General features: G+C 72.2%; 167 protein-coding genes, 1 tRNA gene and 2 pseudogenes (1 of these 170 only partly in view). 107 read left to right on the plus strand and 63 right to left on the minus strand.

From position 1 onward, the window contains the following. From murG to IE145_RS06005, 8 genes are all read left to right on the plus strand, one after another. Nucleotides 1-48, plus strand: the final stretch of a protein-coding gene (murG, locus tag IE145_RS05970) for an undecaprenyldiphospho-muramoylpentapeptide beta-N-acetylglucosaminyltransferase (protein WP_189519532.1). It extends 1,041 nt beyond the left edge of the window; only the last 48 of its 1,089 coding nucleotides appear in the window; its start codon lies off the left edge, out of view; its stop codon occupies nucleotides 46-48. A gap of 62 nt (nucleotides 49-110) precedes the next feature. Then, nucleotides 111-905 (plus strand): cell division protein FtsQ/DivIB, encoded by a 795-nt coding sequence (locus IE145_RS05975; RefSeq protein WP_189519534.1) that lies wholly within the window; start codon nucleotides 111-113, stop codon nucleotides 903-905. A 276-nt stretch (nucleotides 906-1,181) separates the two neighbouring features. Further along, the gene (gene ftsZ / locus IE145_RS05980) at nucleotides 1,182-2,411 is read left to right on the plus strand and encodes a cell division protein FtsZ (protein ID WP_189519536.1); all 1,230 of its coding nucleotides are present in this window, start codon (nucleotides 1,182-1,184) and stop codon (nucleotides 2,409-2,411) included. Then, entirely contained in the window at nucleotides 2,408-3,151 is a 744-nt protein-coding gene (gene pgeF / locus IE145_RS05985; RefSeq protein ID WP_189519538.1) for a peptidoglycan editing factor PgeF, read from the plus strand. Before ftsZ ends, pgeF begins: the two co-directional genes overlap by 4 nt. Before the next feature lie 3 nt (nucleotides 3,152-3,154). Beyond that, nucleotides 3,155-3,874 (plus strand): YggS family pyridoxal phosphate-dependent enzyme, encoded by a 720-nt coding sequence (locus IE145_RS05990; protein ID WP_189519540.1) that lies wholly within the window; start codon nucleotides 3,155-3,157, stop codon nucleotides 3,872-3,874. Nucleotides 3,875-3,999: 125 nt separating this feature from the next. After that, nucleotides 4,000-4,635, plus strand: coding sequence for a cell division protein SepF (locus tag IE145_RS05995; protein ID WP_189519542.1), 636 nt, complete (start codon nucleotides 4,000-4,002; stop codon nucleotides 4,633-4,635). 91 nt (nucleotides 4,636-4,726) lie between these two features. Then, a complete protein-coding gene (locus IE145_RS06000) occupies nucleotides 4,727-5,011 on the plus strand; it encodes a YggT family protein (protein WP_006123846.1) in 285 nt (94 codons plus the stop codon). Nucleotides 5,012-5,060: 49 nt separating this feature from the next. Further along, a complete protein-coding gene (locus IE145_RS06005) occupies nucleotides 5,061-6,212 on the plus strand; it encodes a DivIVA domain-containing protein (protein WP_189519544.1) in 1,152 nt (383 codons plus the stop codon). Between the two features lie 222 nt (nucleotides 6,213-6,434). Here IE145_RS06005 and ileS read toward each other — a convergent pair whose 3' ends face one another. Further along, nucleotides 6,435-9,578: an isoleucine--tRNA ligase gene (ileS, locus tag IE145_RS06010; protein ID WP_189519546.1), complete on the minus strand. Its 3,144-nt coding sequence runs from the start codon at nucleotides 9,576-9,578 to the stop codon at nucleotides 6,435-6,437. Nucleotides 9,579-10,141: 563 nt separating this feature from the next. On the opposite strand from ileS, the gene IE145_RS06015 reads away from it, so the two are divergent. From IE145_RS06015 to IE145_RS06035, 5 genes are all read left to right on the plus strand, one after another. Then, nucleotides 10,142-10,837, plus strand: a complete 696-nt coding sequence (locus IE145_RS06015; protein ID WP_189519548.1) for a TraR/DksA family transcriptional regulator — start codon at nucleotides 10,142-10,144, stop codon at nucleotides 10,835-10,837. Between the two features lie 59 nt (nucleotides 10,838-10,896). Next, nucleotides 10,897-11,487 (plus strand): signal peptidase II, encoded by a 591-nt coding sequence (gene lspA, locus IE145_RS06020; protein ID WP_189519550.1) that lies wholly within the window; start codon nucleotides 10,897-10,899, stop codon nucleotides 11,485-11,487. A 43-nt stretch (nucleotides 11,488-11,530) separates the two neighbouring features. Continuing rightward, nucleotides 11,531-12,472 carry an RluA family pseudouridine synthase gene (locus tag IE145_RS06025; RefSeq protein ID WP_089114868.1) on the plus strand — a complete coding sequence of 314 codons (942 nt, stop codon included), beginning with the start codon at nucleotides 11,531-11,533 and terminating at the stop codon, nucleotides 12,470-12,472. Then, nucleotides 12,469-12,954, plus strand: a complete 486-nt coding sequence (locus IE145_RS06030; RefSeq protein WP_189519552.1) for a GNAT family N-acetyltransferase — start codon at nucleotides 12,469-12,471, stop codon at nucleotides 12,952-12,954. The genes IE145_RS06025 and IE145_RS06030 overlap by 4 nt, the downstream gene beginning before the upstream one ends. A gap of 129 nt (nucleotides 12,955-13,083) precedes the next feature. Beyond that, entirely contained in the window at nucleotides 13,084-14,670 is a 1,587-nt protein-coding gene (locus IE145_RS06035; RefSeq protein WP_189519554.1) for a Na+/H+ antiporter, read from the plus strand. A 12-nt stretch (nucleotides 14,671-14,682) separates the two neighbouring features. On the opposite strand, the gene IE145_RS06040 is transcribed toward IE145_RS06035, so the two are convergent. After that, complete coding sequence (locus IE145_RS06040) at nucleotides 14,683-15,837, minus strand: mechanosensitive ion channel family protein (RefSeq protein ID WP_189519556.1); 1,155 nt, start codon at nucleotides 15,835-15,837, stop codon at nucleotides 14,683-14,685. A 52-nt stretch (nucleotides 15,838-15,889) separates the two neighbouring features. Here IE145_RS06040 and IE145_RS06045 point away from each other — a divergent pair, with 52 nt between their 5' ends. Beyond that, the gene (locus IE145_RS06045; RefSeq protein ID WP_189519558.1) at nucleotides 15,890-16,468 is read left to right on the plus strand and encodes a dienelactone hydrolase family protein; all 579 of its coding nucleotides are present in this window, start codon (nucleotides 15,890-15,892) and stop codon (nucleotides 16,466-16,468) included. A gap of 96 nt (nucleotides 16,469-16,564) precedes the next feature. Here the strand turns inward: IE145_RS06045 and IE145_RS06050 are convergent, their stop codons facing one another. The 3 genes from IE145_RS06050 to IE145_RS06060 form a co-directional block, all read right to left on the minus strand. Continuing rightward, on the minus strand, nucleotides 16,565-17,380 hold the full coding sequence (locus IE145_RS06050; protein ID WP_189519560.1) for a DsbA family protein: 816 nt from the start codon (nucleotides 17,378-17,380) through the stop codon (nucleotides 16,565-16,567). Between the two features lie 65 nt (nucleotides 17,381-17,445). Beyond that, nucleotides 17,446-18,174, minus strand: a complete 729-nt coding sequence (locus IE145_RS06055) for a hypothetical protein (protein WP_189519562.1) — start codon at nucleotides 18,172-18,174, stop codon at nucleotides 17,446-17,448. A 150-nt stretch (nucleotides 18,175-18,324) separates the two neighbouring features. After that, nucleotides 18,325-19,650 carry a DUF2252 domain-containing protein gene (locus IE145_RS06060; protein ID WP_189519564.1) on the minus strand — a complete coding sequence of 442 codons (1,326 nt, stop codon included), beginning with the start codon at nucleotides 19,648-19,650 and terminating at the stop codon, nucleotides 18,325-18,327. A gap of 204 nt (nucleotides 19,651-19,854) precedes the next feature. Here IE145_RS06060 and dnaE point away from each other — a divergent pair, with 204 nt between their 5' ends. Then, on the plus strand, nucleotides 19,855-23,394 hold the full coding sequence (dnaE, locus tag IE145_RS06065; protein ID WP_189519566.1) for a DNA polymerase III subunit alpha: 3,540 nt from the start codon (nucleotides 19,855-19,857) through the stop codon (nucleotides 23,392-23,394). A gap of 106 nt (nucleotides 23,395-23,500) precedes the next feature. Here dnaE and IE145_RS06070 read toward each other — a convergent pair whose 3' ends face one another. Further along, nucleotides 23,501-23,680 carry a hypothetical protein gene (locus IE145_RS06070; protein WP_189519569.1) on the minus strand — a complete coding sequence of 60 codons (180 nt, stop codon included), beginning with the start codon at nucleotides 23,678-23,680 and terminating at the stop codon, nucleotides 23,501-23,503. Between the two features lie 292 nt (nucleotides 23,681-23,972). Between IE145_RS06070 and IE145_RS06075 the strand changes: the two genes are divergently transcribed. From IE145_RS06075 to IE145_RS06090, 4 genes are all read left to right on the plus strand, one after another. Then, complete coding sequence (locus IE145_RS06075; RefSeq protein ID WP_189519571.1) at nucleotides 23,973-25,238, plus strand: NYN domain-containing protein; 1,266 nt, start codon at nucleotides 23,973-23,975, stop codon at nucleotides 25,236-25,238. Between the two features lie 140 nt (nucleotides 25,239-25,378). Continuing rightward, on the plus strand, nucleotides 25,379-26,362 hold the full coding sequence (locus tag IE145_RS06080; protein WP_189519825.1) for an ABC transporter ATP-binding protein: 984 nt from the start codon (nucleotides 25,379-25,381) through the stop codon (nucleotides 26,360-26,362). 133 nt (nucleotides 26,363-26,495) lie between these two features. After that, nucleotides 26,496-27,338 (plus strand): ABC transporter permease, encoded by an 843-nt coding sequence (locus tag IE145_RS06085; RefSeq protein ID WP_189519572.1) that lies wholly within the window; start codon nucleotides 26,496-26,498, stop codon nucleotides 27,336-27,338. A gap of 52 nt (nucleotides 27,339-27,390) precedes the next feature. Further along, a complete protein-coding gene (locus tag IE145_RS06090; protein WP_189519574.1) occupies nucleotides 27,391-28,077 on the plus strand; it encodes an ABC transporter permease in 687 nt (228 codons plus the stop codon). Nucleotides 28,078-28,290: 213 nt separating this feature from the next. On the opposite strand, the gene ybaK is transcribed toward IE145_RS06090, so the two are convergent. The 4 genes from ybaK to IE145_RS06110 form a co-directional block, all read right to left on the minus strand. Continuing rightward, nucleotides 28,291-28,794 (minus strand): Cys-tRNA(Pro) deacylase, encoded by a 504-nt coding sequence (gene ybaK / locus IE145_RS06095; RefSeq protein WP_189519582.1) that lies wholly within the window; start codon nucleotides 28,792-28,794, stop codon nucleotides 28,291-28,293. Between the two features lie 19 nt (nucleotides 28,795-28,813). Continuing rightward, the gene (locus IE145_RS06100; protein ID WP_189519584.1) at nucleotides 28,814-29,578 is read right to left on the minus strand and encodes an LON peptidase substrate-binding domain-containing protein; all 765 of its coding nucleotides are present in this window, start codon (nucleotides 29,576-29,578) and stop codon (nucleotides 28,814-28,816) included. 5 nt (nucleotides 29,579-29,583) lie between these two features. Beyond that, complete coding sequence (locus tag IE145_RS06105) at nucleotides 29,584-30,624, minus strand: hypothetical protein (protein WP_189519586.1); 1,041 nt, start codon at nucleotides 30,622-30,624, stop codon at nucleotides 29,584-29,586. A 267-nt stretch (nucleotides 30,625-30,891) separates the two neighbouring features. After that, nucleotides 30,892-32,493, minus strand: coding sequence for an oxidoreductase (locus tag IE145_RS06110; protein WP_189519588.1), 1,602 nt, complete (start codon nucleotides 32,491-32,493; stop codon nucleotides 30,892-30,894). 221 nt (nucleotides 32,494-32,714) lie between these two features. On the opposite strand from IE145_RS06110, the gene hisD reads away from it, so the two are divergent. From hisD to IE145_RS06175, 13 genes are all read left to right on the plus strand, one after another. Beyond that, complete coding sequence (hisD, locus tag IE145_RS06115) at nucleotides 32,715-34,037, plus strand: histidinol dehydrogenase (RefSeq protein ID WP_189519590.1); 1,323 nt, start codon at nucleotides 32,715-32,717, stop codon at nucleotides 34,035-34,037. Further along, nucleotides 34,034-35,164, plus strand: a complete 1,131-nt coding sequence (locus tag IE145_RS06120; RefSeq protein WP_189519592.1) for a histidinol-phosphate transaminase — start codon at nucleotides 34,034-34,036, stop codon at nucleotides 35,162-35,164. Before hisD ends, IE145_RS06120 begins: the two co-directional genes overlap by 4 nt. Beyond that, the gene (hisB, locus tag IE145_RS06125; RefSeq protein ID WP_189519594.1) at nucleotides 35,161-35,757 is read left to right on the plus strand and encodes an imidazoleglycerol-phosphate dehydratase HisB; all 597 of its coding nucleotides are present in this window, start codon (nucleotides 35,161-35,163) and stop codon (nucleotides 35,755-35,757) included. The genes IE145_RS06120 and hisB overlap by 4 nt, the downstream gene beginning before the upstream one ends. Continuing rightward, nucleotides 35,754-35,921, plus strand: a complete 168-nt coding sequence (locus IE145_RS06130; RefSeq protein WP_010070421.1) for a CG2302 family histidine operon protein — start codon at nucleotides 35,754-35,756, stop codon at nucleotides 35,919-35,921. The genes hisB and IE145_RS06130 overlap by 4 nt, the downstream gene beginning before the upstream one ends. Before the next feature lie 13 nt (nucleotides 35,922-35,934). After that, nucleotides 35,935-36,579: an imidazole glycerol phosphate synthase subunit HisH gene (gene hisH / locus IE145_RS06135; RefSeq protein WP_189519596.1), complete on the plus strand. Its 645-nt coding sequence runs from the start codon at nucleotides 35,935-35,937 to the stop codon at nucleotides 36,577-36,579. Then, nucleotides 36,579-37,304 carry a bifunctional 1-(5-phosphoribosyl)-5-((5-phosphoribosylamino)methylideneamino)imidazole-4-carboxamide isomerase/phosphoribosylanthranilate isomerase PriA gene (gene priA, locus IE145_RS06140; RefSeq protein ID WP_006123809.1) on the plus strand — a complete coding sequence of 242 codons (726 nt, stop codon included), beginning with the start codon at nucleotides 36,579-36,581 and terminating at the stop codon, nucleotides 37,302-37,304. The genes hisH and priA overlap by 1 nt, the downstream gene beginning before the upstream one ends. Beyond that, nucleotides 37,301-37,708: a RidA family protein gene (locus tag IE145_RS06145; protein ID WP_189519598.1), complete on the plus strand. Its 408-nt coding sequence runs from the start codon at nucleotides 37,301-37,303 to the stop codon at nucleotides 37,706-37,708. Before priA ends, IE145_RS06145 begins: the two co-directional genes overlap by 4 nt. Then, nucleotides 37,705-38,460, plus strand: a complete 756-nt coding sequence (gene hisF, locus IE145_RS06150) for an imidazole glycerol phosphate synthase subunit HisF (RefSeq protein WP_006123807.1) — start codon at nucleotides 37,705-37,707, stop codon at nucleotides 38,458-38,460. The genes IE145_RS06145 and hisF overlap by 4 nt, the downstream gene beginning before the upstream one ends. A 202-nt stretch (nucleotides 38,461-38,662) precedes the next feature. Next, on the plus strand, nucleotides 38,663-39,613 hold the full coding sequence (gene bdeA, locus IE145_RS06155; protein ID WP_189519600.1) for a bis(hydroxyethyl) terephthalate hydrolase: 951 nt from the start codon (nucleotides 38,663-38,665) through the stop codon (nucleotides 39,611-39,613). 134 nt (nucleotides 39,614-39,747) lie between these two features. Further along, nucleotides 39,748-42,693, plus strand: coding sequence for a helix-turn-helix transcriptional regulator (locus IE145_RS06160; RefSeq protein WP_189519602.1), 2,946 nt, complete (start codon nucleotides 39,748-39,750; stop codon nucleotides 42,691-42,693). Between the two features lie 195 nt (nucleotides 42,694-42,888). Next, the gene (locus tag IE145_RS06165; protein ID WP_189519604.1) at nucleotides 42,889-44,262 is read left to right on the plus strand and encodes a PucR family transcriptional regulator; all 1,374 of its coding nucleotides are present in this window, start codon (nucleotides 42,889-42,891) and stop codon (nucleotides 44,260-44,262) included. A gap of 135 nt (nucleotides 44,263-44,397) precedes the next feature. Next, the gene (locus tag IE145_RS06170) at nucleotides 44,398-44,985 is read left to right on the plus strand and encodes an ArsR/SmtB family transcription factor (protein ID WP_189519606.1); all 588 of its coding nucleotides are present in this window, start codon (nucleotides 44,398-44,400) and stop codon (nucleotides 44,983-44,985) included. Nucleotides 44,986-45,014: 29 nt separating this feature from the next. Next, nucleotides 45,015-46,289, plus strand: a complete 1,275-nt coding sequence (locus IE145_RS06175) for an MFS transporter (protein WP_189519608.1) — start codon at nucleotides 45,015-45,017, stop codon at nucleotides 46,287-46,289. A gap of 24 nt (nucleotides 46,290-46,313) precedes the next feature. Here the strand turns inward: IE145_RS06175 and IE145_RS06180 are convergent, their stop codons facing one another. Continuing rightward, nucleotides 46,314-46,946, minus strand: a complete 633-nt coding sequence (locus IE145_RS06180) for a TIGR03085 family metal-binding protein (protein WP_189519610.1) — start codon at nucleotides 46,944-46,946, stop codon at nucleotides 46,314-46,316. A gap of 84 nt (nucleotides 46,947-47,030) precedes the next feature. Here IE145_RS06180 and hisI point away from each other — a divergent pair, with 84 nt between their 5' ends. From hisI to lgt, 11 genes are all read left to right on the plus strand, one after another. Continuing rightward, the gene (gene hisI, locus IE145_RS06185; protein ID WP_189519613.1) at nucleotides 47,031-47,411 is read left to right on the plus strand and encodes a phosphoribosyl-AMP cyclohydrolase; all 381 of its coding nucleotides are present in this window, start codon (nucleotides 47,031-47,033) and stop codon (nucleotides 47,409-47,411) included. Nucleotides 47,412-47,422: 11 nt separating this feature from the next. Next, a complete protein-coding gene (locus tag IE145_RS06190; RefSeq protein WP_189519615.1) occupies nucleotides 47,423-48,916 on the plus strand; it encodes an anthranilate synthase component I in 1,494 nt (497 codons plus the stop codon). A gap of 59 nt (nucleotides 48,917-48,975) precedes the next feature. Further along, complete coding sequence (locus IE145_RS06195; protein WP_189519617.1) at nucleotides 48,976-49,650, plus strand: TIGR02234 family membrane protein; 675 nt, start codon at nucleotides 48,976-48,978, stop codon at nucleotides 49,648-49,650. Nucleotides 49,651-49,763: 113 nt separating this feature from the next. Then, nucleotides 49,764-50,015, plus strand: a complete 252-nt coding sequence (locus tag IE145_RS06200) for an HGxxPAAW family protein (protein WP_065481009.1) — start codon at nucleotides 49,764-49,766, stop codon at nucleotides 50,013-50,015. Between the two features lie 92 nt (nucleotides 50,016-50,107). Beyond that, a complete protein-coding gene (locus IE145_RS06205) occupies nucleotides 50,108-50,713 on the plus strand; it encodes a DUF2752 domain-containing protein (RefSeq protein ID WP_189519619.1) in 606 nt (201 codons plus the stop codon). A 116-nt stretch (nucleotides 50,714-50,829) separates the two neighbouring features. Then, nucleotides 50,830-51,639 carry an indole-3-glycerol phosphate synthase TrpC gene (trpC, locus tag IE145_RS06210; protein WP_093805885.1) on the plus strand — a complete coding sequence of 270 codons (810 nt, stop codon included), beginning with the start codon at nucleotides 50,830-50,832 and terminating at the stop codon, nucleotides 51,637-51,639. An 18-nt stretch (nucleotides 51,640-51,657) separates the two neighbouring features. Next, complete coding sequence (gene trpM / locus IE145_RS06215; RefSeq protein ID WP_189519621.1) at nucleotides 51,658-51,870, plus strand: tryptophan biosynthesis modulator TrpM; 213 nt, start codon at nucleotides 51,658-51,660, stop codon at nucleotides 51,868-51,870. A 139-nt stretch (nucleotides 51,871-52,009) separates the two neighbouring features. Further along, the gene (gene trpB, locus IE145_RS06220; protein ID WP_006123792.1) at nucleotides 52,010-53,296 is read left to right on the plus strand and encodes a tryptophan synthase subunit beta; all 1,287 of its coding nucleotides are present in this window, start codon (nucleotides 52,010-52,012) and stop codon (nucleotides 53,294-53,296) included. Beyond that, the gene (gene trpA / locus IE145_RS06225; RefSeq protein WP_189519624.1) at nucleotides 53,293-54,105 is read left to right on the plus strand and encodes a tryptophan synthase subunit alpha; all 813 of its coding nucleotides are present in this window, start codon (nucleotides 53,293-53,295) and stop codon (nucleotides 54,103-54,105) included. The genes trpB and trpA overlap by 4 nt, the downstream gene beginning before the upstream one ends. A 75-nt stretch (nucleotides 54,106-54,180) precedes the next feature. Further along, complete coding sequence (locus tag IE145_RS06230; protein WP_189519625.1) at nucleotides 54,181-55,131, plus strand: DsbA family protein; 951 nt, start codon at nucleotides 54,181-54,183, stop codon at nucleotides 55,129-55,131. A 122-nt stretch (nucleotides 55,132-55,253) separates the two neighbouring features. After that, entirely contained in the window at nucleotides 55,254-56,243 is a 990-nt protein-coding gene (lgt, locus tag IE145_RS06235; protein ID WP_189519627.1) for a prolipoprotein diacylglyceryl transferase, read from the plus strand. A 64-nt stretch (nucleotides 56,244-56,307) separates the two neighbouring features. Here lgt and IE145_RS06240 read toward each other — a convergent pair whose 3' ends face one another. From IE145_RS06240 to IE145_RS06270, 7 genes are all read right to left on the minus strand, one after another. Continuing rightward, nucleotides 56,308-57,174, minus strand: a complete 867-nt coding sequence (locus IE145_RS06240; RefSeq protein ID WP_189519629.1) for an HpcH/HpaI aldolase/citrate lyase family protein — start codon at nucleotides 57,172-57,174, stop codon at nucleotides 56,308-56,310. After that, the gene (locus IE145_RS06245; RefSeq protein ID WP_189519631.1) at nucleotides 57,171-58,367 is read right to left on the minus strand and encodes a CaiB/BaiF CoA transferase family protein; all 1,197 of its coding nucleotides are present in this window, start codon (nucleotides 58,365-58,367) and stop codon (nucleotides 57,171-57,173) included. Before IE145_RS06245 ends, IE145_RS06240 begins: the two co-directional genes overlap by 4 nt. Beyond that, nucleotides 58,364-59,254 (minus strand): ribokinase, encoded by an 891-nt coding sequence (gene rbsK, locus IE145_RS06250; protein WP_189519633.1) that lies wholly within the window; start codon nucleotides 59,252-59,254, stop codon nucleotides 58,364-58,366. The genes IE145_RS06245 and rbsK overlap by 4 nt, the downstream gene beginning before the upstream one ends. Continuing rightward, nucleotides 59,251-60,597, minus strand: coding sequence for an ADP-ribosylglycohydrolase family protein (locus IE145_RS06255; protein WP_189519827.1), 1,347 nt, complete (start codon nucleotides 60,595-60,597; stop codon nucleotides 59,251-59,253). Before IE145_RS06255 ends, rbsK begins: the two co-directional genes overlap by 4 nt. Nucleotides 60,598-60,674: 77 nt before the next feature. Then, nucleotides 60,675-61,868 carry an ADP-ribosylglycohydrolase family protein gene (locus IE145_RS06260; protein WP_189519635.1) on the minus strand — a complete coding sequence of 398 codons (1,194 nt, stop codon included), beginning with the start codon at nucleotides 61,866-61,868 and terminating at the stop codon, nucleotides 60,675-60,677. Beyond that, a complete protein-coding gene (locus tag IE145_RS06265) occupies nucleotides 61,795-63,198 on the minus strand; it encodes an ADP-ribosylglycohydrolase family protein (RefSeq protein WP_229825370.1) in 1,404 nt (467 codons plus the stop codon). Before IE145_RS06265 ends, IE145_RS06260 begins: the two co-directional genes overlap by 74 nt. After that, complete coding sequence (locus IE145_RS06270) at nucleotides 63,195-64,292, minus strand: ADP-ribosylglycohydrolase family protein (protein WP_189519637.1); 1,098 nt, start codon at nucleotides 64,290-64,292, stop codon at nucleotides 63,195-63,197. The genes IE145_RS06265 and IE145_RS06270 overlap by 4 nt, the downstream gene beginning before the upstream one ends. 270 nt (nucleotides 64,293-64,562) lie before the next feature. Here IE145_RS06270 and IE145_RS06275 point away from each other — a divergent pair, with 270 nt between their 5' ends. The 3 genes from IE145_RS06275 to IE145_RS06285 all read left to right on the plus strand — a co-directional run bounded on the left by IE145_RS06275 (nucleotide 64,563) and on the right by IE145_RS06285 (nucleotide 71,792). Continuing rightward, on the plus strand, nucleotides 64,563-65,294 hold the full coding sequence (locus IE145_RS06275) for a VIT1/CCC1 transporter family protein (RefSeq protein ID WP_189519639.1): 732 nt from the start codon (nucleotides 64,563-64,565) through the stop codon (nucleotides 65,292-65,294). 485 nt (nucleotides 65,295-65,779) lie between these two features. After that, nucleotides 65,780-70,339 carry a glutamate synthase large subunit gene (gene gltB, locus IE145_RS06280; protein WP_189519641.1) on the plus strand — a complete coding sequence of 1,520 codons (4,560 nt, stop codon included), beginning with the start codon at nucleotides 65,780-65,782 and terminating at the stop codon, nucleotides 70,337-70,339. After that, nucleotides 70,332-71,792, plus strand: a complete 1,461-nt coding sequence (locus IE145_RS06285; protein WP_065480982.1) for a glutamate synthase subunit beta — start codon at nucleotides 70,332-70,334, stop codon at nucleotides 71,790-71,792. Before gltB ends, IE145_RS06285 begins: the two co-directional genes overlap by 8 nt. Before the next feature lie 173 nt (nucleotides 71,793-71,965). Here IE145_RS06285 and IE145_RS06290 read toward each other — a convergent pair whose 3' ends face one another. Continuing rightward, nucleotides 71,966-72,874, minus strand: a complete 909-nt coding sequence (locus IE145_RS06290; RefSeq protein ID WP_189519643.1) for a rhomboid family intramembrane serine protease — start codon at nucleotides 72,872-72,874, stop codon at nucleotides 71,966-71,968. 153 nt (nucleotides 72,875-73,027) lie between these two features. On the opposite strand from IE145_RS06290, the gene IE145_RS06295 reads away from it, so the two are divergent. The 3 genes from IE145_RS06295 to IE145_RS06305 are packed head-to-tail and all read left to right on the plus strand — an operon-like array spanning nucleotide 73,028 to nucleotide 74,896. After that, a complete protein-coding gene (locus tag IE145_RS06295; protein WP_189519645.1) occupies nucleotides 73,028-73,780 on the plus strand; it encodes a vWA domain-containing protein in 753 nt (250 codons plus the stop codon). Then, nucleotides 73,777-74,349 carry a HutD/Ves family protein gene (locus IE145_RS06300; RefSeq protein ID WP_189519647.1) on the plus strand — a complete coding sequence of 191 codons (573 nt, stop codon included), beginning with the start codon at nucleotides 73,777-73,779 and terminating at the stop codon, nucleotides 74,347-74,349. Before IE145_RS06295 ends, IE145_RS06300 begins: the two co-directional genes overlap by 4 nt. A 55-nt stretch (nucleotides 74,350-74,404) precedes the next feature. Then, nucleotides 74,405-74,896 carry a pyridoxamine 5'-phosphate oxidase family protein gene (locus IE145_RS06305; RefSeq protein WP_189519649.1) on the plus strand — a complete coding sequence of 164 codons (492 nt, stop codon included), beginning with the start codon at nucleotides 74,405-74,407 and terminating at the stop codon, nucleotides 74,894-74,896. 43 nt (nucleotides 74,897-74,939) lie between these two features. Here the strand turns inward: IE145_RS06305 and IE145_RS06310 are convergent, their stop codons facing one another. Beyond that, complete coding sequence (locus tag IE145_RS06310; RefSeq protein ID WP_189519651.1) at nucleotides 74,940-75,926, minus strand: acyl-CoA dehydrogenase family protein; 987 nt, start codon at nucleotides 75,924-75,926, stop codon at nucleotides 74,940-74,942. Next, nucleotides 75,926-77,071 (minus strand): acyl-CoA dehydrogenase family protein, encoded by a 1,146-nt coding sequence (locus IE145_RS06315; protein WP_189519653.1) that lies wholly within the window; start codon nucleotides 77,069-77,071, stop codon nucleotides 75,926-75,928. The genes IE145_RS06310 and IE145_RS06315 overlap by 1 nt, the downstream gene beginning before the upstream one ends. A 102-nt stretch (nucleotides 77,072-77,173) precedes the next feature. Between IE145_RS06315 and IE145_RS06320 the strand changes: the two genes are divergently transcribed. From IE145_RS06320 to IE145_RS06340, 5 genes are all read left to right on the plus strand, one after another. Beyond that, complete coding sequence (locus IE145_RS06320; protein WP_189519831.1) at nucleotides 77,174-77,956, plus strand: SDR family oxidoreductase; 783 nt, start codon at nucleotides 77,174-77,176, stop codon at nucleotides 77,954-77,956. 30 nt (nucleotides 77,957-77,986) lie between these two features. Then, nucleotides 77,987-78,598, plus strand: a complete 612-nt coding sequence (locus IE145_RS06325; RefSeq protein ID WP_189519655.1) for a TetR/AcrR family transcriptional regulator — start codon at nucleotides 77,987-77,989, stop codon at nucleotides 78,596-78,598. Nucleotides 78,599-78,627: 29 nt separating this feature from the next. Beyond that, a complete protein-coding gene (locus IE145_RS06330; RefSeq protein WP_189519657.1) occupies nucleotides 78,628-79,785 on the plus strand; it encodes an acetyl-CoA C-acetyltransferase in 1,158 nt (385 codons plus the stop codon). Between the two features lie 230 nt (nucleotides 79,786-80,015). Beyond that, a complete protein-coding gene (locus tag IE145_RS06335; RefSeq protein WP_006123767.1) occupies nucleotides 80,016-80,219 on the plus strand; it encodes a cold-shock protein in 204 nt (67 codons plus the stop codon). Nucleotides 80,220-80,416: 197 nt separating this feature from the next. Then, nucleotides 80,417-82,033 (plus strand): DEAD/DEAH box helicase, encoded by a 1,617-nt coding sequence (locus IE145_RS06340; RefSeq protein ID WP_189519659.1) that lies wholly within the window; start codon nucleotides 80,417-80,419, stop codon nucleotides 82,031-82,033. A 204-nt stretch (nucleotides 82,034-82,237) separates the two neighbouring features. Here the strand turns inward: IE145_RS06340 and IE145_RS06345 are convergent, their stop codons facing one another. Genes IE145_RS06345 through IE145_RS06360 form a run of 4 tightly spaced genes read right to left on the minus strand, consistent with a single transcriptional unit; the run spans nucleotide 82,238 to nucleotide 85,766 of the window. Then, entirely contained in the window at nucleotides 82,238-83,377 is a 1,140-nt protein-coding gene (locus IE145_RS06345) for an NAD(P)H-dependent flavin oxidoreductase (protein WP_189519661.1), read from the minus strand. Then, nucleotides 83,377-84,126 (minus strand): CoA-transferase subunit beta, encoded by a 750-nt coding sequence (locus tag IE145_RS06350; RefSeq protein WP_189519663.1) that lies wholly within the window; start codon nucleotides 84,124-84,126, stop codon nucleotides 83,377-83,379. The genes IE145_RS06345 and IE145_RS06350 overlap by 1 nt, the downstream gene beginning before the upstream one ends. Then, on the minus strand, nucleotides 84,123-85,013 hold the full coding sequence (locus IE145_RS06355) for a CoA transferase subunit A (protein WP_189519665.1): 891 nt from the start codon (nucleotides 85,011-85,013) through the stop codon (nucleotides 84,123-84,125). Before IE145_RS06355 ends, IE145_RS06350 begins: the two co-directional genes overlap by 4 nt. A 3-nt stretch (nucleotides 85,014-85,016) precedes the next feature. Beyond that, nucleotides 85,017-85,766, minus strand: coding sequence for an enoyl-CoA hydratase family protein (locus IE145_RS06360; protein ID WP_189519666.1), 750 nt, complete (start codon nucleotides 85,764-85,766; stop codon nucleotides 85,017-85,019). A gap of 94 nt (nucleotides 85,767-85,860) precedes the next feature. Between IE145_RS06360 and IE145_RS06365 the strand changes: the two genes are divergently transcribed. The 3 genes and pseudogenes from IE145_RS06365 to IE145_RS33315 all read left to right on the plus strand — a co-directional run bounded on the left by IE145_RS06365 (nucleotide 85,861) and on the right by IE145_RS33315 (nucleotide 88,179). Then, on the plus strand, nucleotides 85,861-86,814 hold the full coding sequence (locus IE145_RS06365) for an SDR family oxidoreductase (RefSeq protein WP_189519668.1): 954 nt from the start codon (nucleotides 85,861-85,863) through the stop codon (nucleotides 86,812-86,814). Nucleotides 86,815-86,952: 138 nt separating this feature from the next. Continuing rightward, nucleotides 86,953-87,219, plus strand: a pseudogene (locus tag IE145_RS33310) (VOC family protein); the annotation flags it as partial. Nucleotides 87,220-87,624: 405 nt separating this feature from the next. Beyond that, nucleotides 87,625-88,179, plus strand: a complete 555-nt coding sequence (locus IE145_RS33315; protein WP_229825382.1) for a GNAT family N-acetyltransferase — start codon at nucleotides 87,625-87,627, stop codon at nucleotides 88,177-88,179. Nucleotides 88,180-88,373: 194 nt separating this feature from the next. Here the strand turns inward: IE145_RS33315 and IE145_RS06375 are convergent, their stop codons facing one another. Together IE145_RS06375 and IE145_RS06380 are read right to left on the minus strand one after the other, a co-directional pair. Continuing rightward, nucleotides 88,374-89,129, minus strand: coding sequence for an ankyrin repeat domain-containing protein (locus tag IE145_RS06375; protein ID WP_189519672.1), 756 nt, complete (start codon nucleotides 89,127-89,129; stop codon nucleotides 88,374-88,376). A gap of 38 nt (nucleotides 89,130-89,167) precedes the next feature. Next, a complete protein-coding gene (locus IE145_RS06380; RefSeq protein ID WP_373296572.1) occupies nucleotides 89,168-90,085 on the minus strand; it encodes a hypothetical protein in 918 nt (305 codons plus the stop codon). Between the two features lie 337 nt (nucleotides 90,086-90,422). Here IE145_RS06380 and IE145_RS06385 point away from each other — a divergent pair, with 337 nt between their 5' ends. Continuing rightward, on the plus strand, nucleotides 90,423-91,190 hold the full coding sequence (locus tag IE145_RS06385) for a S1 family peptidase (protein WP_189519677.1): 768 nt from the start codon (nucleotides 90,423-90,425) through the stop codon (nucleotides 91,188-91,190). Nucleotides 91,191-91,215: 25 nt separating this feature from the next. Here IE145_RS06385 and IE145_RS06390 read toward each other — a convergent pair whose 3' ends face one another. Next, nucleotides 91,216-93,036 (minus strand): glycoside hydrolase family 35 protein, encoded by a 1,821-nt coding sequence (locus IE145_RS06390; protein ID WP_189519678.1) that lies wholly within the window; start codon nucleotides 93,034-93,036, stop codon nucleotides 91,216-91,218. A 220-nt stretch (nucleotides 93,037-93,256) separates the two neighbouring features. Between IE145_RS06390 and IE145_RS06395 the strand changes: the two genes are divergently transcribed. From IE145_RS06395 to pepN, 3 genes are all read left to right on the plus strand, one after another. Next, nucleotides 93,257-94,135 (plus strand): AraC family transcriptional regulator, encoded by an 879-nt coding sequence (locus IE145_RS06395; RefSeq protein ID WP_189519680.1) that lies wholly within the window; start codon nucleotides 93,257-93,259, stop codon nucleotides 94,133-94,135. Nucleotides 94,136-94,160: 25 nt separating this feature from the next. Then, nucleotides 94,161-94,508: a chorismate mutase gene (locus IE145_RS06400; protein WP_189519682.1), complete on the plus strand. Its 348-nt coding sequence runs from the start codon at nucleotides 94,161-94,163 to the stop codon at nucleotides 94,506-94,508. A 244-nt stretch (nucleotides 94,509-94,752) separates the two neighbouring features. Then, nucleotides 94,753-97,338, plus strand: coding sequence for an aminopeptidase N (gene pepN, locus IE145_RS06405; RefSeq protein ID WP_189519684.1), 2,586 nt, complete (start codon nucleotides 94,753-94,755; stop codon nucleotides 97,336-97,338). Nucleotides 97,339-97,413: 75 nt separating this feature from the next. Here pepN and IE145_RS06410 read toward each other — a convergent pair whose 3' ends face one another. The 5 genes from IE145_RS06410 to IE145_RS06430 all read right to left on the minus strand — a co-directional run bounded on the left by IE145_RS06410 (nucleotide 97,414) and on the right by IE145_RS06430 (nucleotide 100,869). After that, entirely contained in the window at nucleotides 97,414-97,785 is a 372-nt protein-coding gene (locus IE145_RS06410; RefSeq protein WP_189519686.1) for an ArsR/SmtB family transcription factor, read from the minus strand. A 122-nt stretch (nucleotides 97,786-97,907) separates the two neighbouring features. Next, on the minus strand, nucleotides 97,908-98,129 hold the full coding sequence (locus tag IE145_RS06415; RefSeq protein WP_031121993.1) for an alkylphosphonate utilization protein: 222 nt from the start codon (nucleotides 98,127-98,129) through the stop codon (nucleotides 97,908-97,910). A gap of 93 nt (nucleotides 98,130-98,222) precedes the next feature. Next, a complete protein-coding gene (locus tag IE145_RS06420) occupies nucleotides 98,223-98,675 on the minus strand; it encodes an ATP-binding protein (protein ID WP_189519688.1) in 453 nt (150 codons plus the stop codon). Then, nucleotides 98,672-100,450 (minus strand): SulP family inorganic anion transporter, encoded by a 1,779-nt coding sequence (locus tag IE145_RS06425; protein ID WP_189519833.1) that lies wholly within the window; start codon nucleotides 100,448-100,450, stop codon nucleotides 98,672-98,674. The genes IE145_RS06420 and IE145_RS06425 overlap by 4 nt, the downstream gene beginning before the upstream one ends. Before the next feature lie 77 nt (nucleotides 100,451-100,527). Beyond that, on the minus strand, nucleotides 100,528-100,869 hold the full coding sequence (locus IE145_RS06430) for an ArsR/SmtB family transcription factor (protein ID WP_189519690.1): 342 nt from the start codon (nucleotides 100,867-100,869) through the stop codon (nucleotides 100,528-100,530). A gap of 348 nt (nucleotides 100,870-101,217) precedes the next feature. On the opposite strand from IE145_RS06430, the gene IE145_RS06435 reads away from it, so the two are divergent. Both IE145_RS06435 and IE145_RS06440 read left to right on the plus strand, forming a co-directional pair. Further along, the gene (locus IE145_RS06435; protein WP_189519692.1) at nucleotides 101,218-102,663 is read left to right on the plus strand and encodes a pyridoxal phosphate-dependent decarboxylase family protein; all 1,446 of its coding nucleotides are present in this window, start codon (nucleotides 101,218-101,220) and stop codon (nucleotides 102,661-102,663) included. Next, a complete protein-coding gene (locus tag IE145_RS06440) occupies nucleotides 102,660-104,087 on the plus strand; it encodes a lysine N(6)-hydroxylase/L-ornithine N(5)-oxygenase family protein (RefSeq protein WP_189519694.1) in 1,428 nt (475 codons plus the stop codon). The genes IE145_RS06435 and IE145_RS06440 overlap by 4 nt, the downstream gene beginning before the upstream one ends. 114 nt (nucleotides 104,088-104,201) lie before the next feature. Here the strand turns inward: IE145_RS06440 and IE145_RS06445 are convergent, their stop codons facing one another. Further along, nucleotides 104,202-106,022 carry a bifunctional metallophosphatase/5'-nucleotidase gene (locus IE145_RS06445; protein WP_189519696.1) on the minus strand — a complete coding sequence of 607 codons (1,821 nt, stop codon included), beginning with the start codon at nucleotides 106,020-106,022 and terminating at the stop codon, nucleotides 104,202-104,204. 138 nt (nucleotides 106,023-106,160) lie between these two features. On the opposite strand from IE145_RS06445, the gene IE145_RS06450 reads away from it, so the two are divergent. Further along, nucleotides 106,161-106,871 (plus strand): SIMPL domain-containing protein, encoded by a 711-nt coding sequence (locus tag IE145_RS06450; RefSeq protein WP_189519697.1) that lies wholly within the window; start codon nucleotides 106,161-106,163, stop codon nucleotides 106,869-106,871. Nucleotides 106,872-106,991: 120 nt separating this feature from the next. After that, on the plus strand, nucleotides 106,992-108,431 hold the full coding sequence (gene pyk / locus IE145_RS06455) for a pyruvate kinase (RefSeq protein WP_189519699.1): 1,440 nt from the start codon (nucleotides 106,992-106,994) through the stop codon (nucleotides 108,429-108,431). A 6-nt stretch (nucleotides 108,432-108,437) separates the two neighbouring features. On the opposite strand, the gene IE145_RS06460 is transcribed toward pyk, so the two are convergent. Both IE145_RS06460 and IE145_RS06465 read right to left on the minus strand, forming a co-directional pair. Then, complete coding sequence (locus IE145_RS06460; protein WP_189519701.1) at nucleotides 108,438-109,217, minus strand: helix-turn-helix domain-containing protein; 780 nt, start codon at nucleotides 109,215-109,217, stop codon at nucleotides 108,438-108,440. A 111-nt stretch (nucleotides 109,218-109,328) separates the two neighbouring features. Beyond that, nucleotides 109,329-109,401: transfer RNA gene (locus tag IE145_RS06465), tRNA-Leu, on the minus strand. A gap of 99 nt (nucleotides 109,402-109,500) precedes the next feature. Between IE145_RS06465 and IE145_RS06470 the strand changes: the two genes are divergently transcribed. Beyond that, nucleotides 109,501-110,157, plus strand: coding sequence for an ANTAR domain-containing response regulator (locus tag IE145_RS06470; RefSeq protein ID WP_189519703.1), 657 nt, complete (start codon nucleotides 109,501-109,503; stop codon nucleotides 110,155-110,157). Between the two features lie 90 nt (nucleotides 110,158-110,247). Here the strand turns inward: IE145_RS06470 and IE145_RS06475 are convergent, their stop codons facing one another. The 7 genes from IE145_RS06475 to IE145_RS06505 all read right to left on the minus strand — a co-directional run bounded on the left by IE145_RS06475 (nucleotide 110,248) and on the right by IE145_RS06505 (nucleotide 119,386). Continuing rightward, nucleotides 110,248-110,964 carry an ABC transporter ATP-binding protein gene (locus tag IE145_RS06475; RefSeq protein ID WP_030595261.1) on the minus strand — a complete coding sequence of 239 codons (717 nt, stop codon included), beginning with the start codon at nucleotides 110,962-110,964 and terminating at the stop codon, nucleotides 110,248-110,250. Then, nucleotides 110,961-111,830, minus strand: a complete 870-nt coding sequence (locus IE145_RS06480) for an ABC transporter ATP-binding protein (protein WP_189519835.1) — start codon at nucleotides 111,828-111,830, stop codon at nucleotides 110,961-110,963. The genes IE145_RS06475 and IE145_RS06480 overlap by 4 nt, the downstream gene beginning before the upstream one ends. A 5-nt stretch (nucleotides 111,831-111,835) precedes the next feature. Then, on the minus strand, nucleotides 111,836-113,614 hold the full coding sequence (locus tag IE145_RS06485) for a branched-chain amino acid ABC transporter permease (RefSeq protein WP_189519705.1): 1,779 nt from the start codon (nucleotides 113,612-113,614) through the stop codon (nucleotides 111,836-111,838). A gap of 5 nt (nucleotides 113,615-113,619) precedes the next feature. Next, nucleotides 113,620-114,552, minus strand: coding sequence for a branched-chain amino acid ABC transporter permease (locus IE145_RS06490; RefSeq protein WP_069739759.1), 933 nt, complete (start codon nucleotides 114,550-114,552; stop codon nucleotides 113,620-113,622). A 102-nt stretch (nucleotides 114,553-114,654) separates the two neighbouring features. Then, complete coding sequence (locus tag IE145_RS06495) at nucleotides 114,655-115,890, minus strand: branched-chain amino acid ABC transporter substrate-binding protein (protein WP_189519706.1); 1,236 nt, start codon at nucleotides 115,888-115,890, stop codon at nucleotides 114,655-114,657. A gap of 638 nt (nucleotides 115,891-116,528) precedes the next feature. Next, entirely contained in the window at nucleotides 116,529-116,999 is a 471-nt protein-coding gene (locus IE145_RS06500) for a PaaI family thioesterase (protein ID WP_189519709.1), read from the minus strand. Nucleotides 117,000-117,091: 92 nt separating this feature from the next. Next, a complete protein-coding gene (locus tag IE145_RS06505) occupies nucleotides 117,092-119,386 on the minus strand; it encodes an FdhF/YdeP family oxidoreductase (RefSeq protein ID WP_189519711.1) in 2,295 nt (764 codons plus the stop codon). Between the two features lie 133 nt (nucleotides 119,387-119,519). On the opposite strand from IE145_RS06505, the gene polA reads away from it, so the two are divergent. Then, entirely contained in the window at nucleotides 119,520-122,231 is a 2,712-nt protein-coding gene (polA, locus tag IE145_RS06510; RefSeq protein ID WP_189519713.1) for a DNA polymerase I, read from the plus strand. Nucleotides 122,232-122,301: 70 nt separating this feature from the next. Here polA and IE145_RS06515 read toward each other — a convergent pair whose 3' ends face one another. Next, nucleotides 122,302-123,171, minus strand: a complete 870-nt coding sequence (locus IE145_RS06515; protein ID WP_189519715.1) for a DUF4184 family protein — start codon at nucleotides 123,169-123,171, stop codon at nucleotides 122,302-122,304. A 200-nt stretch (nucleotides 123,172-123,371) separates the two neighbouring features. Between IE145_RS06515 and IE145_RS06520 the strand changes: the two genes are divergently transcribed. From IE145_RS06520 to pgfA, 3 genes are all read left to right on the plus strand, one after another. Beyond that, entirely contained in the window at nucleotides 123,372-125,213 is a 1,842-nt protein-coding gene (locus IE145_RS06520; protein ID WP_189519717.1) for a lytic transglycosylase domain-containing protein, read from the plus strand. A gap of 165 nt (nucleotides 125,214-125,378) precedes the next feature. After that, nucleotides 125,379-125,516 (plus strand): SPW_0924 family protein, encoded by a 138-nt coding sequence (locus IE145_RS06525; RefSeq protein ID WP_189519719.1) that lies wholly within the window; start codon nucleotides 125,379-125,381, stop codon nucleotides 125,514-125,516. A 27-nt stretch (nucleotides 125,517-125,543) separates the two neighbouring features. Beyond that, nucleotides 125,544-126,509 (plus strand): cell envelope lipid trafficking protein PgfA, encoded by a 966-nt coding sequence (gene pgfA / locus IE145_RS06530; RefSeq protein WP_189519721.1) that lies wholly within the window; start codon nucleotides 125,544-125,546, stop codon nucleotides 126,507-126,509. Here the strand turns inward: pgfA and IE145_RS06535 are convergent. Together IE145_RS06535 and IE145_RS06540 are read right to left on the minus strand one after the other, a co-directional pair. Continuing rightward, a complete protein-coding gene (locus IE145_RS06535) occupies nucleotides 126,496-129,195 on the minus strand; it encodes an ATP-dependent RNA helicase (RefSeq protein WP_189519723.1) in 2,700 nt (899 codons plus the stop codon). The two genes, pgfA and IE145_RS06535, sit on opposite strands and share 14 nt — an antisense overlap. Before the next feature lie 38 nt (nucleotides 129,196-129,233). Further along, the gene (locus IE145_RS06540) at nucleotides 129,234-130,082 is read right to left on the minus strand and encodes a class I SAM-dependent methyltransferase (protein WP_189519725.1); all 849 of its coding nucleotides are present in this window, start codon (nucleotides 130,080-130,082) and stop codon (nucleotides 129,234-129,236) included. A gap of 411 nt (nucleotides 130,083-130,493) precedes the next feature. Between IE145_RS06540 and rpsA the strand changes: the two genes are divergently transcribed. Next, nucleotides 130,494-132,008: a 30S ribosomal protein S1 gene (gene rpsA, locus IE145_RS06545; protein ID WP_006123726.1), complete on the plus strand. Its 1,515-nt coding sequence runs from the start codon at nucleotides 130,494-130,496 to the stop codon at nucleotides 132,006-132,008. 108 nt (nucleotides 132,009-132,116) lie between these two features. On the opposite strand, the gene IE145_RS06550 is transcribed toward rpsA, so the two are convergent. Next, nucleotides 132,117-133,121 (minus strand): right-handed parallel beta-helix repeat-containing protein, encoded by a 1,005-nt coding sequence (locus IE145_RS06550; RefSeq protein ID WP_229825373.1) that lies wholly within the window; start codon nucleotides 133,119-133,121, stop codon nucleotides 132,117-132,119. Nucleotides 133,122-133,354: 233 nt separating this feature from the next. On the opposite strand from IE145_RS06550, the gene IE145_RS06555 reads away from it, so the two are divergent. From IE145_RS06555 to IE145_RS06565, 3 genes are all read left to right on the plus strand, one after another. Continuing rightward, nucleotides 133,355-134,293, plus strand: coding sequence for a PAC2 family protein (locus IE145_RS06555; protein WP_079134204.1), 939 nt, complete (start codon nucleotides 133,355-133,357; stop codon nucleotides 134,291-134,293). Nucleotides 134,294-134,324: 31 nt separating this feature from the next. After that, entirely contained in the window at nucleotides 134,325-134,927 is a 603-nt protein-coding gene (gene coaE / locus IE145_RS06560; protein ID WP_189519727.1) for a dephospho-CoA kinase, read from the plus strand. 126 nt (nucleotides 134,928-135,053) lie between these two features. Further along, on the plus strand, nucleotides 135,054-135,446 hold the full coding sequence (locus tag IE145_RS06565) for a tetratricopeptide repeat protein (protein ID WP_189519729.1): 393 nt from the start codon (nucleotides 135,054-135,056) through the stop codon (nucleotides 135,444-135,446). A gap of 74 nt (nucleotides 135,447-135,520) precedes the next feature. Here IE145_RS06565 and IE145_RS06570 read toward each other — a convergent pair whose 3' ends face one another. Then, nucleotides 135,521-136,708, minus strand: coding sequence for a helix-turn-helix domain-containing protein (locus IE145_RS06570; protein ID WP_189519731.1), 1,188 nt, complete (start codon nucleotides 136,706-136,708; stop codon nucleotides 135,521-135,523). A 124-nt stretch (nucleotides 136,709-136,832) separates the two neighbouring features. On the opposite strand from IE145_RS06570, the gene IE145_RS06575 reads away from it, so the two are divergent. From IE145_RS06575 to IE145_RS06585, 3 genes are all read left to right on the plus strand, one after another. Continuing rightward, nucleotides 136,833-137,441 (plus strand): toll/interleukin-1 receptor domain-containing protein, encoded by a 609-nt coding sequence (locus IE145_RS06575; RefSeq protein ID WP_189519734.1) that lies wholly within the window; start codon nucleotides 136,833-136,835, stop codon nucleotides 137,439-137,441. A 10-nt stretch (nucleotides 137,442-137,451) separates the two neighbouring features. Further along, entirely contained in the window at nucleotides 137,452-139,668 is a 2,217-nt protein-coding gene (locus tag IE145_RS06580) for an outer membrane protein assembly factor BamB family protein (protein WP_189519736.1), read from the plus strand. Nucleotides 139,669-139,877: 209 nt separating this feature from the next. After that, nucleotides 139,878-143,768, plus strand: coding sequence for a WD40 repeat domain-containing protein (locus IE145_RS06585; protein WP_189519738.1), 3,891 nt, complete (start codon nucleotides 139,878-139,880; stop codon nucleotides 143,766-143,768). 12 nt (nucleotides 143,769-143,780) lie between these two features. Here IE145_RS06585 and IE145_RS06590 read toward each other — a convergent pair whose 3' ends face one another. Next, nucleotides 143,781-144,119 (minus strand): DUF6343 family protein, encoded by a 339-nt coding sequence (locus IE145_RS06590; protein WP_189519740.1) that lies wholly within the window; start codon nucleotides 144,117-144,119, stop codon nucleotides 143,781-143,783. 138 nt (nucleotides 144,120-144,257) lie between these two features. Between IE145_RS06590 and IE145_RS06595 the strand changes: the two genes are divergently transcribed. Continuing rightward, a complete protein-coding gene (locus tag IE145_RS06595; RefSeq protein WP_189519742.1) occupies nucleotides 144,258-144,956 on the plus strand; it encodes a class I SAM-dependent methyltransferase in 699 nt (232 codons plus the stop codon). A gap of 37 nt (nucleotides 144,957-144,993) precedes the next feature. Here IE145_RS06595 and IE145_RS06600 read toward each other — a convergent pair whose 3' ends face one another. Next, entirely contained in the window at nucleotides 144,994-145,350 is a 357-nt protein-coding gene (locus IE145_RS06600) for a hypothetical protein (RefSeq protein WP_189519744.1), read from the minus strand. A 372-nt stretch (nucleotides 145,351-145,722) separates the two neighbouring features. Between IE145_RS06600 and IE145_RS06605 the strand changes: the two genes are divergently transcribed. The 4 genes and pseudogenes from IE145_RS06605 to IE145_RS06620 all read left to right on the plus strand — a co-directional run bounded on the left by IE145_RS06605 (nucleotide 145,723) and on the right by IE145_RS06620 (nucleotide 151,005). After that, nucleotides 145,723-148,734 (plus strand): SCO1167/SCO6262 family helicase, encoded by a 3,012-nt coding sequence (locus IE145_RS06605; RefSeq protein WP_189519745.1) that lies wholly within the window; start codon nucleotides 145,723-145,725, stop codon nucleotides 148,732-148,734. Beyond that, nucleotides 148,731-150,110, plus strand: a complete 1,380-nt coding sequence (locus IE145_RS06610) for an SWIM zinc finger family protein (RefSeq protein WP_189519747.1) — start codon at nucleotides 148,731-148,733, stop codon at nucleotides 150,108-150,110. Before IE145_RS06605 ends, IE145_RS06610 begins: the two co-directional genes overlap by 4 nt. A 43-nt stretch (nucleotides 150,111-150,153) precedes the next feature. Then, nucleotides 150,154-150,885 carry a DUF7873 family protein gene (locus IE145_RS06615; protein ID WP_065480779.1) on the plus strand — a complete coding sequence of 244 codons (732 nt, stop codon included), beginning with the start codon at nucleotides 150,154-150,156 and terminating at the stop codon, nucleotides 150,883-150,885. A gap of 34 nt (nucleotides 150,886-150,919) precedes the next feature. Further along, nucleotides 150,920-151,005: pseudogene (locus IE145_RS06620) on the plus strand. Nucleotides 151,006-151,375: 370 nt separating this feature from the next. Here IE145_RS06620 and IE145_RS06625 read toward each other — a convergent pair. Then, a complete protein-coding gene (locus IE145_RS06625; RefSeq protein WP_189519749.1) occupies nucleotides 151,376-152,587 on the minus strand; it encodes a pyridoxal phosphate-dependent aminotransferase in 1,212 nt (403 codons plus the stop codon). Nucleotides 152,588-152,672: 85 nt separating this feature from the next. On the opposite strand from IE145_RS06625, the gene IE145_RS06630 reads away from it, so the two are divergent. After that, on the plus strand, nucleotides 152,673-153,377 hold the full coding sequence (locus tag IE145_RS06630) for a winged helix-turn-helix transcriptional regulator (RefSeq protein WP_189519751.1): 705 nt from the start codon (nucleotides 152,673-152,675) through the stop codon (nucleotides 153,375-153,377). A 59-nt stretch (nucleotides 153,378-153,436) separates the two neighbouring features. Continuing rightward, on the plus strand, nucleotides 153,437-154,084 hold the full coding sequence (locus IE145_RS06635) for a nucleoside/nucleotide kinase family protein (RefSeq protein ID WP_189519753.1): 648 nt from the start codon (nucleotides 153,437-153,439) through the stop codon (nucleotides 154,082-154,084). 95 nt (nucleotides 154,085-154,179) lie between these two features. Here the strand turns inward: IE145_RS06635 and IE145_RS06640 are convergent, their stop codons facing one another. Together IE145_RS06640 and IE145_RS06645 are read right to left on the minus strand one after the other, a co-directional pair. Further along, nucleotides 154,180-155,064, minus strand: coding sequence for a carbohydrate kinase family protein (locus IE145_RS06640; RefSeq protein WP_189519838.1), 885 nt, complete (start codon nucleotides 155,062-155,064; stop codon nucleotides 154,180-154,182). A gap of 77 nt (nucleotides 155,065-155,141) precedes the next feature. After that, nucleotides 155,142-156,077: a pseudouridine-5'-phosphate glycosidase gene (locus IE145_RS06645; protein WP_189519755.1), complete on the minus strand. Its 936-nt coding sequence runs from the start codon at nucleotides 156,075-156,077 to the stop codon at nucleotides 155,142-155,144. A 104-nt stretch (nucleotides 156,078-156,181) separates the two neighbouring features. Here IE145_RS06645 and IE145_RS06650 point away from each other — a divergent pair, with 104 nt between their 5' ends. After that, a complete protein-coding gene (locus IE145_RS06650; protein ID WP_189519757.1) occupies nucleotides 156,182-156,544 on the plus strand; it encodes a cupin domain-containing protein in 363 nt (120 codons plus the stop codon). A 73-nt stretch (nucleotides 156,545-156,617) separates the two neighbouring features. On the opposite strand, the gene IE145_RS06655 is transcribed toward IE145_RS06650, so the two are convergent. The 3 genes from IE145_RS06655 to IE145_RS06665 all read right to left on the minus strand — a co-directional run bounded on the left by IE145_RS06655 (nucleotide 156,618) and on the right by IE145_RS06665 (nucleotide 159,671). Next, entirely contained in the window at nucleotides 156,618-157,901 is a 1,284-nt protein-coding gene (locus IE145_RS06655) for an MFS transporter (protein WP_229825378.1), read from the minus strand. A 240-nt stretch (nucleotides 157,902-158,141) separates the two neighbouring features. Next, the gene (locus IE145_RS06660; RefSeq protein ID WP_189519759.1) at nucleotides 158,142-158,699 is read right to left on the minus strand and encodes a methylated-DNA--[protein]-cysteine S-methyltransferase; all 558 of its coding nucleotides are present in this window, start codon (nucleotides 158,697-158,699) and stop codon (nucleotides 158,142-158,144) included. 84 nt (nucleotides 158,700-158,783) lie between these two features. Then, entirely contained in the window at nucleotides 158,784-159,671 is an 888-nt protein-coding gene (locus IE145_RS06665; protein WP_189519761.1) for a glycerophosphodiester phosphodiesterase family protein, read from the minus strand. 231 nt (nucleotides 159,672-159,902) lie between these two features. Between IE145_RS06665 and IE145_RS06670 the strand changes: the two genes are divergently transcribed. The 5 genes from IE145_RS06670 to IE145_RS06690 all read left to right on the plus strand — a co-directional run bounded on the left by IE145_RS06670 (nucleotide 159,903) and on the right by IE145_RS06690 (nucleotide 167,222). Then, on the plus strand, nucleotides 159,903-160,733 hold the full coding sequence (locus IE145_RS06670; protein WP_189519763.1) for an MHYT domain-containing protein: 831 nt from the start codon (nucleotides 159,903-159,905) through the stop codon (nucleotides 160,731-160,733). A gap of 39 nt (nucleotides 160,734-160,772) precedes the next feature. Beyond that, on the plus strand, nucleotides 160,773-162,914 hold the full coding sequence (uvrB, locus tag IE145_RS06675) for an excinuclease ABC subunit UvrB (protein ID WP_189519765.1): 2,142 nt from the start codon (nucleotides 160,773-160,775) through the stop codon (nucleotides 162,912-162,914). 215 nt (nucleotides 162,915-163,129) lie between these two features. Beyond that, complete coding sequence (locus IE145_RS06680) at nucleotides 163,130-163,708, plus strand: TerD family protein (protein ID WP_032761469.1); 579 nt, start codon at nucleotides 163,130-163,132, stop codon at nucleotides 163,706-163,708. Between the two features lie 257 nt (nucleotides 163,709-163,965). Next, nucleotides 163,966-165,963: a TerD family protein gene (locus IE145_RS06685; RefSeq protein WP_189519766.1), complete on the plus strand. Its 1,998-nt coding sequence runs from the start codon at nucleotides 163,966-163,968 to the stop codon at nucleotides 165,961-165,963. Nucleotides 165,964-166,205: 242 nt separating this feature from the next. Next, a complete protein-coding gene (locus IE145_RS06690) occupies nucleotides 166,206-167,222 on the plus strand; it encodes a TerC family protein (protein WP_189519768.1) in 1,017 nt (338 codons plus the stop codon). Nucleotides 167,223-167,332: 110 nt separating this feature from the next. Here IE145_RS06690 and IE145_RS06695 read toward each other — a convergent pair whose 3' ends face one another. Next, entirely contained in the window at nucleotides 167,333-167,989 is a 657-nt protein-coding gene (locus tag IE145_RS06695) for an MBL fold metallo-hydrolase (protein WP_189519770.1), read from the minus strand. A gap of 10 nt (nucleotides 167,990-167,999) precedes the next feature. After that, the gene (locus IE145_RS06700) at nucleotides 168,000-168,689 is read right to left on the minus strand and encodes a maleylpyruvate isomerase family mycothiol-dependent enzyme (RefSeq protein ID WP_189519772.1); all 690 of its coding nucleotides are present in this window, start codon (nucleotides 168,687-168,689) and stop codon (nucleotides 168,000-168,002) included. A 175-nt stretch (nucleotides 168,690-168,864) separates the two neighbouring features. Here IE145_RS06700 and uvrA point away from each other — a divergent pair, with 175 nt between their 5' ends. Both uvrA and IE145_RS06710 read left to right on the plus strand, forming a co-directional pair. Next, entirely contained in the window at nucleotides 168,865-171,885 is a 3,021-nt protein-coding gene (gene uvrA / locus IE145_RS06705) for an excinuclease ABC subunit UvrA (RefSeq protein ID WP_189519774.1), read from the plus strand. A 280-nt stretch (nucleotides 171,886-172,165) separates the two neighbouring features. After that, a complete protein-coding gene (locus tag IE145_RS06710) occupies nucleotides 172,166-172,594 on the plus strand; it encodes a Rieske (2Fe-2S) protein (RefSeq protein ID WP_093805758.1) in 429 nt (142 codons plus the stop codon). 74 nt (nucleotides 172,595-172,668) lie between these two features. Here IE145_RS06710 and IE145_RS06715 read toward each other — a convergent pair whose 3' ends face one another. Next, nucleotides 172,669-173,601 (minus strand): hypothetical protein, encoded by a 933-nt coding sequence (locus IE145_RS06715; protein ID WP_189519776.1) that lies wholly within the window; start codon nucleotides 173,599-173,601, stop codon nucleotides 172,669-172,671. A gap of 228 nt (nucleotides 173,602-173,829) precedes the next feature. On the opposite strand from IE145_RS06715, the gene IE145_RS06720 reads away from it, so the two are divergent. The 15 genes from IE145_RS06720 (at nucleotide 173,830) to IE145_RS06790 (ending at nucleotide 189,553) form a co-directional block, all read left to right on the plus strand. After that, nucleotides 173,830-174,471: a papain-like cysteine protease family protein gene (locus IE145_RS06720; protein WP_189519778.1), complete on the plus strand. Its 642-nt coding sequence runs from the start codon at nucleotides 173,830-173,832 to the stop codon at nucleotides 174,469-174,471. Between the two features lie 4 nt (nucleotides 174,472-174,475). After that, on the plus strand, nucleotides 174,476-175,441 hold the full coding sequence (locus IE145_RS06725; RefSeq protein WP_189519780.1) for a hypothetical protein: 966 nt from the start codon (nucleotides 174,476-174,478) through the stop codon (nucleotides 175,439-175,441). Nucleotides 175,442-175,570: 129 nt separating this feature from the next. After that, entirely contained in the window at nucleotides 175,571-177,652 is a 2,082-nt protein-coding gene (gene uvrC, locus IE145_RS06730) for an excinuclease ABC subunit UvrC (protein WP_189519782.1), read from the plus strand. Beyond that, nucleotides 177,649-178,656 (plus strand): RNase adapter RapZ, encoded by a 1,008-nt coding sequence (rapZ, locus tag IE145_RS06735; protein ID WP_189519784.1) that lies wholly within the window; start codon nucleotides 177,649-177,651, stop codon nucleotides 178,654-178,656. The genes uvrC and rapZ overlap by 4 nt, the downstream gene beginning before the upstream one ends. Continuing rightward, nucleotides 178,653-179,687: a gluconeogenesis factor YvcK family protein gene (locus IE145_RS06740; RefSeq protein WP_006123687.1), complete on the plus strand. Its 1,035-nt coding sequence runs from the start codon at nucleotides 178,653-178,655 to the stop codon at nucleotides 179,685-179,687. Before rapZ ends, IE145_RS06740 begins: the two co-directional genes overlap by 4 nt. After that, nucleotides 179,678-180,667: a DNA-binding protein WhiA gene (whiA, locus tag IE145_RS06745; RefSeq protein WP_006123686.1), complete on the plus strand. Its 990-nt coding sequence runs from the start codon at nucleotides 179,678-179,680 to the stop codon at nucleotides 180,665-180,667. Before IE145_RS06740 ends, whiA begins: the two co-directional genes overlap by 10 nt. A 262-nt stretch (nucleotides 180,668-180,929) precedes the next feature. Continuing rightward, nucleotides 180,930-181,940 (plus strand): type I glyceraldehyde-3-phosphate dehydrogenase, encoded by a 1,011-nt coding sequence (gene gap, locus IE145_RS06750; RefSeq protein ID WP_006123685.1) that lies wholly within the window; start codon nucleotides 180,930-180,932, stop codon nucleotides 181,938-181,940. 328 nt (nucleotides 181,941-182,268) lie between these two features. Next, nucleotides 182,269-183,480 carry a phosphoglycerate kinase gene (locus tag IE145_RS06755; RefSeq protein ID WP_189519786.1) on the plus strand — a complete coding sequence of 404 codons (1,212 nt, stop codon included), beginning with the start codon at nucleotides 182,269-182,271 and terminating at the stop codon, nucleotides 183,478-183,480. Nucleotides 183,481-183,486: 6 nt separating this feature from the next. Beyond that, nucleotides 183,487-184,263 carry a triose-phosphate isomerase gene (tpiA, locus tag IE145_RS06760; protein WP_189519788.1) on the plus strand — a complete coding sequence of 259 codons (777 nt, stop codon included), beginning with the start codon at nucleotides 183,487-183,489 and terminating at the stop codon, nucleotides 184,261-184,263. Between the two features lie 114 nt (nucleotides 184,264-184,377). Next, nucleotides 184,378-184,611, plus strand: a complete 234-nt coding sequence (gene secG / locus IE145_RS06765) for a preprotein translocase subunit SecG (protein WP_010061274.1) — start codon at nucleotides 184,378-184,380, stop codon at nucleotides 184,609-184,611. Nucleotides 184,612-184,722: 111 nt separating this feature from the next. After that, nucleotides 184,723-185,058, plus strand: coding sequence for an RNA polymerase-binding protein RbpA (locus IE145_RS06770; RefSeq protein ID WP_073217477.1), 336 nt, complete (start codon nucleotides 184,723-184,725; stop codon nucleotides 185,056-185,058). A 184-nt stretch (nucleotides 185,059-185,242) separates the two neighbouring features. After that, nucleotides 185,243-186,901 (plus strand): glucose-6-phosphate isomerase, encoded by a 1,659-nt coding sequence (pgi, locus tag IE145_RS06775; RefSeq protein ID WP_189519790.1) that lies wholly within the window; start codon nucleotides 185,243-185,245, stop codon nucleotides 186,899-186,901. Between the two features lie 4 nt (nucleotides 186,902-186,905). Next, nucleotides 186,906-187,412 (plus strand): PH domain-containing protein, encoded by a 507-nt coding sequence (locus tag IE145_RS06780; RefSeq protein WP_189519791.1) that lies wholly within the window; start codon nucleotides 186,906-186,908, stop codon nucleotides 187,410-187,412. Further along, a complete protein-coding gene (locus IE145_RS06785; RefSeq protein WP_189519798.1) occupies nucleotides 187,409-188,935 on the plus strand; it encodes a PH domain-containing protein in 1,527 nt (508 codons plus the stop codon). The genes IE145_RS06780 and IE145_RS06785 overlap by 4 nt, the downstream gene beginning before the upstream one ends. Before the next feature lie 93 nt (nucleotides 188,936-189,028). Next, nucleotides 189,029-189,553 carry a hypothetical protein gene (locus IE145_RS06790; RefSeq protein WP_189519800.1) on the plus strand — a complete coding sequence of 175 codons (525 nt, stop codon included), beginning with the start codon at nucleotides 189,029-189,031 and terminating at the stop codon, nucleotides 189,551-189,553. A 26-nt stretch (nucleotides 189,554-189,579) separates the two neighbouring features. Here IE145_RS06790 and IE145_RS06795 read toward each other — a convergent pair whose 3' ends face one another. The 4 genes from IE145_RS06795 to zwf all read right to left on the minus strand — a co-directional run bounded on the left by IE145_RS06795 (nucleotide 189,580) and on the right by zwf (nucleotide 193,363). Then, on the minus strand, nucleotides 189,580-189,942 hold the full coding sequence (locus IE145_RS06795; RefSeq protein WP_030713309.1) for a VOC family protein: 363 nt from the start codon (nucleotides 189,940-189,942) through the stop codon (nucleotides 189,580-189,582). A gap of 72 nt (nucleotides 189,943-190,014) precedes the next feature. Further along, the gene (gene pgl / locus IE145_RS06800) at nucleotides 190,015-190,797 is read right to left on the minus strand and encodes a 6-phosphogluconolactonase (protein ID WP_075266988.1); all 783 of its coding nucleotides are present in this window, start codon (nucleotides 190,795-190,797) and stop codon (nucleotides 190,015-190,017) included. Then, a complete protein-coding gene (opcA, locus tag IE145_RS06805; protein ID WP_189519801.1) occupies nucleotides 190,794-191,834 on the minus strand; it encodes a glucose-6-phosphate dehydrogenase assembly protein OpcA in 1,041 nt (346 codons plus the stop codon). Before opcA ends, pgl begins: the two co-directional genes overlap by 4 nt. After that, nucleotides 191,831-193,363, minus strand: a complete 1,533-nt coding sequence (gene zwf, locus IE145_RS06810) for a glucose-6-phosphate dehydrogenase (RefSeq protein ID WP_010061287.1) — start codon at nucleotides 193,361-193,363, stop codon at nucleotides 191,831-191,833. Before zwf ends, opcA begins: the two co-directional genes overlap by 4 nt. Nucleotides 193,364-193,463: the final 100 nt, after the last annotated feature.

A 193,463-nucleotide genomic window follows, 5' to 3' on the forward strand; every position in this document is an offset into this window, starting at 1 on the left:
GACCTGCTCGTCGGCATGGTGTACGAAGCGATCGCCTCGCGTCACTAGGCGTGCGGCGCGATGCGGTGCGGACCCGGGGCGGGCGCCCCGGGTCCGGCGAAGGAGCGAGCGTGGCCGGACCGACGACCGCCCAGCGCGGCGCACCCGGGCGGGCGGACACCTCCGCCCGCCCGCCGCACATCGGCTCCGAGGGGCCCCGGATCAGCCGTCGTCTGCTGCTGATCCTGATCGGCGCCGCGGCCGCCGTCCTCGTCGCGGTCCTGATCTGGGCGCTCTACGGCTCCTCCTGGCTCCGCGTCGAGAAGGTCACCACGAGCGGCGTTGAGGTCCTGACCCGCGAAGAAGTGGAAGCGGTTGCCGCGACACCGATCGGAGCCCCGCTGGTCTCCGTGGACACCGACGCGATGGAACGCCGGTTGCGCCAGAAGCTGCCTCGTATCGACAGAGTTGATGTCGTTCGCTCCTGGCCGGACGGAATCGGCCTTAAGGTGACGGAGCGAAAGCCGGTGGTTCTGGTCGAAAAGGGCGGGAAGTTCGTGGAAGTGGACGCCAAGGGCGTGCGCTACGCCACCGTGGCCAGGGCGCCGAAGGGCGTGCCCCTGCTGGAACTGGAGCCCGAACCGTCCGCGAGCCTCCGCCGCTTCGGGGGTGACCGTCTGTTGCGGGAAGCGGTCCGGGTCACCGGCGACCTTCCGGCGGCCGTCGCCAAGGACACCGAGGCCGTCCGGGTCACCTCGTTCGACGCGATCTCCCTGCGGCTCACCCGGGGCCGCGAGGTGATCTGGGGCAGCAGTGAGAACGGCGCCGCGAAGGCGCTCATCCTTGCCGCGCTCATGAAGGCGGCACCCAAAGCGGGACAGTTCGACGTAAGCGCTCCCACCGCCCCGGCGGTATCGGGGAGTTGACGGGCATTTGTGCTGGCCAGCACCCTGGTTGGTCAGCGCTACGGGTGATCACATAGGGTGAAAAGAAAAACGGGAGGTTCGGCGTGTTCGTTGAACGTGCGCCACTTGTCGACTTAGTGTCCTGTTCGGAAGAGTCCAGGAAGCAGACACACTGGTAACCCTAAACTTCAGCGTTAGGGTTTGGGTCGGCGTTCGGACCGTCCCCATCGACATCAGTCGTCGCCGCGGGGCCACCGCAGAGCGACGACACGTAACTCGAGGCGAGAGGCCTTCGACGTGGCAGCACCGCAGAACTACCTCGCAGTCATCAAGGTCATCGGTGTCGGCGGCGGTGGTGTCAATGCCATCAACCGAATGATCGAGGTCGGTCTCAAGGGCGTCGAGTTCATCGCGATCAACACGGACGCACAGGCCCTGTTGATGAGCGACGCCGACGTCAAGCTCGACGTCGGCCGCGAACTCACCCGGGGCCTCGGCGCCGGGGCGAACCCGGCCGTCGGTCGTAAGGCGGCAGAGGACCACCGTGAGGAGATCGAGGAGGTCCTCAAGGGGGCCGACATGGTCTTCGTCACCGCCGGAGAAGGCGGCGGCACCGGCACCGGCGGCGCACCCGTCGTCGCCAACATCGCCCGCTCGCTCGGCGCCCTGACGATCGGCGTGGTCACCCGCCCGTTCACCTTCGAGGGCCGGCGGCGCGCGAACCAGGCGGAGGACGGCATCGCCGAACTCCGCGAAGAGGTCGACACCCTCATCGTCATCCCCAACGACCGCCTGCTGTCCATCTCGGACCGCCAGGTCAGCGTGCTCGACGCGTTCAAGTCGGCCGACCAGGTGCTGCTCTCGGGTGTCCAGGGCATCACCGACCTCATCACCACCCCGGGCCTGATCAACCTCGACTTCGCCGACGTCAAGTCGGTCATGTCCGAGGCCGGATCGGCGCTCATGGGCATCGGCTCGGCGCGCGGCGACGACCGCGCGGTGGCGGCGGCGGAGATGGCGATCTCCTCGCCCCTCCTGGAAGCCTCCATCGACGGCGCCCGCGGGGTCCTGCTCTCCATCTCCGGCGGCAGCGACCTCGGTCTCTTCGAGATCAACGAGGCCGCCCAGCTGGTGAGCGAGGCGGCCCACCCCGAGGCCAACATCATCTTCGGCGCCGTCATCGACGACGCCCTGGGCGACGAGGTCCGGGTCACCGTGATCGCCGCGGGCTTCGACGGCGGACAGCCGCCGGCCCGCCGGGAGAACGTCCTCGGTGCGAACAGCGCCAAGCGCGAGGAGCCGGCCGCCCCGGTCAGGTCCGCCCCCGAGCCCGCGCGCCCGGCCGGCGGACTCGGTTCCGTACCCCCGCGCGAGGAGAGCCCGGCCCCGGCCGAGCCCGCCCCGGCGCCGGCTTCGGCCTCGGGCGAGAGCACGCTCCCGCCCGTCTCCCCGCCGCACGTCCCGCCGGCCCGTCCCTACCAGGACACCCAGGCCGAAGAGCTGGACGTACCGGACTTCTTGAAGTGATAGATCAGCACCGGACGGAAACCGTCACGGGCAGCGCTCATTTCGCCTTCACCGACCGGTGGGGCGGAGTGAGCGCCGCTCCGTACGGCGAACTCAACCTCGGCGGCGCGGTCGGAGACGACCCCGCCGCCGTCGGCGCGAACCGGGAGCGTGCGGCGCGCGACCTCGGTATCGACCCGGCGCTCGTCGTCTGGATGAACCAGGTGCACGGCCGGGACGTCGCGGTGGTGGACGGGCCCTGGGGTGCGGACGCGGAGATTCCGGCCGTGGACGCGGTGGTGACCGCCCGGCGCGGGCTGCCGCTCGCGGTCCTCACCGCCGACTGCACCCCCGTTCTCCTCGCCGATCCGGTCGCCGGAGTCGTCGGGGCGGCGCACGCCGGGCGGCCGGGACTGGTCGCCGGAGTCGTACCGGCGGCGGTCGAGGCGATGATCGCGCTCGGCGCACACCCCTCCCGGATCACCGCGCACACCGGCCCGGCCGTTTGCGGCCGGTGCTACGAAGTACCGGAGGCGATGCGGGCCGAGGTCGCCGAGGCTGTCCCCGGCACCTGGTCCGAGACCAGCTGGGGAACGCCGGCGGTGGACGTCACCGGCGGAGTGCACGCCCAGCTCGCCGTTCTCGGAGTGACCGACCGGCACCGTTCGCCGGTCTGCACCCGGGAATCGGGCGACCACTTCTCGTACCGCCGCGACCGCACCACCGGGCGGCTCGCCGGATATGTCTGGCTGGACGGATAGGGCATGACGGACCGTAAGGCTCAACTCGCGGCGAATCTCGCACAGGTGGAGGAAAGGATCGCCTCCGCCTGTGCCGCCGCGGGGCGCGAGCGGGAGGAGGTGACCCTGATCGTGGTCACCAAGACCTACCCCGCGAGCGATGTGCGGATCCTGCATCAACTCGGTGTGCGTCATGTCGCGGAGAATCGTGACCAGGACGCCGCCCCCAAAGCCACTGCTTGTGCGGATCTTTCGCTGACGTGGCACTTTGTCGGACAATTGCAGACGAACAAGGTTCGCTCTGTGACCGGTTATGCCGATGTGGTGCAGTCGGTGGACCGTGCCAAGCTGGTCACCGCTCTCTCCGCCGCCGCGGTGCGCGGGGAGCGTGAACTCGGCTGCCTGATCCAGGTCGCCCTGGACGCGGAGAGCGGCGAGCGCGGTGAGCGCGGCGGTGTCGCGCCGGACGGGGTCGAAGAGTTGGCGGCCGCGATCGAATCGGCTCCCGCGCTCCGGCTCGACGGGCTGATGACCGTGGCGCCGCTGGCCGGGGAGTACGCCGGCCGGCAACGGGCCGCGTTCGACCGGCTGATGGAAATCTCATCCCGCCTGCGCGCCGGTCATCCGGCTGCGAACATGGTCTCCGCAGGTATGAGCGGGGATCTGGAGGACGCGGTGGCGGCCGGAGCGACACATGTACGCGTCGGTACGGCGGTACTCGGAGTCCGACCCCGCCTCGGGTAACGTCGCGAAGCAAGTCGGACCACAGCAGAAAATATGGTCATTCCCACTTCTAGCGGGCAGGCCACAGTGGATCGCTGGCACTTGGTGACGAATGCCGATCCACCACAGAGCGGAGGACTCGGAGCATGGCCGGCGCGATGCGCAAGATGGCGGTCTACCTCGGCCTCGTGGAGGACGATGGGTACGACGGTCCGGGGTTCGACCCCGACGACGAATTCGAACCTGAGCCGGAGCCCGAGCGCGACCGGCGGCGGCACCAGCCCCCGCACCAGGTGGAGCGGGACCGGGAGCGCGACCGCGAGCGCGAAAGGGACGAACCGGTACGAGTGGTGCAGCCGCCCGCCCAGCGCGAGCCGGTTCAGCTCCCCGCGGAAAGCGTGCGACCCGCCCGGATCGCACCCGTGGCATCCATCACACCTGAACGCCCGAACATGGAGAAGAACGCACCGGTGATCATGCCCAAGGTCGTGTCCGAGCGGGAGCCGTACCGCATCACCACGCTGCACCCCAGGACCTATAACGAGGCCCGTACCATCGGGGAACACTTCCGTGAGGGCACTCCGGTGATCATGAATCTCACGGAGATGGACGATACGGACGCGAAGCGACTTGTCGACTTTGCCGCAGGACTCGTCTTCGGTCTCCATGGCAGCATTGAACGCGTGACGCAGAAGGTGTTCCTGTTGTCGCCTGCTAACGTCGATGTCACGGCGGAGGACAAGGCCCGCATCGCAGAGGGCGGATTCTTCAACCAGAGCTGAGAACACGACACCGGGAACGACCCGGCCGCGAGGCCGGTGCCGGCCGAGAGGCCGGAGCTGACGAGAGCCAGGGGAGAGGGAAGCGCGAGACATGGGCGTCGCACTGGATGTGGTCTATATCGCGCTGATGTGTTTCCTCATCGTGCTGATCTTCCGGCTGGTCATGGACTACGTCTTCCAGTTCGCACGTTCATGGCAACCCGGCAAGGCGATGGTGGTCGTACTTGAGGCCACCTACACTGTCACCGATCCACCGCTCAAGCTTCTGCGGCGGTTCATTCCGCCGCTGCGTCTCGGGGGCGTGGCACTCGACCTGTCCTTCTTCGTTCTGATGATCATCGTCTACATCCTGATCAGCGTTGTGGTCAGGTTGTGAGCGATACGGTCTTGCCGACTGCCGACGACTACGTAGAGGTGAAGAAGAGATGCCGTTGACCCCCGAGGACGTGCGGAACAAGCAGTTCACGACCGTCCGCCTCCGAGAAGGCTATGACGAGGACGAGGTCGATGCCTTTCTCGACGAGGTCGAAGCGGAGCTGACCCGTCTGCTCCGTGAGAACGAGGACCTGCGGGCCAAACTGGCCGCTGCGACGCGCGCCGCCGCGCAGAACCAGCAGCAGCAACAGCAGCAGCAGGGCATGCGCAAGCCCCCGGAGCAGCAGGACCGCCCCGGTGCGCCCGTTCCCGCCGCCATATCTGGACCGCCGCAGCAGCAGCAGCCCCCGCAGATGGGTCCGCCCCAGCTGCCCGGTGGCGCGCCGCAGCTGCCCGCAGGTCCCAGTGGCCATGGCCCCCAGGGTGGCCACGGTCCCGGTCCGCAGGGCCCGCACGGCCCCGGCCCGATGCAGGGCGGTCCCATGGGCGGACCGATGGGTGGCCCCATGGGTCAGCACCCCCAGCAGCAGATGCAGCAGATGCAGCCGCCGCAGATGCAGCAGCAGGGGCAGGGCCCCGGTGGCGACAGCGCCGCCCGTGTCCTCTCGCTCGCGCAGCAGACCGCCGACCAGGCGATCGCGGAGGCCCGTTCCGAGGCCAACAAGATCGTCGGCGAGGCGCGCAGCCGCGCCGAGGGCCTGGAGCGCGACGCGCGTGCCAAGGCCGACGCCCTGGAGCGGGACGCGCAGGAGAAGCACCGTGTGGCGATGGGCTCGCTGGAGTCGGCCCGCGCGACGCTGGAGCGCAAGGTCGAGGACCTGCGTGGCTTCGAGCGCGAGTACCGTACGCGGCTGAAGTCCTACCTGGAGAGCCAGCTGCGTCAGCTGGAGACCCAGGCGGACGACTCGCTCGCCCCGCCGCGGACGCCGGCCGCCGCTTCGCTGCCGTCGTCCCCCTCGCTGGCCCCGGCCGGTGCGGGTGCGATGGGTCACTCCATGGGCGGCTCCAACCACGGTGGCCACGGCGGCCAGCAGATGGGTGGCGGTCAGTCGATGGGCAGCGGTCCGTCCTACGGTGGTCAGCAGCAGATGTCGCCGGCCATGACGCAGCCGATGGCGCCGGTGCGGCCGCAGGCTCCGCAGCCGATGCAGCAGGCGCCGTCGCCGATGCGTGGGTTCCTGATCGACGAGGACGACAACTGAGCGGTGCGCGCTCGCTGAGCGCGTAGCCGTCGGCAGTCAGAGGGCCGGGCCCCGGGTTTTCCCGGGGCCCGGCCCTCTGTCGTGGGCGGGGGCCGCCCCCCTGTGTCCTCAAGCGCCGGACGGGCTGTTTCGGGGTTCGGGGGCGGAGCCCCTGAGGGGGTACGGGAAAGGGCCCGCCGGAACTCGCTCCGGCGGGCCCTTCCCCTTTCGTGCGGGCTCCCCCTACCGCTTGCGCAGGCGGAACGCCAGCGCCAGGCCCTCGTCCTCGAACGGCGTGCCGTACGTCTCGTCCGCCTCGCCCTCCGCGTAGTCCACGGCCAGGACCTCGTCCGAGATCAGGGGCGCGTGCTCCGTGAGGGCCTCCCGCGTGGCCTCGGACGTCGAGGTCCAGCGGACGGCGATGCGGTCCGCCACGTCCAGGCCGCTGTTCTTGCGGGCCTCCTGGATCAGGCGGATCGCGTCACGGGCCAGGCCCGCGCGACGCAGCTCGGGAGTGATCTCCAGGTCCAGGGCCACCGTCGCGCCCGAGTCCGAGGCGACCGACCAGCCCTCGCGCGGGGTCTCCGTGATGATCACCTCGTCGGGGGAGAGCGTGACCTGCTCGCCCTCCACCTCCACCGACGCCGTGCCTTCGCGCAGGGCGAGGGAGAGCGCGGCCGCGTCCGCGTTCGCCACGGCCTTGGCCACCGCCTGCACGCCCTTGCCGAACCGCTTGCCCAGCGCCCGGAAGTTCGCCTTGGCCGTGGTGTCCACCAGCGAGCCGCCCACCTCGGAGAGCGAAGCCAGCGATGTGACGTTCAGCTCTTCCGTGATCTGCGCCCGCAGGTCGGGGGAGAGGGACTCGAAGCCGTTCGCCGCTACCAGGGCCCGGGACAGCGGCTGGCGCGTCTTCACGCCCGACTCCGCGCGCGTCGCCCGGCCCAGCTCCACCAGGCGGCGCACCAGCGCCATCTGGGAGGAGAGGGTCGGGTCGATCGCCGATACGTCCGCCTTGGGCCAGGCGGAGAGGTGTACCGACTCCGGGGCGTCCGGCGTGACCGGGGCGATCAGGTCCTGCCAGACCCGCTCGGTGATGAACGGCACCAGCGGGGCCATCAGACGCGTGACCGTCTCGACGACCTCGTGCAGCGTGCGCAGCGCCGCCTTGTCGCCCTGCCAGAAACGGCGGCGCGAGCGGCGTACGTACCAGTTGGAGAGGTCGTCCACGAACGCCGAGAGCAGCTTGCCGGCGCGCTGGGTGTCGTAACCCTCCATCGCCACCGTCATCTGGTCGACCAGCGCGTTGAGTTCGCTCAGCAGCCAGCGGTCCAGGACCGTGCGGTCCGCCGGCGCCGGGTCGGCCGCCGACGGGGCCCAGGACGAGGTACGTGCGTACAGGGCCTGGAAAGCCACCGTGTTCCAGTACGTCAGGAGCGTCTTGCGGACGACCTCCTGGATCGTGCCGTGGCCCACCCGGCGTGCCGCCCACGGGGAGCCGCCCGCCGCCATGAACCACCGCACCGCGTCCGCCCCGTGCTGGTCCATCAGCGGGATCGGCTGGAGGATGTTGCCCAGGTGCTTGGACATCTTGCGGCCGTCCTCGGCGAGGATGTGGCCCAGGCAGACCACGTTCTCGTAGGACGACTTGTCGAAGACCAGCGTGCCGACCGCCATCATCGTGTAGAACCAGCCGCGGGTCTGGTCGATGGCCTCCGAGATGAACTGCGCCGGGTAGCGGCTCTCGAAGACCTCCTTGTTCTTGTACGGGTAGCCCCACTGCGCGAACGGCATCGAACCCGAGTCGTACCAGGCGTCGATGACCTCCGGGACGCGGTACGCCTCCAGCTGGCAGTTCTCCCGCGTGCAGGTGAAGGTGAACTCGTCGATGAAGGGGCGGTGGGGGTCGAGGGACGACTGGTCCCTGCCGGTGAGTTCGCTCAGTTCGGCTCGCGAGCCCACGCACGTCAGGTGGTTGTCCTCGCAGCGCCAGATCGGCAGCGGCGTGCCCCAGTAGCGGTTGCGGGACAGCGCCCAGTCGACGTTGTTGTTCAGCCAGTCGCCGAAGCGGCCGTTCTTGACCGAGTCCGGGAACCAGTTGGTCTTCTCGTTCTCCTGGAGGAGGCGGTCCTTGATGGCCGTCGTCCTGATGTACCACGACGGCTGCGCGTAGTAGAGCAGCGCCGTGTGGCAGCGCCAGCAGTGCGGGTAGCTGTGTTCGTACGGGACGTGGCGGAAGAGCTTGCCGCGCGCGTCCAGGTCCGCGGTGAGCGCTTCGTCGGCCTTCTTGAAGAAGACCCCGCCGACCAGGGGGAGGTCCTCCTCGAACGTGCCGTCGGGGCGGACCGGGTTGACCACCGGGAGGCCGTAGGAGCGGCAGACCACGAGGTCGTCGGCGCCGAACGCGGGGGACTGGTGGACCAGACCCGTACCGTCCTCGGTGGTGACGTACTCGGCATTGACCACGTAGTGGGCCTCCGCCGGGAAGTCGACGAGGGTGAAGGGGCGCTCGTAGGTCCAGCGCTCCATCTCGGCGCCGGTGAACGACTGGCCGGTCACCTCCCAGCCCTCGCCCAGCGCCTTCTCCAGGAGAGGTTCGGCGACGACCAGCTTCTCCTCGCCGTTCGTCGCGACGACGTAGCGGACCTCGGGGTGCGCGGCGACCGCCGTGTTGGAGACCAGCGTCCACGGCGTGGTCGTCCAGACCAGGAGCGCCGCCTCGCCGGCCAGCGGGCCCGACGTCAGGGGGAAGCGGACGAAGACCGAGGGGTCGACGACCGTCTCGTACCCCTGGGCCAGCTCGTGGTCGGACAGGCCCGTGCCGCAGCGGGGGCACCAGGGGGCGACCCGGTGGTCCTGGACCAGCAGGTCCTTGTTGAAGATCTCCTTCAGCGACCACCACACGGAGTCCACGTACTCCGGGTCCATCGTGCGGTAGGCGTCGTCCAGGTCGACCCAGTAGCCCATGCGGGTCGTCAGTTCGGCGAACGCGTCGGTGTGCCGGGTCACCGAGTCACGGCACTTGGCGTTGAACTCGGCGATGCCGAACGCCTCGATGTCCTTCTTGCCGTTGAAGCCCAGCTCCTTCTCCACCGCGAGCTCGACCGGCAGGCCGTGGCAGTCCCAGCCCGCCTTCCGGCCGACGTGGTAGCCCTGCATCGTGCGGAAGCGGGGAAAGACGTCCTTGAAGACGCGGGCCTCGATGTGGTGGGCGCCCGGCATGCCGTTGGCGGTGGGCGGGCCCTCGTAGAAGACCCACTCGGGGCGGCCCTCGGACTGCTCCAGGCTCTTGGCGAAGACCTTGTTCTCCCGCCAGAAGTCGAGCACGGCGTGCTCCAGCGCGGGCAGGTCTACCTGGGCGGGTACCTGGCGGTACTGCGGCGATGTCATGTGCGGCTTCCTCCGGCGGATGTCTTCCACTTCCGTCGGAGGGACGAGAGCGTCTCGGCTCCCGCGGTACCACCCTCCTTGGCCCCGGGCGCAGCCCGTGGCCCCCTCATTGGGGTCGCGATGCCGGGTCTAGTGGCTCGGTGCCCGTGGGGGAACCCACGCGTCCCGGGCGTTCTTCCGGCGGCTCAGGGGTGATCTTCACATCGCGCTCGCCCCCGGGCTCCCACCGTCCCCGGGTCGCTGCTGGCTGCGTACGGCGCTACTCGTCCCGTCGATGCCTCTCGCTGAGGCCAGTGTACGGGCCCGTACGGGCGACGGCCGACCGGTTTACCGGGGGCGCGTGGGCGTGACCCGAGTGGCGGGACGGGGTACAAGCACTTCCCGGCGAGGCCCCGGGGACGGATTACCGGACGGGGAGCTGGGAACAACGGAGGCAGGCGCGCCACGACCGGACACGGGGGGAGGCGAGAGGGCGGCGTGCCCCGTTGCCGCGGGGCTGGAGTCGATTTATCGTCCCAGCACGATTCGCGAGCAAGATCACCATATGTGAAGGGGCCGCGGCCATGGTGGCGAAGAAGGCAGCGAAGAAGACGGTGGAGAAGGCCGCCCCCAAGAAGACCGCGGCCAAGAAGGCGGCGGCCAAGAAGGCGGCGGCCAAGAAGGCGGCGGCCGGCGACAAGTCCGCCGCCGAGAAGAGCACCACCAAGAAGACCGCGAAAAGGGCCGCACCGGCGGCCACGGAGGCGGCCCGGGCCGCCGAGCAGACGGGAGCCCCCACGGTGGCAGCCAAGAAGAGCGCGAGTCGTCCCGCAGCAGGCGCACAGGCCACGGCCCCCGTGCCGCCCGCCCGTGCCGCCGCCCCGGACGAGCTGGCCGTCCGGCCCGGCGAGGACCCCTGGACACCCGAGGAGGTCACCGAGGCCCGCACCCTGCTGACCAGCGAGATCCTGCGGCTCCGCACGGAGCTGGAAGCCTCCGGCGCGGCCCTCGCCGGGCTGATGCGGGACTCCGGTGACGGCGCGGGCGACGACGAGGCCGACACCGGCACCAAGAACATCACCCGCGAGCACGAGCTGTCGCTGGCCGCCAACGCCCAGGAGATGCTGGAGCAGACCGAGCGGGCGCTCGCCCGGCTGGAGGCGGGGACGTACGGGCTCTGCGAGATCTGCGGCAAGCCGATCGGCAAGGCGCGCATGCAGGCCTTCCCCCGGGCCACCCTGTGCGTCGAGGACAAGCAGAAGCAGGAGCGGCGCGGCTGATCCGCACAGGTGTGTCGTACCCTCGTCCGAAGGCAGGCACCTAGGGTTGAGGGACTTACGTGGCAGAGGCGGAGCGCATCATCGGTACGCCGGACGATCCCGAGGCCGAGGGCACGGACGAGGGCGGCAGCACGGCCGCCGACGCCGCCGTCAACGCGGGCCGGGGCAAGCGGAAGGTCCTCGTTCTCCTGAGCGTGGCCGTCGTGGCCTATCTGCTCGACCTGGCCACCAAGATGATCGTGGTCGCGAAGCTGGAGCACCAGCCGCCGATCGACGTCATCGGCGACTGGCTGCAGTTCCGGGCGATCCGGAACGCGGGCGCCGCGTTCGGGTTCGGCGAGGCGTTCACGGTGATCTTCACCATCATCGCCGCCGGTGTGATCGTGGTGATCGTCCGGCTGGCCCGCAAGCTCTACAGCCTGCCGTGGGCCATCGCCCTGGGTCTGCTCCTGGGCGGTGCGCTCGGCAACCTCACCGACCGGCTCTTCCGGGCGCCCGGCGTGTTCGAGGGCGCGGTGGTCGACTTCATCGCCCCCAAGCACTTCGCCGTCTTCAACCTCGCCGACTCCGCCATTGTCTGCGGCGGCATCCTCATCGTGATCCTGTCCTTCAAGGGCCTGGACCCCGACGGGACCGTCCACAAGGACTGACCGGGCTGCACGGGCAGCGTGTCGCGCAAGGCATACTCGACTGGTGAGTACGCATCCCGAGATCCGCACCCTGCCCGTACCGGACGGCCTGGAGGGCGAGCGCGTCGACGCCGCCATCTCCCGGATGTTCGGTTTCTCCCGCACCAAGGCCGCCGAGCTGGCCGCCGCCGGGAAGGTCCAGGTGGACGGTTCGGTGGCCGGGAAGTCCGAGCGGGTCCACGGCGGCGCCTGGCTGGAGGTCGAGATGCCGGGGGCGCCCGCTCCCGTCCAGATCGTCGCCGAGCCCGTCGAGGGCATGGAGATCGTCCACGACGACGACGACATCGTCGTCATCATGAAGCCGGTCGGCGTCGCCGCCCACCCCAGCCCCGGCTGGACCGGCACCACCGTCATCGGCGGCCTCGCCGCCGCCGGCTACCGGATCTCGACGTCCGGCGCCGCCGAGCGCCAGGGCATCGTGCACCGCCTCGACGTCGGCACCTCCGGCCTGATGGTCGTCGCCAAGTCCGAGCGCGCCTACACCCTGCTCAAGGCCCAGTTCCGCGACCGGGTCGTCGACAAGAAGTACCACGCCCTCGTTCAGGGCCACCCGGACCCGATGAGCGGCACCATCGACGCGCCCATCGGCCGTCACCCCAACCACGACTACAAGTGGGCGGTCACCGCCGAGGGCAAGCCGTCGGTCACCCACTACGACCTGATCGAGGCCTACCGCGCCGCCAGCCTCCTCGACATCAAGCTGGAGACCGGCCGCACCCACCAGATCCGGGTCCACATGTCCGCCCACCGCCACCCCTGCGTCGGCGACCTCACCTACGGCGCCGACCCGACGCTGGCCAAGCGCCTGGGGCTGACCCGGCAGTGGCTGCACGCCGTCCGCCTGGGCTTCGAGCACCCGGCCGACGGGAGCTGGGTGGAGTTCTCCAGCAGCTACCCGGCCGACCTCCAGCACGCCCTGGACACCATCTCCGCGGAGAGCCAGTGACCGCGGCGCCCACCTCGTACAGCACGCGCAGAGCCGTCGAGGAGAGCGACCTGGCGGCCTGCTTCCAGGTCCGCAAGGACGTCTTCGTCGGCGAGCAGAACGTGCCCGAGGAAGTGGAGTACGACACCTACGACGCCACCGCCGTGCATGTCCTGGCCGTCGCCGCCGACGGCACCGCCCTCGGCACCGGACGGCTGCTGCACGGCGCGGCCGCGGCCGGGAAGACCGGCGGCGACCCGGCCGTCGGATCGCTGGGCCGGCTCGCCGTGAGCCGGGAGGCGCGCGGCCTCGGCGTCGGCGCCGCCCTCGTACGGGCCATCGAGGACGAGGCGCGGGCGCTCGGCCTGGCCGCCGTCGACCTGCACGCCCAGACGCACGCCCTCGGCTTCTACGAGCGGCTCGGTTACGTCGCGTACGGCCCCGAGTTCCCCGACGCGGGCATGCCGCACCGGGCCATGCGGCGGGAGATCCGCCGGGCCTGAGCGCCTCGGATCCGGCGGGATCGACCGGTTCCCGGGAGGATCTGCGGAAACGCGCACCCCGCGTGGCAGGGTGGAAGCCCTGTTCGGCCGCTCGTGACCCGCCGGACCCGCATGCTCCGGAAGGCCCCCGTGGAACAGATGACCCTGCTGCTCCTGCTGCTGCTCGGAGCCGTGGTCACGGTGCCGCTGGGCGACCGGCTGGGGCTGCCCGCGCCGGTGCTGATGACGCTCGCGGGCATCGCGATGGCGTTCACGCCGTTCGTCCCGAACGTGGACGTGCCGCCGGAGATCATCCTCCCCGCGCTGCTTCCGCCCCTGTTGTACGCCACCGTCCAGCGCACCTCCTGGCGGCAGTTCGCCGCCAACAGGCGTCCGATCTTCCTGCTGGCCGTGGCCCTCGTCTTCGTCACCACGGCCGCCGTCGCCGCGGTCGCCAACTCGATCGTGCCGGGGCTGCCGATCGCCGCCGCCGTCGCGCTCGGCGCGCTCGTCGCCCCGCCCGACCCGGTCGCGGCGACGGCCGTCGCGGGCTCGGTGGGGCTGCCGCGGCGGCTGGTGTCGATCCTGGAGGGCGAGGGCCTCTTCAACGACGTGACCGCCATCGTGCTCTACCACGTGGCCATCGCCGCCGCCGTCAGCGGTACCTTCTCGCTCCCCGAGGCCTTCGGCCTCCTGATCCTCTCGGCCGTCGTCGCGGTCGCCGTCGGCCTCGCGATCGGCTGGCTCACCATCAAGCTGATGAACCTGCTCGGCGACGCCACGCTCCAGGTCGGGCTGACCCTGCTGGTGCCGTTCGTCGCCTACGTCCTCGCGGAGGAACTGGAGGGCTCCGGCGTGCTGGCCGTCCTGACGGTCGCGCTGTTCCTCGCCGAGCACACCGCCGACGCCGACGACGTGCTGGGCCGGCTCACCGGACGTACCTTCTGGGACATCGTCGACACCCTCGTCACCGGCGTCGCCTTCGGGCTGATCGGCCTGGAACTGCACTCCGTCTTCGGCACGGCCGACGGGCACGCCCTGGAGATGGCCGGCTGGGGGCTCGCGATCGTCGCCGTCGTCGTGGGCGTACGGCTGCTGTGGCTGCTGCCCGCGACCTGGCTGGCCAAGCGGCTGCACACCCGGCGGGACGTCAGCGAGGAGATCCCCACCAGCTGGCGGGAGACCGTCGTGATGTGGTGGGCCGGGATGCGCGGGGTGGCCTCCGTCGCCCTGGCGCTGGCGATCCCGCTGGAGACCGACGACGGGCAGCCCTTCCCCGGCCGTGAGGAGATCATCTTCATCGCGTTCGCGGTGATCATGGCCACCCTGGTCTTCCAGGGGCTCACCCTCCCCTGGCTGGTGCGCAAGCTGAGGGTGGGGGCCGACACCGCCGCCGAGGAGGCCCTGGAGCGGGACCTCGCGATCCGGGCCGCCAAGGCCGCCAAGTACCGGCTCAAGGAGATCCAGGAGGTCGAGGAGTTCCCGGAGGAGGTCGTGGAACGGCTCCAGCGTGCCGCGTACGACATCGGCGCCCGGATCAGCCCCGACATGATCGACGAGGAGCGGCGCGAGGCCTACGCCCAGCGGGCGAAGCGCTTCAAGGCGGTCAGCCGCGTCCAGCGCGAGATGATGTCGGCCGCCCGCCACGAGGTGCTCTCCGCGCGCAGCGAGCCCGGCTCCGACCCGGAGGTCGTGGACCGGGTGCTGCGGTACCTGGACTTCCGCTCGCTGCGGTGAACCCCGGCGCCTTCAGCCCCGGCCCGTGCGCGGGGCCCTGGAGTCGTCCCGGTCCGCGGGCGGGGCGGAGCCGTTGCTGCCCGCCCGGCCCGCCTTCGCTCCCGTCAGCTCCGCCCACTGCTCGCCCGGAGGCAGTACGGCGGGGGAGGTGGCGATCCGCGGGAGTGCGTACGGATGGTGGTCGCGCAGCCAGCCGATCAGCTGCTCGCGCACCGCGCAGCGCGCCGTCCAGATGTCGTCCGCGTCCTTCGCCGTCATCACCGCCCGCACCTGGATCGTGGACGGCGTCGTGTCCGTGACCGCCAGCGACCAGTCCCGGCCGTCCCAGGCGGCGATGTCGCCGAGGATCTCCCGCAGCTTCTCGCGCATCGCGGCGACCGGGGCGGAGTGGTCGAGGTGGAAGAAGACGGTGCCGGTCATCTGGGCCCCACCGCGCGACCAGTTCTCGAACGGCTGGCTGGTGAAGTACGAGACCGGCATCGTGATCCGGCGCTCGTCCCAGGTCCGTACCGCCAGGAACGTCAGGGTGATCTCGTCGATCGTGCCCCACTCGCCGTCCACCACGACGGTGTCGCCGATCCGCACCATGTCGCCGAACGCGATCTGGAGCCCGGCGAAGAGATTGCCCAGCGTCGACTGGGCGGCGACGCCCGCGACGATGCCGAGGAGACCGGCCGAGGCCAGCATCGAGGTGCCGACCGCCCGCATCGGGGGGAACGTCAGCAGCATCGCGGCGATCGCGACGACCGTCACGACGGCTATGACGACCCGCTGGATCAGCGTCACCTGGGTCCGGACCCGGCGGACCCGGGCGGGGTCGCGGGTGCCCATGGCGTACCGGGCGTAACTGGCCTCCACGACCGTCGCCGCGATCCGCACCACCAGCCAGGCCGACGCGCCGATCAGCACCAGGGTCAGGATCTGGCCGATGCCGGCCCGGTGCTCCCACACCCAGGCGATCTCCGTCTGGTGGTAGCTGCCGCGCAGCAACGCCGTGATCACCACCACCTGCAACGGCGGGCGGCAGCGTCGCAGCAGCCCCCACAACGGGGTCTCGTGGTGACGGCTGTCGGCCCGCCGCAGCAGCAGGTCGACCAGCCAGCCGATCAGCAGCGTGATCACCACGGAACCGCCGATCACGATCAGCGGGCGCAGCACGCTCTCCATTCGTTCGTCCTCCCAGACATAGGGCGGCCCTCAGAGGGTGCGAAATGGCACCATGGGCCTCATGAACATCATGCTTTTCCACTCGACGTACGGGCTCAGGCCCGCCGTGCACGCGGCGGCCGCGCGCCTCAGGGACGCCGGCCACGAGGTGCGCGTGCCCGATCTGTTCGAGGGACACACCTTTGACACGGTGGAAGAGGGCATGGCCTACAAGGACGAGGTCGGCAAGGACGAACTGCTCAAGCGTGCCGTGCTGGCCGCCGCGCCCTACTCCGACCAGGGGCTCGTCTACGCCGGCTTCTCCCTCGGCGCGGCGACCGCGCAGACCCTGGCGCTCGGCGACGCGAAGGCCCGGGGGCTGCTGCTGTTCCACGGCACGTCGGACATCGCCGAGAACGCCGCGGTGGACGAGCTCCCCGTCCAGCTGCACGTCGCGGACCCCGACCCCTTCGAGTCCCACGACTGGCTGAACAGCTGGTACCTCCAGATGCAGCGCACCGGCGCGGACGTGGAGATCTACCGCTACCCGGGGGCCGGGCACCTGTTCACCGACCCCGATCTGCACGACTACGACCAGGCGGCCGCCGAGCAGACCTGGAAGGTCGCGCTCGGCTTCCTGGCCACGCTGTAGTCCGCCTCCGGCCCCCCCCGGTGAAGCGCGTGGAAGCCGGTGCTCCCGGGCGGTCCGGCCGCCCGGGAGCACCGGCTTCCACGCAGCTGCCAGGCGTTACGCCTTGAGCGCCTTGTCGATGGCCTTGGTGAACTCGTCGGCCGTCATCGGGGCGTTCTCGCTGCCCTCGGCGGTGATCTTCTTGTCGTCCATCTTCAGCGTCGGCGTGCCCTGCACCCCACTGCTGTCGAAGGTCTTGGACATCTTCATCGCCCAGGCGTCGTACGTGCCGTCCTCGACGTTCTTCTGGAAGTCCTTGTTGTCCTTCAGCGCGTCCACGGAGTTCGCGACCTCGATGAGGTAGCTGTCCTTGGCGAACTTGTCGTCGCTCTCCTCGGGGTGGAACTCGGCCGAGTACAGCGCGGCCTTGTACTCCAGGAAGGCCTCGGGGCTCACGTCCAGCGCCGCACCGAGCGCGCTCAGGGCGTTCTTGGAGCCCTCGCCGTTGTCGGTGTTGTCGATGAAGGTCGCGCCGATGTACTGGACCTTGTACTTGCCGGCCTCGACGTCCTTCGAGACGGTCTCGCCGACGCCCTGCTCGAACGTGGCGCAGACCGGGCAGCGCGAGTCCTCGTACAGCTCCAGGGTCTTCTTCGCGCTCGACTTGCCGATGACGACGGTGGTGCCGTCCTTGCCCGAGGTGTTCTTCGGGGCGGTGACGTTCTTCGCGTCGGCGGCCGCCTCCCAGGCGTCCGGCTTGTTCAGCTGCATCACGCCGTAGCTGATGCCGCCGACCACGGCGAGGGCGGCGACGACCGACACCGCCACGACGACCTGCTTGCGGGTCTTGTCCTTCTTGGCCTGGCGCTCGCGCTCGGCCCGCAGCCGCTCGCGGGCCGCCGCCTTGTTCGCCTGGCTGTTGCGCTTGCTCATGTTCGTTTCTCCGTGCGTACGTGTGTGGGGAGTGGGTCTGCCGTGCACCGCGTGTCGCCGTGCCCTCAGGCAGCGGCGTACGGCGCGGGCGGCGGGCCCCGGCGACCCACACTGTGTACGAGGAAACGGGCGGTCAGCGGCGGGTGCGGACGCCCGGCGGGCCGGGAGCGGCGGGCCGCGGCCCGCACCCCGGCGCGCACCACGGCGACCGCGGTCAGCAGCGGCCGGAACGCCAGCAGGGCCGCCGTGCGCACCAGCCCGGCCAGGGCGGCCTCGCCGCGCCGCAGCCAGGCCGCGGCGAGCAGCCCGACCGCCACATGGGCGACGAGCAGTAGCCACGGCACCGCGGGTCCGGGCTGGGCGAGGAGCGCCGCCGCGCGGTCGCCCGCACCGGCCACATCGGCCAGCGGGGTGCCCACCGCGCCGACGCCCGCCATCCGGGCCCCGCCCGCGCCGACCTCGCCGCCGCCGCACAGAACGTCGAAGCCCACCGCGCGCAGCGGGCCCGCGACCGGGCCGCCGGCCGCCCCGTAACAGAGGTGCTGGCCCGTGGTGAACAGCGTGTCGGCGGCCAGCTCCAGCGGGACCAGCAGTCCCGCGATCGCCCCGAAGCCGCGCTCCCGGCCGGCCAGCGCGTACGCCACGGCGAAGACCGCGGCGGCCGGCAGGGCGACCGCGGTCAGTGGCAGCGGCACTCCGGAGAGCAGCACATGGGACGCCGTGGACAGGGTGACGACGAGCGCGGTGAAGACCGCCGCGCGCGCGACCCTGAGCTGCGTCCCTGAGATGTCCATTGCCGGAAAGTGTGTCATGCGTGGCGGTAAGCGGACCTTAAAAGAGGCTGAGAGTCTCGCCCGGCAGGCCGTTCGCCGACGCCCCTAGGTCCTGTCGTCAAACTGCCGTCGTCGCCCGGAGCGCGGCAGACGGCAGTTTGACGACAGGTCCTAGAGTCCCGGGATCCTCCCGTTGCGGAAGAGGTCCACGAAGATCTGGTGGTCCGCGCGGGCCCGCGCCCCGTAGCTGTGGGCGAAGTCGACCAGCAGCGGCGCGAAGCCCTCCTCGTCGGCCGCGATGGCCGCGTCGATCGCCCGCTCCGTGGAGAACGGCACCAGCGAGTGGCCGCTCTCGTCGTCCGCCGCCCCGTGCATCGTGGCCGTCGCCCGGCCCAGGTCCGCGACGACCGCCGCGATCTCGTCCGCCTCGTCGATGTCGGACCAGTCCAGGTCGACCGCGTACGGCGAGACCTCGGCGACCAGCTGGCCCGCCCCGTCCAGCTCGGTCCAGCCCAGCCACGGGTCCGCGTGGGCCTGGAGCGCCCGCTGCGAGATCACCGTGCGGTGACCCTCGTGCTGGAAGTACTCCCGCACGGCGGCGTCCGTGATGTGCCGGGAGACCGCCGGGGTCTGCGCCTGCTTGAGGTAGATCACCACATCGTTCTCCAGGGCGTCGCTGTTGCCCTCCAGCAGGATGTTGTACGAGGGCAGCCCCGCGGACCCTATGCCGATGCCCCGGCGGCCCACGACGTCCTTGACCCGGTAGGAGTCCGGCCGGGTCAGGCTCGACTCCGGCAGCGTCTCCAGATAGCCGTCGAACGCGGCCAGCACCTTGTAGCGCGTCGCGGCGTCCAGGTCGATCGCCCCGCCGCCGTCCGCGAACCGGCGCTCGAAGTCCCGGATCACCGTCATCGAGTCCAGCAGCGAGAACCGGGTGCGCGAACGGGCGGCCCGCAGCGCGCCCAGCAGCGGGCCGTCCGCGGTGTCCAGCGTGAACGGCGGCACCTCGTCGTTCTTCGCGCCCGTCGCCAGCGCGTGGATCCGCTCGCGGTAGGACGTGGCGAAGATCCGGACCAGCTCGGTGATCTGCTCGTCGGCCAGCGCCTTCGCGTAACCGATCAGCGCCACGGAGGCGGCGAACCGCTTCAGGTCCCAGGTGAAGGGGCCCACGTACGCCTCGTCGAAGTCGTTGACGTTGAAGACGAGGCGGCCGTTGGCGTCCATGTAGGTGCCGAAATTCTCCGCGTGCAGATCGCCGTGGATCCACACCCGGCCCGTGCGCTCGTCCAGGAACGGGCCGCCGTGCCGCTCCCGCTCCAGGTCGCTGTAGAACAGGCAGGCCGTGCCCCGGTAGAAGGCGAAGGCCGAGCCCGCCATCTTGCGGAACTTGACCCGGAACGCGGCCGGGTCGGCGGCCAGCAGCTCCCCGAAGGCGGTGTCGAAAACGGCGAGAATCTGCTCCCCGCGCTGCGCTGCGCCGGTCTGCGTTTCCGACATTTCTTACTGCCTCCTGCGGTAGCTGGCGTATGGCGTCGAAGCCTGGAGTCCATGTGACCGAGTGCATGACAAATCGGACACGCGTTCCGCTCTCTCCAACGCTCGGCGGGAGCCGGGAGTGCCCGTCGTCCGACTCCGTCACGTCGTAGACTTCCACGCTGTCCCCCCGTCCGTCATCGCCCGACTTCCCGGAGGCCCGACGCCGTGACCAAGCCGCCCTTCACGCACCTGCACGTTCATACCCAGTACTCGCTGCTGGACGGTGCGGCGCGGCTCAAGGACATGTTCGAGGCGGCCAACGAGATGGGCATGACGCACATCGCGATGACCGACCACGGCAACCTCCACGGCGCCTACGACTTCTTCCACTCGGCGAAGAAGGCGGACGTCACCCCGATCATCGGCATCGAGGCGTACGTCGCCCCCGAGTCGCGCAAGCACAAGCGCAAGGTGCATTGGGGACAGCCGCACCAGAAGCGCGACGACGTGTCCGGTTCCGGTGGTTACACCCACAAGACGATCTGGGCGTCCAACAAGACGGGGCTGCACAACCTCTTCCGGCTCTCCTCCGACGCGTACGCCGAGGGCTGGCTCCAGAAGTGGCCCCGGATGGACAAGGAGACCATCTCCCAGTGGTCCGAGGGGCTCATCGCCTCCACCGGCTGCCCCTCGGGCGAGGTCCAGACCCGGCTGCGGCTCGGCCAGTTCGACGAGGCGGTGCAGGCGGCCTCCGACTACAAGGACATCTTCGGCGAGGGCAAGTACTTCCTGGAGCTGATGGACCACGGCATCGAGATCGAGCGCCGGGTCCGCGACGGGCTGCTGGAGATCGGCAAGAAGCTGAACATCCCGCCGCTGGTCACCAACGACTCCCACTACACGTACGCCCACGAGGCCACCGCCCACGACGCCCTGCTCTGCATCCAGACCGGCAAGAACCTCTCGGACCCCGACCGCTTCCGCTTCGACGGCACCGGTTACTACCTGAAGACGACGGACGAGATGTACGCCGTCGACTCCTCCGACGCCTGGCAGGAGGGGTGCGCCAACACCCTCCTGGTCGCCCAGCAGATCGACACCACCGGCATGTTCGAGGCGAAGAACCTCATGCCGAAGTTCGAGATCCCCGAGGGCTTCACGGAGATCACCTGGTTCCAGGAGGAGGTCCGGGTCGGCATGGCCCGCCGCTTCCCGAACGGGGTCCCCGACGACCGGCAGAAGCAGGTCGAGTACGAGATGGACATCATCATCCAGATGGGGTTCTCGGGGTACTTCCTGGTCGTCGCCGACTTCATCATGTGGGCCAAGAACAACGGCATCGCGGTCGGCCCCGGCCGTGGCTCGGCGGCCGGTTCGATCGTGGCGTACGCCATGGGCATCACCGACCTCGACCCGATCGAGCACGGGCTGATCTTCGAGCGGTTCCTCAACCCCGAGCGCGTCTCCATGCCCGATGTCGACATCGACTTCGACGAGCGCCGGCGCGTCGAGGTGATCCGGTACGTCACCGAGAAGTACGGCGCCGACAAGGTCGCCATGATCGGCACGTACGGCAAGATCAAGGCGAAGAACGCCATCAAGGACTCCGCCCGCGTGCTGGGCTACCCGTACGCGATGGGCGACCGGCTCACCAAGGCGATGCCCGCCGACGTCCTCGGCAAGGGCATCGACCTCAACGGCATCACCGACCCCAAGCACCCGCGCTACAGCGAGGCGGGCGAGATCCGGGGGATGTACGAGAACGAGCCGGACGTCAAGAAGGTCATCGACACCGCCAAGGGCGTCGAGGGCCTGGTGCGGCAGATGGGCGTGCACGCCGCCGGCGTCATCATGTCCAGCGAGCCGATCGTCGACCACGCCCCCGTCTGGGTCCGGCACACCGACGGCGTCACCATCACGCAGTGGGACTACCCGCAGTGCGAGTCGCTCGGCCTGCTGAAGATGGACTTCCTCGGCCTGCGCAACCTGACGATCATGGACGACGCCATCAAGATGGTGAAGTCCAACAAGGGCATCGACCTGGAGATGCTCTCCCTGCCGCTGGACGACCCCAAGACGTACGAACTGCTCTGCCGCGGTGACACGCTCGGCGTCTTCCAGTTCGACGGCGGGCCCATGCGCTCCCTGCTCCGCCAGATGCAGCCCGACAACTTCGAGGACATCTCCGCCGTCTCGGCCCTCTACCGGCCGGGCCCGATGGGCATGAACTCGCACACCAACTACGCGGAGCGCAAGAACGGCCGCCAGGAGATCACCCCGATCCACCCGGAGCTGGAGGAGCCCCTCAAGGAGGTCCTCGGCCTCACCTACGGCCTGATCGTCTACCAGGAGCAGGTCCAGAAGGCCGCCCAGATCGTCGCCGGGTACTCGCTGGGCGAGGCCGACATCCTGCGCCGCGTGATGGGCAAGAAGAAGCCCGAGGAGCTGGCGAAGAACTTCGTCCTCTTCGAGAAGGGCGCCAAGGAGAAGGGCTTCTCCGACGAGGCGATCAAGGCGCTGTGGGACGTCCTGGTGCCGTTCGCCGGGTACGCGTTCAACAAGGCGCACTCCTCGGCGTACGGCCTGGTCACCTACTGGACCGCCTACCTCAAGGCGAACTACCCCGCCGAGTACATGGCCGCCCTGCTGACCTCGGTCAAGGACGACAAGGACAAGTCCGCGGTCTACCTCAACGAGTGCCGCCGCATGGGCATCAAGGTGCTCCCGCCCAACGTCAACGAGTCGCTGTCCAACTTCGCCGCCCAGGGCGACGACGTGATCCTCTTCGGCCTGACCGCCGTCCGCAACGTCGGCCAGAACGTCGTCGACTCGATCATCCGGTCCCGCAAGGCGAAGGGGAAGTACAGCTCCTTCCCCGACTTCCTGGACAAGGTCGAGGCGGTCGTCTGCAACAAGCGCACCATCGAATCGCTCATCAAGGCCGGCGCCTTCGACGAGATGGGCCACACCCGCAAGGGCCTCGTCGCCCACCACGAGCCGATGATCGACAACGTGGTGCAGGTCAAGCGCAAGGAGGCCGAGGGACAGTTCGACCTCTTCGGCGGCATGGGCGAGGAGGAGAGCGACGAGCCGGGCTTCGGCCTGGACGTGGAGTTCTCCGACGTCGAGTGGGAGAAGGCCTACCTGCTCGCCCAGGAGCGGGAGATGCTCGGCCTGTACGTCTCCGACCACCCGCTCTTCGGCCTGGAGCACGTGCTGTCAGACAAGGCCGACGCCTCCATCTCCCAGCTCACCGGCGGCGACTACAGCGACGGCTCCGTCGTCACCGTCGGCGGCATCATCTCCGGCCTCCAGCGCAAGATGACCAAGCAGGGCAACGCCTGGGCCATCGCCACCGTGGAGGACCTGGCGGGCTCCATCGAGTGCATGTTCTTCCCCGCCACCTACCAGCTGGTCTCCACCCAGCTCGTCGAGGACACCGTCGTCTTCGTCAAGGGACGCCTCGACAAGCGGGAGGACGTGCCCCGGCTGGTCGCCATGGAGATGCAGGTCCCCGACATCTCCAACGCCGGGACCAACGCGCCCGTCGTCCTCACCATCCCCACCGTGAAGATCACCCCGCCCATGGTCACCCGGCTCGGCGAGGTGCTCAGCCACCACCGGGGCGACACCGAGGTGCGCATCAAGCTCCAGGGCCCCCGCAAGACCACCGTCCTGCGCCTGGACCGGCACCGGGTCAAGGCCGACTCGGCGCTCTTCGGGGACCTGAAGGTGCTGCTCGGCCCGTCCTGCCTGGCCGGCTGAGCCCGAGCGCGACACGACAGGACGAGAGGGGCGCCCCGCCGGTGCGGGGCGCCCCTCTCGCTGTCCTCAACGCCTGTCGCTACTCACTACCGCAAGCGGCCGACGGTCAGTTGTGGCCGAAGCGTCGCTGATGCTTGCGCGCCACGTCGGACGGGCTGCCCTGCGCCTGCGCCTGCGACTGGTTCTGGGACTCGAACGCCGTCGACTTGGCCTGCTCCGCGCTACGCTCCGCCGCGGACGCGCGGTCGTGCTGGCTGCCCTGCTTGCGGTTCTTGTTCTTGGCCATGGTGAATGCCTCCTGTGGGGAATCCTGGGGGGCCAGGACCGCTGTCAGACTCACATAGCCCCGCAAACACCGCATGTTGGATCATTACCGTGCGTAGCGATTTCCGTGGTGGCCCCCGATTCCACGCACCTTCTTCCTTCCTTTTCCGCTTCCTCCCCAGATCCGCCACGCCGATGATCCAGTTCCGGCCGTTAACCCCTGCGCGGTCGGGCAGACTCGAAGGAAACCCTGGGTAAGCGGACCCGGTCATCGAGGAACGGGCCGCTGAACCGTTCCCGAGTTCTGGAAGAGGGTGGAACCCGTGGACCGTTGCGTCGTCCTGGTGGACGCCGGCTACTTGCTGGGCGCAGCCGCGAGTCTGCTGGCCGGAGAGCCCGCCCGTTCCCGCATCACCGTCGACCACGCCGCCCTCATCCAGGGACTGCGCGAACGGGCCGAGGCCGACACCCAGCAGCCCCTCCTGCGGATCTACTGGTTCGACGGCGCCCCCGACAGGGTGCCCCAGCCCGAACACCGCCGGCTCCGCGTGATGCCCCGGGTGACCGTACGGCTCGGCGCCCTGACCCGCAGCGACGGACGCTGGGCCCAGAAGGGCGTCGACGCCGCCATGCACGCCGAGCTCACCGAACTGGCCAGGAACCGGGCCTGCTCCGACGTGGTCCTGGTGACCGGCGACGGCGACCTGCTGCCCGGCCTCATGTCCGCCAAGGAACACGGGGTCGCCGTCCACCTCTGGGCCGTACAGGCCGCCGACGGCGACTACAACCAGTCCGAGGACCTCGTCGCCGAGGCCGACGAACGGCGCGTCCTCGACCGGGCCTGGATCACCAAGGCCGTACGCGCCAAGGACCTCGGCGGCGCCTGCGCCCCGCAGCCCGTCACCCGCCCCGAGATCGCCGCGATCCTCTCCGCGCCGCTGCCCGAGGCCGCCCTCGCCGCCTCCGCCGAACGAGCCTCCGAGGCGGCCCAGGCCGCCGCCGCCCGGCCGAGCCGGACGGAGCCGGCCGAGAGCGCGCCCGCCGCCACCGGCACGCCCGCCGCCACCGGCCACAAAGGCGTGCCGACCCCCAAGGACCTGGCCGCGCTGCGCGCCCACGCCACCCACCCGGACCGCCAGCAGCCGGCCCAGCCCGCGGGCGCCACCCTGCGCTGGTCCTCCGACAAGGGGTGGGTGGAGCGCGGCGGCGCGCTCGGCGAGCCGCCCGAGACCGCGTCCCTGCCGACCCTCGCCCAGGTCACCAGCGCCGAGCAGCGCTGGGCCGACCGGGAGGAGGACATCACCACCGTCGGCGGCGACCCCTTCGAAGTCGGCCAGGTCTTCGCCCGCCGCTGGATGGAGCGCCTCCCGGAAAGCGTCCACCTGCAGAAACTCTCCACCATGTACCCCCGCATCCCGCACCGGATCGACGGCGAACTGCTGCGGTACGCGGCCCGCTTCGGACTCCTCGCCCACAAGGACGACCAGATCGACGAGCACGACCGCTACGCGATCCGGGCCGGCTTCTGGCGGGAGATCGACGTACGGGCCGCCGCCGAGCACGTCCCCGCGGGGGAGTAGGAGGGGAGCGGGCGGGGGGAGCAGCCGTCCGTCCGGGAGGCGACGCGGAGTGGCCCCGGGCGCGAACCGGGGCATGTGACCCCGTACCCTCGTACCTCGTGAGTACGGGCACAGCACAGGCGCAGCGGGACACCGGCACCGTGTGCGCGGTGCGCGATCTGGTCAAGACCTACCCCGCGACCCGGGGCCGCCGGGGCGCACCCGCGACACCCGAGATCCGCGCCACGGACGGCATCAGCCTGGACGTCGAGCGCGGTGAGATCTTCGGACTGCTCGGCCCCAACGGCGCCGGCAAGTCGACCCTGGTCCGTCAGCTCACCGGGCTGATGCGGCCCGACTCCGGCAGCGTCGAGGTGCTGGGCCACGACCTCGTACGCCACCCCGAGCGGGCCTCCCGGCTGATCGGCTACCTCGGGCAGGAGTCCACCGCCCTCGACGAACTGACCGTCTCGCTCGCCGCCGAGACCACCGGCCGGCTGCGCGGCCTCCCCGTCCAGGAGGCCCGCGCCGAGCGCGACGCCGTCCTGGAGGAGCTGGGCCTCACACCGATCGCCGGACGGCCCCTGAAGAAGCTCTCCGGCGGCCAGCGCCGGCTCGCCTGCTTCGCCACCGCCCTCGTCGGCGACCGGCCCGTCCTGGTCCTCGACGAACCGACCACCGGCATGGACCCGGTCGCCCGCCGCGCCGTCTGGGCCGCCGTCGACCGCCGCCGGGCGGAGCGCGGGGCCACGGTCCTGCTGGTCACCCACAACGTCATCGAGGCCGAGACCGTCCTCGACCGGGTCGCCGTCCTCGAACGCGGCCGGGTCATCGCCTGCGACACGCCCGCCGGGCTCAAGGAACGGGTCGCCGGGGAGGTCCGCGTCGAGCTGGTCTGGCGCGAACGGGCCCCGCTGGACGTCCCCGAGGTGGCGGCGCTGCGGGCGTCCGCCCAGGAGTCCGGACGGCGCTGGATGCTGCGGCTCGGGCCGGACGAGGCACGGGCCGCGGTCGCCGCGGTGACGGGCGGCGCGGCCTTCGCCGCGCTGGACGATTTCACCCTGGCCACCCCCAGCCTGGAAGATGTCTACCTCGCGCTCGGGGGAGACGCCGGCGACGCGACCGAGGGGCTGGTGAAGGCGTGAGAGGCGTACGTGTGGCCGGGGACGTGAACGTGCCGGGCGCGGGGGACGTACTCGACGGGCGGGGCGAGTCCCCCGGACCGGACGTGCTGGACGTGTTTGACGTGGTGGATGTGTCTAAGGGGAGCGGCCTCAGGTGACGAGCATCATTCCGGCCGGGACCGCGGCGACGCGTACCCGGCCCGCGCCCGGCCCCTCGGACGCCGGCCCCGCCTGTACCGTCACGGCGCCCCTCGCGCCGCGCGCCCGGCTGCTGCCCTCGCTGGCCGCCGTCTACCGCGCCCAGCTCTCCCGGGCGCGCGTCGCCCGGATTCCGCTGCTCTTCGTGGCGACCTTCCAGTCCGTCGGGATCATGATCCTGATGCGGGGTGTCGTGGACGGCGGCTCGGAGGCGCGCGCGGTGGTCGCCGGGTCCAGCGTCCTGGTCGTGGCGTTCGTCGCGCTCAACCTGCTCGCCCAGTACTTCGGGCAGCTGCGGGCGAGCGGCGGACTCGACCACTACGCCACGCTGCCCGTGCCGCCCGCCGCGGTGGTGCTCGGGGCGGCCGCCGCGTACGCCTCGTTCACCGTGCCCGGCGCGGTCTTCACCGCGGTCACCGGAAGCGTGCTGTTCCAGCTGCCGATGACGCACCTGTGGGTCCTGGTCGCCGTCGTCCCGCTCTCCGGCGCCGCCCTGGCCGGGCTCGGCGCGGCCCTCGGGCTGCTCGCCCCGCGCCCGGAGCTGGCGACGCTGCTGGGGCAGCTGGGCATGTCCGCCGCCCTGCTCCTCGGGGTGCTGCCGGCCGAGCGGCTGCCGGAGCCGGTGGGGTGGGCGCGCGACCTGCTGCCCTCGACGTACGGGGTCGAGGCGCTGGCCCGCTCCTTCGACGCCCGCCCGGACTGGGGGATCATCGCCTTCTTCCTCGCGATCTGCGCGGCGGTGGGGGTGCTCTCGCTGGCCGTGGCGACGTGGGCGTACCGGCGGGCGGCCGTACGGTAGCTCCCCGGGGCCGACAAGCACGGGTGCGGTATCCGGTGAGGCGCCGCACAGGGTGGCCTGGCACGATGGCACGGTGACCGCACCTCTGACGCCGCCTCACCAGCCCGGCCCCCACGACCCGTGGCAGGCACCGCCCTCGGGTTCCCACCTCGCGCCCTACGCGGGTGCCCCGGACGACCCGGACACGGCCACGGAGCTCCGTCAGGCCGCTGTCGTCACCGCCCTGGTCGCGGTCTCGGGCATCGCGCTCGGGCTGCTGTGGCTGTGGCTCGCGCCCCGGGTTCCGCTGGTCTCCGACGACACGGCGGTCTTCCTCAAGAACAGCGAGGGCGAGGAGGCGATCGGGGCGGAGGGCACGTTCGTCCTGCTGGCCATCGGCTTCGGCGTGCTCTCGGCGGCCCTCGTCTTCTGGCGGCTGCGGCGCGGGGGCGTCCTCGTGGTCGTCGGTCTGGCGCTGGGCGCGCTGCTGGCCTCGCTGATCGCGTGGCGGGTCGGTGTCTGGCTGGGGCCGTCGTCCGACGTGGTGGGGCGGGCCCGGGAGGCGGGGCAGGGCGTGACGTTCGACGCCCCGCTGGAGCTGCACACGGTGTGGGTCGCGGTGCTGGCGTGGCCGTTCGCGGCGATGGGGATCCATCTGCTGCTGACGGCGGCGTTCGGGCCGCAGGACGTGGAGCCGGACTGGTCCTCTTACCAGGGTCCGGTGCAGGGGCCTCTGGCGGGGCCGGGGGCTCCGTCGTAGCAGCCTGCGGGTGGTGCCGGGCGGGGCGGGGTCCCGGGGGCCCCTGCTTGGACCCCGCTCCTCATGCGCCGGAGGGGCTGACATTTCCCCGGGCCCGCTGATCAAGTGCGGGCGAGGCCGGGAAATCCAGCCCGTCCGGCGCTTGAGGACATCTCTCGGCCTCGCCGGCGTCCGAGGCGCGGGGGACCCGGGGGCAGCGCCCCCGAAGGGTGCTCAGACGCCCCGCGCGATCTCCGCGAACGTCGCCCCCGTCAGCTCCGCCAGGTCCGTCGCCGACAGCTCGACCTCCAGGCCACGGCGCCCCGCCGAGACGCAGATCGTGGCGTGCGTCCGCGCGGAGGCGTCCAGCACCGTGCGCAGGCGCTTGCGCTGGCCCAGCGGGGAAATGCCGCCCCGGACATAGCCCGTCGTGCGTTCCGCCGCCGCCGGGTCGGCCATCGTGGCGCGTTTGCCGCCCACCGCGGCCGCCAGGGCCTTGAGGTCCAGGGAGCCCGCCACCGGGACCACCGCGACCGTCAGGGCGCCGTCCACGTCCGCGACCAGGGTCTTGAAGACCCGGTCGGGGGAGACGCCCAGGGCCTCGGCGGCCTCCTCGCCGTAGGAGGGGGAGGCCGGGTCGTGGTCGTAGGCGTGGACCGTGAACGCGGTGCCCGCCGCGGTCAGGGCGACCGTGGCGGGGGTGCCGCCCGGCTGGTTCTTCTTGGGTTTCTTCGCCAACGCAGGCCCGTCCTCGTCGTCAGTTGGGGTGGGTGGGGGCTCGTGTCAGGTCCGTCGCCGGCAGCGAGGGCAGATGCCGGATGACCGCCGTCTCCTTGCGCAGCAGCGTCAGTTCCTCGCGCAGCCGGGTCGCGGTGTCCGGGGCCTGGAGCAGGCGCTGCCGGGTGGGGACGTCCAGGACCGTGGCCGCCGCGACCAGGTAGGAGATCACGGACGGGTCGTCGGGGAGTTCCGCGCCCGTCGCCAGCGAGCGTTCGCTCGCCCCGGCCAGCCGCTTCTGGTAGGAGCGGAAGGCCCGCAGCACCCCCTCCGCCAGAGCTCCGGCCTCGTCGGCCTCGTCCCCGGCGGGCGGTTCCTCGGCCAGGTCCTCGACCTCGGCGGTCAGGTAGGGGCCGTCCGCCTCGACGGACAGCAGCCTGACCCGGGTGGTGCCGGTGGCCAGCACCTCGAAGCTGCCGTCGGCGCGCTCGCGGATCGTCGCCGCGTCGGCGACACAGCCCACCCGGTGGAAGGTCTGGATCGGATCGGGGCCGAAGCCGTCCGCCGGGGCGCGCTCGGCGACCGGGGCCGCCGCGACCGTGTCCGGCATGCCGGTGGCCGTCGGGGCGGTCTCGCGGCCGTCGCGGATCGCCACCACGACGAAGCGGCGAGGTTCGTCCTCGTCACTCTTCAGCAGCTCCCGCATCATGGCGCGGTAGCGCTCCTCGAAGACGTTGAGCGGCAGCACGAGGCCCGGGAACAGCACCGTGTTGAGCGGGAAAAGGGGGAGACGGGCGGTGGTCACAACGCTCAAGCGTAATGGCCCCTGGGGCGGCCGTGACCGGCCCGGTCGCGCAGCGGGGTCAGGGAGGCCACCTGGAGGCGTGCGCCGTCCCGCGCGTCCAGGAACCGGCCGAGCGCGTCCTCGGACACCGACGACCACGGGAACGACGTCGCGTGCAGCCCGATCAGGTTGAACTGGTGCAGCGCCTCCGCCCAGCGGCCCCGGGCGAGCAGGACGTACGCGAGGAGGTTGCGGACCTCGGCCGGCCATGGGTCGCCGGGTCGGTAGGCGGCGGAGAGCCTGATCGCCAGGTCGGCCGCCGCGTCGATCCGCTCCTCCAGCACGGACGTGGTCCGACCCGCCGCCTGGGTGTCCAGCAGCAGGTCGAAGGCCGCCCGGACCGGCAGGGCCTGCACCAGCGAGTCGGGCAGCGCGTCCGCCGCCGCCTGCTCGGCGAAGTCGAAGCACTCGCGGTGCGAGCCGTACCAGGCGGCGGAGAGATAGCGCAGCGCCGCGACATGGCAGCCGTAGTGGTGCGCGGAGCGCCGTACGGCCTGCTCCCACAGCGACTCGAAGGCGGTGTGGCCGGCGTGGGTGCCGCGTGCGTGATCCAGGGCGAGGCGCCACGGCACCGGGTCGCGCGGGTCCGCGTCCGCGGCCGCGGTGATCAGCGGGCCGACCTCGCGGAGCCGTTCCGCGCGGGCGGGCGACTCCCAGGCCCGGCGTACCGACAGCTCGGCCTTGACCAGCAGCGCGTCCGGATCGCGAGGGGCGGCGGCCAGCCAGTCGACGAGCCAGCCGTCCCGGTTGCGGGCGAAGACGACGAGCCGGCCGAGGTAGCGGTCCCGGTTCTCCCAGTCGGCGGAGTCCCGGGTACCGGCGAGCAGCTTGGCGGCCGGTTCGTAGTCGCCCAGGGCAGCGGCGACCAGCGCGGGGGAGAGCCGCTCGTCGGGGGCGTCGAGCAGCACCGCGTCATCCGCGGACAGTCCGGCGGACAGCACAGGGCTGTTCCGGACGATGCGCGCGGTACTGAGCAGAGCGCGAAGGAATGCCATGGTGCAGACCATTGAAAAGCGCTGGTGAGGGCCGCGCCAGAGGCGTGCTGTGAAGCTTCTGTGCCGAGTGAATGGGTTGTATCGGGCCCGGTCAAGAATGGGCAAAGGAAGTGACCGCCGTTGGCTTGATCGCATCCATCCGGAGCTCTCCTCCGTCCCGGTGGCCACCGGGCGCGCGGGCGGCCGGGGCCGAGCGCCCGGCCGCCCGCGATCGTACGGTGACGCCGCCGGGAGCGGCCCCGTACGGGCATCCGGCCTCCGTCCGCCCGGTCTGGCGGGTCAGCCTCTGCGGAGCGTCCGGGTCGCCCCCGCCGCCACCGTGGTGGCCAGAACCCATCCCACCAGCACCAGACCGGCCGCGGCCCACTGCCAGGCGTCCTCCATCCGCCAGTAGCCGTCCTGCCCGAGGTTGATCACCGGGATCAGCAGATCCAGCGCGTAGAGGGCGGGGTTCCACTGCGGATGCTCCTCGCCCTTGACCGAGGCCGGGGAGTGCTGCGCGAACGCCGCCGTACCCGCCGCCCACAGCACCGCCATCCACACCGCCGCCCGCCCCGGCCGGTAGCCGTACGCCACCGTCCAGTCCTGGAGATACCCCCAGGCCTTCGCCGCGGGCGGCAGCGTCTCCCGGCGGCGGCGCTGCTTGGCGAGCAGCACCTCGCGGGCGTCCGCGTCCTCCCCGCAGCTGCGCATCACCGTGGCCAGCCGCTCGTACGGCTCGGGGACGTACTCCGGGGTCGCGGCCTGCACCCACTCCAGCCGCCGGGAGAGCGGGAAGTGGCCGTAGGGGACGAGGTTCTCGTAGACGAAGCCGCCCATCGCCAGGCCCCCGGGGCCCGGCCAGCTCGTCGACAGGTCGATCAGGGTCACCACCTTCGCGCCGTTCAGCACGACCCGGCCCTCCTCCGGGCGCTCCGCGTTGAACCGCAGCTCCGGCGTCACGATCCGGCGCAGCGACAGCTCCTCCTGCCGGGTCATGGTGAACCGCGCCTGGTGCAGGTCCACCGCGTCCCCGAACCGCCCGTCGTCCAGGCGCACCCCGCCCCGGCACTCGAAGATCTGCGAGCGGGTGCCGCGCGCCGGGGTCGGGGCGTAGACCACGCCGTACGGGGGAGTGGTGCCCTGGTTCCCCGTGTCGACGCTCACCCACGCCTCGGTCATGTAGAGCGTGCGCTCCACCGTCAGCTGCGGGGCGTTCAGCGCGCGCCGGTCCTCCGCGGCGCGCAGTCGGCTGCCGCGCAGGCTCAGCGAACCGCCCACCTTCGTCCCGCGCAGGCTCAGCTCGCCCAGCGTCTCGATCATCTCGGCCTGGAGGTCCTGCGCGACCGTCATGCCGTCCCCGACGATGGCCCGCCCGTGCCGGTCCGGGCCGACGCTGAGCTGGTTGACCAGCAGATCCGTGCCGATCTGGGCATCGGTCAGCCGGATGCCCCGGTCGACCCGGCAGCGCGGCAGATGCAGATCGCCCTCGGTCTGCAACCGTGCCGCCTCCAGCCGGGGCAGCGCGCAGCCCACCAGCCGCAGGGTCGTGAAGTGGCACTCGGGAAGCAGCACCTCCTGCTCGAAACGGCAGCCGGTCAGCTCCACGTACGGCGAGACCCGGCCGCCCGCCAGATCCAGCTTCCCGGTGATCCGCACCCCCCGGAGCTTCAGCGCCGCCACCCGGCCGGGCCGGGCGGGCGGACCGTCCAGCAGCAGCCGCGCCACCGTGCGCGCGCCGACGCTCCGCTCGGGCCCCCAGGTGTGCGGGGTGAACGGGTCGTTGCGGGTCGTGTCGTAGGTACGTAAGTCGTAGGTGGTCCCGTTGCGGAACGACTGCCACATGCCCAGCTCCGCTGCGCTGAGGCCGTCCGGGATATCGCCGTCGTGCGGCTCGGTCACGGCCGCTCCCTCCGTGCACACATGCTGTCGCGCTGCCGCCATGCCCTCGTGGGCACACATGCTGTAGAGCCGTTATGCCCCTGTGTGACGCGGTGAAAGCCAGCGGTCAGCAGTGACAGCCGGACATGGCCGAGACACGTATCAGCCAGTGGTGCGGACGGCCGGTATCAGCCAGTGATACGGGCGACCGGCCGTCCGGAACGGTCTGAGAGAATTGCCGTGTGATCTCTCGAATCGATCTGCGCGGTGACGCCCTCCCCGAGGGTGGAGCCCTGCGCGACCTGCTGCCCCGTGCCGAGTTCGACGTGGAAGCCGCCCTGGAGACGGTGCGGCCCATCTGCGAGGACGTACGCCATCGTGGCTCCGCGGCAGTGATCGACTGGGGAGAGAAGCTCGACGGTGTCCGGATCGAGTCGGTCCGGGTGCCCGCCGCGGCCCTGACGAAGGCCCTCCAGGAGCTGGACCCGGCCGTCCGGGCCGCGCTGGAGGAGTCGATCCGCCGCGCCCGCCTCGTCCACCGCGAGCAGCGCCGCACCACGCACACCACCCAGGTCGTCCCCGGCGGCACCGTCACCGAGAAGTGGGTCCCCGTCGAGCGCGTCGGGCTCTACGTCCCCGGCGGCCGCTCGGTCTACCCCTCCTCCGTCGTGATGAACGTCGTCCCGGCCCAGGAGGCGGGCGTCGAGGGCGTCGCCGTCGCCTCCCCGCCGCAGAAGGACTTCGGCGGCCTCCCGCACCCCACGATCCTCGCCGCCTGCGCCCTGCTCGGCGTCGACGAGGTGTACGCGGCCGGCGGCGCCCAGGCCGTCGCGATGTTCGCGTACGGCACCGGGGACTGCTCCCCGGTCAACCTGGTCACCGGCCCCGGCAACATCTACGTCGCCGCCGCCAAGCGCCTCCTCAAGGGCCGTATCGGCATCGACGCCGAGGCCGGACCCACCGAGATCGCGATCCTCGCCGACGCCACCGCCGACCCGGTGCACGTGGCCGCCGACCTGATCAGCCAGGCCGAGCACGACCCGATGGCCGCCGCCGTCCTGGTCACCGACTCCGAGGAGCTGGCGGCCGCCACCGAGGCGGAGCTGGCCGGGCAGGTCGCCGCCACCAAGCACGTCGCCGACCGCATCGAGCCCGCGCTCGCCGGCCGCCAGTCCGCGATCGTCCTGGTCTCCTCGATCGAGGACGGCCTCAAGGTGGTCGACGCGTACGGCGCCGAGCACCTGGAGATCCAGACCGCCGACGCGGCCGCCGTCGCCGACCGGGTCCGCAACGCCGGAGCGATCTTCGTCGGCCCCTGGGCCCCCGTCTCGCTCGGCGACTACTGCGCCGGCTCCAACCACGTCCTGCCCACCGGCGGCTGCGCCTGCCACTCCTCGGGCCTCTCCGTGCAGTCCTTCCTGCGCGGCATCCACATCGTCGACTACACCCGCGACGCGCTCGCCGAGGTCACCCACCATGTCGTGACCCTCGCCGAGGCGGAGGACCTCCCCGCCCACGGCGCGGCCCTCAAGGCGAGGTTCGGCTGGAAGGTCCCGCAGCAGTGACGAACGGCAGCACCGCCCCCCGCAACCCCTGGGACGAGCTCCCCATCCGCGACGAACTGCGCGGCCAGTCCCCGTACGGAGCACCCCAGCTCGACGTCCCCGTACGCCTCAACACCAACGAGAACCCGTACCCGCTCCCCGACGCCCTGGTCGAGCGGATCGCCGAGCGGGTCCGCGAGGCCGCCCGCGGCCTCAACCGCTACCCCGACCGGGACGCCGTCGAGCTCCGCACCGAGCTGGCCCGCTATCTCACCCGCACCGCCGGGCACGGGGTGACCGCGGCCCACGTCTGGGCCGCCAACGGCTCCAACGAGGTCCTCCAGCAGCTGCTCCAGACCTTCGGCGGGCCCGGCCGGACCGCGATCGGCTTCGAACCCTCGTACTCCATGCACGCCCTGATCTCCCGGGGCACCGGCACCGGCTGGATCTCCGGGCCGCGCAACGAGGACTTCACCATCGACGTCGAGGCCGCCCGCGCCGCCATCGCCGAGCACCGCCCCGAGGTCGTCTTCATCACCTCGCCCAACAACCCCACCGGCACCGCGGTCGAGGCCGAGACCGTCCTCGCCCTGTACGACGCCGCCCAGGCCGCCGGGCCGTCGATCGTCGTCGTCGACGAGGCGTACGGCGAGTTCAGCCACCGGCCCTCGCTGCTCCCGCTGATCGAGGGCCGCCGCAACCTGATCGTCTCGCGGACCATGTCCAAGGCGTTCGGCGCGGCCGGGCTCCGCCTCGGCTACCTCGCCGCCGACCCGGCCGTCGTCGACGCGGTCCAGCTGGTGCGGCTTCCGTACCACCTCTCCTCGGTCACCCAGGCCACCGCGCTCGCCGCCCTGGAGCACACCGATACGCTGCTGGGGTACGTCGCGCAGCTCAAGAGCGAGCGCGACCGGCTGGTGGCCGAGCTGCGCGCCGCCGGCTACGAGGTCACCGACTCGGACGCCAACTTCGTCCAGTTCGGCCGCTTCGACGACAGCCACACCGTCTGGCGGCGGATCCTCGACAAGGGCGTCCTGGTCCGGGACAACGGCGTACCGGGCTGGCTGCGGGTCACCGCGGGCACCCCGGCAGAGAACGACGCGTTCCTCGATGCGGTACGCGAACTCAAGAAGGAGCACGACGCATGAGCCCCCGCGTAGGCCGCGTGGAACGCACCACCAAGGAAACGTCCGTGCTCGTCGAGATCAACCTCGACGGCACCGGTAAGGTCGATGTCGCCACCGGGGTCGGCTTCTACGACCACATGCTCGACCAGCTCGGCCGCCACGGCCTCTTCGACCTCACGGTCAAGACCGAGGGCGACCTGCACATCGACACCCACCACACCATCGAGGACACCGCCCTCGCCCTCGGCGCCGCCTTCAGGCAGGCCCTCGGCGACAAGGTCGGCATCTACCGCTTCGGCAACTGCACGGTCCCGCTGGACGAGTCGCTCGCCCAGGTCACCGTCGACCTCTCCGGCCGCCCCTACCTGGTGCACACCGAGCCGGAGAACATGGCCCCGATGATCGGCACCTACGACACGACGATGACCCGCCACATCTTCGAGTCCTTCGTCGCCCAGGCGCAGATCGCCCTGCACATCCACGTCCCGTACGGGCGCAACGCGCACCACATCGTCGAGTGCCAGTTCAAGGCGCTCGCCCGCGCCCTGCGCTACGCCTCCGAGCACGACCCGCGCGCCGCCGGCATCCTGCCCTCCACGAAGGGCGCCCTGTGACCGGCCTCAGCACTCTTCTGATCGTCGTCGGCCTCTTCCTGGCCGGCGGCGTCTACTCCTTCGCCAAGCAGGGGATGCCCAAGGGCGTCATCGTGCTGCTGTCGATCGGCTCCGTGATGTGCCTGGTGGCGGGCATCCTGCGGATCCAGGGCCTGTGGGACTGAGAGCGGGTACGTCATGAGTGAGAACCAGAAGAAGGTCGTCGTCTTCGACTACGGCTTCGGCAACGTCCGGTCCGCCGAGCGGGCCCTCGCCCGCGTCGGCGCGGACGTCGAGATCACCCGCGACTTCGACCGCGCGATGAACGCCGACGGGCTGCTCGTCCCCGGCGTCGGCGCGTTCTCCGCCTGCATGGACGGGCTGAAGCGGGCCCGCGGCGACTGGATCGTCGGCCGCAGGCTGGCCGGCGGCCGCCCGGTCATGGGCATCTGCGTCGGGATGCAGATCCTCTTCGAGCGCGGCATCGAGCACGGTGTGGAGACCGAGGGCCTGGACGAGTGGCCCGGCACGGTCGGCCCCCTGAAGGCCGACGTCGTCCCGCACATGGGCTGGAACACCGTCGAGGCCCCCGAAGACTCCCGGCTCTTCGCCGGACTGGACCCCGATGCCCGGTACTACTTCGTGCACTCCTACGCGGCGCACGACTGGACCCTCGAAGTCACCAACGCCAAGATCCGCGCGCCCAAGGTCACTTGGTCCACGCACGGTGAACGGTTCGTGGCCGCCGTGGAGAACGGCGCGCTGTGGGCCACCCAGTTCCACCCCGAGAAGTCCGGCGATGCCGGCGCCCAGCTGCTGACCAACTGGATCGAGACGCTGTAATGCCGAAGCTTGAACTGCTCCCCGCCGTCGACGTCCGCGACGGCCAGGCCGTCCGCCTCGTCCACGGCGAGTCCGGCTCCGAGACCTCCTACGGCTCCCCGCTGGAGGCCGCCCTCGCCTGGCAGTCCGCCGGCGCCGAGTGGCTGCACCTCGTCGACCTGGACGCCGCCTTCGGCACGGGCGACAACCGCGCCCTGATCGCCGAGGTCGCCGGGGCCATGGACATCAAGGTCGAACTGTCCGGCGGCATCCGCGACGACGCCTCGCTGGAGGCCGCCCTCGCCACCGGCTGCCGCCGGGTCAACCTCGGCACCGCCGCCCTGGAGACCCCCGAGTGGGTCGCCAAGGTCATCGCCGAGCACGGCGACAAGATCGCCGTCGGCCTCGACGTCCGCGGCACCACCCTGCGCGGCCGCGGCTGGACCCGCGACGGCGGCGACCTCTACGAGACCCTCGCCCGCCTCGACGCCGAGGGCTGCGCCCGCTACGTCGTCACCGACATCGCCAAGGACGGCACCCTGGAAGGCCCCAACCTGGGCCTCCTGCGCGACGTCTGCGCCGTCACCGACCGCCCGGTCGTCGCCTCCGGCGGCGTCTCGTCGCTCGACGACCTCCGCGCGATCTCCCTCCTCGTCCCCGAAGGCGTCGAGGGCGCGATCGTCGGCAAGGCGCTGTACGCGAAGGCGTTCACGCTGGAGGAAGCCCTCAAGGCGGTCGCCGTATGACGGACGAGGCTTCCCCGGTGCGCCGGATCTCCACCGGCGCCCCCTGGGAGGAGAAGTTCGGCTACTCGCGCGCCGTCGAACTCCCCACCGGGCTCGTCCTGGTGGCCGGCTGCACCTCCGTGGTCAACGGCCAGATCGCCGCCGGCTCCCCGTACGAGCAGACGGTCACCGCCTTCGACGTCGCGTTCGCGGCGCTGGAGCAGCTGGGCCTGGGCCGCGAGGACGTCGTCCGCACCCGGATGTACATCACGCACGCCCGGGACGTCGACGAGGTCGGCCGCGCCCACAAGGAGCTGTTCGACGCCGTACGCCCCGCCGCCTCCATGATCATCGTGTCCGGTTTCGTCGATCCGAGCCTGGTCGTCGAGGTCGAGGTCGAGGCCTACCGAGGAGGTGCGAAGTGACTCTCGCCGTACGGGTCATCCCCTGCCTGGACGTCGACAACGGCCGGGTCGTCAAGGGCGTCAACTTCCAGAACCTGCGGGACGCGGGCGACCCCGTCGAGATGGCCAAGCTGTACGACGCCGAGGGCGCCGACGAGCTGACCTTCCTCGACATCACCGCCTCCAGCGGCGACCGCGAGACGACGTACGACGTGGTCCGCCGCACCGCCGAGCAGGTCTTCATCCCGCTCACCGTCGGCGGCGGCGTCCGCACCCCGGAGGACGTCGACAAGCTGCTGCGCGCCGGGGCGGACAAGGTCGGCGTCAACACCGCCGCCATCGCCCGCCCCGACCTCATCCGTGAGATCGCCGAACGCTTCGGACGCCAGGTCCTGGTGCTCTCGGTCGACGCCCGCCGTACTCCGGAGGGCACGTTCGAGGTCACCACGCACGGCGGCCGCAAGGGCACCGGCATCGACGCCGTCGAGTGGGCCCACCGGGCCGCCGAGCTGGGCGCGGGCGAGATCCTGCTCAACTCGATGGACGCCGACGGCACCAAGGACGGCTACGACACCGAGATGATCGAGGCGGTCCGCAAGCACGTCACCGTCCCCGTCATCGCCTCCGGCGGCGCGGGCCGGCTCGCCGACTTCGCCCCGGCGATCGAGGCGGGGGCCGACGCGGTGCTCGCCGCGTCCGTCTTCCACTTCGGCGACCTGCGGATCTCCGAGGTCAAGGGCGCGCTGCGGGACGCGGGCCACCCGGTGCGCTGAGCCCGTACACGGTGCGAGGCGGTATCACCGGTCTGCCGAGACCGGTGATACCGCCGATGCGTACCCCGGGGACGCGGGGTGAGAGTGGCGACCGCCGGCGAACGACGCCGGCGGCCACGCGGTGTCCCCCGAGAACTCCTGGACGACGGGCTCACGGGCCGCGCGTGGTGTGGTTGCCCGCCACCACCGAGAGGATCCCCCCGTGCAGCAGCACCTCCCCTCCGGCACCATCCCCCCGCACCCCTCCCGCCCGAGCCGCTCCGGTACGTTCACGGGTCGCTCCCGCACTCTGACGGGTCTGCTGACCGCGGCGGCGGCCACCGCCGGCCTCCTGCTGACGGGCCTGGCGCCCGGCGCACAGGCCGCCGACAATCCCTACGAGCGCGGCCCGGCCCCCACCAACGCCTCCATCGAGGCGAGCCGCGGCTCGTACGCCGTCTCCCAGACCTCCGTCTCCTCGCTCCTCGTGAGCGGATTCGGCGGCGGCACCATTTACTACCCGTCCTCCACCGCCGACGGCACCTTCGGCGCGGTCGTCATCTCGCCCGGCTTCACCGCGTACGAGTCCTCGATCGCGTGGCTGGGACCGCGCCTGGCCTCCCAGGGCTTCGTCGTCTTCACCATCGACACCAACACCACGCTCGACCAGCCCGACAGCCGGGGCCGCCAACTCCTCGCCGCCCTGGACTACCTGACCCAGCGCAGCTCGGTACGGACCCGGGTGGACGCCGGGCGCCTCGGCGTCATGGGCCACTCGATGGGCGGCGGTGGCTCGCTGGAGGCCGCCAAGAGCCGTACGTCGTTGAAGGCGGCGATCCCGCTGACCGGCTGGAACACCGACAAGACCTGGCCCGAACTGCGCACGCCCACGCTGGTGGTCGGGGCGGACGGCGACTCCATCGCTCCGGTCGCCACGCACTCCAAGCCCTTCTACTCCTCCTTGCCCGGCTCGTTGGACAAGGCCTACCTGGAGTTGCGCGGAGCCTCGCACTTCACGCCGAACACCTCCAACACGACGATCGCGAAGTACAGCATTTCCTGGCTGAAGCGATTCATCGACAACGACACCCGCTACGAGCAGTTCCTCTGCCCGCTCCCGCAGCCGAGCCTGACCATCGCGGAGTACCGGGGCAACTGCCCGCACACGGCGTAAACCCGGCGCTCCCGACCCTGCCGCGCTGTGCCGGAGCACAGCGCGGCAGGGCATCGGCTGGGAGCCCGCCCCGCACCGGGCGGTCCCCGGACGCGGCGCTTCCGCCCCCGCCGACGGATACGTACCGTGCCGGTGTGACCCCATCGACGACCGTGAGCAGTCCACTCCGGCTGTACGGCCGGGACGATGAACTCGCCACCCTCGGGAACCTGCTGGCGCTGTTACGGCGAGGTGACGGGGGTGCGCTGGTGCTGGCGGCGCCGCCAGGTCTCGGCCGTACGGCGCTGCTCCGCGCCGCGGCGGAGACCCACCGCGACCGGGGCCCCGTGCTCTACGCCACGGCCGCCCCCGCCGAACGCGCCGTGCCCTGCAGCGGCTTGGGCACCCTGCTCGGCGTGGGCCCGGCCGGGTCTTCGCCGGCCGCTCCGCCCGTCGGCATCACGCCCGACGCCCTGGCGGGCCGGCTACGGGAGTTCGCCGACGGTGGGCCGCTGCTGGTCTGCGTCGACGACGCGCACGCCTGGGACGCGTCGTCGCGGGCCGCCCTTGCCTTCGTGGCCCGCGGGCCGGGTGCGGGCAGCCGGATCGCCTTCCTCCTCTCGGCCGCGGACGGCACCGCCTTCGCCGGACTGCCCACTCTGCATCTCGCGCCCCTGGACGCAGCGGCGGCGTCGGCGCTCCTGGACCGGCTGACCGCCGGTACGGACGGTCTCGACCCGGTCGTGCGCGCCGAACTCCTCCGCGAGGCGGGCGGAAACCCTCGCCTGCTGGCCGGGCTCACCGGCCGCCTCACCCCCGACCAGCTCGCCGGACGCACCCCCCTGCCCTGGCCCCTGCCCGGCGGCGAAGCTGTGCTGGCCGCCCACGCCGAACGCCTCGACGACCTCCCGGACCGGACCCGCACCCTGCTCCTGCTCGCCGCGGCGGCGCAGGAACACGAGCCGGAGGGCGCTGGGGCGGACGCGCTGCTTCTGCTGCGCGCGGGTACGCGGGCCGGACTGCCCCGCCTCTTGCTGGACCGGGCCCTGTTCGACGGCGCCGGAACCGGTGGCCTCCTCCAACGGGTCGGCAGCCGCGTGCACTTCGCCCACCGCCTCACCGCCCGTGCCGTGCTCCACCACGCGCCCTGGGCCCGTCGCCGCGCCGCCCACGAACTGCTCGCCACCCTGCTGGCGGAGATCGGCGACCGCGGCGGGCCGGACGATGCGCCGGCCCGGGAGGCGCCGGGCCTTCCGGACGCCCCGGAGCCCCGTACCGCGCACACCGCGGCCGCGCCGTCGGCCCTCCACCTCGCCGCCCTCGTCCAGCGGGCCTGCGCCGCTCCGGGGCCGGACGCGGCGCTGGCCGCCGGGCTCGAAGCGGCCGCCATCGCCCCCGTCCAGCACGCCGCGCGCTCCGCCGCCCTGGCCCGCGCCGCTCTGCTCTCCCCGGGGCCGGCCCTGCGCGCCGTCCGGTTCGCCGCGGCGGCCGAGCAGGCGCGGCTGGCGGGCGACCCGGCCCTGGCCCGGGCCCTGCTGGCCAGAACCGGGCCCCGCACGGCCGATGCGGACCTGGCCGCCGGGCGCGGCGCAGGGGGCGGGGCCACGGAGCCCGGCGAGGCGGATCCACCCGCCGGTCTCGCCCCCGTCGGCGCCGGCACCGGCATCGGCCTCGCGCCGGGCCTCGCCCCGTACGTCCACGGCATGCTGGCCCTCCGCTCCGGGCCCGTCGCCGACGCCCACGAGGTCCTGCTCGCCGCGGCCCCGCTCCTCGCGCCGCACGATCCCCGTCGGGCCATCGAGGCCCTGCTCGCCGCGGCCGAGGCCGCGTGGGCGGCGGGGGACGCCCTCGGCTACCTCGACGCCATGAACCGTCTCGCCCGCAGCCCGGCGGACGAGGGCGTGGAGCACTACCGGGCCGGCATGAGCGCCGTCCTCGAAGGCCGCACGGCCGAAGGGCACGCCCGCCTCCGCCGTTGCCTCGCCCCCGGAGGGGACCCCGGCGACCCGGCGGCGCTGCTCCGGGCCTGTGTCGTGGCCCTGGTCCTCGGCGACGTGGCCGCCGCCTGCCGCGCGGGAGCCCGTGCGCTCGCCGCCGTACGGACCAAGGGGCCCGACGCGCTCCTGCCCCAAGCGCTCGAGCACCTCGCGTACGCCGAACTGCGGGCCGGGCGGCACACCGGTGCGCGGGCCCACGCGCTGGAGGGGCTGCACGCCGCCCGCCGTACGGGGCAGCCCAACAGTTCCGCCCATCTGCACGCCGTGCTCGCTCTCGCCGCCTCCGTGGAAGGGCCCGCCGAGGCGTGCGCCGCGCACGGGGACGCCGCGCTGGCCGGGGCGGGCCCCCACGGGCTGGCCCAGGCCGCCACCCTCGCCACCTGGGCCCGGGCCCGCGCGGACCTGGCGGCCGGGCGGCCGGGCGAGGCGGCCGCCCGGCTGGCCCCCCTGATCAAGGCCGGGCCGGGCCGGGGCCACTTCGCCACCCGGACGCTCGCCGTGCCCTGCTGGGTGGAGGCCGCCGTGCTGGGCGGACGGTCACCCGAGGAAACCCGTGAACTCCACGCCGCCGTCGACGAGTTCGCGGCCTGGGCCGTCCGGACCGCCGACCCGGGCGCCCCCGCTCAACTGGCCCGCTGCCGCGCCCTGCTGGCCCCCGCCGACGAGGCCGACGCCCGCTACGCCGAGGCCCTGGCACACCATGAACGGGCGGGCGGCGAGTTCGAGCAGGCCCGCACCCGGCTGCTGTACGGGCAGTGGCTGCGCCGCCGCCGGCGCACCCGAGAGGCCCGCGACCCGCTGCGCGACGCCCTGGTCGGCTTCCAGCGCTGTTCGGCCCGCGCCTGGGCGGACCGGGCGGCCGGGGAGCTGCGGGCGGCGGGGGAGCAGGCCGGGGAGCGACCGGACTCCGCCGGCGACCCGTTGGCGGCGCTCACCCCGCAGCAGCAGCGCATCGCCCGCTGCGTCGCCGAGGGGGCGACCAACCGCGAAGTGGCGCTGCGGCTCTCGCTCAGCCCGCGCACGGTCGACCATCACCTCCGCAACGTCTTCGCCGCCCTCGGCATCCGCTCCCGCACCGAACTGGCCCGGCTGCTGCGCCCCTGAACCCCCGGCAGGGCCGTTTCGCGGCCGGGAGGTTGCGAGACCGTGATGACGAGTTCCGCGCAGACCCCTAGGTACCGACTGGGCGGTATGTCATTCTGCGGGCGTCAGGATCGTCTCGCCGCGCTCGCGCCCCGCCCGGGCCGGTGCGCCGGGCCCGCCGCTCGCGCGGCAGGCCGATTCCCGGTGGAGGCCGCCATGCCACAGGTCGTACGTTCGCGGATCGGGGCGCTGCACGGCCCCTCCCCGGTACCGCCGTTGCCGCACCGCTTCCGGTCCCTGGCCGACCGTGAGGCCGTCGAGGTGCTGCACCGGGCAGCCCGGGTCCTCGTCGCCTCGCTGCCCGCTCTCACCGACCGGCTCGTCGAGGCCCTGCACGCCCAGGAGCCTGCCTACCGGGCGGCGATCGACTCCGACCGGGCCGAGGTCTGGCAGGAGGTCCACCACTCGTTGCGGCACAACGTCGGCTCCCTGATCCAGCCCCGCGAGTTCCGGGAGTCGGCCCACCGCACCTCCCGCTGGATCGGCGAGATCCGCGCCGAACAGGGCGTACCGCTCGACGCCGTGCTGCACGCCTTCCGGATGGGCGGCGCGATGGTCTGGCAGGACCTCGTGGACGAGACCGCCCGGCGCGACCCCGACGACATCCGGCTGCTCGTCCATGTCGCCGCCGATGTGTGGAACTTCGTCGACGAGCACTGCGGGGTCGTCGCGGACGCCTACCGGCAGGCCGAACGGCGGCTGTCCTGGCGGCGCGAGAACCGGCAGCGGCTGATGGTCGCCGCCCTGCTCGACGGGACCGCCCGGATCGCGGATCTGGCCGAGGCGGCGGAGATGCTGGGACTGCCGGAGCAGGGGCGGTACGCGGTGCTGGCGATGGCGGCCGGCCCGCGCGGGCCGGGGGCCGGTGGCGTGAAGGGTGCGGGGGCCGCCCAGCGCGGGCCGGGGCCCGCCGTCGCGAGCGGTGCGGGCGCCGCCCGGCCCGGGCCCGGGGCCGTCGCCCGCCCGCCGGTGGAGCTGCCCGTGGGCGCTCCGGGAACCATGGCGCTCTGGCACCCGGGCCCGGACGCCGAGTTCGCGATCCTGCCGCTGGCGGGCTCGCCCGGCGAGCTGAGCGCACTGGCCGCCGCGCTCGACGTGCCGGCCGGGACCCGGGCCGGGATCGGCTCCGCCGTCGATGGCCTGGCCGCCCTCGGCGACGCCCGGCGGCTCGCGGAGACCGCGCTGCGCGCCTGCCCGGCCTCAGGGGGGACCGTCCTGCTCGACGAGCACCTCCCGGACGCCCTGGTCGTGTCGTCCCCGGCGCTCGCGGGAGCCCTCGCCGACCGGGTGCTGGGCCCGCTGGACCGGCTGGACCCCGCCGACCGCGACGTCATCGTGGAGACCCTCACCGCCTGGCTGGACGCGGACGGCTCGGCGCAACGCGCGGGCGCGCGGCTCTACTGCCACCGCAACACCGTCCTCAACCGCCTCCGCCGCTTCGAACAGCTCACCGGCCGCTGCCTCACCCGCCCCCGGGACGCGGTGGAGGTCTCGTTGGCCTTGGCGGGGCGGCGGCTGCTGGGCACCTGAGGACCCGGACCACGCGACGGCTGCTCGACACCTGGAGCCCCTGCCTGTCCGACACCGACCACCACCCGAAAACTCCACAACAAATATTGCGCAATTCTTATTGCGCAATATTTCCTGTGCATCTACGGTCGTGTCATGCCCCGTGACGAACGACGCCGCATCTCCGACCTCGACACCCTCAAGGCGATCGGCCACCCCCTGCGCCTGAAGCTGTACCGCGCCCTGCACATCAAGCGCACGGCCACCGCCTCCCAGCTCGCCGACCAGGTCGACGAGGCGGTCTCCCTCGTCAGCTACCACCTGCGCAAGCTCGCCGACCACGGACTGGTCGAACCGGCCGAGGGGCGGGGCACCGACGGCCGAGAACGCTGGTGGCAGCCGTCCTCCCGGGGGCTGACCTTCAGTGACGCGGACTTCGACGACGCGCCGGACAGGGCCGCCGTCTACGCCGCCGCCAACCGCATGTCCTTCGACCAGCACGTGGAGCTCTACCGCGCCCACCAGAGCACACGGCACACCTGGGACGCGGAGTGGCGCAGCGCCTCCTGGAGCTCGGAGAACCTCCTCAGGCTCACCGCCACCGAACTGGCCGCCCTCAGCCAGGAGATGGGCGCGCTGATCGACCGTTACGAGGAGGCGGGCCGCGTCCGCGACGACGCGGGCGACACGGAGGGCCGGGAGAGCGTAGCCCTGCACACCTACGGCTTCCCCTTCCGCCCGTGAGCCCGCCCGACTCTTCCAGAAAGGAACCCGTGACCGACACCACCGTGGAAGCCCCGGACCGCCCCGCGCACCGCGACCCGAACGTCCTGCGCTGGCTCGGCGCGTACACCGCCTCGATGATCGGTGACAGCGTCTATTTCATGGCTCTCGCCTGGGCCGCCGCCCGTACCGGCAGCGCCTCCGGCACCGGCCTCGTGTTAGCCGCCGGCTCCCTACCCCGGGCGCTTCTCATGCTCGGCGGGGGAGTGCTCGCCGACCGCATCGGGCCCCGCCGCGTCGTCATCGGCAGCGACGCCGCCCGCGCCGTCCTGGTCCTCGTCCTCGCCGCGATCCTGGTCCTCACCGCGCCCACCGTGGGCGTCCTGGTGACCGTCGCCCTGCTCTTCGGCGCGGTCGACGCCCTGTTCCTGCCCGCGGTCGGAGCGCTGCCGCCCCGGATCAGCACCCCCGGCCAGCTCGCCCGCATCCAGGGCCTGCGCGCCCTGGCCGCTCGCGGCTCCTCGATCGTCGGCGCGCCGATGGGCGGGGTTGCCGTGGCGACCGGTGGCCCCTCGCTCGCCTTCGCCGCCGCCGGAGTGCTCTTCGCCCTGTCCCTGCCGCTGCTTCTGAGCCTGCGGATCAGACCCCTGGCCGAGCCGGAGACCCCCGGCGCGGCATCGGCCGCCGAGAAGGCGGCGATCGCCGAGGAGACCCCCGACGCCTGGCGCGATCTCGTCGGAGGGCTCCGGTACATCCGCCGCCACTCCCTCCTCGGCCCGCTCATGCTCGTCATCGCCCTCAGCGAGCTCGGCTTCGTCGGGCCGCTCAACCTCGGCCTGATCCTGCTCTCCGAGCAGCGCGACTGGGGCGCGGCCGGCATGGGCTGGATCGTCGCCGGATTCGCCGGCGGGGCGGCCGGCTCCGCCCTCCTCCTCGCCGTCCGGGGCCGGGTGCCGCGCGCCGGACTCGTGATGTGTCTGATGGCGCTCGTCGGCGCCGTCGGCATCGCCGCCGTGGCCCAGGTCTCCACGGTGGCCCTCGCCGCCGCGATCACCGCGTTCGTCGGCCTCACCGCCGGTCTGGCCGGGGCGCTGTGCGGAGCTCTCGTCCAGACCGCGGCCGACCCCGCGTACCTGGGCCGGGTCACCTCCGTATCGACGTTCTTCACCTACGCCATCGCCCCGCTGAGCTACCCCGTCACCGGGGCCGCCGTCGCCTTCTGGGGCACCGGACCGGTCTTCGCGGTCAGCGCGGCCGTGTGCGCGTCCGGCGGCGTGATGGGGCTCGCCCTCGCCGGACTCCGCCGCGCCGAACTGCCCCGCTGACCGGGCGTCACGGGGTACCGGGCGCTACATCCCGAGCTCGGCCTTCCGCAGCCGCTCCACCGCCGCCTCGTCGCCCTCCACCCGCACATCCGCCGAGTCCTGCCGGCCGGAGGCGTACAGCAGCAGCTCGGCCGGCTCCCCGGTCACCGTCACCACCGGGGTGCCCTTGTGGGCCACCGCCGTCCGGCCGTCGGGGCGACGCAGCACCAGCCCCACCGGGGACCTGCGCCCCAGCAGCCGGGAGGTCTTCTCGGTATGGGACCAGAGCACATCGGCGAAGACCGGGTCCAGCTCGCGGCGCGACCAGTCGGGCTGGGCCCGGCGCACGTCCTCCGCGTGGACGAAGAACTCGACCGTGTTGGCCGCCTCGTCGATCTGCTTGAGGGCCATGGGGGAGAACCGGGGCGGGCCGGTACGGATCAGCTGGATCAGTTCCTCGTACGGCTTCGCCGCGAACTCCGCCTGCACCCGCTCCAGCCGGGACTTCAGCGCGCTCACCAGCAGCCCGCCCGCCGCGTCCGCGCGGCGTTCGCGGACCACCACATGGGCGGCCAGGTCGCGGGTCTTCCAGCCGTCGCACAGGGTCAGGGCCTCGGGACCGGCCGCTTCCAACAGATCGGCGAGCAGAAGACGTTCACGCTTCGCATGGGTCGACATGCCCGCCAGCGTACGACCGTCACCCCGTGTCCGCCCAGTGGACGTCCGGCCGGAAGACGCCCGGCGCCACGGCACAATGGGCCCATGACCAGCACGCCCGACCCCGCACCGCCCGCCGGCAACCTCGACCCCGCCATCGCCGCCCGCCTCAAGCGCGGCGCCGACGGCCTGGTGCCGGCCATCGCCCAGCAGTACGACACCGGTGAGGTGCTGATGCTCGGCTGGATGGACGACGAGGCGCTGCACCGCACCCTGACCACGGGCCGCTGCACCTACTGGTCGCGCAGCCGCCAGGAGTACTGGGTCAAGGGCGACACCTCCGGCCACATCCAGCGGGTGAAGTCCGTCGCCCTGGACTGCGACGCCGACACCGTCCTCGTCAAGGTCGACCAGAGCGGCGCCGCCTGCCACACCGGCGACCGCACCTGCTTCGACGCCGATGTTCTGCCCCTCCTCGACCAGTAAGGTCAGCGGCCATGGATCTCGACACCTTCCGCAAGCTGGCGGTCGACCGGCGCGTCGTCCCCGTCAGCCGCCGCCTCCTCGCGGACGGCGACACCCCGGTCGGCCTCTACCGCAAGCTCGCCGCCGAGCGCCCCGGCACCTTCCTGCTGGAGTCCGCGGAGAACGGCCGGACCTGGTCGCGCTACTCCTTCATCGGCGTCCGCAGCGACGCCACCCTCACCACCCGCGACGGCGAGGCCCACTGGCTCGGCACCCCGCCCGTCGGCGTCCCCGTCGCCGGCGACCCGCTGGACGCGCTGCGGGCCACGATCGAGACCCTCCACACCCCGCGCGACCTGGTCGCGGACGAGGGCCTCCCGCCGTTCACCGGCGGCATGGTCGGCTACCTCGGCTACGACATCGTGCGTCGGCTGGAGAAGATCGGCGAGCACGGCGGCGACGACCTGAAGCTGCCCGAGCTGACCATGCTCCTCACCTCGGACCTCGCCGTCCTCGACCACCAGAACGGCACCGTCCTGCTGATCGCCAACGCGATCAACCACAACGACCTCGCCACCGGGGTCGACGAGGCCCACGCGGACGCCGTCGCCCGCCTCGACGCGATGGAGCGCGACCTGCGCCGCCCGGTCGAGAACGCCCCCGCCCTCCTGCCCCCGTCCGAGCTGCCCCCGTACACCGCCCTGTGGGGCGGCGAGGCCTACCAGGAGGCCGTGGACGACATCAAGGGGCGCATCCGGGCCGGCGAGGCGTTCCAGGTCGTCCCCTCCCAGCGCTTCGAGACCCCCTGCGCCGCGAGCGCCCTGGACGTCTACCGGGTGCTGCGGGCCACCAACCCGTCCCCGTACATGTACCTCTTCCGCTTCGACGGGTTCGACGTCGTCGGCTCCAGCCCCGAGGCCCTCGTCAAGGTCGAGGACGGCCGGGCCATGGTCCACCCGATCGCCGGAACCCGGCACCGCGGCACCACCCCGCAGGAGGACCAGGCGCTCGCCGAGGAACTGCTCGCCGACCCCAAGGAGCGCGCCGAGCACCTGATGCTCGTCGACCTCGGCCGCAACGACCTGGGCCGGGTCTGCGAACCGGGCAGCGTCGAGGTCGTCGACTTCATGTCCATCGAGCGCTACTCCCACGTGATGCACATCGTCTCCACCGTCACCGGCCGCGTCACCGAGGACCGCACCGCCTTCGACGTCCTCACCGCCTGCTTCCCCGCGGGCACCCTCTCCGGCGCCCCCAAGCCCCGCGCCATGCAGATCATCGAGGAGCTGGAGCCGAGCCGCCGCGGACTGTACGGGGGCTGCGTCGGCTACCTCGACTTCGCCGGGGACTCCGACACCGCCATCGCCATCCGCACCGCCCTCCTCCGCGACGGCACCGCGTACGTGCAGGCGGGCGCCGGTGTCGTCGCGGACTCCGACCCGGTCGCCGAGGACACCGAATGCCGCAACAAGGCGGCGGCCGTGCTCCGCGCCGTCCATACGGCCAACCGGCTCCACGACCGCTGAACGGCCGTCGGACCGCTGACGGCCGACCGGCTCCACGGGCATCGGGGCGGTAGGGGATAGTGGAGAGCGTGAGTGCTGTCCCCGTACCCCAGCCCCGTGCCCGAACCGCCGACCCCGCGTCCGGCGCCGCGCCCGACTCCGCGGGGAGTCGCCGCTCCCTCGCGGCCGGTCTCCTCCTGGGCGCGGCGGGCGCGACCGTCGTCCTCCTCGCCTCCGGGCAGACCTGGGCCGAGGGCCGGGCGGCCACCGGCGGGGGCGCCCTGCCGCTGACCGCCGACGGCCGGGACGTCACGGGTGTCCCCGCCGCCCTCGCCATCGTCGGGCTCGCCGCCCTCGTCGCCGTCTTCGCCGTCCGCGGCGCGGGCCGCCGGATCGTCGCCGCGCTCCTGGCCCTCAGCGGCCTCGGCGCCGCCCTCAGCGCCTGGGCGGGCGCCTCCGACAGCACGGCCCTGGACGAGGAGGCCGCCAGGACCACGGGCGACGCGGCGGCCACCATCCACGCCCTCAGCCACACCGCCTGGCCCTACGTCACCGCCGCCGGCGGCCTGCTGATCCTGCTGGCCGGGCTCCTCGCCCTGCGCTACGGCAGCCGCTGGCCCGCCATGTCCGGAAAGTACGAGCGCGACGGCACCCCCCGGCCCGGCAAGGCGCCCCGCACCGCCCCGGACCCGGACCGGCCCGAGGACCTGTGGAAGGCCCTGGACCGCGGCGAGGACCCGACGCGCGAGGCGTGACCCCACGATCACCCCCGGCGGCCCCGTACGGGACAATGGACCCGAGCCGCCCTTGGGGGCGGCGGCCCCACCTACAGCGTCACCCACAGCGCAACACCAACGAGGAGCAACTCATGGCGGGCACGAGCCACGGACACACCCCGGCCGCCTGGACCGGTGTCATCATCTCGTTCATCGGCTTCTGCGTCGCAGGCGTCTTCATGGTCGCGGCCAACCCGCTCGGTTTCTGGGTCGGCGTCGCCGTGGTCTTCGGCGGCGGACTCGTGGGCCTCGCCATGCGGGCCGCCGGTCTCGGTGCGCAGAAGGAGTCGGCCGAGATGGCCGAGGCCAGGGCGCGTGCCGGGCAGGCGCAGATCTCCCACTGAACCGGCCGCCGGACCGTCCCGGCGACCGACACGCAGACAGGCGCAGCCCCCCGGGGCTGCGCCTTTTCGCGTCGGCGGGGGACAATCACCGGGTGGACGCCACTCCGACCCCCGCCGCACCCGAGCCCTCGGACCCCGATCCCCAGGGCGTAGGCCCCTGGAACCTGTCTTTGACGGTCTGCCCGTCCCCGGACATGGCAGTACCCGCCACCCACGAGAACCCCGCCACCCCGCCCCTTCCGGCGCGTGAGAACGGAACCCTCGCCACTCCAGTCCGTCCGGCGGACCAGCCGGGCCGGACCGGCCGGGTGCGTCGGCTCGGCACGCCCCTGGGCATCCTCGCCGCCGTCACCGGCGCCTTCGCCTACGTCGGCACCGTCGACCCCAACGAGCCCGGCCACTACCCCGTCTGCCCCCTGCTCAAGCTGACCGGCGTCTACTGCCCCGGCTGCGGCGGCCTCCGCAGCGCCCACGCCTTCATCACCGGCGACCTCGGCGCGGCGCTCCAAGCCAACGCGATCGCCACCGTCGGCTACTTCCTCTTCGCCGCCGTCTGGGTCATCTGGCTGGTCCGGGCCTGGCGCGGAAAGCCCCTGCGGATCGCCCTGTCACCCGCCTGGTGGTGGGGCCTGGGCGCCGTCCTGCTGGTCTTCACCGTCGTCCGGAATCTGCCGTTCGGCTCGGCGCTGGCCCCCTGAAATGCCCAGGGAGTGGGACGCCGCGTGGCCGGATGCGAGCGCCGGGCCCTCCTGCGGATACCATCGGTACGGCTGATCCTGTTCCCTATTCACCGTTCCGGAAGGGGGCCGCTCGCGTGAGTGTGCTCGACGAGATCATCGACGGCGTCCGCGCCGACCTCGCGGAGCGACAGGCGCGCGTCAGCCTCGACGAGCTGAAGGAGCGCGCCGCCCGCGCCCCCCAGGCCAAGGACGGAGTCGCCGCCCTGCGCGGCGAGGGCGTCACCGTCATCTGCGAGGTCAAGCGCTCGTCTCCCTCCAAGGGGGCCCTGGCCGCCATCGCCGACCCGGCCGCGCTCGCCGCGGACTACGAGGCGGGCGGTGCGTCCGTCATCTCGGTCCTCACCGAGGAGCGCCGCTTCGGCGGCTCGCTCGCCGATCTGGAGGCCGTCCGCGCCAAGGTTGACACGCCGATTCTGCGCAAGGACTTCATCGTCACCTCGTACCAGCTGTGGGAGGCCCGCGCCTACGGCGCCGACCTCGCCCTGCTGATCGTCGCCGCCCTCGACCAGGAGGCCCTGGTCTCCCTCATCGAGCGCGCCGAGTCGATCGGGCTCACCCCGCTCGTCGAGGTGCACGACGAGGAGGAGGTGGAGCGTGCCGTGGACGCCGGAGCCAAGATCATCGGGGTCAACGCGCGCAACCTGAAGGACCTCAAGGTCGACCGCTCCACCTTCGAGCGGGTCGCCCCCGAGATCCCCGACCACATCGTCAAGGTCGCCGAGTCCGGTGTCCGCGGCCCGCACGACCTGATCGCGTACGCCAACGCCGGCGCCGACGCCGTCCTGGTCGGCGAGTCCCTGGTCACCGGCCGCGACCCGCGCGCCGCCGTCGCCGACCTGGTCGCCGCGGGCGCCCACCCGGCCCTCCGCCACGGCCGCGGCTGAGCGGGAGACCCGACGACGATGACCGGACGTCCCGCGCCCCGTACCCGGCCGGGCCTCGGCCCCGCCGGGGCCCCGGCCCGGGACCCGCACGCCCCGCTGGCGCGCGGCTGCCGGCCGCGTGGCTGCCGCGCCCCCGCCCGGCGCGTGCACGGACGGCGGGTGCGGTACGTCATCGGGGACGAGCCCGGCCAGGTCAACGGCATGCGATGGCGCCCGGGGTCCGCGCAGTAGCGAGCCCCGGCCGACGTACCGCAGTACCCGCAGCACGTCCGTACGACCGCATCACCGTGACCGCACGCCGGTTCCGGTGGCGCTCGCCGCTCCGCGCATACGGTGCACCCATCCGTTGCCATGCCAAGGAGCACGTCGCATGACGTCCGAGTTCTTCATTCCGGACCCCGAGGGTCTGATCCCCAGCGCCGAGGGCTATTTCGGCGCGTACGGCGGCAAGTTCATCCCGGAGGCGCTCGTCGCCGCCGTGGACGAGGTCGCCGTCGAGTACGACAAGGCCAAGGCCGACCCGGCGTTCGCCGCCGAGCTCAACGAGCTGATGGTGAACTACACCGGCCGCCCCAGCGCGCTCACCGAGGTCCCGCGCTTCGCCGAGCACGCCGGCGGCGCCCGGATCTTCCTCAAGCGCGAGGACCTGAACCACACCGGCTCGCACAAGATCAACAACGTGCTGGGCCAGGCGCTCCTCACCAAGCGCATGGGCAAGACCCGTGTCATCGCCGAGACCGGAGCCGGCCAGCACGGCGTCGCCACCGCGACCGCCTGCGCCCTCTTCGGCCTCGACTGCACCATCTACATGGGCGAGATCGACACCCAGCGCCAGGCGCTCAACGTGGCCCGGATGCGGATGCTCGGCGCCGAGGTCGTCGCTGTGAAGTCCGGCTCGCGGACCCTGAAGGACGCCATCAACGAGGCGTTCCGCGACTGGGTCGCCAACGTGGACCGCACGCACTACCTCTTCGGTACGGTCGCGGGCCCGCACCCCTTCCCCGCGATGGTCCGCGACTTCCACCGGGTCATCGGCGTCGAGGCCCGCCGCCAGCTCCTGGAGCGCGCGGGCCGCCTCCCGGACGCGGCGGTCGCCTGCGTCGGCGGCGGCTCCAACGCCATCGGCCTCTTCCACGCCTTCATCCCCGACGAGGGCGTCCGCCTGGTCGGCTGCGAGCCCGCCGGGCACGGGGTGGAGACCGGCGAGCACGCGGCGACCCTCACCGCGGGGGAGCCCGGCATCCTGCACGGCTCCCGCTCCTACGTCCTCCAGGACGACGAGGGCCAGATCACCGAGCCGTACTCCATCTCGGCGGGGCTCGACTACCCGGGCATCGGCCCCGAGCACTCCTACCTCAAGGACGTCGGACGCGGCGAGTACCGCGCGGTCACCGACGACGCGGCCATGCAGGCCCTGCGCCTGCTGTCCCGCACCGAGGGCATCATCCCGGCCATCGAGAGCGCCCACGCCCTCGCCGGGGCCCTGGACCTCGGCAAGGAGCTGGGCAAGGACGGGCTGATCCTCGTCAACCTGTCCGGCCGCGGTGACAAGGACATGGACACCGCCGCCCGCTACTTCGGGCTCTACGACACCGACGCCGTCGTCGAGGCGGACGCCGACAGCGACCGCGCCGAGATCGAGGGGGACGCCAAGTGAGCGGCAACATCGAGCTGTTGAACACCACCCTGGCCGCCGCGAAGGCCGCGGACCGGGCGGCGCTCATCGCCTACCTCCCGGCGGGCTTCCCGACCGTCGACGGCGGCATCGAAGCGGTCAAGGCCGTCGTCGCGGGCGGCGCGGACGTCGTCGAGGTCGGCCTCCCGCACAGTGACCCGGTCCTCGACGGGCCGGTCATCCAGACGGCCGACGACATCGCCCTGCGCGGCGGCGTCCGGATCGCCGACGTGATGCGCACGGTCCGCGAGGCGTACGAGGCCACCGGCGTCCCGATCCTCGTCATGACGTACTGGAACCCCATCGACCGCTACGGCGTCGAGCGGTTCACCGCCGAGCTGGCCGAGGCGGGCGGCGCCGGGTGCATCCTGCCCGACCTGCCGGTCCAGGAGTCCGCGCTGTGGCGTGAGCACGCCGACAAGCACGGTCTCGCCACCGTGTTCGTCGTCGCCCCCAGCAGCCAGGACGCCCGTCTCGCCACCATCACGGCGGCCGGCAGCGGCTTCGTCTACGCCGCGTCCCTGATGGGCGTCACCGGCACCCGCGCCTCCGTCGGCGCCCAGGCCCAGGACCTGGTGGGACGCACCCGCGCCACCACCGGCCTGCCGGTCTGCGTCGGCCTCGGCGTCTCCAACGCGGCCCAGGCCGCCGAGGTCGCCGGATTCGCCGACGGGGTGATCGTCGGCTCGGCCTTCGTCAAGGCCATGCTGGACGCCCCCGACGAGGCCGCCGGCCTTGCCGCCGTCCGCTCCCTGGCGGGCGAACTGGCCGAGGGTGTTCGAAAGCGCTGAGCCCGTGAACCACCCGAACGGGTGGATTGTGGACCGGGGAGGCGCGGAGGTGCCTCCCCGGTTCGTTCCCCGGGTGTGAGCGACAAGATCCCTGAGGGAAACAGAAGCGCGCGCGAGCGCCTGGCCCAGCAGCGCGAGCGGGAGAAGGGGCGCGAGAAGCGCCGCCGGACGCTGATCGTCGCCTCGGCGGTGGTCGGGGTGCTCGGCCTGGCCGCCGTGGTCGGCCTGATCGCGGCCAACGCGGGCAAGGGCGACGGCGGCGACTCCGCCTCCGGCCCGGCGGTCGCCCCGTCGGGCGCGATCGGCGAGGCCGCCCTGACCCTGCCGGTCGGCGCGGCCGACGCCCCGTCCACCCTCACGATCTGGGAGGACTTCCGCTGCCCGGTCTGCGCCCAGTTCGAGACGGCCTTCCGGGACACCATCACCGAGCTCGCCGAGGACGGCCAGATCCGGGTGGAGTACCACCTGGCCACGATCATCGACGGCAATCTCGGCGGCACCGGCTCGCTGCGCGCCGCCAACGCCGCCGCCTGCGCCCAGGACGTCGGCAAGTTCGCCCCGTACCACGACGTCCTCTTCAGCAACCAGCCCCCCGAGCCGGACGACGCCTTCGCCGAGAACAGCCGGCTGATCGAGCTGGCCGGCAAGGTCGAGGGGCTCGACACGCCGGGCTTCCGCAGCTGCGTGGAGGACGGCGATCACGACAGCTGGGTGAAGAAGTCCGACACGGCCTTCCGCGAGGGCGGCTTCCAGGGCACGCCGACGGTGCTGCTCAACGGGGAGTCCGTGTTCCCGAGCAAGGGCGAGGAGCAGATCTCCGCGGAGAACCTGAAGAAGTGGGTCGCCGAGGCCAACAAGGGCAAGAAGCCGGGCACCGCCACCCCGGCCGAAGGGTCCACGGCCCCGTCCGCCCCGGCCGAAGGGTCCACCGCCCCGTCCGCTCCGGCCGACGGATCCGGCGTCCCGCCCGCCCCGGCCGAAGGGGCGGCCACCCCGGTCGCGCCCTCGTCCGCCGCCGGTTCCTGACCGCGTTCCGCCGCCGGTCCCCGACCGCGTTCCGGGCCCGCCCGTGACGCGGTCCTCGTTACCCAGACGTTGCCGGGTGGCTTGCCGTACCCACCGCCCGGCAAGGTAGCGTCGACCTCGCCATGAATCTTGCCTCCATTCCCAGTCCGTCGACCGGCGTGATCGAGCTCGGCCCGATCCCGCTCCGCGGCTACGCGTTCTGCATCATCATCGGTGTCTTCGTCGCCGTCTGGTTCGGCAACAAGCGCTGGATCGCCCGGGGCGGCAAAGCCGGCACGGTGGCCGACATCGCCGTCTGGGCGGTGCCCTTCGGCCTCGTCGGCGGACGGCTCTACCACGTGATCACCGACTACCAGCTGTACTTCAGCGAGGGTGAGAACTGGGTCGACGCCTTCAAGATCTGGGAGGGCGGCCTCGGCATCTGGGGCGCCATCGCGTTCGGCGCCGTCGGCGCGTGGATCGGCTGCCGCCGCCGGGGCATCCCGCTGCCCGCCTGGGCCGACGCACTGGCCCCGGGCATCGCCTTCGCGCAGGCCATCGGACGCTGGGGCAACTGGTTCAACCAGGAGCTGTACGGCAAGCCCACCGACCTCCCCTGGGCGGTGGAGATCAGCGAGGGCACGAACCGGGTCGCCGGGACCTACCACCCGACCTTCCTGTACGAATCGCTGTGGTGCATCGGTGTGGCGCTCCTGGTCATCTGGGCCGACCGCCGCTTCAGCCTCGGCCACGGGCGGGCGTTCGCGCTGTACGTCGCCGCCTACTGCGCGGGTCGCGGCTGGATCGAGTACATGCGTGTCGACGAGGCCCACCACATCCTGGGCCTCCGCCTGAACGTGTGGACCGCGATCTTCGTCTTCGTCCTCGCCGTCGTCTACATCGTGGTCTCCGCCAAGCTGCGTCCCGGCCGCGAGGAGATCGTCGAGCCCGACCGGGACTCCACCCCCGGGAAGGACTCCGACGCGGACGGCCCCGCGCGGTCGGACGCCGACGCCAAGGACGCCGAGCAGGACACCGACGCGGAGAAGGACCCGCTCAGCAAGGACGAGCCGGGCGAATCCGGCAAGCACCTCAGCGCCGGGAGCACCGAAGCGGCGGCCGAGAAGGGCTGACCCCCCGGCGCCCTCCCCGGGCGCACCCCGCACCACCTCCCGCTCGCCGGGCGGGCCCGCAGTCTCAGGCCGGCCCGGCGAGCGCGATCGTCCGGCGGGCGGACGCCACCACCGCCGCGTCCACGAACCGCCCGTCCGGCAGCGCCAGCGCCCCCGCCTCCACCGCCGAGGCCGCGACGATCTGCTCGGCCGCCTCGATCTCCTCCGCCGTCGGCCGGAACGCCCGCTCGATCACCTCCAGCTGACGCGGATGGATCGCCGCCCGCCCCAGCATCCCGAGCGCCCGTCCCCGCCGGCACGAGGCCCACAGCCCGTCCAGGTCCTGGACGTCCGGGAACACCGACTGGACCGGCGGGGGAAGGGCGGCCGCCCGCGCCGCCACCACGACCCGGCTGCGCGGCCAGTCCAGCCCGGAGTCCTCCCGTACACCGAGATCGGCCCGGAGATCCGCCTCGCCCAGGGCGATGCCCCGGACCGCGTGGTGCGCCGAGGCGATCGAGTACGCGTGCTCGATGGCGAGCGCCGACTCCAGCAGCGGATACAGCGGTACGCCCGGTGCGACGGCCGCCACATGGTGCACCGAGACCGCATGGGTGATCTTCGGCAGCCGGAACGCGGCCAGACCCGGCAGCCCCGCCAGCGCCCGGATGTCGTCCTCGCCGTGCACCCGGACATGGACCGGTACGGCGTCGGGGGCGGCGGTCACCTGGTCGCCGAGGAGTTCGGCGGTGGCGGAGCGCGCGTACTCCTTGCGGTCCGGCGCGACGGCGTCCTCCAGGTCGACGATCACCACGTCCGCCCCGGAGCCCAGCGCCTTGGCCACCACCTCCGGCCGGTCCCCGGGGACGTACAGCCAGGTCAGCGGCGGCCGGCCGAAGTCGTCCCGCGGGTCCTCCGGCAGGGGCGGGAAGGGCGTGTCGCAGCCGGTCACAGCGCCCCCTGGTCCCGCAGCGCCGCGATCCGCGTCTCCGAGAGGCCGAGCCCGGCCAGGATCTCCTCGGTGTCCGCCCCGTGCGGGCGGCCGGCCCACCGGATGCCGCCCGGGGTCCGAGAGAGCCGGAAGAGGACGTTCTGCATCCGCAGCGGCCCCAGCTCCGGGTCGTCGACCTCGGCGAACGTGCCCAGCGCCCGGTACTGCGGGTCCTCCATCACCTCCCGTACGTCCTGGATCGGCGCGACGGCCGCCTCGGCCTTCTCGAAACCGTTGAGCACCTCTTCCCGGCTGTGGCGGGAGATCCAGTAGCCGACGGCCCCGTCCAGTTCCTCGGTGTGTTCGGCGCGGGTGGTGCCCGCGCCGAACCAGGGCTCGTCGATCAGGTCCGGGCGGCCCACCAGGCGCATCACCCGCTCCGCGACGGACTGGGCGGAGGTGGAGACCGCGACCCAGTGGCCGTCGGCGGTGCGGTAGGTGTTGCGCGGGGCGTTGTTGCGGGAGCGGTTGCCGGTGCGCGGCTGGACGTAGCCGAGCTGGCCGTACCAGAGCGGCTGCGGGCCCAGCACGGTCAGGATCGGCTCGATGATCGCCAGGTCCACCACCTGCCCCTCGCCGGTCTTCTCGCGTCCGGCGAGCGCCGCCATCACCGCGTACGCCGTCGCCAGCGCCGCGATGGAGTCCGCCAGTCCGAACGGCGGCAGCGTCGGCGGCCCGTCCGGCTCCCCGGTGATCGCCGCGAACCCGCTCATCGCCTCGGCCAGCGTCCCGAAGCCGGGGCGGTGGGCGTACGGCCCCGACTGGCCGAAGCCGGTCACCCGGGCCAGGACGAGCCGCGGGTTGACGGCGTGCAGCTCCTCGGGGCCGAGCCCCCAGCGCTCCAGCGTCCCGGGCCGGAAGTTCTCGACGATGACGTCGGTCCCGGCGGCCAGCCGGAGCAGCACGTCCCGGCCGCCGGGCGCGGAGAGGTCGAGCGTGAGGGTGCGCTTGTTGCGGCCGAGCAGCTTCCACCAGAGGCCGACCCCGTCCTTGGCGGGCCCGTGCCCGCGCGAGGGGTCCGGCTTGCGGGGGTGTTCCACCTTGATCACGTCGGCGCCGAAGTCCCCCAGCATCGTGGCGGCGAGGGGGCCGGCGAAGAGGGTGGCCAGGTCGATGACCTTCAGCCCGGTCAGGGGTCCCGCTGTCGTACTCATACGGCCTCGGCCTCGATCTCGCTGCGGTAGGGCATGGATGTGGACGCGCCCGGCTTCTGGACGCAGAGCGCGGCGGCGGAGGACGCGAACGCCACCGCCTCGGCCACCGGGCGCCCCTCGCCGAGCGCCACGGCCAGCGTTCCGACGAAGGTGTCCCCGGCCCCGGTGGTGTCGACGGCCGTCACCGAAGGGGCCTCGAAGAGCACCGGTTCGCCGCCCCGGGCCGCGTACAGGCACCCCTTCGCGCCGAGCGTGACGATGACCTCGGGCACCCGGCGCAGCAGGATCTGGGCGGCGGCGTGCGGCTCCGCCTGCCCGGACAGCTCGGCGGCCTCGTGCTCATTGGGGACCAGCAGGTCGATGTGGTCGAGGAGCTCGTCGGGGAGGGGCTGTGCGGGGGCGGGGGTGAGGATGGTCCGTACGCCCTGGGCCCGGGCCGCGCGGGCGCCCTCGACGACGGCGGACAGCGGGAGTTCGAGCTGCATGAGGAGGATCTCGGACGCGGCGATCGCCGCGATCTCCCCGGGCCCGAGCGCGGTGACGACGCCGTTCGCCCCGGGGACCACCACGATCGCGTTGGATCCGGTGTCGTCGACGACGATGTGCGCGGTGCCGCTGGGGCCCTCGGCGGTGTGCAGGAGGTCGGTGTCCACTCCGGCGTGTTCGAGGCCCTCGCGCAGCTGTGTTCCGTACGCGTCGTCGCCGACCGCGCCGATCATCATCACCTCGCCGCCCGCGCGGGCGGCGGCCACGGCCTGGTTGGCGCCCTTGCCGCCGGGGATCGTCCGGAACTCCCGTCCGGTGACGGTCTCGCCGCGTCCCGGCGCGCGGGCCGTGTAGGCGACGAGGTCCATATTGATGCTGCCGAGCACCGCGATGCGGGTCATGGGCGCAGAGCCTCCTGGTGGGTCAGTGCGGCGAGGGCGTCGAAGCCGATCCGGTCGAAGCCGGGTACGGAGGTGGCGAGCCGGTTCTTCAGCGGGGCGGTCCAGTGCTCGGGCAGGGCGTCCGGGGTTCCCGCGAGGAGTCCGGCCAGAGATCCGGCGGTGGCCCCGTTGGAGTCGGTGTCCCAGCCGCCGGAGACCGCGTTGCCGATCGACCGGGTGAAGTCGCCGTCGGCGTGGGTGAGGGCGGCGGCGAGCAGCGCGGCGTTGGGCAGCACGTGCACCCAGTGATGGGTGGCGGCGTAGACGGCGTGCAGCCGGTCCACGACGGCGTCGAACTCCCTTTCCGCGCGCGCTGTTTCGATGCCGAGCCGGACCGCGCGGGCGTACCGCGAATGCGGCGGCACCACCCGCAGCCCGGCCGCCAGGCACCCGTGCGCATCGCTCTCGCCCCCGGCCGCGACGGCGAGCGCGGCGGCGGTGAACATCGCGCCGTACACCCCGTTGCCGGTGTGCGTGAGGACCGCGTCCCGGTGCGCCTGGGCGGCGGCCCCGGCCGGGTCGCCGGGGCGGGTCCAGCCGTGCACGTCGGCCCGGATCTGCGCGCCGATCCACTCCCGGAACGGATTGCGGCGGCGGGCCGTCTCCGGGGGTTCGACGCCCGCCAGGAGGTTGCCGTACGCGATGCGCTCGGCGGTGAAGGTACGCCCGGCCGGAAGCTCGTCCAGCCAGAGCCGGGCCAGGTCGGCGGTGGTGAAGGAGCGCCCGTGCCGCTGGAGCAACAGCAGAGTCAGCAGGGGGTGGTTGAGGTCGTCGTCCTCCGGCATGCCGTCGATGTTCTCGGCGAGCGACGTGGGGGCCGAGCGGCGGTTCCAGGGGTGGGCGGCGAGCAGCTCGGCGGGCACACCGTGCGCCGTGAACCAGGTGGTGAGGGGCCAGTTGCCGGTGGCCCGGGCGAGCGCGCGGATGCCGGACAGCGGCAGCTTCTCGACCGGCTTGCCGAGGAGGCAGCCCGCCGCCCGGCCGAGCCAGGCGGCGTGCAGCCGGTCCCGCCCGATGGCGGGGGCGGCCCCGGGCGGGCCCGGCCACTGCGGGCAGGCGGCGACGACCGCGTCCAGTCCGGTGGGCTCGTCGGCTGCCAACGGCGATTCCAGCAGGGCCAGTTCGTCGAGGAGTCGAGCGGCCAGCGCCCGCAGCCGGGGCGGTGCGGGCGGTTCGGAGGCACCCGCGCGGTCCGGGGCGGGGGAGCCCCCGGCCGCGTACCACCGCTCCTCGATCTCCCGGGCGTCCCGGCCGTCCTGCGCGGCCTGCCGCAGCTCGTGCCCGACCAGGTCCTCGGGCTGCACCCAGGTGAGCCGGACCCGCGCATCCCGGAGCGGGCGGGCGTCCGCGTCCGGGACCGGCGCCCGGGGTGAGCCGGCGTTCACCGGTCACCGGCCAGCGCGGTGAACGCCTCCTCGTGGGCCGCGCGCCGCTCCAGGTCGCGGGCGAAGACCTCCCGGGCCACCTGCGCCAGCGCCCGGGCCGGGGCGTGCAGATCCAGGCGGCTCGCCTCCGCCACCGTCTCCGCCCAGTCGGCCGGGATCCCGCCGCCGAGCGCGCCCACGATCGCCCCGCTCATCGTCGCGATGGAGTCGCAGTCGCGGCCGTAGTTCACCGAACCCAGCACCGTACGCCGGTAGTCGCCGCCTCCGACCAGCAACATCCCCAGGGCGACGGGCAGTTCCTCGATGGCGTGCAGCCGGGACGGGCGGCGGGCGCCGAGAGCGGGGGAGCGGTAGTCGGGGCCGACCGTGTCGAAGGGCTCCACCGCCGCCCGCAGCGGTGCGATCGCGGACTCGAAGTCGTCGTGGTGAGCGGCGACTTCGCAGACCGCTTCGATCGCGGACCGGGTGCCGTCCTTGGCGAGGGCGAGGGCGGCGTCGATCACCGCGTCGGGGGTCGCGCCCGGGTGGCAGGCGGCGGCGACGGCGGCGGCGAAGACCCCGGCGGCCTCCCGCCCGTACGAAGACTGGTGCGGGGCGGCGACCTCCAGCGCCTCCGCGTACGCGGCCTCCGGGTGACCGGCGTTCACCAGACCGACCGGGGCCATGTACATCGCCGCCCCGCAGTTGACGATGTTGCCCGCCCCCGCCTCGCGCGGGTCCATGTGCCCGTAGTGCAGCCGGGCCACGATCCACTTCTCCGCCAGGAAGACCCGCTGGAGGGGGAGTGCCTCGGCCTCCAGTTCCGGGATCCAGCGGGGCGAGAGCAGATCCGGTACGAGATGGTTGGCGACGGCATAGGCGTCGAGGTGGTCGCGGACCTTCTCGTAGACCCGGATCAGGGCGTGGGTCATCAAGGTGTCGTCGGTGACGTGCCCGTCGCCCTTGTGGTACGGCGCGATGGGGCGCGCGGTGCGCCAGTCCTCGCCGTACCAGGGGCCGACGATCCCGGTCACCCGGCCGCCGTGGCGCTCGGCGATCTGCTCGGGGGTCCAGCCCTCGACCGGGCCGCCGAGCGCGTCGCCGACGGCCGCGCCGACGAGGGCCCGGGTGATGCGGTCATCCAGTCCGGGGGTGGAGGGGGAGGTCTGCGGGGTCGAGACGGCGGGAGCCGTGGCCGTTGTGGGCGTCATGCCGGAATTGTCCACCCGAGAGGGCTGGTTCCGTGGCTGCCAGCAGCCCGGCGAGTTCGATCAGGTCCGTGCCCGCGAGCCGGGGCAGTGCGCAGCCCGCGAGCGTCCGGCACGCCTCGCGCCAGCCCGCCGGTACGGCGGTGACCGAGCCGATCGCCCCGGTCAGCGCCCCGGCCAGGGCGGGGGCGGAGTCGGCGACCCGGGAGAGGCAGGCGGCGGCCGGGATCGCCTGGGCGATCTCGCCCCGGGCGGCGGTGGTGAGGGCGAGCGCGACGGGGACGGTCTCGGCCGCCGCGATCCCGTAGCTGTAGACGTGGTCGACGATCTGGTGCTCCAACACCGGGACCAGGGCGAACGCCCCGGCCGGCTCGTCCGCGAACTCCCGGGCCAGGCGGACCGCGTGCACGGCGTTGCGGGCGATCTCGGTGCCCTCGGGGAGCCGGTCCAGGGCGGCGTTCACCACGGTGTCGACGTCCGCCCCGGCCAGCGCCACGGCGATCGCGGCGGCCACGGCCCGGGCGCCGTGCACCCCGTCGCCGTCCTGGGTGTAGCGGGCGTCGAACTCCGCGAGGGCCGCCGCCTCCGCCGGATCGCCCGGGTGGACGACGGCGAGCACGGCCGCCCGGACGCAGGCGGCGTCGTCGAAGTAGTGCGGGTTGTCGTGCCCGGTGGCGGGCGGCCGGAGTCCGGCGGCCAGGTTGCCGAGCCCGGCCCGCACCGAGATCCGGGCCCGCAGCGGAAGGACGGCCGCCTCGACCTCGGGGGCCCGGGCGCTGGCGGCGGCGACGGTGGCGGCCAGCGCGTTCCAGGCCCGGTCGACCGCGTCCCGCATCCGGCGGCCCGGGGCCAGGCCCGCCGCGTCGTCGGCCGCCGCCAGCACCGTGCGTGCGGCGAACGCGGCCCACTCGGCGTCGTCGGACGGGCCGAGCCGCAGTGGTTCGGGCGGCTGGTTGAGGGCGATGGGCACGGGGAGCGTGGTGGTGGCGTTCTGCTCGGCGAAGGTGTCCAACTCCCGGGTGAGCCGCCGGGTCCACTCGGGCATCCGGGCCGCCCGGTGCCGCGCGGCGGGCCACCCGGCGGCGTCCCCGGCGGCCAGCCCGAGCAGCAGCCCCTCGATCCGGGCGCGCCGGGAGGGGCCGGGGGAGGGGGCCGCTTCCGCACCCGGCCGGGTGACCCCGGGGCTTCCGGCGGGCCCGGGGCTTCCGGCGGGCCCGGGGCTCCCGGCGGGCCCCGCCGTCGCCCTGCCCGTCGTTGTCCCGCCTGCCGTTGTCCTGCTTGTCGCCGTCCTGCCCGTCGTTGTCCCGCCCGTCGCCGTCCTGCCCGTCGTCATCGGCCCTCCTCCCGTCCCGGCTCGAAGGACACCGCCACCGACGCCATGTCGCGTACGGCCGAAGGTTCACGTCCGCCGCCCCGCTCCCGCGTGGCGCCCGGGGCGGCCGCGTCCGGGTCGTCCGGGGTCAGCAGTTCCGCGATGTCCAGCACGTGGTAGCCGCGCATCGAGGGCAGGCAGCTGCCCCGGACCGGGCCGATCGCGGCCGCCCAGTCCGGCGGGATGGCGCTCGCCCCGTGCAGCGCCCCGGCCAGCGCCCCCGCCACCGCCGCCGTCGTGTCCGCGTCCCGGCCCATGTTGACGGCCGTGAGCACCGCCGCCGGAAAGTCCCCGCGCGCCGCCGTGAACGCCCCGAACGCCAGGCCCACCGCCTCCGGCGCCAGGTCCGTCCAGGGGTAGCCGGCGATCACCACCGCCGAGCGCACCGCCCGCTCCATCGTGAGCCGGTCGGGGTAGGGGCGCTGGGCCGCCGCCACCGCCCGGCGCAGCGAGCGGGCCGTCCAGGAGTCCATCGGGACCACCGAGAGCGCGGCCGCGATCACCGAGGCGAGGCCCGAGCCGACCATGGCCGCCGCCACCCCGGCCGCCACCGCCTGGCCTCCGTAGATCCCCTCGCCCTCGTGGCTGACCCGGCCGTCCACCGCGACCAGCCGGGCCGCCTCGGCGGGGCGGCCCGCCGCGAACACCCCGAAGGGCGCCGCCCGCATCGCGAGCCCGTCGCTCCAGGCGTGCCGGTGCTGGGCCGAGATCGGTGCGGCCAGACCCCGGCGCAGGTTCTCCAGCGTGCCGCGCTCGCTGAACCCGGCCCCCCGGAACGGGCCCTCGTCGAGATCGGCGATCCAGTGGTGCCAGGCCCGCTCCACATGGGTGACGTCGAGTGCGGAGCCGTGCCGGGCCAGCAGCAGCCCGGAGAAGATCGCGTACTCCGTGTCGTCGGTGCCCGCCGGGTCGTCGCTCACGAACCCCTCGATCCGCCCCCAGCGGCGGCGGATCTCGGAGGGCCGCAGGTTCTCCGCCGGGGCGCCGAGCGCGTCCCCGACCGCCAGCCCCAGCAGTGCGCCCCTGGCCCGGTCGTGGCCGATGGCCGTGTTCATCGCGTCGCCCTTCCGCTCGTCCGGCGGGTCCGCCCGAGTCGGACCGGGGCCTGCGGCGGGCCCTGTCCGCATCTGTCCCCCGTGGAGTGCGAAGGGAGGCGGGAATCGGCGGGAAAGGGGCCAGGAGGATGACGGCCCGGGAAGCTGAGGCTGCCCTTCCTTCGCAGGTCAGAGGGGGTGTAGGGCAGCCTTGCCTTGCTGGCGGCGATCGCTCGGACGGCGTACTTTGGACTTTGTCGAAGATTGTACTCAGCAGGGGAGAAGTGAGTCGTGGCCCTCATCGTGACCGACGCCGTGGTGCACGAGGCGCACCGTGACAACCACACCCACCGGGATGTCAACGGCGGCTGGCTGCGCCCCGCCGTCTTCGGCGCGATGGACGGCCTGGTCTCCAACCTGGCCCTGATGACCGGCGTCGCCGGCGGTGCGGTCTCCCAGCAGACCATCGTGATCGCCGGGCTCGCCGGTCTCGCCGCCGGGGCGTTCTCCATGGCGGCGGGCGAGTACACCTCTGTCGCCTCCCAGCGGGAACTGGTCGAGGCCGAGCTCGCCGTCGAGCGCCGCGAACTCCGTAAGCACCCCCAGGACGAGATGGCCGAGCTGGCCGCGCTCTACGAGTCCCGGGGCGTGGACGCCCCGCTGGCCCGCGAGGTCGCCCGCCAGCTGTCGCGCGATCCGGAGCAGGCGCTGGAGATCCACGCCCGCGAGGAGCTGGGCATCGACCCCGGCGATCTGCCCTCGCCGCTGGTCGCCGCGGTCTCGTCGTTCGGCGCGTTCGCCCTGGGTGCCCTGCTGCCTGTCCTGCCCTACCTCCTCGGTGCGAGCGCCCTCTGGCCCGCCGTGCTGCTCGCCCTCCTCGGCCTCTTCGCCTGCGGTGCGGTCGTGGCCCGGGTGACGGCCCGCAGCTGGTGGTTCAGCGGACTGCGCCAGCTCGCCCTCGGTGGTGCGGCCGCCGCGATGACGTACGGGCTCGGCACCCTGTTCGGTGTCGCCGTCGGATGACCCGGGCGGGCGGGCGGCCCGGTGACCGGTGAGGTGACGTCCGCGGGCGGTCCGGTGAACGGCGCAACCGGGCCGCCCGAACGGCGCAACCGCCCGGCAACGCGTGTGACGTACGTCTTGGCGCCGCCCACTGGGCGCGACGGGCCCCGCGGCCGTAAAATGAGACGCTATGCAGCGCTACACATAAGTAGCCGTTACTCGGTGGTTTCGTTTCCCGTGCCGCCGGGCAAGAGCCGTAAGCACCGCAGGCAACGACGCCTGCACTCTGCGACTCCCGGGCGCCGATCGTCCCGACAGCGACCCACCCCCTGGTCAGCCGGTCACCTCTGGTCACCCAGTCACTTCCGGTCACCACGGTGTCCGTATGTTGGAACGAGCCTTCCGCTTCTTGAGAAGCGCCCCATCATGTAACCTGCACGAAATTTCGCAGAGGGCCAACGTCGTCCCTCGGCACCGCAAATGCCACGACGACGACGGGAGAGCCGATGCGTATCGACGCCTGGTCGCCCATGGACGGTCGCCCCGCCCAGCAGGGGATGTACGACCCCCGTAACGAGCACGACGCCTGTGGCGTCGGGTTCGTGGCCACTCTGACCGGTGTGGCCAGCCATGAGCTGGTCGAGCAGGCGCTGACCGTGCTGCGCAACCTCGAACACCGCGGCGCCACCGGCTCCGAGCCCGACTCCGGCGACGGCGCCGGCATCCTCTGCCAGGTCCCGGACGCCTTCCTGCGCGCCGAGACCCCTTTCGAACTTCCCGAGGCCGGCTCGTATGCCGTGGGCATCGCCTTCCTCCCCGCCGAGGACTCCACCGAGGCGGTCCGCGCGATCGAGAAGATCGCCGCCCAGGAGGGCCTGAAGGTCCTCGGCTGGCGCGACGTCCCGGTCACCCCCGAACTTCTCGGCAACGGCGCCCGCGCCACCATGCCGACCTTCCGCCAGGTCTTCGTCGCCGACGGCGAGAGCGCCGGCATCGTCCTGGACCGCAAGGCGTTCGTCCTGCGCAAGCGTGCCGAGCGTGAGGCCGGGGTGTACTTCCCCTCGCTCTCCGCCCGCACCCTCGTCTACAAGGGCATGCTCACCACCGGGCAGCTGGAGCCGTTCTTCCCGGACCTCTCCGACCGCCGCTTCGCCTCCACGGTCGCCCTGGTCCACTCCCGGTTCTCCACCAACACCTTCCCCAGCTGGCCGCTGGCCCACCCGTACCGCTTCGTCGCGCACAACGGCGAGATCAACACGGTCAAGGGCAACCGCAACTGGATGAAGGCCCGCGAGTCCCAGCTCGCCTCCAGCCTCTTCGGCGAGGCGCAGCTCGACCGCATCTTCCCCGTCTGCACCCCGGACGCCTCCGACTCGGCCTCCTTCGACGAGGTCCTGGAGCTGCTCCACCTCGGCGGCCGCTCGCTGCCGCACGCCGTGCTGATGATGGTCCCCGAGGCGTGGGAGAACCACGACTCGATGGACCCGGCCCGGCGCGCCTTCTACCAGTACCACGCCTCGATGATGGAGCCCTGGGACGGCCCGGCCTGCGTCACCTTCACCGACGGCGTCCAGGTCGGCGCGGTCCTCGACCGCAACGGTCTGCGCCCCGGCCGCTACTGGGTCACCGACGACGGCCTCGTCGTCCTCTCCTCCGAGGTCGGCGTCCTCGACATCGACCCGGCCAAGGTCGTCCGCAAGGGCCGCCTCCAGCCCGGCCGGATGTTCCTCGTCGACACCGCCGAGCACCGCATCATCGAGGACGACGAGATCAAGGCGTCCCTCGCCGCCGAGCAGCCCTACCAGGAGTGGCTGGAGACCGGCGAGATCGAGCTGAGCGACCTGCCCGAGCGCGAGCACATCGTGCACACCCACGCCTCGGTCACCCGCCGCCAGCAGACCTTCGGCTACACCGAGGAAGAGCTCCGCGTCATCCTCGCGCCGATGGCCCGCACCGCCGGAGAGCCCCTCGGCTCCATGGGCACCGACTCGCCGATCGCCGCGCTCTCCGAGCGCCCCCGGCTGCTCTTCGACTACTTCACCCAGCTCTTCGCCCAGGTCACCAACCCGCCGCTGGACGCCATCCGCGAGGAGCTCGTCACCTCGCTGCGCTCCTCGCTCGGCCCCCAGGGCAACATCCTGGAGCCCACCGCAGCCGCGGCCCGCAGCGTCACGCTGCCGTTCCCGGTGATCGACAACGACGAGCTCGCCAAGCTGATACACATCAACGCCGACGGCGACATGCCGGGCATGCGGGCCGCCACCCTCTCCGGTCTCTACCGGGTCGGCGGCGGCGGCGACGCGCTGGCCGCCCGGCTCCAGGAGATCTGCGCCGAGGTCGACGCCGCCATAGAGGACGGCGCCCGCCTCATCGTCCTCTCCGACCGGCACTCCGACGCCGAGCACGCGCCGATCCCCTCGCTGCTGCTCACCTCCGCCGTCCACCACCACCTCATCCGCACCAAGCAGCGCACCCAGGTGGGCCTGCTGGTCGAGGCCGGGGACGTCCGCGAGGTCCACCACGTCGCTCTGCTCATCGGTTACGGCGCCGCCGCGGTCAACCCGTACCTCGCCATGGAGTCCGTCGAGGACCTGGTCCGGGCCGGCACCTTCATCGAGAACATCGAGGCCGAGCAGGCCATCCGGAACCTGATCTACGCGCTCGGCAAGGGCGTCCTCAAGGTCATGTCCAAGATGGGCATCTCCACCGTCGCCTCCTACCGCGGCGCCCAGGTCTTCGAGGCCGTCGGCCTCGACGAGGAGTTCGTCGCCACGTACTTCAACGGCACCGCCACCAAGATCGGTGGCGCCGGCCTGGACGTCATCGCCAAGGAGGTCGCCGCCCGGCACACCAAGGCGTACCCCGCATCCGGCATCGCGGCCTCCCACCGCGCGCTGGAGATCGGCGGCGAGTACCAGTGGCGGCGCGAGGGCGAACCGCACCTGTTCGACCCGGAGACGGTCTTCCGCCTCCAGCACGCCACCCGCAACCGGCGCTACGACATCTTCAAGCAGTACACGGACCGGGTGAACGAGCAGTCCGAGCGCCTCATGACGCTCCGCGGCCTCTTCGGCTTCACCTCGGACCGGGCCCCGATCTCCATCGACGAGGTCGAGCCCGCCTCCGAGATCGTCAAGCGGTTCTCCACCGGCGCCATGTCCTACGGCTCCATCTCCCGCGAGGCCCACGAGACCCTCGCCATCGCGATGAACCGGCTCGGCGGCAAGTCCAACACCGGCGAGGGCGGTGAGGACCCGGAGCGCCTGTACGACCCGGAGCGCCGCTCCTCCATCAAGCAGGTCGCCTCCGGCCGCTTCGGTGTGACCAGCGAATACCTGGTCAACGCGGACGACATCCAGATCAAGATGGCCCAGGGCGCCAAGCCCGGCGAGGGCGGCCAGCTGCCCGGCCACAAGGTCTACCCGTGGGTCGCCAAGACGCGTCACTCGACGCCCGGCGTCGGCCTCATCTCGCCGCCGCCGCACCACGACATCTACTCCATCGAAGACCTCGCGCAGCTGATCCACGACCTCAAGAACGCCAACCCGCAGGCCCGCATCCACGTGAAGCTGGTCTCCGAGGTCGGCGTCGGCACGGTCGCCGCCGGTGTCTCCAAGGCCCACGCGGACGTCGTCCTCATCTCCGGCCACGACGGTGGAACCGGCGCATCGCCGCTCACCTCGCTCAAGCACGCGGGCGGCCCCTGGGAGCTCGGCCTCGCCGAGACCCAGCAGACCCTGCTGCTCAACGGCCTGCGCGACCGCATCGTCGTGCAGACCGACGGCCAGCTCAAGACCGGCCGGGACGTCGTCATCGCCGCGCTCCTCGGCGCCGAGGAGTTCGGTTTCGCGACCGCGCCGCTCGTCGTCTCCGGCTGCGTCATGATGCGCGTCTGCCACCTGGACACCTGCCCCGTCGGCATCGCCACCCAGAACCCGGTGCTCCGCGACCGGTTCTCCGGCAAGGCCGAGTACGTCGTCAACTTCTTCGAGTTCATCGCCGAAGAGGTCCGCGAACTCCTCGCCGAGCTGGGCTTCCGCTCCATCGAGGAGGCCGTCGGCCACGCCGAACTCCTCGACACCGACCGGGCCGTCTCCCACTGGAAGGCGCAGGGCCTGGACCTGGCCCCGCTCTTCTTCGTGCCCGAGCTCCCCGAGGGCGCGGTCCGCCACCGGATCATCGACCAGGACCACGGTCTGACGAAGGCGCTCGACAACCAGCTCATCAAGCTGGCCGCCGACGCGCTGGGCGCCGAGAGCCCCGAGGCGGCCCGCCCGGTCCGCGCCCAGGTCGCGATCCGCAACATCAACCGGACCGTCGGCACGATGCTCGGCCACGAGGTGACCAAGAAGTTCGGCGGACCGGGCCTGCCCGAGGACACCATCGACATCACCTTCACCGGCTCGGCCGGCCAGTCCTTCGGCGCGTTCGTGCCGCGCGGCATCACCCTGCGGCTGGAGGGCGACGCCAACGACTACGTCGGCAAGGGCCTCTCCGGCGGCCGGGTCATCGTCCGCCCGGACCGGGGCGCCGACCACCTCGCCGAGTACTCCACCATCGCCGGCAACACCATCGGTTACGGCGCGACCGGCGGCGAGATCTTCCTCCGCGGCCGCACCGGCGAACGCTTCTGCGTCCGCAACTCCGGGGCGCTCGTCGTCTCCGAAGGCGTCGGCGACCACGGCTGCGAGTACATGACCGGCGGCCACGCCGTCGTCCTCGGCGAGACCGGCCGCAACTTCGCCGCCGGTATGTCGGGCGGTGTCGCGTACGTCATCGACCTCGACCGCAACCAGGTCAACGTCGGCAACCTCGGCGCCGTCGAGGAACTGGACGACACCGACAAGCAGTGGCTGCACGACGTCGTGCGCCGCCACCACGAGGAGACCGGCTCCACCGTCGCCGAGAAGCTCCTCGCCGAGTGGGACACCGCCGTGACCCGCTTCAGCAAGATCATCCCGTCCACGTACAAGGCAGTGCTCGCCGCCAAGGACGCCGCTGAGCTCGCCGGTCTCTCCGAGCAGGAGACCACCGAGAAGATGATGGAGGCGGCGACCCATGGCTGACCCCAAGGGCTTCCTGACCACCGGGCGCGAGGTCGCCAAGACCCGCCCCGTGGCCGAGCGCGTCAAGGACTGGAACGAGGTCTACGTTCCGGGCTCGCTGCTCCCGATCATCAGCAAGCAGGCCGGCCGCTGCATGGACTGCGGCATCCCGTTCTGCCACAACGGCTGCCCGCTCGGAAACCTCATCCCCGAGTGGAACGACTACGCCTACCGCGAGGACTGGACCGCCGCATCCGAGCGGCTCCACGCCACGAACAACTTCCCGGAGTTCACCGGGCGGCTGTGCCCGGCCCCCTGCGAGTCGGCGTGCGTGCTCGGCATCAACCAGCCCGCCGTCACCATCAAGAACGTCGAGGTCTCCATCATCGACAAGGCGTGGGACAGCGGCGACGTCACCCCGCAGCCGCCCGAGCGCCTCTCCGGCAAGACCGTCGCGGTCATCGGCTCCGGCCCGGCGGGACTCGCCGCCGCCCAGCAGCTGACCCGGGCCGGCCACACCGTCGTCGTCTACGAGCGGGCGGACCGCATCGGGGGCCTGCTGCGCTACGGCATCCCCGAGTTCAAGATGGAGAAGTCGCACATCAACCGCCGCATCGAGCAGATGCGCCTGGAGGGCACCAAGTTCCGTACGGGGGTGGAGATCGGCCAGGACATCGACGCCGCCAAGCTCCGCCGCCGCTACGACGCGGTCGTCATCGCGGCCGGTGCCACCGTCTCCCGCGACCTGCCGGTCCCCGGCCGTGAGCTGAACGGCGTCCACTTCGCGATGGAGTACCTGCCGCTCGCCAACAAGGTGCAGGAGGGCGACCTGACCGTCGCCCCGATCCACGCCGGCGGCAAGCACGTCGTCGTCATCGGCGGCGGCGACACCGGCGCCGACTGCGTGGGCACCGCCCACCGCCAGGGCGCGGCCTCCGTCACCCAGCTGGAGATCATGCCGAAGCCGGGCGAGGAGCGGAACGCCAACCAGCCCTGGCCGACCTTCCCGATGCTCTACAAGGTCACCTCCGCGCACGAGGAGGGCGGCGAGCGGGTCTACTCCGTCTCCACCACCCACTTCGAGGGCGACGAGGACGGCAATGTCCAGGCCCTCCACCTGGTGGAGGTCGAGTTCAAGGACGGTAAGCTGGAGCAGAAGCCCGGCACGGAGCGGCGCATCCCCGCGCAGCTCGTCACCCTGGCCATGGGCTTCACCGGAACCGACCAGTCCAACGGTCTGGTCCAGCAGTTCGGCCTGGAGCTCGACCAGCGAGGCAACGTCGCCCGCGACGAGAGCTACGCGACCAACGTCGACGGCGTCTTCGTCGCCGGTGACGCCGGACGCGGCCAGTCGCTGATCGTCTGGGCGATCGCCGAGGGCCGCTCCGCCGCCCGCGGAGTCGACCGCTTCCTGACCGGGACCAGCGCCCTGCCGGCCCCGATCCGCCCGACGGACCGGTCCCTGCTGGTCTGAGCACCACCCGGGTTCCCCCTGGGCCACGCGGCCCGGGGGAGCCCCCTTGATACGTCCCGCACAACGGCGTGCGGAACTGAACGCGGCGCCCGCCTGTCCCCGACCGGACTCAGTGGGCGCCGTGGCGCGTCCGGGGCCGGCTTCCTTCGGCCGCCCCCGGCCCCTCAGCCGGTTCAGCCCGTCAGCGCCGAGGTCTTCACCACCACCGCCACGGCGAACAGCCCCAGCAGCACCGCCCCGCCCGCGAGCTGGAGAGGCCCGGTCCGCAGCTTCGCCGGTGCGTAGGCCAGCCCGTACGTCACCAGCGCCCCCGTCAGCAGCCCGCCCAGGTGCCCCTGCCACGAGGTGAACAGCGCCGAGAGCACCATCCAGATCAGGAACCCGGCCATGAACCGGTTGACGGCCGCCATGTCATGGCCGAGCCGCCGGTGGATGACCCAGTACGCGGCGGCCAGACCGAAGACCGCACCGGAGGCGCCGACGGTCGAGGTGTCCGGGGCCAGCAGGTACACCAGCACCGAACCGCCCACCGCCGACAGCAGATACAGGGCCAGATAGCGGGCCCGGCCGAGCTGCCCCTCCACCGCCCGGCCGATGTTCCACAGCGCGAACATGTTGAACAGCAGGTGCATCACCCCGAACGACGCGTCCGGCGGCAGGTGCAGGAACGCCCCGGTCACCAGCCGGTACCACTCGCCGTCCGCGATACCCGTCAGCTCGTAGCCCCGGAAGGTGTCGCCCCGGTAGTAATACTGCTCGCCGTCCGGCCCGGTGAGCGCCGCCCCCAGCACCGCGAACCGGTCCACGATCTCCGGCCGGACCACCTCGCCGAGGTAGACGAGCACATTGAGCGCCATCAGCACGTACGTCACCACCGGCGTCGCCGCCCGGGACACCGCACCGCCGAAGACCGTACGGGGCTGCCGCACCGACCGCTGCCCCTCCTTGACGCACTCCACGCACTGGTGGCCGACCGAGGCCTCCCGCATGCAGTCCGGGCAGATGCGGCGGTCGCAACGGGTGCAGCGGACATACGCCTCGACGGACGGATGGCGGTAACACGTGGTGGCGGCGGCCTCCATGGCCGGCTCCTTCACTGGGGGTGGGCAACGGGGCCGGTGGGGGCGGTGGCGATCAAGATAGCGAACCGGGTGACGGGCCGCGTGCCCGGGGCCCGGCCCGTGGCCTAGGCTCGTCACTCCGCGGAACGCGGAACGCCGAGTGGGGGAGCCGTCATGCCGGGTGGGGACAGGGCCGAGGGCAGGAGCGGCCCGGCCATCAGCCTGACCAAGGTCCAGGAGGCGGCTCCGGCCCTGGTCAGCCTCTACAAGAGCGCCGGGGTCTCGCTGGAGAAGCACGGCCTCGGCGGTCACCGCGCGGCCGTCTACCTCGTCATCGACTACTCCGGTTCGATGAAGCCCTACTACCAGGACGGCAGCGTCCAGGCGCTGGCCGACCGGGTCCTGGGGCTCGCGTCCCACCTCGACGACGACGGCACGGTCCCCGTCGTCTTCTTCTCCACCGACGTCGACGCGGTCACCGACATCGCCCTCGACAACCACCACGGCCGGATCGAGCAGATCGCGGCGGGCCTCGGGCACATGGGGAAGACGAGCTACCACCTGGCGATGGACGCCGTCATCGACCACTACCTCGACAGCGGCTCCACCGCGCCCGCCCTGGTCGTCTTCCAGACGGACGGCGGCCCGATCAACAAGCTCGCCGCCGAGCGCTACCTCTGCAAGGCCGCGAAGCTGCCCCTGTTCTGGCAGTTCGTCGGCTTCGGCAACACCCGCAGCAGCCAGTTCGACTTCCTGCGCAAGCTCGACGAACTCCCCGTTCCGGCCAAGCGGCCCGTCGACAACGCCGGGTACTTCCACGCGGGCCCCGACCCCCGGAAGGTCCCGGACCGCAAGCTGTACGACCGGCTCGTCGCCGAGTTCCCGCTCTGGCTGGCCGCCGCACGCGAGCGGGGGATCGTGCGGTGACCGTACGGATCCTGCGCGCCGCCGGCCTGACCCCCGCCCCCTGGAGGAACGGCGGCGGACTCACCCGGGAGATCGCCACCGGCCCCGAGGGCGCGGGAGCCGACGCCTTCGACTGGCGCGTCAGCCTCGCGGACGTCACCGCCGACGGACCGTTCTCCGCCTTCCCCGGGGTGGACCGCGTTCTCACCGTGGTCGAGGGCGCGGGCATGGACCTCGTCGTCGGCGGCGAGCACCACATCGTGGACGAGCGCCTGTGGCCGCACGGCTTCCCCGGCGATCTGCCCACCGAGGGCTTCCTGCTGGGCGGCCCCGTCGTCAACCTCAACGTCATGTACCGCCGGGACCGTACGCGGGCGGAGACCGCCGTCGTCTGCGGTACGGTCCGCCTGCTGCCGCCGGAGGGCGGCTCGGTGCTCGCCGTCTCCCTCGACGACGGCGCGGAGCTGGAGGGCGGCGGGGGCGGCGGTGTCCGGCTGGACCGTTACGACGCGGTGCTGGCGGCCGGGGAGTCGCCCGGGGTGCTGCGGACGATGGGCCGGGCGGTGCTGGTCACCTTCTCGGTCGGGTGAGAGTCCGCGAACGGCCGGGGAAATCGGACAGAAGATGTCGGGTATCCCGTGTTCCATGGCGCCCATGACGTCTTCCTCACCCGTCTCCTGGGACGGCTTCGCCACTACCGAACCCGACTTCGCCGACACCGTCCAGCGCCGCTTCCGCCTCTACAAGCACCACGTCCTCGCCACCCTGCGGAAGGACGGCTCGCCCCGGGTCACCGGCCTGGAGGCCGACTTCCGCTTCGGGGAGATGCTCCTCGGCATGATGCCGGACTCGCTCAAGGCCCTGGACCTGCGCCGCGACCCGCGCTTCGCGCTCCACGCCAACCCGGGTCCCGACGCCGAGATGAACGACGGTGACGTCCGGGTGAGCGGCCGGGCCGTGGAGATCACCGATCCGGAGGTGATCGCCCGCTTCATCGAGGAGGCCGCCCCGCCCGAGCCCTTCCACCTCTTCCGGGCGGAACTGACCGAGGTGGTCCGTATCGGGCTCGACAGCGATGAGCTGGTCATCCAGTCCTGGCGGCCGGGGCAGCCGCTGCGCACCGTGCGCCGCAAGTGACGGGCCCCTGCGGCCGGGGCGGCGGACCCGGCCGCAGGGGTGCTCACCCGGCCAGCACCCGGGCCCGGCACACCGACGGCGTCCCCCAGGCGTCCCGCAGCGGCCGGGCCCGGCGCAGCCACCACGCCAGGTCCAGCTCCTCGGTGTAGCCGATCGCCCCGTGCAGTTGCAGCGCGGTACGGGCCGCCGCGTACCCCGCCTCGCCCGCGCTCACCTTCGCCGCCGCGACCGCCGCCCCGGCTCCGGGCGACCCCCCGGCCAGCTCCACCGCCGCCCCGTACAGCAGCGGGCGGGCGAACTCCAGGCCGAGCAGGGTGTCCGCGAGGCGGTGCTTGACCGCCTGGAAGGAGCCGACGGGTACGCCGAACTGGGTGCGCTGCTTCACGTACGCCACGGTCGCCCGCAGCAGTTCCTCCCCGCAGCCGAGCGCCAGGGCCGCCGTGGCGAAGGCGGCCCAGTCGCCCGCCGCCCGTGCCGCCGGCCGTATCGCCCGGCCCTTGGCGACCGGGGCGCCGCCCGGCTCGGGACGGGACAGCCGGCGCGCCGGGTCCGCCGACGCCATCGGCTTCCCGGGGGCCGGTGCGAGCCGCAGTTCGTCGCCGGTCACCGTGAACACCGCGTCCGCCGCGTCCGCGTCCGCGGCGTACGGGCCGTACCCCTCCAGGGTCAGCGACACCACCGCCGCGCCCGAGGCGATCCCCGGCAGCCACTCCTCGGCCACCGGCCCGCCCGTCCCGGCCAGCAGCGCCCCGGCCGCCAAGGTCTCCGCCACCGGGCCGGGCACCGCGTGCCGTCCCAGCTCGACGCAGGCCACGGCCGCCTCCACGGGCAGCGGGCCGACACCCCCGTACGCCTCCGGGACCGCGAGCGCGAACACCCCCGAGTCCGCGAGCCGCCCCCACAGCGCCCGCCCCGGACCGCGATCCCCGGCCGCCCACGCCCGCAGGACCGCCGGGGTGTCCGCCGCCGTCAGCAGGGCGTCCAGCGAGCGCCCGAACTCCCGCTGTTCGGCGGTGAGCAGAAAGGGCATCAGCGCCGTCCCTTCGGCAGGCCGAGCAGCCGCTCGGCGATGATGTCGCGCTGGATCTCGTTCGTCCCGGCGTAGATCGGCCCGGCGAGGGCGAAGACGTACCCCTCCGCCCACGCGGTGTCCGCCACCTCCGCGTCCGGGCCGAGCAGATCGAGCGCCGTCTCGTGCAGCGCGATGTCGTAGCGGGACCAGAACACCTTGTTCAGGCTGGACTCCGGCCCGAGCGCCGCGCCCGCCGCGAACCGCGCCGCGGAGGCCGCCGTGAACAGCTGGTACGCCCGCGCTCCGATCACCGCGTCCGCCACCCGGTCCCGTAGCGCCGTGTCCGCCGGGTCGCCCGCCCGACGCCACAGCTCCGTCACACGGCCGGCGGCGGCCGTGAAACGGCCGGGGGAGCGGAGGGTGAGGCCCCGCTCGTCGCCGGTCGCCGACATCGCGATGCGCCAGCCCTGCCCCGGCTCCCCGATGACGTCCTCGTCCGGTACGAAGACCTCGTCGAGGAAGACCTCGGCGAACGCGGGCTTCCCGTCCAGCCGCCCGACGGGACGGACCGTCACCCCGGGCTCCCGCAGCCCGAACATCAGATACGTCAGCCCGTGATGCGGCTTCGCGGCCCCCGGGTCCGTGCGGAAGATCCCGAACGCCCGGTCCGCGAAGGCCGCCCGCGAGGACCACGTCTTCTGCCCCGACAGCAGCCAGCCGCCCTCCGTCCGCACCGCCCGCGACCGCAGCGCCGCCAGGTCGGACCCGGCCTCCGGCTCCGACCAGGCCTGCGCCCAGATCACCTCGCCGCTCGCCATCGGCCCCAGCACCCGGGCCCGCTGACCGGCCGTGCCGTGGGCGAGGAGGGTCGGGGCGAGCAGACTGACCCCGTTCTGCGAGACCCGGCCCGGCGCGCCCGCCGCCCAGTACTCCTCCTCGAACGCCAGCCAGCCGAAGAGGTCCGCGCCCCGGCCCCCGTACTCCTCGGGCCAGGAGACCGCCGACCACCGCCCGGAGTGCAGCAGCGCCTCCCACTCCCGGTGCGCGGCGAACCCCTCCTCGGTCTCCAGGGACGGCAGCGGCCGGGCCGGTACGTGCTCCCGCAGCCAGGCGCGGGCCTCGGTCCGCAGGGACTCGGTCCGTGCTGTCTGCTCCAGGTCCATCGGGGCGCCTTCCGTCGAGGCCGTTCCCTAACAAGTGTTTGGTAGGTTAACGTACGGCCCCAGCACGGTCGAGGAGTCATGAGGCGTCAGGGGGACGAGCCGATGAGCGCACCGCCGTATCTGCCGGGACACGGACTGCTGACCGGCCGCACCGCCGTCGTCACCGCCGCCGCCGGATCCGGGATCGGCGGCGCCACCGCCCGCCGCTTCCTGGAGGAAGGCGCCCGCGTGGTCATCAGCGACGCCCACACCCGCCGGCTGAAGGAGAGCGCCCACGTCCTCGTCGAAGCGTTCGGCCCCGACCGCGTCACCGCCCTGACCTGCGACGTCACCGACGAGGACCAGGTCGCCGCCCTCTTCGCACACACCGAGCGCACCCACGGCGGCCTCGACATCGTCGTCAACAACGCCGGCCTCGGCGGCACCGCCGAACTCACCGAGATGACCGACGACCAGTGGACGAGGATCCTCGACGTCACCCTCAACGGCACCTTCCGCTGCACCCGTGCCGCCCTGCGCTCCCTCAAGGCCGCCGGACGCGGCGGAGTCGTCGTCAACAACGCCTCCGTCGTGGGCTGGCGCGCCCAGCGCGGCCAGGCCCACTACGCCGCGGCCAAGGCCGGCGTCATGGCCCTCACCCGCTGCGCCGCCGTCGAGGCCGCCGACTACGGCGTACGCGTCAACGCCGTCGCCCCCAGCCTCGCCATGCACCCCCACCTGGCCAAGGTCACCTCCGCCGAACTCCTCGCCGACCTCACCGGGAAAGAGGCCTTCGGCCGCTACGCCGAACCCTGGGAGGTCGCCAACGTCATCGTCTTCCTCGCCAGCGGCTACTCCTCCTACATGACCGGCGAGGTCGTCCCCGTCAGCAGCCAGCATGCGTGAACACCCGGGCCGTGCACGGACAATGGCCGGGTGCCTACCAAGAAGAAGCCCCAGGTGACCCCCACGCCGGAGCGACGCCGGGAACTGCTCGCCACCGCCGCCGAGGTCTTCGCCGCCCAGGGATACAACGCCACCACCGTGCGCCGCATCGCGGATGAGGCCGGGATGCTCGCGGGCAGCCTCTACTACCACTTCGATTCCAAGGAATCGATGATCGACGAGATCCTCTCCACCTTCCTCGACGAGCTCTGGCAGGGCTACGACGAGGTCCTGGCGGCCGGCCTCGGCCCCCGCGAGACCATCGAGGCCCTGGTCACCGAGTCCTTCCGGGAGATCGACCGGCACCGCCCCGCCGTCGCGATCTACCAGAAGGAGTCCAAGCACCTCGCCACCCAGCCGCGCTTCGCCTACCTCGCCGACTCGCAGACCAAGTTCGAGAAGGCCTGGCTCGGCACCCTGGAACGGGGCGTCACCGAAGGCGTCTTCCGCGACGACCTCGACATCCGCCTCACCTACCGGTTCGTCCGCGACACCGTCTGGGTCGCCGCCTCCTGGTACCGGCCCGGCGGACACCACAGCCCCGAGGAGATCGCCCGCCAGTACCTCTCGATGGTGCTGGACGGCATCGCCCTGCGCACCTAGTCCCTCTGCCCGCGTGAGGAGCAGCAGCCATGACCGAGGCCTACATCGTCGAAGCGGTACGCACCCCCGTCGGACGGCGCGGAGGAGGCCTCGGGGCCGTCCACCCCGCCGACCTCGGCGCCCATGTGCTGCGCGAGCTGATCGCCCGCTCGGGCGTCGACCCGGCGGCCGTCGAGGACGTCGTCCTCGGCTGCCTCGACACCGTCGGACCGCAGGCCGGCGACATCGCCCGTACGTCATGGCTCGCCGCCGGACTGCCCGAGGAGGTCCCCGGCGTCACCGTCGACCGGCAGTGCGGCTCCTCCCAGCAGGCCCTCCACTTCGCCGCCCAGGGCGTCCTCTCCGGCACCCAGGACCTCGTCGTCGCGGGCGGCACCCAGAACATGACCCAGATCCCCATCGCCTTCGCCTCCCGGCAGGCCGCCGAACCCCTCGGCCTCACCCAGGGGCCGTACGCGGGCAGCGAGGGCTGGCGCGCCCGGTACGGCGACGCCCCCGTCAACCAGTTCCACGGCGCCCAGCTCATCGCCGAGAAGTGGGGCATCAGCCGCCGCGACATGGAGGAGTTCGCCCTCACCTCCCACCGGCGGGCCGTCCGCGCCCTCGACGAGGGCCGCTTCGCCCGCGAGACCGTCGCGTACGGGAACGTCACCGCCGACGAGGGGCCGCGCCGCGACACCACCCTGGAGAAGATGGCCGGACTGCGCCCCGTCGTCGAGGGCGGCACCATCACCGCCGCCTGCTCCTCCCAGGTCTCCGACGGGGCCGCCGCCCTGCTCATCGCCTCCGGACGGGCCGTCGCCGACCACGGCCTCACCCCCCGTGCCCGCATCCACCACCTGTCCGTACGGGGCGAGGACCCCATCCGGATGCTCTCGGCCCCGATCCCCGCCACGGCGTACGCCCTGAAGAAGACCGGTCTCACCCTCGACGACGTCGACCTCGTCGAGATCAACGAGGCGTTCGCCCCGGTCGTCCTCGCCTGGCTGAAAGAGACCGGCGCCGACCCCGAGCGGGTCAACGTCAACGGCGGAGCCATCGCCCTGGGCCACCCGCTCGGCGCCACCGGCGCCCGGCTCATGACGACCCTGCTCCACGAACTGGAACGCACCGGCGGCCGCTACGGGCTCCAGACCATGTGCGAAGGCGGCGGACAGGCCAACGTCACCATCGTCGAGCGGCTCTGAGCACACGCCCCGACCCGCGGTGGCGTGTCAAGATCCACCGCCGCGGGGGAGGGCGTGCTAGGGTGGTCCGCGTTGCAGTTTTGGTACCCATGAACTTTATGTGCGCCTGACGGGAATGCTTCGTCAGGCGTTTTATTGTTTTCCGGCTTTCTCCGGATGGGGCTCAATGCGGCGACTTGGAATTCGTAAAGTGCGGATTTCCGGCACTGCACCTGTTTTAGGAGAATGACATGGCCACCGGCACCGTGAAGTGGTTCAACTCGGAAAAGGGCTTCGGCTTCATCGAGCAGGACGGCGGCGGCGCCGACGTCTTCGCCCACTACTCCAACATCAACGCCTCCGGCTTCCGTGAGCTGCAGGAGGGCCAGAAGGTCTCCTTCGACGTCACGCAGGGCCAGAAGGGCCCGCAGGCCGAGAACATCGTCCCGGCCTAATCGTCGGACGCGTACCTCGCTGACCGGGGCCCGCACCGTGAAGGTGCGGGCCCCGGTTTGTGCTGTCCGACCGACGATCCGTCGTCATCGACCCGTTCTGTGCGCACATCCTGGGGGCGCACCCGGACGGCCGGGCCGCACATCGCAGTAAACCCATTCGGCAGTTGCCCAGGAATCCCCCAGGAGGGCAATTCCGTATGACCAGCTCCGAACGCTCCGAACGCCAGGATCGCACCCCCCGCTCCCGACCGGCCCGCGGCCGGGGCCGCGGCCAGGGCGCCGGCTCCCAGGCCCCCGCGAACGGCCGGGGCGGCGCGCCCCGCTCCCGGCCCCAGGGCGGCTCCAAGCCCGCGGCCCGCCGCAAGCCCGCCGTCGCGGCGCCCGCCGAGTTCGCCCTGCCGGAGACCGTGACCCCCGCGCTGCCGTCCGTCGACGCCTTCGCGGACCTGGACATGCCCGCCGCGCTGCTGAAGACCCTCGCCGCGCAGGGCGTCACCGAGCCGTTCCCGATCCAGGGCGCGACCCTGCCGAACTCGCTGGCCGGCCGCGACATCCTCGGCCGGGGCCGCACCGGCTCCGGCAAGACCCTCGCCTTCGGCCTCGCCCTGCTGGCCCGCACCGCCGGCCGCCGCGGCGAGCCGCGCGCCCCGCTCGCCATGGTCCTCGTCCCCACCCGCGAGCTGGCCCAGCAGGTCACCGACGCCCTGACCCCGTACGCGACCGCCGTGAACCTGCGGCTCGCCACCGTCGTCGGCGGCATGTCGATCACCAAGCAGTCCGCCACCCTGCGACGCGGCGCCGAAGTGCTCGTCGCCACCCCGGGCCGGCTCAAGGACCTCATCGAGCGCGGCGACTGCCGGCTGGACCAGGTCGCCATCACCGTCCTCGACGAGGCCGACCAGATGGCCGACATGGGCTTCATGCCGCAGGTCGTCGCCCTGCTCAAGCAGGTCGAGGCGGACGGCCAGCGCATGCTGTTCTCCGCGACCCTCGACAAGAACATCGACCGCCTCGTCAGGATGTTCCTCACCGACCCGGTCGTGCACTCCGTCGACCCGTCCGCCGGAGCGGTCACCACGATGGAGCACCACGTGCTCCACGTCCTGGACGAGACCGACAAGAAGGCTGTCGCCACGAAGATCGCCGCCCGCGACGGCCGGGTGATCATGTTCGTCGACACCAAGCGCTCCGCCGACCGTTTCGCCAAGCGGCTGCTCGCCAGCGGCGTCCGGGCGGCCGCCCTGCACGGCGGGCGCTCCCAGCCGCAGCGCAACCGGACCCTGGACCAGTTCAAGAACGGCCAGGTCACCGCGCTCGTCGCGACGAACGTCGCGGCCCGCGGTATCCACGTCGACGACCTCGACCTGGTCGTCAACGTGGACCCGCCGACCGACCACAAGGACTACCTGCACCGGGGTGGCCGTACGGCCCGGGCCGGGGAGTCCGGCAGCGTCGTCACGCTGGTACTGCCCGACGAGAAGCGCGAGATGACCCGGCTGATGCAGGACGCGGGTATCGCGCCGCGGACGACCCGGGTCACGTCCAGCGACGAGGAGCTGAGCCGGATCACGGGTGCCCGTGAGCCGTCGGGCGTCGCGATCGTGATCGAGGTCCCGCAGCCGACCCCGCCGAAGCAGCGGACCCGCTCGGGCTCCGGCTCCGGCGGCGGAACGGCACGCTCCGGCAGCCGGGGGCGCGGGCGGCGCGGATCGGGGGGCGGCGCGGGTGCGGGTACCGGTGCGCAGGGCGGTGCGGCGCGCTCGGGTGCGCCCGCACGGTCCGGCGCCCCTTCGCGGCGTCGCCGGGCGGCGTAAGGCGCCTTCCGGCCGTCCGGCGCTTGAGGGTGGGCCACATCCGATCGCCCGGTGATGGGCGAACGGGCCACAGCCAGCCGTCCGGCGCTTGAGGACCGGGGGCCGGGGCAGAGCCCCTAAAGCCCCGGGACGGAGCTTTGTCCTCAATCGCCGGACGGGCTGGAACGGGCCGGCCCGGTCCTTGGCTCCGGGCGAAGGACGTCCTCAACCGCCGGACTGGCGTGATGTGGACGGCGTCGTCCTCAAGCCCGGGTCCGGGCTTGATGGGGCGGCCCGGTTCTTGAGCGGCGGGTCCGGCATCGCGCCCAGGGCCGCGAGAGTCCGCTCCGCGTCCGCCATCACTCGCTCCACCAGCACCGCCACGCTCGGCAGGTCCTCGATCAGGGCCGCCACCTGGCCCGAGGCCATGATCCCGAGGTCCGTGCGGCCCTCCACCATCGCCGCCCTCAGCAGCATCGGCGTGTTCGCCGCAAGAAGCACCTGGCTCCAGCTCAGCTCCTTGCCGTGCCGCATCGCCAGCCCGTCCCGGACCAGGTCCGGCCAGCTCAGGCCGGACAGCCGGCGGAAGCGGGACGCCCGGCGCACCGCCCCGTACAGGGCGCGCAGCCGGCCCGCCCCGCCCTCCAGCTCCGCCACCATCTCCGTACGGAGCATCCGGTGCGGGAGCCCGTCCACCGCACGCGTCAACGTGATGTCCCTCGCGGTCGCCGCCAGGTACCGGCCCTTCACCACGTCCGGGACCGTCGAGTCCGAGGTCAGCAGGAACCGGGTGCCCATCGCGACCCCTGCCGCCCCGTACGCCAGCGCCGCCGCCAGGCCCCGGCCGTCGTGGAAGCCGCCCGCCGCGACCACCGGGATGTCCACCGCGTCCACCACCTGCGGAAGCAGGACCGTGGTGGCGACCTCGCCCGTGTGCCCGCCGCCCTCCCCGCCCTGCACGATCACCGCGTCCGCACCCCACGCCGCGACCTTCTCCGCGTGCCGCCGGGCCCCCACCGACGGGACGACGAGAACGCCCGCCTCCTTCAGCTCCGCGATCAGCTCCCGCGACGGGGCGAGCGCGAACGACGCCACCCGGACGCCCTCCTCGACGATGATCCGCACCCGCTCCCGGGCGTCCCCCGCGTCCGCCCGCAGGTTCACCCCGAACGGCGCGTCGGTCCGGGACCTCACCTCCCGTACGGCGGAACGCAGTTGGTCCGGCGTCATGGTCGCGGAGGCCAGGATGCCGAGCGCCCCGGCCCGTGCGGTCGCGGTGACCAGGCGGGGGCCCGCCACCCAGCCCATCCCGGTCTGCACGATCGGGTGCCGGACGCCGACGAGGCCGGTCAGGGCGGTCCGCATCAGGCCCCGACCTCCCGGTCCCGGGTGCGGTCCGGGTCGATGACCTCGCGGATCAGGGCGAGTTCGGCGGGGGAGGGGCCGCGGGTGTACGGGACGTCGGCAGGGACCGACAGCGCGAAGCCCGTCGCCTCGCGGACCCGGTCGATGGTGACGCCGGGGTGGAGGGAGGCGAGGCGCATCGAACGGTCCGGCGTCGCGAAGTCGAAGACCCCCAGATCGCTCACGACCCGGGGGATACGGTGGAAGCGGGTGGCCGACGGGCCCGCCGCCCGCGCGCTGTCGTGCCCGACCCCGCAGATCATGTCGACGCGCTCGACGAAGACCCGGGGGGAGTGCCGGGGGACCCAGTAACTCACCGGGTTGTTCAGGGTGTTGACGGGTGCACCGCGCACCCCGAGGAGCTGGCGCGCCGGCTGCTCCCAGTCGCCGACGCAGGAGATGTTCTGGTTGCCGAAGCGGTCGATCTGGCTCGCGCCCATCATCACGTGCCGCCGTCCGCCCGTCACCAGGGCCAGATGCCTGCGATAGGGCAGCCAGCCCTCCGCCTCGCCGTCCGCGCCGACGAGCGTCGCCTCGCCGTCGGTGAGCAGCAGATCGGGGGCGAAGGTCAGCCGGGCCAGCCGCGCCCCCACCGACGGCACCGCCCCCATCGGACTGGCCAGGATCTCTCCGTCGCCCCGCCATGCCTCCGCGCACGCTATCACGCAGTACTCGGCACGGGTGACGCTCTCCAGGGCGGACGCGTTCATTTCCGCTCCTCGCGCCAGAGGCGGACGGCTTCCCGGTAGCTCTTCTCGTCACCGTCCGGCGGCAGAAAGCGCGCTGCGAAGTCCGCCCAGGCCACGGGGTCCGCCGCCGCGGTCGCGTACGCCCTCTGGAACGGCTCGTCGCGCGGGTGATCGGGTGCGCAGGACGTGAAGTGCGCCCCGCCCGGCGTCTCCACGACACCGGTGACGGAGTGCCGTTGCACGAGGAGGGTCGGCAGTGTCCCCGCGCCCTCGGTCAACTCCCGTGTCTCCACCAGGCGTTCGCAGGAGACGTAGGCCGCCTCCGCCGCCTCGCAGAACAGGTCGTCGAAGTACGGGTCGGGGCCCAGATACTGGCCGTTGCCGAGCCGGTCCGCCCGGTTGAGGTGGACCAGCGCCGCGTCCATCCGCAGGGCGGGCATCGCGACGAACTCCTCCGCGTCCTCGTACGGTGAAGTCACCGTCCGCAGCTGGGGGTTGACCCGCATGACGTCCGAACCGAGCCCCGCCCGCACCGGCAGGAACGGCAGCCGGTTCGCCGCCGCGTGCAGCCCCCACATGAACATCGCCTCGTCGATCTCCGTCAGCGCGAACGCCCCGCGCTGCCGGGCCGCCCGGTAGTGCGGCTCCAGCGGGATCGAGTCGAGCGTCACGAACGCCGTGACCAGGCGGCGGATCCGCCCCGCCGCGGCGAGCAGACCGATGTCCGGGCCGCCGTAGGAGATCACCGTGAGATCCGTGACCGGCGACCGGAGCAGCGCTCTGACCAGGGCCATCGGCTTGCGGCGCGACCCCCAGCCGCCGATCCCGATCGTCATCCCGCTGCTCAGCCGGTCCACGACCTCCTCGGGCGTCATCGTCTTGTCGCGCGCGTACGGGGCGGTGGTCACGGTTCAGCCCTCCTTGCCGAAGGTGTCACGGACCCGGGCGGCGGTCCCGGCGAGGTTCGCCTCGAAGGTGAACCCCTGCTCGAAGCGGTAGCTGCGCTGTACGTCGACGGGGTCGATGCCGTTGAGCGCGGCCTTGGCCAGCCGCAGCAGATGGCCGTCCTTGGCGGCGATCTCCGCCGCCAGTGCCAATGCCGCGTCCTGGAGTCCGGCGGACGGCACCACCTGCCAGACCGAGCCGTGAGCGTGCAGTTCGGCGGCCGTGACGGTCCGCGAGGTGTAGTACAGCGTGCGCATCAGATGCTGCGGGACCAGCCGGGCGAGATGCGTCGCGGCACCCAGCGCCCCCCGGTCCAGCTCCGGCAGGCCGAAGACCGCGTCCTCGCTCGCCACGATCGCGTCGGCGTTTCCGACGAGCCCGATGCCGCCGCCCAGACAGAACCCCCGCACCGCCGCGACGACCGGCACCTCGCACGCGTACACCGCCGCGAACGCCTGGGCGCACCCCCGGTTGGCACCGATCAGGGACGTGTGCCCCGGATCGCGCTGCAACTCCTTGATGTCCACACCGGCGTTGAAGCCGCGCCCCTCGGCGGCCAGGACGACGCACCGCACCTCGGGGTCGTGGCCCGCCGCCCGTACGGCGTCGGCCAGGTCGTACCAGCCCTGTACGGGCAGCGCGTTGACGGGCGGATGGTCGACGGTGACGACGCGGACGCCGTCGGCCCCGGAGGGCGAGGAGGTGGAGACAGTCATCGGAGGATCAGCTACCTTTCCACCAAACATTTGTTAGGTGGACGGTAGCAGGCACCTCTGCCCGCCAACCAGCCCCACTTCCACGGGAGATGAGATGACCGCACCCGCCGCCCCCACCGCACCCCGCGCCGGACTCTGCGCGGACCGGGTCGTCGCCGTCACCGGCGGCGGGCGCGGGCTCGGCCGGGCCCATGCGCTCGCCTTCGCCGCCGAAGGGGCCCGGGTCGTCGTCAACGACCTGGGTGTCGCACCGGATGGAGCCGGAATCCGTACCGGGGACTCCGGCGGGCCGGCCCGCGCGGTGGTCGAGGAGATCCTGGCGGCGGGCGGCGAAGCCGTCGTCCACGGCGGCGACATCGCCACCGCCGCGGGCGCGGCCGCCCTGGTCGCCACCGCCCTGGACGCCTTCGGCCGCCTCGACACCCTGGTCAACAACGCGGGCTTCCTGCGCGACCGGATGCTGGTCAACCTGGACGAGGACGACTGGGACGCAATCGTACGGGTCCACCTCAGGGGCCACTTCCTGCCCCTCAAGTACGCCGCCGCCCACTGGCGCGCCGAGACGAAGGCGGGCCGCGCGCCGGTGGCCCGGGTGATCAACACCAGCTCCGGCGCCGGGCTCCTCGGCAGCGTCGGCCAGGGCAACTACGCGGCCGCCAAAGCCGGGATCGTCGCCCTGACCCTGGTCGCGGCGGCCGAGCTGGGCCGGTACGGGGTCCACGTCAACGCCCTCGCCCCCGCCGCCCGGACCCGGATGACCGAGCAGACCTTCGCCGAGGCGATGGCGGCCCCGGGTGAGGGGGAGTTCGACGCCATGGCCCCCGCCAACGTCTCGCCCCTCATCGTCTGGCTCGGCTCCGCCGCGAGCGAGGGGGTGACGGGCCGCGTCTTCGGGGCCGAGGCGGGCCGCATCACCGTCATGGAGGGCTGGCGCCCCGGCCCCACCGAAGACCGGGGCGCCCGCAGGTCCCCGGCCGAGGCGGGCGAAACGGTGCGTCGGCTGCTGGCGGACGCGGAGAAGCCCGGGCAGGTGTACGGGGCGTCGTAGACGGCCGCGGCGGTGGAGCCGGGCAACGGCCTCGGGGGGAAACCCGCTTGCCGGGACGTACGGGCGTCCGGTATCCAGCACGGGAGACCCGAGGAGCGCACGATGACGCGGCACGGCCCCCTGAACGAGTTCTGCTGGATGGACCTCAAGACCCGCGACCCCTCCGGCACCGCCGCCTTCTTCTCCACGGCGCTGGGCTGGGACTTCGCCGTGGACGAGGCGGACTGGCGCCGGGCCGTCAGGATCTCCGCCGGGGACCACCGGATCGGCGGTGTCAGCGACCTCGCGGGGCCCGGCTACCCGCCGGACCTGCCCGCCCATGTCGCCTACTACCTGGCGGTCGACGACGTGGACCACCGTACGGCCGTGGCGGCGGAGAACGGCGCACAGGTCCTCGTACCGCCCTTCGACGCGGGGGACCGGGGCCGGATCGCCACCCTGATCGACCCCGGGGGCGCGGCCGTCTCCCTCTGGCGGCCGAAGGGGTTCGCGGGGTGGCCGGTATCGCCTCCGGACGAGGGCGGGGCGTTCCCTCACCACATGGTCCTGGTCTGCGCGGACCCCGAGCGGGCCCGGCACTTCTACACCGGGACGACCGGTGCCCCGCTCGCCCGGGTCACCTTCCTGGAAGCCGCCCCCGGGGCCGCGCCGCGATGGGAACTGGCCGTCGCAGTGGCCGATCCGGACCGCGTCGCCGCCCGGGCCCACGAGCTCGGCGGCGAGCTCGTCACCCTCGCCGGAGGCGGCTCACGGCTGTCGAGCCCGGAGGGGCTGACCCTCCGCCTCACCACCGCACCGCAGGCGTCCCCGGTGTTCCTGGAGACCGACCGGCTCGTCCTGCGCCCCGCCACGGCCGCCGACGCCCCCGACCTGCTCGCCCTGGACAACGACCCCGCCGTCATGCGGTACATCAACGGCGGCCGGCCCACGAGCCCCGAGGACATCCGGGACCGGACCCTGCCGAGGCTCCTCCACGACCACCCGTGCACCGGAACCCGCGGCTACTGGATCGCGCGGGAGAAGGACACGGGGGCGTTCCTCGGCTGGTTCGAACTCCGGCCGCTGGACGACCACGACCCCGCCGTGGTCGAGCTCGGCTACCGGCTGAACCGGGCCGCCTGGGGCCGCGGGTACGCCACCGAGGGCGCACGCGCCCTGATCGACAAGGGGTTCACGGTCCTCGGGGTCCAGCGGGTCACCGCCAACACCATGGCGGTCAACGCGGGCTCCCGGCGCGTGATGGAGAAGGCGGGGCTGGCCTTTCTGCGGGCCTACACCGAGGACTGGCCGGAGGCCATCGAGGGCTCCGAGCACGGCGAAGTGGAATACGAGCTGACGCGGGAGGCGTGGCAGCGCGGACGGTGAGGAGGGCGGGGCCGGTTCGCGTACGGCTCGGCCCCGCCCCGATGCGCCCGGCCCCGCGGCCGCCGCACGCCCGCCGCCCGGCTCGCGCCTGCCCGGCTCACGCCCGCCCCGGTGCGCCCGGCCCAACGGCCGCCTCACGTCCCCTCCCCGCCTCACGCCCGCCCCCGCCTCACGCCCGCCCGGGCGCGTCCGCCTCAGCCCCGCCCCTCCAGCAGCGCCACGATCTCCGCGTGCCCCGTGTGCTGGTCCACCCCCGCCGAGGGCACCCCGTCCCGGAGCAGCTCCACCGCCACGGTCTCCTCGCCGTCCCGCCGCTCGCGGAGCACCACCGTGTCGAGCCCGGAGCCGTACGTCTCCTCCAGTCGCCGCAGCAGCTCCCGCTCCGGATCGAGCCCGGCGATGCGCCGCGCCTCGGCCAGGGCGACGGCGACCACGGTCTCCTGTCCCTCCGCCGCCGCGCCGTGCGCGAGCAGCGCCCGTACCGTCCGGACCGAGCCGCGCTGCGCCGCCAGGACCAGCATCGCCTCGCCCTGCGGGCCCGGCAGCAGCGGGTCCGCGCCCCCGGCGAGCAGCGCCTCGACCGTCGCGGCGTGCCCCAGGCCGACCGCCCAGCGCAGTGCGGTGAAGCCGAACTCCTCGCGCAGGTCCGGCCGGGCCCCGGCGGACAGCAGCGCCTCCACCACCTCGGTGTGCCCGCCGCACGCCGCCCCGCACAGCGGCAGATCACCGGCCTCCGGTCCGCTCGCCCGGTCGGGATCGGCCCCGGCCGCGAGCAGCAGCCGCACCATCTCGGGGCGGTCCTGGACCGCTGCCGTGTAGAGCGCGGTCGTGCCCTCCTCGTCGCTCGCCTCGGCCCGCGCACCCGCGCGCAGCGCCCGTACGACCGTGTTCTCGTCCTCGTACAGCGCGTCGAACAGGCTTGGTTCATCCCTGATCGGCTCGTTCGTCATCCTTCGACCCTACGGCCGGAGACGGACAACGCCCCAGGTCAGGTGTCGCACTCCAGGCGTGTGCGGCACAGCCCGCACCGTGCGCTGACCCGGCCCCTGACGGGGAGCCGGATGCGCTGGTGGCAGGTGGGGCAGGGGAAGGAGACGCGCGGCCCCGTCGCGCCGGTCTCGAAGGCGTACGGGACGTTCGGGTCCGGGCCGGCCCCGGGGTGGTCCCGGGCGTACCGCCGGTCCTTGGCGTAGCGGCGGCGGCCCGTCCAGCCGGCGGCGGTCAGCGGTGGTCTGCGCAGATCGTCCAGCGCCCGCTGCCGCCCCTTGGTGTACGCGGTGTACGCCTGGGGGCTGGTGAACCACGGGGAGGGGTCCTCGTCGAAGGCGAGCGCCCGCTTGGCCAGGACGTACCCGAACTCCTCCGGGGTCAGATAGCCGAGCTTCTGACGGGACGTGGCGTCCTCCCGGAACGCGTCCAGCAGCAGCCAGCCCGTGCCGAGGTAGGCCGTCGTGGTGTCGGTCAGGATCTCGTTGGCGCGGGTGCCGGGGAACTCCAGGCCGAGCCGGTGCAGCAGGACATGGGTGATCTCGTGCGCGAGCGCCGCGCCGATATCCCTGCGGTGGTTGCGGAAGCGGTCGTTCAGCTCGATGAAGTACTCGGGGCCCGCCGTCAGTTCCACGCTCGCCGCGTGCTCCATCGTGCGGAAGCCGACGATCATCCGGGCGTCGGGGAGGCGCAGGTGCTGGACCAGGGAGCGCGCCACCCGCTGGGCTCCCAGATGCAGATCGTCCTCGTCCGCGAACGCGGCGTCGACGGGCGCGAGGCTGGTGGCATAGGTGCGGACGCCGTCCGCCGAGAGCCGCCGGTAGAGCGCCGTGATGGCGGAGCGGACCGTGTCCAGATGCGGAAAGCCGTGGGCGACGGGTGCGCCAGGAGGGCTGTTCGTCACGCCGGAATCCCCCATCCGCGACGGTCGACGGAGCTCCACTGTATGCCGGGTGGGGGAGAGGGGCCGGAAAGCCGTCCGATGATCTTGGCCGAAAACTGTGCCTTGTGTCAGCGGTCACCCGGTACCGATAATCGGAGTGTTCTTGTCGGGTACATGACTAATCTGGTGTCCGTGCCGGAGGCCGTCACCCGACAGGGGCACGCGCGCCGGACCGCGCGAACCACAGCACCGTCGGCTCACAGCACCGTCGGCATTTCCAGCCCTTCGTACAGGAACTCCTGCACGGCAACGCGGTACGGCAACCTCCCACAGCAACCCCCCACACGAAATCCCCCCACGAAAGCAGGCATCCGTGAAGCTTCTGACTGCGCTGAAAAGGTGTTCCGTCGCCCTGGCCGCCGTCGCCCTCGCGACCGTCAGCCTCCAGCCCGCCTCCGCCGCCCCCCAGCCGATCGTCGGCGGGGAACGCGCCGAACAGGGCGAATTCCCCTTCATGGTCCGGCTCTCCATGGGCTGCGGCGGTTCGCTCTACACCCAGGACATCGTCCTCACCGCCGCCCACTGCGTGGACGGTTCCGGCGACAACACCTCGATCACCGTCACCGGCGGTGTCGCCGACCTCCAGTCGCCCGACGCCGTCACGGTCACGTCGGCCAAGGTCCTCCAGGCCCCCGGCTACAACGGCACCGGCAAGGACTGGGCGCTGATCAAGCTCGCCGAGCCGATCGACCAGCCCACCCTGAAGATCGCCACCGACGCCTCCTACGACGAGGGCACGTTCACCGTCGCCGGCTGGGGCGCCGACCGCGAGGGCGGCAGCCAGCAGCGCCACCTGCTGAAGGCCGACGTCCCGTTCGTCTCCGACGCCGACTGCCAGGGCGCCTACGGTGACCTCGTCGCCGACGAGGAACTGTGCGCCGGCCTCCTCGACACCGGCGGCGTCGACAGCTGCCAGGGAGACTCCGGCGGCCCGATGTTCCGCAAGGACGACTCCGACGAGTGGGTCCAGGTCGGCATCGTCAGCTGGGGCCAGGGCTGCGCCCGCCCGGACTACCCGGGCGTCTACACCCAGGTCTCGCACTTCGCGGCCGACATCGCCTCCGCGGCCGACTCGCTCTGACCCGGCCGGAGCGGCCCGCCGCCGATCACGGCTGAACCACCCCGGGGGCGCCCGTACGAACGGGCGCCCCCGGGCCCAGTTCCACCCACGGCCCGCCCGCGTCCTCCAGCTCCAGCACCCACACCTCGTTGACGCCCTCGCGGAGCACCGGCCCCGGCACGTACAGGATCCGCTGCGGACCCGCCGACCAGTACCGGCCCAGGCAGAAGCCGTTCACCCAGACGAACCCGCGCGTCCAGCCCGGCAGTTCGAGCCCCGCGTGACCGAGGCCCGCCGCGTCCTCGACCGTGAACTCCCCCCGGAACAGCCCCGTCCGCCCCGCGTCGCCCGCCCCCGCGGCGGCCACCACCGGCCCGAACGGGACCGCCGCCACCGCGCCCGGAACCTCGAAGGCGTCCAGCCGCAGCCCCCGGGCCCGTACCCCGTGCAGATACTGCCGCTCGTGCAGCACCCCACCCGTGACCCCCTTCGGCTCACCGAGCCGCGGCCCGTAGTTGACCCGGCCCAGCGACTCCACCCACAGTTCGACCTCCGCGGGCCCCGCCACCGGCTCCGGCAGCGGCCCGGACCCCTCGGCCAGCACCCCGGCCCGCACCCCGTCCACGGACACCACCGCCCGGTCCCGCAGCCCCGACGCGCCCAGCGGATACGCCTGACGCGGCCCCGGCACCGCCACCCGGTAGCGCACCAGACCCCGGTCCACGCCCAGCTCCTCGAACGTCGGCGGCACCCCCGACTCCGTCTCCGGACCGCCCAGCACCTCCAGTACGTCCCCGAGCCCCGCCCACCCGGTCAACTCCGCCCGCACCGGCCCCGCCAGGCCCCGCGGCTCCGGCGGCAGCGCGGGCAACGGCCGCCGCGCGTACTCCTGGAGAACCTTCCGGAACAGGTGGAACTTCGCCGTGGCCCGCCCGTACTCGTCGACCGGCGCGTCGTAGTCGTACGACGTCACCGTCGGCTGGAACTCCCCGTCCTGCAAGGGACCACCGCGATTCGCCCCCGCCCAGCCCGCGAAGTTCGTCCCCCCGTGCGCCATGTAGAGGTTCACCGACGCCCCGCACTCCAGGATCTCCCGCAGCGCCCCCGCCGCCTCCTCCGCGTCCCGCAGCACCGGTTCGGCCCCCCAGTGGTCGAACCAGCCGCACCAGAACTCCATGCACATCAACGGGCCCTCCGGCTGATGCCGGCGCAGCACCTCGAAGCCCTCCCGCGCCCCCGAACCGAAGTTCGCCGTCGCCAGCAGCCCCGGCACCGAACCCCCGGTCAGCATGTGGTCCTCCGGACCGTCCGACGTGAACAACGGGACCGACACCCCGCACTCCCGCAACAGCCCCGCCAGCCACTCCAGATACACCGCGTCGCTGCCGAAACTCCCGTACTCGTTCTCCGCCTGGACGAGGATCACCGGACCGCCCCGCTCCACCTCCCGCGCCACCACCTGCGGCAGCAGCTCCCGGAACCACCGCTCCACCACCGCCCGGTACTCCGCGTCCCGGGTCCGCACCCGCCGCCCGAACCGGCCCGTCACCCACACCGGCAGGCCGCCGTTCTCCCACTCGGCGCAGATGTACGGACCCGGCCGCACGATCGCCCACAACCCCGCCCGCTCCACCGCGTCCAGGAACCGGCCGAGCGCCCCGACATCCCGGACCTCGCCCTCCCGGGGCTCGTGCAGATTCCACGGTACGTACGTCTCGACGCAGTTCAGGCCCATCGCGGCGAGCATCGCCAGCCGGTGCCCCCACTGCTCCTCGTGCACCCGGAAATAGTGCAGGGCGCCCGACAGCAGCCGTACGGGCTTCCCGTCGAACCGGAAGCCGTCGTCGGCCACGGTGAAGTCGGTCATCGCGCGGTTACGCTCCTGTGCTCGGCCGCACCCGGCGGCCCTCCGGTCAACTGGTCCGACCACTGTCACCTCTGGCGCACAGCGGGTCCATGGACAAAGATCGCTGTTGATTGGACGCAACGGGCCGGCGGCCGGGACCCACCGGAACCAGCACGGGGACCGGAACCAGCACGGGGACCGGAACCGGAACCGACGGACCACCTGGGAGGGGAAGGCCGCGATGTACCACACCTGGATGCGCTTCTTCACCCCGAGCCCGCTCCACCACCGCCTGGGCCTCGTCTGCCTCGGCGTCGGCCTCCAGCACGGCGCGCTGCCCACCGTCGGACCCCGCACCCTCGACCACCACGTCGCCGTGATCGTCAACTCCGGCACCGGCTGGTTCAAGGGCCCCGACGGCCGCCGCACCCCCGTCACCGGCCCCAGCCTCATCTGGCTGACCCCCGGCACCCCCCACCACTACGGCGCCGACCCCGGCACCGGCTGGGACGAGAGCTTCGTCGACTTCACCGGCCCCGCGACCACCACCTACACCGAACTCGGCTACATCGAACCCGACCGCCCCCTCGTCCCGCTCGCCGACACCGCCGCCCCGCGCACCGCCGTCACACGCATCGTGCGCGCCGCCCGCCGCGGCAACCCCCTCCTGGAGGCCGAGACCGGGGCCGCCGTCCACGAACTCCTCGTCTCCCTGCGCCGCGCCCGCGCCGACATCGGCCCCGACGGCGACCCGGTGCTCCAGGCGCTCGCCCGCGACGCCTACCAGCCGCTCACCGTCGCCCAGCACGCCTCCCGGCACGGCATGACCCCCGCCGAACTGCGCACCGCCGTACGGCGCGGCGCGGGGTGCAGCCCCAAGGACTACCTGCTCGGCATCCGGCTCGGCCGGGCCAAGGAACTCCTCGCCGCCACCGACCTCCCGATCGCCGCCGTGGCCCGCCGCGTCGGCTACGACGACCCCGCCTACTTCTCCCGGCTCTTCGCCCGCCGGGTCGGCACCGCCCCCGTCCGCTTCCGCGAACAGCAGGGCCGCACCGTGCCCGGCGGCTGGAGCGACCAGGTGCCCGACCCCGACGACCCGCCGACGATCGGGCCGTGAGGACCGCCGTCTAAGCTCGCTCACCATGAGTACGAGCGAGATCGACGCGACCGTCCGGGCCGAGCTGAACCGGCTGCGCGAGAGCATCGACAACATCGACGCCGCCGTCGTCCACATGCTGGCCGAACGCTTCAAGGCCACCCAGCAGGTCGGCCGCCTCAAGGCCGACCACAAGCTGCCGCCCGCCGACCCCGCCCGCGAGACCCGCCAGATCGCCCGGCTCAGGGAGCTGGCGCAGAGCGCCAACCTGGACCCGGCGTTCGCCGAGAAGCTGCTGAACTTCATCATCGCCGAGGTGATCCGCCACCACGAGCGCATCGCCGAGGAGGCGGAGAACGGCGAGGCGGAGAACGGCGGGGCGCGGAACGCCTGAGCGGCTACCGGACCGGACCGTCCGCGGCGGGCGGAACCACGGGCCCGGGCCTCGGAACGACGGGTCCGGGCGCAGGCGCGAGCGTCCTGAGGGACGTCCCCGGTACTCGGTGTGCCGCGCCGAGGAGCTCGTAAGCGGCAGCAGCCCACGGGGGATCCACCCAGCACGATCACGCCGTCCGCCCGCGCGTCCGCCCAGGGAGAACCCACTGTGCCCGCCGTCCCCCGTACGGCAGCATGGGGCCATGTCCGTACTGACGCGCGACGAAGCGCAGACCCGAGCCCAGACCCTCGACGTGGAGCGGTACACGATCGCCCTCGACCTCACCACCGGCGAGGAGACCTTCGACTCCGCCACCGCCATCCGGTTCACCGCCCGCACGGCCGGAGACACCTTCGTCGAGGTCCAGCCCGCCACCCTGCGCTCGATCAGTCTCGACGGACAGCCCCTGGACCCCGCCCTCCTCGACGGCAACCGCTACCCCCTCCCCGGGCTCACCGCCGGCCCCCACGAACTGCGCGTCGACGCCGCGATGCACTACTCCCGCACCGGCGAGGGCATGCACCGCTTCACCGACCCCACCGACGGCGAGACCTACCTCTACACCCAGCTGTTCATGGATGACATCCATCGCGTCTTCGCCGCCTTCGACCAGCCCGACCTCAAGTCCGTCTTCGCCATCGACGTCACCGCCCCCGAAGGCTGGACCGTCCTCGGCAACGGCATCGCCGAGCACACCGGACAGGGGCGCTGGACCATCGCCCCCACCCCGCTCATCTCCACCTACCTCGTCGCGATCGCCGCCGGACCCTGGCACTCGATCACCACCGAGCACGCCGGACTGCCCTTCGGCATCCACTGCCGCCGCTCCCTCGCGCCGTACCTGAACGCCGACGCGGACGAGATCCTCGACATCACCCGCGCCTGCTACGACCGCTACCACGAGAAGTTCGACGAGCCCTACCCGTTCGACTCCTACGACCAGGCATTCGTCCCCGAGTTCAACGCGGGCGCCATGGAGAACCCCGGACTCGTCACCTTCCGCGACGAGTTCGTCTACCGCTCCGCCGTCACCGACACCGAGCGCCAGACCCGCGCCATGGTCATCGCCCACGAGATGGCCCACATGTGGTTCGGCGACCTCGTCACCCTCACCTGGTGGGACGACATCTGGCTGAACGAGTCCTTCGCCGAGTACATGGGCTACCAGACCCTCACCGAAGCCACCCTTCCCCGAGCCCTCCACTCCGCCCGAGCGGGAGAGTCCCCCTTCCCCGACACCTGGGTCGACTTCGGCGTCGCCCGCAAGGGCTGGGGCTACGACGCCGACCAGCGCCCCTCCACCCACCCCGTCGCCCCCGACCCCGACGCCGTCCCCGACACCGCGTCCGCCCTCCTCAACTTCGACGGCATCAGCTATGCCAAGGGCGCCTCCGCCCTGCGCCAACTCGTCGCCTGGCTCGGCGAGAAGGACTTCCTGGCCGGCATCAACACCCACTTCGCCCGCCACAAGTTCGCCAACGCCACCCTCGCCGACTTCATCGACAACCTGGCCTCCGCCACCGACCGCGACGTCCACGCCTGGGCCGAGCAGTGGCTGCGCACCACCGGCATCGACACCCTCACCGCCGAGGTCGGCACCCCCGCCCCCGAACCGGACGGCCCCCCGGCGAACGGCAACGGCCAGTCCTGGGCCCTCACCGTCACCCGCGACGGCTCCCGCCCCCACCGCATCGCCGTCGGCGCCTACGACCACGCCCTGGGCACCCAGGCAGGCCCCGGCCGCCTCGCGCTGCGCGACCGCTTCGAGATCGACGTACCCGGCGACGGGACACCCACGATCCGCCCCGGCCGCCGCCCCGCCCTCGTCGTCCTCAACGACGGCGACCTCACCTACGCCAAGATCCGCCTGGACACCGCCTCCTGGGACACCGTCCTGGCCGGCCTCTCCGGCCTCCCCGACGCCCTCACCCGGGCCGTCCTGTGGAACACCGCCCGCGACATGGTCCGCGACGGCGACCTCGCCCCCGCCACCTACCTCGCGACCGCCCGCACCCATCTCCCGTACGAGACCGACCTCGCCCTCGTCCAGGGCGTCCTGTCCTTCGCCGCCGGCCAGGTCGTCGACCGCTACACCGTCCCCGAGGACCTGCCCGCCGCCCGCGCCACCCTCACCGACCTCTGCCGCGACCTCATCCGCCGCACCGAGGACGGATCGCAGCCGGGCCTCCGCCTCATCGCCGTACGCCACTTCATCGACGCCGCCACCCAGCCCGACACCCTCCGCAGCTGGCTCGACGAAGGCACCGTCCACGGCGGACCCGAGCTCGACCCCGAACTGCGCTGGCGCATCCTCACCCGGCTCGCCGTCCTCGGCGCCACCGACGAGGCCGCCATCGCCACCGAACTGGCCGCGGACCCCAGCGCCACCGGCCGCGAAGGCGCCGCCCGCTGCCGCGCCGCCCTGCCCACCCCCGAGGCCAAGGCCGCTGCCTGGAACGCCCTGTTCACCGACGACACCCTGTCCAACTACCTCTTCACCGCCACCGCCCAGGGCTTCTGGCAGCCCGGCCAGGAAGAGGTGACCGGCGACTACGTGTCCCGCTTCTACCCGGACGCCATCGCGCTCGCCGCCCGCCGGGGCCCCGCCATCGCCGAGGCCGCCGGACGCTACGCCTTCCCGGTGTACGCCGCCGACCCCGAGAGCCTCGGCACCGGCCTCCGCGCCCTGGAGGACCCCGCCCTCACCCCGGCCCTGCGCCGCAAGCTCGTCGACCAGCTCGACGACCTCCGCCGCGCCCTCGCCGTACGGACGTCGGCCACCGGCTGACCGCTAGGTCCTGTCGTCAAACTGCCGTCTGCCGCGCGGCCGCCCTCCGGGCGACGACGGCATTTGACGACAGGACTAGCGGGTATCCGCACGGCCCGGACGACCATCGTCCGGGCCGTCGTTCCCCGACCGCAGATCGGCGAGCAGCTCCGCCTGGCCCGACAGCACCCCGGTCAGGATCGTCCGCGCCACCCGCAGCAGCTCCGCCACCCCCGGGTCGGCCAGCGAGTAATGGACCGCCGAGCCCTCCCGCCGGGCCGTCACCAGACCCGCGCGGCGCAGCACGGCCAACTGCTGCGAGAGGTGGGCGGCCTCGACCCCCACCTCGCTCAGCATCTCCGACACCGCGTGCTCGCGTTCACTGAGCAGTTCCAGCACCCTGATCCGCACCGGGTGCCCCAGCGTCTTGAAGAACTCCGCCTTCAAGCGGTACAGCGGCGTACTCACCGGCGGCGCCCCGTTCCGCACGGCGGAAACCCGCCGCACCACACCTGACCAGAACTCTTCTCCATGGGTTCATCCTCGCGCCTTCGCACCACGAGGATGAACCCGGGGACCGGCCGGCCGGGTCAGGCCTTCTTCAGGAACTCGGTCCTCAGCACGAGCCCCTTGACCTTCTTCGTGTTGCACTCGATCTCACCGGCGCGCCCGGTGAGCCGGATGTTCTTCACCAGCGTGCCGCGCTTGAGCGTCTCCGACGTGCCCTTCACCTTCAAGTCCTTGACCGTGGTCACGGAGTCACCGTCCGCCAGCACGGTCCCGTTGCTGTCCTTCACGACGATGTCGCTCATGGCGCTTTCCTGCCCTTCTCCACCCGGTACAGCTCTTGCACCGGACATCTCCTCACCACCACCGGACATCTCCCGACCGTCACCGGGCAGCTCTCAACGATCACGGGACCGGCGGTTCTGCCGCAGCGGGAGCGTGATCCATATGCTCTTGCCGCCCTCGTCGACATCGCCCCGCACCACCGCGCTGCCGCCCAGACCATGGGTCAGTTCCATCACGGTCGCCAGCCCCCGGCCCGGCGCTGTGCCGGCGGACGCGAACAGCGCCGGGCGGTACGGATGGCGGTCGTGCACACCGAAGGCGAACGTGCCGGGGCCGCCCGCGAACACCACCGTCACATTCGGCGAGAGCTCCGCCGCGTGCCGCACACTGTTGGCCACCAGCTCACTGACGATCAGCAGCGCCGGATCCCGGCACGGATCCTGCGCCGCCACGCCCCACTCCGCCAGCACCTGCTCGGCGGTCTCCCGGGCGATCCGCACGGCCGAACCCAAGGTGGGCAGCGTCAGCACATGCCGGTACGGCAAGGTGTCCGGAGGCGAGATCATCGGGCCGCCTCCTCGGCCGGAGCCGCCACCGGCACGTCCCGGCCGCCCCGCCCCGGCCCCGCCCCGGCCGCCACCGCCCCGCCGCCCCGCGCCGCACCGGCCACCGCCAGCCGCTCCCGGGCCGCGCCGAACGCCTCGGACGCCGTGGCGTACTCACGCCCCTCCCGCCGCAGCAGCTCCAGCGCCCCCACCGACTCCAGCGCCCGCCGCTGACCCGGCCGGATCCCGGAGGCCAGCACCACGATGCCCCGCCCGTTCAGCCGGTGCACGGTGTCCTTCAGCGCCAGCGCACCGGTGGCGTCCACCGTGGTCACCCGGCACATGCGCAGGATCACCACCCGCACGCCGGAGATCTCACCCAGCCGAAGCAGCGAACGGTGCGCCCCGGCGAAGAACAACGGCCCCTCCACCCGGTACGCCACCACCTGCCCGGCCCTCCCGGCAAGCTCGCCGCCGCCGTCGGCGCCCCCGCCACCCTCGTACGCCTCCGAGCCCGGCAGCTCCGGCCCCCCGTCGCCGTACGCCTCCGAGCCCCGCAGCTCCGGCACCCCGTCGCCGTACGGATCCACCCGGTCCACCCGCGCCTCCGCCGCGACCGCGCGCAGGGCCAGCAGCCCGGCCACCGCCAGCCCGATCACGACCGCCAGCACCAGATCCAGCACCAGCGTCGCCACCGCCGTCAGCACCAGCACCACCGCGTCCGACCGCGTCGCCCGCGCCATCGCCCGCAACGCCCCCACCTCGACCATCCGCACCGCCGTGGCCAGCAGCACCCCGGCCAGCGCGGCGAGCGGAATCCGCGACACCAGCGGAGCCGCCGCGAACACGATCACCGCCAGCACCGCGGCATGCGTCAGCGCCGCCAGCCGCGAACCCGCGCCCGTACGGACATTGACCGCCGTCCGCGCGATCGCCGCCGTCGCGGGCACCCCGCCGAACAGCGGCGCGGCCAGATTCGCGATGCCCTGCCCGAACAGCTCCCGGTCCGGATCATGCTTCTGGCCCGCCGCCATCCCGTCCGCCACCGTCGCCGACAACAGCGACTCCAACGCCGCCAGCGCCGCCACCGCGACCGCCGGAGCCAGCAGCGAACCCACCGCCGACACATCCAGGAACCCCAGCGAAGGAGCCGGCAGACCCGCGGGCAGCGCACCGATCGGCGTCGCCCCTTCCAGCCGGAACAACTGCGCCGCCAGCGTCGCCGCGACCACCGCCACCACCGAGAACGGCACACCGGGAAACAGCCGCGCTCCCGCCAGCATCAGCCCCGCCACCCCGACGGTGATCGCGAGCGCGGTCCAGTTCGGGCCGCCCACGAACTCCCCGACCGCCCGCCACGCCACCACCAGCACCTTGTCGCCCTCCGGGGCGGCCACCCCCAGGGCGTTCGGAACCTGCTGGAGAGCGATCACACACGCGATCCCGAACGTGAACCCCTCGACCACCGGCGCCGGCACGTACCGCATCGACCGGCCCGCCCGCAGCAGCGCCAGCACGATCAGCAGGCCCCCCGCCATCAGCCCGACCGTCAGCACCCCGCCCGGACCGTACTCCGCGACGATCGGCACCAGGACCACCGTCATCGCCCCGGTCGGGCCCGACACCTGGAGGTTCGACCCGCCGAACACCGCGGCCAGCGCCCCCGCCACCACCGCCGTCGCGAGCCCCGCCTCCGCGCCCAGCCCCGACGCCACCCCGAAACCGAGCGCGAGCGGCAACGCCACGATCGCCACCGTCAGGCCGGCGAGCAGATCACGGCGCGGAGCACGGGCCATGGCCGCGAAGTCCGCCCGCACGGGCAGCAGCGCCCGCACCCGCCCCCAACCGCGGGCCGCCACCACCGGGAACCCGCTCACGGCGCGGTCACCTCGGCCTCCCGCAGCTCGGCCAGCAGCCCGTCCCGGTCGGACAGCATCTCCGTCAGGATCCGCCGCGCGGCCCGCATCAGCTCGGTGACATCACCGCCCGCCGGCTCGTACACCACCGTCGAACCCTCCCGGGTCGCGGTGACGATGCCGGACCGGCGCAACACCGCCAGCTGCTGCGAGAGCGCGGAAGGCTCCACCTCGATCGCGGCCAGCAGATCCCGTACCGGCAACGGCCCCGCCTGGAGCAGCTCCAGGACCCGGATACGCACCGGATGCCCGAGCATCCGGAAGAACTCGGCCTTGGCCTGGTACAGGGGGACCGGCACGGCGGAACCTCTCCTCGGCAGAACGCCACCGCCCCGGGCGGAAGAGCCGCGCGGGGGCCGCGATCCGCGCACGACGGCGGAACGGCCCCCACAGCATGTAGTGAATTGCAGAATTTCGCAATTCACTCATTGAGCAACACGGATCATGCGAGGCCACCCCGCCGCACCCCACCCGCACACCCATCCAGCGCCCGCACACCCATACCACCCCGGCCCCCACCGGCCCGGCCGCACCGACCGCCAGTACCCCTTTCGAGTTCAGATCGTTGACCTCTTCGGCCGCGCCACCCCAAACCAGGGACAAGCTGGCAAGTCCACCCCCGCGCACCCCGAAGGACCACCCCACCCATGCCCACCCCGCCCCTCGCCGGAGGCACCGCAGGCCCCGCCGCACTGCGCCCCCTCATCGACACCGTCCTCACCGCACTCCACGACGGCGCGACCCTCCGCGGCGGCCCCCTCCCCGCCGGCGGACCCGACACCACCACCCCCCGCACCCGCACCGCCACCCACCCCCTCATCCCCGACCACGGCACCGGCCCCCACCACGCCCTGCGCGCCCTCGTCACCGCCCTCGCCCAAGGCGCCGCCGACCCCGCCCACCCCCACTGCGCCGCCCACCTCCACACCCCGCCCCTCGCCCTCGCCGCCGCCGCCGACCTCGCCGCCAGCGCCCTCAACCCCTCCATGGACTCCTGGGACCAGGCACCCGCCGCCTCCGCCCTCGAAGCCGACCTCACCAGCGCACTCGCCACCGAGATCTACCCCCACACCCCCTCACCCGACGCCGTCATCACCACCGGCGGCACCGAAGCCAACCAACTCGCCCTGCTCCTCGCCCGCGAACGCCACGGCCCCGTACAGACCGTCTGCGGCGCCAACGCCCACCACAGCATCGCCCGCGCCGCCTGGCTCCTCGGCCTCCCCGAACCCGTCGTCATCCCCGCCCTCACCGGCACCCTCGACCTCACCGCCCTCGACGACGCCCTCACCGAACTCCACCGCCCCCTCCTCGTCATCGCCACCGCCGGCACCACCGACACCGGAGAGATCGACCCCCTCGACGCCATCGCCGACCTCTGCACCACCCACGACGCCGAACTCCACATCGACGCCGCCTACGGAGGACCACTCCTCCTCAGCCCCACCCACCGCCCCCTCCTCCACGGCCTCGACCGCGCCCACAGCGTCACCCTCGACCTCCACAAACTCGGCTGGCAACCCGCATCCGCCGGCCTCCTCGCCGTACCCGAACACCACCACCTCACCCCCCTCCACCACCACGCCCCCTACCTCAACGCCGACGACGACACCGAAGCCGGCCTCCCCGACCTCCTCGGCCGCTCCCTGCGCACCACCCGCCGCCCCGACGCCCTCAAGATCGCCGTCACCCTCCAAGCCCTCGGCCGCACCGGACTCGCCGACCTCATCGACCGCACCATCGCCACCGCCCACCACCTCGCCGACCTCATCACCCACACCCCCACCCTCGACCTCTACGACCACCCCACCATCAGCACCGTCCTCTTCCGCCCCACCGACGCCGACGACCACACCGTCGCCACCGTCCGCCGCACCCTCCTCCAACGCGGCCACGCCGTCCTCGGCCGCGCCCACGCCCAAGGCCGCCTCTGGCTCAAAGCAACCCTCCTCAACCCCCACACCACCCCCCAGGACCTCCAGACCCTCCTGGACCTGGTCACCGCCACCACCACCGACCTCCTCACCGGCCCACCGGCCGACCTCCTCACCCACCCCACCCCTCACCCCACGGAAGGCGACACCCCGCGATGACCGACCGGCCCGCCCACGAACCCGACCAGCCACACGACCTCGTCGGCATCGGCATCGGCCCCTTCAATCTCTCCCTCGCCGCCCTCGCCCACACCATCCCCGCCGCCCCCGACGACCCCCGCCCCCTCGCCGCGACCTTCTACGAACAACGCCCCGCCTTCCACTGGCACCCCGGCCTCCTCCTCGACGGCGCCAGCCTCCAAGTGCCCTTCCTCGCCGACCTCGTCACCCTCGCCGACCCCACCAGCCCCTGGAGCTTCCTCAACTACCTCCGCACCCGCGACCGCCTCTTCCCCTTCTACTTCGCCGAGCGCTTCCACATCCAACGAGCCGAATACGACGCCTACTGCCGCTGGGTCACCGAACAACTCCCCGGCCTCCACTTCGGCCACCAGGTCGACGCCGTCCGCTGGAACACCGACCGCGCCCTCTTCGAAGTCGACTTCACCCAACTCGACCGCGACGGCGAAGCCGAAGCACTCGGCCGCGCCTACACCCGCCACATCGCCCTCGGCATCGGCACCGAACCCTTCGTCCCCGAACCCCTCAAACCCCTCGCCGAAGCCGCATCCGTCCCCGTACTCCACTCCGCCGACTACCTCCGCCACCGCGAACGACTCCTCGACGCCCACCACATCACCGTCATCGGCTCCGGCCAGTCCGGCGCCGAGATCTTCCTCGACCTCCTGCGCGCCCGCCCCGAAGGCGCCGAGCGAATCCACTGGCTCGCCCGCACCCAGGCCTTCGCCCCCATGGAATATTCGAAACTCGGCCTGGAACACTTCACCCCCGACTACAGCCGCTACTTCCACGAGCTCCCCGAATCCGCCCGCGACGAACTCGTCCCCCGCCAATGGCAGCTCCACAAAGGCATCGACGCCGACACCATCGCCGCCATCCACGACGAGCTCTACCGCCGCACCCTCCACGGCGGCTGGCCCGACGCCACCCTCACCCCCGGCGTCCACGTCCGCACCGCCGGACGCCTCGCCAACACCCAAGTCGAACTCCACCTCGAACACACCCAGCAAGGCACCCGCACCCGCCTCACCACCGACGCCGTCATCCTCGCCACCGGCTACCGCGAACGCCCCCTCGACGCCCTCCTCGGCGGCCTCGACCCCTACCTCCGCCGCGACGCCTCCCACCGCCCCCGCATCGACGACCAGTACCGCCTCGTCCTCGCCCCCACCGTCACCGGACACGTCTACGTACAGAACGCCGAACGCCACACCCACGGAGTCGGCGCACCCGACCTCGGCCTCGCCGCCTGGCGCAGCGCCACCATCCTCAACAACCTCACCGGCGCCAACCCCTACCCCCTCCCCGAACGCACCGCCTTCACCACCTTCGGCCTCACCCCCCACCCCCGGGCCATCCCCGCCCAGGCCCCCGCACTCGTCCCCCTGAGCCAGACCTTCTAGCCCCGGCACGGCGAACGGCCCGGGCCCCCGCAGAGGGAAACCCGGGCCGAACCAACAGCTCACACGCCGACCGAACGCATTTACAGGGAAACCCGCGTCACGGAAACCCCGGCGTCACGGGAACACCGGCGCCCCCTCACGCGTCAGCCGCCACCCCACCGAAGCGAACACCGCCGGATCCACCGAACCCTTCTCCCGCACCCACCCGATGATCGTGTTCCGGATCTCGTCCGAATTCGCCCACAGCTGCCGCGCACCCGGCACATGCGGGAAGTTCCCCCCACCGCTCGCCCGGTAGTTGTTCACCGCGAACACGAACCGCGCCGCCGGATCGATCGCCTCCCCCTCGAACGACAACCCCACGATCCGCGAACCCACCGGCTTCGCGATGTCGATCTCGTACGTCACACCCGACACCGCGTCGTAGTTGTAATCCGGAATCCCGTCCGCATTCGTCAGCTTCGCCGTGTCCACCGGACCCCCCGCAGCCGTCCGCACGAAATACCGCGCCGAATACTCCAGGTAATCCTTCAGCTGGGCACCCGTGATCAGCCGCGCCTCCAGCGTGTTCTCGAACGGATACAGCCCCGCCGCGTCCTTGATCGTCACCTCACCCGCCGGAATCCCCGCCGTACGCGAGAAGCACGACGCCTGCGACAGCACCGGCAACGCCGCGTACTCCCCGCCCGCCAGCGCCGCCCGCACCGTCTCCGTCTGCACCACGTTGATCAGATCGATGATCGGCTCGTCCTTCCACGGCGCGTCCGCCGTCGACATCGCCACCACCGACGTACCGATCACCTGGTTGACGTACTCCACCACCTCGCGGTGCTCACGCCGCAGCAACGACGTCACCTCCGGGTCCTCCGGCACCGTATTGGAGTTCAGCACCCGGGACCCGGCCCTCTCCACCACCCAACGGCCCTTCTCCCACACCACATCGAAGTCGAACAGCGTCAGCCGCTGCCCCCACTTCGCCGGCTCCGACAACACCACCTGCCGGCCGGTCTCCTTGTTCGTCACGAAGTGCTCGGCGATCTCCACATGCGCGTGCCCCACCAGAATCGCGTCGATCCCCGGCACCTGCTCCGCCACCAGAGCCGCCGCGTTCTCCACGTACGGCAACTGATCACCCCACGACGACGTCCCCGAAGAACCCGAATGCGCCGACACGATCACCACATCCGCACCCATCGACCGCAGCTTCGGAACCCACTTCGCCGCCTGCTCCTCCAGCCCCGGGAACACCATCTTCCCGCCCACATTCGCCTTGTCCCAGATCGCGATACCAGGATTCGTCAGCCCCAGCACCGCCACCCGCACATCACGCCCGCACGGCGTGTGCATCCGCTTGATCACATACGGGGCGAACGCCGGCCGCAACGTCTTCGCATCCAGCGCATTCGCCCCCAGCAGCGGAAAATCGCACTGCTCCTCGAATTTCCGCAGCACCGGAATCCCGTAATTGAACTCGTGATTGCCGAGCGCCGCCGCGTCGTAACCGATCGCGTTCATCGCCCGCGCCATCGGATGCACCGGACCACGCCGCGCCGTGATCGGATCGACCTTCGCGTAGTAGTACGACAGCTGCGTGCCCTGGATCGTGTCACCCGCGTCGATCAACAGAGTGTTCCGGCGCCCCTTCTCCCGGCGCACCTGGTCCACCAGCGTCGAGATCTTCGCCAGACCCACGTCGTTGTGGGCGGAGTCGTCGTACTCCTTGTCCGTGAAGTAGTCCCAGTTGAAAACGTTCCCATGCAGATCGGTCGTGCCCATCACCGTGAACGAGTACCGCTTCGAAGAGCGCCCACGGCCGCGGCCCTGCCCCGCGGCCCGCGCCGCACCGGCCGAGCCGACGACCGCACCGCCCGCCATCGCCACACCCGCACCCGCGGCGGCCGAACGGCCCAGAAACGTCCTGCGGTTCAACGGCATCTCTTCACTCCTCGTTCAGTAGGGCAACGCGCGTAGATTCTGGCCCAGCACCCCACACCCGCAACACCCCGCACAGGTTTCGATCTGATGACCACCAGACACACCCCCTCCCGCCACCCGCCGTGCCACAGTGAACACATGACCGACACCCCCGCACCCCACCCCTCCCACACCACCCCCACCACCCCCCGCGTCACCGTCCGCGGCGAAGCCCACCTCGAAGTCGACCCCGAGATCGCCCGCATCGCCGTCACCCTCACCGCCCGCAACACCGACCGCCGCACCACCCTCGACGACCTCAACCGCCGCAACACCGCCACCCTCGACCTCATCAAGGGCTACGGCGACACCATCGAAAAACTCGAAACCGGCACCCTCACCATCCGACCCGAACTCGCCCGCCACGGCCGCGGCGAACGCATCCGCGCCTACCACGGCAGCATCCAACTCACCGCCACCCTCAACGACTTCACCGTCCTCGGCGAAATCGTCGCCCGCCTCGCCGACCACGAACTCACCCGCATCGACGGCCCCTGGTGGGCCCTGCGCCCCACCTCCCCCCACCACGCCACCGCCCGCCGCCAAGCCGTCCAGGAAGCCCTCCAACGCGCCCGCGAGTACGCCGAAGCCCTCGACACCCGCATCGACGCCCTCCTCGAACTCAGCGACACCGGCACCCTCGGCGGAACCACCTTCACCACCGCGACCTACGGCGGCGCCGGAGTCCTCCGCTCCGCCCGCGCCGAATCCGCCCCCGAAGCGGCCCCCGTCGACCTCGAACCCGTACGCCAGAACATCGACGCCCAGGTCGAAGCAGCCTTCACCCTCATCCCGCCGAACCTCGGATAAACGCTCATCAGAGCACCCCGCCGCACAATTCAACACTTGTCAATAACCCTTCATCCAAAGGTTGTTGAGGTGTCATGCGGAGCCAAATACCTACCCGTAGGTAAGGTTTAGGCTCGACGTATGCGCCGAGCGAAAATCGTTTGTACCCTGGGACCCGCAACCGACTCATACGACCGGATCAAGGCCCTGGTCGAAGCGGGAATGGACATCGCCCGCTTCAACCTCAGCCACGGCAGCTACGCCGAACACGAAGAGCGCTACCACCACGTACGCAAGGCATCCGAGGAAACCGGCCGCAGCGTCGGCATCCTCGCCGACCTTCAAGGCCCGAAGATCCGCCTCGGACGCTTCCGCGAAGGCCCCGTACTCCTTGAACGCGGCGACACCTTCACCATCACCGTCGAACCCCTCGAAGGCGCAGGCACCGGCGACATCTGCGGCACCACCTACGACGGACTCGCCGCCGACGTCACCACCGGCGAACGCATCCTCGTCGACGACGGCCGCGTCACGCTCGAAGTCACCGCGGTCGACGGACCCCGCGTCCACACCACCGTCATCGAAGGCGGCATGGTCTCCGACAACAAGGGACTCAACCTCCCCGGCGTCGCCGTCTCCGTCCCCGCCCTCTCCGAAAAGGACATCGACGACCTCCGCTGGGCCCTGCGCACCGGCGCCGACCTCATCGCCCTCTCCTTCGTCCGCACCGGACGCGACATCGACGACGTCCACCGCATCATGGACGAAGAAGGCCGACGCCTCCCCGTCATCGCCAAGGTCGAAAAACCCCAGGCCGTCGACAACATCGACGACATCGTCGCCGCCTTCGACGGCATCATGGTCGCCCGCGGCGACCTCGGCGTCGAAATGCCCCTCGAACAGGTCCCGATCGTCCAGAAGCGCGCCATCAAACTCGCCAAGCGCAACGCCAAACCGGTCATCGTCGCCACCCAGATGCTCGACTCGATGATCGACAACTCCCGCCCCACCCGCGCCGAAGCCTCCGACGTCGCCAACGCGATCATCGACGGCACCGACGCGGTGATGCTCTCCGGCGAGACCAGCGTCGGCAAATACCCCATCGAGACCGTGCGCACCATGTCCCGCATCGTCGAAGCCGCCGAGGAAGACCTCCTCGCCAAGGGCCTCCCACCCCTCACCGAACGCAACAAACCCCGCACCCAGGGCGGAGCGGTCGCCCGCGCCGCCGCCGAGATGGGCGACTTCCTCGGCGCCAAGTTCCTCGTCGCCTTCACCCAGAGCGGCGACACCGTCAAGCGCCTCTCCCGCTACCGCTCACCCATCCCCCTCCTCGCCTTCACCCCCGACGAAGCCACCCGCGCCCAGCTCAACCTCACCTGGGGCGTCGAGACCTTCCTCGGCCCGAAGGTCGACTCCACGGACGCGATGGTCGCCCAGGTCGACGAGGAACTCCTGCGCATCGGCCGCTGCGCGAAGGGCGACGTGGTCGTCATCACCGCCGGCTCCCCGCCCGGCGTCCCCGGCTCCACGAACCTGGTCCGCGTCCACCACATCGGTGAGGACGACAGCCCGAAGTAGGGCGGTTCAGTATTTCGGCCCGACGTGCGCATCCATGAGGGCTACGGATGCCCGTCGGGCTACGGAGATGTTGTAGGGCTTGCCCGCGCGTGTGCAGTGCGTCCAGGTGATGCCGAGGGCGTCGAGGGTGTCGGTGTAGAGGCGGCGGATGTCGTCGGAGACGTTGGTGAAGTAGTACCGGGGGTACTCATAGCGCTTCCGTTCGCCCTTGACGACGCGCGACGTCCAGTTCATGTTCCGGCAGCCGTCGGAGTGTAGGAGGCCTCGGACGAGGTGCCAGGGGTGGGCGTCGACGATCGTCTGTTGCCATGCCTCGAGAACGATCGGCCGCTCGTGCTTCTTGCCCGGCCCGTGTTGGGGGAAGGCGCAGGGCCAGTGTCTGCTGTATGACTTCACTTCGACGCAGTTGTTTCGCTGCCGCCGCCCGGTGCGCGGCATGGGCATGACTGCGCGTACGGCTGTTTCCGCTTCGTCGATGATGCCTGGCCAGGAAGCGTCGCAGAAAATCGACAGGTGGTGTTGCCTACGCTTCGACGTGATGTGGCCGTCACCGAGGTACAGGCCCAGTAAATAGGCGTACGCCGCATGATCGAGTTCCCGGCCCGTGCAGACGGGGCAGTCGGTCGGCGCCTCGTACTGCACTCCGCGCCGTTTGCGATCCTCGTGCAGCCACCAGCCGACGGTGCCGCGTGGCACGTTGAGGCGTTCCGCCACTGCCCGGTTGGTCGTGCCGCTCCGCAAGAGGGCGAGTGCTTCGTCGCGTTTCGACGGATTGGGCTGATCCATGCGGCGAAGTTTTGCGCGATCTTCGAAAGTGCGCGCTCGATTCGAAGGCGCGTTCACCGCCAAGGGTGAAGATCGCCAAACTGTTGCTGAACCTTGAAATCCAAGGAGAAGTGCCCCGAGTCGGATTCGAACCGACGCTGTATGGGTTTTGAATCCATCGCCTCTGCCGCTGGGCTACCGGGGCCCCTTCGAAACGAAGGATACCGAGGACCCTCCGTGCCTCAAACATACCGTAACTAGGTAGGCTCTTGGGAGCTCACCCCTGTCCTTACCGAGGAGCCCCGTGACCACCCCCGAGTCGCCCCAGCCCGTAGACGCCGTCGACGACGACAAGTCGCACGTCCCGCCGCTGACGACCCGCGTCGTCATCGCCGAGGACGAGGCCCTCATCCGCCTCGATCTCAAGGAGATGCTGGAGGAGGAGGGCTACTCCGTCGTCGGTGAGGCGGGCGACGGGCAGCAGGCCGTCGAGCTGGCCCGGGAGCACCGGCCCGACCTGGTCATCCTGGACGTGAAGATGCCGGTCCTCGACGGGATCTCCGCCGCCGAGAAGATCGCCGAGGAGTCCATCGCCCCGGTCCTCATGCTCACCGCCTTCTCGCAGCGCGACCTCGTCGAGCGGGCCCGGGACGCCGGGGCCATGGCGTACCTCGTGAAGCCGTTCAGCAAGAGCGACGTCGTGCCCGCCATCGAGATGGCCGTCTCCCGGTTCGCCGAGCTGAAGGCGCTGGAGAGCGAGATCGCGGACCTGTCCCAGCGGCTGGAGACCCGGAAGCTGGTGGACCGGGCCAAGAGCATCCTGCAGACGGATTACGGGCTCTCCGAGCCGGCCGCGTTCCGGTGGATCCAGAAGACGTCGATGGACCGGCGGATGTCGATGCAGCAGCTCGCGGAGGCGTTGATCGCGGACGCCGAGGAGAAGAAGCAGTCGGCGGAGTAGCCGCGTACACGGCGTACCCGTACACGTACGCAACGAGAGAGGCCCGCAACCGGGGAACCGGGTGCGGGCCTCTTCCGTACGGCAGGGGCGTCAGTCCTCGCCGAGGTAGGCCTTGCGGACCGACTCGTCGTGGAGGAGGTCCGAGCCGGGGCCGGAGAGGACGATCTTGCCGACCTCCATGACGTGACCCTGGTCCGCGAGGGACAGGGCGGCCTGGGCGTTCTGCTCGACGAGCAGGATCGTGGTGCCCGCCGCCTTGAGCTCGACGATGGTTTCCATGATCTTCTGCATCATGATCGGGGAGAGGCCCATGGAGGGCTCGTCGAGCATGAGCAGTTTGGGCTGGGACATCAGGGCGCGTCCCATGGCGAGCATCTGCTGCTCGCCGCCGGAGAGGGTGCCTGCGGCCTGTTTCCGGCGTTCCCCGAGGATGGGGAAGAGGTCGTAGGCGCGCTGGATGTCCTTCTCGATGCCCGCCTTGTCGGTGCGGAGGAACGCTCCGAGCTGGAGGTTCTCCGCGATGGTGAGGCGGGGGAAGATGTGCCGGCCTTCGGGGGAGTGGGCGAGTCCGAGCGCGACGATCTTGTGCGCGGGGACGTTGCCGAGGGGTTTCCCGTCGAAGGTGATGCGGCCGCCGGAGGGCTTGAGGAGTCCGGAGAGGGTGCGCAGGGTGGTGGTCTTGCCGGCGCCGTTGGTGCCGATGAGGGTGACGACCTGGCCGGCTTCGACGGAGAAGGAGATGCCCTTGACGGCTTCGATCTTGCCGTAGGCGACGCGGAGGTCTTCGACCTCTAGCAGGGCGGTCACTGGGTTTCCCCTTCTGTGCGGGTGGTGCTGTGCGCCTCCGCTGCTTCGACTTCGGCGACTTCGTCGGCGCCGGGGGCGTCTTCGAAGGGGGTGCCGAGGTAGGCGGCGACGACGCGTTCGTCGGCCTGGACGTCGCCGGGGGTGCCTTCGACGAGTTTCTCGCCCTGGACGAGGCAGGCGACGCGGTCGCAGAGGTTGAAGATGAAGCGCATGTCGTGCTCGATGACGAGGACGGCGATGCCCATGTCGCGGATGGCGAAGATGAGTTCTTCGGTGACGCGGGTTTCCTGGGGGTTCATGCCGGCGGTGGGCTCGTCCAGGAGGAGGAGGCCGGGGTCGCTGGCGAGTGCGCGGGCGATTTCCAGCTTGCGCTGGTCTCCGTAGGGGAGGTTGCGCGCGAGGTGGTCGGCCTTGTCCTGGAGGCCGATGAACTCCAGGAGTTCCTTGGCGCGTTCGTGGGAGGCGGCTTCGGCCTTCTTGAAGCCGGGTCCGCGCAGGAGGGCGGACCAGAGGCCTTCTTTGGTGCGGGTGTGGCGTCCGACGAGGACGTTTTCCAGGACGGTCATGTTGGCGAAGAGCCGGATGTTCTGGAAGGTGCGGGCGATGCCTGCCTGGGTGACGAGGTGGGGCTTGGGCGGCAGGACGGTGCCCTTGTAGCGGACTTTGCCTTCGGTGGGGACGTAGAGGCCGGTGAGGCAGTTGAAGAAGGTGGTCTTGCCGGCGCCGTTGGGGCCGATGAGGCCGACGATCTCGCCTGCGTTGACGGTGAGGTCGACGTTGCGTACGGCGGTGAGTCCGCCGAAGCGCATGGTGACGCCGCTCGCGTCGAGCACGGTGGTGGCGGTTTCGGGTGTGGTGGTGGTCATGGTGTTCACGCCCCCGCCTTCGTGGTGCCGGAGGTGGTGCCTGCCAGGGTTTTGTCGGCTGCGTCGAGCTGGTCGGTCTCGTGGTATTCGAGCTTGGCGCGGCGGTTGGCGATGAGGCCTTCGGGGCGGAAGCGCATGAGGAGGATGAGGGCGAGGCCGAAGCCGAGGAGCTGGTAGTCCTGGAGGAACTGGAGCTTGGCCGGGATCATGTAGAGGAGCGTGGCGCCGATGAGGGGTCCGCTGATGGTTCCCATGCCGCCGAGGATGACGGCGGCGAGGAGGAAGGCGGAGTTGGGCGGCACGGGTCCGGCGAAGACGTACATCTCGGGGACGACGGTGCTCTGGACGTGGGCCTGTACGGTGCCGGCGATGCCGGCGAGGGTGGCGCCGAGGGCGAAGGCGATGAGTTTGACGCGGAAGCCGTTGATGCCCATGGCGGTGGCGGCGGTCTCGTCCTCGCGGATGGCGACCCAGGCGCGGCCGATGCGGGAGCTGCCGGCTCGGCTGAAGACGAGGACCACGAGGATCATCGCGAGCAGCATGAGCAGGTAGTAGTTGGCGTAGGAGCCGAGTTCGAAGCCCAGGACGGTGTGGGATTCGCCGAAGTCGTACCCGAGGAAGTTGAGGTCGGGGATGTTCGGTACGCCGTTGGGGCCGTTGGTGATCTGGGGTCCGGAGACGCCGTCGAGGTTGCCGACGGCGATGCGGAAGATTTCGCCGAAGCCGAGGGTGACGATGGCGAGGTAGTCGCCGCGGAGGCGGAGGGTGGGTGCTCCGATGACGACGCCGAAGATGAGGGAGACGGCGGCGCCGGTGAGGACGGAGGCCCAGAAGGGGAATTGGACGTCGAAGGCGGATGCGGTGGTGCCGGAGACGAGGGCGGCTGTGTAGGCGCCGACGCCGAGGAAGGCGACGTATCCGAGGTCGAGGAGTCCGGCCAGGCCGACGACGATGTTCAGTCCGAGTGCGACGGTCGCGAAGATGAGGATGTTGACCGCGATGAGGGTGAACTGGTCGGTGGTCTGGGTGAAGGGGAAGGCGGCTGCCGCGACGAAGGCGGCGGCGACGGCGATGGTGCGGTATTTGGTGGTGAGGGCGGAGAGGCGGGCCATGAGGCCGGCCTTGAAGAGCGCGGTGACCGCGAAGCCGGAGATGATCAGGTAGCCGACGAAGAGTTCGGGGTATTCGGTGTCGATGCCGTAGGTGATGACGTAGAGACCGATGCCGAAGGCGGCGACGATGATGAGGATTTCGGCCCAGGAGGGGAGTTCCTTGGGGCGTCCGGGTGCGGGGGCGCGGAGGCTGTTGAGGAAGCGTTCGAGGGGGGTGGGGGTGGTGGTGTCGGTGATGTTCTGGTCGTGGGGGAGGCCGAGGGAGGCGGCGACGGTGATGAGGGCGCCGACGAGGCCGATCCAGGCTCCGGGTTCCAGGTTGACGATGCCGCCGAGTTTGATGGCGATGGCGGCGAAGGTGAAGCCCATGGTGCCGAGGACGCCGAGGGCGGCGAGTCGGACGGGGCTGTTGGTGCCGCCGGGGGTGAGCCAGCCGAGGCCCTTGATGCCGTATCCGGAGAGGGTGAACAGCAGGGTGAGGGCTGCGCCGACGAGGGTGAGGACTTGGAGGCCGCCGGGGTAGCCGGTGACGGTGAGGTCGCCGGGGAATTCGGCGGTCCAGGTCCAGGCGAGGAAGGTGGAGGCGAGGGTGAGTGCGGCTCCGGCTGTGGTGATGGCGCGGGCCGCGGGGATGGCGAGGAGGGGCGTGGTGGGGTTGGTCTGGGTGGTCATCGGTATCACGCCCGATCCGTGACGCGCTCGCCGAGTAGGCCTTGTGGCCTGACGAGGAGGACGACGATGAGGAGGACGAAGGCCCAGACGTTGGCCCAGGCGCCGCCGCCGAGTTGCTGCATGCCGGGGATTTCTTCGATGTAGGCGATGGAGAGGGCTTCGGCGAGTCCGAGGACGACGCCGCCGACCATGGCTCCGTAGATGTTGCCGATGCCGCCGAGGACGGCGGCGGTGAAGGCCTTGAGTCCGAGGAGGAAGCCCATTTCCCAGCCGATCTGGCCCTTGTCGAGTCCGTAGGCGACGGCTGCGACGGCTGCGAAGGCGGCTCCGATGGCGAAGGCCATCACGATGATGCGGTTGGTGTTGATGCCCATGAGCTTGGCTGTGTCGGGGTCCTGGGCGGTGGCCTGCATGGCGCGTCCGCTGCGGCTCTTGGAGACGAACATGCCGAGGGCGAGCATGCACAGGGGTGCGAGTACGAGGATGAAGGCGTCGGCTCGCTGGAGGTAGAGGTTGTCGAGCAGGTGGAAGGAGTCGCCACCGAATTCGGGGAAGCTGAGGGGCTTCTTCGCGTCGGGGTAGAAGCCCCAGACGAGCTGTTGGAGCACGATCGAGAGGCCGATCGCGGTGATGAGCGGGGCGAGGCGGGGGGCGCCGCGCAGGGGCCGGTAGGCGAACCGTTCCGCGGCGGTGGCCACGGTGACGGAGGCGATGGCTCCACCGATGATCATGAGCGGGATGGCCACGAGGAGTGTGGTGCCGCTGGGGAGCATGAGGTAGGTGGTGAGGGCGCCGAAGCCCCCGATCATGAAGATCTCGCCGTGGGCGAAGTTGATGAGCTGGACGATGCCGTACACCATGGTGTACCCGATGGCTATGAGGCCATAGAGGGCGCCGAGGGCGAGGCCGTTGGCCAGCTGTTGCGGCAGTTCGTGCACCGCAGGGCCTCCGATGAGCTTGTCGGATATGGCTCCGCGCGAGGGCGCTGTTTGCGCCCTCGCGCGGATGGGGTCAGGTGGGGCGGGGCTGTGCTGCGGCGGTCAGTCCTCGAACGTGGCGCTCTTGACGTCCTTCCAGGCGCCCTTCTGGACCTCGTAGACGGTGAGCTGCTTGTTGGTGGTGTCACCGAACTCGTCGAAGGAGACCTTGCCGGTCACGCCGTCGAAGGAGACCTTGGACATGGCCTCGGTGACCTTGGCGCGGGCGTCCTCGGGGAGCTTGCCGTCGTTGTCGGCGACGACGGCCTTGACGGCCTGGATGATGGACCATGCGGCGTCGTAGGAGTAGCCGCCGTAGGCCGCGTAGGGGTCCTTGTAGCCGCCGGCCTTGTAGTCCTCGATGAACTTCTTGGCGGTCGGGAGGGCCTCGACGGGGTAGCCGATGGAGGTGGCGAGGTCGCCGTCGTTGGCTTCGCCGGAGGCGCTGATGAAGGCGGGGTCGTAGATGCCGTCGCCGCCCATGGTGGGGATCTTGGCGCCGGTCTTCTTGATCTGGTCGGAGAGCAGGCCGCCCTCGGGGTACTGGCCGCCGTAGTAGACGGAGTCGGCGCCGGAGCTCTTGACCTTGTCGGCGGTGCTGGAGAAGTCGGTCTCCTTGACCGTGACGTGGTCGGTGCCGATGACCTTGCCGCCGAGGCGTTCGAACTCCGCGGAGAAGATGGCGGCGAGGCCGGCGCCGTAGGTCTGCTTGTCGTCGACGACGTAGACCTTCTTCTTCTTGGCGTCGTTGTAGAGGTACTGGGCGGCGAACTTGCCCTGGACGACGTCGGTGGCGCAGGTGCGGAAGTAGGTCTTGAAGACGCGCTTCGGGTCGCCCTTGCCCCAGTTGTCGCCCTGGCTGAGGGCGGGGTTGGTGTTGGCGGGGGAGACCTGGGTGAGGTCTGCCTTGTCGAAGACGCCCTGCATGGACTGGGCGACGCCGGAGTTGAGGGGGCCGACGGCGCCGAGGACGTCGGGGTTGCCGACGAGCTTGGTGGCGTTGGCCTGTCCGGAGGCGGGGACGGCCTGGTCGTCGAGGGCTTCGATCTTGAACTCGATGCCGGGGACTTCGTTGTTCTTGTTGGCGGTCTTGGCCGCGAGGTCCACGGAGTTCTTGATGCCCTGGCCGAGCGCGGAGAGGGAGCCGGTCAGGGGGGCGTCGACGCCGATGACGACGGTGGTCTTGCCACCGCTGTCGCCGCTGCCCTTGCTGCCTTCGTCGCGCGACCCGCAGGCGGTGAGCGTCAGTGCTCCGGTGGTGAGCACTGCGGTGAGTATGAGCAAAGAACGGTGTCGCACGAGAGGGTCCTTTCCCTGGCGCGGCGCTCCTCGGGCATGAGGTGCCGTGATCTTCGCCGGGCCGTACTGGGGTGGTACAGGGCCGTGCAGCAGACGCGCCCGGCGGCGCGGTGACTGGCCGTGACTCTAAGCGCAGGCGGGGGCCAGAGGGATGGGTCGGCTGCGGATGTGACTCTCTTGTTATGCCCTTGAGCAAGGCTTGAGGTTCCTGTGAGGGGATGTGCGGGTTTCGCCTGGACTGGGCCTTGCCCACATGGTGAGAACGCGCAGCTCTGCTAAGGGGCTTGGGGTGATCTTGGTGCTGTCGCGGGGGCCGGGGCGCGAGGGGGTGGGGGGAGGCGGGCCGGGGGTGCGGGGGTGGGGGGTGCCGGGTTTTTCGTGTATTGCGCAAACGTTACGCAGTGTTACATGTGTGGGATATGTGTGCTGCGTCGGCGGGCCGGTGTCGCTGTTGAAGCAGGTCATGGAACGGGTTCCGCCGTCAAGGGTGTTGACCGTGTGTTTCCACCAACTTCCTTGAGGGGCACCGGTTATGGGGGTGCGTGGTCCGGAATGCGGTGTGGTCGTGGACGGCGAACGGCCCGCCGGTCGGGGCCGGCGGGCCGTTCGCGTGCTGTGACGGGGGTCGGTGGGCGGGGTCAGTTCGCTTCGGGCTTGGGGGTGTCGCGGAGCAGGCAGGTGAGGCGTGCGGTGCAGACCCGCTTGTCCTGGTCGTCGGTGATGACGATCTCGTACGTGGCGGTGGAGCGGCCCCGGTGTACGGGGGTGGCGACGCCGGTGACGAGGCCGTTGCGGACGCCCCGGTGGTGGGTGCAGTTGAGGTCGACGCCGACGGCGATCTTGTTCGCGCCGCCGTGGAGCATGGAGCCGATGGAGCCGAGGGTCTCGGCGAGGACGGCGGAGGCGCCGCCGTGCAGGAGGCCGTAGGGCTGGGTGTTGCCCTCGACGGGCATGGTGCCGACGACGCGGTCGGCGGCGGCCTCGACGATGGTGACGCCCATGCGCTCGCCGAGGTGGCCGGCGGAGAAGAGGGCGGGCAGGTCGATGCCGAGTGCCGCGTACTCGTCGATGACTTCCTGCGGGAAGAGGGGTGCGGTGTGCTCGCCCATGGATCCTGCTCCGTTCGTCTGCTGCGCTGGTTCGTTGCTGTCTGCACTGTTCTTATCAGACGGCTGAGCGCACGCTTAGGGGGTGGCGGTTCTCAGTCGCTGCCGGGGGCGGTGCGGGGCTCCTCGAAGCGGATGACGACGGACTTGCTGGCCGGGGTGTTGCTGGTGTCGGCCGTGGAGTCGAGGGGGACCAGGACGTTGGTCTCCGGGTAGTAGGCGGCGGCGCAGCCCCGGGCGGTGGGGTAGTGGACGACGCGGAAGCCTTCCGCGCGGCGTTCCACGCCGTCCTTCCACTCGCTGACGAGGTCGGTGTAGGTGCCGTCGGTGAGGCCGAGGGCGGCGGCGTCCTCGGGGTTGACCATGACGATGCGGCGGCCGCCCTTGATGCCCCGGTAGCGGTCGTTGAGGCCGTAGATGGTGGTGTTGTACTGGTCGTGGGAGCGCAGGGTCTGCAACAGGAGCCTGCCGTCGGGGAGTTCGGGGTACTCGACGGGGGCGGCGGTGAAGATGGCGCGGCCGGTGGCGGTGGGGAAGCGGCGCTCGTCGCGGGGGGCATGCGGGAGGGCGAAGCCGCCGGGGTGGGCGGCGATGCGGGTGTTGAAGTCCTGGAAGCCGGGGACGACGCGGGAGATGCGGTCGCGGATGGTGGCGTAGTCCCGCTCGAAGGCCTCCCACGGTGTACGGGAGCCGGCGCCGAGGACCGCGCGGGCGAGGCGGGCGACGATGGCCGGCTCGGAGAGCAGGTGGGGGCTTGCGGGGGCGAGGTTGCCGCGGGAGGCGTGGACCAGGCCCATGGAGTCCTCGACGGTGACGAACTGCTTGCCGGACGCCTGTACGTCCTTGTCGGTGCGGCCCAGTGTCGGGAGGATCAGGGCGCGGGCGCCGGTGACGGCGTGGGAGCGGTTGAGCTTGGTCGAGACGTGGACGGTGAGGCGGGCGCGGCGCATCGCGGCCTCGGTGACGGTGGTGTCGGGGGTGGCCGCGACGAAGTTGCCGCCCATGGCGAAGAAGACCTTCGCCTCGCCGTCGCGGAGCGCCTGGATGGAGCGCACCACGTCCATGCCGTGGTGGCGGGGCGAGGTGATGCCGAACTCCTTGTCGAGGGCGTCGAGGAAGGCCGGTGCGGGCCGTTCGAAGATGCCCATGGTGCGGTCGCCCTGGACGTTGGAGTGGCCGCGCACGGGGCAGACGCCGGCGCCGGGGCGGCCGATGTTTCCGCGCAGCAGAAGGAAATTGACGACTTCGCGGATGGTGGGCACGGAGTGCTTGTGCTGGGTGAGTCCCATCGCCCAGCAGACGATGGTGCGCTTCGAGGCGAGGACGAGGGCGAGCGCCTGCTCGATCTCGGCGCGGGTGAGCCCGGTGGCCTTCAGCGTCTCGTCCCAGTCGGCTGCTTCGGCGGCCTTGGCGAACTGCTCGTAACCGTGGGTGTGCTCGGTGACGAACGCGGTGTCGACGGCGCCCTCGGTGGCGAGGATGAGCTTGTTGAGGAGCCGGAAGAGGGCCTGGTCGCCGCCGATGCGGATCTGGAGGAAGAGGTCGTTGAGCGGGGTGCCCTTGATCATGCCCTGCGGGGTCTGGGGGTTCTTGAACCGCTCCAGGCCCGCCTCGGGCAGCGGATTCACCGAGATGATCTTCGCCCCTGACTGCTTGGCCTTCTCCAGGGCGGACAGCATCCGGGGGTGGTTGGTGCCGGGGTTCTGGCCGGCGACGATGATCAGGTCGGCCTGGTGGAGGTCTTCCAGGGAAACGCTGCCCTTGCCGATGCCGATGGTCTCGGTGAGCGCCGAGCCGGACGACTCGTGGCACATGTTGGAGCAGTCCGGCAGGTTGTTGGTGCCGAACTCGCGGGCGAAGAGCTGGAGCAGGAACGCGGCCTCGTTGCTGGTGCGGCCGGAGGTGTAGAAGAGGGCCTCGTCGGGGGAGCCGAGGGCGGTCAGCTCCTCGGCGATGATCGCGAAGGCCCGGTCCCAGGTGACGGCCTCGTAGCGGTCGGCGCCCTCGGGGAGGTACACCGGGTGGGTGATCCTGCCCTGCTGCCCCAGCCAGTAGCCGCTGCGCCCGGCGAGGTCGGCGACGGGGTGCGCGGCGAAGAAGTCGGGGGTGACGCGGCGCAGGGTCGCTTCTTCGGCCACGGCCTTGGCGCCGTTCTCGCAGAATTCGGCGGTGTGCCGCTTGTCGCCCTCGGGCCAGGCGCAGCCGGGGCAGTCGAAGCCGTCTTTCTGGTTGACCTTGAGGAGGGTCTGCGCGGTGCGGCGCACGCCCATCTGCTGCCTCGCGATGCGCAGGGAGTGGGCGACGGCGGGCAGCCCGGCGGCGGCGTGCGGGGCCGCTTCGACCTGCGGGGCGTCCTGGACCGGGTCACCGGTCGGCGGCTTGGTGGCCATGATGCTGCTCCCCTTCGAGCGCTCGTCCACGTGGCGGCGTGCTGATGTTCATGTCCTCACCATCGATCCTGTCACGGCCCCGCGGAAGTCGTGCCGGTCCGGATTGTCAGTGGTCCGTGGCAGGATCGGGGGCGTGGCTGAGACGGCATCGAAGAAGACGGCAGACAACCGACCGCGCCTGCTCCTCATGGACGGGCACTCCCTGGCGTACCGGGCGTTCTTCGCCCTGCCCGCGGAGAATTTCACGACGGCGGTGGGGCAGCCGACGAACGCCGTGTACGGCTTCATGTCGATGCTGGCGAACACCCTGCGTGACGAGGCGCCCACGCACTTCGCGGTCGCGTTCGACGTGTCCCGCAAGACGTGGCGGGCGCAGGAGTTCCCGGAGTACAAGGCGAACCGCTCCAAGACCCCCGACGAGTTCAAGGGGCAGGTCGAGCTGATCGGCGAGCTGCTGGACGCGATGCACGCGGACCGGTTCGCGGTGGACGGGTTCGAGGCGGACGACGTCATCGCGACGCTGGCGACCCAGGCCGAGGCGGCCGGGTTCGAGGTGCTGATCGTCACCGGCGACCGGGACTCCTTCCAGCTGATCACGGACCATGTGACCGTGCTGTACCCCACCAAGGGGGTCTCCGAGCTGACCCGGTTCACCCCGGAGAAGGTCGTCGAGAAGTACGGGCTCACCCCGCAGCAGTATCCGGACTTCGCCGCCCTGCGCGGCGACCCGTCGGACAACCTCCCGGGCATCCCCGGCGTCGGCGAGAAGACGGCCGCGAAGTGGATCAACCAGTTCGGTTCGTTCGCCGAGCTCGTCGAGCGGGCCGACGAGGTCAAGGGCAAGGCCGGGCAGAATTTCCGCGACCACCTGGACGCGGTGAAGATGAACCGCGTGCTGACCGAGATGGTCCGGGACGTGGAGCTGCCGAAGACCCCGGCCGAGCTGGAGCGCGCCCCCTACGACCGCACGGCGGTCACCGGCGTCCTGGACATACTGGAGATCCGCAACCCGAGCCTGCGCGAGCGCCTCCTCGCCGTCGACCCGGGGGCGGCGGAGGCCGAGCCGCCCGCGCCCGCCGCCGGGATCGAGCTGGACGGGGCCGTCCTCGGCTCCGGCGAGGTCGCCCCCTGGCTGGAGGAGCACGGCGCGCAGCCGCTCGGCGTCATGACCGTCGACACCTGGTCGCTGGGGGCCGGCACGGTCACCGAGGTCGCGCTCGCCGCCGCCGACGGGGCCGCCGCCTGGCTGGACCCGACGCAGCTGGACGAGGCCGACGGGCGGGCGTTCGCCGCCTGGGCCGCGGATCCGGCGCGCCCCAAGGTCCTGCACAACGCGAAGAACGTCATGCGGGTCTTCCCGGAGATGGGCTGGCAGCTCGAAGGCGTCACCATGGACACCGCGCTCGCCGCGTATCTGGTGAAGCCGGGCCGCCGCTCCTTCGCGCTGGACGCGCTGGCCGTGGAGTATCTGGGCCGCGAGCTGGCCCCGGCCGCCGCCGCCGACGGGCAGCTGGCCTTCGGCGCGGACGACCGGGCCGAACAGGACGCCCTGATGGCGCAGGCCCGCGCCGTGCTCGACCTGGGCGACGCGTTCACCACCCGGCTCAAGGAGGTCGGCGCGGCCGAGCTGCTCCACGACATGGAGCTGCCGACCTCCATCCTCCTGGCCCGCCTGGAGCGTCACGGCATCGCCGCCGACCGGACCCACCTCGAAGGCATGGAGCAGCAGTTCGCCGGGACCGTGCAGCAGGCGGTGAAGGAGGCGCACGCGGCCGTGGGCCGCGAGTTCAACCTCGGATCGCCCAAGCAGCTCCAGGAGATCCTCTTCAACGAGCTGGGCCTGCCGAAGACGAAGAAGACCAAGACGGGATACACCACGGACGCGGACGCGCTGGCCTGGCTGGCCGCGCAGACCGAGCACGAGCTGCCGGTCCTGATGCTGCGCCACCGCGAGCAGGCCAAGCTGCGGGTCACCGTCGAGGGCCTGATCAAGACGATCGCCGCCGACGGCCGCATCCACACCACGTTCAACCAGACGGTCGCCGCGACCGGCCGGCTCTCCTCCACCGACCCGAACCTCCAGAACATCCCCGTCCGCACCGACGAGGGCCGGGCCATCCGCCGGGGCTTCGTCGTCGGCGAGGGCTTCGAGACGCTGATGACGGCGGACTACAGCCAGATCGAGCTGCGGGTCATGGCGCACCTCTCCGAGGACGCCGGTCTCATCGAGGCGTTCACCTCCGGCGAGGACCTGCACACCACGGTCGCCTCGCAGGTCTTCGGCGTCGAGAAGGACGCGGTCGACGCGGAGATGCGCCGCAAGATCAAGGCCATGTCCTACGGCCTGGCCTACGGTCTCTCCGCGTTCGGCCTCTCCCAGCAGCTGAACATCGACCCGGCCGAGGCCCGGGTGCTGATGGACACCTACTTCGAGCGGTTCGGCGGGGTGCGGGACTATCTCCACCGGGTCGTCGAGGAGGCCCGGGCCACCGGCTACACCGAGACGATCCTCGGCCGCCGCCGCTATCTCCCCGACCTCAACAGCGACAACCGCCAGCGCCGCGAGGCCGCCGAGCGCATGGCGCTCAACGCCCCGATCCAGGGCACCGCCGCGGACATCGTCAAGGTCGCGATGCTGCGGGTGGACAAGGCGCTGACCGAGGCCGGGCTGACCTCGCGGATGCTGCTCCAGGTCCACGACGAAATCGTCCTGGAGATCGCGAAGGGCGAGCGGAAGCGGGTGGAGGAGATCCTGCGCCACGAGATGGCCCACGCCGTCGAGCTGCGCGCCCCGCTCGACGTCTCCGTCGGCGTCGGCGAGGACTGGGAGTCCGCCGCGCACTGAGCCACGAGCAGACGGACGGAAGGGCGGGCCCGGAACCACGGTTCCGGGCCCGCCCTCATCGGCTCCGCCGCTACCCCCGGCCGGCCGGCGCCTGTGTCCGCGGCTCCTCCGGTACGGACACGGGCCGGCCGGGTCCCCGCGTCCCCCGTCGCAGCAGCATCCACACCCCGTACAGCAGCAGTCCGGCCGCCAGCCCCGCGCCCGCGCCGAAGCAGGCCGTCGGAATGATGTCGAGCGGGCTCTCCACCCGGCCGAAGTGGGCGTACCAACGGGCGCACCGGTGGACGACACCGGCCAGCACGCACAGCGCCAGCAGACCGAGCGCACCCCATCGCTCCCGGGGGCCGAGCACCGGCACCTCCACGGGCACGGGGAGCGCCGCGGTCCGGCGCAGCCCGGTGGCGACGAACCAGCCGATCACCACGAGGGCCAGCGCCGAACTCCCGTACTGCACGAACTGGAACACCGGGAAGCCGCCGACGCTCCGGTTCAGGAACGGCAGCAGCTCCGTGCCCCACCGGCTGTGGTGGGTGAACGCGTCCCACACCACATGCGTGGCCGCGCCCAGCGCCCCCGAGGCGGCGAACCACAGCCAGGCGGACGGACCGAACGAGGCCCGCGTCCACCGCCGCCCCCGGACGAAGGCGTGCACGCGGCCCCGTACCCGCGCCGGCAGCAGCGCCACCAGCGGCTCCCGCAGCAGCGCCCACACCGCGACCAGCACGGCGGCGATGGCCACGTTCACCGTGACGATCCCGGCGAACGTGTGCGTGAACGACCCGAACTCCATCGCCCCGGGAACCACCGTGTCCGCGAAGTAGGTGATGTCGGGCGCGAACGAACCGGCGACCAGGGCCGAGGGGAACAGCGGCCACCGGCCGGTCCCGTTCCGGCGGATCGCCGGGAGCACGGCGGCTGCATGACTGATCGTGAACGGCATGGCGGCAAGTATGCGGGACCGCCGGGGCACCCTTTCGTGGCCCGCCGGACAACGTGCGCCACCACGTGCGCCAGCGAACGTGAAAAAACAGTAAGAAGCGGTCAGCCCTCGGTGCCTGGGCGACAGAAGGTGCCGTAGGGTCGCTGGAGTCGTAGCGCTGGGGAGCGCGAGCAGCCTTCGAGGGGGAGGGACCGGAACGTATGGCAGCGCACATGCGCCGACGTCTGCGCAAGGGAGCCACGACCACCGCGGTGGCGGCGGCCGCGGTGGCGGCCCTCACGGCCTCACAGGCGCCCGCGGCGACCCTGGCCGACGGATCCGCGGGCAGCGGCGACCCGACGGCGGCGGGCGAGGACACCGCGAGCGGCGAGACCGACGGCGCCGCCACCGGTAACTCGCCCTACTACACGGACCTTCCGCCCCTGGTCACACCCGACCGGCCCGGTTCGTCCAGCGGCCTCCCGGCGGCGGGCAGCGCGGAAGCGGGCATCCCCGCCTCGGTCCTGGCCGCCTACAAGCAGGCCGAGCGGACCGTCGCGTCCACCGACCCCTCCTGCCGGCTGCCCTGGCAACTCCTCGCCGCGATCGGCAAGGTCGAGTCCGGGCAGGCCCGCGGCGGCCGTGTCGACGCCCAGGGCACCGCCAGCCCCCGCATCCTCGGCCCGGCCCTCAACGGCCAGGGCTTCGCACTGATCAAGGACACCGACGGCGGGGCGTACGACGGCGACGCGGTCCACGACCGCGCGGTCGGCCCGATGCAGTTCATCCCCTCGACCTGGGCCTCCTGGGGCCAGGACGCCAACGGCGACGGCCGCAAGGACCCCAACAACATCTACGACGCGGCTCTCGCCGCCGGCCGCTACCTCTGCGCCAATGACCGCGATCTGGCCCTCGCCGCCGACCTCGACCAGGCCGTGCTGAGCTACAACCGGTCGACGGAGTACCTGCGCACGGTCCGCTCCTGGTTCTCCTACTACCAGCGCGGTACGCACGAGATCCCCGACGGCACCGGCACGCTCCCCTCCACCCCGAGCACCCCCACCCCGAGCCCGCGTCCGGGCACCGGCTCCGGCTCGGGCACCGGCCCCAGTGCCACCCCGACTCCGAAGCCCTCCCCGTCCAAGCCCGGCGGCAAGCCGAGCCCGGACCCCACGAAGCCCGGTGGCGGCGGCTCCACCAGCCCGACGCCGAAGCCGCCCACCCCCACGCCGACGCCGCCGTCCGAAACCTTCGGCTCCCTGGAGAACGCGGGCACCGGACCGCTGCGCGCCACCGCGGGCCAGGAGTTCGACGAGCGGGTCTCCGTACTGGCGCGCAACGCGGCCGGCGCCCCGCTCGCCAAGGTGCCCGTCACCTTCACCGTCACCGGCGACACCGGCACGCTCTTCGCCGGCGGCACGAAGACCGTGACGGTACGGACCGGGGCCGACGGCACCGCCACCGCGCCGAAGCTCCAGGCCGGCGAGAAGGCCGGGGAGTTCACCGTGACCGCGGTCGCGGGCACCGGCCGGCTGCGCACCCTGACATACGCGGCGACCGTCACCGCCCGCCAGGCCGACGCGATCGCCCGCACCGACGAGAAGGCGCTCGTCGCCGCCCCCGGCGAGAAGTTCGCGGACGCCGTCACCGTCAAGGCCACCTACAAGGACGCCGCCGCGGCCGGAGTGGCCGTCACCGCCACCATGGTCAAGGACCGCCTGGGCGCCATCGACAACGACAAGGGCCCGTACTTCGAGGACGCGGACGGCGAGCCGGTCCGTACCCTCACCGGCCTGACGACGGACGCCGAGGGGCAACTGCGGCTCCCGGAGATCTTCGCCGACGACAACGAGGGCACGTACCTGCTGCGCCTCACCACCGAGGGCGGCGCCTCGATCGTCGTCGAACTCACCGTCGAGGCCCCGGAGGAGACGGCTCCGGAAGAGCCGGCCGAGACCCCTGACGCGACGGAGACCCCCGCGCCCGAGACCCCGGACGCGACGGAGCCCCCCGCGCCCGAGGCCCCTGACGCGACGGAGACCCCCGCGGCCACCAAGCCCTGACCCTCTCCACCGCAAGACCACCGCAGGACCACCGCACAGCCCCTCGGCCACCCGGCCGAGGGGCTGTCCGCTCTGTTCTCATCTCGCGCCCCGGTTGCTACGGTGCCCCATCCCTGACGGCCCATCAGGCCGCCGTAACCGGACCACCGCCCCGGGAGGCCGAGCATGCGTGCCCTCGTCGCCACCGCCATCGGACTGGCCGCCGCCCTCGCGCTCGTGTTCACCGTCTCCGCCGTCGGCTCCCCGGCCGGGGAGACCTCGCCGAAACCCCTGCTGACCACCGTCCCGGGACCGAAGAGATAGCCGCCGCAGAGGGAAGAGGTCATCACCATGCGCCGCCGAGCCGGTCTCGTACTCCTGGCCCTCGCCGTGTTCTTCGCAGCCCTGTCGCCCCTGCTGCGCTGGTACGCCTTCCCGCGCCTGGCCAAGGTCCCGCCGAGCCAGTACCAGGAGATCGTCCTGGAGGCGAAGCCCGCCGTCCTCCTCGACTACACCACCCTCAAGGCGAAGAAGGTCGACAAGGTCACCATCGTCCAGACCCTCAAGGGCAACGTGGAGGAGTCCGAGAAGATCGAACGCAGCGCCGGGCGGGACGTCGTCGTCTGGGACGCGCTCTCCTACATCGAGGGCCCCGACGGCTCGATGGTCTCCGCCATCCCCGAGCGCTACATCTTCGACGCCCACACCCAGGCCCCCGTCAACGCCACCGGCGAGATGGTCGACGGCGACCCGGTCCGCCGCGAGGGCATCGAGTTCAAGTGGCCCTTCCTCACCGAGAAGCGGGACTACGAGTACTTCGACGCCCAGACCCGCACCACCGCCCCCATCCACTACAGGGGCACCCGCACCTTCCGGGGCCTGGAGGTCTACTACTTCGAGCAGACGATCCCGTGGACCGAGGTCGCCATGCCGAAGAAGATGCCCATCGAGGGCATCACCGCCGAGCAGATCGCGCAGACCGGCATGACCCGCTGGTACACCACCAAGCGGATGTTCTGGGTCGATCCGGTCACCGGGGCCCCCGTCAACGGCGAGGAGATCCACCGCGAAGAGCTGCGCGACGCCAAGAAGATGGGCATGTCCGAGGACACCGTCACCGCGTTCTCCGGCCATGTGAAGATGCGCGAGGACTACATCGCCGACACCGTCGACCTGGTGAAGTCCCAGCGCGTCCTGGTTCTCCTCCTCACCTCGTACCTGCCCTGGGGCTTCCTCGGCCTCGGTATCGCACTGGCCGCGCTCGCCCTGTGGCTGGAGGCCCGCTCGCGGCGGCCGCAGAGCGCTACGAACGCCTGAGCCGCGCCGAGGTGTACCGCGTCGCCGGTACGGTCGCGGGGTCCTCCGGCCACGGGTGCTTCGGGTAGCGGCCCCGCAGCTCCGCCCGCACCGCCCGGTAGCCCTCCCGCCAGAAGGACGCCAGGTCGGCGGTGACGGCCGCCGGGCGCCCGGCGGGGGAGAGCAGATGCACCAGGACCGGCACCCCGGCCACCCGGGGCGTCTCGGCCAGCCCGAACAGCTCCTGGAGCTTCACGGCCAGTACGGGCTGCTCCCCGCCGTACTCCACCCGGATCCGGGACCCGCTCGGCACCTCGATCCGCTCCGGCGCCAGCTCGTCCAGCCGGGCCGCCTCCCCGGTCGCCCAGGGCAGCAGCCGGCGCAGTGCCTGGCCCGCGTCGATCCGGCCCAGGTCGGAGCGGCGACGGGCCCGCGACAGCTCGGGCTCCAGCCACGCGTCCGGGTCCGCCAGCAACGCCCCGTCCGACACATCCGGCCACGGCGCCCCCAGCACCCGGTGCAGGAACGCCAGGCGCGACCGCAGCTGCTCGGTCTCCCGGCTCCAGCGCAGCAGCCCGAGCCCCTCGCGCCGCAACCCCTCCACCAGGGCCCCGCGCACCAGCTCCGGATCGGGCTGCTTCAGCGGCCGTACCGCCAGCTCCACCGCCCCCAGCCGGTCCACCGACCGGGCCACCACCTCGCCGTCCACCCAGCGGACCTCCTCGCCCCGCACCCGCAGATGCCCGGCGGCCGCCAGCGCGGTGTCCTCGTCGAGCACCGCCGCCAGCCGCACCCGGGCGGAGGCCGCGTGGGCGGGCCGGTCCGCGACCGCCACGGCCAGCCAGGGCGAGCGGCGCAGCGGCGACCCCTCCCGCAGCTCCGCGCCCGTGCCCGACGCCATCAGGAACGCCCCGTCGCCCCGGGCCCGCGCCACCCGCTCGGGGAACGCGAGGGCGGCGACGAGCCCGACGACGGCGTCATCGGACCGCCCCGCGCCGGAACCGGAACCGGAACGGCCTTCACCGGAGCGCCCCGAGCCGGAGCGCCCCGAGCCGAAGCCGGAACCGAAGCCGGAGCCGGAGCCAGGGCCCGGCGCGGCCCCGGATCCCGGCGCGGCCCCGGATCCCGGCGTGGCCCCGGATCCCGGTGACTGCCCGGGGCCCGCAGCGTCCGCCTGCCCCGACAGCCGCCGCACCTCCTGCTTCCAGCGCGCCGCGTACCCGTCCTGGCCCCGGCGGGCGGTCCGCAGCGCCGCCGCGAGATCGTCCCCGTACTCCCTCGGCGGCTCCTCGCTCAGCAGCGCCACCACCTCGGCCGCCCGCCGCGCCCCGGCCTCCGCCGCCCCGTCCAGCAGCGCCCGTGCCAGCCGGGGGTGCAGCCCGAGCCGGGACATCCGTACGCCGCGCTCGGTGACCCGGCCGTCGCCGTCCACCGCGCCGATCGCGCCCAGCACCTCCCGGGCCGCGCCCATCGCCCCGGCGGGCGGCGGGTCCAGCAGGGCGAGCGAGGAGGCGTCCGGATCGCCCCAGCACGCCGCCTGGAGCGCGAACGCCGCGAGGTCGGCCACCTTGATCTCCGGGGCCGGGAAGCGCGCGAGCCGCCCCTCCTCGGCCCGGTCCCAGCAGCGGTACACCGCCCCCGGAGCCTCGCGCCCCGCCCGCCCGGCGCGCTGCCGCCCGGCCGCCAGCGAGGCCCGTACGGTCGTCAGCGCGCTCAGCCCCCGGGCATGGTCGGTACGGGGCTCCCGGGCGAGCCCCGAGTCCACGACGACCCGGACGCCGGGCACCGTCAGCGACGACTCCGCCACCGAGGTCGCCAGCACCACCCGCCGTACGCCGGACGACCCGGCCAGCACCGCGTCCTGCACGGCGGCCGGAGCCCGCCCGTGCACCTGGAGCACCTCCGCGTCCACCCCCGCGAGCTGCCCGGCCACCCGCCCGATCTCGCCGACCCCGGGCAGGAAACAGAGCACGTCCCCCTCCCGCTCCGCCAGCGCCCGCCGCACGGTCGCCGCCACATGCGTCAGCAGCGCCGGATCGACCCTTCCCCAAGCTCTCGGCTGCGCTCGACCAGGGGAGGCCCCACCCCCGTGCGGAGGCTTCACCGGCCGCGCGGGCGGCGCCCAGAGAACCTCCACCGGATGCGAGACGCCCTCGGCCTCGATCACCGGGGCGTCGCCCAGCAGCCGCGCCCAGCCCTCCGCGTCCGTCGTCGCGGACGCCGCCACCAGCCGCAGATCGGGCCGGATCGTCTCCCGTACGTCCAGGAGGAAGGCCGCCACCGTGTCCGCGTCCAGGTGCCGCTCGTGGCACTCGTCGATGATCACCGCGTCGACCCCGGACAGCTCCTGGTCGCGCTGGAGCCGCTGGAGCAGCACCCCGGTGGTCACGACCTCCACCACCGTCCCCCGCCCCACCACACGCTCGCCGCGCACCGTGAACCCGACCCGTTCGCCCGGCTGCTCGCCCAGCAGCCAGGCCATCCGCCGCGCCGCCGCACGGGCGGCGAGCCGGCGCGGCTCGGCGACCACGACCCGGCGCACCGGGCCGTCCCCGGTCAGCCCGGCCAGCACCAGCGGGACGAGCGTCGTCTTTCCGGTGCCGGGCGGGGCGCACAGCACGGCGACGCCCCGGTCGTCGAGCGCGCGCCGCAGGGCGGGCACGGCGGTGCGGACGGGCAGGCGGTCCAGGGCTTCGGTGCGGATCACGGTCCCAGTGTCGTACGCGGTCGTCCCCCGGAGAGACGTCAGTCCCGCTCGCACACGAAGATCGCCGTGCCCGGGATCAGGTTGCCGCGCAGCGGGGACCAGCCACCCCACTCCTGGTCGTTCCAGGCGGGCCATTCCGGTTCGACCAGGTCGACCAGGCGGAAACCGCCCGCCACCACGTCACGGACCCGGTCACCGAGCGTGCGGTGGTGTTCCACATAGACGGCGTCACCGGCCTCGTCCTGCTCGACGTAGGGGACGCGGTCGAAGTAGGAGGCGGCGACGGAGAGCCCCTCGGGCCCCGGCTCGTCCGGGAACGCCCAGCGGATCGGGTGCGTCACGGAGAACACCCAGCGCCCGCCGGGCCGCAGCACCCGGTGGACTTCGCGGAAGACCCGCACCGGGTCGGCGACGAACGGCACCGCCCCGTACGCGGAGCAGGCCAGGTCGAAGGAGCCGTCCCGGAACGGCAGCCGGCCCGCGTCCGCCTCCACCAGGGGCAGGCCCTCGCCGATGCGCAGGGCGTGCTGGAGCTGGCGGTGGGAGAGGTCCAGCGCCACCGGGCGGGCGCCCTGGGCGGCGAGCCAGCGCGAGCACTGGGCGGCCCCGGCCCCGACCTCCAGGACGTCGAGGCCCTTGAGGGAGGCGGCGGGCCCCAGGAGACCCGCCTCGGCCTCGTCGAGCCCTTCCGGGCCCCAGACGAAGCGGTCGTCGCCCAGGAAGCCGCCGTGGTCGCTCTGGTACTCGTCGGCGTTGCGGTCCCACCAGCCCCGGCTGGCCCGGCTGCTCTCGGCCTCGTCCGCCGCGCGGCGGGTGGCCTCCGGTTCCGGAGACTCTGCGGGTTCTCCGGGTTCCGGGGAGTAGGTCCCGTGGATCTCTTGGCTCATCGTGCCCGTCGTTGTAGTTTGCCTTCACCCGCCGCGTGCGGTCCGTACCAGGGGGCGTGCCCCCGGGGCGTGCGGACGCGTCCCCGTGGCGCCGTGCCGTGGTGTTCTCGGACCGATGTGGCCTCGGAGAACATGAGTTGCGCCGGGAATGGGGCGATGTGCCCCGGGTGTGCGCCTTCGCGCATTGACCCTGTCCGGCTGCCCCCGTATGCTACAAGTTGCGCTGCGAGCCTGCGCGCCTCAGACCTAGCAGGCCGCGCTCGCGTCTGTTGCATGTCCCCTCGGTTGTCGAGGCGTCTCTCCGGAAACGGATTGCGCGCTTTCCAGGCTGTCCGGCTTCTGCAGAGGCGATACGGGCTTTCGGCGTAGCAGTACCTACGACTCTCTGTCCGTACCGGAGCCCTTTCCCACATGACGAGCAGCACCGAGACCACCGCCACCACTCCGCAGGTTGCGGTCAACGACATCGGCGACGCGGACGCGTTCCTCGCGGCGATCGACGAGACGATCAAGTACTTCAACGACGGCGACATCGTTGACGGTGTCATCGTCAAGGTTGACCGGGACGAGGTTCTCCTCGACATCGGTTACAAGACCGAAGGTGTCATCCCGAGCCGCGAGCTCTCGATCAAGCACGACGTCGACCCGAACGAGGTCGTCAAGGTCGGCGACGAGATCGAGGCCCTGGTCCTTCAGAAGGAGGACAAGGAAGGCCGCCTGATCCTCTCGAAGAAGCGCGCTCAGTACGAGCGTGCCTGGGGCACCATCGAGAAGATCAAGGAAGAGGACGGCATCGTCACCGGTACCGTCATCGAGGTCGTCAAGGGTGGTCTCATCCTCGACATCGGCCTCCGCGGCTTCCTCCCGGCGTCGCTCGTCGAGATGCGTCGTGTCCGCGACCTCCAGCCCTACGTGGGCAAGGAGCTCGAGGCGAAGATCATCGAGCTGGACAAGAACCGCAACAACGTGGTCCTGTCCCGCCGTGCCTGGCTCGAGCAGACCCAGTCCGAGGTTCGCCAGACGTTCCTCACCACCCTGCAGAAGGGTCAGGTCCGCTCCGGCGTCGTCTCCTCGATCGTCAACTTCGGTGCCTTCGTGGACCTGGGTGGCGTCGACGGTCTCGTGCACGTCTCCGAGCTGTCCTGGAAGCACATCGACCACCCCTCCGAGGTTGTCGAGGTCGGCCAGGAAGTCACCGTCGAGGTCCTCGACGTCGACATGGACCGCGAGCGTGTCTCCCTGTCGCTCAAGGCGACGCAGGAAGACCCGTGGCAGCAGTTCGCCCGTACGCACCAGATTGGTCAGGTCGTCCCGGGTAAGGTCACCAAGCTCGTTCCGTTCGGTGCGTTCGTCCGCGTCGACGAGGGCATCGAGGGTCTGGTCCACATCTCCGAGCTGGCCGAGCGCCACGTGGAGATCCCGGAGCAGGTCGTCCAGGTCAACGACGAGATCTTCGTCAAGGTCATCGACATCGACCTCGAGCGTCGTCGCATCAGCCTCTCGCTGAAGCAGGCCAACGAGTCCTTCGGTGGCGACCCGGCCTCGGTCGAGTTCGACCCGACGCTGTACGGCATGGCCGCGTCGTACGACGACCAGGGCAACTACATCTACCCCGAGGGCTTCGACCCCGAGACCAACGACTGGCTCGAGGGCTTCGAGGCGCAGCGCGAGGTCTGGGAGACCCAGTACGCCGAGGCGCAGCAGCGCTTCGAGCAGCACCAGGCCCAGGTCATCAAGTCCCGCGAGGCCGACGAGGCCGCTGCGGCCGAGGGCGCTGCGGCCCCGGCCGGCGCTGCTCCGGCCGCCTCCGGCGGCAGCGGTGGCGGCGGTTCGTACTCCTCGGAGTCGGCGGACAACTCCGGCGCCCTGGCGTCGGACGAGGCCCTTGCCGCGCTGCGCGAGAAGCTCGCGGGCGGCCAGAGCTGACGCTCTGACCCCGGCGGCTCATCGGCTGCGGTAGCTGTAGAGAGCGGTGAGTGAGGCCCGTCCCCTTCGGGGGGCGGGCCTCACTCGCGTATGCAGTCCGTCATGACGTCACGGCGTCACGGCGATGTTGGTCAGCCCCTTGCCGCCGGTGACGGTGTTGCTCGCGTGGACCGTGGTGGGGCAACCGGAGCTGTGGTTGGTCACGTTGATGGCGAGCTGTCTGCCGCCGGTGGCCCCGGTCAGGTCCGAGGAGTTGTTCCGGAAGACGGTGCCGCAGCCCCAGCCGCTCCGCTGCGTATGGGTCTCGTAGCCGTTGTTGGTGGTGCGCGACCCCTTGTTGCCCTCGACCAGCACGTTGTTGCCCTTCACGTCGACCCAGGAGTCGTCGTAGTTGGCGCCGGTCAGGCCGTGGCCGTCGAAGGTGTTCCCGATGATGCGGGCGCCGGTCGTGCCTTCCTTGATGTCGATGGACTCGCCGCCGACGTCCGGCCCGATGGTGTTGTTCAGGATCTGCGCGTTGTCGCTCCGGTCGGAGAGATCCCCGGCCGAACCGACGTACACGCCCTCGCCCATACCGCGCCCGTTCTGCCCGGTGTCGTAGATCCGGGAGTTCTTCAGGACGCCGTCCCGGCTGGACCTGCGGAAGTGGACGCCCTCCATGTCGAGGTCGTGCACGGTCACCGAGTCGATCACCACCCCGTTCGCCGTGTCGGCCATGATGCCCTTCTGCCCGCCTCTGACCGTGATCCCGTGGACCGTCCAGTACGAGGCGCCGTTCAGGTGCAGCCCGTAGCCGCCGCCCGCCGTCAGGACCGCCCTGCTGGAGCCGGTGAGGATGATCCGCGCGCCGGGGGTGCCGGGCCGGGTGGCCTTGAAATTGCCGGTGTACGTGCCGTCGGCGAGCCGGATCGTGTCGCCGGGGGAGACGGTGGTGAGCGCCGACTTGAGCTGGGCCGCGGTGCTCACCTCGATGACCGCGGCGTTCGCGGGCCCGGCACCGGTCAGGGTGAGGCCACCGGCCGCCAGGGCGGCGGCGAGCAGGACGGTGAGGGGGGGAGCGGGTGCGCATGGGGGGTGCCTTCCCGTCGAAGGGGTCCACGTGTTCTCGTACATGAATGCGGGATGCGTGTCTGAACGTGTTGCCCAGTGACGGTAGGGGTGGCGGCGAAGTGCGTCAAGGTCTGGACCAGGATCGGCGAGGGCGGCGCCGGAAGCGGTGAAGCGGCTTCGCACCACCGGCAACTGACGCGCCGTGACCCGCCCCCGCCGGGGAAGGGCCAGGACGCGGGGAATGCTCGTGACGCCGGTCGTGTTCTTGTCTAGGAACACGAGGAGGAGCGGTAACCGTGCCTGATCCGCAGAGTTTGTACGAATGGGAGCCGAAGGGCCTGGCCGTCGTCGACATGGCGTTGGCGCAGGAGTCGGCCGGCCTGGTCATGCTCTACCACTTCGACGGCTACATCGACGCGGGTGAGACCGGCGAGCAGATCGTCGACGGCCTGCTGGAGACGCTGCCGCACCAGGTCGTCGCCCGCTTCGACCACGACCGGCTCGTCGACTACCGCGCGCGGCGCCCCCTGCTCACCTTCCGGCGCGACCGCTGGGCGTCCTTCGAAGCCCCCGCCCTGGAGGTCCGGGTCGTCCAGGACGCCACCGGAGCGCCCTTCCTGCTGTTGTCGGGCCCGGAGCCGGACGTGGAGTGGGAGCGGTTCGCCGCCGCCGTCGAGCAGATCGTCGAGCGCCTCGGCGTGCGGCTCGCGGTGAACTTCCACGGCATCCCCATGGGCGTCCCGCACACCCGCCCCGTCGGCATCACCCCGCACGGCAACCGCACCGACCTGATGCCCGGCCACCGCAGCCCCTTCGACGAGGCCCAGGTGCCCGGATCCGCCGAGGCCCTCGTGGAGTACCGGCTGATGGAGGCCGGTCACGACGTCCTCGGGGTCGCCGCCCACGTACCGCACTACGTGGCCCGGTCCGCCTACCCGGACGCGGCGCTCACCGCACTGGAGGCGATCACCGCCGCGACCGGTCTGGTGCTGCCCGCCCTCGCGCACTCCCTGCGGACCGAGGCGCACCGCACCCAGACGGAGATCGACCGGCAGATCGGCCAGGGCGACGAGGAGCTCGTCTCCCTCGTCGAGGGCCTTGAGCACCAGTACGACGCCGTCGCCGGTTCCGAGACGCGCGGCAACCTCGTCGCCGAGCCCGTCGACCTGCCGTCCGCCGACGAGATCGGCCGGGAGTTCGAGCGGTTCCTCGCCGAGCGGGAGGGCGAGGGCTGACCGCCCGGGACCGGCCCGTAGGCTGCGGCCCATGCTGAAAGTGGGCCTGACCGGCGGCATCGGCGCCGGCAAGAGCGAAGTGTCGCGGCTGCTCGTCTCGTACGGGGCCGTCCTCATCGACTCCGACCTGATCTCCCGCGAGGTCGTCGAGCCCGGCACGCCCGGACTCGCGGCCGTCGTCGAGGAGTTCGGGCCGGGCGTCCTGACCGCCGAAGGAACCCTGGACCGCCCGGCGCTCGGTGCGCTCGTCTTCGCCGACGACGAGCGGCGGGCCGCCCTCAACGCGATTGTCCACCCCCTGGTGGGCGCCCGCGCGGCCGAACTGGAACGGGCGGCCCCCGAGGACGCCGTCGTCGTCCACGACGTCCCCCTCCTCACCGAGAACGGGCTCGCCCCCTTCTACGACCTGGTCGTCGTCGTCGACGCCTCCGCCGAGACCCAGCTCGACCGGCTGGTGACGCTGCGCGGGATGACGGAGGCCGACGCCCGTGCCAGGATGGCCGCCCAGGCCACCCGCGAGGAGCGCCGGGCCGTCGCCGACCTGATCGTGGACAACGACGGGCCGCGGGAGGCCCTGGAGGCCCGGGTCCGCGAGGTCTGGGACGAACTGGTCCGCAGGGCCGCCGCCCGCTGAGTACGGTCGGCGCAAGCGCTCCGGCGGAACAGGTCGGCCGCGGCGGACGTTGGACCCGCGCGAGGAAGCGACGAAGCGACGAAGGACCCGCGCGAGGAGATCGCGAGGAGAGGAAGGGACGCGACCGTGCCCGAGAGGAACCCGGAGACCGACGTCATCGACTTCCGTGCGGCCGAGCACCTGCTCGACGCCCGGGACCCCCGGGGCGCCGTCAAGCTCCTCGACTCGGTGATCGCCGCGCACCCGGAGAACACCGCCGCCCGGCTGCTGCGGGCCCGCGCCTTCTTCGCCGCCGCCCAACTACGCGCCGCCGAGCTGGAATTCGAGCTGGTGCTGGAGCGCGAGCCGGACAACGCGTTCGCCCACTTCGCCCTGGCCCGCACCTTCGAACGGTCCGGCAACCCGGAGCGGGCGACCCGGCACTTCCGCCTGGCGGCGGCGCTGGATCCGAAGCCGGAGTACCTGCGGGCGGCGAAGTTCGACGAGCGGGACCAGCGGGGCGACGGTCCGCACCCCTGACGGGCCGACGGTCCGCATCCCTGACGGGGCGATGGCCGGAATCCTGCGCGAGCAGCCTGCCCGACTCCGTGCGGTCAGCCGGCCGCGAGGGCGGCCGATGTGCCGATCAGGGCGAGCTGACCGGGCCCGGCCCCGCGGGGCCGGGCCTCCGCCACGAAACGGGCCAGCTCGGCGCGGAGCGTGGCGGAGTCGATGCGTCTGATCGCCGGCAGGGTGGCGTCCACGATCCCGCACGCGTCGTCGAGCCGGCCGATGCCGGCCAGGGCTGTCGCCTGCCGTACCGCGAAGCGCGCCCTGGAGTTGCCGTCCGACAGGACGGCCGGTCCGCACGCGGACGCGAAAAGATCGGCGGCCGGGCCGAAGCGGCGCAGGCCGAGCAGGCAGGATGCTTCGAGAAGGTGTGAACCGCCGTTCCCGATGCGCGGACCCCAGTGCGGTGGACGGCCGTCGGTGTTCTCGGCGGCATGGCTCCGGAACCGCTCCAACGCGTCCCGGCAGGCCCCGGCGTCACCACGGTGCGCATGGCCCAGAGCCGCGCGCCGTGCGGCGTGGGCGCGGATCGCCGGGCCGGCCGCCGGATGCCGGGCCGCCTGATCCGCGAACCCGATCGCCGCACCGGAGTCGCCGCGGTGCTGGGCGATGAACGCCTTGCGGGTCAGGGCATACGCGGCCACCGTCTCGTCCCCGCCGTACGCACCCCAGCGGACCGCGAGATTCGTCCAGCGCAGGGCCTCCGCGGAATTTCCCGCCTCCTGCGCCATCCACCCCGTGTATTCGGCGAACTTCGACGCCAGCAACCAGATCTCGGCACGCTGCTCACCGACGGCGTGCTGACCGGTGTCCGTCAGGACGCGGATGATCGATTTGATCGAAGCGGTGACGAACCTCGGTCCGGTCGATCTGCCGATGCCCTTCAGCTCTCCCAGGACCCGCTCGTACCCGGAGACCACCGGGCCGGAGTCGACGATGCCGCCGTCCCGGGGGCCGCGGCGGCCGGACCCGGCCAGCTCGGCCAGCTCCCCGTCGGCCCCGAAGGCCGCGTCGCAGGCCGCCGCCACGGCGGGCGAAGGGTTGCGCAGCCCGCTCTCCAGATTGCAGATCTGCCCCTCGGACACGTTCGCCCGCCGGGCGACCTCACGCACACTCCAGCCGCGACGTGCCCGAAGCGTGGCGAGGACGACGCCGAAGTCGCCCGGCGGCAGCAGCGTGCCGCCGGATTCCCCCGCCGAGGTTGTCCCCGCTGTGCGCTCCGCCGCATCCATACCCGCCAGCGTACGGAGACGTACGGCGGCTATTCAATCCTCGGTGAATAGCCGCCCGGGGATTGCCCCGCCCCTAGGGTGAGCACCATCCCCGCAGTCAACTCCTGCTGAAGAGAGGGAAATTGTGCCGCGCGTATTCCTCAGCTTTCGTAAACGGGATTCCCGGTGGATGCGGGAGCGCGTCTATCGCGCGCTGTCCGACCGCCTGGGGGCCGAGGAGGTCTTCAAGTCGAGCGAGTCGATCCCGCCCGGTGCCGATTTCGCCGAGGTGCTGGTGAACCAGGCCGCCGAATGCAAGCTCATGTGCGTCCTGATCGGGCCGGAGTGGCTCGACGCGCGGAACGAGGACGGTGTGCGGCTGCTGGACCGGGATCACGACTGGGTCCGTCGGGAGATCGCGACGGCTCTGCGGGCGGGAAACCGTGTGGTCCCGGTGCTCCTGGGCGACGCGACCATGCTGCCCGGCCCCTCGGAACTGCCGGTCGAGATCGCGGAGCTGGGGCGACTCCAGTGCCTCCGGGTCCCGGAGACCCATCTGCCGGACGGGCTGGAGCAGTTGGGCGACGCGCTGACGGCGCTCCTGACCGGTGCCGCCACCGACTCCGCCACCGGCCCCGGGCCGGGCACGACGCCGGCCGGGGAACCCGGCCCGCCCACGACCATGACGGCCCATGTGTCCGGCGGCGGCAGCGCCTACCAGGCGGCCCGTGACCAGACGATCAACCTGACGTGAGGGGCTGACGATGGAGGTTCCAGGAGCCGAGCGGAAGCGTCGGATCGGGCCGTACACGCTGCTCGGAAGCGGGCGCACGGTCGGCGGAGGCGAAAGCTTCGCGGCCCGCACGGACGAGGGACTGCTGGTCACGGTCACGGTCGTGGGACCCGAACCGGCCGCGAACCCGGAGTTCCGGGACCGCTTACGTGCCGCCGTCGAGGCGGCACGGAGCCTGTCCGGACTCTTCCTCGTACCCGTGGTGGATGCCGACGTCGACGCACCGGTTCCCTGGGTGGCGACCCGGTTCACCGCCGGGCTGCCGCTCCGGCACGCGGTGGACCGGCACGGGGCCCTGGGAGAGCCGGCTCTGCGCGTGCTCGCCGACGGCCTCGCCCGAGCGCTCGCCGTACTCCACGGGTCCGGAACGGCCCACGGTGAGGTGGATCCGGACGCGGTGCTGCTGACCATGGACGGCCCCCGCATCGGCGTCCTGGGGTTGGTGGGGGCCACCGCGAGTCCGCCGCCGTCGCCCACGGACGACATGTTCGACCTCGGATCGACCGTGCTGTACGCCGCCACCGGAGGTGAGCGGGACACGGACGCCCTGCCCGCGTCGCTGCGCGAGGTCATCGGCGGCTGCCTGTACCCGGAACCGTCGGACCGCCCCACGGCCGAGCAGCTCGTCGACTACCTGGAGCACCAGGGGCTGCCCGCACCGGAAGGAGGTTGGCTGCCGCCGGCGGTGACCGCCGACATGGCGTCGGCGGCCGCGGCGGTCGGCTCCGCCCGTGCCGTCCAGGGGCCCGTTCCTCCACGTCCGGTCCGCGCCCCCGGGGCAGGTGTCAGCCGCCGGAACCTGATCATCTCGCTGGCCGGAGGCGCGGCTCTGCTCGGCGGCGGGGCGGCGGCACTCGCGTTCTCCGGCGATCCGACACCGCCCCCCGAGGGCCGGGCGGGCGGACTCGGGACCACCGCGCGGCCCACCCGTCCGTCAGACGTGCGCACCACGTCCGCCCCCTCCGCGTCGCCCTCATCCTCGGACGGGCCAGAACCGGTCGTGCTGGCCGGGCCCGACGCCGCCAAGGCCTGGTCACGGGCCGGGAAGCGCGCCCCCACCTGTCTGGAAGCCTCCGACAAGGTGGTCATGGTGGTCACGGACAAGGCCACCTCGTTCATGGAGGCCGCGAGCGGAGACCGCGCGTTCGACGCGCTGAACGCGAGGAACAGCTTCGGCGCGAACTCGGGCACGCACCCCACGGCCTACGCGGACGGAGTGTTCTACCTGCTCTGCGAGACGCCGGGTCAGTGGGACCTGCTGGCGGCGTTCGACGCCGCCGACGGAAAGGTGAAGTGGACGGTCAGCCTCGCGGCGAGCGATCCGGGCGGGGCCAAGATCGTGTCGAACTACGGCAGGCAGTACCTGGCGGCGTCGGGCGGCATCGTCTACGTATGCGGCAAGGTGAACGACTACGACGGGAAGTTCTCGGTCCACGACCCGGTCACCGGCTACATCCGCGCGTTCGCCGCCACCACCGGGAAGAAGCTGTGGCAGGTCCAGGGCACGGACATCAACAACGTACTCGTGCCGTCCACCGGTTCTCGTCTGCTGGCCGCCTCGGCCATCCCGGCGAAGCAGCCCGGCCGGGTCCAGATGATCGACGCCGCCCGGAAGGGCGCCCGCGGCTGGAGGAAGCCCGTCCGACACCCCTCGTCCTACTTCACCTCCGGCTGGCCGCTGACCGGCTACGCGGACGGGCACTTCCTCTTCGCCTCCGGCAAGGGCGACACGCTCTCCGTCGTCGACGCGGCCACCGGAACCGAGAAGTGGCACCAGCGCTTCGAGGCGAGAAACGGGGACCGGGTCAGCCTGGGAGCGCCGTTCTCCAGCCCGGACGGCGCGACCGTCTACGTACCGGTCGGCAGCGACCTGGTGGCCCTGGCCACGGCCGATGGCACGCCCCGGTGGATCTCGAAGCTCGACGGAGCCAGTGACACGGGCGGTGCCAACATCTTCAGGGCCTCCCTCGGGCTGGGCGGCAGGCACGCGCAGTGCTCGGCCGACACCGTCTTCGCCACGGACGGCGCCAAGACGTTGTGGGCCATCGACGCGGCCACCGGCAGGGCCAGATGGAAGTACAGCGACCCGAGCCAGCCCGACGTGGGATTCCGGTGGACGGTGGGCGGCGACCGGGTGTTCATTGCCTCCCATCTGACCGTGACCGCGATCGCGGCCGACGGGCGCTGAGGACGGCCGTCGGGTGGTCAGAACGGCCGACGCGCGTCGAGGACGGCCGTCCGGTGGTGAGGACGACCGTCGGGCGCTGGGGAACAGAAAGAAGAGGACATGGACACGAGCGTGGAACTCGCCGCGCCGGCGACGACGGCCGCGGTTCGCCCGATCGGCCTGCCGGCGACGGGCGGCCGGGCCCTGAGCGCCACCAGGGGCGGACGGCCGTGACGGAGAACAACACCGGCGCCCCGCCGCCCCCCGCCAGGCCGCCCCGCTGGCAGCCGAAGGAGCAGAGGGCGAGTGCGACCGGCGGGGGCAGCGTCTACCAGGCGGGCCGGGACCTCCACGTGCGCCACGGCGACGAAGGCCGCAGAACCGTGCCCGGCCCGGGTGCGGACCGGGTCCCGTGCCCGTATCCGGGCCTGGCCCCGTTCGGCGCCGAGCACCGGCAGTGGTTCCACGGCCGCGAACGCATGGTCCACCTCGTGTGCGAGCGGATGGACGCCCGGATGCGGGAGGGCGGCCCCCTGGTGCTGATCGGCCCTTCGGGGGCCGGCAAGTCGTCCCTGCTCGCGGCCGGGGTACTGCCGGCCCTGGTCGAGGGCCGGCTTCCGGTGGCGGGTTCCAGCACCTGGCCCCGGCTGCTGCTCACCCCGACGGCCTCCCCGGCCCTGGCCGTGGCGGCCGCCGCCGGGCTCGACGCCGAGACCGCCCGGCGGACGGTGCCGCAGTGGCGGGCCGATCCCGCACAGTGCGTGGCCGAGCTGCGCGAGCTCACCGCAGCCGAGGAGACGGTGTCCGACCGCACCCGATCCACCGGCCTGGTCGTCGTGGTCGACCAGTTCGAGGAGGTCTTCACGGCCTGCGGTGACGCCACCGAACGGGAATGGTTCATCGACGTGCTCGACCGTCTCGCCCGGCCCGAGGGCGGTGCGGTCGTGGTGCTGGGGGTACGCGCGGACTTCTACGCCGCCTGTACGGCACATCCGCAGCTCCGGGAGGCGCTCCGGGCCGGACCGGTCCTGCTGGAGCCGATGACGCAGGCCGAACTCAAGGACGCGATCCGGCGCCCCGCCGCCGATGTCGGACTCGACGTCGAGGACGGCCTGGTCGAGGTACTGCTGGCCGACCTGGGCGCGGTGGACGGGCCGGCCGGCACGGGCAGCACGGGCCGGCTGCCCCTGCTCGCGCACGCGCTGCGCGCCACCTGGCAGCAGCGTCACGGCCACACCCTCACCGTGGACGGATACCGGGTGACCGGCGGTATCCAGGGCGCCATCGCCACCACGGCGAACCGGCTCTACGACACTCTGCCGCCGCCCTGTCACGAGGCCGCGCGGTGGGTGTTCCTGCGGCTCGTCATCGTCGGGCGGGACGCCGACGACAGCCGCCGCCGCGTCCGGAACGACGAACTGCTGCGCAACGCCCCGGACCCGGAGGCCGCCGCCAGAGTCCTGGACGACTTCACCCGGGGCCGGTTGCTGACGCGGGACCAGGACACGGTCGTGATGACCCACGAGGTGCTCATCCGTGCCTGGCCCCGGCTGCGGGGCTGGATCGAGCACGACCGCAACGGGAACCTCGTACGCCAGGAGGTGGAGGAGGCGGCCGCGGTCTGGGAAAACGCCGGCCGGGAGGCCGCCGCGCTGTATCGCGGGAACCGGCTGGCGGCCGCCCTGGCCTGGTCGGAGACGCGCGGTACGGAACTCAGCGGCTCCGGACGGGCGTTCCTGGCGGCCGCCCGCCGCCACCAGAGGCGTGGGCAGCACCTGCGGCGTGCGGCGGTCGCCACCATCACCGCCCTGGCCGTGGTCGCCTCGATGGCCGCCGTCTTCGCCTTCCGGCAGGAGGCCGAGGCCAGGAAGGCCACCGACGAGGCAGTGGCGGAACGCGACAAGGCGATCAACGCCGCGGTCATCTCCGCGTCCGTACAGCTGGCGCCGACCGATCCATCGCTGTCCGCCCAACTCGCGCTGACTTCCTACCGCATGGCCCCGACGCGGGATGCGGCGTCCCGGCTCATCACGACCGCGAACACGCCCCTGGCCACCCGCCTCCCCGGCCCGCCGGACTGGGTGCAGACCGTGGCCTACAGCCCCGACGGGCACATGCTGGCGGCCGGGAACCTCCGCCACAACCTCGTCCGGCTGTGGGACGTGTCCGATCCCGGACGCCCGGTCGCACTGGGCCGGCCCGTGCCGGTGGACCGTTCCGTGACGTCGATCCGGTCGCTCGCGTTCAGCCCGGACGGCCGGGTGCTGGCCATCGGCGGCCACACCAGCGACCACGGCGACGGCGGTTCCGGAGGATTCACCGAACTGTGGAGCCTGAGGAGCCCCAGCCACCCTGTCCTGCTCGGACGGTTGAAGAGTCCTGGCGTCCGGGGCTTCGACGCTGCGACGACCGTCGAGTCGCTGACGTTCAGCCCCGACGGCCGGACGCTGGCGGCCGAATGGCATGCGGGCCTGGTCAGTCTGTGGGACGTCACCCGCCCCGACGCCGCCCGCCCCGTGGGGAAGCCGGTGAACCTCCACTGTCCCGATGTCTTCTCCCGCCGGATCGCCTTCAGCCCCGCCGGACACACCATGGCCGCGGCGTGCGACGACAAAGCCGGCACGATCGGCCTGTGGGACCTCACCGACCCGGCCCGCCCCGACCGCGGACGTACCGTGAGGGCCGGGAGCGCCGTGAAGGCTCTCGCGTTCAGTCCCGACGGCCGGACCTTGGCCGCCGGGGCGAGGGACAGTTCGGTCCACCTGTGGAAAGGGGCCGGCACCGACCGCCCGACCCGCCTGGGCAAGCCGTTGAAAGGCCCCGCCCAGCCCCTCCTCGCGGTGGCGTTCAGCCCCGACGGGAGCACCCTCGCGGCGGGCAGCGCCGACCACAGCATCCATCTGTGGAACGTCACCCATCCCCAGTCCATCACCCTCCTGGGCCGGCCGCTGACCGGCCCGGGTTCCCAGGTGACCGACCTGGTGTTCAGCCCGGACAGCCGGACTCTCGCCGCCGCCAACGCCGATGGCAACGTCGACCTGTGGAGTCTGCCGCCGACCCGGATCCCCGGCGCGGGAGGGAATGTGGCCTCCGTGGCGTTCAGCCCGGACGGACGCACCCTCGCCGCGGCGAACCAGAACGCGACCGTCTCCCTGTGGAACACCGCCGACCCGAACAACCCGGTTCCGCGCGGCGAGCCGCTCCCGGCCCGCGAGGAGCCGGTCAACGCGGTGGCGTTCAGCCCGGACGGACGCACCCTGGCCGCAGGCGACAGCGGTGGCGACGTCACGCTGTGGAACATCGCCGACCCCAGCCGTCCCGTTCGGCTGGCCGAACCCCTCACCGGGGCGGACGGGCTCATCTTCGCCGTCGCGTTCAGCCCCGACGGCGACACCCTGGCCGCTGCCGGGGACAACCGCGACGGCAGAATCGCCCTGTGGGACGTCAGCGACCCCGCGCACCCCGCCCGTGCGTCCGGCGTTTCCGGCTCGGGCGGGCGGTCCGTGCTGTCCCTGGACTTCAGTCCCGACGGATCGGTCCTGGCGGCCGGCGGCGACGGAAGCAACGGCACCGTCGGACTGTGGAGCACCGAGCAGCCCGGAGTCCGCGTCGGGAAGAAGATCGACCAGCCGGCCGCCACCAGCACCTGGGTGGCGTTCAGTCCGGACGGCCGTACGCTCGCCACCGGGAACAGCCGCGGCGTCGTCACCCTCTGGGACTCCACCGACCCCCACCACCTCAAGCGCAGGGGCAAGCCGTTGACCGTCCCCGGCGGCAGCCTGTGGTCCGTGGAGTTCAGCCCGGACGGGAAGATTCTCGCGGCGGGCGGCCACACCGACAGCGGCACCATCCACCTGTGGAACGTCACCGATCCGGACCGTCCCACCGCCATCGGACGGCCGCTGGCCGTGGAGACCGGATTCGTCGCCGTTCTCGCGTTCAGCCCCGACAGCCGGACCCTGGCGGCCACCACCGACGACGGCGTGGCCACCCTCTGGGACCTCGATGTCGAGTCCTCCATCAGCCGCATCTGCGCCGCGAGTTCCGGCGCGCTGGGCAAGGAGGAGTGGAAACGGTACGTCGTCCTACCGCCCTACGATCCGCCCTGTGAGGAGTCCTGAAGGGGGCTGGGTTCATCCTCCTCCCGGCCGGCCGCCGTCGGTGCTGGGCCCCGGACCGCGCGGTCGGCCGTCGCCGTGGTCCGGTTCGTACGGGGGAACGTCACGGCCCGGCTGGTAGTGCGGGCCCTGGCGCATGCGGTACGTGATCACGCCGAGGTCCACCACCGCGAGCAGCAGCACCACCGCGCAGGCCGCCGCCCAGCCCGGCCGCCCGTTCATCGAGAAGGCCACCAGGCCGAAGAGGGCCCAGGCCGTTCCCCACAGGCTCAGCCAGAGCCGCATCCGGAGAGGACTGCGGGCGGTCACGGGTTCACTGCCCGTACGCATGGCGATCACCTCACTCTCCAGCATGGACCCACCGGGCGACGGGACGAAAAGCGCCGGGACGAAAAGCGCCGGGACGAAAAGCGCCGGAACGAAAAGCGGCGGCCGGAACGGTGGCGGACAGGCGGCGGGGAACCGCGCCCGGGGACGGCTCGTTCCTCCTCCATGGGCGAATCACTGGTACGTGAGGGGTACGCGGGGACGGGTCCCGGAGCCATCACGCCGGACGGGTGCGCGGTCGAGCTGTACCGCCGGCTGGCCGTCGGCGAGGAGCCGGAGGTGATCGCGGGCGTCGCCCCCGAGGGGGCGAGCATTCTCGAACTGGGCTGCGGGGCGGGCCGGGTCACCCACCCGCTGGTGCGGCGCGGGTTCCGGGTGACGGCGGTGGACGAGTCGCCGGAGATGCTGGCGGAGATCGTCGGGGCACGCACGGTGCGCAGCCCCATCGAGTCGCTGGACCTGGGCGCCGAGCGGTTCGATGTGGTGCTGCTCGGCTCGTTCCTGGTCCACGCGGGCGAGCACCGGGTGCGCGACGGGATGCTGCGTGTCTGCCGCGCCCATGTGCGGGACGACGGGATCGTCCTCGTCCAGCGCGAGGGCGTGGGGCACCGCTCGGAGCTGCCGTGGGAGCGGACCGACCCGTCCGGGTGCCTGGTCCGGATCGTCTCGGCCGATCCGGTGGGCGACGGTGTGCGCTCGGTGCGCGCGGAGTATCACTTCGACGACGCGCGGTGGACGCAGACCTTCCTGTCGCGGGAGCTGTCCGACCAGGACCTCGCCGGGCATCTGGCGGCGGCCGGGCTCACGGTGGACCGCACCCTCACCGACGACGGCACCTGGCTGCTGGCCCGCCCCGCACTCTGACCGGAGGGGCCGGCCCGCGCCCGCCCGGCCCTGGCGCTCAGTGCACGAAGCTGTAGCTGCGCCAGGGCTCGCTGCCCGGCGCCGTCACATCGGTGACCCCGGTCGGCACATAGATCGTGCTGCCACCCGTGCAGTCACGTGTGCGGTACATGATGGCGTCGATCAGCGTCCCGTTCTCCACCTCGTGGGCCCCGGCCGGGGCGATCCGGTGGCAGCCGCGTACCGACGGGCTGTTCACCTGGATCACCGCTTCGCGCTCCGTCGTGTAGGTCACCGGGCCCACCGCGGTGCGGCCGAGCCCGGAGCAGCCCGTGGCGGCGAGGGCGAGCAGCGCGACTCCGGCGGTGAGGGCGAGGCGGCGTCGGCGGCGGGGAACGGTAGCGGTCACGGACATGGGCGGGTCCTTCTCTGCTCGTCCGGTGCTCGTCCGGCGAAGTCGGTACGTCGGAAAAGACGTGCTGGCGCTGGCCACCCTGCCCGGCCCGGCCCACCCCGGCATCCCGGGCGCGGCCGACCGGGCGAGCCGCGGGGCGACGGCGGTTCCACCGGTCACAGCCGTTCGCCTGTCACCGAGCGTGGCGGCCCGCTCGCCGAGCCGGGGACGCCCGGACGTACCACTGCGGGGTCTGGCCAACCGCTGAGCTGCGGCGATGCTGCGGGCGTCCGCAGTGTCAGACCTCCCGCCTAGACTCGCGGAGTCAGCACATTCCGTGCCGACGGAGACCGGAGACCCGGATACGGGGATCGAGCGGGAGGGGGAGTGGACATGACGGAGCGGACCCGTGAAGGCGCGGCGTCGGACACCTCCGGTGCGCCCCGGACCGCCGATGTCGCCCGCCTGCTGCGCTGTGCGGCGGTCTTCCTGCCCGGCCCGGTGCCCCGGGACGGCCGCATCGCCTTCTGGGACCCGCTCGCGGACGCCGGCCCGTGGCAGGACGACGGCGCACCGGAGGTGGCCGGGGCGTCCTTCGCGTACGCGGACGCCTCCGCGCGCCCCGACACCGTCCCGTACACCTCCGCCCGGCTCACGGTCGCCCGTCCGGACGACGCCGCGGGCCCCGGGGGCGTCCGGACCGCCGAGGTGCCCGCGGCGGTGCTGTCCGTGGCCGACGCGCTGCCCCTCCTCGTCCGGGCCCGGCAGCAGGCGTCCGCCCACCCCGCCACGCGCTGCTGGGGGGCCGCCGCCCTGCACGCCCTCCACCTCGTCGCCCGAGGCCGGCTCCTGCCCGGACTCACGGCGGACGGCCACGACGCCTGGCGGGCCGGTCCTTCGGACGCCGAGGACGTCGCCCATCTGCGGGCGGTCGCCGCCGCCCTGCCGCCCGAAGGGCACGCGGTGCCGGTCCCCGGCTCCGCGCCGCCCCGGCTCCCCGCCCCCGAGGCGCTGACCGGTGCGTTCCTGGACGCCGTCGCCGACACGCTGCCGCGCACCCCCGCCGCCGCGTTCGCCATGGGCGCGCCCTTCGCCGCCCGCGAGCCCCAGCATCTGCCCCAGGCCGCGGCCTGGGCCGTCGAGGTGGCCTCGGGCCTGGACGCGGGCGTGCGGGTCTCGCTGCGCCTGGACCTCTCCGCGTACGAGCTGTTCGACACCGCCGACACCTACGCGCTCACCGCCGCCCGCGAGGAGACGGGGACCACCGGGCCGGAGCACGCCGACGACCCGGCGGTCCGCCCCGCCGCCGCCGCGATCGTGCAGGTCCACAGCCTCGCCGACCCGACGTACGTGGTGGACGCGACGGCCCTGTGGAACGGCGGGGCGGACGAGCCGTTCGGGCCGCGCTCCCAGGTCGACGCGGTGCTGGCCCTGCGCCGCGCCGCCCGCGTCTGGGCCCCGCTGGAACGCCTCCTGGGGCAGCCCGTCCCCGATGTCCTCGCGATCACCGAGGACGAGCTGTACGAGCTGCTGAGCGACGCCGGATCCCGGCTGGCCGCCGCCGGGGTCGAGGTGCGCTGGCCGCGCGAGCTGGCCCGTTCGCTCACCGCCGCCGCGGTCGTGCGGCCCGCGCCCGGATCGGCCACCGATGGCACGTCCTTCTTCGACGCCGAGCACCTCTTCGCCTTCGACTGGCAGCTGTCCCTGGGCGACGAGCGGCTGACCGAGGCGGAGATGGACGTCCTGGCCGAGGCGCACCGCCCGGTGGTGCGGCTGCGCGACCAGTGGGTGGTCGTCGACCCCGCCCTCGTACGCAAGGCGCGCAAGCGGGAGCTGGGGCTCCTGGATCCGGTGGACGCGCTCGCCGTCGCCCTCACGGGCAGCGCCGAGGTGGACGGCGAGCGGGTCGACGCCGTCCCGGCCGGGGCCCTCGCCGCGCTCCGGACCCGCCTCCTCGCCGACGACACGACGATCGCCCCGCCGCCCGGCCTGGACGCGACCCTGCGCGACTACCAACTGCGCGGTCTGGCCTGGCTGGACCGGATGACCTCGCTCGGGCTCGGCGGCTGCCTCGCCGACGACATGGGCCTCGGCAAGACCATCACCCTCATCGCCCTCCATCTGCACCGGGCGCACCCCGCGCCCACCCTCGTGGTCTGCCCCGCCTCCCTCCTCGGCAACTGGCACCGCGAGATCAACCGCTTCGCCCCCGGCGTGCCCGTGCGCCGCTTCCACGGCACGGACCGCACCCTGAGCGATCCGGACGGCGGGTTCGTCCTGACCACCTACGGCACCATGCGCTCCAGCGCCGCGCAGCTCGCCGAGCAGAGCTGGGGGCTGGTCGTCGCCGACGAGGCGCAGCACGTCAAGAACCCGCACTCCTCCACCGCCAAGGCGCTGCGCACCATCCCCGCACCGGCCCGGGTCGCCCTCACCGGCACCCCCGTCGAGAACAACCTCTCCGAGCTCTGGGCGCTCCTCGACTGGACGACTCCCGGCCTGCTCGGCCCGCTCAAGGCGTTCCGGGCCCGGCACGCCCGGATCGTGGAGAGCACGGACACGGCCGCCGGTCTCGGCAACGACGAGGCGGTCGAGCGGCTGTCCCGGCTGGTGCGCCCCTTCCTCCTGCGGCGCAGGAAGTCCGACCCCGGCATCGCCCCCGAGCTGCCGCCCAAGACCGAGACCGACCACCCCGTCCCCCTCACCCGGGAACAGGCCACGCTCTACGAGGCCGCCGTCCGCGAGACGATGGCGCAGATCGAGGCGGCCGAGGGCATCGCCCGCCGGGGCCTGATCATGAAGCTGCTGACCTCGCTCAAGCAGATCTGCAACCACCCCGCGCAGTATCTGAAGGAGGAGCCGACCCGGCTCGCGGGCCGCTCCGGCAAGCTCGCCCTCCTCGACGAACTGCTCGACACGATCCTGTCCGAGGACGGCTCGGTCCTGATCTTCACCCAGTACGTGTCGATGGCGCGGCTCCTCTCCGCGCACCTCGCCTCCCGGGCGATCCCCTCCCAACTCCTGCACGGCGGCACGCCGGTGGCCGAGCGGGAGCGGATGGTGGACCGCTTCCAGGCCGGCGAGGTCCCCGTCTTCCTGCTCTCCCTCAAGGCGGCCGGCACGGGGCTGAACCTCACCCGCGCCGCCCACGTCGTCCACTTCGACCGCTGGTGGAACCCGGCCGTGGAGGAGCAGGCCACCGACCGGGCGTACCGCATCGGCCAGACCCAGCCCGTCCAGGTCCACCGGATCGTCGCCGAGGGCACGGTGGAGGACCGGATCGCCGAACTGCTGGAGTCCAAGCGGGCCCTGGCGGACGCGGTGCTCGGCAGCGGGGAGAGCGCCCTGACCGAGCTGAGCGACCGTGACCTCGCCGACCTCGTGTCCCTGCGGAGGCCCGCATGAGCCCGCGCCCGACCACCGGCCCCGCCCCGCGCCCGACCACCGGCCCGGCCGCCCGCAGATCCGCTCCGCGCGCCCGGATCGGCCCGGACGATCTGCGGCGCACCTTCGAGGCGGTGCCCGCCCGCACCTCCGCCGATGGCGAGCCGTTCGCCGCGAGCTGGTGGGGCCGGGCCTGGGTGGAGGCCCTGGAGTCCCTGTCGATGGACGAGGCCCGTCTCGCCCGCGGCCGGGCGTACGCCGACGACGGCCAGGTCGCCGCGATCACCGTCACCCCCGGCCGGGTCGTCGCCTATGTGCACGGCAGCCGCGCCCGCCCCTACCGCGCCGAACTGCGCCTGCGCACCTTCGCCGACCCGGGCTGGGAGGCCCTGCTCGACGCGGTCGCCGCCCGGCCCGGCCATCTGTCCGCGCTGCTGGCCAAGGAGATGCCGCACTCCCTGGCCCGGACAGCGGAAGAGGCGGGTGTCCGGCTGCTGCCCGCCGCCGACGACCTCGACCCCAGCTGCACCTGCCCCGACCACGGGCGGCCCTGCAAGCATGTCGCCGCCCTCTGCTTCCAGACGGCGCTGCTGCTCGACAGCGACCCGTTCGTGCTGCTGCTGATGCGCGGCCGGGGGGAGCGCGAACTGCTGGACGCGCTCGCCCGGCGCAACGCCGAACACTCCGCCCGCGAGCGCCCCGCCGCCCCGGCCATGCCCTCGGTCGCGGCGGACGAGGCGTTCGCCGCCCGCTTCCTGCCGCCGCTCCCGGCGCCCCGCCCCGTCCCGCCGCACCCGGGCCAGCCGCCGTCGTACCCGGACCTGCCCGGTGCCCGCGACCCGCTGGGCCTGGACCACCTCGCCACCGACGCCGTCGCTCGCGCCCACGCCCTGCTGACCACCGGCCGCGATCCGCTGGCCGGTCTGACCGAGTGGCAGGACGCCGTCCGTATCGCCGCCGCGCGTCCGACCGCCGGGCTCACGGCCACCACTCGCGCGCTCTACCGCGAGCTGGCGTACGCCACCGGCCGCACCACCACCGACCTGGCCCGCGCCGTCGCCGCCTGGCGCCAGGGCGAGGCCGAGGGCCTGGCCGCCCTGGAGACGCCCTGGGACCCGCCCGCCGGTCCCTTCGACCGGGCCAGGCCCGCGCTCGCCGCCGCCGGGTTCCCGCGTTTCACGCCCTGGCGCAACCACCTCACCCACCCGGCCGGTTCGCTCCAGCTCCGCTTCGGCCAGGACCTGCGCTGGTACGGCTACGAGTCCGACCCCGGCGCCGACGACTGGTGGCCGCGCGCCGCCCCGGACCCCGACCCGGTCTCCGCCCTCGAAGCGCTGCTCGCCGGCGACTCCATCCCGGACACCGCCGGGGACGACGACCTCCACTACGTACGGTAAAACCCTTGGCCACCGGGGAGTTGCCCCTGTTAGCGTCCTCGACGTGGCGAAACTCAATCAGATCATCGCAGTGGAGAAGGGCGTCAAGTCCAAGGCGCACCAGGACCTGACGGCGGCCCATCACGGCCTCCAGAAGGCCGCGTTGCTGGCCGGGATCTCCCGTACCTACCAGCCCAAGGACGAGGAGGGCGAACAGCTTCCGCCCGAGTCGACGCTGGTCCAGGTCAAGGCCGAGGACGTGCTGCGGGAGACCGCGACGACGCTGACCCGCCTCTTCGATGTGACCGCCACGAAGGACTGGGCGAACTGCTCGGCCCGGGCCGATGTGAAGGTCGACGGCCGGGTGCTGGTGAGCGAGGTGCCGGTGGCGTACCTGCTCTTCCTGGAGAAGCAGCTGACCGACCTCAACACCTTCGTCCGCAAGCTGCCCGTCCTGGACGCGGCCGAGGCCTGGGTGCAGGACCCGTCGACCGACTCCTGGAAGACCGAGCCGGTCCGTACGCTCCGCACCAAGAAGGTCCCCCGCAACCATGTGAAGGCGGAGGCCACCGAGAAGCACCCGGCGCAGGTCGAGGTGTACTACGAGGACATCCCCGTCGGGTACTGGACGACCGTCAAGTTCTCCGGGGCGCTGCCCGCGCGGCGCGTCAACGAACTGCTGGACCGGATCGAGAAGCTCCAGCAGGCCGTGAAGTTCGCCCGCGAGGAGGCCAACGGCGCGGAGGTCACCGACCAGCGGGTGGGTGATGCGGTATTCGGTTACCTCTTCGGGTGACCGACCATGGATTCCCCGGCCGCCGTCTCAGGCGGCCGGGGTGCGCGAGGAGCGCAAGCTGAAACTGAAGCTTGTCGTGAAGGCGCGGTACCAGTGGAGGTTCGACTCCTCCCTCCGGCACGGGCCGGAGTAGCCCAAGCAGGCAGAGGCAGCCGCCGTCAATCTCAGACTCTTGCTCCAGACTCAGCATTCGCCGCCGATCGCCGGATCGAACGGGCCCGGGCCCGCGCGCGTCGAGATGCCGGTTCAAGTCCGGCCCGCAGAGCTCCGATCTGCGGTGGTCCAAAGGCAGGACGCGACGACATCATGACTGACCCGGACCCTTAAACGTGCCGGCGTGCCAGATGGGTGGCATTCACAGGGCCCGGAGGCCGGCTACGCCTCCGGGCCCGCTCCCGTCTCCGACGTCTCCGCCGCTCCCAGCGACACGCCCCCACCAGCTCCGGAGTGGCGAACCGGGTAGGGGCGGGGACGGAGCAGAGGGCACAGGTCACTGGCGATATCCGTCGAGGAAGCGGCCGATGCGGCTGATCGCCGCGTCGAGATCGTCGGCGTAGGGAAGGGTGAGGATGCGGAAGTGGTCCGGGCGCGGCCAGCTGAATCCGGTGCCCTGCACCACCTGGATCTTCTCCCGCAACAGCAGGTCCAGCACGAACTTCTCGTCGTCGACGATCGGATGGACCTTCGGGTTGATGCGCGGGAACGCGTACAGCGCGCCCTTCGGCTTCACGCACGAGACACCGGGGATCTCGTTCAGCCGCTCCCAGGCCCGGTCGCGCTGCTCGTGCAGCCTTCCGCCCGGGGCGACCAGCTCCCTGATGGACTGCCGGCCCCCGAGCGCGGCCTGAATGGCGTACTGAGCGGGCGCGTTGGGGCACAGCCGCATGGAGGCCAGCATCGTCAGGCCCTCCAGGTAGTTGCGGGCGTGCTGGTGCGGGCCCGACACCACCATCCAGCCGGAGCGGAACCCGGCCACCCGGTACGTCTTCGACAGACCGCTGAACGTCAGGCAGACCAGGTCCGGGGCGAGGACGGCCGCACTGTGGTGCTCGGCGCCGTCGTACAGGATCTGGTCGTAGATCTCGTCGGCGAACACCATCAGCCCGTGCCGCCGGGCCAGATCGAGAATGCCGTCGAGGATCTCGCGCGGATAGACCGCGCCGGTGGGGTTGTTCGGGTTGATGATCACGACGGCCTTGGTCCGGTCGGTGATCTTCGACGCCATGTCGGCGAGGTCCGGGTTCCAGTCGGACTCCTCGTCGCAGACGTAGTGCACCGCCTTGCCGCCCGCGAGCGTGGTCACCGCCGTCCACAGGGGAAAGTCCGGGGCCGGGATCAGCACCTCGTCGCCGTCCTCCAGCAGCGCCTGCACGGCCATCGAGATCAGCTCGGAGACCCCGTTGCCGAGGAACACGTCGTCCACGCCGACCTCGGTCAGCCCCATCGACTGGTAGCGCTGGGCCACCGCCCGCCGGGCCGAGAGGATGCCACGCGAATCGGTGTAGCCGTGGGCCTGCGGCAGCATCCGGATCATGTCCTGGACGATCTCCTCGGGGGCCTCGAAGCCGAAGAGCGCGGGGTTGCCCGTGTTGAGCCGGAGCACGCTGTGGCCCGCCTCCTCCAGGGCGTTGGCGTGCTCGATGACCGGGCCCCGGATCTCGTAGCAGACCTCGTTGAGCTTGCTGGACTGCCGGAACTCCATGCGCTGCCTCCCGAGCCGAATTGCGATACTTGGTTTTACCAAGCTTGAGCTTGGAAAGTCCAACAACATGTCTAGACTGCGTCGCATGCCACGTCAGCAGCAGCCAGCAGCACGTCCAGCGGCCCGACCCGTCCGCCGCCGGAGCTACGACCAGTTCGACGCCACCGCCCGCGCCCTCGACTCCGTCGGCGACCGGTGGACCCTGCTGATCGTCCGTGAACTGCTGGGCGGACCGCGCCGGTACACGGACCTGCACGCCGACCTGCCCGGGGTCAGCACGGACGTGCTGGCCTCCCGCCTGAAGGACATGGAGCAGTCCGGGCTGGCCCTGCGCCGCAAGCTGCCGCCCCCGTCCGCCGCGTCGGTCTACGAGCTGACCGAGCGCGGCCTGGGCCTGCTGCCGGTGCTCGCCGCCCTCGCCGAGTGGGGTGCGCCCGCCCTCGCCGAGCGCCGCCCGACCGACGCGGTGCGGGCTCACTGGTTCGCCCTGCCGCTGCTCGGTGCCCTGACCGGACTCACCCGGGAGGGCGTGCTCGAAGTCCGCCTCGACGAGGGGGAGTTCCACCTCCGTGTCGATGGGCGAGCGGGAGCTGTGCCGCCCGGCGGGGAGGCGTACGGGGCGGTGTACGGCTACGGTCCCGCCGAGCGCCCCGACGCCCGGCTCGTCCTCGGCGCGGAGGTCTGCCTGGAGCTGGCGCGGGGCGGGGTGACCCTCGCGGAGGCGGTGAAGGACGGCCGCGTCGAGGTGCTGGGCGAAAGCCCGCTCGCGGCGGAGCTGCGCGGGGAGTGAACGGTCCGGTGCGGTGGCCTTCCGGAGCGGCCCCCCACCGGACCGGCGATGATGGGACCGTGCGACTCGAAGCGATCACCTGGGAACGGCTGGCCGGCGAACTGGCCCGGTACGGCGACGGACTGTTCGCCGACGGCGGCGGGCCCCGGCTCGCCCTCGGGATCGACGGCGCGCCGGCCGCCCGCACCGGCGAGACCGCCGAACGCCTCGCCGCGGAGCTGCGGCTGCTCGGCCGTTCGGTCCTGGTGGTCCCCACCGAGGGGTTCCTGCGCCCGGCCAGTCTGCGCTTCGAGTACGGGAAGCAGGACGCGGACGCGTACCTCGACGGCTGGTTCGACACCGGGGCGCTGTGGCGCGAGGTGTTCGGACCGCTGGAGGCGGGCGGCTCCGGCCGGGTGCTGCCCGACCTCTGGGACTCCGTGACGGACCGGGCCACTCGCTCCCCGTACCACGCGCTCCCCGAGGGCGGGGTGGTCGTCGTGCACGGCCCGTTCCTGCTGGGGCACTGGTTCCCGTTCGCGTGCACCGTCCATCTGCGGCTGTCGCCGGGGGCGCTGCGGCGGCGCACGGCGGAGTCGGAGCGCTGGACGCTGCCCGCCTTCGCCCGGTACGAGGACGAGGTGGCACCCGCCGAGCGGGCCCATGTGGTGGTCCGGGCGGACGATCCCGCCCACCCGGCCTGGTCGGGGCTGCCGGGCAGCGGGTGAAGCCCGCGCGGCCCGCGGCGACCCCCACCGTACGCGCGGTGCGGCGCCCGGCCTCGGCGGACCGGTGGCCGCTCCCGGCGAATCGATGGCCGTGCTCAGCGGACCGGTGGCCGGCCGCCCACCGTGGCCACGGCCGCCGCCCCCGCCCGGCAGCCCTCGGCGGCTGCGGTCATCTCGTCCGCACCGGCCAGCAGGGCCGCCAGGAACCCGCCGGTGAACGCGTCGCCCGCACCCGTCGAGTCGACCGGTTCGGGCACCGGCGGGGCGGGAACGCGGCCCATCACCTCACCCCCGGCCGCCACCACGGCTCCCCGCGCGCCCAGCGTCACGACGACGCGCGGAAACCACCGGCTCAACTCGGCCGCCGCGGCACCGGGTTCGGGCAGCCCGGTGAGCAGCCGGGCCTCGTCCGCGTTCGGCAGGAGCAGCTCCGCCCCCTCCGCGAACTCCAGGAACCGCTTCGGCCCCAGCTCCCCGAGAAACCCGGCCGACGCCGGGTCCACACTCACCGGAATCGACCGCTCCAGGGCGGTGCGCAGGGCGAGGAGAGCGGCGGCCCGGCTCACCTCGGCGAACAGGAGATAGCCGGAGAGGTGCAGGCGTCCGACACCGTCGAGCAGCGTGGGCGTGAAGTCCTCGACGGCCAGCCTCAGGACCGCCCCGCCGTCGGTCAGGAACGTACGCTCCGCCGCCGCGTCGACCAGGGCGATGACGGTTGCCGTCGGCACCTCGTCGTCCACCGCGAGGTGCGCCCGCACCCCCGCCGCCGTCAGCGCTTCCCGGTGCCAGTCGGCGGACTCCGCCCCCGCGCGGGCCAGCAGCCGGACCTCCGGACAGCCCGAACGCACCGCCCAGCAGGCGACGTTGGCCCCCGCGCCGCCCGGCAGGGTAAGGATCCGGGCCTTCGTGTCCGTACCGTGCGCGAGCGTCGACCCGTGCCGCGCCACCACATCGGTGACCACGTCCCCCACCACCAGCAGCCCACGGCCGACCTCCGGACGGCCCGCGGGGCCTCGGACGCCATGAAGGCTCGTCGGACCTTGGTCGCCGTGACGGTTCACTTGGTCTCCGCCGCCGCGGCGGCGATCCGCGCCGCGAGCGTCACGTTTCCGCGTACGGCCGCGAGGTTCGCCTCCAGCGACGCGCCGCCGGTCCGCCGCATCAGCTGGTCCAGCAGGAACGGCGTGACGCCCTGCCCCGAGATGCCCCGTTCCCGGCACGCGTCCAGCGCCTCCGCCAGGACCCGGTCGTGCAGTGCCGGATCCAACTGATCCGCTTCCGGTACGGGGTTGGCGACGATCAGCGCGGACGCCGGCCCGCCCAGCGCCTCCCTCGCCCGGATCACCTCCACCACCTCGTCGGGGCCGTGCACCGTCCAGTCGACGGGTTCGCCGGAGCTGCTCAGATAGAACCCGGGGAAGTGCCCGGTGCCGTAACCGACGACACAGACGCCGAGGGTCTCCAGCCGCTGGAGGGTCGCCGGGACGTCGAGGATCGACTTCACCCCCGCGCAGACCACGGTGATCCGGGTGCCGGCGAGCAGCCGCAGATCGGCCGACTCGTCCTGGTCGGCGGCCCACTCCCGGTGTACGCCGCCGAGCCCGCCCGTCGCGAAGACGCCGACGCCCGCCCGCGCTGCCAGGAACGCCGTCGCGGACACCGTCGTCGCCCCGCTCGCCCCGGCGGCGAGCGCCGGGGCGAGATCGCGGTGCCCCAGCTTGCGTACCGCGGGGTCCCCGGCGACCCGCTCCAACTGGTCCTCGCCGAGGCCCACATGGGCCCGGCCGTCGAGAACGGCGACGGTGGCCGGGACGGCTCCGGCGGACCGGACGAGCCCCTCCAGCTCCAGGGCCACGGTCAGGTTGCGGGGGCGCGGCAGACCGTGCGCGATGATCGTCGACTCCAGCGCCACGACGGGCAGACCGGTACTCAGAGCCGCGCGCACCTCTGCCGAGAGGACCGGCTCGTAGGGTTCTGGTGAGTTCTGAGGCATGACCCATCCCTGTCGCGGGCGGGAGGGGCGCAAACCACGGCCGGACGTTCTCCGGCGGGTCCTGGTCACCCGGTGGCCGGAAGCGGTCGCTAAGGTGACCGGCCATGACGACAAACGACCAGGTCCCCGCCTCCTTCGCCGTGCACATCCCGGACGCCGAGCTCGTACCGGAGCCCCTCGATCCGGCGCAGATCGTCTCGGGCGATCCCGTGGTGACGGGCAAGGTGCTGTGGGAGTCGCCCGACGGCAAGCAGATCCGCGGCATCTGGCAGATCACGCCCGGCGTGGTGACCGACACCGAGGCGAACGAGCTGTTCGTGGTCGTCAGCGGCCGGGCGACGGTCGTGGTCGAGGGCGGGTCGACGCTGGAGATCGGCCCGGGGGACGCCTGCGTCCTGCGCGAGGGCGACCGGACGACGTGGACCGTCCACGAGACGCTCCGCAAGGCGTACCACATCAGCGTGTGAGTGCCGCGGTCTGCGACGGAGCGGCCGGGGCGGGGTCCCGAGGCAACGAGCGTCCGGACCTGCCGCGTGCGGGTCAGCCGCCGACCGCCCCCGCCTCCGGCCGCTGCCGCAGGCTCCGGCGCAGGGCGAGCGCGGCGACCGGCAGCAGCAGGGTCGCGCCGATCGCGTTGAGGGGGCCGTACCCCCACTGGGCGACGATCACTCCGGCCGTCGCCCCGCCGACGCCCGCTGCCGCGTTCATGGTCAGGTCCGACAGCCCCTGCACCGCCGCCTGGGCGGACCGCGGCACCGCGTCGGTGAGCAGCGCGGACCCGGCGATCATCCCCGCCGACCAGCCGAGACCCAGCACGAAGAGGCCCGCCGCGGTCTGCCCGTGCCGTGGCCCGGCCGTGCCCGCGAGGAGCGCGGCGCAGCTCAGCAGTCCGACGGCGAGCCCGATCACGGTCAGCCGGCCGAACCGGTCGGCCAGCCACCCCATCACCGGCGAGAACGCGTACATGCCCGCGATGTGGCCGCTGATGACGAGCCCGATCAGCTGGAGACCGGCGCCGTGCCGGCTCAGGTCGACCGGGGTCATCACCATGATCGACACCATGGCCGTGTGCGACATGGTGACCGTCACCAGGGCGAGCCGCGCCATCGGGGACGCGCGTACGGCGTCGATCCCGGCGCGCAGGGAGCGCTTCGCGGGCCCTGCCGGGCTCTCCGGGGCCAGGGCGCGGGCGGTGAGGAGCGGATCCGGGCGCAGTCCGAACGTCACGACGAGACCGGCGAGCAGAAAGACGGCGGCCGAGCAGAGGAACGGCCCCGCCGCCTCGGGCACCGGCGTACCCCGGAACAGCCGGCTCACCGGGGCCGAGATGTTGGGGCCGAGGACCGAGCCGATCGTGGTCGCCCAGACGACGGTGGAGATGGCCCGCCCCCGCCGTTCCGGCCCCACCAGGTCGGCCGCGGCGAACCGTGCCTGAAGACCGGCCAGCGCACCCGCGCCGAACCCGGTCATGCCGAGCAGCAACAGCGGGAAGCTCGGCAGCATGGTGGCCAGGACCACCAGGCCGCCGCCCAGCGCACCGATCAGATAGGCGAGACCCAGTCCGGACCGGCGGCCCCGGGAGGTCATCAGGGTGGCCAGCGGCAGCGACAGCAGCGCCGTGCCGAGGACGGAGGCGGTCGGCGCGAGGCCGGACAGCGCCTCCGATCCGCTCACCTCGGCGGCGAGCATCGGGGCCAGGGCGACACCGATGGCCACGCCGAGGCCGCCGAGTATCTGGCTGACGACAAGGACGGCCGACGTCCGGCGCTGCAGAGCGGGCAGGCCGACGGCCGGGGCCGGGGGGAGGGAGAGAGAACTCGTCACCGGCGCAGTGTGTCACCGCTCGGCCGCCGCCGTGCACCCGGACGGGTGAACGCCTCACGGGTTGAGCACGACTATCAGGACGGAACACGCCGCGGCCGTGAGCGTGTTCGTCGCCACCGGTACCGCGCGGCCGGCCGGGAGCCGTCCCGCGATCGCGGAGCACCCGGCGCCGCGCCGGCTTCGGGCGCCGGTGCCGGATCCGGCGGGCGGTGGCTCCGGTGACCCGGGCCGCCGAACCGTCTAGAACAGCGGCTGCGGCAGCACCCCCTCCAGCGCCAGCAGTTGCCGCTTGGTCTCCAGACCCCCGCTGAATCCGCCCAGGCCCCCGTCGCTCTCGACCACCCGGTGGCACGGCACCACCACCGGCAGCGGGTTGGCCCCCATGGCCGCGCCCACCGCCTGCGCCCCGTCCGGCCGGCCCACCCGAGCGGCCAGCTCGCCGTAACCGACGACCGTCCCGTAGGGCACCCCGGACGCCAGCTCGCGGAGCACCTCGCGGTGGAAGCCGGAGGTCAGCGACCAGTCCAGGGCGAGGCCCAGGTCCCGCGGCTCACCCGCGAAGTACGCCGCGAGCTCGCGTATCGGCTCGGCGAGCCGTGCCGAGCCGGGCGCCGCCACCGGCTCCGTGCCGAACCGGGTGCGCAACCGGTCGAGGGTCGCGTCCCGGACGGCGGGGCGGGCGTGGAAGGCCACGGTCACCAGGCCGGTCGCGGTCGCCGCGAGCAGCAGTGGGCCGATGCCGCTGTCCACGACATCCCACTCGACGGCCGGCTCCCCACCGACCCCGTAGCTGTTCATGCCGACCACCGTACGGCCCGCCACTGACAGCGACGGGCCGTACGGCCGAAAGACGCCGAGGGGCGGGCCCGCCCCTCCGCCGCGTCAGCTCGTCGCGTCGCGCACCACGTCGGGGAAGTTGGTGATGATGCCGTCGACCCCGTAGTCACGGACCTTCACCGCGTCCGCCGCCTTGTTGACCGTCCACGTGTTCACCCGCAGACGCTTGCCGTGCGGGCCCTTGAGCCGCTGGACGGCCGCCACGTAGTCGGCGCCGATCGTCGCGTACGACGGGTTGATCTGGTCGGTGAACTCCGCGTACGAGGGCAGGTCCGCCACCGCCGGGGTGCCCAGGAAGCCGGTCGTGATGTCGGGGCGGAGTTCGTGCACCTTCTTCACGCTGTCGGCGCCGAAGCTCTGGATGACCAGCCGGTCCCGCACGTGGGAGCGGTCCAGCCACCCCGACCGGCCCAGCGTCCGGATGATGTCCCGCTCGATGCCCGGGTAGGTCGCCGGGCTCTTGATCTCCAGGAGCAGCTTCTGCCGGTTGCGCTCCAGGCGGTGCAGGAACTGGGTGAGCGTCGGGATCCGGGCCCCGGTGAACTGCTCCCCGAACCAGCTGCCCGCGTCGAGTTTCGCCAGCTCCGCCGCGGTGAAGTCCTTGACCGCCCACGGAGCCCGGTCGGGGAAGACCTCCTCGACGTCCGTCGTGCGCTTCAGGCCGGTGTCGTGCAGCACGACGAGCACACCGTCACGGCTGCGGTGGACGTCGTTCTCGACCCAGTCGATACCGAGCGCGTCCGCGGCGTCGACGGCGGCGAGGGTGTTCTCCGGCGCGTAGCCCGACGCCCCCCGGTGGGCCACGACGACCGGGGCCGCCCGCTGCGCGGAGACCTGGTCCGGGGCCTCGGGCCGGTCGGCGGGCAGCAGCAGGGCGCCGGCGCCGAGCAGGGCGGCGGCCGTGGCGGAGGCGGTTGCGGTGCGGACGAACACGGGGACTCCTCACGTCGGGAGTGTGCGGACACGCAGAGAGTGACAGCGGCCCGCCAACGCCCGGCGGGGCGGCGATGGCCGTGAAATGAACGGAACCTTCGGTCCAGAGGACCACCACCGCGGCACGGCCCGCGACCGTGCCGATAAAATGCGCCTTCTTTTGTCTGTCTGCCGGGACTCGCCCCTTGGGGACCCTCCTCGACCCCGGGCATTCTCGAAGGGCGCACACGCATGCAAGGAACAGTCGACGGATTCACCTACGGCCTGGTGACCCCGGTCGCGGCGTTCCTCATGGCCGCGCTGGGAGCCGCCCTCGGACTCCGCTGCACCACCCGGTCCCTTCACACGACACGCTCCTGTCGCATCGGCTGGCTGGCGCTGGGCTCGCTGTCCATCGGCTCCGGGGTGTGGACCATGCACTTCATCGCGATGACCGGCTTCACCGTCCGGGAGACGCCGATCTCCTACGACAAGCCCCTCACCTTCGCCGGCCTGGCCGTGGCCGTCGTGATGATCGGCATCGGCATCTTCATTGTGGGATACCGGGGCGCGACCCGCATGGCGTTGATCACGGGCGGCACCATCACCGGTCTCGGCATCGCCTCGATGCACTATCTCGGCATGGCGGGCATGCGCCTGGCCGCACACCTCGCGTACGACACGCCCCTCGTCGTCCTCTCGGTGCTGATCGCCGGGGGCGCAGCCACGGGCGCGCTGTGGGCGGCCGTCACCCTGAGCGGAGCCCTCTCCGGCCTCGGCGCGAGCATCCTGATGGCCGTCGCGGTGACCGGGATGCACTACACCGGCATGGCGGCGCTCGACGTGCACCTGCACCTGCCGCCCACCCTGCCGGCCGACCTGGCCGACGTCCTGCCCCGCGACCGGCCCGCCGAGATCATCGGCCCGATGCTGGCAGGACCCGCCTGCTTCCTGCTCCTCGCCGCCGTCGTGCTGCTGTTCGACCCGAGGGCGATGACGGGCGGCCCCGGCCCGTACCCGCGGGCCGGACACCGCCCGCGGAGCATGGTCCGCGAGGGCGCGGCACGGGCCCGGTACCGCTGAGCCGAGGCCGTTGTCAGTGGCGGGCCGTACGGTGGTTGCATGCGGCCCGTTTCCAAGATCGAACGTTCGGTGCGGCCTTTCGAGGTCGTCAGTCCCTACCAGCCCAGCGGCGACCAGCCGACGGCCATCGCCGAGCTGGAGCGGCGTATCCGCGCCGATGAGAAGGACGTCGTCCTGCTCGGCGCGACCGGCACCGGCAAGTCGGCGACGACCGCCTGGATGATCGAGAAGCTGCAGCGCCCCACCCTGGTGATGGCGCCCAACAAGACGCTCGCCGCCCAGCTGGCCAACGAGTTCCGTGAGCTCCTCCCGAACAACGCGGTGGAGTATTTCGTCTCGTACTACGACTACTACCAGCCCGAGGCGTACGTCCCCCAGTCGGACACCTACATCGAGAAGGACTCCTCCATCAACGAGGAGGTCGAGCGGCTGCGCCACTCCGCGACGAACTCGCTGCTCACCCGGCGCGATGTCGTCGTCGTCGCCTCCGTCTCCTGCATCTACGGCCTCGGCACGCCCCAGGAGTACGTGGACCGCATGGTCCAGCTCAAGGTCGGCGAGGAGATCGACCGCGACCAGCTGCTGCGCCGCTTCGTCGAGATGCAGTACACCCGCAACGACCTGGCGTTCACCCGCGGCACCTTCCGGGTCCGGGGCGACACCATCGAGATCTTCCCGGTCTACGAGGAGCTCGCCGTCCGCATCGAGATGTTCGGCGACGAGATCGAGAACCTCTCCACGCTCCACCCGCTCACCGGCGAGATCATCAGCGAGGACCCCACGGTCCACGTCTTCCCCGCGAGCCACTACGTCGCCGGGCCCGAGCGCATGGAGCGGGCCGTCAGCGGCATCGAGCAGGAGCTGGAGCAGCGCCTGGCCGAGCTGGAGAAGCAGGGCAAGATGCTGGAGGCCCAGCGCCTGCGTATGCGCACCACGTACGACATCGAGATGCTCCGCCAGATCGGCACCTGCTCCGGCGTCGAGAACTACTCGATGCACTTCGACGACCGCGCGCCCGGCACCGCCCCCAACACCCTCCTCGACTACTTCCCGGACGACTTCCTGCTCGTCCTGGACGAGTCCCACGTCACCGTCCCGCAGATCGGCGCGATGTACGAGGGCGACGCCTCCCGCAAGCGGACCCTCGTCGACCACGGCTTCCGGCTGCCCTCCGCCATGGACAACCGGCCGCTGAAGTGGGAGGAGTTCCTGAAGCGGATCGACCAGACCGTGTACCTCTCCGCCACCCCGGGGAAGTACGAGCTCTCGCGCGGCGACGGCTTCGTCGAGCAGATCATCCGCCCCACCGGCCTCGTCGACCCCGAGGTCGTCGTCAAGCCCACCGAGGGCCAGATCGACGACCTGGTCCACGAGATCCGCGCGCGCACCGAGCGCGACGAGCGGGTCCTGGTCACCACGCTCACCAAGAAGATGGCCGAGGACCTCACCGACTATTTCCTGGAGCTCGGCATCCAGGTCCGCTATCTGCACAGCGACGTCGACACCCTGCGCCGCATCGAGCTGCTGCGCGAGCTGCGCTCCGGCGAGTACGACGTGCTCGTCGGCATCAACCTCCTGCGCGAGGGCCTCGACCTTCCCGAGGTGTCCCTCGTGGCCATCCTCGACGCCGACAAGCAGGGCTTCCTGCGCTCGGGCACCTCGCTCATCCAGACCATCGGCCGCGCCGCACGTAACGTCTCCGGCCAGGTCCACATGTACGCCGACAAGGTCACCCCCGCCATGGAGCAGGCGATCGACGAGACGAACCGGCGCCGCGAGAAGCAGATCGCGTACAACACCGAGCGGGGCATCGACCCGCAGCCGCTGCGCAAGAAGATCAACGACATCGTCGCGACCATCGCCCGCGAGGAGATCGACACCGAACAGCTCCTCGGCACCGGCTACCGGCAGGGCAAGGAGACCAAGGCCCCGGTCCCGGCGCTCGGCGGCAAGGCGGCCAAGGGCGGGACGAAGGGGGCGGCGAAGGGCAAGGCCGCCAAGCCCGGCGCGGTGACCGGGGACCGCCCCGCGACCGAGCTGGCCGGGATCATCGAGGAGATGACCGACCGGATGCGGGCCGCCGCCGCGGATCTGCAGTTCGAGGTCGCCGCCCGGCTGCGCGACGAGGTCGGCGAACTGAAGAAGGAACTGCGCCAGATGAAGGAAGCGGGCATGGCCTGATCCCGACGTCCGATCCCGCTGTCGACCGACGGTGCCGGGCCGCTCCCGGCACCGCCGACCGACACCGTTTCCACCGCACCGGGCGGGCCGCGCCGGGTGTGTTGCAAGACCGACACAAAAACGGACCGAACCTGCTGCCGCCCGGGGTGGAATGCGTAGGGTGCGGGGAAACCGCACACGGATGGCTGCGGGGCAATGCCGAGAGGGGACAGCGCGTGACGGTCAATATGACCAAGGGTCAGGCCATCAGCCTGGAGAAGAGCGACGGGGGAACCCTGACCGCGGTACGGATGGGGCTCGGCTGGCAGGCGGCTCCGCGCCGTGGCCTGTTCGGTTCGCGCACCCGCGAGGTCGACCTGGACGCCTCGGCGGTGCTCTTCGCCGACAAGCAGCCCGTCGACGTCGTGTTCTTCCGCCACCTCGTCAGCGACGACGGCTCGGTCAAGCACACCGGTGACAACCTCGTCGGCGGCGCCGGCTCCGGCGGCGACGACGAGGCGATCCTGGTCGACCTCCAGCGCGTTCCGGTCCACATCGACCAGATCGTCTTCACGGTGAACTCCTTCACCGGGCAGACGTTCCAGGAGGTCCAGAACGCCTTCTGCCGCATCGTCGACGAGACCAACGGCCAGGAGCTCGCCCGGTACACGCTCGACGGCGGCGGCCAGTACACCGCCCAGATCATGGCGAAGGTGCACCGCGCGGGCAGCGGCTGGAAGATGACGGCCCTCGGGAACCCGGCCAACGGCCGCACCTTCCAGGACCTGATGCCGTCGATCCTCCCGCACCTGTAGGGCCGGGACCTGTCCGGGTTCCGGCCCGGCAGCGGAACAGGCGGGGGCGGCTCCCGGCGGCACAGGCCGCCGGGAGCCGCCCCACGCACAGCACAACAGCGCACAGCACAACAGCGCACAGCACAACAGCGCACAGCACAACAGCGCACAGCACAACAGCGCACAGCCGGTTTACGCGGCCGTGCGCTGCGGAACACGGCATCGCACGGCCCGGCGCCCACGGCGGCGCGCGGGTCATCGTCGAGGGGGACAGGGCAATGACGGCCGAACTGGTCCGGGGGCAGAACCACACCTTGCCCCAGACCCGTCTGGAGATCCGGGTGTCGGCGGGCACGCCCGTCGTCGCGGGGGCCACCCTCGGCGACGAGCGGGGCACGGTGCGCGGCATCGAGTGGATCGCCCACCCCGGCTCGCCCCAGCTCCCCGGGCTCGAAGTCTCCCAGCAGGCGGCGGCCGACCACCGGCTCGCCGTCGATCTGGAGGCTCTGCCCCCCGGCGCCCACCGGGTCACCGTGCTGCTCGCGCTGCCCGTCGGAGTCGGCGGCCCGGTGCGGTTCGGAGCCGTCCCCGCCCCCTTCGTCGCCGTCACCGGGCTCGAAGGGACCGAGATCGCCAGCTTCACGCTCACCGACCTGGACGCCGAGTCCGCGGTCAGCGCCCTGGAGCTCTACCGCCGCCAGGACGTCTGGAAGGTCCGCGCCGTCGGCCAGGGGTATGCGGGCGGGCTCGCCGCCATGCTCGCCGACCAGGGCGTGAGGGACCCCGCCGCCCTGGCCGGAACGATCCAGGAAGCCGTCACCCGGGGCCTGGCCCGCTCGGTGGCCCCGCCGCCGCCCCGGACCCCGGAAGGCGACCGCGTACGGCACGCGACGGGCTCCGCCGACCACCGCCCGACCGCGCCGCCCCCGGCCCCGGAACCCCCCGAGCCGCTGAGCGACCCGGCTGCCACCGGCCCGGCGCACACCGCTCAGCCGCACACCGCTCCCGGACCGGCCGCCGCGGCACCTTCGGCCGCGGGACCCTCCGCCGGCGGGCCCATCAACTACGCGCACCCGCGGCGGCAGCACGCCGCGCCCCCCTCACCGCCGCCCACCGCGCCCCCCGCCCAGCCCGGACAGCCCGCCCAGCCGGTCGCGGGCGACGCCACCGGCTGGTCGATGGACGAGCGCCTCTACAACCAGATCTGGGGCATGTTCGAGGACCTGGCCCGCGCCGTCGCCGCCTACCGCAGCGCCGTCGACTTCGCCGAGTCCCGGATGGACCAGGAGCTCGACCGGACCCTGTCCGACCCGCGCAACCGGATCGGCGGTGCGGGCGACCGCGCCCGCGAGGAGGCTCGCGCCAAGCGCGACGAGCTGGCCTCCCGGGCCCGGGAGGCCCTCGACCGCGATCTGGCCCAGCTGGCCGCCGAGGCGGCCGTCGTCGAGCCCGCGCTCCCGGCGGCGTACGCCGGCTGGGGCAACCCCGTCTGGCACGCCCACCGCATCCCCATGGAGATACCGATGGCCCTGCGCATCGGGGATCTCCATCTGCCCGAGCGCACCGACCTGCGCATCCCGCTGCTCGTCCGGCTCCCGCTGGAGCGCGGGATCTGGGTGGACAGCGGACGGGCGGCGTCCGAGGCGGCGGCCCTGATGGACACCGACCGGCTGCGTCGGCTGGCCATGGAGACCGCGGTCGCGCACGCGGCGCGGCTCCTCGCGGTGTATCCGCCCGGGGAGTTCGCGGTGCACGTCATCGACCCCGCGGGTTCGGCGGCGGGCCCGCTCGCGCCGCTGGTCGAGGCGGGCGTCCTCGCCGGACCGCCCGCCGCCGGGCCCGGGGGAGTGGCGTCGGTCCTCGCCCACCTCACCCAGCGGGTGGACCTGGTGCAGATGGCGGTGCGGGCCCGGGCGGCCGACTCGCTCCCGCCCGATCTGGACACCGGTGAACAGCTCCTGGTGGTCAACGACTTCCCGCACGGCTTCGACGACCGGGCCGTCACCCAGCTCCGCTACCTCGCCGACGAGGGCCCGGCGGTCGGGGTGCACCTGCTGATGGTCGCGGACCGGGAGGAGGCCAGCGCGTACGGGCCGATCCTCGATCCGCTGTGGCGTTCGCTGCTGCGGATCACGCCGGTCGCCGACAGCCATCTCGCCGACCCGTGGGTCGGGCACGCCTGGACGTACGAGCCGCCCGCGATCCCGCCGGGCAGCCGCGTCCTGGAGCAGGTGCTCGCGGCGGTGGCCGAGGCCCGCAGGGCTGCCGGACGCTGATCGGGTAAAACGCTTCGACCTGCGAGTTTGACGACTTCTTTACTCTTTTCTTTACCTATCCTTGGTGATGCCTGTACTCTTCGGGGAACGGAGGGGAGTACTCCTTACGCGACGTGCCCGTCAATACGGACCGCAATCGGTCCCGGGGCGTCGGTCCAGGCGCGCACCACGTGCAGGGATGGAAGAGACCTCCGGCAGCGACGACGCTGATTCAGTAGCCGTAGCGAACTGCCGGAGGCGCAGTGGACGTTTCATGGACCGTTTGGGCCCTGACCATCGTGGGTCTGTCAGCCCTGATCGCCGTCGACTTCTTCATCGGGCGCAAGCCCCATGACGTGTCGACCAAGGAAGCCGGGATCTGGACAGTCGTCTGGATCGCGCTGGCCATTCTCTTCGGACTCGGCCTCATGGTCGCCGGTGAGAGCCAGGCGTCCGGCGAGTTCTTCGCAGGTTTCATCACCGAGAAGTCGCTGAGTGTCGACAACCTCTTCGTCTTCGTCCTGATCATGGCGAAGTTCTCGGTGCCCTCCCACCTCCAGCAGCGTGTGCTGCTGATCGGTGTGCTCATCGCCCTGGTGCTCCGCGCGATCTTCATCGCCGCCGGCGCCGCCGTGATCGCGAACTTCTCGTGGGTGTTCTACATCTTCGGCGCGTTCTTGATCTACACCGCCTGGAAGCTCATCCAGGAGGCCCGGGCCGGTGAGGAGGAAGAGGAATTCGAGGAGAACCGCCTCCTCAAGAAGATCGAGCACCGCTTCGGCGTCGCCGACCAGTACCACGGCACGAAGCTCTTCATCCAGAAGAACGGCAAGCGCATCATGACCCCGCTGATGGTGGTCATGCTCGCCATCGGCATGACCGACGTGCTGTTCGCGCTGGACTCGATCCCGGCGATCTTCGGCCTGACCCAGGACCCCTACATCGTCTTCACGGCCAACGCGTTCGCGCTGATGGGTCTGCGCCAGCTGTACTTCCTCATCGGCGGCCTGCTGAAGAAGCTGGTCCACCTCAGCTACGGCCTGTCCGTGATCCTCGGCTTCATCGGCGTCAAGCTGGTGCTGCACGCCCTGCACGAGAACGGCGTGCACACGCCCGAGATCTCCATCCCCTTCTCGCTCTCCGTCATCTGCGGCGTCCTGGTGATCACCACGATCACCAGCCTCATCGCCAGCAAGAAGCAGGCGGCCGCCGAGACGGCGGAGGCGGCGAAGGCGGAGACGACCGGCTCGGCCGACGAGGAGAGCAAGACCCTCAGCTGACCCGGGGCCGCCCCGGGCGGCACAGGGACACACCGGCAGCGGCCGGGGTGGAAACGGCGGACGCCGTCCCACCCCGGCCGCTTTCGTGTCGTCCAGAGCCGTGCCGCGGGCTACCAGCCGCGGGCACGCCACTCGGGCAGCCGGGGACGCTCGGCGCCCAGCGTCGTGTCGTGCCCGTGGCCCGGGTAGACCCACGTCTCGTCGGGCAGCCGGTCGAACAGCTTCGTCTCGACGTCGTTCAGCAGACTCGCGAACGCCTCGGGGTCCTGGTGCGTGTTCCCGACCCCGCCGGGGAAGAGGCAGTCCCCGGTGAACAGATGCGGGGCGCCGTGCGGATCGTCGTAGACCAGGGCGATGGAGCCCGGGGTGTGACCGACCAGATGGCGGGCGGTGAGTTCTACCCGGCCGACCGTGATCGTGTCGCCGTCCTCGACCAGGACGTCGGTCGGCACCGGGATGCCCTCGGCGTCGTAACGGCCCGCGTACGTCCGGGCGCCCGTCGCCCCCACCACCTCGGCCAGCGCCTGCCAGTGGTCCCCGTGCCGGTGGGTGGTGACGACGGACGCGATTCCGTCGTCACCGATCAGCGCGAGCAGGGTCTCCGGCTCGGCGGCCGCGTCGATCAGCAGCTGCTCGCCGGTGGCCCGGCAGCGCAGCAGATACGCGTTGTTGTCCATCCCGCCGACGGCGACCTTGGAGATCATCAGGTCCGTCAGTTCGTGCACGCTCGCCGGTCCGCCGACCTTCACCGCTCCGCTGTACGTCATGCGGCTCAGCCTATAGCGGGGGCAGCGTGGGCAACGGGCCTCCGGCCACGGTCAGCGCGGAGCCGTCGCGCCGTCCGCAGAGCCAGCCCAGCAGCTCCACGGCGGGCCCCTGCACTGTCACGAGGTCGCTCGGCGGGCCGCCGCCCGTGCTCCAGGTCCGGCCGTCCGCATCGGTCAGCCCGGTGGCGGGCACGCTCTCGTTGCCCAGGAAGCGATCGGCCAGGAAGGCGATCTCCCGCTCCACGAATGCGGCGGGGAGGTCCTCCAGCTCGTAGCCGATACCGAGGTCGACGTGGTGCAGATCGACCTCGACCCAGCGCCGGAAGGGGACCCGGGCCGCGGAGTCCGTCACCCCGTTGCGCAGGGTGACCGTACGGGACCAGTCGGCCGGTTCGGCGCAGACGGCCAGGAAGGCGTCCGCGGTCTCCCGCAGGTCGGCCAGCTGCTCGGCCGCCGGGCGGGGGGCGCCGGCCGCGATGTCGGCGTCGCGGGTTTCGCTGCTCGCGTACATCGGGAGACCCCGGAGAACATTTCCGAGCGCTTCGGCGTTACGTGACAGGTGGGCCAGAACATGGCCCCGACTCCATCCGGGCAGCCGTGAGGGCTCGGCGACGGCGGCGTTGTCCAGTTTGCCGACTGCGTCGAGCAGCCGTTCGGTCGCTTCCCGTACAGCTCCCAGGTCGTGCGCATGATCAATCATGCGGCCGAGCCTAGCTCTGCCACTCGTTCGGGTGAAGAAGGGTGAGGGCGGCCGTAAATCGAATGTGCGTGCTATACGCTCGGAATCGAAAGCTTCGTACACCGCTGTGGCGCCCCCCATACCCTGGGAGAGGGGCTCAGTTCCCCCGCTTCTCTCTAGAAAGGTGCGGACCGGCGTGGCCGACCGTCTCATCGTCCGTGGCGCGCGCGAGCACAACCTGAAGAACGTCTCGCTCGATCTGCCCCGTGACTCCCTCATCGTGTTCACCGGGCTCTCCGGGTCGGGCAAGTCGTCCCTCGCGTTCGACACGATCTTCGCCGAGGGCCAGCGCCGCTACGTGGAGTCCCTCTCCTCGTACGCCCGGCAGTTCCTCGGCCAGATGGACAAGCCGGACGTCGACTTCATCGAAGGTCTGTCCCCGGCCGTCTCCATCGACCAGAAGTCGACCTCGCGCAACCCGCGCTCGACGGTCGGCACCATCACGGAGGTCTACGACTACCTCCGGCTGCTCTTCGCCCGCATCGGCAAGCCGCACTGCCCCGAGTGCCGCCGCCCCATCTCCCGCCAGTCGCCGCAGGCCATCGTCGACAAGGTCCTCGGCCTGCCCGAGGGCAGCCGCTTCCAGGTCCTCTCGCCGCTGGTGCGCGAGCGCAAGGGCGAGTTCGTCGACCTCTTCGCCGACCTCCAGACCAAGGGCTACAGCCGGGCCCGGGTCGACGGCGAGACCATCCAGCTCGCCGAGCCGCCCACGCTCAAGAAGCAGGAGAAGCACACCATCGAGGTGGTCGTCGACCGCCTCACCGTCAAGGACAGCGCCAAGCGCCGGCTGACCGACTCGGTCGAGACCGCGCTCGGCCTCTCCGGCGGCATGGTCGTGCTCGACTTCGTCGACCTCCCCGAGGACGACCCCGAGCGCGAGCGGATGTATTCCGAGCACCTCTACTGCCCGTACGACGACCTCTCCTTCGAGGAGCTGGAGCCGCGCTCCTTCTCCTTCAACTCGCCCTTCGGCGCCTGCCCCGACTGCACCGGCATCGGGACGCGCATGGAGGTCGACCCGGAGCTGATCGTCCCGGACGAGGAGAAGTCCCTCGACGAGGGAGCCATCCACCCCTGGTCCCACGGCCACACCAAGGAGTATTTCGGCCGCCTGATCGGCGCGCTCGCCGAAGCCCTCGGCTTCCGTACGGACATCCCCTGGGCCGGACTGCCGCAGCGGGCCAAGAAGGCCCTGCTCTTCGGCCACAAGATCCAGACCGAGGTCCGCTACCGCAACCGCTACGGGCGCGAGCGCGCCTACACCACCCCCGCCTTCGAGGGCGCGGTGCAGTTCGTCAAGCGGCGGCACACCGAGGCCGAGAGCGACTCCAGCCGGGAGCGCTTCGAGGGCTACATGCGCGAGGTGCCCTGCCCCACCTGTGAGGGCACCCGGCTCAAGCCGATCGTCCTCGCGGTGACGGTGATGGAGAAGTCCATCGCCGAGGTCGCCGCGATGTCGATCAGCGAGTGCGCCGAGTTCCTCGGCCGCCTCAGGCTGAACGCCCGCGACAAGAAGATCGCCGAGCGGGTGCTCAAGGAGGTCAACGAACGGCTGAAGTTCCTGGTGGACGTCGGCCTGGACTACCTCTCGCTGAACCGTGCGGCCGGCACCCTGTCCGGCGGCGAGGCCCAGCGCATCCGGCTGGCCACCCAGATCGGCTCCGGCCTGGTCGGCGTGCTGTACGTCCTGGACGAGCCGTCCATCGGTCTGCACCAGCGCGACAACCACCGGCTCATCGAGACCCTGGTCCGGCTGCGCGACATGGGCAACACGCTCATCGTCGTCGAGCACGACGAGGACACCATCAAGGTCGCCGACTGGGTCGTGGACATCGGCCCCGGCGCCGGTGAGCACGGCGGCAAGGTCGTCCACTCCGGTTCGCTCAAGGAGCTGCTGGGGAACAAGGCATCCATCACCGGCCAGTATCTGTCCGGCAAGCGGTCCATCCCGACCCCGGACGTGCGCCGCCCGGTCGAACCGGCCCGCAGCCTCACCGTGCACGGCGCCCGGGAGAACAACCTCCAGGACATCGACGTCTCCTTCCCGCTCGGCGTCCTCACCGCCGTCACCGGCGTCTCCGGGTCCGGGAAGTCGACCCTGGTCAACGACATCCTCTACACCCACCTGGCCCGTGAGCTGAACGGCGCCAAGTCGGTGCCCGGCCGCCACACCCGGGTCGACGGCGACGACCTCGTCGACAAGGTGGTCCACGTCGACCAGTCGCCGATCGGCCGGACCCCCCGGTCCAACCCGGCGACGTACACCGGAGTCTTCGACCATGTCCGCAAGCTGTTCGCCGAGACGATGGAGGCGAAGGTGCGCGGCTATCTGCCGGGCCGCTTCTCCTTCAACGTCAAGGGCGGCCGCTGCGAGAACTGCTCCGGCGACGGCACGATCAAGATCGAGATGAACTTCCTGCCCGACGTGTACGTCCCGTGCGAGGTCTGCCACGGTGCGCGCTACAACCGGGAGACCCTGGAGGTCCACTACAAGGGCAAGTCCATCGCCGAGGTGCTGGACATGCCGATCGAGGAGGGCCTGGAGTTCTTCGAGGCCGTCCCGGCCATCGCCCGCCACCTCCGTACGCTCAACGACGTCGGCCTCGGCTATGTCCGGCTCGGCCAGTCCGCGCCGACCCTCTCCGGCGGTGAGGCACAGCGCGTCAAGCTGGCGAGCGAGCTGCAGAAGCGCTCCACCGGCCGCACGGTCTACGTCCTGGACGAGCCCACCACCGGTCTGCACTTCGAGGACATCAGCAAGCTGATCACGGTGCTCTCGGGCCTGGTGGACAAGGGCAACTCGGTGATCGTCATCGAGCACAACCTCGACGTCATCAAGACCGCCGACTGGGTGGTCGACATGGGCCCCGAGGGCGGCAACGGCGGCGGACTGGTCGTCGCCGAGGGAACACCGGAGCAGGTCGCATCGGTGCCCGCCAGCCACACCGGGAAGTTCCTCCAGGGCATCCTGGACGCGGACCGCATCGCCGAGGCGGCGGTGCCCTCGGGCGGGACTCCCCGCAAGACGGCCGCCCGCAAGGCCGCCCCGGCGAAGAAGACGGCGGCCACGGCCAAGAAGGCCACGGCGACCAAGGCGAAGGCCACCGGCACCAAGGCCGCCGCCGCCAAGAAGACGGCTCGCGCCCGCAAGGCCTGAGCCCCGGGCCCACCGATGGCGGCGACCCTCGCAGGACGACGGGGGCCGCCGCCCTCGGCAGGGGCGGCCCCCCGTCCCCGGCGGAGCGGAGGCAGGTTCCGCGGGAACCGCCCCTGGCCGCCCGCTCTCGACCGGCCCGCCCGCAGGGCTCCCGTTCCCCGCCGGTATGGTCGGTTCTGTCACCGGCACCCGCGGCCGCCGTCGTCGCTCCGCGCCCGTCCGGCGACCCGACTGCGGTGCCCCACCGCGGTCCGCCCCGAACGACACCCGTGGAGTCCGCATGCCCGGCCTGCCCGCCGCCCGCCGTACCGTGCTGAAGGGCGCCGCGCTCGCCGGTGCCGCCGGGCTCGGGGCGGCCGCCTGCTCGACCGAGTCCAAGCTGGGGCACGCCAAGAACCCCACGCCGACCGCCCCCGTCGCCCTCGGCGCGGCCTCCGAGGTGCCGGTCGGCGGAGCCAAGCTCTACCGGGAAGCGCGCCTCGTCGTGAGCTGCCCGGCCAAGGGCGAGTACAAGGCGTTCAGCGCGCAGTGCACCCACGGCGGCTGCGTCCTGACCAAGATCGAGGGCACCGAGGGCCACTGCCCCTGCCACGGCAGCCGCTTCGACACGACCACCGGTGAGGTCATCGAGGGCCCGGCCACTGTGCCGCTGCCCGCCGTCCCGGTCACCGCCGAGGGCGGCAACCTCGTCGCGGGCCCCGACGCCTGAACCACGAGCACCGGGCGGCCGCCCACGGCGCCTCCGCCCGGCCGGCTCACAGACGTACCGGGCCCGGCCGCCCCTCACTCCCAGTCCCAGTCGATCCCGATCAGCCCCGGCCGTACGCCCTCCTCCACCAGGTGCACGGTCCGGTGCCGGCCGGTCAGCGTGAGGTCCCCGCGGGCCCCGCGCGCGGCCCCCGCCGACGCCTGGGCGAACCGGCGGCACCGCACCGGGAGCGCGGCCTCGTCGAAGCCGACCTGGAGCACGTACTGGCCGCCCCCGAAGGTGAAGCCGCGCACGTACTCGCCGCTCGCCCCACCCGTACCGTCCTCGAAGCCGTATCCGAAGAGGTACGTCTCGCCGGACCGCAGCCGGGTGTCGAACAGCAGCTCCGCGACCAGCACCCCCGACTCCCCGTCCCAGCGGACCCGGCCCGTCCGGCAGTTCTCCAGGGCCCGCACCGTGATCCGCGACGGGTCACAGCCGGGATCGCCCCGGTGCACCGCGAGATAGCGGTCCACGCCGTCCCGGTGCGCGCGGACCACATGCCGGGAGGTACGGCCCGCCAGCTCCCGGCGCGCCCCGATCCGCACCCGCTCCTGGTGCCCCACCGTGTGCAGCCCGCCGTCCACCGGTGACTCCATCGCCGCGAGAAGCCGCTCCACCGAGCCCGACGCCTCCATGAGCGAGCGGTACGAACGCCCCGCCGGGCGGTCCCCCTCGCCCGCGGCGTCACCGTCGCGCAGCAGCCTCAGCAGCGAGTCCTCCGGCAGCGCGAGTACCTCCTCCAGCGCCCGCACGGCCCGCAGCGACTCGGCCCGCCGGGGACGGCGCACCCCCTGCTGCCAGTAGCTGAGACTGGTCACGCCGAGCTTGACGCCCCGGTGCGCCAGATGGTGCCGCACCCGCTGGAGCGGCAGCCCGCGCACCGACAGGGCCGTGCGCAACGCCAGATGGAACGGACCGGTCCGCAGCACCTGCGCCAGTTCGGTCTCGGTCTCGGTCTGCCGCATGGGCGGGCCTCCGGTGAACGTTCACGTGGGGAGTGGCGACACCGGCCCCCGGGGGATGCGGGGGAGCAGGTGACCGGGGCGGTGCCGTTCACACGGACGCCGTGCCGTTCACACCGTGATGTCACCTCGCATTGAAGCGTGTTGACCTGCTCCGGACAACGCCGGATGCTCTTCGTCAGCGTCCGGACGCGCTCCTCCGATCCCCACCCCCGTTTCGGGAGGAACGCCATGCGCAACCGCAATGTCAGCCCCAGACGGCCCGGAAGGACTGCAAGGTCCAGAAGGCTCTCGCTCACCGCCCTCCTGGCCGCCGCCCTCCTCGCCGTCCCCGCGGCCACCGCCACCGCCACCGCCGCCCAGCCCCCTGCCACGACCGGTTCCACCGTCGCCGCCGCCCAGCGGCTCAACATCACCATGCAGGCGCAGCAGCAGAGCAACTGGTGCTGGGCGGCCGGCGGCAACACCATCGCCGCCTGGTTCGGCCGCGGCTACTCCCAGAACCAGTTCTGCAACGCCGCCTTCAACCGCAACCAGAACACCCAGTGCCCCAACTCCCAGGCCACCCTGGGCAACGTCCAGACCGGTCTGTCCTGGGCCGGGGTCAGGCCCGGCAGTTACGTCACCGGCTGGCTGCGCTACTCGACCGTGCAGGCCGAGATATCCGCCCGGCGCCCCATCGAGACCCGGATCCAGTGGTCGTCCGGCGGCGGCCACATGCACGTCATCTACGGGTACGACGACGCCAACAGCTGGGTCTACTGGGGCGATCCCTGGCCCTCCAGCAACCGCTACAACTGGGCCTCGCACGCCTGGTACGTGAACAACAACGAGTTCTCCTGGACCCACTCGCTCTACCGGATCGGGGCGTGAGGACATGAACTCCACCACCCGGCGCACAGCCACCGCACGGGACGCGGCCACCACCCGGCGCCTCGCCGTCGCCACCGCCCTCACCGCGACCGCCCTGTTCACCGCCGCCGCTCCCGCCCTCGCCGACGACGGCCGCGCGGCTGTGCCGAAGCTGTCCGCCTCGACCCTCGAAGCCGCCCACGAGGCCGCGACCGAGCCGGCCACCCTGGACACCCTGTCCCGGTTCTTCGCCCGGGAGGGCGCGGTGAGCAGGAAGGCGAGCGCACCGAAGATCCAGGGGAAGGCCGTGCCGGTGCGGACGCTCTCGGCCGCCTTCGTCGCCGGAGAGCCCGGGGCCGCCCCGAGCACCCTGGACTACCTGGCCAGCACCGCCGTCTCCTCCGACGGCCAGAAGGCCTCCCTGTGGACCCTCCCCGGGGCGGGCGCCGACGGTGACTGGCAGGTGGTGAACATCGCCGCGGGCGACGACGAGGCCCGCTACGTCACCCGAGGGGCCCGCGCCCTCCCCGGGGGCACCGTCTTCCGCGAACCGCAGATCGACGCCTGGTACGTCCACGACGGCTCCCGGGTCCTCCCGCTCGACCAGGACGCGAGGGCCGCCGTCGGAGCCGGGGGCACCACGCTCGACGCCTACCGGACCCGGGTGAAGGAGGCGTACGGCGACAAGCTGCCCGGCTCCGGATACGCCCGCTCCGGCCGGGCGGGCGGCTACGGCCCCGACGCGGCCGGCGGACCGGCCACCGGCCCCGCGCCCGCCGCCGGCCCCGTCCCGGGCCCGGCGGCGGACCAGGCCGCCGCGGCCCGCGCCGGGGGCCCGGCCGCGGCCGGAGCGGCGCAGAGCCCCGACACGGCCCTGACCGCGGTCTCCACCACCGCGGGGGCCGGGGCGCTGCTCGCCCTGGTCCTGTGCGGGGCCGCCGCGCTGCGCCGCCGGAGCCGTACCGGGCGATCCCCGGCCACGGACGCCTGAGCGGCGGACCGGGCGACACCGGCGGCCCACCGGCCCGCGCTCCGGAGTGCGCGACACCCCACGGCACTCCGGAGTGCGGCACCAGCCGAGGACGACGCACTGTCACTGCCCGCAAGTAGGGTGTGAGACATGGCAGACCCCTCCAGCTACCGCCCCAAGCCGGGACAGATCCCCGACTCCCCGGGGGTCTACAAGTTCCGCGACGAGCACCGCCGGGTGATCTACGTCGGGAAGGCCAAGAACCTGCGCCAGCGCGTGGCCAACTACTTCCAGGACCTGGCCAATCTCCACCCGCGTACGCGCACGATGGTCACCACCGCCGCGTCCGTCGAGTGGACGGTCGTCTCCACCGAGGTCGAGGCGCTCCAGCTGGAGTATTCCTGGATCAAGGAGTTCGACCCCCGGTTCAACGTCAAGTACCGGGACGACAAGAGCTATCCCTACCTCGCGGTCACGCTCAACGAGGAGTTCCCCCGCGTCCAGGTCATGCGCGGCGCCAAGAAGAAGGGCGTGCGCTACTTCGGCCCGTACGGCCACGCCTGGGCGATCCGCGAGACGGTCGATCTGATGCTCCGCGTCTTCCCCGTCCGCACCTGCTCCGCCGGCGTCTTCAAGAACGCCGCGCGCACCGGCCGCCCCTGCCTGCTGGGCTACATCGGCAAGTGCTCCGCCCCCTGCGTCGGCCGGGTCACCCCCGAGGAACACCGGGATCTGGCCGACGACTTCTGCGACTTCATGGCCGGGCGCACCGGCACCTACATCCGCCGCCTGGAGAAGGACATGATGCAGGCGGCCGAGGAGATGGAGTACGAGCGGGCCGCCCGCCTCCGCGACGACGCCGAGGCCCTCAAGCGGGCCATGGAGAAGAGCGCCGTCGTCCTGGCCGACGCCACCGACGCCGACCTGATCGCCGTCGCCGAGGACGAGCTGGAGGCCGCCCTCCAGATCTTCCACGTACGCGGCGGCCGGGTGCGCGGCCAGCGTGGCTGGGTCACCGACAAGGTGGAGGCGGTCGACACCTCCGGCCTCGTCGAGCACGCCCTCCAGCAGCTGTACGGGGAGGAGCGCGGCGACGCCGTCCCCAAGGAGGTCCTGGTCCCGGCCCTGCCCGAGGACACCGAGGCGGTCTCCCAGTGGCTCGCCGAGCGCCGGGGCTCCCAGGTCAGCCTGCGCATCCCGCAGCGCGGCGACAAGAAGGACCTGATGGCCACGGTCCAGCGCAACGCCCAGCAGGCCCTCGGGCTGCACAAGACCAAGCGCGCCTCCGACCTGACCACCCGCTCCCGCGCCCTGGAGGAGATCGCCGAGGCGCTGGGCCTCGACACCGCCCCGCTGCGCATCGAGTGCTACGACATCTCCCACCTCCAGGGCGACGACGTGGTGGCCTCCATGGTGGTCTTCGAGGACGGCCTCGCCCGCAAGAGCGAGTACCGCCGCTTCCAGATCAAGGGCTTCGAGGGCCAGGACGACGTCCGCTCGATGCACGAGGTGATCGGCCGCCGCTTCAAGCGCTACCTCCAGGAGAAGGAGCGCACGGGGGAGTGGGAGGAGCAGCCGGCGGACCCCGCGGCCCCGGCCGACGGGCCCGCCGCGACCGGCCCCGCCCCCGGACCCGCCGCCCCCGGACCCGCCGCGACCGGCCCCGTCCCCGCCGTCGCCGAAAACGGCGAGCCCCGGGAGGACGACGGCCGCCCCAAGCGGTTCGCCTACCCGCCGCAGCTCGTCGTCGTCGACGGCGGGCAGCCCCAGGTCGCCGCCGCCAAGCGCGCCCTGGACGAGCTGGGCATCGACGACATCGCGGTCTGCGGCCTCGCCAAGCGCCTGGAAGAGGTCTGGCTGCCCGACGACGACGATCCCGTGGTCCTGCCCCGCTCCAGCGAGGGCCTCTACCTCCTCCAGCGGGTGAGGGACGAGGCGCACCGCTTCGCCATCACCTACCAGCGGGCCAAACGCGCCAAGCGCATCCGCACCAGCCCCCTCGACGCCGTGCCCGGCCTCGGCGAGACCCGGAAGCAGGCACTGATCAAGCATTTCGGCTCGGTGAAGAAGCTCCGGCAGGCGACAATCGACGAGATCTGCGAGGTCCCCGGGATAGGGCGAAGGACGGCGGAATCGGTGGCCGCCGCCCTCGCCTCGACCGCTCCCGCGGCACCTGCCGTGAACACGGCCACAGGAGAGATCATTGAAGAGGACGACGGGGGCAGCTCATGACCGAGAACAGCCACGAGACCGCACACAACACCACAGGCCCGACCGCCACAGGCCCGGCCGTCACGGAGACGGCCGACACCGCAGACCGAGCAGACGGAGCAGCAGACGTGAGTACGAACACCCCGAACGAGACGGGTGACGCGGCCATCCCCGAGCTGGTGATCATCTCCGGGATGTCGGGCGCCGGCCGCAGCACCGCGGCCAAGTGTCTGGAGGACCTCGGCTGGTTCGTCGTCGACAACCTGCCGCCCGCGCTGATCCCCACCATGGTCGAGCTCGGCGCCCGCTCCCAGGGCAACGTGGCGAGGATCGCCGTCGTCGTCGACGTACGCGGCCGGCGCTTCTTCGACAACCTCCGCGAATCCCTCGCGGACCTGGAGGCCAAGCACGTCACCCGGCGCATCGTCTTCCTGGAGTCCTCCGACGACGCCCTCGTGCGCCGCTTCGAGTCCGTCCGCCGCCCGCACCCCCTCCAGGGCGACGGACGCATCGTCGACGGCATCGCGGCCGAGCGCGACCTGCTGCGCGAGCTGCGCGGCGACGCCGACCTGGTCATCGACACCTCCAGCCTCAACGTGCACGAGCTGCGGGCCAAGATGGACGCCCAGTTCGCGGGCGAGTCCGAGCCGGAGCTGCGGGCCACGGTGATGTCCTTCGGCTACAAGTACGGCCTCCCCGTCGACGCCGACCTCGTCGTCGACTGCCGCTTCCTCCCCAACCCGCACTGGGTCCCCGAGCTGCGCCCCTTCACCGGCGTCAACGAGGAGGTGTCCGACTATGTCTTCGACCAGCCGGGCGCCAAGGAATTCCTCAACCAGTACACCGAGCTGCTCCAGCTCATCGCCGCGGGCTACCGCCGCGAGGGCAAGCGGTACGTGACCATCGCCGTGGGCTGCACCGGAGGCAAGCACCGCTCCGTCGCCATGTCCGAGAAGCTCTCCGCCCGCCTCGCCGCCGAAGGCATCGAGACCGTCCTCGTCCACCGCGACATGGGGCGAGAGTGACCGGACGCAACCTGCGGATGCGGCGCCTGAGCCGCGCCACCTCGGCGCTCTCGGGCCGCAAGCGCGGTGCTCAGCCCAAGGTCGTCGCGCTCGGCGGCGGCATGGGTCTCTCGGCGTCCCTGACGGCGCTGCGCCGGATCACCGGCGATCTGACGGCCGTGGTCACCGTCGCCGACGACGGCGGCTCCAGCGGCCGGCTGCGCGAGGAGCTGGGCGTGCTGCCGCCCGGCGACCTCCGCAAGGCGCTCGCCGCGCTGTGCGGCGACGACGACTGGGGCCGCACCTGGTCCCAGGTGGTCCAGCACCGGTTCGAGTCCAAGGGCGACCTGCACGGGCACGCGGTCGGCAATCTGCTGATCGTCGCCCTCTGGGAGCAGCTCGGCGACCACGTCCAGGCGCTCGACCTGGTCGGCAAGCTGCTCGGCGCGCACGGCCGGGTGCTGCCGATGTCGGCCGTCCCGCTGGAGCTCCAGGCCCTGGTCAAGGGCCACGACCCCGATCTGCCCGACGCGATCGTCACCGTGCGCGGTCAGGCCACGGTGGCGCTCACGCCCGGCGAGGTGCAGTCCGTGCACGTGGTACCGCCCGACCCGCCGGCCGTCCCGGAGGCCGTCGCGGCGGTCCTGGACGCCGACTGGGTGGTCCTCGGCCCCGGCTCCTGGTTCTCCTCGGTGATCCCGCACCTGCTCGTGCCGGAGCTGCTCGACGCCCTGGTCACCACGAAGGCCCGTAAGGTCCTCTCGCTGAACCTCGCGCCCCAGCCCGGCGAAACAGAAGGCTTCTCACCGCAGCGTCATTTGGAGGTTTTGGGGCGACACGCCCCTAAACTCGCCTTGGACGTGGTGCTGGCCGACGAGGCCGCCGTGCCCGACCGTGAGTCCCTCGCCGACGCCGCCCAGCGGCTCGGGGCCGCGGTCGAGCTGGCGCCGGTGGCATCGCCCGACGGCGTTCCGGTCCATGATCAGGAGCTGTTGGCCGCCGCGTACGACCGTATTTTTCGGATGCATGGAAGGATCGGCCCATGGCGATGACGCCAGCGGTGAAGAACGAAATCTCTCATCTTCCCGTCACCCGGACCTGCTGCAGGAAGGCAGAGGTCTCGGCGATTCTTCGGTTCGCGGGCGGGCTGCACCTGGTGAGCGGCCGGATTGTGATCGAGGCGGAGCTGGACACCGGCAACGCCGCCCGCCGTCTCAAGCGCGACATCCTGGAGATCTTCGGGCACAGCTCGGAGCTGATCGTGATGGCCCCCGGCGGGCTGCGGCGCGGCTCGCGCTACGTCGTCCGCGTGGTGGCGGGCGGCGACCAGCTGGCCCGCCAGACCGGTCTGGTCGACGGCCGCGGCCGGCCGATCCGCGGGCTGCCCCCGCAGGTGGTCTCGGGGGCCACCTGCGACGCCGAGGCGGCCTGGCGCGGCGCCTTCCTCGCCCACGGCTCGCTCACCGAGCCCGGCCGCTCCTCCTCCCTGGAGGTCACCTGCCCGGGCCCCGAGGCGGCCCTCGCCCTGGTCGGCGCGGCCCGCCGGCTCTCCATCGCCGCCAAGGCCCGCGAGGTGCGCGGCGTGGACCGCGTGGTCGTCCGCGACGGCGACGCGATCGGCGCCCTGCTGACCCGGCTCGGCGCCCACGACGCGGTGCTCGCCTGGGAGGAGCGGCGGATGCGGCGCGAGGTCCGCGCCACGGCCAACCGGCTCGCCAACTTCGACGACGCGAACCTGCGCCGCTCGGCCCGCGCGGCGGTCGCCGCCGGGGCCCGGGTGGGGCGCGCGCTGGAGATCCTCGGCGAGGAGGTTCCCGAGCACCTCGCCGCCGCGGGACGGCTGCGCATGGAGCACAAGCAGGCATCGCTGGAGGAGCTGGGCGCGCTCGCCGACCCGCCGCTGACCAAGGACGCGGTCGCCGGCCGGATCCGCCGACTGCTCGCGATGGCCGACAAGCGGGCCCAGGACCTGGGCATCCCGGGGACCGAGGCGACCCTCAGCGAGGAGCTCGCCGACGGCCTGGTCGGCTGACTCGGCGGCGGGCGGGGGACGTTGGTCCCGAACCCGCCGGGACCTCGGTCCCGCGCCCGCCGGGACCCACGTCCCGGCGGGCGAAACGGTGGCCCGTACTCCTACTGGCGAGTACGGGCCACCGGTCGTATCCGGTGGCGCGTAGGGGCCCTCTCGATGTCACTCACCGGCCCATGGAGAGGTAGGGTCGGAAGCGGTCGGGGACATCCCTATACAACTCGCCGGCGTCGAAAACCGGCGTACCTAACGAGGAGATCGGTTCGTGACGATCCGCGTAGGCATCAACGGCTTCGGCCGCATCGGTCGCAACTACTTCCGCGCGCTGCTCGAGCAGGGTGCGGACATCGAGATCGTGGCTGTCAACGACCTGGGTGACACTGCGACCACTGCGCACCTGCTGAAGTACGACACCATCCTGGGCCGCCTCAAGGCAGAGGTCAGCCACACCGCCGACACCATCACCGTCGATGGTCACACCATCAAGGTGCTCTCCGAGCGCAACCCGGCCGACATCCCCTGGGGTGAGCTGGGCGTCGACATCGTCATCGAGTCGACCGGCATCTTCACCAAGAAGGCCGACGCCGAGAAGCACATCGCGGGCGGCGCCAAGAAGGTCCTCATCTCGGCTCCGGCCAAGGACGAGGACATCACCATCGTGATGGGCGTCAACCAGGACCAGTACGACGCGGCCAAGCACAACGTCATCTCCAACGCCTCCTGCACCACCAACTGTGTGGCGCCGATGGCCAAGGTTCTCGACGAGAACTTCGGCATCGTCAAGGGCCTGATGACGACGGTCCACGCGTACACCAACGACCAGCGCATCCTGGACTTCCCGCACTCGGACCTGCGCCGCGCCCGCGCCGCCGCCGAGAACATCATCCCGACCACCACCGGTGCCGCGAAGGCCACCGCCCTGGTCCTCCCGCAGCTCAAGGGCAAGCTCGACGGCATCGCGATGCGCGTCCCGGTCCCGACCGGCTCCGCCACCGACCTGGTCGTCACCCTCCAGCGCGAGGTCACCAAGGACGAGGTCAACGCCGCGTTCAAGAAGGCCTCCGACGACGGCGCCCTCAAGGGCTTCCTGACGTACACCGAGGACCCGATCGTCTCCTCGGACATCGTCGGCGACCCGTCGTCCTGCACCTTCGACTCCTCCCTGACCATGGTCCAGGAGGGGAACTCGGTGAAGATCCTCGGCTGGTACGACAACGAGTGGGGCTACTCCAACCGCCTCGTCGACCTCACGGTCTTCGTCGGCGAACAGCTCTGATCCTCGGGTCGGCAGGCACATCGATGTGAGTTGAGGGGCTCGACCGGCGCAACGACGCGCCGGTCGAGCCCCTCAGGCCGTGTCGACAGACTGCCGTCTGCCGCGCGACGCCTGGCACGCACGCTCGCAGCGTTGCCGAAATGGCCAAGTAGCTCCTTCCCCAAGCTCTCAGCTCCGTTCGAGCAGGGGAGGCCCCATTCGAGACCATTCCGGCGCCTTGCGATCGCACGCACCAGACGCCGCGCGGCCCGGCCTCCGGCCGGACGACGGCAGTCTGTCGACACGGCCTAGCATGCTCATCGGTCCTTCCAAGGAGTAAACGGAACAGATGAAGACGATCGACGAACTTCTCGCCGAAGGGGTCGCGGGCAAGCGGGTATTCGTCCGCGCCGACCTCAACGTGCCGCTGGACGGCACCACGATCACCGACGACGGCCGCATCCGCGCCGTCCTCCCGACGGTCGCCAAGCTCGCCGAGGCCGGCGCGCGTGTCGTCGTCGCCTCGCACCTCGGCCGCCCCAAGGGCGCCCCGGACCCGGCCTTCTCGCTGGCGCCCGCCGCCGCCCGCCTGGGCGAACTCCTCGGCGCCGACGTCGCCTTCGCCACCGACACGGTCGGCGAGTCCGCCCGCGCCACGGTCGCCGGCCTCACCGACGGCCAGGTCGCCGTCATCGAGAACCTCCGCTTCAACCCCGGCGAGACCTCCAAGGACGACGCCGAGCGCGGCGCCTTCGCCGACCAGCTGGCCGAGCTCGCCGACTCCTACGTGGGCGACGGCTTCGGCGCCGTCCACCGCAAGCACGCCTCGGTCTTCGACCTCCCGGCCCGGCTGCCGCACTACGCGGGCTACCTCATCGCCACCGAGGTCGGCGTCCTGAAGAAGCTCACCACCGACGTCCAGCGCCCGTACGCGGTCGTCCTCGGCGGTGCCAAGGTCTCCGACAAGCTCGGCGTGATCGACCACCTGCTGGAGCGGGCCGACCGCATCCTCATCGGCGGCGGCATGGCGTACACCTTCCTCAAGGCCCAGGGCCACGAGGTGGGCAGCTCGCTGCTCCAGGAGGACCAGATCCCCGCCGTGCGGGAGTACCTGCGCCGGGCCGAGGAGAAGGGCGTGGAGTTCGTCCTGCCCGTCGACGTCGTGGTCGCCCCGTCCTTCCCGGACCTGAAGACCAAGGCCCCGGCCCACCCCACCACCGTCGCCGCCGACGCCATGCCGGAAGGCCAGATGGGGCTGGACAACGGCCCCGAGACCAACAAGCTCTACGCATCGAAGCTCGCCGACGCGGCCACCGTCTTCTGGAACGGCCCGATGGGCGTCTTCGAGCACCCCGACTTCGCCGACGGCACCCGCGCGGTCGCCCAGGCGCTCGTCGACTCCCCGGCCTTCAGCGTCGTCGGCGGTGGCGACTCCGCCGCGGCCGTCCGCATCCTGGGCTTCGACGAGAACGCTTTCGGACACATTTCGACCGGTGGCGGCGCGAGCCTCGAATACCTCGAGGGCAAGACGCTTCCCGGCCTCGCCGCACTGGAGGACTGACCTTTCATGACCACCCGCACCCCGCTGATGGCGGGCAACTGGAAGATGAACCTCAACCACCTCGAGGCCATCGCCCACGTCCAGAAGCTCTCCTTCGCACTGGCCGACAAGGACTACGAGGACGTCGAGGTCGCCGTCCTGGCGCCCTTCACCGACCTGCGCTCCGTGCAGACCCTGGTCGACGGCGACAAGCTGAAGATCAAGTACGGCGCCCAGGACATCTCGGCGCACGACTCCGGCGCGTACACCGGTGAGATCTCCGGCTCCATGCTCGCCAAGCTGCGCTGCACCTACGTGGCCGTCGGCCACAGCGAGCGCCGCCAGTACCACGGCGAGAGCGACGAGATCTGCAACGCCAAGGTGAAGGCCGCCTATCTGAACGGCCTGACCCCGATCCTCTGCGTCGGTGAGGGCCTGGACGTCCGCAAGGCCGGTAACCAGGTCGCCCACACCCTCGCGCAGCTCGACGGCGCCCTGAAGGACATCCCGGCCGAGCAGGCCGAGACGATCGTCATCGCCTACGAGCCGGTCTGGGCCATCGGGACCGGCGAGGTCGCCACCCCCGAGGACGCCCAGGAGGTCTGCGGCGCGATCCGCCGCCGGCTGGCCGAGCTGTACTCGCAGGAGCTGGCCGACGCCGTCCGCATCCAGTACGGCGGATCCGTCAAGTCCGGCAACGTCGCCGCGATCATGGCGCAGCCCGACGTGGACGGCGCCCTCATCGGCGGCGCCGCACTGGACGCCGACGAGTTCGTCAAGATCGTCCGCTTCCGCGACCAGTGAGTATGCGGTAGCGCCGATCCGTCGTACCCTTGCGGGGGCCGAGAGGTGGTCGCCCTCCGGCCCCCGCTGTACGTACAGGCAGTATTCGAGAAATCCGGAAAGTAGGGACCAGCCGTGATTCTGGCGTTCCAGATCGCCCTGATCGTCTTCAGCCTGCTGCTGATGCTGCTGGTGCTCATGCACAAGGGCAAGGGCGGCGGCCTCTCCGACATGTTCGGTGGCGGAATGCAGTCCTCCGTCGGTGGCTCCTCGGTCGCCGAGCGTAACCTCGACCGGATCACCGTGGTGGTCGGTCTGGTCTGGTTCGCGTGCATCGTCGTCCTCGGTCTGCTCATCAAGCTCGACTGAACGACCCGTTCCGCGATTCCGGTAACGGTGTAACTCCTTCCACTGGACGCACGTTGGGCCTTACGTAGACTGAGGCATCCTTCGAGCACCATCACGCAGGGAGTTACGACCGTGGCAAGTGGCAACGCGATCCGTGGAAGCCGGGTCGGAGCGGGGCCGATGGGGGAGGCCGAGCGGGGCGAGTCGGCACCGCGCCTCCGCATCTCCTTCTGGTGCTCGAACGGGCACGAGACGCAGCCGAGCTTCGCCCATGACGCGCAGGTGCCGGACACCTGGGACTGCCCGCGCTGCGGCTTCCCGGCCGGCCAGGACAAGGACAGCCCGCCCGACCCGCCCCGCACCGAGCCGTACAAGACGCACCTCGCGTACGTGCGCGAACGGCGCAGCGACGAGGACGGCGAGGCGATCCTCGCCGAGGCACTGGCCAAACTCCGCGGTGAGATCTGACATTTCTCCCCGCACGGCTCCACGGAAACCCCAGTCGTCCAACCGGCCGGACACCCCACGGGTGTCCGGCCGGACCGCGTTCCCGCGCCACCCGCCTCCTCCACGCCGTCGGCCTCCGCGATCAATTAGGTTGGAGGGGCAGCGGGGATGCTGATGACGAGTGAGAAGTGGGCTGATATCCCGGATGAACGCAGCAAGCCGAACCAAGCTCAACCAGACGCCCGAGTGGACGGCTCTCGCCAAGCACCGTGAGGAGCTCGGCGCACCCCAGCTGCGCGAGCTGTTCGCGCGGCAGCCGGAGCGGGGCACCGCCTACACCCTGCGGGTCGGCGACCTCCACCTCGACTACTCCAAGCACCTGGTCACCGACGAGACGCTGCGCCTGCTGCGCGAGCTCGCCGCCGCCACCGGCGTCGCGGAGCTGCGGGACGCGATGTTCCGCGGCGAGAAGATCAACACCACCGAGGACCGGGCGGTCCTGCACACCGCGCTCCGCGCCCCGCGCGACGCGGTCATCGAGGTCGACGGCGAGAACGTCGTACCGGCGGTGCACGCCGTCCTCGACAAGATGGCCTCCTTCGCCGACCAGGTCCGCTCCGGGCAGTGGACCGGTCACACCGGCAAGCCCGTCAAGAACATCGTCAACATCGGCATCGGCGGCTCCGACCTCGGCCCCGCCATGGCCTACGAGGTGCTGCGCTCCTTCACGGACCGCGACCTCACCCTCCGGTTCGTCTCCAACGTCGACGGCGCCGACCTCCACGAGGCCGTCCGCGACCTCGACCCGGCCGAGACGCTGTTCGTCATCGCCTCCAAGACGTTCACGACGATCGAGACCATCACCAACGCCACCTCCGCCCGGGACTGGCTGCTGACCGAGCTGAGGGCCGGTCAGGACGCCGTCGCGAAGCACTTCGTGGCGCTGTCGACCAACGCCGAGAAGGTCGAAGAGTTCGGCATCGACACGGCGAACATGTTCGAGTTCTGGGACTGGGTCGGCGGGCGCTACAGCTACGACTCGGCGATCGGCCTCTCGCTGATGGTCGCCATCGGCCCGGACCGCTTCCGCGAGATGCTCGACGGCTTCCACCTCGTCGACGAGCACTTCCGCACCGCCCCCGCCGAGGAGAACGCCCCGCTCCTGCTGGGCCTCCTCGGCGTCTGGTACGGCAACTTCTTCGACGCCCAGTCGCACGCGGTGCTGCCCTACAGCCACTACCTGTCCAAGTTCACCGCGTACCTCCAGCAGCTCGACATGGAGTCCAACGGAAAGTCCGTGGACCGCGAGGGCGACCGCGTCGACTGGCAGACCGGGCCGGTCGTCTGGGGCACGCCCGGCACCAACGGGCAGCACGCCTACTACCAGTTGATCCACCAGGGCACCAAGCTCGTCCCGGCGGACTTCATCGGCTTCGCCGCCCCGGTCCACGACCTGCTGCCCGGCCTGATCGCCCAGCACGACCTGCTGATGGCCAACTTCTTCGCCCAGACCCAGGCCCTCGCCTTCGGCAAGACGCCCGAGGAGGTCCGGGCCGAAGGCGTGCCCGAGGAGCTGGTCCCGCACAAGACGTTCCGGGGCAACCACCCCACGACGACGATCCTCGCCGACAAGCTGACCCCCTCGGTCCTGGGCCAGCTCATCGCGCTGTACGAGCACAAGGTCTTCGTCCAGGGCGCCATCTGGAACATCGACTCCTTCGACCAGTGGGGCGTCGAACTCGGCAAGGTCCTGGCCAAGAAGATCGAACCGCTGCTGACCGGCGACGGGGGACCGGCCGCCGGGCAGCTCGACAGCTCCACCGCCGCCCTGGTCGACGCCTACCGCACCCTGCGCGGGCGCTGAGCCGATGCCACCGGGGGAGGGGGAGACGGTCCGGCTGCGGCCGCCGCGCAACACGCTGAACGAGCGCGCCGTCGGCTGGTGGCGGGCCCAATGGCTGCTGACGACCGCCGTGCCCGTCGTCCCGCTCGCGGTGCTGGGCGTGCTGATCGGGCCGGCCCGTCTCTGGCTGCTGCTGCCCGCCGCGGTCCTGGCCGCGGCGGGCACGGCGGCCGCCGTCCTCTTCCCCCTGTGGTGGTTCCGTACGCACCGCTGGGAGGTCACCGAGGCAGCGGTGTACGTCCGCACCGGGTTCTTCTGGCAGGAGTGGCGGATCGCCCCGATGTCCCGGATCCAGACCGTGGACACCGTGCGCGGCCCGCTGGAACAGCTCTTCCGGCTCGCCACCGTCACGGTCACCACCGCCTCCGCCAAGGGCGCGGTCCGGATCCAGGGGCTGGACCACGAGCTGGCCGCCGACCTCGCCGGGCAGCTCACCCGCATCACCCGCGACACCCCCGGCGACGCCACATGAGCACCGCCGCCCCGCCCGCCGACTGGCACCGCCTCGACCCCCGTACGGTCCTGGTCACCGCCCTCGTCGTGGCGGGGGTCGTCGCGGGCGCCGCCGTCCCCGTCACGCTCGGGCTCACCCGCTGGTTCAGCCTCCCCGCCGCCGTGCTCCAGGTGCTCGCCGGAGCCCTCCTGGTCATCGGGGTCGCGGCGGGCGCCGACCGGGTCCGCTGGCACCGCACCCGCTACCGCGTCGGCACGGAGCGCGTCGACCTCCACACCGGCCTCCTCCTCGTCAAGCGCCGCTCCCTGGCCCGCAGCCGCATCCGCACGGTCGACCTCACCGCCAACCTGATGCTCCGCCTCCTCGGTCTCGTCACGGTCCGGATCGGCACCGGCGAACAGGGCTCCGAGTCCACCCTCGAACTGGACCCGGTCACCCGCGCCGAGGGCGAACGGCTGCGCCTTCTCCTGCTGGAGCGCGCCGCCACCGCATCGCCCGGCGTCCACCGCGAGGGCGAACTGGCCGTCCTGGACCCCCGCTGGATCCGATACGCCCCGGTCTCCTTCGTCGCCCCCATGCTCGGCGGAGCGGCCGCCGGGGCCGTGATGCAGGTCAGCGACTGGGTCGGGGCGCAGGGCCAGGTCATCGAGTGGGCCGGCGACCGCTTCCGGGACACCCCGCTGCTCTGGGTGATCATCGTCCTGGTCCTGGCCGCCCTGGTCGCGGGCGTCGTCGGGGCGCTCGGCCTCTGGATCGAGATGTGGTGGAACTACCGCCTGGAGCGCGAGGCGGGCGGCACGCTGCGGGTCCGGCGCGGGCTGTTCACCTCCCGGTCGATCTCCGTCGAGGAGGCCCGGCTGCGCGGCGTCGACCTGGTCGAGCCCCTGGGCGTCCGGCTGCTCGGCGCGGCCCGCCTCGATGCCATCACCACCGGCCTGGCCAAGGACCACGAGGCCAGGAACGCCGACCACAACACCCTCCTCCCGGCCGCGCCCCGGGCCCGGGCCGACACCGTCGCCGCCGACGTCCTGCGCGAGCGGGACACCCCGACCGGCGCGGCGCTCACCCCGCACCCCCGCGCCGCCCGGGGCCGCCGGCTGCGCTGGTCGCTCGCGGCGGCCCTCGGCCCGGTCCTGATCCTGACGCTCCTCGGGGCGCTGCTCACGCCCGTGCTGCTGTGGATCGCGCTCGGCTGCGCGGTGGTGGCCGTCCCCGTGGCGGTGGTGCTCGCCCTGGACGCGTACCGGGCGCTCGGCCACGCCCTCTCCGGCCGCTATCTGGTCACCCGCTCCGGCACGGTCCGCCGCTCCACGGCCGCCCTGGAACGGGCCGGGGTGATCGGCTGGACGGTGAAGCAGTCGGTGTTCCAGCGCCGGGCCGGGCTGCTGAGCGTCACGGCCACCACGGCCGCCGGAGGCGGTGCGTACACGGCGTACGACACCGACGCGTCCGAGGGCCTGGCGTTCGCCGCCGAGGCCGTCCCCGGGCTGCTGGAGCCCTTCCTGGAGCGCGCCGGGGACCCCGGGCGCCCGGGCCCGTAGAACGGCCGGAGAACTCGCGGGCGCCCCGCCCCGCCCCCGTCCTATCCTGACCGCTGCCGTCCGCACGGGGCGGGCCGACGGAGGGGCGGCTGCATGCCGGACGTGTACGGGTTCCTGCTGGACGCCGAGTTGAGCAAGGCGTTCGACGTGTGGTCGGGCTATCTGAACAGCCGGACCGGTGAGGACCCCGGGGTCCGCGCCCGGCTGCGCGACCTCTTGGAGTCGGCCCGCACGGCGGCCGCCGAGGACGAACTCGTCCACGCACGGGCCCTGGTGGCGGAGATGTACGACGAGGCCGAGGAGGCCGGCCTCCCGTGGGCACCGGCGCGGCCCACCGCCGAGAAGGCGGACCGCCAGGCCCGCGACTACGCCAAGGACGACCTGCGGAAGGTCTGCACGGTCCAGCGGCGCGAGGCTCTCGACACCATCGCGATCATCCTGAGCGTCACGAGACGGCGCTTTTGGGCCCTGCCCGATCTGGACGCCGCCACCCGCCGGGACATCGACTACATCTGCGCCCGCGCCGGCATGGCCCTGGATCTGGCCCACGAGACGGCGGCCCGACGGGAGCTGGAGCGCCTGGAATCCCTCGCACGACGCCTGGGCGTGAAGCCCTGACGCCCTGACGTCTCCGGGAGGGTGCCTCAGCCCCCGTGCGTCGTGTCGATGACGCAGAAGCGGTTGCCCTCGGGGTCGGCGAGCACCACGAAGTCCGGGTCCGGCGGATAGAGCTCCCACGCGACCCGCTCGGCGCCCAGGCCCATCAGCCGCTCCACCTCGGCCTCCTGCTCGTCCGAGTAGAGGTCCAGATGGACCCGGGGGACCTCTTGGACGGGGGAGGTGGAGCGCCCCAGCGCCACGCCGACGCCGGGCCCTTCGACCGGGACCAGCACCACCCAGTCGTCCGTCCCCGGCTCGCGCTCGGTGTACGTGAGCGCGGCCTTCCAGAAGGCGGCGGCCCTGCTCACGTCGGTCGCGCCCATCACCACGGTTCCGATATGCACCATGGGGCCGAGCTTTTCACGGCGAAGGCCCGGCCCGCTCAAGATATGCGGGCCGGGCCTGAAGAGCGTCAACGCTCAGGCGGAGGCCGGAGGGTAGAGCGCGCGCGGCAGTCGCGAGGCCGCCGCCGCGTCCAGCAGCCACAGCGTGCGGCTGCGGCCGTACGCGCCGGCCGCCGGGGCCTGGATCTCCCCGGCCCCGGACAGCGCGATGGCCGCCGCTTCCGCCTTGTCCTCGCCCGCCGCCAGCAGCCACACCTCACGCGCCGCGCGGATCGCGGGCAGCGTGAGCGAGACGCGGACGGGCGGCGGCTTGGGCGCCCCGTGCACACCGACGACGGTGCGCTCGGTCTCCCGTACCGCGGGCAGCTCCGGGAAGAGCGACGCCACATGCGTGTCCGGGCCGACGCCCAGCATCAGCACGTCGAACGTGGGCACCGGGCCGTGGTCCTCGGGCCCCGCGGCGGCGGCCAGTTCGTCGGCGTAACCGGCCGCCGCGGCATCCGCGTCGTCGCCGTACGGGCCGTCGGACGCGGGCATCGCGTGCACCCGGGCCGGGTCCAACGGCACCGCGTCGAGCAGCGCCTCGCGGGCCTGGGTGACATTGCGCTCCGGGTCGCCCTCGGGCAGGAACCGCTCATCGCCCCACCACAGGTCCAGGCGCGACCAGTCGACCGCGTCCCGGGCGGGCGCGGCGGCGAGCGCGGCCAGCAGGCCGTTGCCGTTGCGCCCGCCGGTCAGCACCACCGAGGCGTGGCCCCGGGAGGCCTGGGCGTCCACGATCTTCGTGATCAGCCGGGCCGCCGCGGCCTGGGCCATCAGCTCCTTGTCGCGGTGGACGACCAGTTGGGGAGGCGTCACCTGGAGGCCGCCTTCTTGGCCGGGGCCTTCTTCGCGGCGGGAGCCTTGGCCCCGGCGGCCCGGTCCGCCTTGTCCGCGGCGCTGTCGACCGGCTTGGCCGTGACCTCGCCGCCCGAGTGCAGCTTGTCGACGCCGAACTTCACCGCCGAGGCGTAGGTGTTGTCCGGGTCGAGCCGGCGCAGCTCCTCCGCCAGCAGCTCGGCGGTGTCCCGGCGCTTGAGCGCCACCGCGCGGTCGGGCTGGTTCTGCATGGAGAGCGTGGCCAGCGAACCGTCGGCCCGGTCCAGGACGATGACGCCGTTCTTCGTCTCCATCCGGACCGCGGTGAGCCCGGGGCCCTGGGAGAGCGTGCGCTCCACCGGGACGCCGAGCCGGTCCGCGAGCCACATGGCCAGCAGCTCGCAGCTCGGGTTGTCGCTCTCGCCCTCGACGGTCGCGCCGATCACCTCGGCCGGCTGCTGGTCCAGCGCGGCGGCCAGCATGGAGCGCCACGGCGTGATCCGGGTCCAGGCCAGATCGGTGTCGCCGGGGCTGTACGTCGCGGCCCGCACCGCCAGCTCGTCCAGCGGCAGCTCCGCCGAGTAGGTGTCGGTGATCCGGCGCTGGGCCAGCGCCCCGAGCGGATCGTTCGCCGGGTCGGCGGGGGCGTCCTCGGGCCACCACACCACGACCGGAGCGTCCGGCAGCAGCAGCGGCAGGACCACCGACTGGGCGTGGTTGGCCAGTTCGCCGTGGAGGCGCAGGACGACGGTCTCGCCGGTGCCCGCGTCGGAACCGACCCGCACCTCGGCGTCGAGCCGGGCGTCGCGCCGGGCCCGCGGCGAGCGGCTGACCCGCTTGATCACCGCGATGATCCGCGAGGGGTGCTCGCGCGAGGCGTCACCGGCCGACTTGAGCGCGTCGTACGCGTTCTCCTCGTCGGTGACGATGACCAGCGTGAGCACCATGCCGATGGCGGGGGTGCCGATCGCCCGGCGGGCCGAGACCAGCGCCTGGTTGATCTTGCTGGACGTGGTTTCCGTGAGATCGATCTTCATGGCCGCCTCCAGCTCCGTCCGTCACGTGCGAGCATCTCGTCGGCCTCGGCCGGACCCCAGGTGCCGGCCGCGTACTTCGCGGGCTTGCCGTGCTTGTCCCAGTACTCCTCGATCGGGTCGAGGATGGTCCAGGAGAGTTCGACCTCCTGGTGGCGCGGGAAGAGGTTGGCGTCGCCGAGCAGGACGTCCAGGAGGAGCCGCTCGTACGCCTCCGGGCTGGACTCCGTGAACGACTCGCCGTACGCGAAGTCCATCGTGACGTCCCGGACCTCCATCGAGGTGCCGGGCACCTTGGAGCCGAAGCGCACGGTGACGCCCTCGTCCGGCTGGACCCGGATGACCAGGGCGTTGCCGCCCAGCTCCTCGGTCGCGCCCGACTCGAAGGGCAGGTAGGGGGCGCGCTTGAAGACGACCGCGATCTCCGTGACCCGGCGGCCGAGCCGCTTTCCGGTGCGGAGGTAGAACGGCACGCCCGCCCAGCGGCGGTTGTTGATCGTCAGCTTGATCGCCGCGTAGGTGTCGGTCGTCGACTTGGGGTCGATGCCGTCCTCCTCGCAGTAGCCGAGGACCTCCTGGCCGCCCTGCCAGGCGTGCTCGTACTGGGCGCGCACGGTGTGCAGACCGAGGTCCTCGGGCAGCTCGACGGCGGTGAGCACCTTGAGCTTCTCGGCGACCAGGGCCTTCGGGTGGAAGGAGCCCGGCTCCTCCATCGCGGTCAGCGCCAGCAGCTGGAGCAGGTGGTTCTGGATGACGTCACGGGCGGCGCCGATGCCGTCGTAGTAGCCGGCCCGGCCGCCGATGCCGATGTCCTCGGCCATCGTGATCTGTACGTGGTCGACGTAGGACCGGTTCCAGATCGGCTCCCACATCGTGTTGGCGAACCGCAGCGCCAGGATGTTCTGGACCGTCTCCTTCCCCAGGTAGTGGTCGATCCGGAAGACCTCGTTGGGCGGGAAGACGTCGTGCACGAGCTGGTTGAGCTCCTGCGCGCTGGCGAGGTCGTGGCCGAACGGCTTCTCGATGACGGCACGCCGCCAGGAGCCCTCCTTCTGGTCGGCCAGGCCGTGCTTCTTCAGCTGCTGGACGACCTTGGGGAAGAACTTCGGCGGCACGGAGAGGTAGAAGGCGAAGTTGCCGCCCGTCCCCTGCGCCTTGTCGAGCTCCTCGATGGTCGCCTTCAGCGTCTCGAACGCCTCGTCGTCGTCGAAGTTGCCCTGGACGAAGCGCATCCCCTGGATGAGCTGCTGCCAGACCTCCTCGCGGAACGGCGTACGGGCGTGCTCCTTGACGGCGTCGTGGACGACCTGGGCGAAGTCCTCGTCCTCCCAGTCGCGGCGCGCGAAGCCGATGAGCGAGAAGCCCGGCGGCAGCAGGCCGCGATTGGCCAGGTCGTAGACGGCAGGCATCAGCTTTTTACGGGACAAATCGCCCGTGACGCCAAAGATGACCAGGCCCGACGGCCCCGCGATACGCGGGAGCCGTCGGTCCTGTGCGTCACGGAGCGGGTTGGCTCCGGGAACAGCAGACAAAGTGGTCAGCCCTCCGAGGGGGCGAGGCGCGAAAGCTCCGCCTCGGTCGACTTGAGCAGGTCGTTCCAGGACGCTTCGAACTTCTCGACGCCTTCGTCTT

This window comes from Streptomyces sindenensis (assembly GCF_014649035.1).
Lineage (GTDB): Bacteria > Actinomycetota > Actinomycetes > Streptomycetales > Streptomycetaceae > Streptomyces > Streptomyces sindenensis.

Bases quoted from the DNA above. Each gene is read 5' to 3' on its own strand.
- IE145_RS06785 (WP_189519798.1), top strand. From the start codon at position 187,409: ATGAGCACCGCCGCCCCGCCCGCCGACTGGCACCGCCTCGACCCCCGT.
- IE145_RS06320 (WP_189519831.1), top strand. From the start codon at position 77,174: ATGAGCGCACCGCCGTATCTGCCGGGACACGGACTGCTGACCGGCCGC.
- trpB (WP_006123792.1), top strand. From the start codon at position 52,010: ATGACGTCCGAGTTCTTCATTCCGGACCCCGAGGGTCTGATCCCCAGC.
- IE145_RS06070 (WP_189519569.1), bottom strand. From the start codon at position 23,680: ATGGCCAAGAACAAGAACCGCAAGCAGGGCAGCCAGCACGACCGCGCG.
- IE145_RS06055 (WP_189519562.1), bottom strand. From the start codon at position 18,174: ATGGACATCTCAGGGACGCAGCTCAGGGTCGCGCGCGCGGCGGTCTTC.
- IE145_RS06200 (WP_065481009.1), top strand. From the start codon at position 49,764: ATGGCGGGCACGAGCCACGGACACACCCCGGCCGCCTGGACCGGTGTC.
- IE145_RS06040 (WP_189519556.1), bottom strand. From the start codon at position 15,837: ATGGAGAGCGTGCTGCGCCCGCTGATCGTGATCGGCGGTTCCGTGGTG.
- IE145_RS06315 (WP_189519653.1), bottom strand. From the start codon at position 77,071: ATGGACCTGGAGCAGACAGCACGGACCGAGTCCCTGCGGACCGAGGCC.
- IE145_RS06045 (WP_189519558.1), top strand. From the start codon at position 15,890: ATGGGCCTCATGAACATCATGCTTTTCCACTCGACGTACGGGCTCAGG.
- IE145_RS06435 (WP_189519692.1), top strand. From the start codon at position 101,218: ATGCCCACCCCGCCCCTCGCCGGAGGCACCGCAGGCCCCGCCGCACTG.
- IE145_RS06710 (WP_093805758.1), top strand. From the start codon at position 172,166: ATGCCCGGCCTGCCCGCCGCCCGCCGTACCGTGCTGAAGGGCGCCGCG.
- IE145_RS06720 (WP_189519778.1), top strand. From the start codon at position 173,830: ATGCGCAACCGCAATGTCAGCCCCAGACGGCCCGGAAGGACTGCAAGG.
- IE145_RS06685 (WP_189519766.1), top strand. From the start codon at position 163,966: ATGACGGCCGAACTGGTCCGGGGGCAGAACCACACCTTGCCCCAGACC.
- IE145_RS06105 (WP_189519586.1), bottom strand. From the start codon at position 30,624: ATGGTCTGCACCATGGCATTCCTTCGCGCTCTGCTCAGTACCGCGCGC.
- IE145_RS06365 (WP_189519668.1), top strand. From the start codon at position 85,861: ATGACCGCACCCGCCGCCCCCACCGCACCCCGCGCCGGACTCTGCGCG.
- IE145_RS06670 (WP_189519763.1), top strand. From the start codon at position 159,903: ATGCAAGGAACAGTCGACGGATTCACCTACGGCCTGGTGACCCCGGTC.
- tpiA (WP_189519788.1), top strand. From the start codon at position 183,487: ATGACCACCCGCACCCCGCTGATGGCGGGCAACTGGAAGATGAACCTC.
- coaE (WP_189519727.1), top strand. From the start codon at position 134,325: ATGCTGAAAGTGGGCCTGACCGGCGGCATCGGCGCCGGCAAGAGCGAA.
- IE145_RS06505 (WP_189519711.1), bottom strand. From the start codon at position 119,386: ATGGCCACCAAGCCGCCGACCGGTGACCCGGTCCAGGACGCCCCGCAG.
- IE145_RS06420 (WP_189519688.1), bottom strand. From the start codon at position 98,675: ATGATCTCGCCTCCGGACACCTTGCCGTACCGGCATGTGCTGACGCTG.
- IE145_RS06425 (WP_189519833.1), bottom strand. From the start codon at position 100,450: ATGGCCCGTGCTCCGCGCCGTGATCTGCTCGCCGGCCTGACGGTGGCG.
- IE145_RS06335 (WP_006123767.1), top strand. From the start codon at position 80,016: ATGGCCACCGGCACCGTGAAGTGGTTCAACTCGGAAAAGGGCTTCGGC.
- IE145_RS06180 (WP_189519610.1), bottom strand. From the start codon at position 46,946: ATGTCGACCCATGCGAAGCGTGAACGTCTTCTGCTCGCCGATCTGTTG.
- ileS (WP_189519546.1), bottom strand. From the start codon at position 9,578: ATGACATCGCCGCAGTACCGCCAGGTACCCGCCCAGGTAGACCTGCCC.
- IE145_RS06795 (WP_030713309.1), bottom strand. From the start codon at position 189,942: ATGGTGCATATCGGAACCGTGGTGATGGGCGCGACCGACGTGAGCAGG.
- IE145_RS06600 (WP_189519744.1), bottom strand. From the start codon at position 145,350: ATGTCCGTGACCGCTACCGTTCCCCGCCGCCGACGCCGCCTCGCCCTC.
- IE145_RS06165 (WP_189519604.1), top strand. From the start codon at position 42,889: ATGCCACAGGTCGTACGTTCGCGGATCGGGGCGCTGCACGGCCCCTCC.
- hisH (WP_189519596.1), top strand. From the start codon at position 35,935: ATGAGTGAGAACCAGAAGAAGGTCGTCGTCTTCGACTACGGCTTCGGC.
- IE145_RS06695 (WP_189519770.1), bottom strand. From the start codon at position 167,989: ATGACGTACAGCGGAGCGGTGAAGGTCGGCGGACCGGCGAGCGTGCAC.
- IE145_RS06500 (WP_189519709.1), bottom strand. From the start codon at position 116,999: ATGGGCGAGCACACCGCACCCCTCTTCCCGCAGGAAGTCATCGACGAG.
- pepN (WP_189519684.1), top strand. From the start codon at position 94,753: ATGTCCGTACTGACGCGCGACGAAGCGCAGACCCGAGCCCAGACCCTC.
- rbsK (WP_189519633.1), bottom strand. From the start codon at position 59,254: ATGACCCGCATCGCGGTGCTCGGCAGCATCAATATGGACCTCGTCGCC.
- IE145_RS06780 (WP_189519791.1), top strand. From the start codon at position 186,906: ATGCCACCGGGGGAGGGGGAGACGGTCCGGCTGCGGCCGCCGCGCAAC.
- IE145_RS06345 (WP_189519661.1), bottom strand. From the start codon at position 83,377: ATGCGGACCGCCCTGACCGGCCTCGTCGGCGTCCGGCACCCGATCGTG.
- IE145_RS06190 (WP_189519615.1), top strand. From the start codon at position 47,423: ATGGATCTCGACACCTTCCGCAAGCTGGCGGTCGACCGGCGCGTCGTC.
- whiA (WP_006123686.1), top strand. From the start codon at position 179,678: ATGGCGATGACGCCAGCGGTGAAGAACGAAATCTCTCATCTTCCCGTC.
- rapZ (WP_189519784.1), top strand. From the start codon at position 177,649: ATGACCGAGAACAGCCACGAGACCGCACACAACACCACAGGCCCGACC.
- IE145_RS06460 (WP_189519701.1), bottom strand. From the start codon at position 109,217: ATGGATCAGCCCAATCCGTCGAAACGCGACGAAGCACTCGCCCTCTTG.
- IE145_RS06305 (WP_189519649.1), top strand. From the start codon at position 74,405: ATGGCGCCCATGACGTCTTCCTCACCCGTCTCCTGGGACGGCTTCGCC.
- IE145_RS06360 (WP_189519666.1), bottom strand. From the start codon at position 85,766: ATGACTGTCTCCACCTCCTCGCCCTCCGGGGCCGACGGCGTCCGCGTC.
- IE145_RS06395 (WP_189519680.1), top strand. From the start codon at position 93,257: ATGTACCACACCTGGATGCGCTTCTTCACCCCGAGCCCGCTCCACCAC.
- IE145_RS06000 (WP_006123846.1), top strand. From the start codon at position 4,727: ATGGGCGTCGCACTGGATGTGGTCTATATCGCGCTGATGTGTTTCCTC.
- lgt (WP_189519627.1), top strand. From the start codon at position 55,254: ATGAATCTTGCCTCCATTCCCAGTCCGTCGACCGGCGTGATCGAGCTC.
- IE145_RS06375 (WP_189519672.1), bottom strand. From the start codon at position 89,129: ATGACGAACGAGCCGATCAGGGATGAACCAAGCCTGTTCGACGCGCTG.
- IE145_RS06660 (WP_189519759.1), bottom strand. From the start codon at position 158,699: ATGAACAGCTACGGGGTCGGTGGGGAGCCGGCCGTCGAGTGGGATGTC.
- IE145_RS06450 (WP_189519697.1), top strand. From the start codon at position 106,161: ATGACCGACACCCCCGCACCCCACCCCTCCCACACCACCCCCACCACC.
- IE145_RS06590 (WP_189519740.1), bottom strand. From the start codon at position 144,119: ATGCTGGAGAGTGAGGTGATCGCCATGCGTACGGGCAGTGAACCCGTG.
- IE145_RS06050 (WP_189519560.1), bottom strand. From the start codon at position 17,380: ATGAGCAAGCGCAACAGCCAGGCGAACAAGGCGGCGGCCCGCGAGCGG.
- IE145_RS06650 (WP_189519757.1), top strand. From the start codon at position 156,182: ATGACGACAAACGACCAGGTCCCCGCCTCCTTCGCCGTGCACATCCCG.
- IE145_RS06570 (WP_189519731.1), bottom strand. From the start codon at position 136,708: ATGGATGCGGCGGAGCGCACAGCGGGGACAACCTCGGCGGGGGAATCC.
- IE145_RS06400 (WP_189519682.1), top strand. From the start codon at position 94,161: ATGAGTACGAGCGAGATCGACGCGACCGTCCGGGCCGAGCTGAACCGG.
- IE145_RS06415 (WP_031121993.1), bottom strand. From the start codon at position 98,129: ATGAGCGACATCGTCGTGAAGGACAGCAACGGGACCGTGCTGGCGGAC.
- pyk (WP_189519699.1), top strand. From the start codon at position 106,992: ATGCGCCGAGCGAAAATCGTTTGTACCCTGGGACCCGCAACCGACTCA.
- IE145_RS06350 (WP_189519663.1), bottom strand. From the start codon at position 84,126: ATGAACGCGTCCGCCCTGGAGAGCGTCACCCGTGCCGAGTACTGCGTG.
- pgi (WP_189519790.1), top strand. From the start codon at position 185,243: ATGAACGCAGCAAGCCGAACCAAGCTCAACCAGACGCCCGAGTGGACG.
- hisB (WP_189519594.1), top strand. From the start codon at position 35,161: ATGAGCCCCCGCGTAGGCCGCGTGGAACGCACCACCAAGGAAACGTCC.
- IE145_RS06310 (WP_189519651.1), bottom strand. From the start codon at position 75,926: ATGCCCTTTCTGCTCACCGCCGAACAGCGGGAGTTCGGGCGCTCGCTG.
- IE145_RS06145 (WP_189519598.1), top strand. From the start codon at position 37,301: ATGACGGACGAGGCTTCCCCGGTGCGCCGGATCTCCACCGGCGCCCCC.
- IE145_RS06380 (WP_373296572.1), bottom strand. From the start codon at position 90,085: ATGGGGGATTCCGGCGTGACGAACAGCCCTCCTGGCGCACCCGTCGCC.
- IE145_RS06625 (WP_189519749.1), bottom strand. From the start codon at position 152,587: ATGGAGTTCCGGCAGTCCAGCAAGCTCAACGAGGTCTGCTACGAGATC.
- IE145_RS06540 (WP_189519725.1), bottom strand. From the start codon at position 130,082: ATGAGCCAAGAGATCCACGGGACCTACTCCCCGGAACCCGGAGAACCC.
- hisI (WP_189519613.1), top strand. From the start codon at position 47,031: ATGACCAGCACGCCCGACCCCGCACCGCCCGCCGGCAACCTCGACCCC.
- IE145_RS06290 (WP_189519643.1), bottom strand. From the start codon at position 72,874: ATGGAGGCCGCCGCCACCACGTGTTACCGCCATCCGTCCGTCGAGGCG.
- IE145_RS06700 (WP_189519772.1), bottom strand. From the start codon at position 168,689: ATGATTGATCATGCGCACGACCTGGGAGCTGTACGGGAAGCGACCGAA.
- IE145_RS06605 (WP_189519745.1), top strand. From the start codon at position 145,723: ATGACGGAGCGGACCCGTGAAGGCGCGGCGTCGGACACCTCCGGTGCG.
- IE145_RS05995 (WP_189519542.1), top strand. From the start codon at position 4,000: ATGGCCGGCGCGATGCGCAAGATGGCGGTCTACCTCGGCCTCGTGGAG.
- opcA (WP_189519801.1), bottom strand. From the start codon at position 191,834: ATGAAGATCGATCTCACGGAAACCACGTCCAGCAAGATCAACCAGGCG.
- pgfA (WP_189519721.1), top strand. From the start codon at position 125,544: ATGCGCCGCCGAGCCGGTCTCGTACTCCTGGCCCTCGCCGTGTTCTTC.
- IE145_RS06715 (WP_189519776.1), bottom strand. From the start codon at position 173,601: ATGCGGCAGACCGAGACCGAGACCGAACTGGCGCAGGTGCTGCGGACC.
- IE145_RS06755 (WP_189519786.1), top strand. From the start codon at position 182,269: ATGAAGACGATCGACGAACTTCTCGCCGAAGGGGTCGCGGGCAAGCGG.
- IE145_RS06480 (WP_189519835.1), bottom strand. From the start codon at position 111,830: ATGACCACCACCACACCCGAAACCGCCACCACCGTGCTCGACGCGAGC.
- uvrB (WP_189519765.1), top strand. From the start codon at position 160,773: ATGCGGCCCGTTTCCAAGATCGAACGTTCGGTGCGGCCTTTCGAGGTC.
- IE145_RS06270 (WP_189519637.1), bottom strand. From the start codon at position 64,292: ATGAACACGGCCATCGGCCACGACCGGGCCAGGGGCGCACTGCTGGGG.
- trpM (WP_189519621.1), top strand. From the start codon at position 51,658: ATGACCGGACGTCCCGCGCCCCGTACCCGGCCGGGCCTCGGCCCCGCC.
- IE145_RS06550 (WP_229825373.1), bottom strand. From the start codon at position 133,121: ATGTACGAGAACACGTGGACCCCTTCGACGGGAAGGCACCCCCCATGC.
- IE145_RS06330 (WP_189519657.1), top strand. From the start codon at position 78,628: ATGACCGAGGCCTACATCGTCGAAGCGGTACGCACCCCCGTCGGACGG.
- IE145_RS06725 (WP_189519780.1), top strand. From the start codon at position 174,476: ATGAACTCCACCACCCGGCGCACAGCCACCGCACGGGACGCGGCCACC.
- IE145_RS06015 (WP_189519548.1), top strand. From the start codon at position 10,142: ATGGTGGCGAAGAAGGCAGCGAAGAAGACGGTGGAGAAGGCCGCCCCC.
- IE145_RS06790 (WP_189519800.1), top strand. From the start codon at position 189,029: ATGCCGGACGTGTACGGGTTCCTGCTGGACGCCGAGTTGAGCAAGGCG.
- IE145_RS06285 (WP_065480982.1), top strand. From the start codon at position 70,332: ATGGCTGACCCCAAGGGCTTCCTGACCACCGGGCGCGAGGTCGCCAAG.
- IE145_RS06340 (WP_189519659.1), top strand. From the start codon at position 80,417: ATGACCAGCTCCGAACGCTCCGAACGCCAGGATCGCACCCCCCGCTCC.
- IE145_RS06265 (WP_229825370.1), bottom strand. From the start codon at position 63,198: ATGACGACGGGCAGGACGGCGACGGGCGGGACAACGACGGGCAGGACG.
- IE145_RS06390 (WP_189519678.1), bottom strand. From the start codon at position 93,036: ATGACCGACTTCACCGTGGCCGACGACGGCTTCCGGTTCGACGGGAAG.
- IE145_RS06245 (WP_189519631.1), bottom strand. From the start codon at position 58,367: ATGAGTACGACAGCGGGACCCCTGACCGGGCTGAAGGTCATCGACCTG.
- IE145_RS06445 (WP_189519696.1), bottom strand. From the start codon at position 106,022: ATGCCGTTGAACCGCAGGACGTTTCTGGGCCGTTCGGCCGCCGCGGGT.
- IE145_RS06520 (WP_189519717.1), top strand. From the start codon at position 123,372: ATGGCAGCGCACATGCGCCGACGTCTGCGCAAGGGAGCCACGACCACC.
- IE145_RS06485 (WP_189519705.1), bottom strand. From the start codon at position 113,614: ATGACCACCCAGACCAACCCCACCACGCCCCTCCTCGCCATCCCCGCG.
- IE145_RS06580 (WP_189519736.1), top strand. From the start codon at position 137,452: ATGGAGGTTCCAGGAGCCGAGCGGAAGCGTCGGATCGGGCCGTACACG.
- IE145_RS06595 (WP_189519742.1), top strand. From the start codon at position 144,258: ATGGGCGAATCACTGGTACGTGAGGGGTACGCGGGGACGGGTCCCGGA.
- gltB (WP_189519641.1), top strand. From the start codon at position 65,780: ATGCGTATCGACGCCTGGTCGCCCATGGACGGTCGCCCCGCCCAGCAG.
- IE145_RS06170 (WP_189519606.1), top strand. From the start codon at position 44,398: ATGCCCCGTGACGAACGACGCCGCATCTCCGACCTCGACACCCTCAAG.
- IE145_RS06295 (WP_189519645.1), top strand. From the start codon at position 73,028: ATGCCGGGTGGGGACAGGGCCGAGGGCAGGAGCGGCCCGGCCATCAGC.
- priA (WP_006123809.1), top strand. From the start codon at position 36,579: ATGCCGAAGCTTGAACTGCTCCCCGCCGTCGACGTCCGCGACGGCCAG.
- IE145_RS06645 (WP_189519755.1), bottom strand. From the start codon at position 156,077: ATGCCTCAGAACTCACCAGAACCCTACGAGCCGGTCCTCTCGGCAGAG.
- IE145_RS06005 (WP_189519544.1), top strand. From the start codon at position 5,061: ATGCCGTTGACCCCCGAGGACGTGCGGAACAAGCAGTTCACGACCGTC.
- IE145_RS06525 (WP_189519719.1), top strand. From the start codon at position 125,379: ATGCGTGCCCTCGTCGCCACCGCCATCGGACTGGCCGCCGCCCTCGCG.
- IE145_RS06060 (WP_189519564.1), bottom strand. From the start codon at position 19,650: ATGTCGGAAACGCAGACCGGCGCAGCGCAGCGCGGGGAGCAGATTCTC.
- IE145_RS06515 (WP_189519715.1), bottom strand. From the start codon at position 123,171: ATGCCGTTCACGATCAGTCATGCAGCCGCCGTGCTCCCGGCGATCCGC.
- rpsA (WP_006123726.1), top strand. From the start codon at position 130,494: ATGACGAGCAGCACCGAGACCACCGCCACCACTCCGCAGGTTGCGGTC.
- IE145_RS06440 (WP_189519694.1), top strand. From the start codon at position 102,660: ATGACCGACCGGCCCGCCCACGAACCCGACCAGCCACACGACCTCGTC.
- IE145_RS06260 (WP_189519635.1), bottom strand. From the start codon at position 61,868: ATGACGCCCACAACGGCCACGGCTCCCGCCGTCTCGACCCCGCAGACC.
- IE145_RS06610 (WP_189519747.1), top strand. From the start codon at position 148,731: ATGAGCCCGCGCCCGACCACCGGCCCCGCCCCGCGCCCGACCACCGGC.
- uvrC (WP_189519782.1), top strand. From the start codon at position 175,571: ATGGCAGACCCCTCCAGCTACCGCCCCAAGCCGGGACAGATCCCCGAC.
- IE145_RS05990 (WP_189519540.1), top strand. From the start codon at position 3,155: ATGACGGACCGTAAGGCTCAACTCGCGGCGAATCTCGCACAGGTGGAG.
- IE145_RS06630 (WP_189519751.1), top strand. From the start codon at position 152,673: ATGCCACGTCAGCAGCAGCCAGCAGCACGTCCAGCGGCCCGACCCGTC.